The 198,822-nt window shown below is 64.3% G+C and carries 186 protein-coding genes; 56 read left to right on the top strand and 130 right to left on the bottom strand.

Features of this window, described 5'->3' with window-relative positions; translation table 11 throughout:
- Positions 1-190: 190 nt before the first annotated feature.
- On the bottom strand, positions 191-736 hold the full coding sequence (locus TP2_RS14930) for an RSP_2648 family PIN domain-containing protein (RefSeq protein WP_038079120.1): 546 nt from the start codon (positions 734-736) through the stop codon (positions 191-193).
- Positions 736-1,929, bottom strand: a complete 1,194-nt coding sequence (locus TP2_RS14925) for an RSP_2647 family RNA methyltransferase (protein WP_038079119.1) — start codon at positions 1,927-1,929, stop codon at positions 736-738. The genes TP2_RS14930 and TP2_RS14925 overlap by 1 nt, the downstream gene beginning before the upstream one ends.
- Positions 1,930-2,141: 212 nt before the next feature.
- Here TP2_RS14925 and edd point away from each other — a divergent pair, with 212 nt between their 5' ends.
- Positions 2,142-3,947, top strand: a complete 1,806-nt coding sequence (gene edd, locus TP2_RS14920) for a phosphogluconate dehydratase (protein WP_038079118.1) — start codon at positions 2,142-2,144, stop codon at positions 3,945-3,947.
- Positions 3,948-4,077: 130 nt separating this feature from the next.
- On the top strand, positions 4,078-4,719 hold the full coding sequence (gene eda / locus TP2_RS14915; RefSeq protein WP_038079115.1) for a bifunctional 4-hydroxy-2-oxoglutarate aldolase/2-dehydro-3-deoxy-phosphogluconate aldolase: 642 nt from the start codon (positions 4,078-4,080) through the stop codon (positions 4,717-4,719).
- 6 nt (positions 4,720-4,725) lie between these two features.
- Here eda and TP2_RS14910 read toward each other — a convergent pair whose 3' ends face one another.
- Together TP2_RS14910 and TP2_RS14905 are read right to left on the bottom strand one after the other, a co-directional pair.
- Positions 4,726-4,992, bottom strand: coding sequence for a hypothetical protein (locus TP2_RS14910; RefSeq protein WP_038079197.1), 267 nt, complete (start codon positions 4,990-4,992; stop codon positions 4,726-4,728).
- Between the two features lie 15 nt (positions 4,993-5,007).
- Entirely contained in the window at positions 5,008-7,782 is a 2,775-nt protein-coding gene (locus TP2_RS14905) for a [protein-PII] uridylyltransferase family protein (protein WP_038079113.1), read from the bottom strand.
- Positions 7,783-7,928: 146 nt separating this feature from the next.
- Between TP2_RS14905 and TP2_RS14900 the strand changes: the two genes are divergently transcribed.
- The 5 genes from TP2_RS14900 to TP2_RS14880 all read left to right on the top strand — a co-directional run bounded on the left by TP2_RS14900 (position 7,929) and on the right by TP2_RS14880 (position 12,690).
- Complete coding sequence (locus TP2_RS14900) at positions 7,929-8,396, top strand: YbaK/EbsC family protein (RefSeq protein ID WP_038079109.1); 468 nt, start codon at positions 7,929-7,931, stop codon at positions 8,394-8,396.
- 127 nt (positions 8,397-8,523) lie between these two features.
- Positions 8,524-8,979, top strand: a complete 456-nt coding sequence (locus TP2_RS14895) for a DUF2852 domain-containing protein (protein ID WP_038079106.1) — start codon at positions 8,524-8,526, stop codon at positions 8,977-8,979.
- 139 nt (positions 8,980-9,118) lie between these two features.
- Complete coding sequence (locus tag TP2_RS14890; RefSeq protein WP_038079103.1) at positions 9,119-9,949, top strand: arginyltransferase; 831 nt, start codon at positions 9,119-9,121, stop codon at positions 9,947-9,949.
- A 243-nt stretch (positions 9,950-10,192) separates the two neighbouring features.
- Positions 10,193-11,290: a TRAP transporter substrate-binding protein gene (locus tag TP2_RS14885; RefSeq protein ID WP_038079101.1), complete on the top strand. Its 1,098-nt coding sequence runs from the start codon at positions 10,193-10,195 to the stop codon at positions 11,288-11,290.
- 287 nt (positions 11,291-11,577) lie between these two features.
- Entirely contained in the window at positions 11,578-12,690 is a 1,113-nt protein-coding gene (locus TP2_RS14880) for a TRAP transporter substrate-binding protein (RefSeq protein ID WP_038079099.1), read from the top strand.
- A gap of 105 nt (positions 12,691-12,795) precedes the next feature.
- Here TP2_RS14880 and TP2_RS18700 read toward each other — a convergent pair whose 3' ends face one another.
- From TP2_RS18700 to TP2_RS14865, 4 genes are all read right to left on the bottom strand, one after another.
- Positions 12,796-12,963: a hypothetical protein gene (locus tag TP2_RS18700; protein WP_169739546.1), complete on the bottom strand. Its 168-nt coding sequence runs from the start codon at positions 12,961-12,963 to the stop codon at positions 12,796-12,798.
- A gap of 88 nt (positions 12,964-13,051) precedes the next feature.
- Positions 13,052-13,222 carry a hypothetical protein gene (locus TP2_RS18695; RefSeq protein WP_038079096.1) on the bottom strand — a complete coding sequence of 57 codons (171 nt, stop codon included), beginning with the start codon at positions 13,220-13,222 and terminating at the stop codon, positions 13,052-13,054.
- A gap of 56 nt (positions 13,223-13,278) precedes the next feature.
- The gene (locus TP2_RS14870) at positions 13,279-15,024 is read right to left on the bottom strand and encodes a TRAP transporter large permease (RefSeq protein WP_038079094.1); all 1,746 of its coding nucleotides are present in this window, start codon (positions 15,022-15,024) and stop codon (positions 13,279-13,281) included.
- Positions 15,024-15,596, bottom strand: coding sequence for a TRAP transporter small permease subunit (locus TP2_RS14865; RefSeq protein ID WP_038079093.1), 573 nt, complete (start codon positions 15,594-15,596; stop codon positions 15,024-15,026). Before TP2_RS14865 ends, TP2_RS14870 begins: the two co-directional genes overlap by 1 nt.
- A 530-nt stretch (positions 15,597-16,126) precedes the next feature.
- Between TP2_RS14865 and TP2_RS14860 the strand changes: the two genes are divergently transcribed.
- From TP2_RS14860 to TP2_RS14850, 3 genes are all read left to right on the top strand, one after another.
- On the top strand, positions 16,127-17,872 hold the full coding sequence (locus tag TP2_RS14860) for an acetolactate synthase 3 large subunit (RefSeq protein WP_038079092.1): 1,746 nt from the start codon (positions 16,127-16,129) through the stop codon (positions 17,870-17,872).
- A gap of 86 nt (positions 17,873-17,958) precedes the next feature.
- A complete protein-coding gene (gene ilvN / locus TP2_RS14855; protein ID WP_038079091.1) occupies positions 17,959-18,519 on the top strand; it encodes an acetolactate synthase small subunit in 561 nt (186 codons plus the stop codon).
- A gap of 11 nt (positions 18,520-18,530) precedes the next feature.
- Positions 18,531-19,502, top strand: coding sequence for a glycosyltransferase family 2 protein (locus TP2_RS14850; protein ID WP_038079089.1), 972 nt, complete (start codon positions 18,531-18,533; stop codon positions 19,500-19,502).
- Here TP2_RS14850 and TP2_RS14845 read toward each other — a convergent pair.
- The 4 genes from TP2_RS14845 to TP2_RS14830 form a co-directional block, all read right to left on the bottom strand.
- Positions 19,499-20,707 carry a glycosyltransferase family 4 protein gene (locus TP2_RS14845; RefSeq protein ID WP_038079087.1) on the bottom strand — a complete coding sequence of 403 codons (1,209 nt, stop codon included), beginning with the start codon at positions 20,705-20,707 and terminating at the stop codon, positions 19,499-19,501. The genes TP2_RS14850 and TP2_RS14845 overlap by 4 nt on opposite strands.
- Positions 20,704-22,113: an O-antigen ligase domain-containing protein gene (locus TP2_RS14840; RefSeq protein ID WP_206198352.1), complete on the bottom strand. Its 1,410-nt coding sequence runs from the start codon at positions 22,111-22,113 to the stop codon at positions 20,704-20,706. Before TP2_RS14840 ends, TP2_RS14845 begins: the two co-directional genes overlap by 4 nt.
- Positions 22,113-24,257, bottom strand: a complete 2,145-nt coding sequence (locus TP2_RS14835) for a right-handed parallel beta-helix repeat-containing protein (protein WP_038079085.1) — start codon at positions 24,255-24,257, stop codon at positions 22,113-22,115. Before TP2_RS14835 ends, TP2_RS14840 begins: the two co-directional genes overlap by 1 nt.
- A gap of 138 nt (positions 24,258-24,395) precedes the next feature.
- Positions 24,396-25,256 carry a glycosyltransferase family 2 protein gene (locus tag TP2_RS14830; protein WP_038079083.1) on the bottom strand — a complete coding sequence of 287 codons (861 nt, stop codon included), beginning with the start codon at positions 25,254-25,256 and terminating at the stop codon, positions 24,396-24,398.
- Between the two features lie 263 nt (positions 25,257-25,519).
- Here TP2_RS14830 and TP2_RS14825 point away from each other — a divergent pair, with 263 nt between their 5' ends.
- The 3 genes from TP2_RS14825 to TP2_RS14810 all read left to right on the top strand — a co-directional run bounded on the left by TP2_RS14825 (position 25,520) and on the right by TP2_RS14810 (position 28,485).
- Positions 25,520-26,923 carry an oligosaccharide flippase family protein gene (locus TP2_RS14825; protein ID WP_051692683.1) on the top strand — a complete coding sequence of 468 codons (1,404 nt, stop codon included), beginning with the start codon at positions 25,520-25,522 and terminating at the stop codon, positions 26,921-26,923.
- A 74-nt stretch (positions 26,924-26,997) separates the two neighbouring features.
- Positions 26,998-28,023, top strand: a complete 1,026-nt coding sequence (locus TP2_RS18100) for an SH3 domain-containing protein (protein WP_051692681.1) — start codon at positions 26,998-27,000, stop codon at positions 28,021-28,023.
- 36 nt (positions 28,024-28,059) lie between these two features.
- Positions 28,060-28,485, top strand: coding sequence for a hypothetical protein (locus TP2_RS14810; protein WP_038079082.1), 426 nt, complete (start codon positions 28,060-28,062; stop codon positions 28,483-28,485).
- 19 nt (positions 28,486-28,504) lie between these two features.
- Here the strand turns inward: TP2_RS14810 and TP2_RS14805 are convergent, their stop codons facing one another.
- From TP2_RS14805 to TP2_RS14790, 4 genes are all read right to left on the bottom strand, one after another.
- Complete coding sequence (locus TP2_RS14805) at positions 28,505-28,846, bottom strand: zinc ribbon domain-containing protein YjdM (protein WP_038079186.1); 342 nt, start codon at positions 28,844-28,846, stop codon at positions 28,505-28,507.
- An 82-nt stretch (positions 28,847-28,928) separates the two neighbouring features.
- The gene (locus TP2_RS14800) at positions 28,929-29,528 is read right to left on the bottom strand and encodes an HNH endonuclease (protein ID WP_038079080.1); all 600 of its coding nucleotides are present in this window, start codon (positions 29,526-29,528) and stop codon (positions 28,929-28,931) included.
- A 167-nt stretch (positions 29,529-29,695) separates the two neighbouring features.
- Positions 29,696-30,358 (bottom strand): alpha/beta hydrolase, encoded by a 663-nt coding sequence (locus TP2_RS14795; protein WP_038079078.1) that lies wholly within the window; start codon positions 30,356-30,358, stop codon positions 29,696-29,698.
- The gene (locus TP2_RS14790; protein WP_038079075.1) at positions 30,355-30,987 is read right to left on the bottom strand and encodes a DNA-3-methyladenine glycosylase family protein; all 633 of its coding nucleotides are present in this window, start codon (positions 30,985-30,987) and stop codon (positions 30,355-30,357) included. Before TP2_RS14790 ends, TP2_RS14795 begins: the two co-directional genes overlap by 4 nt.
- A 65-nt stretch (positions 30,988-31,052) precedes the next feature.
- On the opposite strand from TP2_RS14790, the gene TP2_RS14785 reads away from it, so the two are divergent.
- Positions 31,053-32,279 carry an MFS transporter gene (locus TP2_RS14785; RefSeq protein ID WP_038079073.1) on the top strand — a complete coding sequence of 409 codons (1,227 nt, stop codon included), beginning with the start codon at positions 31,053-31,055 and terminating at the stop codon, positions 32,277-32,279.
- A gap of 189 nt (positions 32,280-32,468) precedes the next feature.
- On the opposite strand, the gene TP2_RS14780 is transcribed toward TP2_RS14785, so the two are convergent.
- Positions 32,469-32,969, bottom strand: coding sequence for an Lrp/AsnC family transcriptional regulator (locus TP2_RS14780; RefSeq protein ID WP_038079071.1), 501 nt, complete (start codon positions 32,967-32,969; stop codon positions 32,469-32,471).
- Between the two features lie 167 nt (positions 32,970-33,136).
- Between TP2_RS14780 and trxB the strand changes: the two genes are divergently transcribed.
- Positions 33,137-34,087 (top strand): thioredoxin-disulfide reductase, encoded by a 951-nt coding sequence (gene trxB / locus TP2_RS14775; RefSeq protein ID WP_038079069.1) that lies wholly within the window; start codon positions 33,137-33,139, stop codon positions 34,085-34,087.
- A complete protein-coding gene (locus TP2_RS14770; RefSeq protein ID WP_051692680.1) occupies positions 34,084-34,563 on the top strand; it encodes an RES family NAD+ phosphorylase in 480 nt (159 codons plus the stop codon). The genes trxB and TP2_RS14770 overlap by 4 nt, the downstream gene beginning before the upstream one ends.
- Positions 34,564-34,567: 4 nt before the next feature.
- Here the strand turns inward: TP2_RS14770 and TP2_RS14765 are convergent, their stop codons facing one another.
- Entirely contained in the window at positions 34,568-34,999 is a 432-nt protein-coding gene (locus TP2_RS14765) for a hypothetical protein (RefSeq protein WP_038079066.1), read from the bottom strand.
- Between the two features lie 186 nt (positions 35,000-35,185).
- On the opposite strand from TP2_RS14765, the gene TP2_RS14760 reads away from it, so the two are divergent.
- Positions 35,186-35,728 carry a VOC family protein gene (locus TP2_RS14760; protein ID WP_038079062.1) on the top strand — a complete coding sequence of 181 codons (543 nt, stop codon included), beginning with the start codon at positions 35,186-35,188 and terminating at the stop codon, positions 35,726-35,728.
- A 2-nt stretch (positions 35,729-35,730) separates the two neighbouring features.
- Here TP2_RS14760 and TP2_RS14755 read toward each other — a convergent pair whose 3' ends face one another.
- The 8 genes from TP2_RS14755 to TP2_RS14720 all read right to left on the bottom strand — a co-directional run bounded on the left by TP2_RS14755 (position 35,731) and on the right by TP2_RS14720 (position 43,259).
- Positions 35,731-36,780 carry a threonine aldolase family protein gene (locus TP2_RS14755; RefSeq protein ID WP_038079060.1) on the bottom strand — a complete coding sequence of 350 codons (1,050 nt, stop codon included), beginning with the start codon at positions 36,778-36,780 and terminating at the stop codon, positions 35,731-35,733.
- Positions 36,777-37,226: a YcgN family cysteine cluster protein gene (locus tag TP2_RS14750; protein ID WP_038079182.1), complete on the bottom strand. Its 450-nt coding sequence runs from the start codon at positions 37,224-37,226 to the stop codon at positions 36,777-36,779. Before TP2_RS14750 ends, TP2_RS14755 begins: the two co-directional genes overlap by 4 nt.
- A 220-nt stretch (positions 37,227-37,446) precedes the next feature.
- Positions 37,447-38,382, bottom strand: coding sequence for a bifunctional riboflavin kinase/FAD synthetase (locus TP2_RS14745; protein WP_038079058.1), 936 nt, complete (start codon positions 38,380-38,382; stop codon positions 37,447-37,449).
- Between the two features lie 29 nt (positions 38,383-38,411).
- On the bottom strand, positions 38,412-38,855 hold the full coding sequence (locus TP2_RS14740; RefSeq protein ID WP_038079180.1) for a MaoC family dehydratase: 444 nt from the start codon (positions 38,853-38,855) through the stop codon (positions 38,412-38,414).
- A 135-nt stretch (positions 38,856-38,990) separates the two neighbouring features.
- Entirely contained in the window at positions 38,991-39,869 is an 879-nt protein-coding gene (locus tag TP2_RS14735) for a TIGR01459 family HAD-type hydrolase (RefSeq protein WP_038079056.1), read from the bottom strand.
- Between the two features lie 113 nt (positions 39,870-39,982).
- Positions 39,983-40,840: a CpsD/CapB family tyrosine-protein kinase gene (locus tag TP2_RS14730; RefSeq protein ID WP_051692678.1), complete on the bottom strand. Its 858-nt coding sequence runs from the start codon at positions 40,838-40,840 to the stop codon at positions 39,983-39,985.
- Positions 40,841-40,854: 14 nt separating this feature from the next.
- Entirely contained in the window at positions 40,855-42,363 is a 1,509-nt protein-coding gene (locus TP2_RS14725; RefSeq protein ID WP_038079054.1) for a GumC family protein, read from the bottom strand.
- Positions 42,363-43,259 (bottom strand): ExeA family protein, encoded by an 897-nt coding sequence (locus TP2_RS14720; protein WP_169739545.1) that lies wholly within the window; start codon positions 43,257-43,259, stop codon positions 42,363-42,365. Before TP2_RS14720 ends, TP2_RS14725 begins: the two co-directional genes overlap by 1 nt.
- A gap of 231 nt (positions 43,260-43,490) precedes the next feature.
- Between TP2_RS14720 and TP2_RS14715 the strand changes: the two genes are divergently transcribed.
- Positions 43,491-45,935: a tetratricopeptide repeat protein gene (locus TP2_RS14715; protein WP_038079053.1), complete on the top strand. Its 2,445-nt coding sequence runs from the start codon at positions 43,491-43,493 to the stop codon at positions 45,933-45,935.
- A gap of 143 nt (positions 45,936-46,078) precedes the next feature.
- Entirely contained in the window at positions 46,079-47,659 is a 1,581-nt protein-coding gene (gene xrtD / locus TP2_RS14710; RefSeq protein ID WP_038079051.1) for a VPLPA-CTERM-specific exosortase XrtD, read from the top strand.
- 33 nt (positions 47,660-47,692) lie between these two features.
- Here the strand turns inward: xrtD and TP2_RS14705 are convergent, their stop codons facing one another.
- Both TP2_RS14705 and TP2_RS14700 read right to left on the bottom strand, forming a co-directional pair.
- Positions 47,693-47,914: a hypothetical protein gene (locus tag TP2_RS14705; RefSeq protein WP_157617145.1), complete on the bottom strand. Its 222-nt coding sequence runs from the start codon at positions 47,912-47,914 to the stop codon at positions 47,693-47,695.
- Between the two features lie 258 nt (positions 47,915-48,172).
- Positions 48,173-49,369 (bottom strand): glycosyltransferase family 4 protein, encoded by a 1,197-nt coding sequence (locus TP2_RS14700; protein ID WP_038079048.1) that lies wholly within the window; start codon positions 49,367-49,369, stop codon positions 48,173-48,175.
- A 131-nt stretch (positions 49,370-49,500) separates the two neighbouring features.
- Between TP2_RS14700 and TP2_RS14695 the strand changes: the two genes are divergently transcribed.
- Positions 49,501-50,271 carry a metallophosphoesterase family protein gene (locus TP2_RS14695; RefSeq protein ID WP_038079046.1) on the top strand — a complete coding sequence of 257 codons (771 nt, stop codon included), beginning with the start codon at positions 49,501-49,503 and terminating at the stop codon, positions 50,269-50,271.
- Between the two features lie 49 nt (positions 50,272-50,320).
- On the opposite strand, the gene TP2_RS14690 is transcribed toward TP2_RS14695, so the two are convergent.
- Positions 50,321-51,007, bottom strand: a complete 687-nt coding sequence (locus TP2_RS14690) for a sugar transferase (protein ID WP_084714341.1) — start codon at positions 51,005-51,007, stop codon at positions 50,321-50,323.
- A 372-nt stretch (positions 51,008-51,379) separates the two neighbouring features.
- Between TP2_RS14690 and TP2_RS14685 the strand changes: the two genes are divergently transcribed.
- Positions 51,380-51,694, top strand: a complete 315-nt coding sequence (locus TP2_RS14685; RefSeq protein ID WP_038079043.1) for a TM2 domain-containing protein — start codon at positions 51,380-51,382, stop codon at positions 51,692-51,694.
- On the opposite strand, the gene TP2_RS14680 is transcribed toward TP2_RS14685, so the two are convergent.
- A complete protein-coding gene (locus TP2_RS14680) occupies positions 51,695-52,510 on the bottom strand; it encodes a heme-dependent oxidative N-demethylase family protein (protein WP_038079173.1) in 816 nt (271 codons plus the stop codon).
- A 59-nt stretch (positions 52,511-52,569) separates the two neighbouring features.
- Positions 52,570-52,974: a DUF6314 family protein gene (locus tag TP2_RS14675; protein ID WP_038079041.1), complete on the bottom strand. Its 405-nt coding sequence runs from the start codon at positions 52,972-52,974 to the stop codon at positions 52,570-52,572.
- Between the two features lie 73 nt (positions 52,975-53,047).
- Here TP2_RS14675 and purB point away from each other — a divergent pair, with 73 nt between their 5' ends.
- From purB to TP2_RS18095, 7 genes are all read left to right on the top strand, one after another.
- A complete protein-coding gene (purB, locus tag TP2_RS14670; protein WP_038079039.1) occupies positions 53,048-54,352 on the top strand; it encodes an adenylosuccinate lyase in 1,305 nt (434 codons plus the stop codon).
- Between the two features lie 88 nt (positions 54,353-54,440).
- Positions 54,441-54,593, top strand: coding sequence for a hypothetical protein (locus TP2_RS18565; RefSeq protein ID WP_157617144.1), 153 nt, complete (start codon positions 54,441-54,443; stop codon positions 54,591-54,593).
- Between the two features lie 83 nt (positions 54,594-54,676).
- A complete protein-coding gene (locus TP2_RS14665; RefSeq protein ID WP_038079170.1) occupies positions 54,677-55,753 on the top strand; it encodes a flagellar motor switch protein FliG in 1,077 nt (358 codons plus the stop codon).
- Positions 55,754-55,960: 207 nt separating this feature from the next.
- A complete protein-coding gene (gene gap / locus TP2_RS14660) occupies positions 55,961-56,962 on the top strand; it encodes a type I glyceraldehyde-3-phosphate dehydrogenase (protein ID WP_038079037.1) in 1,002 nt (333 codons plus the stop codon).
- A 30-nt stretch (positions 56,963-56,992) separates the two neighbouring features.
- Positions 56,993-57,136, top strand: coding sequence for a hypothetical protein (locus TP2_RS18685; protein WP_038079034.1), 144 nt, complete (start codon positions 56,993-56,995; stop codon positions 57,134-57,136).
- 107 nt (positions 57,137-57,243) lie between these two features.
- Positions 57,244-58,245: a type I glyceraldehyde-3-phosphate dehydrogenase gene (gene gap, locus TP2_RS14650; RefSeq protein WP_038079031.1), complete on the top strand. Its 1,002-nt coding sequence runs from the start codon at positions 57,244-57,246 to the stop codon at positions 58,243-58,245.
- Positions 58,246-58,518: 273 nt separating this feature from the next.
- Complete coding sequence (locus TP2_RS18095; protein WP_051692676.1) at positions 58,519-59,265, top strand: YfdX family protein; 747 nt, start codon at positions 58,519-58,521, stop codon at positions 59,263-59,265.
- Between the two features lie 83 nt (positions 59,266-59,348).
- Here the strand turns inward: TP2_RS18095 and coaD are convergent, their stop codons facing one another.
- The 3 genes from coaD to TP2_RS14630 all read right to left on the bottom strand — a co-directional run bounded on the left by coaD (position 59,349) and on the right by TP2_RS14630 (position 61,355).
- Entirely contained in the window at positions 59,349-59,843 is a 495-nt protein-coding gene (gene coaD, locus TP2_RS14640) for a pantetheine-phosphate adenylyltransferase (protein ID WP_038079028.1), read from the bottom strand.
- Positions 59,844-59,932: 89 nt separating this feature from the next.
- On the bottom strand, positions 59,933-60,367 hold the full coding sequence (locus TP2_RS14635; protein WP_038079024.1) for a CBS domain-containing protein: 435 nt from the start codon (positions 60,365-60,367) through the stop codon (positions 59,933-59,935).
- 73 nt (positions 60,368-60,440) lie between these two features.
- Positions 60,441-61,355 (bottom strand): LysR family transcriptional regulator, encoded by a 915-nt coding sequence (locus TP2_RS14630; RefSeq protein WP_038079021.1) that lies wholly within the window; start codon positions 61,353-61,355, stop codon positions 60,441-60,443.
- 120 nt (positions 61,356-61,475) lie between these two features.
- On the opposite strand from TP2_RS14630, the gene TP2_RS14625 reads away from it, so the two are divergent.
- Entirely contained in the window at positions 61,476-62,975 is a 1,500-nt protein-coding gene (locus TP2_RS14625) for a CoA-acylating methylmalonate-semialdehyde dehydrogenase (RefSeq protein WP_038079018.1), read from the top strand.
- Positions 62,976-63,096: 121 nt separating this feature from the next.
- Here TP2_RS14625 and TP2_RS14620 read toward each other — a convergent pair whose 3' ends face one another.
- The 7 genes from TP2_RS14620 to TP2_RS14590 all read right to left on the bottom strand — a co-directional run bounded on the left by TP2_RS14620 (position 63,097) and on the right by TP2_RS14590 (position 69,582).
- Positions 63,097-63,447 (bottom strand): H-type lectin domain-containing protein, encoded by a 351-nt coding sequence (locus TP2_RS14620; RefSeq protein ID WP_038079016.1) that lies wholly within the window; start codon positions 63,445-63,447, stop codon positions 63,097-63,099.
- 103 nt (positions 63,448-63,550) lie between these two features.
- Positions 63,551-63,952: a F0F1 ATP synthase subunit epsilon gene (locus tag TP2_RS14615; protein WP_038079014.1), complete on the bottom strand. Its 402-nt coding sequence runs from the start codon at positions 63,950-63,952 to the stop codon at positions 63,551-63,553.
- Between the two features lie 9 nt (positions 63,953-63,961).
- Positions 63,962-65,380, bottom strand: coding sequence for a F0F1 ATP synthase subunit beta (gene atpD / locus TP2_RS14610; protein ID WP_038079012.1), 1,419 nt, complete (start codon positions 65,378-65,380; stop codon positions 63,962-63,964).
- Between the two features lie 21 nt (positions 65,381-65,401).
- Positions 65,402-66,283, bottom strand: coding sequence for a F0F1 ATP synthase subunit gamma (locus TP2_RS14605; protein ID WP_038079008.1), 882 nt, complete (start codon positions 66,281-66,283; stop codon positions 65,402-65,404).
- Positions 66,284-66,304: 21 nt separating this feature from the next.
- Positions 66,305-67,834, bottom strand: coding sequence for a F0F1 ATP synthase subunit alpha (gene atpA, locus TP2_RS14600; RefSeq protein ID WP_038079007.1), 1,530 nt, complete (start codon positions 67,832-67,834; stop codon positions 66,305-66,307).
- 2 nt (positions 67,835-67,836) lie between these two features.
- On the bottom strand, positions 67,837-68,397 hold the full coding sequence (locus tag TP2_RS14595) for a F0F1 ATP synthase subunit delta (RefSeq protein ID WP_038079005.1): 561 nt from the start codon (positions 68,395-68,397) through the stop codon (positions 67,837-67,839).
- A gap of 426 nt (positions 68,398-68,823) precedes the next feature.
- A complete protein-coding gene (locus tag TP2_RS14590) occupies positions 68,824-69,582 on the bottom strand; it encodes a class I SAM-dependent methyltransferase (RefSeq protein WP_038079003.1) in 759 nt (252 codons plus the stop codon).
- Between the two features lie 62 nt (positions 69,583-69,644).
- Here TP2_RS14590 and gloB point away from each other — a divergent pair, with 62 nt between their 5' ends.
- Positions 69,645-70,415: a hydroxyacylglutathione hydrolase gene (gene gloB / locus TP2_RS14585; protein ID WP_038079001.1), complete on the top strand. Its 771-nt coding sequence runs from the start codon at positions 69,645-69,647 to the stop codon at positions 70,413-70,415.
- A gap of 3 nt (positions 70,416-70,418) precedes the next feature.
- On the opposite strand, the gene TP2_RS14580 is transcribed toward gloB, so the two are convergent.
- The 3 genes from TP2_RS14580 to TP2_RS14570 all read right to left on the bottom strand — a co-directional run bounded on the left by TP2_RS14580 (position 70,419) and on the right by TP2_RS14570 (position 74,788).
- Complete coding sequence (locus tag TP2_RS14580; protein WP_038078999.1) at positions 70,419-71,051, bottom strand: LysE family translocator; 633 nt, start codon at positions 71,049-71,051, stop codon at positions 70,419-70,421.
- Between the two features lie 67 nt (positions 71,052-71,118).
- Positions 71,119-72,930 (bottom strand): tetratricopeptide repeat-containing sulfotransferase family protein, encoded by a 1,812-nt coding sequence (locus TP2_RS18090; protein WP_051692673.1) that lies wholly within the window; start codon positions 72,928-72,930, stop codon positions 71,119-71,121.
- Between the two features lie 55 nt (positions 72,931-72,985).
- On the bottom strand, positions 72,986-74,788 hold the full coding sequence (locus TP2_RS14570; RefSeq protein ID WP_038078997.1) for a tetratricopeptide repeat-containing sulfotransferase family protein: 1,803 nt from the start codon (positions 74,786-74,788) through the stop codon (positions 72,986-72,988).
- A 169-nt stretch (positions 74,789-74,957) separates the two neighbouring features.
- Here TP2_RS14570 and TP2_RS14565 point away from each other — a divergent pair, with 169 nt between their 5' ends.
- The 3 genes from TP2_RS14565 to TP2_RS14555 all read left to right on the top strand — a co-directional run bounded on the left by TP2_RS14565 (position 74,958) and on the right by TP2_RS14555 (position 79,892).
- Complete coding sequence (locus TP2_RS14565; protein WP_051692672.1) at positions 74,958-76,325, top strand: HPP family protein; 1,368 nt, start codon at positions 74,958-74,960, stop codon at positions 76,323-76,325.
- Positions 76,326-76,588: 263 nt separating this feature from the next.
- Positions 76,589-78,907 carry an ATP-dependent Clp protease ATP-binding subunit ClpA gene (clpA, locus tag TP2_RS14560; RefSeq protein WP_038078995.1) on the top strand — a complete coding sequence of 773 codons (2,319 nt, stop codon included), beginning with the start codon at positions 76,589-76,591 and terminating at the stop codon, positions 78,905-78,907.
- A 7-nt stretch (positions 78,908-78,914) separates the two neighbouring features.
- Positions 78,915-79,892, top strand: a complete 978-nt coding sequence (locus tag TP2_RS14555; RefSeq protein ID WP_051692670.1) for a M23 family metallopeptidase — start codon at positions 78,915-78,917, stop codon at positions 79,890-79,892.
- Positions 79,893-79,899: 7 nt separating this feature from the next.
- On the opposite strand, the gene TP2_RS14550 is transcribed toward TP2_RS14555, so the two are convergent.
- Positions 79,900-81,780 carry a cation:proton antiporter gene (locus TP2_RS14550; RefSeq protein WP_038078991.1) on the bottom strand — a complete coding sequence of 627 codons (1,881 nt, stop codon included), beginning with the start codon at positions 81,778-81,780 and terminating at the stop codon, positions 79,900-79,902.
- A gap of 253 nt (positions 81,781-82,033) precedes the next feature.
- Here TP2_RS14550 and TP2_RS14545 point away from each other — a divergent pair, with 253 nt between their 5' ends.
- Positions 82,034-83,581 (top strand): DEAD/DEAH box helicase, encoded by a 1,548-nt coding sequence (locus tag TP2_RS14545; RefSeq protein ID WP_038078989.1) that lies wholly within the window; start codon positions 82,034-82,036, stop codon positions 83,579-83,581.
- A gap of 96 nt (positions 83,582-83,677) precedes the next feature.
- Here TP2_RS14545 and TP2_RS14540 read toward each other — a convergent pair whose 3' ends face one another.
- From TP2_RS14540 to TP2_RS14370, 35 genes are all read right to left on the bottom strand, one after another.
- Positions 83,678-85,300, bottom strand: coding sequence for a ribonuclease J (locus TP2_RS14540; RefSeq protein ID WP_084714356.1), 1,623 nt, complete (start codon positions 85,298-85,300; stop codon positions 83,678-83,680).
- Positions 85,301-85,347: 47 nt separating this feature from the next.
- Positions 85,348-86,124 (bottom strand): type III pantothenate kinase, encoded by a 777-nt coding sequence (locus TP2_RS14535; protein ID WP_038078985.1) that lies wholly within the window; start codon positions 86,122-86,124, stop codon positions 85,348-85,350.
- Positions 86,125-86,142: 18 nt separating this feature from the next.
- Positions 86,143-86,862, bottom strand: a complete 720-nt coding sequence (locus tag TP2_RS14530; RefSeq protein WP_276202136.1) for a biotin--[acetyl-CoA-carboxylase] ligase — start codon at positions 86,860-86,862, stop codon at positions 86,143-86,145.
- 22 nt (positions 86,863-86,884) lie between these two features.
- A complete protein-coding gene (gene nuoN / locus TP2_RS14525; RefSeq protein ID WP_038078983.1) occupies positions 86,885-88,324 on the bottom strand; it encodes an NADH-quinone oxidoreductase subunit NuoN in 1,440 nt (479 codons plus the stop codon).
- 12 nt (positions 88,325-88,336) lie between these two features.
- A complete protein-coding gene (locus tag TP2_RS14520) occupies positions 88,337-89,875 on the bottom strand; it encodes an NADH-quinone oxidoreductase subunit M (RefSeq protein WP_038078980.1) in 1,539 nt (512 codons plus the stop codon).
- Complete coding sequence (nuoL, locus tag TP2_RS14515) at positions 89,875-92,046, bottom strand: NADH-quinone oxidoreductase subunit L (RefSeq protein ID WP_038078977.1); 2,172 nt, start codon at positions 92,044-92,046, stop codon at positions 89,875-89,877. The genes TP2_RS14520 and nuoL overlap by 1 nt, the downstream gene beginning before the upstream one ends.
- A 6-nt stretch (positions 92,047-92,052) precedes the next feature.
- On the bottom strand, positions 92,053-92,358 hold the full coding sequence (gene nuoK, locus TP2_RS14510) for an NADH-quinone oxidoreductase subunit NuoK (protein ID WP_038078975.1): 306 nt from the start codon (positions 92,356-92,358) through the stop codon (positions 92,053-92,055).
- Positions 92,359-92,407: 49 nt separating this feature from the next.
- Entirely contained in the window at positions 92,408-93,016 is a 609-nt protein-coding gene (locus TP2_RS14505; protein WP_038078973.1) for an NADH-quinone oxidoreductase subunit J, read from the bottom strand.
- Positions 93,013-93,423 carry a carboxymuconolactone decarboxylase family protein gene (locus TP2_RS14500; RefSeq protein ID WP_038078971.1) on the bottom strand — a complete coding sequence of 137 codons (411 nt, stop codon included), beginning with the start codon at positions 93,421-93,423 and terminating at the stop codon, positions 93,013-93,015. The genes TP2_RS14505 and TP2_RS14500 overlap by 4 nt, the downstream gene beginning before the upstream one ends.
- Positions 93,420-93,911: an NADH-quinone oxidoreductase subunit NuoI gene (gene nuoI / locus TP2_RS14495; RefSeq protein ID WP_038078969.1), complete on the bottom strand. Its 492-nt coding sequence runs from the start codon at positions 93,909-93,911 to the stop codon at positions 93,420-93,422. Before nuoI ends, TP2_RS14500 begins: the two co-directional genes overlap by 4 nt.
- Positions 93,912-93,914: 3 nt before the next feature.
- On the bottom strand, positions 93,915-94,952 hold the full coding sequence (nuoH, locus tag TP2_RS14490) for an NADH-quinone oxidoreductase subunit NuoH (RefSeq protein ID WP_038078968.1): 1,038 nt from the start codon (positions 94,950-94,952) through the stop codon (positions 93,915-93,917).
- Positions 94,953-94,967: 15 nt separating this feature from the next.
- A complete protein-coding gene (locus TP2_RS14485) occupies positions 94,968-95,384 on the bottom strand; it encodes a hypothetical protein (protein ID WP_038078965.1) in 417 nt (138 codons plus the stop codon).
- Positions 95,385-95,390: 6 nt separating this feature from the next.
- Positions 95,391-97,424 carry an NADH-quinone oxidoreductase subunit NuoG gene (gene nuoG / locus TP2_RS14480; protein WP_038078964.1) on the bottom strand — a complete coding sequence of 678 codons (2,034 nt, stop codon included), beginning with the start codon at positions 97,422-97,424 and terminating at the stop codon, positions 95,391-95,393.
- Between the two features lie 52 nt (positions 97,425-97,476).
- The gene (locus TP2_RS14475) at positions 97,477-97,779 is read right to left on the bottom strand and encodes a hypothetical protein (protein ID WP_157617142.1); all 303 of its coding nucleotides are present in this window, start codon (positions 97,777-97,779) and stop codon (positions 97,477-97,479) included.
- On the bottom strand, positions 97,779-98,279 hold the full coding sequence (locus tag TP2_RS14470) for a DUF3291 domain-containing protein (RefSeq protein ID WP_038078958.1): 501 nt from the start codon (positions 98,277-98,279) through the stop codon (positions 97,779-97,781). Before TP2_RS14470 ends, TP2_RS14475 begins: the two co-directional genes overlap by 1 nt.
- Positions 98,276-99,571, bottom strand: a complete 1,296-nt coding sequence (nuoF, locus tag TP2_RS14465) for an NADH-quinone oxidoreductase subunit NuoF (protein WP_038078956.1) — start codon at positions 99,569-99,571, stop codon at positions 98,276-98,278. Before nuoF ends, TP2_RS14470 begins: the two co-directional genes overlap by 4 nt.
- A 10-nt stretch (positions 99,572-99,581) precedes the next feature.
- Positions 99,582-99,797 carry a DUF5337 family protein gene (locus TP2_RS14460; RefSeq protein ID WP_038078954.1) on the bottom strand — a complete coding sequence of 72 codons (216 nt, stop codon included), beginning with the start codon at positions 99,795-99,797 and terminating at the stop codon, positions 99,582-99,584.
- Positions 99,798-99,807: 10 nt separating this feature from the next.
- The gene (locus tag TP2_RS18085; RefSeq protein ID WP_051692668.1) at positions 99,808-100,632 is read right to left on the bottom strand and encodes a hypothetical protein; all 825 of its coding nucleotides are present in this window, start codon (positions 100,630-100,632) and stop codon (positions 99,808-99,810) included.
- A gap of 43 nt (positions 100,633-100,675) precedes the next feature.
- Positions 100,676-101,839, bottom strand: coding sequence for an NADH-quinone oxidoreductase subunit E (locus TP2_RS14450; RefSeq protein ID WP_038078952.1), 1,164 nt, complete (start codon positions 101,837-101,839; stop codon positions 100,676-100,678).
- Complete coding sequence (locus tag TP2_RS14445; RefSeq protein WP_038078950.1) at positions 101,839-103,083, bottom strand: NADH-quinone oxidoreductase subunit D; 1,245 nt, start codon at positions 103,081-103,083, stop codon at positions 101,839-101,841. The genes TP2_RS14450 and TP2_RS14445 overlap by 1 nt, the downstream gene beginning before the upstream one ends.
- Positions 103,080-103,688 carry an NADH-quinone oxidoreductase subunit C gene (locus tag TP2_RS14440; RefSeq protein WP_038078947.1) on the bottom strand — a complete coding sequence of 203 codons (609 nt, stop codon included), beginning with the start codon at positions 103,686-103,688 and terminating at the stop codon, positions 103,080-103,082. Before TP2_RS14440 ends, TP2_RS14445 begins: the two co-directional genes overlap by 4 nt.
- Positions 103,689-103,700: 12 nt before the next feature.
- Complete coding sequence (locus TP2_RS14435) at positions 103,701-104,234, bottom strand: NuoB/complex I 20 kDa subunit family protein (RefSeq protein ID WP_206198351.1); 534 nt, start codon at positions 104,232-104,234, stop codon at positions 103,701-103,703.
- Complete coding sequence (locus TP2_RS14430) at positions 104,225-104,590, bottom strand: NADH-quinone oxidoreductase subunit A (protein ID WP_038078945.1); 366 nt, start codon at positions 104,588-104,590, stop codon at positions 104,225-104,227. Before TP2_RS14430 ends, TP2_RS14435 begins: the two co-directional genes overlap by 10 nt.
- A gap of 271 nt (positions 104,591-104,861) precedes the next feature.
- Entirely contained in the window at positions 104,862-105,644 is a 783-nt protein-coding gene (locus TP2_RS14425; protein WP_038078943.1) for a crotonase/enoyl-CoA hydratase family protein, read from the bottom strand.
- The gene (locus tag TP2_RS14420) at positions 105,637-106,500 is read right to left on the bottom strand and encodes a hydroxymethylglutaryl-CoA lyase (protein WP_038078941.1); all 864 of its coding nucleotides are present in this window, start codon (positions 106,498-106,500) and stop codon (positions 105,637-105,639) included. Before TP2_RS14420 ends, TP2_RS14425 begins: the two co-directional genes overlap by 8 nt.
- On the bottom strand, positions 106,493-107,146 hold the full coding sequence (locus TP2_RS14415; protein WP_038078938.1) for a glutathione S-transferase family protein: 654 nt from the start codon (positions 107,144-107,146) through the stop codon (positions 106,493-106,495). The genes TP2_RS14420 and TP2_RS14415 overlap by 8 nt, the downstream gene beginning before the upstream one ends.
- Positions 107,143-109,059, bottom strand: a complete 1,917-nt coding sequence (locus TP2_RS14410) for an acetyl/propionyl/methylcrotonyl-CoA carboxylase subunit alpha (protein WP_038078935.1) — start codon at positions 109,057-109,059, stop codon at positions 107,143-107,145. Before TP2_RS14410 ends, TP2_RS14415 begins: the two co-directional genes overlap by 4 nt.
- Positions 109,060-109,182: 123 nt before the next feature.
- A complete protein-coding gene (locus TP2_RS14405) occupies positions 109,183-110,787 on the bottom strand; it encodes a carboxyl transferase domain-containing protein (protein WP_038078932.1) in 1,605 nt (534 codons plus the stop codon).
- On the bottom strand, positions 110,784-111,251 hold the full coding sequence (locus tag TP2_RS14400; protein ID WP_038078929.1) for a lysozyme inhibitor LprI family protein: 468 nt from the start codon (positions 111,249-111,251) through the stop codon (positions 110,784-110,786). The genes TP2_RS14405 and TP2_RS14400 overlap by 4 nt, the downstream gene beginning before the upstream one ends.
- Complete coding sequence (locus TP2_RS14395; RefSeq protein WP_038078928.1) at positions 111,251-112,411, bottom strand: acyl-CoA dehydrogenase family protein; 1,161 nt, start codon at positions 112,409-112,411, stop codon at positions 111,251-111,253. Before TP2_RS14395 ends, TP2_RS14400 begins: the two co-directional genes overlap by 1 nt.
- A 211-nt stretch (positions 112,412-112,622) precedes the next feature.
- Complete coding sequence (locus TP2_RS14390; protein WP_038078927.1) at positions 112,623-114,668, bottom strand: DEAD/DEAH box helicase; 2,046 nt, start codon at positions 114,666-114,668, stop codon at positions 112,623-112,625.
- A gap of 140 nt (positions 114,669-114,808) precedes the next feature.
- Entirely contained in the window at positions 114,809-115,537 is a 729-nt protein-coding gene (locus TP2_RS14385) for a YoaK family protein (RefSeq protein WP_038078924.1), read from the bottom strand.
- Positions 115,538-115,744: 207 nt separating this feature from the next.
- Complete coding sequence (locus tag TP2_RS14380) at positions 115,745-116,923, bottom strand: DegT/DnrJ/EryC1/StrS family aminotransferase (RefSeq protein ID WP_038078922.1); 1,179 nt, start codon at positions 116,921-116,923, stop codon at positions 115,745-115,747.
- Between the two features lie 3 nt (positions 116,924-116,926).
- Entirely contained in the window at positions 116,927-118,147 is a 1,221-nt protein-coding gene (locus TP2_RS14375) for a tetracycline resistance MFS efflux pump (RefSeq protein WP_038078920.1), read from the bottom strand.
- 50 nt (positions 118,148-118,197) lie between these two features.
- A complete protein-coding gene (locus TP2_RS14370) occupies positions 118,198-118,875 on the bottom strand; it encodes an HAD-IA family hydrolase (RefSeq protein WP_038078917.1) in 678 nt (225 codons plus the stop codon).
- A 110-nt stretch (positions 118,876-118,985) separates the two neighbouring features.
- Here TP2_RS14370 and glmU point away from each other — a divergent pair, with 110 nt between their 5' ends.
- From glmU to TP2_RS14355, 3 genes are read left to right on the top strand one after another with little or no spacing between them, the layout of a single operon-like run.
- The gene (gene glmU, locus TP2_RS14365; protein ID WP_038078914.1) at positions 118,986-120,332 is read left to right on the top strand and encodes a bifunctional UDP-N-acetylglucosamine diphosphorylase/glucosamine-1-phosphate N-acetyltransferase GlmU; all 1,347 of its coding nucleotides are present in this window, start codon (positions 118,986-118,988) and stop codon (positions 120,330-120,332) included.
- Positions 120,333-120,335: 3 nt separating this feature from the next.
- A complete protein-coding gene (gene glmS, locus TP2_RS14360; protein ID WP_038078912.1) occupies positions 120,336-122,150 on the top strand; it encodes a glutamine--fructose-6-phosphate transaminase (isomerizing) in 1,815 nt (604 codons plus the stop codon).
- On the top strand, positions 122,147-122,998 hold the full coding sequence (locus TP2_RS14355) for a DNA alkylation repair protein (RefSeq protein WP_084714332.1): 852 nt from the start codon (positions 122,147-122,149) through the stop codon (positions 122,996-122,998). Before glmS ends, TP2_RS14355 begins: the two co-directional genes overlap by 4 nt.
- Here the strand turns inward: TP2_RS14355 and TP2_RS14350 are convergent, their stop codons facing one another.
- The 3 genes from TP2_RS14350 to TP2_RS14340 all read right to left on the bottom strand — a co-directional run bounded on the left by TP2_RS14350 (position 122,999) and on the right by TP2_RS14340 (position 125,645).
- A complete protein-coding gene (locus TP2_RS14350; RefSeq protein ID WP_038078910.1) occupies positions 122,999-123,682 on the bottom strand; it encodes a D-lyxose/D-mannose family sugar isomerase in 684 nt (227 codons plus the stop codon).
- Between the two features lie 25 nt (positions 123,683-123,707).
- Positions 123,708-124,481: a gamma-glutamyl-gamma-aminobutyrate hydrolase family protein gene (locus tag TP2_RS14345; RefSeq protein WP_038078907.1), complete on the bottom strand. Its 774-nt coding sequence runs from the start codon at positions 124,479-124,481 to the stop codon at positions 123,708-123,710.
- Between the two features lie 102 nt (positions 124,482-124,583).
- On the bottom strand, positions 124,584-125,645 hold the full coding sequence (locus tag TP2_RS14340) for a Hint domain-containing protein (protein ID WP_038078905.1): 1,062 nt from the start codon (positions 125,643-125,645) through the stop codon (positions 124,584-124,586).
- 216 nt (positions 125,646-125,861) lie between these two features.
- Here TP2_RS14340 and TP2_RS14335 point away from each other — a divergent pair, with 216 nt between their 5' ends.
- Both TP2_RS14335 and TP2_RS14330 read left to right on the top strand, forming a co-directional pair.
- The gene (locus TP2_RS14335) at positions 125,862-126,107 is read left to right on the top strand and encodes a hypothetical protein (protein ID WP_038078903.1); all 246 of its coding nucleotides are present in this window, start codon (positions 125,862-125,864) and stop codon (positions 126,105-126,107) included.
- Between the two features lie 3 nt (positions 126,108-126,110).
- A complete protein-coding gene (locus TP2_RS14330; RefSeq protein WP_038078900.1) occupies positions 126,111-126,452 on the top strand; it encodes a hypothetical protein in 342 nt (113 codons plus the stop codon).
- Between the two features lie 59 nt (positions 126,453-126,511).
- On the opposite strand, the gene cynS is transcribed toward TP2_RS14330, so the two are convergent.
- The 28 genes from cynS to TP2_RS14190 form a co-directional block, all read right to left on the bottom strand.
- On the bottom strand, positions 126,512-126,976 hold the full coding sequence (gene cynS, locus TP2_RS14325; RefSeq protein ID WP_038078897.1) for a cyanase: 465 nt from the start codon (positions 126,974-126,976) through the stop codon (positions 126,512-126,514).
- 45 nt (positions 126,977-127,021) lie between these two features.
- Positions 127,022-128,746: a bifunctional protein-serine/threonine kinase/phosphatase gene (locus TP2_RS14320; protein WP_038078893.1), complete on the bottom strand. Its 1,725-nt coding sequence runs from the start codon at positions 128,744-128,746 to the stop codon at positions 127,022-127,024.
- Between the two features lie 84 nt (positions 128,747-128,830).
- Positions 128,831-129,676: a formate/nitrite transporter family protein gene (locus TP2_RS14315; protein ID WP_038078891.1), complete on the bottom strand. Its 846-nt coding sequence runs from the start codon at positions 129,674-129,676 to the stop codon at positions 128,831-128,833.
- Between the two features lie 38 nt (positions 129,677-129,714).
- A complete protein-coding gene (gene nirD / locus TP2_RS14310; RefSeq protein ID WP_038078889.1) occupies positions 129,715-130,035 on the bottom strand; it encodes a nitrite reductase small subunit NirD in 321 nt (106 codons plus the stop codon).
- Positions 130,032-132,482 (bottom strand): nitrite reductase large subunit NirB, encoded by a 2,451-nt coding sequence (nirB, locus tag TP2_RS14305; protein ID WP_038078887.1) that lies wholly within the window; start codon positions 132,480-132,482, stop codon positions 130,032-130,034. Before nirB ends, nirD begins: the two co-directional genes overlap by 4 nt.
- 436 nt (positions 132,483-132,918) lie before the next feature.
- Positions 132,919-133,725, bottom strand: a complete 807-nt coding sequence (gene cobA / locus TP2_RS14300; protein WP_051692665.1) for a uroporphyrinogen-III C-methyltransferase — start codon at positions 133,723-133,725, stop codon at positions 132,919-132,921.
- 13 nt (positions 133,726-133,738) lie between these two features.
- Positions 133,739-136,405, bottom strand: a complete 2,667-nt coding sequence (locus tag TP2_RS14295) for a nitrate reductase (protein ID WP_051692663.1) — start codon at positions 136,403-136,405, stop codon at positions 133,739-133,741.
- 7 nt (positions 136,406-136,412) lie between these two features.
- Positions 136,413-137,657 (bottom strand): NAD(P)/FAD-dependent oxidoreductase, encoded by a 1,245-nt coding sequence (locus TP2_RS14290; protein WP_051692662.1) that lies wholly within the window; start codon positions 137,655-137,657, stop codon positions 136,413-136,415.
- Positions 137,657-139,315 (bottom strand): ABC transporter ATP-binding protein, encoded by a 1,659-nt coding sequence (locus tag TP2_RS14285; RefSeq protein ID WP_051692688.1) that lies wholly within the window; start codon positions 139,313-139,315, stop codon positions 137,657-137,659. Before TP2_RS14285 ends, TP2_RS14290 begins: the two co-directional genes overlap by 1 nt.
- Positions 139,316-139,320: 5 nt before the next feature.
- A complete protein-coding gene (locus tag TP2_RS14280; RefSeq protein WP_038078884.1) occupies positions 139,321-140,406 on the bottom strand; it encodes an ABC transporter permease in 1,086 nt (361 codons plus the stop codon).
- A gap of 77 nt (positions 140,407-140,483) precedes the next feature.
- On the bottom strand, positions 140,484-141,845 hold the full coding sequence (locus TP2_RS14275) for a CmpA/NrtA family ABC transporter substrate-binding protein (RefSeq protein WP_038078883.1): 1,362 nt from the start codon (positions 141,843-141,845) through the stop codon (positions 140,484-140,486).
- Positions 141,846-142,127: 282 nt separating this feature from the next.
- Complete coding sequence (locus TP2_RS14270) at positions 142,128-143,303, bottom strand: CmpA/NrtA family ABC transporter substrate-binding protein (protein WP_038078881.1); 1,176 nt, start codon at positions 143,301-143,303, stop codon at positions 142,128-142,130.
- On the bottom strand, positions 143,300-143,884 hold the full coding sequence (locus tag TP2_RS14265; protein WP_038078879.1) for an ANTAR domain-containing response regulator: 585 nt from the start codon (positions 143,882-143,884) through the stop codon (positions 143,300-143,302). Before TP2_RS14265 ends, TP2_RS14270 begins: the two co-directional genes overlap by 4 nt.
- Positions 143,885-144,041: 157 nt before the next feature.
- Positions 144,042-145,283 (bottom strand): aminopeptidase, encoded by a 1,242-nt coding sequence (locus TP2_RS14260; RefSeq protein ID WP_038078875.1) that lies wholly within the window; start codon positions 145,281-145,283, stop codon positions 144,042-144,044.
- A gap of 82 nt (positions 145,284-145,365) precedes the next feature.
- Positions 145,366-146,340 carry a UDP-glucose 4-epimerase GalE gene (gene galE / locus TP2_RS14255; protein ID WP_038078873.1) on the bottom strand — a complete coding sequence of 325 codons (975 nt, stop codon included), beginning with the start codon at positions 146,338-146,340 and terminating at the stop codon, positions 145,366-145,368.
- Complete coding sequence (locus TP2_RS14250; protein ID WP_084714329.1) at positions 146,337-147,389, bottom strand: UDP-glucuronic acid decarboxylase family protein; 1,053 nt, start codon at positions 147,387-147,389, stop codon at positions 146,337-146,339. Before TP2_RS14250 ends, galE begins: the two co-directional genes overlap by 4 nt.
- Positions 147,390-147,570: 181 nt before the next feature.
- Positions 147,571-148,932, bottom strand: coding sequence for a tetratricopeptide repeat protein (locus TP2_RS14245; RefSeq protein WP_038078871.1), 1,362 nt, complete (start codon positions 148,930-148,932; stop codon positions 147,571-147,573).
- Between the two features lie 107 nt (positions 148,933-149,039).
- Positions 149,040-149,510 (bottom strand): A24 family peptidase, encoded by a 471-nt coding sequence (locus TP2_RS14240; protein WP_038078869.1) that lies wholly within the window; start codon positions 149,508-149,510, stop codon positions 149,040-149,042.
- Entirely contained in the window at positions 149,507-150,352 is an 846-nt protein-coding gene (locus TP2_RS14235; RefSeq protein WP_169739542.1) for a helix-turn-helix transcriptional regulator, read from the bottom strand. The genes TP2_RS14240 and TP2_RS14235 overlap by 4 nt, the downstream gene beginning before the upstream one ends.
- A gap of 263 nt (positions 150,353-150,615) precedes the next feature.
- Positions 150,616-151,611, bottom strand: a complete 996-nt coding sequence (locus TP2_RS14230; RefSeq protein WP_240473775.1) for a type II secretion system F family protein — start codon at positions 151,609-151,611, stop codon at positions 150,616-150,618.
- A 16-nt stretch (positions 151,612-151,627) separates the two neighbouring features.
- Positions 151,628-152,599 carry a type II secretion system F family protein gene (locus TP2_RS14225; protein ID WP_051692661.1) on the bottom strand — a complete coding sequence of 324 codons (972 nt, stop codon included), beginning with the start codon at positions 152,597-152,599 and terminating at the stop codon, positions 151,628-151,630.
- A gap of 6 nt (positions 152,600-152,605) precedes the next feature.
- Positions 152,606-154,030 carry a TadA family conjugal transfer-associated ATPase gene (locus TP2_RS14220; protein ID WP_038078865.1) on the bottom strand — a complete coding sequence of 475 codons (1,425 nt, stop codon included), beginning with the start codon at positions 154,028-154,030 and terminating at the stop codon, positions 152,606-152,608.
- 16 nt (positions 154,031-154,046) lie between these two features.
- Entirely contained in the window at positions 154,047-154,955 is a 909-nt protein-coding gene (locus TP2_RS14215) for a CpaE/TadZ family protein (RefSeq protein ID WP_038078863.1), read from the bottom strand.
- A 21-nt stretch (positions 154,956-154,976) separates the two neighbouring features.
- On the bottom strand, positions 154,977-155,627 hold the full coding sequence (locus tag TP2_RS14210) for a TadE/TadG family type IV pilus assembly protein (protein ID WP_051692659.1): 651 nt from the start codon (positions 155,625-155,627) through the stop codon (positions 154,977-154,979).
- Positions 155,624-156,124, bottom strand: coding sequence for a TadE/TadG family type IV pilus assembly protein (locus TP2_RS14205; RefSeq protein WP_051692685.1), 501 nt, complete (start codon positions 156,122-156,124; stop codon positions 155,624-155,626). Before TP2_RS14205 ends, TP2_RS14210 begins: the two co-directional genes overlap by 4 nt.
- A 14-nt stretch (positions 156,125-156,138) precedes the next feature.
- Entirely contained in the window at positions 156,139-157,683 is a 1,545-nt protein-coding gene (locus TP2_RS14200; protein WP_038078859.1) for a TadE/TadG family type IV pilus assembly protein, read from the bottom strand.
- A gap of 12 nt (positions 157,684-157,695) precedes the next feature.
- Positions 157,696-158,499, bottom strand: coding sequence for a Flp pilus assembly protein CpaB (gene cpaB, locus TP2_RS14195; RefSeq protein WP_038078856.1), 804 nt, complete (start codon positions 158,497-158,499; stop codon positions 157,696-157,698).
- Between the two features lie 120 nt (positions 158,500-158,619).
- Positions 158,620-158,820, bottom strand: coding sequence for a Flp family type IVb pilin (locus TP2_RS14190; RefSeq protein ID WP_038078853.1), 201 nt, complete (start codon positions 158,818-158,820; stop codon positions 158,620-158,622).
- Between the two features lie 305 nt (positions 158,821-159,125).
- On the opposite strand from TP2_RS14190, the gene TP2_RS14185 reads away from it, so the two are divergent.
- Positions 159,126-160,376, top strand: a complete 1,251-nt coding sequence (locus TP2_RS14185; RefSeq protein ID WP_038078850.1) for an FAD-dependent oxidoreductase — start codon at positions 159,126-159,128, stop codon at positions 160,374-160,376.
- 9 nt (positions 160,377-160,385) lie between these two features.
- The gene (locus TP2_RS14180) at positions 160,386-161,312 is read left to right on the top strand and encodes an ornithine cyclodeaminase family protein (protein WP_038078847.1); all 927 of its coding nucleotides are present in this window, start codon (positions 160,386-160,388) and stop codon (positions 161,310-161,312) included.
- A gap of 3 nt (positions 161,313-161,315) precedes the next feature.
- Here TP2_RS14180 and TP2_RS14175 read toward each other — a convergent pair whose 3' ends face one another.
- The 13 genes from TP2_RS14175 to TP2_RS14115 all read right to left on the bottom strand — a co-directional run bounded on the left by TP2_RS14175 (position 161,316) and on the right by TP2_RS14115 (position 176,683).
- Positions 161,316-162,071 carry a LamB/YcsF family protein gene (locus TP2_RS14175; RefSeq protein ID WP_038078844.1) on the bottom strand — a complete coding sequence of 252 codons (756 nt, stop codon included), beginning with the start codon at positions 162,069-162,071 and terminating at the stop codon, positions 161,316-161,318.
- The gene (locus TP2_RS14170; protein WP_038078841.1) at positions 162,071-163,087 is read right to left on the bottom strand and encodes a 5-oxoprolinase subunit C family protein; all 1,017 of its coding nucleotides are present in this window, start codon (positions 163,085-163,087) and stop codon (positions 162,071-162,073) included. The genes TP2_RS14175 and TP2_RS14170 overlap by 1 nt, the downstream gene beginning before the upstream one ends.
- A complete protein-coding gene (locus TP2_RS14165) occupies positions 163,084-163,851 on the bottom strand; it encodes a 5-oxoprolinase subunit B family protein (protein WP_169739541.1) in 768 nt (255 codons plus the stop codon). Before TP2_RS14165 ends, TP2_RS14170 begins: the two co-directional genes overlap by 4 nt.
- An 87-nt stretch (positions 163,852-163,938) precedes the next feature.
- On the bottom strand, positions 163,939-165,339 hold the full coding sequence (gene murD, locus TP2_RS14160; RefSeq protein ID WP_038078838.1) for a UDP-N-acetylmuramoyl-L-alanine--D-glutamate ligase: 1,401 nt from the start codon (positions 165,337-165,339) through the stop codon (positions 163,939-163,941).
- A 160-nt stretch (positions 165,340-165,499) separates the two neighbouring features.
- On the bottom strand, positions 165,500-166,891 hold the full coding sequence (locus tag TP2_RS14155) for a uracil-xanthine permease family protein (protein ID WP_038078835.1): 1,392 nt from the start codon (positions 166,889-166,891) through the stop codon (positions 165,500-165,502).
- 168 nt (positions 166,892-167,059) lie between these two features.
- Positions 167,060-168,142: a phospho-N-acetylmuramoyl-pentapeptide-transferase gene (gene mraY, locus TP2_RS14150; RefSeq protein ID WP_038078833.1), complete on the bottom strand. Its 1,083-nt coding sequence runs from the start codon at positions 168,140-168,142 to the stop codon at positions 167,060-167,062.
- Positions 168,142-169,590: a UDP-N-acetylmuramoyl-tripeptide--D-alanyl-D-alanine ligase gene (locus tag TP2_RS14145; protein WP_038078831.1), complete on the bottom strand. Its 1,449-nt coding sequence runs from the start codon at positions 169,588-169,590 to the stop codon at positions 168,142-168,144. Before TP2_RS14145 ends, mraY begins: the two co-directional genes overlap by 1 nt.
- Positions 169,590-171,071 carry a UDP-N-acetylmuramoyl-L-alanyl-D-glutamate--2,6-diaminopimelate ligase gene (locus TP2_RS14140; RefSeq protein ID WP_038078829.1) on the bottom strand — a complete coding sequence of 494 codons (1,482 nt, stop codon included), beginning with the start codon at positions 171,069-171,071 and terminating at the stop codon, positions 169,590-169,592. Before TP2_RS14140 ends, TP2_RS14145 begins: the two co-directional genes overlap by 1 nt.
- A gap of 119 nt (positions 171,072-171,190) precedes the next feature.
- Positions 171,191-173,005 carry a peptidoglycan D,D-transpeptidase FtsI family protein gene (locus TP2_RS14135; RefSeq protein WP_240473774.1) on the bottom strand — a complete coding sequence of 605 codons (1,815 nt, stop codon included), beginning with the start codon at positions 173,003-173,005 and terminating at the stop codon, positions 171,191-171,193.
- Positions 173,005-173,367: a cell division protein FtsL gene (gene ftsL, locus TP2_RS14130; RefSeq protein ID WP_038078825.1), complete on the bottom strand. Its 363-nt coding sequence runs from the start codon at positions 173,365-173,367 to the stop codon at positions 173,005-173,007. The genes TP2_RS14135 and ftsL overlap by 1 nt, the downstream gene beginning before the upstream one ends.
- The gene (gene rsmH, locus TP2_RS14125; protein ID WP_038078823.1) at positions 173,364-174,371 is read right to left on the bottom strand and encodes a 16S rRNA (cytosine(1402)-N(4))-methyltransferase RsmH; all 1,008 of its coding nucleotides are present in this window, start codon (positions 174,369-174,371) and stop codon (positions 173,364-173,366) included. The genes ftsL and rsmH overlap by 4 nt, the downstream gene beginning before the upstream one ends.
- A gap of 3 nt (positions 174,372-174,374) precedes the next feature.
- Positions 174,375-174,860, bottom strand: coding sequence for a division/cell wall cluster transcriptional repressor MraZ (gene mraZ / locus TP2_RS14120; RefSeq protein WP_169739540.1), 486 nt, complete (start codon positions 174,858-174,860; stop codon positions 174,375-174,377).
- A 740-nt stretch (positions 174,861-175,600) separates the two neighbouring features.
- Positions 175,601-176,683: an Mrp/NBP35 family ATP-binding protein gene (locus TP2_RS14115; RefSeq protein ID WP_038078817.1), complete on the bottom strand. Its 1,083-nt coding sequence runs from the start codon at positions 176,681-176,683 to the stop codon at positions 175,601-175,603.
- A gap of 342 nt (positions 176,684-177,025) precedes the next feature.
- Between TP2_RS14115 and TP2_RS14110 the strand changes: the two genes are divergently transcribed.
- Together TP2_RS14110 and TP2_RS14105 are read left to right on the top strand one after the other, a co-directional pair.
- The gene (locus TP2_RS14110; protein ID WP_038078815.1) at positions 177,026-177,229 is read left to right on the top strand and encodes a DUF1127 domain-containing protein; all 204 of its coding nucleotides are present in this window, start codon (positions 177,026-177,028) and stop codon (positions 177,227-177,229) included.
- Positions 177,230-177,924: 695 nt separating this feature from the next.
- Positions 177,925-178,704 carry a 23S rRNA (adenine(2030)-N(6))-methyltransferase RlmJ gene (locus TP2_RS14105; protein WP_038078813.1) on the top strand — a complete coding sequence of 260 codons (780 nt, stop codon included), beginning with the start codon at positions 177,925-177,927 and terminating at the stop codon, positions 178,702-178,704.
- On the opposite strand, the gene mntR is transcribed toward TP2_RS14105, so the two are convergent.
- The gene (mntR, locus tag TP2_RS14100) at positions 178,681-179,112 is read right to left on the bottom strand and encodes a manganese-binding transcriptional regulator MntR (protein WP_038078811.1); all 432 of its coding nucleotides are present in this window, start codon (positions 179,110-179,112) and stop codon (positions 178,681-178,683) included. The genes TP2_RS14105 and mntR overlap by 24 nt on opposite strands.
- A 198-nt stretch (positions 179,113-179,310) precedes the next feature.
- Here mntR and TP2_RS14095 point away from each other — a divergent pair, with 198 nt between their 5' ends.
- From TP2_RS14095 to TP2_RS14085, 3 genes are all read left to right on the top strand, one after another.
- The gene (locus TP2_RS14095; RefSeq protein WP_206198349.1) at positions 179,311-180,588 is read left to right on the top strand and encodes an Nramp family divalent metal transporter; all 1,278 of its coding nucleotides are present in this window, start codon (positions 179,311-179,313) and stop codon (positions 180,586-180,588) included.
- Between the two features lie 188 nt (positions 180,589-180,776).
- Complete coding sequence (thrS, locus tag TP2_RS14090) at positions 180,777-182,726, top strand: threonine--tRNA ligase (protein WP_038078806.1); 1,950 nt, start codon at positions 180,777-180,779, stop codon at positions 182,724-182,726.
- 228 nt (positions 182,727-182,954) lie between these two features.
- Positions 182,955-183,161 (top strand): cold-shock protein, encoded by a 207-nt coding sequence (locus TP2_RS14085; protein WP_038078802.1) that lies wholly within the window; start codon positions 182,955-182,957, stop codon positions 183,159-183,161.
- 74 nt (positions 183,162-183,235) lie between these two features.
- Here TP2_RS14085 and TP2_RS14080 read toward each other — a convergent pair whose 3' ends face one another.
- The 5 genes from TP2_RS14080 to proS all read right to left on the bottom strand — a co-directional run bounded on the left by TP2_RS14080 (position 183,236) and on the right by proS (position 187,489).
- The gene (locus TP2_RS14080; protein WP_038078799.1) at positions 183,236-183,559 is read right to left on the bottom strand and encodes an arsenate reductase family protein; all 324 of its coding nucleotides are present in this window, start codon (positions 183,557-183,559) and stop codon (positions 183,236-183,238) included.
- Positions 183,560-184,240 carry an ABC transporter ATP-binding protein gene (locus TP2_RS14075; protein ID WP_038078796.1) on the bottom strand — a complete coding sequence of 227 codons (681 nt, stop codon included), beginning with the start codon at positions 184,238-184,240 and terminating at the stop codon, positions 183,560-183,562.
- The gene (locus TP2_RS14070) at positions 184,233-185,525 is read right to left on the bottom strand and encodes a lipoprotein-releasing ABC transporter permease subunit (protein ID WP_038079127.1); all 1,293 of its coding nucleotides are present in this window, start codon (positions 185,523-185,525) and stop codon (positions 184,233-184,235) included. The genes TP2_RS14075 and TP2_RS14070 overlap by 8 nt, the downstream gene beginning before the upstream one ends.
- Before the next feature lie 145 nt (positions 185,526-185,670).
- Entirely contained in the window at positions 185,671-186,165 is a 495-nt protein-coding gene (locus TP2_RS14065) for a hypothetical protein (protein WP_038078793.1), read from the bottom strand.
- On the bottom strand, positions 186,152-187,489 hold the full coding sequence (proS, locus tag TP2_RS14060; protein WP_038078789.1) for a proline--tRNA ligase: 1,338 nt from the start codon (positions 187,487-187,489) through the stop codon (positions 186,152-186,154). The genes TP2_RS14065 and proS overlap by 14 nt, the downstream gene beginning before the upstream one ends.
- A 263-nt stretch (positions 187,490-187,752) precedes the next feature.
- Between proS and TP2_RS14055 the strand changes: the two genes are divergently transcribed.
- The 10 genes from TP2_RS14055 to TP2_RS14010 all read left to right on the top strand — a co-directional run.
- Positions 187,753-188,895, top strand: a complete 1,143-nt coding sequence (locus TP2_RS14055) for an AI-2E family transporter (protein ID WP_051692655.1) — start codon at positions 187,753-187,755, stop codon at positions 188,893-188,895.
- Between the two features lie 2 nt (positions 188,896-188,897).
- Positions 188,898-189,572 carry a P-loop NTPase family protein gene (locus TP2_RS14050; RefSeq protein WP_038078786.1) on the top strand — a complete coding sequence of 225 codons (675 nt, stop codon included), beginning with the start codon at positions 188,898-188,900 and terminating at the stop codon, positions 189,570-189,572.
- Positions 189,573-189,622: 50 nt separating this feature from the next.
- Positions 189,623-191,788 (top strand): RNA degradosome polyphosphate kinase, encoded by a 2,166-nt coding sequence (locus TP2_RS14045; RefSeq protein ID WP_038078783.1) that lies wholly within the window; start codon positions 189,623-189,625, stop codon positions 191,786-191,788.
- 39 nt (positions 191,789-191,827) lie between these two features.
- Positions 191,828-193,375, top strand: a complete 1,548-nt coding sequence (locus TP2_RS14040; RefSeq protein WP_038078781.1) for a Ppx/GppA family phosphatase — start codon at positions 191,828-191,830, stop codon at positions 193,373-193,375.
- A gap of 143 nt (positions 193,376-193,518) precedes the next feature.
- Positions 193,519-194,202 carry an HAD family hydrolase gene (locus tag TP2_RS14035; protein WP_051692653.1) on the top strand — a complete coding sequence of 228 codons (684 nt, stop codon included), beginning with the start codon at positions 193,519-193,521 and terminating at the stop codon, positions 194,200-194,202.
- Positions 194,199-195,158: a sugar-binding transcriptional regulator gene (locus TP2_RS14030; RefSeq protein ID WP_084714350.1), complete on the top strand. Its 960-nt coding sequence runs from the start codon at positions 194,199-194,201 to the stop codon at positions 195,156-195,158. Before TP2_RS14035 ends, TP2_RS14030 begins: the two co-directional genes overlap by 4 nt.
- Positions 195,159-195,273: 115 nt before the next feature.
- A complete protein-coding gene (locus TP2_RS14025; RefSeq protein WP_038078777.1) occupies positions 195,274-196,593 on the top strand; it encodes an ABC transporter substrate-binding protein in 1,320 nt (439 codons plus the stop codon).
- Between the two features lie 73 nt (positions 196,594-196,666).
- Positions 196,667-197,539: a carbohydrate ABC transporter permease gene (locus TP2_RS14020; RefSeq protein ID WP_038078774.1), complete on the top strand. Its 873-nt coding sequence runs from the start codon at positions 196,667-196,669 to the stop codon at positions 197,537-197,539.
- A 10-nt stretch (positions 197,540-197,549) separates the two neighbouring features.
- Positions 197,550-198,380 (top strand): carbohydrate ABC transporter permease, encoded by an 831-nt coding sequence (locus TP2_RS14015; protein WP_038078772.1) that lies wholly within the window; start codon positions 197,550-197,552, stop codon positions 198,378-198,380.
- A 10-nt stretch (positions 198,381-198,390) separates the two neighbouring features.
- On the top strand, positions 198,391-198,822 hold a 432-nt coding region (locus TP2_RS14010), incomplete at its 3' end, for an ABC transporter ATP-binding protein (protein ID WP_038078770.1).

Genomic DNA, 198,822 nt, shown 5'->3' with positions numbered 1-198,822 from the left:
GGCGAAAGGGGGCGCTGCCCCCTCTTTCCTATCGGAAATTCACCCCCGAGATATTTAAATCAAGAAGAAGAGGAATTGGAGACTTCTTCTTGATCGAAATATCTCGGGGGAGTCCTCGAAGAGGACGGGGGCAGCGCCCCCTCCTTCTCTGTAAATTGTCGCCCTCCGGCGACGGGGGCAGCGCCCCCTATCACCCCGCCAAAGCCTTGCCGAAACGCGGAAGACGGGCACGTTTCATCAGGGCGCGGATCGGCTGGGGATCACCGGAGAGGCGTTCGGCTTCGGCACGCACAGCCTCGGTTACAGCGCGCATTTTCTCGGGATGTGTCGAGAAAAGTTGCCACAAAAAACCGTCGGGATCGCGCCGCTCCAGACCTTCGCCCGCCAGCGTTCCGCGCGGGAAATCCTGTGCATTGAACGTCAGGATCGCATCTGCCCCACCCGCGATGGCGGCGGCAAGAACGTGCAGATCGTTTTCATCCGGCAACACCAGGCGCTGTTCGATCCCCGGCTGTGGGGCGATCTCCGCTTTTGGGAAGGCGGCGCGCAAAAGGGCGATCTCGCCGCGGGCGATGGCTTCGTCTGCGGGCGCGCGGCGCGCAGCCGCTCGGGCCCATTCCTCGAGGATACGCGCCGACCAGAGCGGACGGTAGAGACCCGCTTTCGCCGCTCCGATCAGGATCTCGCGCAGAACCGTCGGATAGAGAACACAGGCGTCGAGCAGGATCTTCTGCATCAGTCGAGCCGGAAGAAGAGCGACTTGAGATAACCCGACTCGGCGAGTTGCGGCAGCATCGGGTGATCCGCCCCGGCATAGCCGGTATGGATCAACTGGGCGCTGCGGCCCGCCTTGCCGATGCCACGGGTGCAAGCGGCGCGGAACTGCGCCAGGTCGGCGGCATGCGAGCAGGAACACAGCACGAGATAGCCGCCCTCTTCCACCAGCGGTGCGGCCATGCGGGCGATCCGCTCATAGGCGCGCAGCCCCGCTTGCAGCGCGGGCTTGGCGGGCGCGAAGGCGGGCGGATCGCAGATCACCAGATCGAAGCGCGCGCCCTCCTGGCCGAGCGCATCGAGCTGATCGAAGGCATCGCCCTGACGGGTCGAGAAGTGCCCACCCGCGCCCATCGCCTGCGCGCCCCTGGCCGCGAGATCGAGCGCCGGGGCCGAGGCATCGACCGAGATCGCAGATTGCGCACCGCCGGCCAGAGCCGCGAGCGCAAAGCCACCCACATGGGAAAAAACGTCGAGCACCCGCGCGTCGTTCGCCAGCCGCGCCGCAAAGGCGTGGTTCGGTCGTTGGTCGTAGAAGAGACCCGTTTTCTGCCCACCCAGCAGGTCGGCCATGTAGATCGCCCCGTTCATCGGCACCTCGACCGGCGTATCAAGACTGCCACGCAGCACGACCGTCTCCTCGGCCAGCCCTTCGAGCGTGCGCGCGCGGCCCGATCCGTTCTTGATGATGGTGGAGACGCCCGTGACCTCGGCCAGCGCGGCTTCGAGATCTTCGATCATCATCTCGGACCAGGCGGCGTTGGGCTGGATCACCGCCGCGTCGCCGAAGCGGTCGATGATAACACCGGGCAGCCCGTCGGCCTCGGCATGGATCAGACGATAAAAGGGCGCCTCGAAGAGCCGCGCGCGCATCTCGAGCGCACGGGTCAGTTTCTGCGCGATCCAGGCGCGGTCGATCTCCACCTCGGCATCGCGGCTCATCACCCGCGCGATGATTTTTGAATTCGGGTTCACCGTGACCGTGGCCAACGGACGGCGGTCTGCATCCTCGAGCGTCGCGATCGTCCCGGGCGCCATGGTCTTGGTGCGCCGGTCGACGACCAGCTCATCGGCATAGACCCAAGGGAAACCGTGGCGGATCGCGCGGGCTTCGGCTTTGGGACGCAGGCGGACAACGGGACGGGGCTGGCTCATAGGGCACTCCTTGATCTTGCGTCTTCCTAGCGCCAAGCGCCTGAGCGCGAAAGCCCTGATCCTTGCCAGCGCTCCTCCCCGCCCCACATAAACAGATAGCTTTCCGGGTTGCGGCGTTAGCGCTAACATGATAGAGGACGCGCATCCCTTCGATCCACGCAGCCCGCCACACCTCCCCATCGGCGGCCGCAGAGCAAGGAAAGGCCGACGCCATGACCCTCGACGCCACCATTGCCCGTGTCACCGACCGTATCCGCACCCGTTCAGAAGGCCTGCGCGGCGAGTATCTCGCACGGATACGCGAAGCGGCCGAAGCCGGGCCCGCTCGCGCCCACCTGACTTGCGGCAATCAGGCCCATGCCTATGCCGCGATGGGGGACGATAAGGACTCGCTCGCCGAAGGTCGCGCCCCGAATATCGGGATCGTCACCGCTTACAACGACATGCTCTCGGCCCATCAGCCCTACGAGACCTATCCGCAACTGATCAAGGCGGCGCTGCGCGAGATTGGCGCCACGGCGCAGGTCGCGGGTGGCGTTCCGGCCATGTGCGACGGGGTCACGCAGGGCCAGCCGGGGATGGAACTGTCGCTCTTCTCGCGCGACGTGATCGCACTCGCGACCGGCGTGGCGCTCAGCCACAATACTTTCGACGCCGCGCTTTACATGGGGGTCTGCGACAAGATCGTGCCGGGCCTGATCATGGCGGCGGCCACCTTCGGCCATATCCCCGCTATCTTCATTCCCGCAGGGCCGATGACCTCCGGCTTGCCCAATGACGAGAAAGCCCGCGTGCGCCAGCAATTCGCCTCCGGCGAGGTGGGCCGCGACGAATTGATGAAAGCCGAGATGGCCTCCTATCACGGGCCGGGCACCTGCACTTTCTACGGCACCGCGAATACCAACCAGATGCTGATGGAATTCATGGGGCTGCACCTGCCCGGAAGCTCCTTCGTGAACCCCAACACGCCTCTGCGCGAGGCGCTGACGGTGGCAGGCGCCAAGCGCGCGGCGGAAATCACCGCACTCGGCAACGATTACCGCCCGGCCTCGGAGATCCTCGACGAGAAGGCCTTCGTGAACGGGCTCGTGGGGCTGATGGCCACGGGCGGCTCGACCAACCACATCCTGCACCTGCCCGCGATGGCGCGCGCGGCGGGGATCATTCTGGACCTTGAGGATTTCGACGAGGTTTCCTCGGTCGTGCCGCTTCTGGCCAAGGTCTACCCGAACGGGCTGGCCGACGTGAATCATTTCCACGCCGCCGGCGGGCTGCAATTCATGATCCGCCACCTGTTGAAATCGGGGCTACTGCATGAAGACGCCAAGACCGTCGCGGGCGACGGGTTGAGCCGCTACACGCAGGACGCCAAACTGACCGAGGATGGTCTCGTCTGGGTCGAGGGTCCGGAAGACAGCCTCAACGACAAGATCCTGCGCAAACCCGCCAACCCCTTCCAGAAGACGGGCGGCTTGAAGCAACTCAACGGCAATCTCGGCCGCGGCGTGATCAAGGTCTCCGCTGTCGCCCCCGAGCGTCACGTGATCGAAGCGCCTGTGCGGGTCTTCAAGGAACAGCATGAGGTGAAAGACGCGTTCAAGCGCGGCGAGTTCACCTCCGACACGATCGTCGTCGTGCGTTTCCAGGGACCGAAGGCGAACGGGATGCCCGAGCTGCACTCGCTCACCCCCACCCTCTCGGTGCTGCAAGATCGCGGGCTGAAAGTGGCACTGGTGACCGATGGCCGGATGTCGGGCGCCTCGGGCAAAGTGCCCGCCGCGATCCATGTCTCGCCCGAGGCGGCCAATGGCGGCCCGCTCGCCAAGCTGCAAGACGGCGATATCGTGCGGCTTGATGCGACCACGGGCGAACTGACCTGCCTCTCCGAAGGTTTCGAGACCCGCATCCCCGTCGAGCCCGATCTGCGCGCCAACCAGTTCGGCATCGGCCGCGAGCTCTTTGCCGCCTTCCGCACCCATGTCGGCCCCTCGACCTCCGGGGCCTCTGTCGTACTTTGAGTTTTCGCCTCCGGCGGGGATATTTCGAGCAGTTGGAACTCGGAACTTCACTTCCAATTGCTTCAAATATCCCCGCCGGAGGCATCCTGCCCTTTCCGCCCGCGCGGGCGTTCAAGACTGGAGTGATCCGATGACACCAACCGAGCAATCCGCCGCCGCCCGCAGGGTCTGTGAACTCGCCCCGATCGTACCCGTGATCGTGGTCAAGAATGTGGCCCATGCAGCCCCTCTGGCGAAGGCGCTCGTCGCGGGCGGGTTGCCCGCGCTCGAAGTGACTCTGCGCACGCCCTGCGCGCTCGATGCGATCCGCGCGATGGCGGATGTCGAAGGTGGCGTGGTCGGCGCGGGCACCCTGCTGACGCCTGCCGATGTGAAGGCCGCAAAGGCCGCGGGCGCAAAATTCGGGGTCTCGCCCGGGGCAACGGATCGTCTGGTGAAAGCCTGCGAGGATGAAGGCCTGCCACTTCTGCCGGGCGCGGCCACCGCCTCCGAGGTGATGAAGCTTTATGAGATCGGCTACGACGTGCTGAAATTCTTCCCCGCTGAAGCCTCCGGGGGCGCACCGGCACTGAAAGCCATCGGCGCGCCGATTCCGCAGGTGAGCTTCTGCCCCACGGGTGGGGTCAGTATGAAAAACGCGAACGATTACCTAAGCTTGCCGAACGTTCTTTGTGCGGGTGGCTCCTGGGTTGCGCCCGACGCCATGGTGCAATCGGGCGATTGGGCCGGGATCGAGGCGCTCGCCCGCGAGGCAGCTGCGCTGCCGCGCTGAGCGGGATTAGAACCGACGCCCGCGCGCGCCGCCACGCCGCGTGGGCGGCCCGCTCTCGCGGGTGAGCCCTTCGCTGAGCACCTGGCTCATCGGGTGCTCGGGCGGGCCTTGGTAGCCCACAAGCACCGTGCGGATCGCCTCCTTCGCATCCAGTCCCGGCGCGAGGCTCAGCGCCCAGTCCATGAAGATCGACCGGCATTCGGCCTCGCCGATCCCGTCGATCTTGTAGCTTTCGCGGATCAGCCCCTTCGGGTCCGCCTCGCTCATATCCATCAGCTTGCGCCCCATTCAGCCCCCCAGAATCCGATCGACGATAGCAGCGACTTCGGCTGTCGCCGTCTCGAGCCGCGCGCTCAGCGCCTCGAGCGTCTCCATACCCGTCTCGCGCAGCATGAAGGCGGTCGCCCCCTCACCCAGCGCCTCGAGATCGAGCGCGTCGTCGCTCAGCAGTTTCTCGCCCGCGCGCAGCCGCCACAGGAAGCGGTAGGCCGAGGCCAGTGTCTCGCCGGTCGCCTTGTCGACCAGCCCCGCCCGCGGTCCGATCCGCAGCTGCGCCTCGACGCGGCGTGCCGGCGCGCCCTCATGGAGCGCGAACCACTGCGCGAGCAACTCGATATCCTGCAAACGCCCCGCGCCGATCTTCGCTTCCCAACGCCCCTTCACAGGCTTGGCCGCGAAAATCCGGGCGCGCATCTCGGCGAGATCCGGCAGCACTTTCTCCGCCTTGCCCTTCGCCGTGAGTACCTCGAGACGGATCGTCTCGACCTCGGCAGCAAGCTCGGCACGCCCCGCCACCGGTCGCGCCCGGGTCAGGGCGAGATGCTCCCAAGTCCAGGCCTCGTTCATCTGGTAATCGGCAAAGCTCGACAGCGCCGTCGCAACCGGTCCCTGCCGCCCGGACGGGCGCAGCCGCATGTCGACCTCGTAAAGCATCCCCTCTGGCATCTGTGCCGAGAGCGCGGTGATCAGCGCCTGTGTGAGCTTCGCGTAATAAGTCCTTGTGGCGAGGGGTTTCTTGCCGTCGGAATAGTCCTGCCCGGCGGGATCGTAGATCACGATCAGATCGAGATCGGACCGCGCGTGAAGCCGCTCCGCGCCAAGGCTACCCATGCCCAGAACCACCGCGCCATTGCCCGGGCACGGCCCGTAACGGCGCGCAAATTCGCCTTGCACAACGGGCCAGAGCGCCGCGAGCACCGCACCTGCCACATCGGCATATTGCCCTGCCGCCTCGGCGGCATCGACCAGCCCGCGCAGCTGGTGCACACCGACACGGAATTTCCATTCCTTCGCCCAGCGTCGCGCCGCGATCAGTGCGGCCTCGTAATCGCCTGCCTGTGTCAACAGACGTTCGAGATCGCCCGTCAGCGCCTCGCACCCCGGCCAGGGCGAGAAGAAGCTGCCGCCCAGAACCGCATCGAGAACGCCAGCATTGCGCGAAAGATAGCCCGCAAGTCCCGGCGCTGTTGCGCAGATGTCGACAATCAGGTCGATCAGCTGCGGACTGGCCTCGAAAAGAGAAAAAAGCTGAACCCCGGCGGGCAGTCCCTTTAGGAAACCGTCGAACTGCGTCAGCGCCTCGTCCATATTGGCCGCCCGCGCCATCCGACCCAGCACTTCCGGTTCGAGCCGCTTGAAGATCGTGCGCGCGCGTTCCGACCGTAGCGCGGGATAGCTGCTCCAGCCCTCGACGATCTGGCGCGCGCTTTCCGACAGATCGGGTCGTTCGCTGGCCTCGTCGGGAGCGAAGAAATCATTGGTGAGCGTCTCGACCCGCTCGAGCCGCGAACGCAGCCGCTCGGACCAGCGCGAAAGATCCCCCTCGCCCATCATCGCCGATATCCGCGCGAGCCCATCCTCGCTCGTGGGCAAGAGCTGGGTCTGGGCGTCGTTGACCATCTGGATACGATGCTCGATCTCGCGATGTTCGCGGTAATGATCGATCAGCTCCTCGGCCACCTCGACCGGCACCCAACCTTTCGCGGCGAGCGCCCGCATCCCGCCGACGGTGGTGCGGTCGCGCAAGGATTCGTCGCGCCCGCCCGCGATCAGCTGTCGGGTCTGGGTGAAGAACTCGATCTCGCGGATCCCGCCCTGGCCGAGCTTGATATTGTGGCCCGGCACCTCGATCGGCCCGTGCAACCCCTTATGCTCGCGAATCCGCAGCCGCATGTCATGCGCGTCCTGAATCGCCGCGAAATCGAGATGCTTGCGCCAGACGAAGGGGCGCAGTGTTTCGAGGAACCGCTCTCCGGCGGCGATATCGCCCGCGCAGGGGCGCGCCTTGATATAGGCCGCACGCTCCCATGTGCGCCCCTCGGATTCGTAATAGAGCTCGGCCGCCCCCATCGAGATGCAGACCGGCGTCACGCTCGCATCGGGGCGCAGGCGCAAATCGGTGCGGAAGACATAGCCCTCTGCGGTACGGTCATTGAGCATCCCGGCCATCTTCCGCGTCGCACGGATCAGCGCCGCACGCGCCTCCATCTGGTCGATCGCGTCATAGCGGCTTTCATCGAACAGGCAGATCAGGTCGATATCGGAGGAATAGTTCAGCTCCCCCGCCCCCATCTTGCCCATGGCGAGCGCGACCATTCCGGCCGCGGTCTCGGCATCCTCTTCAGTCGCGCCGGGGATCTTGCCGCGCCGGATCTCGTCGCCGACGAGCCGTTTCAGCGCAAGATCGACCGCGAGATCGGCCAACCGCGTCAGCGCGCCAGTCACCTCTTCGAGACACCAGACCCCGCCGAGATCCGCGAGCCCCGCGAGAAGCGCCACCCGACGTTTGGCCCGGCGCAGCTCATTTGGCAGATCGGGCAGCGCGACCGGGTCAAGACGGGCGAATTCCTCGGCCAGTGCGGCCTCGGGATTGCCAGATAGCGCGGGGCGCAGCCAGTCGGCCTCTTTCTCCATTAACGCCTTGAGATAGGGGCTGCATCCGGCAGTCCCGGCCAGCAGATCGCGCAATTCGGGCGCAAGATCGGCAAAGAACCCGCGCGCCTCTTCGGCACGGTCAGGCTCGAAAGGCAGCGGGGCACGGGTAAGACGGGACGCGAAGGGCATGGCGTCATGCTTACTGCGCCCCACGCGCGGGTCAATGGGAATTGGAGGGGATTGGATCGGGGCGACAACTCGTCCTAGATGGTCCCGGCCGGGGCGCGGCCAAGTGATGTCGGATGCCTCCGGCGGGGATATTTGGAGCAGTTGGAATGAGCAAATCACTCAAAAGGGTCCGTGCGGCGCTGGAGGCGGCGGGCGCCGCGTTCGAAATTTCCGAACCGGGAGAGGCGCGCACTGCCCAGATGGCCGCCGATGCCGTGGGCTGCGAGGTCGACCAGATCGCCAAGTCGATCATCTTTCGCGGAGAAGAGAGCGGTCATGTCGTGCTGTTCATCACCGCAGGCGCGAACCGGGTCTGCGCCGAGAAGGCCAGCGCGGTGGCGGGTCAGCCGCTCGGCAAGGCCGATGCCGGTCTGATCCGGGCCGAGACCGGCTTTGCAATCGGTGGTGTCGCGCCACTCGGTCACACCGGCCCGATCACCGCCTTTCTCGATCCCCGCCTTTTCGATTTTGACACGGTCTGGGCGGCTGCGGGCACGCCACGCCATGTCTTTTCGATCACGCCGGCGGATCTTGAGCGTATCAGCGGGGCGAAACGCGCCGATTTCACCGAATAAATGCGAGCCTTTCCGGTGGCTTGAGGGCAAAATGTAAAAATCATTCACATACCCTCTTGCAAAGCGGGGCATTGCTTACGATCTTGGAGATGTGAAAAGCATTCACATACTCAACCCGGAGGTTCCGATGTCCACCTATTCCACCAACACCATTCCCGCCCCGCGCGGCAATTGGTTCACTCGTGCGATCGAGTGGATGGATGGAAACGGCCCCGGCGCGTGGATCGCGCTGATGGTGGCCGGTTTCATCTTTGCCGGCCCGCTGGGTCTGGTCCTGTTGTTCTTCATCCTCTTCACCGGCCGTTTCGGGCGCCGCTGGCGCACGGGTGAGGCCACCCAGCGTCGCGCCTTCGGCTGCTGCGGGTCGCATCGGGTCCATGTCTCGCGCTCGACGGGCAATGCCGCCTTCGACGCTTACAAGGCCGATACGATCGAGCGCCTTCAACGTGAACAACAGGAGTTCGAAGACTTCCTGCGCCGTCTGCGCGAGGCCCGCGACAAGGCCGAGTTCGACCAGTACATGGAAGAACGCGCCAAGGCGGCCGCAGAGAGCACCGACACCGAGGCGACCGAGCGCGCCTGATTTCGGCTCCCTTCCCCACCTCCCCCGAGCGCCCCGGTTGACCCGACCGGGGCGCTTTCTATTTGTGGAGAAGGAAACACTTGGCGGGTGCGAGCCTCTTTGCTAGCCTTCGAGCCAACCCGCCCCGATCGAGGCATCCATGCGCCACTCGCTTCCGCTCGCTCCGCAGTTCTACGTGACCGCGCCGCAGCCCTGCCCCTATCTAGACGGCAGGTCCGAGCGGAAACTCTTCACAGCCCTGCAAGGGGAAGGCGCGGAAAAGCTCAACAACGCGCTGTCGCGTCAGGGTTTTCGACGCTCTCAGAACGTGCTGTACCGGCCCTCTTGCGCCGATTGCACCGCCTGCCTGTCAGCGCGGATCCGGGTGGCGGATTTCGAGCCGACGAAATCACAGCGCCGCGTGCTCAAGCGCAATGCCGACCTGCGCCGCACCGCGACCTCTCCCTGGGCCACGGAAGAGCAATTCGCCCTCTTCCGCCGCTATCTCGATACGCGTCATGCCGATGGCGGCATGGCCGATATGGATATCTTCGAGTTTGCCGCGATGATCGAGGAGACGCCGGTCAAGTCGCGCGTGATCGAGTATCGCGAGAGCGCCGAGACGCCGGGATCGTTGCGCGCGCTGATCGCGACATGCCTGACCGACGTGCTCGATGACGGGCTCTCGATGGTCTATTCCTTCTACGAGCCCGAACGGATCAAGGACAGCCTCGGCACCTATCTGATCTTGGATCATATCGAGATCGCGCGCCGGGTTGGTCTGCCTTACGTCTATCTGGGCTATTGGGTGCCGGGCTCACGCAAGATGGGCTACAAGGCGAATTTCGCGGCCCTCGAGATCTACAAGGGTGGCGCCTGGACCGATATCGGCGATCCGGCCAGTCACGAGACAGAGACTCACCCGCTCTCGGTTGACCCGATCGCCGAGCAGGTCGCCCGGATTCAACTGCCCGATACACGCAGCGGCTGAGGCTTTCCTTACCCAACTCGACGCTAGATTCGCAGGCAGCTGCCCAAGCCTTGTGCAGCGCCATCCCGTCAAATCATTTCTGAGAAAATTTTTCGTGATCCTAAACGGTTAAGTGCCCGGGATCACTGGACAGTTCCCGCCCGCGGTGAAACGGTCCGCGCAAGCCCGCGATGTCATCGGAGGATACGCGGGCGGCAGGGAGAACGCTCCCTGCATTTCGAAGCAAAATTGGGAGGATCCTTCATGGACCGTCGTTCCTTTCTGACGAAAGCTGCGCTGGGTGGCGCGGCCGCGAGCACGCTGGCAGCGCCTGCGATCGCGCAAAGCAACCCGCAGATCACGTGGCGCCTCGCCTCGTCCTTCCCGAAATCGCTCGACACGATCTATGGCGGCGCGGAAGTGCTCTCGAAGATGGTCGAGGAAGCCTCGGACGGCAATTTCAAGATCCAGGTCTTCGCCGCGGGCGAGATCGTCCCCGGCCTTCAGGTCGCCGATGCCGTGATGAACGGCACCGTCGAGGCCTGTCACACCGTGGGCTACTACTTCTGGGGCAAAGACCCGACCTGGGCGCTCGGCGCGGCCGTGCCCTTCTCGCTCAACGCACGCGGCATGAACGCCTGGCACTACCACGGCGGCGGCATCGAGCTCTATAACGAGTTCCTCGGCAAGCAGGGCCTCTATGGCCTTCCGGGCGGCAACACCGGCGCGCAGATGGGCGGCTGGTTCCGCAAGGAGATCAACACCGTCGAAGACCTCAAGGGTCTGAAGATGCGCGTCGGCGGCTTCGCGGGCAAGGTGATGGAAAAGCTCGGCCTCGTGCCGCAGCAGATCGCCGGCGGCGACATCTACCCGGCGCTCGAAAAAGGCACCATCGACGCCACCGAATGGGTCGGTCCTTACGATGACGAGAAGCTCGGCTTCTACAAGGTCGCGCCCTACTACTACTATCCCGGCTGGTGGGAAGGTGGTCCGACGGTCCACTTCTTCTTCTCGAAGGAACAGATGGAAGGCCTGCCCAAGCAGTATCAGGCGCTGCTGCATACCGCAGCGCAGGCGGCCAACTCGGACATGCTTCAGAAGTATGACATGAAGAACCCGGCCGCGCTCAAGACGCTGGTCGCGAACGGCACCCAGCTGCGCGCCTTCTCGCCCGAGATCATGCAGGCCTGCTTCAACGCGGCCAACGAGGTCTATGCGGATATGGAAGCCAACAACGCCGAGTTCGCGAAGATCTGGAACGCGATCAAGGACTTCCGCAAGGATTGGTTCACCTGGGAACAGCTGGCCGAGTTCAACTACGATTACTTCATGATGAGCGAGGCGAACCAGGGCAAGCTCTGATCACCCTGGCTCGACCAGTCCTCTAGACTGGTCAACCCAATGACCCGGCCCCGGCGCAGCGATGCGCCGGGGCCTTTTGCTGCCTGCCCTTTTCGGCAGGTGCAGCCTCATGCCGCAGGTGCAACACGCGGGGATTTGACCAAAAACACAGAAAAGCGGGAAATGGCCGGTTTACAGGTGCAATCGGTCAAGTAAAGTGACCGCCATGGACGCCTGCGGAGGGAGCCTTCGGGCTAGGAGCGGGCGGAACCTGACAAGACGAGAACCAAAACCGGGAGGAATACCATATGGATCGTCGCTCTTTCCTGCGCAAAGGCGCACTTGGCGGGGCTGCCGCGGCTGCGGGCAGCGCGCTCGCCGCACCGGCCATTGCGCAAGAAACCCCGACTGTGACTTGGCGCCTGACCTCGTCCTTCCCCAAATCGCTCGACACGATCTACGGCGCCGCCGAGACGATGGCGAATTACGTCAAGGGGATGACGGACGGCAAATTCAACATCCAGGTCTTCGCGGCGGGCGAGATCGTCCCGGGCCTGCAAGCCATGGACTCGGTCTCCAACGGCACCGTCGAGGCCTGCCACACCGCGTCCTACTACTACTGGGGTAAAGATCCGACCTTCGCCTTCGCGACCGCTGTGCCCTTCGGTCTCAACGCGCGCATGCAGAACGCCTGGTTCTACTATGGCGGCGGCAACGACCTGATGAACGAATTCTACGCGAATTACGGCATCACGGCCTTCCCGTGCGGCAATACCGGCGCGCAGATGGGCGGCTGGTTCCGCAAGGAAATCAACACCGTTGAAGACCTCAAGGGCGTGAAAATGCGCATCGGCGGCTTCGGCGGCAAGGTCATGGAAAAGCTCGGCGTCGTGCCGCAGCAGATCGCCGGCGGCGACATCTACCCGTCGCTCGAGAAGGGCACCATCGACGCCACCGAGTGGGTCGGCCCCTACGATGACGAGAAGCTTGGCTTCTACAAGGTCGCGCCCTACTACTACTACCCGGGTTGGTGGGAAGGCGGCGCTTGCCTCCACGCCATGTTCAACAAGAACGCCTATGAGCAACTGCCCGAGGCCTACAAGGTCGCGCTGCAGGCGGCGACCCAGGCGGCGAACTCGGATATGATGGCGTCCTACGACGCGAAGAACCCGACCGCGCTCAAGACGCTCCTGGCCCAGGGCACGCAGCTGCGTCCCTTCTCGCAGGAAATCCTCGATGCCTGCTTCAAGGCCGCTCAGGAAGTCTATAACGAGATCGGCTCGTCGAATGCCCAGTTCAAGAAGGTGCACGACCACATCTTCGCCTATCGCAACGACGCGTATGGCTGGTGGCAGCTGTCGGAGTTCAACTACGACTACTTCATGATGCGCCAGCAGGCGGCGGGCAACCTCAAGCTCTGAGAACGCCCCTGAGACAAAAGAAAGGCCCCGGATCGCTCCGGGGCCTTTTTTCGTCAGGGGCCTCGCATGGCGGGAATATCCGCGCCGGGTGCACAGTGCCCGGTCTTATTTCGTGGTGACGGCCCCAGCAGTCGCCCCGGCCACCGCGCCGACCGGCCCGGCCACCACGAGCCCGCCGACGCCGCCCGTCGCCGCGCGTTCGGTCATCGTATCGCCGCACGCCGCGAGCGCGCCCACAAGGCCCATGGCCATCAAGAGTGCAACTTTACGCATCCGTTCTTCCTTTCCGGTCTGTCAGCCGCCGGAGCGGCCTCTCGGTAGGAAGACGCACGACACGCCGACCCGGTTCCCGCAGCTCGGCTCAGTTTGTCTTGGTCACCACGCCGAGCCCGGCCCCCACGACCGCGCCCACGGGCCCCGCCACGACGAGGCCACCCACGCCGCCCGTCGCCGCGCGCTGCTCGGTGGTGTCGCCACAGGCCGCCAGCCCCGCCAGCACCGCCCCTGCAAGAATGTATCGAACGATCCGCATCTCAATCTCTCCAGTCGCAAGAAAAGGGCGGCCCCGCAGGGCCGCCGCTTGATCTCTTAATTGCTGCCCGGTGTCGGCAGCGGCGGCAGACCGCCCGGTGCGGGCGCCCCCGGCGCCGGCGCGCCACTCGGCGCCCCCAGCGGCGGCAAGCCACCAAGCCCCGGCAGACCGCCTCCGTTCAAGCCCGGCATCGTGGGCAGCTTGATCTCGACCGTGGACGGATCCACAACCTTGCCCTTGTAATGCATCACCATCTGCGGGAAGGCGATCACGATGGCGATCATCACGATCTGGATCCCAACGAAGGGAATGGCCCCCCAATAGATCTGCGAGGTCTTCACAGGCTCCATCTTCTTGCCGGTGACCTTGTCGATATAGGGCACCTTGGCCGCGACCGATCGCAGGTAGAACAGCGCGAAGCCGAAGGGTGGGTGCATGAACGAAGTCTGCATGTTCACCCCCAGGATCACCCCGAACCAGATCAGGTCGATGCCCAGCTTCTCGGCGGCCGGCGCCAGAAGCGGTACGATGATGAAGGCCAGTTCGAAGAAATCGAGGAAGAAGGCCAGGAAGAACACCAGCAGCGAGACCACGATCAGGAAGCCCAGCTGGCCGCCCGGAAGCGAGGTCAGCAGGTGCTCGACCCAGATCTGCCCGTTCACCCCGTAGAAGGTGAGCGAGAAGACCCGCGCGCCCAGCAGGATGAAGAGCACGAAGGCCGACAGGCGCGTGGTCGCGGCCAGCGCGTCGCGGACCACCTGATAGTTGAGCCGCTTTTTCACCGCCGAGAGCACCAATGCACCGACCGCACCCATCGCGCCGCCTTCGGTGGGCGTGGCCACGCCAAGGAAGATCGTGCCCAGAACGAGGAAGATCAGCGCCAGCGGCGGGATCAGCACGATGACCACCTGCTGCGCCAGACGGCTCATGAAGTTGGTCTTCAGCGCCTTGTCCAGCAGTGCCACGACATAGATCGCGATCACTGCCACGCCCGCGGCGAGGATCTCGGCATTGTTGACGCTCGAACCGCTCGCCTCGAAATATTTCTCGGCGAAGATGTAGATGGCGACCGCACCGGCCAGAGCCACCACGAGCGACATCACGCCCGAGCCGAGCGTGCGTGCCTCTTTCGGCAGCGCGGGCATCGAGTTCGGACGGATGATCGACATCACGAGCACATAGCCCAGATAGATGCCGGTCAGCACCAGACCCGGGATCAGCGCGCCCTTGTACATATCGCCCACCGAACGGCCGAGCTGGTCGGCCAGAACGATCAGAACCAGCGAGGGCGGAATGATCTGCGCCAATGTCCCCGAGGCCGCGATGACCCCGGTCGCCACCTTCCGGTCATAGCCGTAGCGCAGCATGATCGGCAGCGAAATCAGACCCATTGCGATCACCGAGGCCGCGACGACGCCTGTGGTGGCTGCCAGAAGCGCGCCCACGATGATCACCGCATAGGCCAGACCACCGCGCACCGGGCCGAAGAGCTGGCCGATCGTGTCGAGAAGGTCCTCGGCCATGCCGGATTTCTCCAGCACGATCCCCATGAATGTGAAGAATGGAATGGCCAGGAGCGTCTCGTTACTCAAGACCCCCCAGAAGCGTTCCGGCATTGCATTGAGCAATGGCCAGCTGAGGTTGATCGAACCACCCGAGTAGCCCGAGAGCTCAACGCCGATGACGAAGAACAAAAGACCGTTCGCGGCAAGCGCGAAGGCCGCCGGATAGCCGATCAACAGGAACACGATCAGCGAAACGAACATGATCGGGGCCATGTTCTGTGCGATAAGCTCAAGCATCACAGGCCCTCCTCTTCGGCGATCGGATCATGACCGTGATGGCCCGCGCTATCGGCATGGGGATCCTCGATCAGCCCACGCATCACCGCGATCTTCTTGATGATCTCGGACACGCCCTGGAAGAAGAGCTGCCAGAAGCCGATCAGCAGCAGCATCTTGGCCGGCCAAAGGATCAGGCCGCCGGAGTTCGTGGACATCTCACCCGAGCGCAGCGACAGCATCACGAAGGGCGTCAGCTTGAACAGCATCAGGATCACGAAAGGCATCAGGAAGAAGATGTGCCCGAGCAGGTCGATCCAGTGCTGCACCTTGCGCGAGAATGCGCCATAGACGATGTCGATCCGGATATGCTCGTTCTGCTTGAGCGTGTAGGCCGCCGCTCCAAGGAACGCCGCGCCGAAGAGATACCATTGCAGTTCCAGCCAGGCATTCGACGACATGTCGAACAGCTTGCGCACGATGGCGTTGGTCGCACTCACGAGGATCGACACGAGGATCAGCCAGGCAACCGCCTTGCCCACTTTTTCGTTGATGGTGTCGATCAGTCGTGAAAGGGCCAGCAAAGCGCCCATCTCACTTCCTCCCTAGTTTCCTGCCCCGCCTCAGGGCCATTGATCTCGTGATTGACCGAGCGGACAAGAAAGGTCAAGCGATTAAGGGCCATCTGGTCTGAACAGTTGACCACATAGGTCGCAACACGGCCTGCCCGGTCCACTCTTCGCACGCATTTGGCCGCCCGATTGCACCTGTCCCACTCAACTTATCGCGACGATGCGAGGGATGTTTTCGCAAAGTTGCGAGGGCCAACCAGGAACGCGCAACTTTTGGGAAGATATTTACCCACCTGCGACACTTTATTCAGGCTTTGGGCATTGACGCCCCTTTCGCCCGCTCATAATGTCCGCGCGAAGCATCGGAAAAGGAATTCGCGATGAATGCGATTCTTCTTGTCGTCGTAGGAGCCAAGCGCATGGGCCGGTAACGGTTAGACCATGAAGGTTCCCATGCGCCCCCGCCTCAAAGCCGGGGGCTTTTTCTTGACAGGACGATGCGTCGACGACAGACGGGGCTGGACCCGTTGGCGGGAATATGGAGTGAGCATATGGCACGGCAGATGACCGGCGCGAAGATGGTGGTGCAGGCGCTGAAGGATCAGGGGGTCGATACGATCTTCGGCTATCCCGGCGGCGCGGTTCTTCCGATCTACGACGAGATTTTCCAACAGAACGACATTCATCACATCCTCGTCCGCCACGAGCAGGCCGCCGTCCACATGGCCGAAGGCTATGCGCGCTCGACCGGCAAGCCCGGCGTGGTGTTGGTGACCTCGGGCCCGGGCGCCACCAACGCGGTGACCGGCCTGACCGACGCTCTGATGGACTCGATCCCGCTTGTGGTGTTCACCGGCCAGGTGCCGACTTTCATGGTGGGAACCGATGGCTTCCAGGAGGCCGACACCGTGGGCATCACGCGGCCCTGCACCAAGCATAACTGGCTGGTGAAGGACACCGACAAGCTCTCGGAGACGATCCACCAGGCCTTCCACGTCGCCACCTCCGGCCGTCCCGGCCCGGTGCTGATCGACATGCCCAAGGACGTGCAATTCGCCACCGGCACCTATACCGCGCCGAAGGCTGCGCGCACCGACAACTACCAACCGCAGGTGAAGGGCGATCTCGAGGCGATCACCCAGCTTGTCGAGCTGATCGAACAGGCCGAGCGCCCGATCTTCTATACCGGCGGTGGCGTGATCAACTCCGGCCCCGCCGCGAGCCAGCTGCTGCGCGAGCTGGTGGATGCGACCGGCTTCCCGATCACCTCGACGCTGATGGGTCTGGGCGCTTACCCCGCTTCGGGCAAATCCTGGCTCGGCATGCTCGGGATGCACGGGCTCTACGAAGCCAACCTCGCGATGCATGGCTGCGATCTGATGATCAACCTCGGCGCGCGGTTCGACGACCGGATCACCGGGCGTATCCCCGATTTCTCGCCCCGCTCGACCAAGGTGCATGTCGATATCGACGCCTCCTCGATCAACAAGATCATCCCGGTCGAACTGCCGATCCTCGGCGATATCGGCCATGTGCTCGAAGACGTGCTCAAAGTGTGGAAAGCCCGCGGGCGCAAGGTCAACAAGGCCGGGCTCGAGAAGTGGTGGAAGAAGATCGACGAGTGGAAGAAGGTGAACTGCCTCGCCTACACCAACTCGGAAAAGACGATCAAACCGCAATACGCCTTGCAGCGCCTTGAAGCGCTCACCAAGGGCATGGATCGCTACATCACGACCGAGGTGGGCCAGCACCAGATGTGGGCCGCGCAATTCCTCGGCTTCGAGGATCCGAACCGTTGGATGACCTCGGGCGGCCTTGGCACGATGGGCTACGGGTTCCCTGCCTCGATCGGCGTGCAGATCGCGCATCCCGATGCGCTCGTGATCAACGTGGCTGGCGAAGCGAGCTGGCTGATGAACATGCAGGAGATGGGCACCGCGACGCAGTTCCGTACGCCCGTCAAACAGTTCATCCTCAATAACGAGCGCCTCGGCATGGTCCGCCAGTGGCAGGAGCTGCTGCATGGCGAACGCTACTCGCAGAGCTGGTCGGAAAGCCTGCCCGATTTCGTGAAGCTCGCCGAAAGCTTCGGCTGGAAGGGGATCCAGGTCTCCGACCCCGCCGATCTCGACGATGCGATCATGGAGATGATCAATTACGACGGGCCGGTGCTGTTCGACTGCCTCGTCGAGAAGCACGAGAACTGCTTCCCGATGATCCCGAGCGGCAAGCCGCATAACGAGATGCTGCTGGCCGCCGATGCCGATGCCTTCAAGGAAGGCGCGACGCTGGTGTGATCGCGGCCGGGGGCGCTGCCCCCGGACCCACGGGATATCTGGACCAATTCGAAGAACGGGTCCGAGCAACGTAAAGGAGAGAGGCAATGGCCGCTCTGAAGATCAAGAAAGGCTCCTCGAGCCACTCCGCCTACGACCTGCGCGACAGCCACAGCCAGATCGAGAGCTCGCATACGCTCGCCGTGATCGTCGATAACGAGGCTGGCGTTCTGGCTCGCGTGATCGGGCTGTTCTCGGGCCGGGGCTACAACATCGACAGCCTCACCGTCGCCGAGGTCGATCACAAGGGCCACAAAAGCCGCATCACCGTCGTCACCCGCGGCACCGAGAGCGTGATCGACCAGATCAAGGCGCAGCTTGGCCGCATCGTGCCGGTGCACGAAGTGAAGGACCTGACCGTCGAGGGCTCGCCGGTTGAGCGCGAACTGGCGCTGATCAAGGTTTCGGGGACCGGCGACAAGCGCATCGAGGCGCTGCGTCTGGCCGAGATCTTCCGCGCCAACGTGGTCGACTCGACGCTGGAGAGCTTCGTCTTCGAGATCACCGGCACGCCCGAGAAGATCGACGCTTTCGCCGATCTGATGCGCCCGCTGGGTCTGGCCGAGGTCGCCCGCACCGGCGTCGCGGCCCTCTCGCGCGGGGTCTGAGCGGCCAGATCATGGCCTCGGACCGTCCCGCACTTGGCGTCATCATCGTCACCTATCGCTCGGCCGATGTGATCGGGGCGTGCCTCGCCTCGCTGCGCGCGGCGACCGGGGTAGCGCTGCATGTGGTCGTGGTCGACAACGCCTCGCCCGATGACACGGTCGAGGCGATCCGCGCCGCGGTTCCCGATCTGATGGGCGCGGTGCAAGCGGGTCAGGAGGGGATCGCGCTGATCGAAGCCGGAACCAATGGCGGGTTCGCGGCCGGCGTCAATCTGGGGCTTGCCCGGCTGGCGGCCAATCCGGGCCTTGAGCGCTTCTGGCTGCTCAATCCCGATTGCGTGGTGCCGCCCGAGACCCCCCATTTGCTCGCCACCCACGATCCAGGGCCGAAAGGCGCCGCGATGATTGCGCATCGCGTGGTCTATGGCGACGATCCGGACAAGATCCAGATCGATGGCGGGGTGATCGACCGGCGCACCGGGATCACCCGTAACCTCAATCAGTTCGCCCCTGCGACCTCCCCTGCCCCCGACCCGTCGCGGATCGATTTCGTGACCGGCGCCAGCCTCGTGGCCACGCGGGCTTTTGTCGAACAGGCGGGGCCGATGGCGGAGGACTATTTCCTTTACTACGAAGAGGTCGACTGGGCACTGCGCCGGGGCGAGCTGCCGATCTCCTTTTGCGAAGGCGCCGTGGTCCGTCACGTCGCGGGCACCGCGATCGGCTCGCAGCGCATGGGGTCCGTGGCCTCGCCCTTCTCGCAATATTTCAAACACCGCGCGCGGGCGATGTTCCTGCGCCGTCATTTTCCAACCGGGTTGATCGGTGGGGCCGCGTGGTCGCTGGCGAAAGCCGCGCAACTGGCCGCGAACGGCTATCGTGCCGAAGCGGGCGCGCTTCTGCGCGGGTTCTTCGGGATGGGTCCACCAGAACAGGTCCTGTCGGCGCTAAGCCCGGACGCGCGCGCGAAGATCGGGCGTTAGCGTCCCAGCGCGCGTTCATAAAGACGCACGAGCCCTTCGGCCTTGACCGTCCATAGCCCTTCGCGAAGCACCTTTTCCTTGCCTCCCGCTCCAAGCCGCATGCGCAGAGCCGGATCGTCGACGAGCCGCTCAATCGCATCTGCGACATCGCGGGCCAGCGCCTCTGGCGTGGAGACCGCGCATTTGAGTCCGGTCACGCCCTCCTCAACGATCCCATCGGGACCGCCACGGGCAGCTGCGATCACCGGCAGCCCCCAGCGCATAGCCTCGTAGAGCACATTTCCCGCCGGTTCGCGCCAGCTGGGGAAGACAAAGATATCCGCGCGCGCATAGAGGGTTTCGACCTGCTCACGGGGGATGAGCCCATGAAACGTGCAGCGATCACCGACACCGAGCCTGTCCGCTTCGGCGCGACAGATCGCGATCTCTTCTCCATCACCTGCGCTCTCAAAGTACAGATTTGTCCGCTCTTTCAGGATGCCGAGGGCTCGGATCACGTCGCGCAACCCCTTGGTTCGGACCCCACGCCCGACGTGTAAAAGCCTGATCTTGCCATCTGCGCTCGGAGCGCTCGGAGCTGCGGCTTCCTCGATACCAAGCTCCAGGACGTTTTCATAATCGCGAAGATGTATCGGGGACAGATGATCGTGGATATACGGGGCAACCCCAAGCACAAGCGCCGCCTCGGAGTAAGACGCCCTGAGAGCTGGGTCCAACCGCAGGCGCAGATGATCAAGGGCACGCAGCCGCGTGTACCATTTTGCCTTGCCCATTTCTGCCTTGAAACCGGGCGGCGTCGAAAGCGCGCCACCGAGGGGTCCGATGACATAAGGCAGAGTTTGTCCACGAAGCGGCGTCGCATAGCGCATCGCCTGCGGCATGATCTGGTGCGCGATATCGAACTCACTCGAGTGATCGCGCAGCCAACGCCGCAGCTTGGCCGAAAAGAAAGGCCATTCAGGCTTGAGCATCGCCCGCAATCGCGGTGCGCGATCGAAGAGGCGCGGTGCAGGCCAGCTGATCACACGCGCCTGCGGAAGCTGCTCGTTCAGCGGTGTGTGGCCCGGACTGTCAAGACAGGCAACCGTGAGCTCGACGCGAGAGCTCAGTGCTTGCGCCCACTTGAACGCGACGAAAGCTTCGCCCGTCGCTTCTCGAGAAACTTGCGGCGCGATCATCAGAACGCGCAACTTGCCGATCGTCATGCGTCCCGCTTCCTGCTCTGCCCGAAGCGCGAATAGGCGGCACCCAAGCTCCCGGTGCTCGCGTCTCGAGAAGGGCGCGGTGCTTTCGCCTGTGCGCTCGGCTTCGTGTCGATCATCCAAAGTCCGGCCCCGAACATGAAGAACACGAAGGCATAGACCGAGTCCCAGACATGCACGGTGCAGAGCGTAAAGGAGAGACCGACAAAGGTGAAAACCCACGCCCGGCGGAACACGAGCAGGCGTGGATCCTGAGAGAAATCGCGCCTCATGATCTGAGCAAGTCCAAGCCCGTAGCCCGTTGCCAGCAACAGAAACCCCGGAATGCCGTATCGCATCGTCGTGAGCAGCCAGAAATTATCGACGCTGGGCGTGTGCATCCAGGCAGGCCTCACCCAGTCGTTCAAACCAATCCCGAAGATTGGATTGGACCAGACATTGTGCATTCCCCATTCGAAAATGAGCATACGCCAATAGGCCGTATGGGCCGAAAAAGTGGCATAGGACATGAAAACCCTGATCGGCGTCCGGTTCGAGAGGAGATCGATCGCCACATAGCTCAGGGCGAACAGGCCAATCAGAAGCCACCACCGCCATTCTATCCCCTTGAAGGTCTGGTACCATGCAATCAGACCGATCTGGAGAAGAAGAGCCAACAGCGCCCCAGACGAAAGCGCCAAAGCTCCCGTGAAGAGGACGATACCGGCCATGACGACCCGCCATAAGCGCGACCGGATCCCCTTGAACGCGACGAAAGCGAACGGAAAGCTGACCGACACGTAGAGCCCGAAGAGGATTGGGTGATTGAAGGATCCCTGCACTCTCTCGAGGCCAAGCCTCGGCTCCGCATAGACGAGCGTGATAGAGGAAAGCCCCGGCAGTTTATTGATCAACATCGCGAGCGGCGGGGTGCCCGTTTTTGCCTCGACGAGGGCAAAAGGCAGAAGAAACACCACGGACCAGACCAGGGCCTTGGCAAGAGCTGCGAAATCCTCGCGGGTCCGGATATAGGCCCGCCCCATCATGTAACCGCCAAGAAACTCGATACCGACCGAGCCCGCCTGCTGGATGACGCGATCTGGGTTGTTCACCGCGAGGGCGAGCGCCGCCCACAGGAAATGCGCGATGAACAGCCAGTCGATCAACAGCATTCTTCCATACTGGCCCGTGAAGAGCCGATACAGCAACGGCAGGACCGCCACGAGGAGAACCAAACGGACTCCGGTCAATGCAAGAGGCCCGAGGTGGAAGGCAACCGGGACGAGGATTGCCAGCATCATGATGAAGACCGGCTTAGGCAGTTTCGCTTTGAACAGGTCCGCATCTGGCAACGGGTCGCCGGATTTCGCCTTTGATCCGCGGCGTTCGAACTGCCGATGACGCTCGGGGCTGATCACGCCCGCACGCATCAGTGGGCTGCTCCCATCACCGCTGATCCGGTCGCGTCAAGCTCCAGCGCGCGCAATTCGCCATGGAAGCTTTTGCCCTGGCCAAACGGATTCCCGAGCGCCAGCCCCCAGTATTCAAGCGGTCTGACGCGGCCCGAAACCGTGCCCTCACCAATCACATCCTCGCCGGCCAAGACCTCAAAACGCTTTTCGGTAGAGGAGTAGCGCAGCGTGATTTCATGCCAGTCCCCGTCGAAGAGAGGAAGGCGTTTCGTTCTCAGGAAAAGTCTCTGACCGTTCCCCGGCCAGAATTCCACGGTGAGCGTACCACGGCCGCTGACGGTGACGACGAGGGACTGATGAATTCTCAAGAGCTCGCCAGCCGATTTGAAATCCCCCATCGCACGCAGGCTGAACCTGATCGTGAAGCCATCGGCGCCGAAAAACGGAGCAATCAATTCCGCGGGAACCTCGATCGACCCTCCTCCAAGCCCAAACTCAAGCGCGCCCGGACTGATTGGAAGCGTCGCAAGAGGTTCGGGCTCGCGGCCCACATAAGAGATGATACGTCCGATCTGGGGGTCATATCGCAACACGCGGCTGTCGCTGACCACGACCCGGTTTTCGCTGCGTGCCTTCCGCCCATCCGGAAGCGTCGCCGTGAGCGTCACTTCGTAATTTCCCGGACGCGCGAAGCGCACCGGGACATCCTCTCCTTCGAGCTTGCCCTCATCGCCGATGTGCCAATCGAACGTGACCTCGTCGGGCGTCACCCCATCCGGCAGGATCGTCTTGCTTGCATCGAAAAGAAGTTCCCTCTCCGCGTCACGCGACTTGCTGACACGCACAACAGGCTGAAGCGCCGGAGTTTCAGAAAGTGTGTCGAGCATCGGTGCCCCGACACCAGCGTTCGCGAGCGCGCCGCCCGGCAAATAGGCAAAGTTTCCGAGGTCGGTCGGAAGCCCCGTGCGCGCGGAAACGAAAAGCGCATCATAATAATCGGGCTGCCCGGGGCGTTGATCCTGGATCAGGAGATTGCCGCTCACACGCCAGTCGGGCTGGCCGATCGGTCCCGAGATCTCGCCGACCGCGTTGCGCGCGATCGTTACGTCGCGCGAATTTTTCGCCACTCGGATCTGAGGAATCCAAAGCGCCGGATCACGTTTTTCGCCTTCGGAAAACACATTGTGGATCAGCGTGTTGTTCTCGATCGCCACTCCATCGGCTTGACCCACGGTGATCCCGTGCACATGCGCATTGATGATGACGTTATCGCGGATCTCGATGTTGCGGTAAAACATCTCATCGCCCGCCTCACCGCGATCGACCAACTCGTTTCGCATCAGGATCGACTGGGTGAACCCACCCAACCCCGAGTTCAGAACATTGCCCTCGATCACGACGTCGCGGCTCGGACGCTCGGTCCCGGCGGTCCAGAACTGGATCATGTCGGCATGATCGCCCGATCCGAGCGCGCGGCGAAAATCGTGGATATGATTGCCCGCGATCCGCAGCCGTTCGACTTGCGCGAAATTGAGCCCGTCCATCCGCATCGCGTGGATATCGTTATCTTCGACTGTGAGATCGGTACAGTCGCTGATGATCGCTCCGCGATAGAAGGTGCGGAACTCGTTGCGCGCGAGCGTGATATCGGTCGAAGAGCGCAGCGCCAGCCCGAACCCCGTCGGCAAGGGGCCAAGCTCGGGCTGGGCGGGATCGGGAGGTGCGACATCGCCATCGAAAAGGCTGTCGCGGATCGTCAGATCACGCGTGGTGAAGACCTGAAACGGGCGCAAATTGGCGGCATCGCCGAGCGTATAGACGTAATCGAAATCAAGATTTTCGAGCACGAGATGGCTGACCTCGCGCAAATCCATCGTTCCGATCCTGGCCGGGGCCTCCGGATCGGCAGAGCGGATCACGATCGGCGCATCAGCCTCGCCAGACTTCTTGTAAACTGTCAGCGCTGGGTAACTCCCCGGCGCAATCTCGACCACATCTCCGGGCGCGATACGGGCAAGCGCATCGGTCAATTCCTGCGGCGAACCGACCTTCCAGTCTTTCGCGAAAACGGGACCTGCCAGCACCATAGAAATCGCACAGCCGAACAGCCCGCACCCAAAGGCACGGGCGAAATGCCCTCGTGCTGTCGCGATCTGCTCCATCGCTGCCTGCCTGTCTTGGCGACTTTGTTGACGTCGCTCTAACCTTATCTTGCGTCAAAAATAGGGCCTGAAACCGTGTTCGGGCAAGGATTTTCAACCCCTCACGCAAGACACGCCCTGATTGTGGCCCTTGCGCCGCTACAGTGATCCGAAGAGCGCCTGTCGCAGCATCCAGCCCATTCGTGCGAGCCGCAGCCGCGCCAAGGTTCCCAAGGCCCGCATCCGCTCTCCCGCTCCGTTCAGCCCCGGATGCCCCAGCACCTTGGGGATATGGGCGAGGATCGAGGCCGGCATCAAAAGCGCCTTGCCCGCCCAGCGCAGCCGGTCCATCGCGCCCACGCCATTCACGCCGAAACCTTCTTCGGTGAGCCGGCGCCATTTCCGGCTCAGTGCCGCCCAGTCCTGCCGTGAGGGATGGCCGACGCGCAGCTCCTCGGCATAGACGAGGCGATACCCTTTCGCGGTCGCGCGGCGGCACCAATCGAGATCCTCGGAGAGCCCTGCGATGAACGGCCCCGTCGCCTCGTAGACATCGCGCCGCGTGACGAGATTGCCGGTGCCGGAAAACCCCTTCTCCTCGATATAACGACGGAAATCGAAGGCGAAGACGGTCTCGAATGCTTCCGCGCCCGAACGCGGCGGCGCGGTTTCATCAAAGACGAAGACATGCCCGCCCACCAGATCGCCCCGGTCGGCCACGGCGAAGGCCGTCGCGATCCAGTCGGGATCGGCCACGCAATCGCTGTCGATGAAGAAGAGCCGCGGCGCGGTCGTTTCCGCCACGCCGCGATTGCGCGCCTCGGCTGCACCTTTCTTCACCTCGGTCACGATGCGCAAATCCGGGTACGCAGCACGGATCGAGGCCAGATCGACGGTGGAGTTATTGTCCACAACCAGCAGCTCCACTCGCGCATCGAGCTGCGGCGTGAGCGTGTCGAGGCAGCGGATCAACCGCTCGACATCGTTGTAATGTGGGATGATGACGGCGGCGTCAGCCATAGCAAGCAGCCCCGTTCCCGAGCCTGACGTCAAAAGAACGCGTTCTGATGCGGTTCGAATACACCACTTAGAAAACCCTGCTCGATCATTCTCGTTTTGCGCAGCAGTTGAACAGCAAAGGCTCGGGGCTGACAAGTCTATGGGGGCTCTGGGCCGTGGCGGTCCTGCAACAGGGCGCAGAGGCGGGTTGACCGAAACCGCCGCCGGACGAGATAGTGCGTCGAAATCCGCACGGCTTCGCGCCGCGCCTTGCCGGACCGAGCATGCTTCGCACCGCCATTCTGATCCTATCCGGGAACGCTGCCAAATCGGCGTTGCTCTTTGGGCGCAATCTCGTCATCGCACGGCTCATTCCCGTCGCCGATTATGGCGTTGCAGCAACCTTCGCCATGATCATGGGCATCATCGAAATGGCGTCGACGCTCGAATTGCATCAGCAGATCGTGCAGTCGAAACGCGGTGACGATCCGGAATTTCAGGCGACGCTACAAGGCTTTCAAGTGTTGCGGGGCCTCGTCGGGGCGCTGCTGCTCGTGGCGGCGGCCGGTCCCATTGCGAATTTTCTCGACATTCCGGAAGCGGCTCCGGCCTATCGCTGGCTGGCCCTCGTGCCGTTTCTTACCGCTCTTCAGCATTTCGACATCCACCGTTTCCAACGCAGCGGGCGATACCGACCGATGTTGCTGACCGGCACGCTCTCCGCGCTCGGAGCCCTGCTTGCCGTCTGGCCGTTGATGATGATGTTCGGGGATTGGCGCGTGGCGCTCTGGGCCCACATCCTGATGGCCGGTTTCGGTGTCTTGGTTTCCCATGTACTTTCCGAGCGCCCCTATCGGCTTGCCCTGAACCCGCAAGTGATGCGCGAAAGCCTGCGGTTCGGCGGCCCCCTGCTCGCCAATGCGGTGCTGATCTACCTCGTTTTCCAAGGCGACAAGATCATCGTCGGACGTGTTTCGGGAATGGAAGCGCTGGCGATTTTCGCGATGGGTACGGCGCTCACCCTGACGCCAGCCCTGATCGCTGCAAACTCGGTGCGAAACTTCTTCCTGCCCAAGCTCTCAGCGACGCATGCGATGGGGGAAACGGAGACGCATCGCCATCTCTTCCTTGCCAGCATTGAAGCCGCGATGTTCGCGGGGGGCCTGCTCTTGCTGGGCACGTTGCTCTTCGGCAAGCCGCTCGTTCTCGGACTTCTGGGGCAGGACTATGCAGCGCTGATCCCATTGCTCGTGCCCTTCGCCGCCTTCAGTGCGGCCTATGGCATCCGAACCGCCCCCAGCATTGCCGCCCTATCGGTGGGCGAAACGAGCAATGGCCTGTGGGGCAGCCTCCCGCGCGTCGCCCTTCTTCCCATAAGCTACCTGGTGCTCACCCAGACCGGATCCTTCCACGCCGTGATCTGGCTCGGCGTGCTCGGCGAGGTTGCGGGGATAAGCCTCTCGCTGGTGCGTTTGCGGAAGGTCATGCAACTCCCACCTATGATTGCCTCGATCCTTACCACCTGCCTGGCCGCCATCACGGTGGCGGCAATACACTACCTGCCGCTGTCGGGTTGGCCCTTCATGGCGGCGGGATATCTGATCGCGATCGGCCTCATAGCGATCCAATTTGCGTCGATGCGCGACTTGCGCCGCTATTTTGGCAGCAAGCTTCCGGGATCGGCCTGACCACAAATCTCCCCTGCGCCTCTCCTTTTCGTGATAACCTCAACGAAAGGGAGCTGATCGAAGGGAGCGAAACGATGCGTCTTGTCGCAAGTTACATCATGTGCCTCATCCTAACCGGCATTTCCCCCTCCTTTGCGGAAGAGATGCGCGAGGTGCCGGTGCATTTCGCGGCCGGGGCGGATCATGCGGTGCTCAAGGATCGTATCAAGGGCTATGACAGCGTGATCTATACGATCGGCGCCGAGGCCGGGCAAAGCATCGACATCAAGCTGTCGACGAGACACACAGCGACCTATTTCAACCTCTACGGCCCCGGAAGCGGGCCCGGAGATCAGGCGATCATGAACAGCCAGTTCACGCCCGAGTTAAATCACTACACTGGCACGCTGCCCGCATCCGGCGTCTACAAGGTCTCGGTCTACATGATGCGCTCGGCGGCGCGGCGCGACGAAGTCGCGAACTACGAGATCCGGGTCGGGATCACCGGGCAGGCAGGCCCGATCGTTCAGGGCGATTATGCCGACGGGCTGCAAGGCGGACCGGATTACTGGGAGGTCCACACTGGTGATATCAACGATCCGCTGAACCTGCGTGCAGGCCCATCCACCGGCAACGAGATCATCGGACGTTTCCCCGAAGGCGCGATCCTGCGCAACATGGGCTGCCGCATGGCCGGGGGCCAGCGCTGGTGCAAGGTCGCGGCGACCGAGGGCGACCTGACCGGATGGGTCGCGGGGCGTTTTCTGCGCGAAGGCTCCGCCCCGGCGCCGCGCGTGTCGGAACCTGAGACGCGCGACCAGGAGGTCCGTTTTGCCCCCGGCACGAGCGGCGCGATGCTGACATCGACCCTCGCACCCGGAGAAGCGATCAATTACCGGCTCGGTGCGCGGGCCGATCAGTTCCTCACCGCGCGACTGGATGCCGACACGCCGGGTCTGCATTTCAACATTTTCACCCCCGACGGCCAGTTGCTCTACGAGAGCCGCGGGGGCGGACGATCCTATCGCGGCCAGCTCTGGATGAACGGCGAGAACCGCGTGACCGTCTACAACATCTCGAACACGGCGGCGCGCTTCACCCTCAGCATCGGTATCGAATGACGCAAGCGGCATCGGCGGCGGACAAGGGAGGATGAGATGGCAAGACACGGCATCGGAAAGATCTCTCGGCGGGCGGCTTTTGCAGGGGCCGCGCTCCTTGCACTCGTAGCTTGCGTGCCCGAACCGCCACGCGGCGGTGGGCATCCCAGCAAGCTTGATGGCGCTTGGCTCGGCACCTACACCCCCTTCCCAAGCATCGCGCAGATGTATCGCGCCTGCACAAAGGGCTATGGCGGCATGCGCATCGCGAATGGCAGGCTTTCGGGCGAGGCCACGAACCGTTACGGCGCGTCCTACAGCATTGCTGGCCGGGTCGTGGGCAAAGACCGTATCGAGGGGAATTTCTTCTATCGCGGCCGCAAGGTCGGCTCGCTCAAAGGCCATCTCGAGAAGGGACGGATCGTCGGTAATTACGACTCGATCGGCGGCTGCAAGGGCACTTGGGTCGCGCGGCGGCGATGACCGCGCTACCGCGCCCGGATCAGTCCGAGACCTTCTTCACGAATTGCGACTTGAGCCCCATCGGACCGATGCCGGGGATCTTGCAGTCGATGTCGTGATCCCCCTCGACGAGCCGGATGCCGCGCACCTTGGTGCCGACCTTCACGACCGAGGACGATCCCTTCACCTTGAGATCCTTGATCACGGTGACGGTGTCGCCATCGGCGAGTACATTGCCGACCGCGTCGCGCACCACGGCCTCCGACTCTGCCTCGGCGCCGGGCGACCACTCATGGCCGCATTCCGGGCAGATGAGCAGGGCATCGACCTGATAGGTGAATTCGGAGGCGCATTCGGGGCACGGAGGCAGGGTGTCGGTCATGGCCCAAAGCCATAAGCGCACGGGGCGCGTTGCGCCAGACAAATCGCCCGCCTGCGACATGAGCGACCGGGGGTGGACAGGATCAGGCTTCGAGCTCGGTATCCCAGTAGAGGAAATCCATCCAGCTCTCATGCAGGTAGCCCGGCGGGAAGCGGCGCCCGATGCGCAGCATGTCCTCGGGTTGCGGCTGGCGGGCGGGCTTGAGCAGCCTCAGTCCCGAATGCTCAAGCGGCTTGTTCGCCTTCCTGAGATTGCACGGCGCGCAGGCCGCAACGACATTTTCCCAGCTGGTGATCCCCCCACGCGAGCGCGGAACGACATGATCGAACGTCAGATCGCCCTTCTTTCCGCAATACTGGCACTTGAATTCGTCCCTCAGAAAAAGATTGAAGCGCGTGAATGCCACGCGCTTCTGGGGTCGGACATATTCTTTGAGGACGACGACCGAGGGGATCTTGAAGGCCTCGCGCTGACTGCGCACCACCTCGTCGTATTCGGCCAGTATCGTGACCCTGTCGAGGAAGACCGCCTTGATCGCCTCCTGCCATGGCCACAGCGACAGTGGGTAGTAGGAAAGCGGTCGGAAATCCGCGTTGAGCACAAGCGCAGGGTGCCGTCTCAGCGCCGCCGGCTCGCGGGTAAACTGCGTTCGAAAATCAATCCTGTCGCACTCATCCAGCATGGGTGACTCCGTCCTCGCCCTGTCGCCTGCCGCGGCCCAGGGGCGGGGTCCGCCCCTGCCTTACCAATAACTATATATGGCGTTCGCGATCTGGCAAGCCTCTTGATGTCGCGAATTGCTGCTTTGCAGCACGGATTAGCAGGCGGCCATGACAGGGACGTGACGGATCAGCCAGGCAGCTTGTCGCTCAGGAAGGCAAGCGCCACGGACAAGCCGTCCGGCGCGATCCCGTGGCCGGTGCCTTTCATCACATGCGCATAGGTGTCAAAGCCCGCCGAGACGAGCGCATCGCCCGCCTTGCCCATATCCGAGAAGGGCACGACCGGATCCTGATCGCCATGCACCAGCAGAACCGGCGGCTTGCTCACCGCTTCCGGGCCCAGCGCCTCGGGACGCAGCAAGCGGCCAGAGAACGCCACGAGCCCCGCCACGGCCTCCTCCCGGCGCGGCAGCACCTCGAGCGCCATCATCGTGCCTTGCGAAAAGCCGATCACCGCGAGTTGCGCCGGCCTCAGCCCCTGCTCTTCGAGCAACCCGTCGAGAAAGGCGTTGAGATCCGCAGCCGCCGCGCGCATGCCCTCAAGCGATTCCGCCTCGGTCGAGTTGTCGAGCCAAGGGATCGGGAACCATTGCCGGCCATAAGGCGCTGCGCGGCAGGGCTCGGGCGCGTCGGGCGCAACGAAAAGCGTATCGGGCAGATGCGGCCCCAGCGGATCGGCAAGGCCCAGCAGGTCCGCCCCGTCCGCGCCATAGCCGTGCAGGAAGACCACTGCCGATTTCACCTGCCCCGATTGCGGCCCCTTGCGACCGGCTTCCAGCTTGCGCGTCATGGCGCCACTCCTTCACGTCTCTTGCACGCGGCGTAATAGGCCCAGAGCCCGCGCGCCGCAACCGCGCGCCAGGGCGACCAGGCGGCGGAAAGTTCATTGAATTGCTTGCGTTTCGGCCGCTCGGGCAGATCGAAGAGCAACCTTGCCCCCTCGGCCAGCGCCAGATCGTCGACCGCGAAGACATCCGCCCGGCCCAGAGCAAAGATCAGATACATCTCAACGGTCCAGCGCCCGATGCCGGGGATCGGCAGCAATTGCGCGATCACCTCCTCGTCGGGCAGGCTGCGCAGCCCCTCGAAATCGACACCTGATCCCGCCAGAGCCTGAAGATAGCGCACTTTCTGGCGCGAGAGCCCGCAGGCGCGCAAATTCTCCTCGGTCGCGCTTGCGATCGCGGCCGGCTCTGCGAATCCCGCATCGAGCACCTTGCCCCGGATCGAATTGGCCGCCGCGACCGAGACCTGCTGGCCGATGATCGCATCGCGCAGGGCGGCAAACCCATCCTCGCGCCGCCGCAGGGGCCACGGGCCCGTCATCTCGCAAACTTCGGCGAAACGCGGCTCGGCGCGACAGAGCCACGCGGTGCCCTCTTCGATATCCGCCTCGCAGGTGATGATGCGTCCGACCATGGCCGCCACCCTGCCCCATCACGCGCGCGCTTGCCAGCCCTCTTCGTGCAGGATAGCAAGCGGTTATGAGCGATATTACCTCCCCCCAGGATTTCCCGCGCGAGAAGCGCAACACCATCGTCCTCGTGCTCGCCCAGGCCCTTCTCGGCGCGCAGATGCCGATGATTTTCACCGTTGGGGGATTGGCAGGCCAGATGCTCGCGCCGAATCCCTGTTTCGCGACGCTGCCGCTGTCGCTGATCGTGCTGGGATCGGTGCTCTCCGCACAGCCGATGTCGGAATTCATGAGCGCTTACGGACGCCGCGCGGGGTTTATTCTGTCCAACGCCGCCGGCGCGACGGGGGCGGCGGTCGCGGCCTACGCGCTCTATATCGGTTCCTTCTGGATCTTCATGGGCGGCTCTTTCCTGACCGGCGTCTACATGTCGGCCCAGGGCTTCTACCGTTTCGCCGCGACCGACACCGCGCGCCCCGAGTTTCAGGCCAAGGCGATCTCCTATGTGCTGGCAGGCGGGCTCGTCGCGGCCATCATCGGCCCACAACTGGTGAAGGTCACGAGCCAAGCGATGCTCGTGCCCTTCATGGCGACCTATCTGGTGATCATCGCAATCAACGCGATGGGCCCATTTCTTTTCGCCTTCCTCGATATTCCCGCTCCGGGGCGGCGCAAGAAGCACGAACATCACGAGGGCCGCACACGGCGCGAGCTGCTCAAAGACCCGGTGATCGTGGTTGCGATGATCTGCGGCATGGTCTCCTACGCACTGATGAATCTGGTGATGACCTCGACACCGCTTGCGGTCGTGGGCTGCGGGTTCGAAGAAGGGGATGCGGCCAATATCGTTTCGGCCCACGTGCTCGCGATGTATCTGCCGAGCTTCTTCACCGGCCACCTGATCGCGCGCTTTGGCAAGGAGATGATCGTGGGCACCGGCCTCGTGATCCTCGCGGCCTCGGGGGCCGTGGCGCTGACCGGGGTCGATCTCGAGAAATTCTACCTCGCCCTGGTCCTGCTTGGTCTGGGATGGAATTTCGGCTTCATCGGCTCGACCGCAATGCTCGCCTCGGCTCATGAACCCTCCGAGCGCGGCCATGTACAGGGGATGAACGATTTCGTCGTCTTCGGCGGCGTCTTCCTCGCCTCGCTATCGTCGGGCGGACTGATGAACTGCGCTCAGGGCGGCAATGCGCAGGCAGGCTGGCAGGCCGTCAACCTCGCGATGCTACCCTTCCTGACGCTCGCGGGCGCCGCGCTGATCTGGCTGGTGATGCGCCCGAAAGAGACACGCTGAGAGCGAGATATATCCGGAAAATTGGGGGCGCTGCCCCCTCGGGCTTCGCCCTCACCCCCGGGATATTTGACGCAGTTGGAAAAAGAGAGCCCTCTGGCTCCAACTGCTTGAAATATCCCGGGGAGGGAATTCGCATAGCGAAGGGAGGGGCGGCGCCCCTCCGGCAACGGGTCTAACCTGGAAAGAGCCTCAGGCGAGTTTGGAGATACGCTCTTCGAGCACGTCGAAGGGAACGCCGGGATCGTCCTTCGCGCAGCGGATCACGAGGCTCGTCTTGACGCTCGCGACGTTGTCTGCCGCGGTCAGCTCGCCGGTAAGGAAGCTCTGGAAGCTCGACAGGTCCGGCGCCACGCATTTCAGCACGAAATCGATCTCGCCATTGAGCATGTGGCATTCACGCACGAGCGGCCAGTCGCGGCAGCGCGCTTCGAAGGCAGAGAGGTCCGACTCGGCCTGGGAATGGAGGCGCACCATCGCGAAGACCTGGACCTCGAAGCCCAGTTCGCGCGGATTCACATCGGCATGGTAGCCACGGATATAGCCTGCCTCCTCCAGCGTGCGCACGCGGCGCAGGCAGGGCGGGGCCGAAATGCCCACACGCTTGGCCAGCTCGACATTGGTCATCCGACCATCGGCCTGCAATTCGGCGAGGATCTTGCGGTCGATGTCGTCGAGCCGGGAGGTGGGCATTTGAAACTTTCCTTCGTGACTTGCTGCGGAACTTACCTGCGGGCGTCAGGTTGCGCAATAATATTTCGCGCCAGATGCCGCAAGAGCAATTCGCCGCAGCAAGCGGGGGCTTTTCGCCGCGGCGCGCGCCGATTATATCCGACTGGCAGATTTCAAAGGAGGCGGGCATGTCCGAGACGAAGAAAACCAAGGTTCTGATCATCGGCTCCGGCCCCGCGGGCTACACGGCCGCCGTCTATGCCTCGCGCGCCATGCTCGAGCCGGTTCTGGTGCAGGGTATGCAGCCGGGTGGCCAGCTGACGATCACTACCGAGGTTGAGAACTGGCCCGGCGAGAGCGAGATCCAGGGCCCCGACCTGATGGTGAAGATGGAAGAGCACGCTCGTGCGATGGGCGCCGAGATCATCATGGACATGATTACCGATCTCGACACCTCCAAGCGCCCCTTCATCGCCAAGGGCGATTCGGGCACCACCTACGAGGCCTCGGCGGTGATCCTCGCGACGGGTGCGCAGGCGAAATGGCTCGGCATTCCCTCGGAAGAGAAGTTCAAGGGCTTCGGCGTCTCGGCCTGTGCCACCTGCGACGGGTTCTTCTATCGCGGCAAGGAGGTCGTGGTGATCGGCGGCGGCAACACCGCCGTGGAAGAGGCGCTGTTCCTGACCAATTTCGCCTCGAAGGTGACGCTGGTGCATCGCCGCGACAGCCTGCGTTCGGAGAAGATCCTGCAAGACCGTCTGTTCAAGAACCCCAAGGTCGAGATCGAGTGGAACCACACGGTCGAGGAGATCCTCGGCACCGAAGCACCGCTGGGCGTGACCGGCGTGCGGGTGAAATCGACCGTGGACGGGACCGAGAAGGTCATCCCGTGCGACGGCTTCTTCGTCGCGATCGGCCACGCGCCCTCGTCGGAGCTGGTGAAGGACACGCTCAAGATGCAGCAGGGCGGCTATGTCTGGGTGGAGCCGGGCTCGACCCGGACCTCGGTGCCCGGGATCTTCGCGGCCGGTGATCTGACCGATCACACCTATCGTCAGGCGGTCACCTCTGCGGGCATGGGCTGCATGGCCGCGCTCGATGCCGAACGCTGGCTGGCCGAGCAGGGCGAAGCCGAGTGATCCCTTTTCACGGCACGGTCTGGCGGATCCTCTTCGCCGACCGCGCCGAGGATGCGCTTGAACCGGCCCGCCACCCGGAGGGCCGGTTTCATCATTCCGGGCAGGCGGCGCTTTATGCCTCGCTGAGTGCGGAGGGCGCGGCTGTGGCGCTTCGGCGGTATGTGCGCGCAGCCGATCCGCCCCGCGTGATCGTTCCCCTACGGATAGACACCGCGCGGATGGTCGATCTGCGCGGCACGCCTGATCAGGCTGCGGCCTCGGTCGTTTGGCAGGGCGGGCGCAAGGCGGGCGCGCCCTCGCCGACCTGGGTCTTCTCGGATCGCGCGCGATCGGACGGGGCGCAGGGGCTGATCTACGCCTCGCGTTCGCGGCCCGAGTTGAGCCATCTGGTGCTTTTCGAGATCCCACGCGACACGGTCGCGCAAGCCGGGGCCGCGATCCCGTGGCAGCCGCCCTACCCTGTTTCGAACATTTGAGTGTTCAGGTCAGGGCAAACCGCTGCACGCCGCGTGCGAGTTGCGGCTGGACCCGCGCGATCTGCTGCAGACCCAACGCAAAACCAACCACGAGCGTCGCGTTGAGCGCGGGCGTGCTGATCAGCAAGGACGCCACCGCCGGGATCTGCGCGGCCACGAGCGCGAGCCCCAGACGCGACAGGGCGGTGAAAGCGATGAACCGGCTCAGCCCCGGCAGGAAAGCCAAGATGACCGCCGCGCTAAGACCGACGCCAAGCGCATAAAGACAACCCGCAAACAGCCAGAGCGGCATCGCTCCGATATCCAGCGCGATATGGCTATAGAAAAGACAGCCCGAGAGCCCTGCCATCGCCGCAAGCGCCAGAACGCGCCGCGACAGAGCCGGGAGCGAGCCGACGGCGGGCAGCACGAAAGGGTTGGCGAGACGCATCATCATGGTCACAGCCTTACGCGCGAAGGGGACGCGGGCGTGACCCAATTGGGGCGATTTTCCGGCCCCCGGCCCGAAACCCCAAGAAGCTTCGTGCATGCGCGTACTCTCTAGCCAGGTCTCGTTTGCGTGACAGGTCATTGAGAGTTGATCTAGCGCGGTTATCTATCAGGGAAAGCAAGGAGGGTGCCGATGCGCTGGCGCGGGCTCAATCGCGTCGAGGTCTCGGTGCTCGATTACGAGACTTCCATCGCCTTCTATGACGCGATGTTCGGTTGGCTTGGTTACAAGAGTTTCTGGACGCTCGATATCGGCTATCGCTCGACCTATTACATGGCCCGTTTCCCGATGCCGCATTCCTATATCGGCATCCAGCCCGCGCGCTCGGGCGAGAAGCTGGATCACGAGGCACGCGCGGTGGGCCTTCATCACATCGCGCTCTGGGCGAAATCGCGCGCCGAGGTGGATGCGTTTCACCGCGACTTCCTGATCCCGCGCGGATTGTCGGTCACGGATGCCCCGCAGGAATATTCCGTCTATGCGCCGGGCTATTACGCGGTGTTCTTCGACGATCCGATCAACGGCATCCATTGGGAGCTGGCGCATATCCCGCGCATTCCCGGGCTCGGGGCGATCCGGCGGTTCCGCGCAGCGCTGAAGGCCGCACAGGCGGAGCATCCGGAATGGGATGGGCCGCCCGAGAAGATCGCTTTTCGCGACCTTCCCGGGCGCTGAGATCAGGCGAGATGGCCGAGGAACGCGTCGATTTCCTCGGGCGTCGTCGCCCAGGAACAGACCAGACGTGCGGCCAGTGGTTCGTCTTCGGGACCGTCCAGCGATTGATCGAAGGGCCAGAGGTAATAATAGGCCCCGGCCTCGTTCGCGCGCTTATGCGCCCCGCGCGGGAAGCTCGCGAAGACCGCGTTGGCATCGGTGGGGTGGATCAGTTTCGCGCCCTCGACCTTGCTGATCCCTTCCGAGAGTTTCCGAGCCATTTCATTGGCATGGCGCGCGGTCTTCAACCAAAGATCATCGGCCAGATAAGCCTGCATCTGCGCCGCGAGGAAGCGGTGTTTGGAAAACAGATGCCCGCCGCGCTTACGGCGCAGCTCGAATTCCCAGGCGCGTTTGGGGTCAAAAATCACCACCGCCTCGACGCCCATGCAGCCGTTCTTAGTGCCGCCGAAGCTGAGCACATCGACGCCCGCTTTCCACGTCATCTCGGCAGGCGTGCAGCCGGCGGCGACCAGCGCATTGGCAAAGCGCGCCCCGTCCATATGCACCGGCAGGTGGAAACGCCGCGCGACATCCGTCAGCGCCGCGACCTCGGCGGGCGAATAGACGGCGCCGGCCTCGGTGGAGTTGGTGATCGAGACCATGCCGCGCTGGACATTGTGGATGCCGCCCCGGCCCGTATGCGCGATGGTGCGGGCCAGCAGATCCGGGTCCATCTTCGCATCCGGCCCGTCGACCAGAACCAGCTTCGATCCGTTCGTGTAGAACTCGGGCGCGCCGCATTCGTCTTCCTCGATATGGGCGTTGCGATGGCAGAAGATCGCGCCCCAGGGCTGGGTCAGCACCGCACAGGACAGCGCATTCGCCGCAGTTCCGGTCGCCACCAGATAGACGCGCGCTTCGGGGGCCTCGAAAATCTCGCGGATCTTGGCCTGCACGCCTTCCGTGATCGGGTCCGCGCCGTAGGAATGGACATGGCCCGCATTGGCGGCGGCGAGCCCTTCGAGAATGGCGGGATGCGCGCCGGAAGTGTTGTCGGAGGCAAAATTCATGAGAGGTCCTCGATCGTGTATTGGTCCCATTCGTCTTCGGGCACCTCGAATTCGGGCACGGTCCAGCCGCGCACGCTCTCGCCTGCCTCGTGGACGCTCTCGCGCGAGCCCGAGATCAGGTAGTGCCACTCGGGCAGGTCCTCGCCCTCGAAGCGCAGCCGATAAGCGCAGGTCGCGGGCATCCAATAGGCGATCTTGTTGATCGACTTCGGGGTCAGCGTCACGCATTCGGGGACAAATTGGTGGCGAATGTCATATTGCGTGCAGCGGCAGGTCTCGCCATCGAGCAGCCGGCAGGCGACGCGGGTGAAGACCACCTCGCCCGTATCCTCGTATTCGAGCTTGTTCAGGCAGCATTTGCCGCAGCCGTCGCACAGCGCCTCCCATTCGGGGGTGGTGAGCTTTTTCAGCGGCAGCTTCCAGAATTCGGGGCGCAGTTTGGTCATGGCGCGGAAAATGGGGCAGCGGCGGCGAAATGGAAAGGGGGGATCGGCGGATCGTGAGCGGATCTGCGATTTGATCATGGCGGGGAGGGCCGCGCCCGACCTGGGGAGGGCGTTCGCGCGTTGCGTGGTCTGCGCTTTATGGCGTCACATCCGGGCGACATTCGTGCGTGCACCGGAGCTGGTCGCCCAAGGCGGATCGCTCGAATGGCAGCCCTCGCCCCTACTCCGCCAAGATCTCCCGCGCCTTCGCGCAATCGGCATCCATCTGCGCCACCAGCGCGGCGAGGCTGTCGAACTTCATCTCGGGGCGCAGATATTCAACCAGCGCGACCGAGACATGTTCGCCATAGAGGTCGCCTTTGAAGTCGAAAATAAAGGTCTCGAGATTGGGGGTGTTCTCACCAAACATCGGGCGAACGCCGAGGCTCGCAGCACCAAGGTAATTGCCTTGATGCGGGCCGGTCAGCACGTCGAACTTCACCGCATAGACACCGAGTTTCGGCAGGTGCAGCCCCGCCACCGACATATTCGCGGTCGGATAACCAAGGTCGCGCCCGCGCTTGTCGCCGTGCAGCACCGCGCCGTCGATGCGGTGCAAGTGGCCCAGCATCTTCGCGGCATCCTCCGGACGGCCCTCGGCGAGAGCGGCACGAATGGCCGTCGACGACGCCTCGACCCCCTCGACATGCAGAAGCGGCGCGATCGTGACTTCGAACCCGTAGGTCCGGCCCAGCTCGACCAGCATCGCGGCGTCGCCCTCGCGCCCCTTGCCGAAGCGGAAATCTCCGCCCACCGCGACATGGGTCACGCCGAGCCCCTCGGCCAAAACCTCGCGGGCGAAAGCCTCGGCGGTCATGTCGGCGAGCGTCTCATTGAAAGGCAGTTCGTAAAGCACATCGATGCCAAGCTTGGCGAGCCGATTGGCACGCGACTCGGGGCTCATCAGGCGAAAGGGCGGCAAGGTCTTGCCAGCGCGGGCGGCAAAGAACTCGCGTGGATGGGGCTCGAACGTGATGACACCGAGCGGCGCGCCGCGGCCCCGCGCCTGATCGATCACCGACTGGTGGCCGAGATGGATGCCATCGAAATTGCCCATGGCGACAGAAGCGCCACGGGCAGCAGCATCAAGCGATGTCCAAGAGGTTACGCGCTTCATCACCCCGCCCTCCGGCGGGGCCCGCCGGGTCAGTCGAACTTCCGCGAGGGCGCCAGAACCAGCGCCTCGCCCTTCACGACCACCGTATCGCCCACCGCGCAATGGGTTTCAAGCGTGACACGGCGGCGCGCATGATCGATCGCGGTCACCTTCACCTCGGCATAGACCACATCGCCGGGGCGCACGGGCGCCATGAACTTGAGCGACTGGCCCAGATAAACCGTGCCGTGACCCGGAAGCTGTTCGCCGATCACCGCAGAGATCAGGCCCGCGGTCAGCATGCCGTGGGCGATTCGACCCTCGAAGATCGTGTCCTGGGCGTAGTCGTCATCCAGGTGCACGGGGTTATGGTCGGTCGAGACCTCGGCGAACATCTCGATATCGCGGTCGGTCACCTGCTTGCGCAGATAACGAACCATGCCGATTTCCAGATCTTCGATGCAGATCGTGCCACGGGGCATATTGTCGAGCATATCCATAAGTCCCTGCCGGAAGTTCATGTTGCGCTGCGGCATAGCACATGCAGCAGCGCACAGGCAAGATGCCTGCGCAACTTTTTTACCCGAACAGGCTTAAAGGCGCAACAAAGTTGCCCTTAGACTTTTGGCTTAACGCAGGGTGCCGATCGTATAGAGCGGATCCTGCTGGCGCGCGCCGAGCCAGCCACGCAGCAACTCGGGATCGGGGTTGTCCCGGTCAGGGCCGAACTGGTCATGCGCCAGACCACCGGTCACGAAGAGACAATCGATCCCCTCGCCGGCAGCCCCCGGCACATCGGTATTGATCCCGTCACCCACCGCAAGAATGCGCGCATCGTCAACGCCCCCGAGCCGTGCCAGCTTGCGCCGCGCCAGATCGTAGATCGGCGGATGGGGCTTGCCGAAATACATCGCGTCGCCGCCCATCTCCTCATAAAGCGCCGCGAGTGCGCCCGCGCAGTAGATACGCTTTTCGCCCATATCGACGACGATATCTGGATTGGCACAGAGCATCGGCAGCTCGCGCGTCTTCGCGAGCAGGAATTTCGGACGGTAATCCTCGGGCACTTCGGTGTCTTCGTCGAAGGGTCCGGTGCAGACGATCCCCTCGGCTTCCTCAAAATCGACGCGGGTGATCTCGGCCTGCCCCTGCCATTCCTCCGGAATTTCGGTGAAGAAGCCATCATCTTTCGTGGGGCCCAGATGCCAGACCTTCTTGCCCACCGCGCCCGCGAACATCGCATCCTGCGCGGCATCGCCCGAAGACACGACAAGATCATAGGCATCGCGCGGGCAGCCCATCCGGTCGAGCGCCTCGATGACGAATTTCGCCGGGCGCGGCGCGTTGGTCAGAAGCACCACCTTGCCGCCCTGCGCGCGAAAGCCCTGAAGGGCCGCGACCGCCTCGGGAAAGGGGGCCACGCCATTGTGCAGGCAGCCCCAGAGGTCGCAGAACAGCGCGTCATAAGGTTTCGAAATCTCGGCAAGCGATTGGATGGTGCGGGTCATGGCAGCCTTTCGGATCAGGGTTTGGCGCATGGGTCACGGCGCGGCCGGGCTCGGCCGGGGACGCCTTACCGGGGCTATATGGCACGGGCATGACGGAAGGCAAAGGGGGGCCCTCAGCCCGCGTGTTCCTCGCCATATCCATAGCCGTAGCCATAGCCATATTCGGGCCCCGAGAAACGGAACTTGTTGACGACGACGCCCATCACATTGGTACGCTCGGCCAGTTCGCGCTCGCAGATATCGATCTCCTTGATCGTCGTCTCCTCGGTCGCGGCGATGATCAGCACGCAATCGACATGGGCCGCGAGCGCCAGCGTATCGTCGCTGACCAGAACCGGAGCGGTATCGAAGATGATCAGGTCGGGTCGGTAGATCGCCTCGATGCGCTTGAGCGCCTCGCCGGAGGTCTTCGACTGGATCAGTTCGGCCGGACGCGCTACGGGCTTGGTATTGAGCCCAAGCGCCAGGTTCGGCCCCACCCGCAAAGCGTGATCGGAGAACTCGGCACGTCCCGCGAAGACCTCCGAGACCTGCGGCCCCGTTTCGATATCGAGCAACTTCGCCAGAGAGGGGCGCCGCAAATCAGCTTCGAGCAGGATCGGGTAAATCTCCTCCTGGCGCGCGAGGCTGAAGGCCAGATTGAGCGCGATGGTGGATTTACCGCAGCCCGCTGACGGCGAGGTGATCGCCAGGCGCGTCCAGCCATTCGTCCGCATCTGTTGCAAGATCTTGGTGCGCAGCATGTCGAAGGGGCCAGCCTCCGCCCCACCCTCGCGCGCCACGACCCGCTTGGTGCGCAGGCTGACCGGGCTCGGCTCGAGCGGCGAGAGTGCGGCCCACGCCGCACCGGCGGGTCCGGCACGCAGCGTCATCGCCTGCGGCGCCGCGTTCAGCGGACGCGGGTCCGGCCCACCCTGCCCCATCCGGGCCGCCCGGGCCTTGGCGATCGCATCGCGAATTCTCTCGGCCATCTGCCCTTCCCTTCTCAGAAGATCCGGTCGAGCGGCATGTAGAGCAGCCCGAAAAGAACAAGAACCACGATCAGAGCGCCAAGCACCATTCCCGAGGAAATCATGAATTGGCGCCGACGCAGCGCCAGATCGGCGGGCGTCGCGATATAGGGCAAGGTCGCGAAGGCGGTGATGCCCAGCTGGCGTTGCAGATCCTCGGGACGGCGGATACCGGGATTGAGGAGCTCGCGCCCGACGATCAGCAACAGCCCGAGGACGAAGCCTGCCCCGAAGCCCGCGATGGTGATCGTCTTGCGGTTGGGCTTGACCGGTTCGTTCGGCGCGACCGCCTGATCGATCACGGTCAGCTTTTCGCCCTTCGCCAGAGACTCGATCGTATCGCCGGTTTCGGCCACTGCGCGGGATTTCGTCGCGCGGCCGTACTGGTCGAGCAGGTTCTCGTGATCGCGTTGCAGCGCCTCGAGAGCGGCGGCATTTGCCGGAACCTTCGCGATCTCGGTCTGAAGCTGAGCCATCTGAACCTCGGCCGCCTCCTGACGGGCGCGGGCCGCAAACAGGTCGTTTTCAAGCGCGCGCAGCCGCTCTTCGAAAGCAGAAGCCGGTTTCGCGAGCGGCACCGAGGCGCCAGCGCCCAACTCCACGATCTGCGCCCCGAGCGCAGCGATGCGCGGATCGTCGGAGGGCAGCACCTGACGCAGCGCGTCCCGCTGCGCCTCGAGCCGGGCCAGATCTCGCTGTGCAGGGGGATAGATCGCGTCAAGATCGACCTCTTTGCCCGAGACCTCGCGGCGTCGGATCAGCCGGTCCTTCTGATCCTCGATTTCCTTGATCTGGTCTGCGAGTTGCGGCGCAGAGAGCTGAAGCGCCGCGAACTGATCGCGCAACACCGGCAAACGCTCCGGCAGGGCCGCGGAATTTTCCTGCTTGAACTGGAGGATCGCGGCGGAAGATTTCGCGAGTTCGGCATTCAGGCGGTCGACTTCGCGCGAGAAGAAATCGAGCGTGTCCCGCGCGGCTTTGGTGCGTATATCGGCATCTTCCTTGAGGATGCGCGTAACCAGTTCATTCGCCACCTGCGCGGCCCGCGTGGGCGAGCCCGCAATATAGGATACGGTCATGAAGGTTGCATTCTTTCGGTCGCCCCCGGAGCCCGCATCCTTCGTGATTTCGATCGAGAGATCATTGCTCAGCGCGCTGAAAACCGCGTCGACATCGCGCGCGCCCGAGGCTGTGAGAAGCCCCGGGTAAAGGTCCATCCGCCGCGCCATGTCGAGCAGGTTGTCGCGGGCCAGCACCCGCTTGCGGATCACCTGAAGTTTGGCATTGGTATCGGTCTGCACCGTCGAAGAGGCGAGCTGGTCGGGGATGCGTTCTCCCTCGACCACAAGCAGCGCATTGGCCTCATAGATCGGCGTGATCAGCCGCGCCACGACCAGCCCCGCCATCGTCCCGATCAGCGTGAGCAGGATCAGCCAGTGCAGACGACGCAGCAGAAGTGAGGCGTAAAAGCGCAGATCGCGCATCACGGCCTCCCGCGCGCAGCGAGATCCCCCTCGCCCCGCCCGGCCACCGCGCGCGGACGCTGGCGTTGGCTTTCGACGGGCAAGTAAAAGACATTGTCCTCGATCACCTTGTCGATGATCTCGGCGGTCACCTCGTCGGAGCGCGCGGAATAGGCATAGACCATCCCGAGATCGGCAAGTTGGTTCATCAGACGCGGGATGCCGCCGCAATAGGCATGCACCTTCTGCGAGGCTTCGGGCGTGAAGATCTGACGCGCCGCTCCGGCGACAGACAGGCGATGATCGATATAGGCCTGCGCACAATCGGCGGGCATCGGTCCGAGATGGAACCCCGAGGAGACCCGCTGCGCGAACTGGCGCAGCTCTGGTTTCGCGATCAGGTCGCGCAGCTCGGGCTGCCCCATCAGGATCAGCTGCACCAGCTCGTCCTTGTCGGCGTTGATATTGGTGATCATGCGCAGCTCCTCGAGCACCCCCGCATCGAGGTTTTGCGCCTCGTCGATCACCACCACCACGCGCCGACCGGCGGCATATTCCGAGATCAGGAATTGCTGGAAACGGTCGTAGATGAGAACGTAATCCTCGCCCGGCTCGATCCGCTGACCGAGCGAAAGCATGATCCAGCGGATCACATCCTCCCGACCGCCGCGCGCATTCGAGACCAGCGCCATCGTCACATCATCGGAGATCGAGGCCATCAGGTAGCGCAGCAGCGTCGTCTTGCCCGCGCCCACTTCCCCGGTGATCAGCGTGATCGGCGCGCGCGAGAACAGCCCGTATTCGAGCATCGTCACCGCGTGCCGATGCTCGGGCGACCAATAGATGAAATCGGGATCGGGCAGCAGCGAAAATGGCCGCTCCGCCAGTCCGAAGAATTCGGTGTAGATCTCATTCATGCCTGTATCCGGGCCTTTGGCCTCGTTCTGTTTTCGCCAGTGAACCGGAAATCTGCGCAAATCGCAACATTTCCCTGCCCAAAACCCCGCGCTGCGGCACATCTGTCGCAAGTTTTACCCGCCGATCCGCCGGCTGGACCCTGCGACTGCGCGAAAGCCTTTATCGAAGGGCGCAAAATCGGTAGACTACACGAAAGCGCCGCATAGAGCGCAATGAGCAGGCCAGAACAGATGTCTCAACCTTTTTCCGCGCGATCCGCAGCGCTTCTGCTTTGCGCAGGACTCGCACTCGCGGGCTGCAAGAGCAAGCAGGAGAAGGCCGAGGAATTCTACCGTTCGGCCGAAGCGCTCCTGGCGCAGGGCGATGTTCCGCGCGCGCTGGTCGAGCTGCGTAATGTCTTCGATTATGACGGCTCGCATCAGCAAGCGCGCAGGCTCTATGCAGATATTCTGCTGCAGCAAGGCCGCCTTCAGGAGGCCTATAGCCAATATCTGCGCCTGTCCGAGCAATATCCCGATCTCGCCGACATCCATCGCATTCTGGCCGAGCTATCGCTGCGCTCGGGCAACTTGACGGGTGCGCGCGATCAAACGCGTCGGACGCTTGAGCTGTTGCCCGACGATCCGGGTGCGCGGGCGGTTTCGGTGGCGCTGTCGCTGCGCGCGGCAATGGCACGGTCCGACCGGAGCGCCTACCCCGAAATCGCGCAGGAGGCCAAGCGGCTCACCGAAGAAGCCCCCGATGTGCCGACCGCCTGGCATGTGTTGATCGACGCGCGCAATGCGGCGGGCGATCGCGCGGGTGCGCTTGATGCGCTCGACGCAGCGCTTGCCCGCGAGCCGAAGCAATATCGCCTGCAAGTGCTGCGCCTCGAGCTACTCAGCGCGCTGAACCGGACCGACAAGATCGGCGCCCAGCTCGAGACGATGCAGAAGCTCTTTCCCGACGACCCCAAGACGCGCACGGCTCTCGTGGCCTGGTACGTGCTGCGCGACGATCCCGAGGGCGCGGCGCGTTTCCTGCGTCGGCTCGCCACCGATCCGCAAAGTCAGACCGAGGGATATGTCGACCTGGTGCGCTTCCTTGCCCGGGCACGCGGGGCAGAGGCTGCGGCGCGCGAACTCGATGCGCTGATCGCGGAGTCCCAGGGCAATCCCAATGAGGCGATCTTCACGGCAATGCGCGCCGACCTCGCGTTTCGTGCAGGCCGCAAGGAGGATGCGCTCGCGCGAATGAAGGCACTGCTGGCACACCTGCCCGAAGGTGAAGAGCGCGCCCGAATGCAGGTCGCCTATGCGCGAATGCTCGAGGCCGCAGGCGAGACCGGGGCGGCACGCACCGAGATCGAGACCGTGCTGACGGCCGACCCCCTCAACGTTCCCGCGCTGCAACAGCGTGCAAGCTGGGCCATCGCGAGCGACCATTTCGATACAGCCATCGTCGATCTGCGCACCGCACTGCAACAAGATCCGACCAATCCCGACACGCTCACCCTGATGGCCGAGGCCGATCTGCGCGAAGGCGCCCCCGATCTCGCGCGGGCGCGCTTTGCACAGGCCTATGAGGCCGCCAATCATGCTGCTCCTGAAGCGATCCGCTATGCCGATTTCCTGCTCTCGCAGGATCGGGGCAAGGCCGCAGGCGACCTGCTCGCCGAGGCTGCGCAGCGCAATCCCGGTTCTCCGGGCATCCTGCAACGTCAGGCCGATCTCGCGCTCAAGGACAATGACTGGCCCCAGGCGCATGCTATCGCCGATCAGCTTGCCGCGCTCGATCTGCCCGAGACCCAGGCGCTCGCGCAGTCGATCCGCGCGGCGATCCTGATGGGGCGCGGGCGCACCGACAACGCAATCGAGACGCTTAAATCTCTCGCCGACGCAAATGGCGGCGGGGATGCGGCGGTCGCGGCGGTGGTGCAGGCACAGATCGGGGCGGGACGCGCGGGGGCTGCGCGCGCCTATCTCGACGAACAGCTCGCGCAGCGCCCAGAAGATCGCGGGCTGCGAATGCTCTCGGCCAATCTCGCCGCGATGCTGGGTGATCCGCAGAGCGCCGAAGCGGGGCTGCGCGACCTCATGACCGAGGCGCCCGAAGACCCTGCTCCCGCGCGCCAGCTCTACCGGCTGCTGGCCGCGCAGGGCAAAGAAGCGGCGGCAGCGGAGGTGATTGCGGAGGCGTTGAAATCCGCGCCGCATGCCGATCCGCTGCTGTTGCTCTACCGAGCGCGGTCGGAAGAGAAATCCGGGGATTTCGACGCCGCCATTGCCACCTATGAAGATCTCTACGCGCGCGATAGCGGCGACCTGATCGTGGCCAACAATCTCGCGAGCCTGCTCAGCCAGCATCGCGACGACGAGGCCAGCCTCGAACGCGCCGCGCGCATCGCCAAACGCTTCCGCGAGCGGCCCGAACCGGCCTTCAAGGACACCTATGGCTGGGCGGAATACAGGCTCGGCGATTACAAGACCGCCAAACCGCTGCTGGCAGCGGCGGCGGCCGGGATGCCAGAGGTGGCGCTCGCGCAATATCACTACGCGATGGTGTTGGCGGCAACCGGTGCGCGCGACGACGCCGCGCGGGTGCTTGAACAGGCAATCGCGCTGGCAGGCGATGCTTTGCCCGCACAGATGGCCGATGCGCCCTCCACGCTCGCCAAACTTCGCGAAACGCGCTGAGCGGCTTAGCTCCACGATAGCGGGGGAAAAAGGGCACAGCTCGTCCCCGCCCCGACTTCACCCGCGCTTTGCGCTTTGGCTTTGCGCCCGTCGCGGGTAGCATGATCTCCAAGCGCCGCATCAGACGGCCAAGAGGCGAGCAGATGATCACGACGAGCACCTTTCCGGGACGGGTGCGCGCCCTGCCTTGGGGCGCGCTTGGCCTTATTGCGCTCGCCCTTATCTCCGCGCCGTTCTTCGCGATCGGTGTCGAGAGCCTCGCAGCGGCCTGGTCCACGCCGGAATATAGCCACGGACCGATCATCCCGCTGATCTCGCTCTATCTTTTTGCCCGTGAACTGCGCCACGCCCCCGCGCTGCCCGATGGCCCCACGCGCCGCTGGCCGGGGATCGCGGTGATCGGGCTCGGGCTTACGCTGGGCGCTTTCGGCACGCTCGCGCAGATCCCTGACATCGTGACCTACGCGCTGATCGTCTGGCTTCTGGGGGTCGTGCTGCTGGTGATGGGCTGGGAGGCGGGGCGACGGCACTGGAAGCCGGTGTTGCATCTGATCTTCATGCTGCCCTTGCCGCAGATCCTTTACTGGCGGTTGACGATCGCCTTGCAGACGATCTCCTCGGAGCTGGGCGTGGCCCTGGTGCGCGCAGTCGACATTCCGGTTTTTCTCGAAGGCAATGTGATCGACCTCGGCGTCTTCAAGCTTCAGGTGGCCGAGGCCTGTTCCGGGCTGCGCTACCTCTTTCCGATCCTGAGCTTTTCCTATCTCTTCGGGATCCTCTATCGCGGGCCCTTCTGGCACAAGGCGGTGCTCTTCGCGATGGCGGCGCCCCTCACCGTGGCGCTCAACAGCCTGCGGATCGGGGTGGTGGCGATCCTCGTCAATTCCTACGGGATCGGGCAGGCCGAGGGTTTTCTTCATGTCTTCGAGGGCTGGGTGATCTTCGGGGCCGCGATCGCGATCCTGAGCCTCGCCGCGATCGGCCTGCAACGGCTGACGCCGCGCCCGCTGCCGCTGGCCGAGGCGCTTGACCTCGACTATCGCCGCTTCGCGCCCGAGGCCCGGCGGTTGCTGAGCATCGCCCCCACGCGCGCCCTGTTCTTGGCGCTGGCGCTCAGCGCGCTGGCGACCGCCGCCTGGCTGAGCCTGCCACGGATGGGGAGCAGCCTGCCCGACCGCTTCGCCTTCGCGACCTTCCCCGGCCGGATCGGAGATTGGGAAGGGATGCGCTACCCGCTCACCCCCGAGATCGAGGATGTGCTGGGCGCGAGCGATTACCTCAACGCGGTCTATACCCATGTGGCGAGCGAAGCGCGGGTAAATCTTTTCGTTGCCTGGTATGCCGATCAGACGGGCGGCACGGGCATCCATTCGCCAGAGGTCTGCCTGCCTGCAGGCGGCTGGGAGGTCAGCGCCTTCACCCCGCACCGTATCGCTCTGCCCGGCCGCGCGCCTTTCGAGGTCAACCGCGCGATCATCGCGAAGGGGCTCAACCGGCAACTCGTCTATTACTGGTTCGACGAGCGCGGTGTAACGATGACGAGCGATTGGCGCGCAAAGCTCTCGGTGATCGTGGACGGGGTGACACGCGGGCGCACCGATGGGGCGCTGGTACGCTACGTGACGCCGCTGGCCGCGGGCGAAGATCCAAGCGCGGGCGATGCACGGCTGACCCGTTTCATCGGGAAGTCACTGCCAGTTCTAGGCGATTACATTCCTGACTGAGGAGGCCTGGGGCGTGTGCCCGGGACAACGGGATCAGGAGTCCAGTTGCGGCTTGCCGTCCCAGCACTTCGGAATCGGCTTACGCGTATCGAAGACAAGCGGACATCCCTCGGCGGCCCGGATTGCGGCATCGACGCGAGCATCGGCCATCGCCGGGGTCAGGCCGATTTCCAGCGCATGAATGACCGGGTCGTAATGCGAGCGGGAAGTAAGGTCGGGGGCGGCTGGCGAGATCTCACGTAGATCCCCCGCCATCGCCGCCCCCGCCGTCATGGCGCCGCAGAGAAGGGCAACAGCCCCGAAACCCTGTCTCTGTATAATCGCCATGTCAGCCCCCACGCGGAAAAACTTTAACCAGTTCGCTTCCTGTCCAATCGGCCGTCCCCGATATCGTATCAAGCGCGGCCCGTTCTTCGATTTGTGGCGCAAATAGGGCAGCAATCAAGCGGAATTTAGTTACGATTTTAAGGCTTTGTATCGCTTTCGGAAACAAACCGGCGTCCATAGCTCGGATTATTTCCTCATCTTGGAGAAAATGCGGTCATAGGCAGCCAGAAGCTGTTTGGCCGAGAAATCCCAAGACAGCGCCTCAAGCACTCTCTCGCGCCCCTTGCGACCCATCTCGCGCCCCGTTTCGGGGGTCTCGATCAGCGTCGCAATCCGGGCGGCGAAATCGCGCGGATCATTGGCGCGGGCATAAAGCGCCGCCTCGCCCGCCGAAGCGCGCCCTTCGGTCAGGTCGAACTGAACGAGCGGCTTTTCCAGCGTCATGTATTCCATGACCTTGTTCATGGTGGAGATGTCGTTCATCGCGTTCTTCGGATCAGGCGCGACACCGATATCGATCGCGTTCATCGCGGCGAGCATCGCGTCGCCGTAGAGCGGACCGGTGAAGGTGACGTAATCGCTCAGCCCGCGTGCCGCGACATCGGCCTCGACATTGGGCAGCTCGGGCCCGAAGCCCACGATTACCACATGCAGATCATCATGGCCGAGATCGCGGATCAGATGCTCCACGGCGGCGATGAGCAGATCCATGCCCTCCTGCTGGCCAATCACCCCGATATAGCCGAGCACGGTCTTCGCGCCCTTCCGATAGGCGGCATTGCCGGAACCGGGCAGAAATGTCTCGACGCGGGGCGCGGAGCGGACGACGAAGACATCCTCGGGCGCCATGCCGCCCCGTTCGATCGCGATGCGGCGGAAGCTCTCATTGGTGGCCATCGAGACAGAGGCGGTGGCGAAGGTGATCCGTTCCCAGATCCGCATCACCCACCACAGGAGGCCCTTCTTGTCGAATTTCGCCTCGAACAGCTCCGGGCAGACATCGTGGTGATCGAACATGTAGCGCACGCCCGACAGGCGATAGCGCCATGCAAGAAGCCAGATCAGATCGGGCGGATTGCAGCCCTGGATCACATCGAAGCCGCGCTCGCGTTTCACCACTTTCGCCAGCCGGAACCACGCCTTGATCGCATGCCAATATTCGCGCGCATAGGCCACCGCGCCCGAATGGGCCTCGGGTGGCGCGGGATGGCGATAGATATGGATGCCCTCGATCTCCTCGTAGGGCGCGTCCCAGCCGCGCCCCATCGGGCAGATCACCGACACCTCGTAGCCGGATGCGCGCAGCGTGGTCGCCTCCAGCCAGACACGCCGGTCGAGCGGCACGGGGAGGTTCTCCACCACGATCAGAATTCGTCTTGTCATCTGCCCTGTCCGCGCTGCCCGAGGGCGGTTTGCCGCCCATTTTGTCGTGAGCCCCTTTTTCTCGAGCCCTACGAGAGTTATGTCGCAGCCGGACGCGGGTTTCCAGCCCGCCGTGACCCGGAATTCCAGACATGTTGCGTTCACTACTCTCCCGCCTTTCGAAATCCGACGCGGCCCCCGACGGGTTCCCGCGCCCTGAGGCGCCGATCTGTCTGATCGGCGATATCCACGGGCGCGCGGATCTGCTGGGCGCGATGTTCGAGCGGATCGGTGCGGAACCCGAGGCGGGGCGTGCGCGCGTCGTAACGCTTGGCGACATGATCGACCGTGGACCGGACTCGGCGCGAGTGCTCGCGATGTTGCAGGCCGCGCAGATGGCCAATCCCGCGCGCATGGTCTGCCTGATGGGCAATCACGAGCGGATGCTGCTCAATTTCCTGATCTCGCCCGACCGCAACACGGTGCGTTGGCTGAATGTCGGGGGCGATGCGACCTTGCGCAGCTTCGGTCTGACCCCGCCCGATCCGGACCGGCCCGATCCCGACGCGCTCGATGCGCTGCGGATGGATCTCGCGCAAGCGATCGGGCCCGATCTTCTGGCGTGGCTCGACGCGCGGCCCGCGATGTGGCGCGAGGGGCAGATCGCGGCGACCCATGCGGGGGCAGACCCCTATCATCCGCTCGAACGGCAAAGCGCGGATGCGCTCCTCTGGGGCCATCCGCGTTTCGTCAGCGCGCCGCGCCGTGACGGCGTCTGGATCGCCTATGGGCATTGGGTTGTGGAACGGCCTTTCGCTGAAGCTGGCCGGATCGCGCTCGACACGGGCGCGTGTGAAACAGGCGTGCTCAGCGCGGCCTGGATCGACCGTAAGGGGCTTCGCTTCCTGCAAGTACAGGGCTGAAACGAAAAGCGCCCCGGTTGGGGCGCTTTGAGCGGCGAAGGTTTAGATCTCACTTCCCGGTCTGGCGCAGCACAACCGCGACCGTCATCACGCAGAGCCACAGGTCATTGCTCAGCGAGAGGCGCTTGTAATAGCGCTCGTCGTAGCGGACGCGGTCCACGAAGGCCGTGGTCGAGCGACCCGCCACCTGCCACAGGCCGGTGATGCCGGGGCGCATCCGGTAATAGGCGCGGCCCATCGCACCCCGATAGCACTCTTCCTGCTCTTCCATGAAGGGGCGCGGGCCGACGAGGCTCATCGAGCCGAACAGCACGTTGAAGAACTGCGGCAGCTCGTCGAGGCTGGTGCGGCGCAGGAACTGGCCGACGCGGGTGATGCGCGGGTCGTTCTCGAGCTTCTGGTTCACTTCCCATTCGCGGGCGATCGCGGGATCGGCGGCGCACATCCGCGCCAGCTCGGCCTCGGCATTGACGCGCATGGTACGCAGCTTGAAGCAGCGGAAGCTGCGGCCGCCCTGCCCGATCCGGGTCTGGGCGAAGAAGGCCGGGCCGCCATCGAGGCGCACGAGCAGCGCCAGCAGCGCCACGAGCGGCAGCAGGATCGGCAGGATCGCAATGACGGCGACGATATCGAAAAGGCGCTTGCCCAGACCTTCGTAACTGACGGCTGCCAGCGGAAGCGCCTTGGTGTTTGCCTGCGATTTCGCGAGCTCGAAATTGGTCGAAAGATCCGACATCCGCGTCCCCAAAACTCTGCCTCATACGCGGCACGATCTCGGCCACGTTTCGTTAACCGTGTTGTCGTGGGGAATTCGTCCGAGATTGTGACCAAAGCGGACAATTGTTGCGCCTCTTTCGGGTCCAATTGTCCGCCTCAAAAACACAATTTCTTGAGGATAACTAGTTAAGTCATTGTTTTTATTGCAACTCAACCGTGAGGTGAAACTTATTATTGAAACAATCTCGATCAAAGCGCCGATTCCCCCTGCCCTATTGTCGGGGCTCCGGAAACATCCCGAGAAGCGCTTCGGATCGCGATTTCACCCCAACCCCCTTGATCGGCCCGGATCGTTTCCCATATCGGATGCATAAATGTTATGGAGATTAACATGACCCGAGACGACAGTCGCGCCCTCTATATCGAGCAGCGCGTCGCCAATGAGAAGAAATCGGCGCTGGTGGGCTACCTGCTGTGGTTCCTGCTGCCGATGCTGGGCGTGCACCGGATGTATCTGGGCCGGGTCGGTTCGGGGCTCATCATGCTCATGCTTACGGGGATCGGCACGCTCTTCGCCCCGATCCTGATCGGGTATATCCCGCTCGCGCTGGTGGGGCTGTGGTGGCTCATCGACGCGCTTTTGATCCCGGGCATGATCAGCCAAGACATGGCCGAGACGCGCTGGCGGCTGATGCGCGAGGCCTGATCAGTCCGCGTGCCGGACGGGGTTCTCGGCCATCGCCTGCGCCTGCTCGGGCGTGAGATCCTCGCGCCGCACCACCTGCGTATGGATCGAGAACACCACGGCGCGGGTCTGCGGCAGCCGGAACAGGCATTGCCGCTCGACCCGGATATAAGGTGAGCCATCCGAGCCGTGGCTATATTCATATTCCGAGCGCGGATCGTGCAGATGCGCGTTTGACTGCGAGGCCGTCCCGCGCATCAGCCCCCGGCCCGGTTGCACCCCATCCATCAGGCGCTGCACCCGCTTGCCGAGATCGTCGGTATAGATCTCGATCGGCTCGTGGATGCGCATCATCGGGCGCATGAACTTCTCGCGCAGCGTCCAGCCCGAGGGAAAACACAACATCCCCCCGGTCAGCACATGCTCGGCATGGCCGAAGGTCTCGGGATCGGATTCCATCAGGCACAGGTCGCATTGCACGAGTCGGCCCAGCGTGCGCAGCGAGTCGGTGCGGTCGAGCGGAACAGTCACCCCGTCCGGTCGGGTCGCTTCATCCCCGTTCAGCGCAAACCCGAGCGGCGGCAGAAGCGGCAGAACCGTGTCGAACAGTTCCTCGGCCGCCGGGCGCGCATGGTCCGACAGCGCATAGACCAGATCGGGCTCTTGCGTGAGCAACCGGTCGCGCAGCGCCATCTGCGCCGCATAGGCGTCATCGACCTCGAACCAATCCTCGACGCTCACAGGGATCACGCCGGGCAGCCGCCGCGTGCGCGGGTCCACCCAGGGCGCGAAGCTCAGGCGCTTTTGCAGGATCGGAGGCAGGTCTAGGTCTTTCATCGCCGCGATGCTGCCCCGTCCCGCGCGCCGCGGCAAGAGCGATCGCAACAGACCTGCCTTTAGGCGGGCGCATAGTGCGAGATCATCTCGTAATCTTTGCGCGGCCCCTGCACCCTCCAGATCGCCCGCCAGTTCGGCCAGTCGCCGAACTCGTAGTGCACGCGGTAATCATCGGGCGCGCACCAATGCGCGGCCTCGGGCGAGAGCGGATCGAAGCTGTGAAACGGGCGGCCATCCTCGAAGGAGACCGCGATCTTGCCGCCCTCGGCGCGCCAGAAATAACTGCGCTCGGCGCGAAAGCTCTGTCCGGTCGGCAGGATCAGATCGCCCGCCTCGCGGTAATGCAAGCCCACCCCTTCCGAGGCAAAACACGCCACGCCCTCGAACCGCGCGCGATTGCCGTCCGAATGGGCGATCTGGCGCGTCAGCACCCAGTCTCCCTCGAAATCCGACAGTTGCGGCATCAGGCCTCCCTTGCCCCAAAGGCAGGTGCAGTCTAGAAGCCGCCTCAACCACCTGCAATCGAAGAGGCCGCCGATGATCCCGCGTTATGCCCGCAAAGAGATGGTCGACATCTGGGAACCCGCCACCAAGTTCAAGATCTGGTACGAGATCGAGGCCCATGCCTGCGACGCGCAAGCCGAGCTGGGCGTGATCCCGAAGGAAAACGCGGAGGCCGTCTGGAAGGCCAAGGATGTCGAGTTCGACGTGGACCGCATCGACGAGATCGAAGCCGTCACCAAGCATGACGTGATCGCCTTCCTGACGCATCTGGCCGAACATGTGGGCTCGGAAGAGGCCCGGTTCGTGCATCAGGGCATGACCTCCTCGGACGTGCTCGACACCTGCCTCAACGTGCAGCTCGTGCGCGCGGCCGACATCCTGCTGGCCGATATCGACAAGGTTCTGGCCGCGCTGAAAAAGCGTGCCTACGAGCATAAAGACACGATCCGTGTGGGCCGCTCGCACGGCATCCATGCCGAACCGACCACGATGGGCCTGACCTTCGCCCGCTTCTACGCCGAGATGGATCGCAACAAGAACCGTCTCGAAAAGGCGAAATGGGAAGTCGCGACCGGCGCGATCTCGGGCGCTGTCGGCACATTCGCCAATATCGACCCGGCGGTCGAAGAGCATGTCTGCAAGATGATGGGCCTGCGCCCCGAGCCGATCTCGACGCAGGTGATCCCGCGCGACCGCCACGCGATGTTCTTCGCGACGCTGGGCGTCATCGCGTCGTCGATCGAGAATGTCGCGATCGAGATCCGTCACATGCAGCGCACCGAAGTGCTCGAAGGCGCGGAGTTCTTCTCGATGGGCCAGAAGGGCTCGTCGGCGATGCCGCACAAGAAGAACCCGGTCCTGACCGAGAACCTCACCGGCCTCGCGCGTCTCGTGCGCATGACCGTCGTGCCCGCGATGGAGAACGTGGCGCTCTGGCACGAGCGTGACATCTCGCACAGCTCGGTCGAGCGCGGCATCGGCCCGGACGCCACGGTGACGCTCGATTTCGCGCTCAACCGCCTCGCCGGTGTCGTCGACAAGATGATCATCTACCCCGAAAACATGCTCGCGAACATGAACAAGTTCCCCGGCCTCGTGATGTCCCAGCGCGTGCTGCTGGCGCTGACGCAGGCGGGCGTGTCGCGCGAGGACGCCTATGCGATGGTGCAGCGCAACGCGCTCAAGGTCTGGGAAGACCGCGTCGATTTCCGCGAGCAGCTGCTCGCCGACAAGGATGTCGTGGCCGCGCTTGGTGTGGACGGGATCAACGAAAAATTCGACATGGGCTACCATACGAAGCATGTCGACACGATTTTCGCCCGCGTTTTCGGCGAATAACGAACCCGCGCGTCGCCTTTTGTCACCTGACTATAGGCGGCGCGCGCGATTCGGCTTACGCTGGGACATCTGCAAAGGGAGATTGCTGATGACCCGTACGATTATCGCAGCCGCCGTGCTGATCCTTGCCCCGCTCGCCGCAAGCGCCGAATGCCCGCGCGAGCATCAGGCCTCGATGTCCTGCCCGACCGGCCAGGTCTGGGACAAGGACGCCAAGTCCTGCGTCTTGCAATCGAGCTGATCGCTCAGACGGTAAGCCCGTCTTAACCGCCCCCGTGCCAAGCTGCCCCGATCCGACGATCTAAGGCAGGCACGGAGGGGATGGTGAACGCGATTGCGCCGATGGCGCTCGGCAATCTGGCCGGGCCTGACAATGTGAATGAGACCTCCCTTACGCCGGGGGCGGGTCGTCTGTCTCGGCGCCAGAAAGCCGCGATTATCGTTCGGCTGCTCTCATCCGAAGGGTTGAAGCTGCCGCTTTCCGAGCTGAGCGAAGATCACCAGACCGCACTGGCCGAACAGGTCGCAGAGCTACGTCTGATCGACCGCGACACGCTCGTATCCGTGGTGGAAGAGTTCTGCGAGGCGCTGGAGGCTGTCGGCCTCGCCTTCCCGGGCGGGCTTGACGGGGCGCTGTCGCTGCTTGACGGGCAACTCTCGCCCGCCGCCTCGACCCGGTTGCGCCGCCTCGCCTCGGGCAGTTCGCGCGCCGATCCGTGGGAGCGGATCACCGGCCTTTCGACAGACCTACTCCTGCCCGTTCTCGAAGAGGAAAGCACCGAGGTCGGCGCGGTGATGCTGTCGAAGCTTTCGGTGGCGAAGGCGGCGGAGCTGTTGGGGAGATTGCCCGGCGAAAAAGCCCGCCGCGTGGCCTATGCGGTTTCGCTGACCGGCAATGTCGCGCCCGAAACCGTGCAGCGGATCGGTCAGGCGCTGGCGTCTCAACTCGATGCCCAGCCAGCGAAGGCGTTCGACACCGGCCCCGTGGAACGGGTCGGCGCGATCCTGAACTACTCGGCCTCGGCCACGCGCGACGCGGTGCTCAAGGGCCTGGAGGAAGAGGATCTCGCCTTCGCCGAAGAGGTGAAGAAGGCGATCTTCACCTTCGCCAATATCCCCACCCGGATCGACCCGCGCGACATTCCCAAGATCCTGCGCAATGTCGATCAGGCGCGGCTCGTCGTCGCGCTGGCCGGGGCGAAAGGCGCGCTGGAGGCGTCAGCGGAATTCGTGCTCACGAACATGTCGCAACGCATGGCGCAGAGCCTGCGCGACGAGATGTCCAATCTCGGCAAGGTCAAGGACAAGGATGCAGAGGAGGCGATGGGCGAGATCGTCGGCGCGATCCGCGCGATGGAGGCCGCCGGAGAGATCTTCCTCGTCGCCGAGGATGACGACTAGATGCGCGCCGGGGCTGCGACTCGCTCCTGCGGGCCGCGCGACACGCGCTGCACCAGACCGGTGACGAGCAGTTTTGGAGCCCTCATGCGATCAACCGTTATCGCAAACAGCTGATGTTTTCGCTAACAAGCTGATCTGAAAGCTTTTACCGAATTGCATACAATGGTATCCCCACGCCAAATTCCGGTCCTTGCGGGGGAGTTCACCATGACCGTTACCATCGGCATCAACGGTTTCGGCCGTATCGGGCGCTGCACTCTGGCCCATATCGCGGAAGCCGCACGCAATGACGTGCAGGTCGTCAAGATCAACGCCACCGGCCCGATCGAGACCAATGCCCACCTGCTGAAATATGACAGCGTCCACGGTCGCTTCGGCGGTCCGGTGAAAGTCGAGGGCAAGACGCTCGATCTCGGCCGCGGTCCGATCGACGTGATGTCGACCTACAATCCCGACGAACTGGACTGGGACGGCGTCGATGTCGTGCTCGAATGCACCGGCAAGTTCAACGCCCGCGACAAGGCCGCCGTGCACCTCTGCCGCGGCGCGAAGCGCGTCCTCGTCTCGGCGCCCGCGACCAATGCCGACAAGACGATCGTCTACGGTGTGAACCATCGTGAACTGACCGAGGCGCATCACGTCGTCTCGAACGGGTCCTGCACCACCAACTGCCTCGCGCCGCTGGCCAAGGTTCTCAACGACGCGATCGGCATCGAATCGGGCGTGATGACGACGATCCACTCCTACACCGGCGATCAGCCCACGCTCGACCGCCGCCACAAGGATCTCTACCGCGCCCGCGCGGCTGCGATGGCGATGATCCCGACCTCAACGGGTGCGGCGAAGGCCATCGGCGAAGTGCTGCCCGAACTGAAAGGCAAGCTCGACGGGACCGCCTTGCGCGTGCCGACGCCGAATGTCTCTGCCGTCGATCTGACCTTCGAGGCCAAGAAAACCGTGACCCGCGACGAGGTGAACGAGATCGTGCGCGAGGCCGCAGCCGGTTACATGGGCATGGTGCTTGGCTATGATCCCGAGCCGAAGGTCTCGATCGACTTCAATCACACCCAGCAATCCTCTATCTTCGCCCCTGACCAGACCAAGGTCGTGGGCAAGCTGGTCCGCGTGCTGGCATGGTATGACAACGAATGGGGCTTCTCCTGCCGCATGGCCGACGTGGCTGGCGCGATGGGGCGGCTTCTGCACTGACGCGCCGACAAGGGCGCGCGAAGGGGACGGATGACCAATCGCATCGCGCTCTGGCTGGCAGGCATCATTATCGTGCTCATTTTTTCGGATGTGCTCTTCGACGGGGGGCGCATCCTTCTTTTTCTGGCAAAAGAGCTTCTTGATCTCGTTCAATATATCGCCTTCTGGCGCTAACCGTTTATCGTGGTGGTTGACCTGCGGGCGCAAACGCGCTTGTTAGCGTTAACGGGAATTCTGCCCGACACGACTCCCCGTCGGGCAGCCAGCCAGAGGAGACGGAAATGACGGTCAAGGTTGCCATCAACGGATTTGGACGGATCGGGCGTAACGTGTTGCGCGCGATCGTGGAATCGGGACGCACCGATATCGAGGTGATCGCGATCAACGATCTCGGTCCGGTCGAGACCAACGCGCATCTGCTGCAATTCGACTCCGTCCATGGCCGCTTCCCGCAAGAGGTGAAGACTGGCGAGGACTGGATCGACGCGGGCCGTGGCCCGATCAAGGTCACCGCGATCCGCGACCCGAAAGAGCTGCCCTGGGGCGATGTCGATATCGCAATGGAATGTACCGGCATCTTCACCGCGCGTGAGAAGGCCGCCTTCCACCTCGAGAACGGCTCGAAGCGGGTTCTGGTTTCGGCGCCCGCGAGCGGCGCCGACAAGACCATCGTCTATGGGGTCAACGACGGCGTGCTGACCAAGGACGATCTCGTTGTGTCGAACGCCTCGTGCACCACGAACTGCCTTTCTCCGGTGGCGAAAGCCCTCAACGACGCGATCGGCATCACCAAAGGTTTCATGACCACGATCCACTCCTATACCGGCGACCAGCCGACGCTCGACACGATGCACAAGGACCTCTATCGCGCCCGCGCGGCGGCGATGAGCATGATCCCGACCTCGACGGGCGCCGCGAAGGCCGTGGGTCTGGTGCTGCCCGAACTTGCGGGCAAGCTCGATGGGGTCGCGATCCGCGTGCCCACGCCGAATGTCTCGGTCGTCGACCTGGTCTTCGAAGCCAGCCGCGACACGAGCGTCGAAGAGGTCAATGCCGCCATCAAGGCCGCCGCCGACGGGCCGATGAAGGGCATCCTCGGCTATACCGAGCGTCCGAACGTCTCGGTCGATTTCAACCACGACCCGCACAGCTCGACCTTTGCGATGGATCAGACGAAGGTGATGGAGGGCCGCATGGTCCGCATCCTGACCTGGTATGACAATGAATGGGGCTTCTCGAACCGCATGGCCGATACGGCCGTCGCGATGGGCAAGCTGATCTGAACAAGGAGTGGGGGCTCTGCCCCCGCCCGCCGGATCGGCGGGCTCCCCCGAGATATTTCGATCAAGAAGAAGGGCGGCCCCGCGCGGGTCGCCCTTTTCCCTGTCACGGCTCACGCACAGCTCGCTGAGGGCCAGTCCAGGCTCGCGATCGCAATCGAATCGTTGAGCGCAGGTGATGGAGCCCGGAGCGCCACTGCGCGTTTTGAGGTCATGGACGGCTGATTACCGGCCGCCCACGAGAACCGGATCGAGACTTTCGAAAGGAATAGACTCATGAAACGCAACTCGAAGATTCTTGCGCTGATGCTCTCGGGCACGCTGGTCGCGGGCCCCCTCGCCTTTAACGCCCTGCCCGCCCTTGCCGATCAGGCGCAGCCCGCCGCGACGAGCCCGCAAGGCACGGATGCGGTTGCCAAGACCACGGCGAGCTCCACCGACAATGAACTGCTGAGCACAGTCGATGATGCCTATACGGCGATGCGCGAAGTGCGTGCCGCGCGTCTGGCTCTGTTTGACGGCAATACCGACATGGCGACCAAGATGACCAATGACGCGATCGCCAAGATGCAATCGGCCGAGACTTCGGAGGCGAAATGGGGGGTGCCATCGAAATCAGGCCAGCAGGGCGTGACCTATGTGCCCTTCGACAGTTCGATCACGCTGGGCGAAGATTTCATCGTGACCCCGGACAATGCCAAGGCGGTGAGTGCGGCCAATGACCAGATGGCCAAGGGCAATGCGAAAGGCGCAGCCGAGACGCTCAAGGCCAGCAATATCGACGTGTCGGTCGCAGCGGCGATGGTGCCGGCCAAGCTCTCGCTGAGCCACCTTCAGGATGCCGCGAAGCTGATCAAGGCGGGCAATTACTACGAGGCGAACCTTGCGCTGAAGGGCGTCGAGGACGGTGTGGTGATCGACCAATGGGGTCTGGCCGATCTGCCGCAGCAGGCGGGTCATGCGACCAAATCCTCTTCGAACGCGGCCGCGCCGCAAAGCACGATGACCAAGTCGAACGGCTGAGCCGGAGTTACGCGTCCCGATGGGGTGCGTGACGGGCGGGGGGATCTTCGGATCATCCCCCGCTGTCGCATTCAGAACGTGGATCAGACCGCGTATTTCGCCATCAGTTGCTCCCGCACATCCGGGGTGACGAATTTCGACACATCTCCACCGAGCCGCGCGATTTCCTTGACCAGCTTCGAAGCAATCGCCTGACGACGCGCATCGGCCATCATGAAGACCGTCTCCACCGTCGCATCGAGGGCGCGGTTCATCCCGACCATCTGGAATTCATACTCGAAATCGGCAACCGCGCGCAGGCCGCGCACGATCACGCTTGCGCCGACATCCTTGGCGCAGTCGATCAGCAGGTTTTCGAACGGGTGCACGACAATCTCGCCGCCGCGGCGCGCGGTGATCTTGGCGCATTCCGCCTGCAGCATCGCCACGCGCTCCTCGAGCGAGAACAGCGGGCCCTTGTCGCGATTGATCGCCACGCCGATCACCAGCCGATCCACCAGCGCCATCGCGCGTTCGATGATATCGAGATGGCCCAGCGTGACCGGATCGAAGGTTCCGGGGTAAAGACCGATCCGCATGGCATCCTCCCAAACTCGCCCGCAAAAGCTTTGGGCACGCAACTATATTGCGCGCCCAAATGCAAGCCCGAAGGTGCCGCAGCGCGGCATCAGTTGCCCATGATCATGCCCTGGAGCGACTCTTTCTCCATGTGAAGCTGGCTCAGACGCGCCTTGACCACGTCCCCGATTGAGATCACGCCGACCATCTTGCCCTTGTCCTGCACCGGCATGTGGCGGAAGCGGCCTTCGGTCATCTTCTCCATCACCGCTTCGGTGCTGTCCATCGGCGCACAGCACGACACGTCGCGCGTCATCACCTCGGAGGCGCGCAGCGTCAGGCAGGCCGCGCCACGCCGGGCGATCTCGCGCACCACGTCGCGTTCGGAGACGATCCCGTCGACCTGTTCGCCATCGCCTGAGACGATGACCGCGCCGATCCGCTTCGACGAAAGCGTGGCGATCACGTCGCTGAGCTTCATGTCGGGCGAGACGGTGAACACCCCGCCCTGCCCCTTCTCCTTGAGAATCTGCATAACCTGCATCGCGACCTCCCTGAAAACATCCTCTTGTTTCAAGCGTCTCACCGGTTGGCGCGATCTGTCAACTCTGTCGCGTTCACAGCCCCGCCAGAGTTGTTTCAATTGCGGCGCGTTCCAACCGGGCCACCTCGTCGCGCAGGCCTTGCCCCAGAGCCTCCGCAAACCGCGTCAGTCGCTCCGAGCGTCGATCATCGGCATGACGGATGAGCCAGAAGGCCCGATCGAGGCGAATTTCGTTTTCCAGAACGCGTACCACGCCCGGCGCGAAAGGGATCGCAAAGTCATGCACGATGCCCAGACCCGCGCCAGCCTCGATCATCCGCATCTGCACCGAAGCCGAGTTCGAGGCGAGCCCCACCACCTCCGCCCCGGTCTCGGCGAAATAATCGAGTTCCTTGTCGAAGATCATGTCGGGGATGTAGCCGATCATCCGGTGCTCCGAGAGGTCGCCCTTGTCGCGTACCGGCGGTGCCTTGGCGAGATAATCGCGATGAGCGGCGAGACTGAGGTGATAATCGGTGAGTTTCTGCACCGTCAGCCGTCCCGCTGTGGGGCGTGACACCGCGATCGCCATGTCCGCTTCGCGTTTCGAGAGGTTGAAGACGCGCGGCAGCGCGATGATCTGGATTTCCAGACCGGGGTTTTCTTCTGAGATCTTCGCGCAGACCTGCGGCAGCAGGTAATTCGCGCAACCATCGGGCGCGCCAATCCGGAGCTGCCCGGTCAGTTGCCCCGCGATCCCCGACAGCTCCTCTTCGGCGCCTGCGAAGGCCTGTTCTGCGGCCTCGGCATGGGGTAGCAGCCGGTCGCCCGCCTCCGAGAGCGCGTAGCCCTGCGGTGATTTCACGAAGAGCTTGGAGCCGAAGGCTTCTTCCAGCCGCGAGACACGTCGCCCGACCGTTGCCGCATCGAGTTTCAGGCTGCGGCCTGCCCCGGACAGGCTCTCGGCCCGCGCGACGGCAAGGAAAATACGCAAATCATCCCAGTCCATTCGGCCTCACCTTTGCGAAATTGCAAAACGCTTTTGAGTTACTTCCCCTTTTATCGGCATTTTCGCAAGGGTAGAGTTCGTGCAACCCAATCAAATGAGTCTTTGTAGGAGGAGGTTCTCATGGAAGAGATCGGTCACTGGATCAACGGCAAGCGCGTTGCTGGCACTTCGGGCCGCTTCGCCGATGTCTACAACCCCGCCACCGGCGAGATCACCGGCAAGGTCGCTCTGGCCACCCCGGCCGAGCTCGACGCCGCGATCGCGGATGCCGCGAAGGCGCAGGAAGGCTGGGCCAAGGTCAACCCGCAGCGCCGTGCCCGCGTGATGATGAAATTCGGTCAGCTCATCGAGCGCGACATGGACAAGCTCGCCGAGGTTCTCTCGAAAGAACACGGCAAGACCATCCCCGACGCGAAGGGCGACGTGCAGCGTGGCCTCGAAGTGATCGAAGTCTGCATGGGCGCGCCGTCGATGCTCAAGGGCGAATACACCGGCGACGCCGGCCCCGGCATCGACCTCTACTCGATGCGCCAGCCGCTCGGCGTTGTTGCGGGCATCACGCCCTTCAACTTCCCCGCCATGATCCCGCTGTGGAAGATGGGCCCGGCGCTCTCGGCCGGGAACGCGATGATCCTCAAGCCCTCGGAGCGCGTGCCGAACACGGCCCTGATGCTGGCTGAACTCGCGCAGGAAGCCGGTCTTCCCGATGGCGTGCTTCAGGTCGTCAACGGTGACAAGGAAGCGGTCGACACGATCCTCGACCACGAGACGATCCAGGGCGTGGGCTTCGTGGGCTCGACCCCGATCGCGCAATACATCTACGGCCGCGCCGCGACCAACGGCAAGCGCGCGCAGTGCTTCGGCGGCGCGAAGAACCACATGCTGATCATGCCCGACGCCAACATGGACATGGCCGCCGACGCGCTGATCGGCGCGGGCTACGGCGCCGCTGGCGAGCGCTGCATGGCGATCTCGGTCGCGGTTCCGGTGGGCGAAGGCACCGCCGAAGCCCTGATCGAGCGCCTCGTGCCGAAGATCGAGAAGCTCAAGGTCGGCCCCTACACCGGCGGCGACGACGTGGATTACGGCCCCGTCATCACCAAGCAGGCGCAGGAACGCATCAAGGGCCTGATCACCTCGGGTGTCGAGCAGGGCGCGGACCTCGTGGTCGATGGTCGCGACTTCTCGCTGCAGGGCTATGAGGATGGCTTCTTCGTCGGCCCGTCGCTCTTCGACAAGGTGACCCCGGATATGGACATCTACAAGGAAGAGATCTTCGGCCCGGTGCTGTCGATGGTGCGCACGAAGAACTACGAAGAGGCGCTCGATCTGGTGATCGACAACCCCTACGGCAACGGCACCGCGATCTACACCGCCGATGGCGACACCGCGCGCGACTTCGCCTCGAAGGTCAATGTCGGCATGGTCGGTATCAACTTCCCGATCCCGGTTCCGCTGAGCTACTACACCTTCGGCGGCTGGAAGAAGTCGGCCTTCGGCGACCTGAACCAATACGGCCCCGACGCCTTCCGCTTCTACACCAAGACCAAGACCGTCACGGCGCGTTGGTTCTCGGGGATCAAGGACGGCGCTGCGCTGAACTTCAAGGCGCTCGACTAAGAGAGCGCGGGGCGGCTCAAACCCGCCCTGCCCTTGCGAGACAAGAAAACGCCCCGCCGATTGGCGGGGCGTTTTTCCTTATTCCCACGGAAAACGGGCTTTGCGCGCCGTCCCAGGGGCCTTACGGAATTTCCCAGTCGTCTTCATGCAAGACGCCGCCCATCGCCATCCAATCGGCGCGCACGCGCGCGACGCGTGTATCGCCCCAGGTACGAAAGACGATGACGAAGCCCTCGGGCGTTACGCCATCGCTGGAAATATCCATACGCGAATTGTGCTTGCTGTCGACGTCCCACATCGAAAGCGAAACATGCACCATCGGCTTGGCGAGGAAAGGCTCTGGAAAGCGCACCGCCTTGCGCAGCTCGCGCGGGCCGTCGCCCGTCCACATCGTTCCGCCATCCTGAAAGTCGGAGAACAGCACAAGCGAGCCCTGCTGCATCCCCATGCGATGGCTCTCAACCGTGATCATCGAGCTTAACTTTCCTGACGTTACGGCACCCATTTTACGCAAGGGCCGCGCAAGAAAAAAGCCCCGGAAACCCGGGGCTTTTTCAACTTTTCGAACGAGGGGCTCAGCCCAGCATATGGGAGCCGAGAGCTTCCATATCGGCCAGCAGCTTCGCGGTCATGTCGGCCACCGAAGGATGCGCCTCGTCATGGACGCGGCGGGCTTCCTCGATCAGGCGATCGTGGACTTCCTTGGTGAACTCTTCCGCGGGCATCGAGCGCTCGGCCAGAACCGTCACACCCTCGGGGGTGATCTCGGCGAAGCCACCCGTCACCGCGTAGCTCTGGGTTTCCGAACGCGTCACCAGCGTCAGCTTGCCGGGCCGCAGCGTCGTCAGCATCGGTGCGTGGCCGGGCATGACCGTGAGGTCACCATCCGCGCCGGGCACCATGACCTCGACCGCTTCCTCGACAGAGGCGAGCTTGCGCTCGGGGGCGACCAGGTCAAATTGCATCGTGTCGGCCATAACGCCTCCTTACGCCGCAGCGGCGAGTTTCTCGGCTTTCGCTTTCACTTCCTCGATGCCGCCAACCATGTAGAAGGCCGCTTCGGGCAGGTGATCGTATTCGCCAGCGACAACCGCCTTGAACGAGGAGATCGTGTCCTCGAGCGGAACCTGAACGCCGTCCGAACCGGTGAACACTTTCGCAACGTCGAAGGGCTGCGAGAGGAAACGCTGGATCTTACGGGCGCGGGCCACGGTCAGCTTGTCCTCTTCCGACAGTTCGTCCATCCCGAGGATGGCGATGATGTCCTGGAGGGCCTTGTAGCGCTGGAGGATCTCCTGCACGTCACGGGCGACCTTGTAGTGCTCTTCGCCGACAACGGCCGGATCGAGGATACGCGAGGACGAGTCCAGCGGGTCCACGGCCGGGTAGATGCCGAGTTCCGAGATCGCACGCGACAGAACGGTCGTGGCGTCGAGGTGGGCGAAGGTGGTGGCCGGAGCCGGGTCGGTAAGGTCATCGGCCGGAACGTAGACGGCCTGGATCGAGGTGATCGAGCCCGCTTTCGTCGAGGTGATGCGTTCCTGCATCGCGCCCATGTCGGTGGCCAGCGTCGGCTGGTAGCCCACGGCCGAAGGGATGCGACCCAGAAGTGCAGACACTTCCGAACCCGCCTGCGTGAAGCGGAAGATGTTGTCCACGAAGAACAGAACGTCGGTGCCCGACTGATCGCGGAACTGCTCGGCCAGAGTCAGACCGGTCAGAGCAACACGCGCACGCGCACCCGGAGGCTCGTTCATCTGGCCATAGACCAGAGCCACCTGCGATTCCGACAGGTTGTCGGGCTTGATGACGTTGGATTCGATCATCTCGTGATAGAGGTCGTTGCCCTCACGGGTCCGTTCGCCAACACCGGCGAACACGGAGTAGCCCGAGTGCACCTTCGCGATGTTGTTGATCAGTTCCATGATGAGAACGGTCTTGCCCACGCCGGCGCCGCCGAACAGGCCGATCTTACCACCCTTCGAGTAGGGCGCGAGAAGGTCGATGACCTTGATGCCGGTCACGAGGATTTCCGAAGCCGTCGCCTGGCTCTCGAAGTCGGGCGCGGGCTGGTGGATCGCGCGGGTCTCGGTGGCTTCCACCGGGCCCTTCTCGTCCACGGGCTCGCCGATCACGTTCAGGATGCGGCCCAGCGTTGCGTTGCCGACCGGCACCGAGATCGGGGCGCCCATGTCTTTCACTTCCGCGCCGCGCACGAGACCTTCGGTCGCGTCCATTGCGATGGTGCGCACCGAGTTCTCACCGAGGTGCTGTGCGACCTCGAGAACGAGGCGCTTGCCATTGTTGGTGGTTTCCAGCGCGTTCAGGATCGCCGGCAGTTCGCCGTCGAACTGCACGTCGACGACGGCGCCGATGACCTGGGTCACTTTACCTTTGCTTGCCATGTCTGTCTTTCTCCGGTTCCGTCAGAGCGCCTCGGCGCCCGAAATGATTTCGATGAGTTCCTTGGTGATCGCGGCCTGGCGCGAGCGGTTGTATTCGATCGTCAGCTTGTCGATCATCTCGCCCGCGTTGCGCGTCGCGCTGTCCATTGCGGACATACGCGCACCTTGTTCCGAGGCACCGTTTTCCAGCAGAGCCGTGAAGATCTGCGTCGCGATCCCGCGCGGCAGCAGGTCAGTGAGGATCTGCGTCTCGCTGGGTTCGTAATCGTAATTGACCGTCGGCACGTGCTCCTCGCCCTCTTCCGGCTCGTAGGAAGCGGGGATGATCTGCTTGGCGGTCGGCTTTTGCGCGATCACGCTCTCGAAGATCGAGAAGAAGATCGTCGCGACATCGTACTCGCCCTTGTCGAAGCGGCCGATCAGATCGCGCGCGATCCCCTGGGCGTCGTCATAGCTCAGCTTCTTGACTTCGCTCAGGTCCACGTGACCCACGAAATACTGGCCGTATTCCCGGCGCAGCGCATCGCGGCCCTTCTTGCCGACGGTGAGGATTTTCACCTCTTTCCCTTCGGCAAGAAGCTTTTCTGCATGCTGGCGAGCCAGCTTGGCGATGTTGGCGTTGAAGCCACCGCACAGACCACGCTCGGCCGTCATCACCACGAGAAGGTGAGTCTTGTCCGAGCCCGTGCCCTTGAGCAGGCGCGGCGCCGTGTCCGAGCCCTTCACCGAGCCCGCCAGCCCCGCCATCACGGAATGCATCCGTTCGGCATAGGGGCGCGCGGCCTCGGCGCTTTCCTGGGCGCGGCGCAGCTTCGCCGCGGCGACCATTTGCATCGCCTTGGTGATCTTCCGCGTGTTCTTGACGCTTCCGATCCGGTTTTTGAGGTCCTTAAGGCTGGGCATGTCCCTGTCCTTTCAGGCCAATCACGCGAAGGTCTTGGCGAAGTCGGCGATAGCGGCTTTGAGCTTGTCGGCGGCTTCACCCTTGATCTTGGGATCTTCCTTGGTCAGCCACTCGAGGATGTCCTTGCGCGAGTTGCGCAGGTAATCCAGCAGGCCCTGCTCGAACTTACCGACTTGCGAAACCGGGATACCGTCGAGGAAGCCGTTGGTGCCGGCGAAGATGACGGCCACGATTTCCGCGTTGGTGAGCGGCGAGTATTGCGGCTGCTTCATCAGCTCGGTCAGGCGCGCACCGCGGTTCAGCAGTTTCTGGGTCGCGGCGTCGAGATCCGAGCCGAACTGGGCGAAGGCCGCCATTTCGCGATACTGGGCGAGTTCCAGCTTAACCGGGCCAGCCACGGTCTTCATCGAGTTCGTCTGAGCCGACGAGCCAACGCGCGACACCGACAGACCGGTGTTCACGGCCGGGCGGATACCCTGGTAGAAGAGTTCCGTCTCGAGGAAGATCTGACCGTCGGTGATCGAGATCACGTTGGTCGGGATGTAGGCCGACACGTCACCCGCCTGGGTTTCGATGACCGGAAGCGCGGTGAGCGAGCCCGAACCGAAGTCCTCGTTGAGCTTCGCCGAACGCTCCAGCAGGCGCGAATGGAGGTAGAACACGTCGCCCGGGTAAGCTTCACGGCCCGGCGGACGACGCAGCAGCAGCGACATCTGGCGGTAAGCCACAGCCTGCTTCGAGAGGTCATCATAGATGATCAGCGCGTGCATGCCGTTGTCGCGGAAGTATTCCGCCATCGCGGTCGCGGTGTAGGGCGCGAGGTACTGCATCGGCGCGGGGTCCGAAGCGGTCGCGGCGATCACGGTGGTGTATTCGATCGCGCCGGTTTCCTCGAGCTTCTTCACGAGCTGGGCAACGGTCGAACGCTTCTGGCCGACGGCGACGTAGAAGCAGTGCAGCTTGTTGCTGGGATCGGCGTCGTTATACGACTTCTGGTTCAGAATGGTGTCGAGCGCGATCGCGGTCTTACCGGTCTGACGGTCGCCGATGATCAGCTCGCGCTGACCACGGCCGATCGGGATCATTGCGTCAACCGACTTGAGGCCGGTCGCCATCGGCTCGTGCACCGATTTACGCGGGATGATGCCCGGGGCTTTCACGTCGGCGACGCGACGCTCTTTCGCTTCGATGGCGCCTTTGCCGTCGAGCGCATTGCCGAGACCGTCGACCACGCGGCCGAGCAGCGCTTCACCGACCGGCACGTCCACGATCGAGTTCGTGCGCTTGACGGTGTCGCCTTCTTTGATGTCCTGGTCCGAACCGAAGATAACCACACCGACGTTGTCGGTTTCGAGGTTCAGCGCCATCCCGCGGATACCACCGGGGAATTCCACCATTTCACCGGCCTGGACGTTGTCGAGGCCGTAGACGCGCGCAATACCGTCGCCAACCGACAGCACGCGGCCGACTTCGGCGACTTGGGCGTCCTGCCCGAAATTCTTGATCTGCTCCTTGAGGATCGCAGAAATCTCAGCTGCTTGGATGCCCATGTTTATCCGACCTCTTTCATGGCGTTCTTGAGGGAAGCGAGCTTCGAGCGGATCGAGGTATCGACCATGCGCGAGCCCAGCTTGACGATCATGCCGCCGATGAGGCTTTCATCGACAGCGGTGTTGAGTTTGACGGTCTTGCCCGTCTGCTTGTTCAGCACTTCGGCCAGTTTCTTGGCCTGAGCTGCGGTGAGTTCGCTGGCGGAGGTGACCTCGGCGGTCACTTCGCCCTTCTCCTCGGCGATCAGCGCGTTGAGCGACTTGAGGAGTTGCGGCAACGCGAAGAGGCGACGCTTGGCGCCCATCAGCTGCAGCCCGTTTGACATCGGCGCCGACAGACCCATCTTGCTGGCCAGAGCGCCCACGGCGGCGGCCTGCTGGTCGCGGCTGTAAACGGGCGAGGAAATCATCTCGCGCATTTCGGCCGAACCGGCCAGCGCGTCCGAAAGCGCCGTCACATCGGCTTCGAGCGCCGCGAGGGATTTGTCTTCGCGCGAAAGTTCAAAAATGGCCAGCGCGTAGCGGCCGGCGATGCTTGCGGAAATCGAAGCTGGTTCGGACACGTCCACCCTTCCGATGCTTGTTGCCCCCGCCTGCCCGTTACGGGCCCGAGAGGGCTCTCCCCCGGCGCGGGTGATCTAGTCTCTCCGCACCGCTTATCGGGGAGGCTACTAGCAGAGCAATCCCCCCCTAGCAACCATCTTGAGCACGAGAATGTGAGCAGAAGCCCGCATTTTGCGCTTCGTCGCGATAAGGTGACGAGCACGCGCCGAAAATGAGGGCGCTAACAGTAAATTCCGGGCTCAGGCGGCGATTTCGCAGAACGCGGTGATTCACCACGACAGGCTTGGCAAAACCGCGCTCCGGTTCGAAACTTTCTCGCGCTGCGAAGCCGCGCGAAAGGTGATTTCGCGCGCCTGTTATCGTTCATAAGTAAAATTTCGTGTGAGCGGGGCCGCAGGTCGCCCCCCGACCTCGGACAAATCGGATCAGACCGGGTCCGTGGCCGGTTTCACCGCTCCTTCGAGAATCGAAAGCGGCTTGCGCACCCGCGCTCCGAGGCCCGAATTGTGACGCGCGTGGACCTGCTTGGAGACCTCGAGCATCAGCACCCCGGCCGCGAGCACACCCGATACCTTCACCCCGACCCGTTCCCACATCGCGGCCGAGCGCAGCCAGAAGCGTCTGTGGCTGGGCGGGATGTAGAGCGCGCCGGTATGGCGTTCGGGCACGAACCCAGAGCGCCGCGCAAGCTGGTCGAGCTGGCCGAGCGTGTAGGGTTTGCCGAACCCGAAGGGCGTGGTCTCGCGCGGAGCCCAGAGACCGGCCCGGTTCGGCACGATGAAAAGGGCGCGTCCGCCGGGTCCAAGTACGCGCCAGCACTCTTCCATCAGCGCCTCGGAATTGTCGGAGGTCTCCAGCCCGTGCATCACGATCAGCCGATCCACCCGGCCTGTCTCGAGCGGCCAGCGCGCCTCGTCGCACAGCACCGAGACATTGGGCATCCCCGCGGGCCAGGGCATCACCCCCTGCCCCGCCGGCATCAAGCCGATCACCCGCCGCGCCGGTTCCAGATAAGGCCGCAGGAGCGGCACCGCGAAGCCGAAGCCCGCCACGGTCTGCCCTGCCATGCTCGGCCCCGTTGCGGGCCACAGCGCCTCGACCCGATCACGGATCGCCCGCTGCGCCGCCCGGCCCAGCTGCGTGCGGTAATAGAAATTCCGCAGGTCGAGAACGTCGAGATGCATTGCGCCTTCCGCTTCCTTGGGCTTAGCTATGTGACAAGATAATCAATGCGGTAGAAAAGACCATGGCCGTCGAATTGCTGATCGTTCCCTGTCTGGCCGACAATTACGCCTATGTCGTGCATGAGGCGGCGACCGATACCACCACCGTGATCGACGTGCCCGAGGCCCCGCCTGTGCTCAAGGCACTGACAGAACGGGGCTGGAAGGCGAATCTGATCCTGCTGACCCATCACCATGCCGATCACATCGACGGCGCGCAGACGCTGGCCGCGGCGACCGGGGCGAAAATCGTGGGGGCGAAGGCGGATGCGCATCGCCTGCCCAAGCTCGATCAGCAGGTCGCGCCGGGCGAGAAGCTCGCGATCGGGATGGAGCAGGTCGAGGTGCTGCCCGCCGATGGCCACACGGTCGGCCATATTGCCTATTATTTCCCCGAGGCAGGCTTGCTGTTTTCCGGCGACAGCCTGATGAGCTGGGGCTGCGGGCGGCTCTTTGAAGGCTCGGCGGCTCAAATGTTCGACACGCTCTCGCGGTTCAGTGAGCTGCCCGACGAGACGCTGGTCTGTTCGGGCCATGAATATACCGAGGCCAACGGCCGCTTTGCCCTCTCGCTCGAACCCGACAATCCGAACCTGCTTGCCCGGATGGACGAGGTGCGCGCCACCCGCGGCCAGATGCGTCCCACGCTGCCGGTCGAGCTCGGCCTCGAGAAAGTCACCAACCCCTTCCTGCGCGGCGCCGACCCGAAACTGCGCGCAGCGCTCGGTCTGCCCGCAGACGCCACGCCGCTCGCCGTCTTCACCGAAGCCCGCGCCCGCAAGGACCGTTTCTGACCCCTAGCGCCGCGCGTCGCGCAACACGCTCAGTGCAAGCGCCGCAAGCACCGTTCCCATTGCCCAGCGTTGTACCCGCATCCACAACGGACGCGCGGCAAGGAAGCCCGCAACGGTTCCGGCCGCCAGAACGATCCCCGCATTCACGGCCACGCTGATCACGATTTGGACGCTTCCCAGCGCCAGAGATTGCGCCAGGACCGAACCCGCCTCAGGATCGATGAATTGCGGCAGCAGCGAGAGATACATCACCGCGATCTTCGGGTTGAGCAGGTTGGTCACGAAGCCCATCGCAAAGAGCTTGTGCGGGCCGTCGCGCGGAAGCGCCCGCGTTTCGAAGGCCGACCTCCCGCCCGGCCGCACCGCCTGCCAGGCGAGCCAGAGGAGATAGGCCGCCCCCGCAAACCGCAACGCATCATAGGCGAAAGGCACCGCGAGCACGAAGGCCGTGATCCCGAAAGCCGCACACAGCATGTAGAAGACGAAGCCCAGCGCCACTCCGCCCAGCGAGATCATCCCGGCCCCGCGCCCCTGACAGATCGTACGAGAGACCAGATAGATCATGTTCGGCCCCGGGCTGAGCACTATCGCCAGCGCCACTGCTGCGAAGGCGATCAGATGGGAGATCTCGGGCATGGCAGGGCTCCGTACAGGTCCGTCGTCAGGCTACAGGCCGCGCGCGCCCCGCGATCTGCGCAACCGCTCAGGCGTCGGTCCAGACATCAAGCCGCGAGAAGGCTTTCTCCACGAAGGGGCGATATTTCTGCCAGGCGTTCGAGCTGCCCTTGTAGATCGGCTTCTTGACCTGCTCGCGAGAAGCGGTCTTGGCGACGCGCTTGTTGTCCTGCGGCCGCAGGCAGGCCTCGTCCCAGGGCAGACCGAGATAGTCGATCAGCGAGCGGATCACTGTCTCGGGATTCTCGGTCAGCGCCTCGTATTTCAGGTCGAAGATCTGGCCCGGATAGAGCGCGTTCCAATGCGCCATCATGTCCTTGTAGAGATACCAGTAATCCACGAGATCATCGAGATCATGCGCATAGGCGTTCCCGTCGGAGGCGAAGTTGTGGTGATAGATCGACCAGAGCACCGCGCGCGGGTCGCGATGCAGGTTGATAATCTTCGCATCCGGGAAGAAGGCCTTGATCACGCCGATGAAGCGGAAATTCAGCGGCATCTTGTCGGTGACGTAAGGCTTCTCGCCCGCAAGCGATTTGAGCGTCTCGCGATAGGAGGCGCGCAGATCGGGTCCGATCTTCTCAAGGCCGTTCGGATCGGCCCAGTCGAAGCGGCGCAAGCCCGTACCCAGATCGGTAAGTTCGCCCCCCGGCGCGACCATCGGGTGTGCTGTTACGATCTGTTCGACCAGCGTTGTGCCCGAGCGCGGCATACCGAGAATGAAGATCGGATCGGGGCCCTGCCCGGTTTCCGCAGGCAGCGCGGGACGGGGCTCGGCGAAACCGGCCTTGATCTCGGCAAAGAGTTTTTCATCCTGCGAGATGTGATACTGGACCAGCTCCTTGCGGATGGCATTGCCGCGCGCAAAATGGGCAAAAGCCGCTTCGGGCTCGTCGAGATCGTTGCGAGCCCGACCCAGCGTGAACTCGATATTCGCCCGGTCCTTGCCCACGATCGTCGGGTCCTGCAGCGCGACATCCATCACGTCGAAGAACGGATCGTCCTTCACGAAGGTATGGTTGCCCACCTTGACCTTGAGCGCCGGACCAAAATGCGGCTCGATGGCCAGCACTGCCTCGATCTGTTCGAGCGAGGCTTCCTTGTCTCCCTGACGCGCCTTGACGATCGCAGCTTTGGTCTGGGCATAGAGGTTGCCCGGATCGAGCTTGAGGATTTCGTCGACTTGCTGGCCAGCCTTCTCGGCCTCGCCACTCGAAAGAAGCGTTTCGACGAGGTTCAACCGTGCCTCGATATAGTTCGGCGCCGCTTTCACCGCCGCTTCGTAATATTCGAGCGACTCTTTGTTGAACTCGAGACGGTTCTTGACGTTGCCGAGATTGTTCAGTGCGACCGGGTTCGTCGGTTGCAGCGCAAGGATGCGTTCATAAGCATCTTCCGCCTCGTCATATTTGCCCAGCAGCATCAGCTCGTTGCCGAGATTGCCGAAGTAATCCGGGTTCATCGGGTTCAGCGCGGTGAGCTCGCGATACAGCTTGGCCGCTCCCGCGCGGTCATTGAGCGCCGAAAGCCCGTTGGCGTGGATCTCGAGCAGTGCAAGCGAGCGGGGGAATTGCGCGCGCGCCTTGATGGCCAGCGCCACCATGTCACGATCGCGCCCGGCGCGTTTGAGCGCGAAGAGCTGGCCGATCAGCTGGCGCGGCGGTTCGCGCCCTACAGAGTTCGCGACGATGGCTGCGAGCTCGGCCAGACCAGCCTGTGCGCGCTTGTTCGCGGGGAAGCGCGCCAGCAGCTCACGATAGGTCGCCTCCGCCTCGCGAAATGCTCCGCTCTTGGCCTGCGTCTGAGCCGTACGCAGAAGCTTGTCAACCGAACCAGCCATGTCTTTCCCCTCAGTAATCCTTCACTGCCCCGGAAGGCTCGCCAAAGAGCTTTACCTATTCCGGCAGCCCGGCGAAAGCCTCGCCGATCAGATGCGCGTAGCGTTGCCAATCCTGCGAGCTGCCCTTGTAGATGGCACGGCGCACTTGCAGGTTCGACGCGGTGTTGACCGCACGGGTATTGTCCTGCGGGCGCAGGCAGGCCTCGTCCCACGAAAGGCCCAGCGCCGAAATCAGGCTCCGGATCGCGGGATCGGGATCTGCGGTCAGCGCCTCATAATCCACGTCGATCACCGCGTCACCGAAAAGCGCGCGCCAATGCGCCATCAGTTCGCGATACAGCCCATGATAGGCCACGAGATCGCCAAGGTCATAACCGAAACCATACCCCGTCCCGGTAAAACGCATCTTGTAGATCGACCAGAGCACCGCGCGCGGATCGCGGTGAATATGCACGATACGCGCCTTCGGGAAGAGCACCCGGATCGCACCGATCCACAGGAAGTTCGACGGCATCTTGTCGGTCACGAAGCCCGCCGTGCCGCCGAAGCGGCGCAGCATCTCGCGATAGCCGGCCTCGATCTTCGCGCCTTCACGCTCGAACCCCGTCACCGAGGACCAGTCGAGCGCCTTGAGCGCGGAGTTCAGCTCCTCGCGCTCGCCGCCCGCGACCACATCGGGATGGCTGGAAATGATCTGTTCGATCAGCGTCGTACCCGAGCGCGGCAGGCCGAGAATGAAGATCGGCTCGGGCCCGGTCGGGGCCTCCAGCGGCGCGATCGGTGGATGCGGCTCGGCAAAGGCCGCGCGGATCTGCTCAAAGAGCGTGCGCGAGTGCGCGGTGTCGTATCCGATCTCTGCCTTGCGCTCCGCATTGGCCTGTTTGAGGCGGGCGTAGGAGCGCTCGATCTCGCCCAGATCCTCATAGGCCTTGGCCAGGGCGAAGCCCAGTTGCGACCGATCCGAGACCGGCGTCGAGGGATTGCGGTGAAGCGCCTCGAGGGTCGCGATCTGCGGATCGCCGGGCTGGAATTTCTGCACAAGGGCCCGGTTGAGATGGATCGCCGCCGATTTCGGCGCAAGTGCCAGCGCCGCATCGAACTGCGCCTTGGCGCCTTCGGTATCGCCCTGCGCTTTCAGAAGGTTGCCCAGCAGATCGAGCAAGTTCGGGTTGCCCGGCGCAAGCTTTACCGCCGCCTCGATGTGACGGCGCGCTTCGGGCACCTCGCCGCGCAGATACAGAAGCTTGCCGAGGTTCACCCGCGCAGGCAGCAGGTCAGGCTTGGCGGCAACGGCGGCGGCATAATGCTCCATCGCGCGCTCGGGCTCGCGCTGATTGGCCAGAGCATTGCCGAGATTGTTATGGGCGACCGCATCCCCCGGACGCAGCTCCAGCATGCGCGAGAAGGACTCGACCGCTCCGGCCGCATCGCCACTCATCAGCTGCGCATTGCCCAGCTTGCCCAGCACTTCGACATCCATCGGGCGCAGATCGGCGAGTTTCGCATACATCTCCACCGCACTGCGATGATCGCCGATATTCGACAGGCCAACCGCGCGCAGCTCAAGGATCGGCTCGGCACGCGGGAACCGCGCCAGCGCCGGCACGGTCGCGGCGACCAGATCTCGAAAGCGGCGCGCCCGCGCGAGCCCCACGAGTTCCTCGATCATCGCCCGCGGCGGCTGACCGAGCGGCCCCTGCCCGCGCATCGCTTGCAGCTCGGCAAGCCCCGCCTGCGCGCGCTTGTTCGACGGAAATCGGGCGAGCACTTCGCGATAGAGCGCCTCGGCCTCGGCAAAGGCGCCGCTTTTGGCTTGGGCCTTGGCGACGCGCAGGGTCTTGTCCACCGAACCGCTCATTCTCTCTCCCGAACTGAAACCGCGCCCGAACATAGCGGGGGGCGAGAGGATGACAAGCGCGGGTTTGCGCAGCACTGCCGCAGGGGCCCCAATCGAGCGTGGCCACCTTTGCTTGCATCCCGGTCGCGCAAAGGCGATACCTGACGCGCCTTTTCAGAACCACGATCCGATGCCGCTCAGCCAGCTCCCGAAGGATATCCGCCGCCAGATCCGCCGCTTCGGCCCCTCGATGGGCCGCCGCCCGGCCGTCGACATCCTGCGCGGCGCGATCGGGGCGGGGCTGGCGATCCTGTTCGTGACCTTCATCGTGACCACCCTGCCGCATTCGCGGGAGGCCGGGATCTATCTCGTGTCGAGCTTCGCCTCGACCGCGGTACTGCTTTTCGTGCTACCCAACTCGCCCCTTGCTCAGCCTTGGGCGGCAATGATGGGGATGATCATCTCGGCTGTCGTACCAGTTGCGGTGCTGATGCTGATCCCGCCACCCTATGCCGACGGGATCGCGGTCGCGGGCGCGATCGTTGGGATGATGGCGGCGCGCGCGCTGCATCCGCCTGCGGCCGGGATCGCCCTGCTCGCGGTGCTCGAACACGAGGCGGGCCGCCATGTGGGATTCGGCTTCGCGATCTTCCCGGTCGGGGTGATGACGGCGGTGCTGATCCTCTTCGCGATGCTCTGGAACCGGCTCTTCGGCATCGCCTACCCGACCCGCCCGCTCGCCCATCACCCCGCCCACGTGGGCCGCGCGCGTGGCCCTGCACGTTCACTGAGCCAGCGCGACCTGCAAGAGCTGCTCGTCGAGTTCAACCAATCGGCCAACGTCGCCCCTGCCGATCTGGCCCGGCTGATGGCGGCTGCCGAACACCGCGCCGCCGAAGCGCTTCTGGCCGATACCCGCGTCCGCGATCTGATGACGCAAAACCCCGTCACGGTTTCGCCCGAGGCGCCCTTGTCGGAAATCGTGCGCAAGATGACCGCGCTCAACGTGCACACCCTGCCGGTGGTCGACAGTGCGGGCTACTATCTCGGGGTGGTCGATCAGCATGACGCGCTCGAGGAGCTCTTCAAGGAATTCGATGTGCTGCGCCGCCCGCTGCGGTTCCGCGCCGCCCCGCCCGAAGCCGAAGTCCGTGCGATCTTTCACACCGATATCGAAACCGTCGAAGGCGACACGCCGGTTGGCACGCTCCTTGAACGGCTCGCCCATCGCGAGGCCCGCGTGGTCCCGGTGACCGAGAGTGGGCGACTTGTGGGCATCCTCACCCGCACCGATATCATCGCGCTGCTTCTGGAACATTCCCCTGCTGCCCATGCCGAGGATGAGCTCGACGAAGAGGATGGGGATGACGGCGAGGCGGACGACGGCGCCCCGCTCCCGGAAATGCCTGGCTCCTCCGAAACCGCGCCTTCCGCACCCGACGATGCGGAAGAGGCCGAAATCGCAGCGGCGTTGCACAAAACCACGACCCAGCGACCGCCGCTTCCTGAAGACACTCAGGAGGACACGGCTCAATCGCGCGCCGAGTCGCCCAAGTAACAGGCAGAGCCCTTGAACGGGCGGGAAACCTCCCCATATGGGGAGCATCACCCGCAAAACCCCCAACATATTGCGCGCCTTTGGTGCGCTCATGCACCGCCGCTGCGCTGAAGTGACCGTTTTTTCCGCACGAATCGGACCCGTGTCGCTTTTTGAGCGTGAAAAGACTTGAAGCGCAGCAAATTCCACCGAACTTTAATCATATGAGGTCAGGATGGCTCGGGTATCCCCTCGCGCCGCCTCTCGCAGGAAAGGAGCAGTCCATGCCATCGTTTTCCAATACGCTCGAACAGGCCATCCACGGTGCGCTGGCGCTCGCCAATGCCCGAAAACACGAATTGGCGACGCTCGAGCATCTGCTCCTCGCGCTGATCGACGAACCTGACGCCGCCCGCGTGATGAAGGCCTGCGCCGTCGATCTCGACGAGTTGCGTGCCACGCTGGTCGAATTCATCGATGACGAATTGTCCACCCTCGTGACCGAGATCGAGGGCTCGGAGGCCGTGCCGACCGCCGCATTCCAGCGGGTGATCCAGCGCGCCGCGATCCATGTCCAAAGCTCGGGCCGCTCGGAAGTGACCGGGGCCAATGTGCTCGTCGCGATCTTCGCCGAGCGTGAGAGCAACTCTGCCTATTTCCTGCAAGAGCAGGACATGACGCGCTACGATGCGGTGAACTTCATCGCCCATGGCGTCGCGAAAGATCCCGAGTTTGGCGAGACGCGCCCCGTCTCCGGCGCCGAGGAGGAGCAGAAGGCCGAAGGGCCCGCCCAGGCCGACGCGAAGGACAGCGCGCTCGAGAAATACTGCGTGAACCTCAACGTCAAATCCGAGAAAGGCGATGTCGACCCGCTGATCGGGCGCGAAGACGAGGTGGAACGCTGCATTCAGGTTCTGTGCCGCCGCCGCAAGAACAACCCGCTCCTGGTGGGCGATCCCGGCGTGGGCAAGACTGCGATTGCGGAAGGGCTCGCGCTCAAGATCGTTCGGGGCGAAACCCCGGAAATCCTGTCGAAAACCACGATCTACTCGCTCGACATGGGCGCGCTGCTTGCGGGCACCCGCTATCGTGGGGATTTCGAGGAGCGTCTGAAGGCCGTCGTGAAGGAGCTGGAAGAGCATCCCGACGCGATCCTGTTTATCGACGAGATCCACACCGTGATCGGTGCAGGTGCGACCTCGGGTGGCGCGATGGATGCCTCGAATCTTCTGAAGCCCGCGCTTCAGGGCGGCAAGCTGCGCACCATGGGCTCCACCACCTACAAGGAGTTCCGCCAGCATTTCGAGAAAGACCGCGCGCTGTCGCGTCGTTTCCAGAAGATCGACGTGAACGAGCCCTCGGTGCCGGATTCGATCAAGATCCTCATGGGCCTCAAGCCCTATTTCGAGAAACACCACGACATCCGCTACACCAATGACGCCATCAAGGCGGCCGTGGAGCTCTCGGCGCGCTACGTGCATGACCGCAAGCTGCCCGACAAGGCGATCGATGTGATCGACGAGGCGGGCGCAGCCCAGCATCTCGTGGCCGAAAGCAAGCGGCGCAAGACGATTGGCGCCAAGGAGATCGAGGCGGTCGTCGCCAAGATCGCCCGGATCCCGCCGAAGAACGTCTCGAAGGACGATGCCGAGGTGCTCAAGGATCTCGAGAAGTCGCTCAAGCGCGTCGTCTTCGGTCAGGACAAGGCGATCGAGGCGCTGTCTTCGGCGATCAAGCTGGCCCGCGCGGGACTGCGCGAGCCCGAAAAGCCGATCGGCAACTACCTCTTCGCCGGCCCCACCGGCGTCGGCAAGACCGAGGTCGCCAACCAGCTCGCGGATACGCTGGGCGTGGAACTGCTGCGCTTCGACATGTCGGAATACATGGAGAAACACGCGGTCTCGCGCCTGATCGGCGCGCCTCCGGGCTATGTCGGCTTCGATCAGGGCGGCATGCTCACCGATGCGATCGATCAGCACCCGCATTGCGTGCTCCTGCTCGATGAAATCGAGAAGGCGCACCCGGATGTCTACAACATCCTGCTGCAGGTGATGGATCACGGGAAGCTCACCGACCATAACGGCCGGACCGTCGATTTCCGCAACGTGATCCTGATCATGACCTCGAACGCGGGCGCCGCCGAACAGGCGAAATCCGCGATCGGCTTCGGGCGCGACCGCCGCGAGGGCGAGGATACGGCCGCGATCGAGCGGACCTTCACGCCCGAATTCCGCAACCGTCTGGATGCGGTGGTCAGCTTCGCCCCGCTGCCGCGCGAGGTCATCTTGCAGGTGGTCGACAAGTTCGTGCTGCAACTCGAAGCGCAGCTCATCGACCGCAACGTCCATATCGAGCTCACCCCGGCTGCCGCGAACTGGCTCGCCGAGAAGGGCTATGACGACAAGATGGGTGCACGTCCTCTGGGCCGCGTCATTCAGGAGCACATCAAGAAGCCGCTGGCGGAAGAGCTCCTGTTCGGCAAGCTCACCAAGGGCGGTGTGGCGAAGGTCTCGGTCAAGGACGACAAGATCGTCATCAAGGTCGAGGAACCGGGCCGCAAGCGGATCTCGGGTTCCAAGCCGCGGCTTCTGACCGCCGAATGATCTGCGCGTGAACCGCGCTGCACTGATCAGCCTTCTCGTCCCGGCCCTGCCCTGCATGGCCGGGACGATTTCGTTGCAGCGGCCCGAATTGCAGATGCCGGTCGACTGCACGCTTGGACAAAGCTGCTACATCCAGAACTACGTGGACCGCGATCCCGGCCCAGGTGCACGCGACGTCGGATGCGGCGGGCTGACCTATGACGGGCACAAAGGCACCGACTTCGCCCTGCCGACCGTCGCCGCAATGCGCACGGGCGTGGAGGTCCGCGCCGCCGCGCCCGGCGTGGTCCGGGCGATCCGCGACGGGGAGACCGACCGCGCCTTCATTGAGGGCGTATCCGTCGCGGGCAAGGAATGCGGCAACGGGATTGTGGTCACCCTCGGTGATGGCTGGGAGGCGCAATACTGCCATCTGCGAAAGGGCTCTGTGGCGGTCAAACCGGGCCAGAAGATCGCGGCTGGCGACCCGCTCGGGCTCGTCGGGCAGTCGGGCAAGGCCGCCTTCCCGCATCTCCATCTGGAACTTCGTCATGACGGACAAACCGTGGACCCGTTCGATCCCGATCGATCCGAAATCTGCGATCCAAAGGGTGCCGCATCCGAACTCTGGTCCGACCCGATCGCCTATGTCCCGAGCGGCTTGCTCGAAGTCGGCCTCGCCGCAACGCCGCCCGATTACGAAGCAGTCAAGGCGGGGCTACCCGCCGCTCCAGAGCTTTCAGCCGATAGCCCTGCACTTGTCGGCTGGGTCTACGGCTTTGGACTTCGCGCAGGCGACACGGTCGAGATCTCCATCGACGGCCCCCATGGGTTTCATTTCGAACACAAGGGCTTGGCCGATGCCTCTAAAGTTCTGTTCTACCGGTATTCGGGCAAGAAACGTCCCGCCGAGGGCTGGCCTCGAGGAACCTATGAGGCGCAAGTCACATTGTTGCGCGACGGTGAGGTGATCGCGCAAAAAACCAGTATGACACAGCTCGATTAGGTCCGTTTCACGGGATCGGCGCGGCCGGCCCGGGCTGGCCCGACGGCGCCTCGCCCGCGATGGAATTGGCCACGACCTCTTCTTCCTTCGCCTCGGGCGGCAGGAGCGAGATGATCCGCGCACCCGCCTCAACCTTCATCGCCTGCGGATCGACCACGAAGCGCAGATCGCCATTGCGGGCGATCACCATCACCGGCTGCGCATTGGGCCGCTTCTGACGCCATTCGGGCAGGCCATATTCCTCGGTGATCTTCGTCACGCGGAAGGTCCAGCCCTCCGCGAGAAGCTTCTCCCAGCCCTCAAGCGTCCGCCCTGCCCCGAAGCGCCGGCCGCCAAGCTGCGTCGGCAGCGCATGGCGTTCGCGGTCATCCTTGAGGCGTGGCACCTGCCAGACCTTGTCGCGGCCCAGCTCGGGCGCGAGATCGGTGGCAACCAGCGTGTTGTAGGCGTCGTTATCCGTTGCGGCGAGCAGCGTCGAATAGGACATCAGCTCGACCTTGTCTTCGGCTGCCTCCCCGAGGATGTCACCGTAGAAGGTCTTGATTCCATTGGCCCGCGGCCGGATCAGATGGGCGTGGTTCGGATCGGTGATCAGCACCGGCACCTCAGCCTTGATCAGCGTTTCGGCCAGCGCCGTCGTGAAACGAGAGCCCCCCACGACCAGCAGCCCCGGCTTGTCGGTATTGGCCAAACCCAGCCGCCGCGCCATCGGCGCGAGCGTGAAGCCATGCACGATCACCGTGACCAGTACCAGCACGAAGGCAAGCGGGCCGATCCGCCCCCCGTCCAGCACCCCGACCTCGACGAGGCGCTGTCCGAAAAGCCCCGCCACGGCCACCAGGACAACCCCGCGCGGGCCGGTGAAGGCAATGAAGACCCGCTCATTGCGCGGCAACCCCGAGCCGATCAGCGAGATCAGCACCGTCAGGGGCCGCGCGACCAGAACCACGAGCACGACGAAGAGCAGCGCATGCCAGTCGAGCGCCGCGAGTTGGTCGATCTCGATATTGGCGGCCAGTAGGATGAAAACGCCCGAAACGAGCAGCACCGTCGCATGTTCCTTGAAGCGGCGCAGTTCCTCGTGAGAAGGGAGGTCCGCGTTGCCGATCACCAGCCCCATCACCGTCACCGCCAGCAGACCGCTCTCATGCAGCACGCTGTCCGTCACTGCGAAGGTGATAAGCAAGGTCGCGAAGAGCACAGGCACTTTCATGAATTCCGGCACCAGACCGCGACAGAACGCCCGCGCGATCGCCCAGCCGACCGCACCACCGATGACCGCCGCGAAGACGATGCCGAGTGCGAGGTGCCCAAGTGCCTCGCTCATCGGCAGGTTCGAGCGCAGGGTGATCACGACCTCGAAGGCCAGAACGGCGGCAAGCGCCCCGATCGGATCGTTCACGATCGCTTCCCATTGCAAAAGCCGTGCTGGCCTGCGCGCCAGTTTCGCGGTGCGCAACAGGGGGGCGATCACCGTTGGCCCAGTGACCACCATGATGCCGCCGAAGACGGCCGCGCTTTCCCAGCTCAGCCCCGCCCCCCAGACAAGCGCCAGCGTCGAGAGGAACCAGCCCAGCGGCGCGCCGATGAAGACAAGTCGCGCCACCCCCGATTTTGCATCGCCCAGACGGTGCAGATCGAGGGAAAATCCCCCTTCGAACAGGATCACCGCCACGGCGAGCGCGATGAGCGGGCTCAGAAGATCGCCGAAATCGCGGCTCGGGTTCAAAAGCCCCGTTGCCGGCCCTGCGATCAGGCCTGCGGCAAGCATGATCACGATCGCGGGCAAGCGCAGCCGCCAGGCGAGCCATTGCGCGCCCACGCCGAACACTCCAACCAGCCCGAAGGCCAGAACGGGGCCGAGCCCCGCGCTTTCCGCAACTGCCATAATCGTCCCTCAGCAACCTACACGGGCCAAACCCGCCCCAGAAGGTCAGGTTCCGTGTCCCTTTGCAAGTCTCCAGCCCCTGCGACATTTCTGCCGGAAAGATTGACCTTTACGTCGCGATCGGCTAGGGCGTGCGCGAAGCCTCGCAATGCGGCGAGGCGCAGTCAGGGCGCCCGGTTTCCTCAAGCGCCCATAAGCGATCCGCCCGATGCGGGCCGCGACAGGACGCGAAACAGGAATTCCAAGGACCCCAATGACCAAATTTTCCGATCTGAAGCTGGACCCGAAGGTCCTTTCCGCCGTTGCCGACGCGGGCTACGAGACGCCCACGCCGATCCAGGCAGGCGCCATCCCGCCCGCGCTGGAGGGTAAGGACGTTCTGGGTATCGCACAGACCGGCACCGGCAAGACGGCGAGCTTCACGCTGCCGATGCTGACGCTTCTGCGCCGCGGCCGCGCCCGCGCCCGGATGCCGCGCTCGCTGGTGCTTTGCCCGACGCGCGAATTGGCGGCTCAGGTGGCGGAAAACTTCGACCTCTACGCCAAGAATACGAAACTGACCCGCGCGCTGCTGATCGGCGGCGTCTCCTTCGGCGAGCAGGACAAGCTGATCGATAAGGGTGTGGACGTTCTGATCGCGACGCCGGGCCGACTGCTCGATCATTTCGAGCGCGGCAAGCTGATCCTGACGGATGTGAAGGTGATGGTGGTCGACGAGGCCGACCGGATGCTCGACATGGGCTTCATCCCGGATATCGAGCGCATCTTCCAGCTCACGCCCTTCACCCGCCAGACGCTGTTCTTCTCGGCCACGATGGCGCCCGAGATCGAACGGATCACCAACACCTTCCTGCATGCGCCGGTGCGCATCGAGGTGGCACGTCAGGCGACGACCTCCGAGAACATCACCCAGAAGCTCGTGGAAATCACGCCCGCTCGGCGTGACCAGACCGCCAAGGCCAAGCGCGAACTGCTGCGCGCGCTGATCAACGCCGAGGGCGAAACCTGCACCAACGCGATCGTCTTCTGCAACCGCAAGGTCGATGTCGATATCGTCGCCAAGAGCTTGCAGAAATATGGCTTCGACGCTGCGCCGATCCATGGCGATCTCGACCAGAGCCAACGCATGCGCACGCTGGATTCGTTCCGCGACGGCTCGCTCAAGGTGCTTGTGGCCTCGGATGTGGCCGCACGCGGCCTCGACATCCCGGCGGTGAGCCATGTGTTCAACTACGACCTGCCGATGCATGCGGAAGATTACGTTCACCGTATCGGCCGCACCGGCCGCGCGGGGCGCAAGGGCACGGCGATCTCGATCGCGGTGCCGCAGGACGAGAAATTCCTCAGCCAGATCGAGAGCCTCGTGAAGATGGAAATCCCGCGCGCCGAGATCCCGGAAGGGTTCGAGCTGTCCGAGGGTGCGCAGCAACCGGCGCGCAAGCGCGACGACGACAAGGGCGGCCGCTCGCGCGGCGGCCGTGGCCGCGATCGCGATCGGGGCGAGCGCGGCGGGCGCGACCGCAAACGCGAGACCAGCCAAGCCGAAGCCGTGACGGAGGCCCAGGCCGAAGCGCCGCAAAAGGCCGAAGCAAAACCTGCCGAACCGGAACAGCGCGTCGAGGCGAAACCGGAACCGAAGCAAGAGGACGATAACAAGTCCCGCCGCTCGCGCGGTGGCCGCAATCGCCGCGAGCGCGACAATGATGTCGTCGGCATGGGCGATCACGTCCCGGACTTCCTGACGGTCTCCTTCCGCCCCTCGAAGACAGAAGAACCGGCCGAGGACAGCGCCGAGAGCTGATCCCTTCTATCTGAACATAAATATCCCCGCCGGAGGCATCCTCGGGCGGGGATTTTTCTTGCCGTCAGGGCGGGGGCAGGCCCCCTATTCCCCTGCTCATTCCATCAGGCGGCTGGTGACGACGATCACCTCGGGCTTCTTCCCGATCTCTTCCATCGAAACCTGACGCGCAATCCGGCGCAGCGCCTCGTCGATCTTGTCGTCATTGGACAGGATCTTGACCGGCGCACGGTCGAGGAACTCGGTCATCTCGTCCTCGATCTGCTCGGCCAGCGGCGCCCCCGAGCGTCCCACTTTCGGCAAGCCCATCAGCTCGACCCAGGGCTCGCCAAGCGCCTGATCTTCCTCGTCGAGGATCACCGTAACCAGAACCAGACCGTTCAGCGCCATGCGGATACGGTCGCGCACCACGCCATCCATCGCGCCGATCTGCACCGACCCGTCGAGATAGGTCCGGCCCGCCTCGATATATTCCACGACCTTCGGGACATCGCCGGTCAGGTCGATCATCGTGCCGTTGGTCGCCACTTCCGACGCAATTCCCTTCCCGGCACCGATTTTCGCGTGTTCGCGCAGGTGGCGGTGTTCGCCATGCATCGGGATCAGGATCTTCGGGCGCAGCAGGTCATGCACGGCTTCCAGATCCGGCCGGTTCGCATGGCCCGAGACGTGGTAGAGCCCCCCGTGATCGTCGACCACATCGACGCCCATCTCGGAAAACGAGTTCATGATCCGGATCACCCCGCGCTCGTTGCCCGGAATGGTCTTGGAGGAGAACAGGAACGTGTCGCCCTCTTTCATTTGCAGCCCGAGATATTTCCCGCGTGCCAGCTGCGCCGAGGCCGCGCGGCGTTCGCCCTGCGAGCCGGTCACGATCAGCATCAGGTTCTGGCGCGGCACCTCGACGGCCTCCTCGGCCGGGATCGTGCCGGGCATGCCCGTCAGCACGCCCGTCTCCTCGGCGGTCGAAACCATCCGCTTCATCGCGCGGCCCAGCAGACAGACAGAGCGGCCCGCCGCCTTGCCCGCCTCGGCGAGCGTCTTGAGACGCGCCACGTTAGAGGCGAAGGTGGTCGCGACCACCATCCCCTTTTGCGATGCGATCAGCTCCGCCAGCGGCTCGGCCAGCGTGGCCTCCGAGCGGCCCGGCTGGGGCGAGAAGACGTTGGTGGAATCGCTCACCAGCACTTTCACGCCCTCGCCTTCCTTGGCGATCTCGTGCCAGAGCTTCGGGTCGAAGGGCTCGCCCACGATCGGGTTGCCGTCGAGCTTGAAATCGCCCGTATGCACGACGCGGCCCGCGGGCGTGTCGATCACCAGCGCGGAGCTTTCCGGGATCGAATGCGAGACCGGAACGAATTGCACCGTGAAGGGGCCGCAGGAAATGGTTTGCGGGCGCGGCTCGACGATCGTGATCGTCTCGGGCGGGATGCCCGCCTCTTCAAGCTTCAGCTGGCCGATCCGGCCGGTGAAGGCGCGCGCATAGACCGGCTTGCGCAGCTTGCCCCAGACATGCGGCAGCGCGCCGATATGGTCTTCATGGGCGTGGGTGATGAAGATCGCCTCGATTCGGTCGGCATTGTCTTCGAGCCATTCGAGATCGGCAAAGATCAGGTCGACACCGGGCGTGCCGTCCATATCCGGGAAGGTCACCCCCAGATCCACCACGATCAGCCGCTCCTTCCCCTCGGGGCCATAGCCATAGACATAGGCGTTCATGCCGATCTCGCCGGCACCGCCCAGGGGCAGGTAAATCAGTCTCTCATTCACGCGGGGAAGTCCTTGTTGAAATCATGGAGGAGGCGCAGGCCATGCATGGTAAGGTCGTATTCGATGCTGTCAAAGAGGTCAAAGCCCTGACTGAACAGCTCGGCCAATCCGCCCGTCGCGATGACCTTCATCGGTCGGTCGCGTTCGAGCCGGATCTGGCGCACGACGCCTTCGACGAGGCCGATATAGCCCCAGAACACACCCGATTGGATACAGGCGACGGTATTGGTGCCGATGGACTTCTCGGGCATCGTCACGTCGACATGGGGCAGCGCCGCGGCCGAGGCGTGCAGCGCCTCGAGCGACAGGTTCACCCCCGGCGCGATCACGCCCCCGATATAGGCGCCGTCGCGCGCCACCACGTCAAAGGTCGTCGCGGTTCCGAAATCGACGACGATGATATCGCCGCCATGCCGGTCGAAGCCCGCCACCGTGTTCACCAGTCGGTCCGGCCCGACCCCGGTGCCCGGATCGACACGCGGATCGACCGGCAAACGGCATTCGGGCTTGCCCACGACCAGCGGGCGGCAGTTGAAATACCGGTTCGCCAGCACACGCAGGTTGAACACCACGCGCGGCACCGTCGAGGAAACGATCACCGAATTGATCCCGTCCTCGATCCCTTGCAGCCGCATCAGCCCGGACAACCAGACGTAATATTCATCGGCGGTGCGCTTGTGATTGGTCTCCATCCGCCAGGTCGAGATGAAATCCTCGCCGTCCCAGATCGAGAAGACCGTATTGGTGTTGCCGCAATCGATGCAGAGAAGCATGGGGCTCCCCCTTTCACGTCAGAAGAAGATATCCGCAGCCGAGATGGCGCGGCGGCCCTCGGGGCCAGTGAGGATCAGGGCGCCGGTCGCGTCGATGGTCTCGAACGTCCCGCGATAGGTCTGCGCGCCCGTGCGCGCGGTGATCTCTTCGCCCAGACGGGCCGCGCGTGCAAGCCAGGCGTTGCGGATCGCGTCGAACCCGTAATCGCGGAATTGCCGGTCGTAATGGGCAAACGCCTGCGCGAGCATGGGCAGAAACTCTTCGGGGGGGACGACCATGCCGCTCTCGCCCGCAAGGCTCACCGGGGGCATCGCCTCGGGCTCCAGCTCGTTGCGCGGCGGCGCATGGGCGAGGTTCACCCCGATCCCGATCGCGAGCTGCGCACCGCCTTGCAGGCTTTCAAGCAGGATCCCCGCGATCTTGCCACCATTGAGCAGCACGTCGTTTGGCCATTTGATCGAAAGCCGCGCATGCGGGCCCGCGACATGGGCAAGGGCCGCCTCCAGCGCGAGCGCCGCGACAAAGGAATACAGCGCCGCTTGTGCCAGCCCTCCCTCGGGCCGCATCACCAGCGTCGCCGAGAAATTGCCCGCCGGAGCCCGCCAGTCGCGTCCCCGACGCCCGCGCGCGGCGGTTTGTTCATGGGCAAAGATCCAGGCAGAACCCGAAAGGCCCGGCGCTAGCCGGGCCGCTTCGTTCATTGTGCTGTCGACCGAGGGCAGGACGTGACGCGCCACGCCCTCGGGCCAGATCTCCCGATCAGTTGACAAGGGCGGCAGCCGCGGCCTGCGCCGCACCCTCGATGCCGAAGAGGTTGAAGATCCCCAGAACCATCGCGAGAGCCGAAACCATCAGGAACACCCACTGGATCGCCGGCATCCGGTTGTCGAGCGGATCGACCTCCTTGCCGAAATACATGTAGTAGACGATGCGCAGGTAGTAGAAGGCGGCCACGACCGAGGCGATCACGCCCAGCAGCACCAGCCAGATGTAACCCGCATGCAGCGCCGCTTGCAGCACCGAGAACTTGGCGAAGAAGCCCAGCATCGGCGGCACGCCCGCGAGCGAGAACAGCAGCACCAGCATCGCCATCGCCTTCGCGGGATCCTGACGCGCATAGAGGTTAAGCGATTTGATGTCGGTCACCGGCTGGCCGTCGCGCTCCATCGAGAGGATGAAGGCAAAGACGCCCACGTTCATCGTCACGTAGATCGCCATATAGGTCAGCATCGCCTGCACGCCCTCGGCGGTGCCCGCCGCCATACCCAGCAGCACGAAGCCCATATGGGTGATCGAGGAATAGGCCATTAGGCGTTTGATGTTCTTCTGGCCGATCGCCGCGAGCGAGCCCCAGACCATCGAGAACCCGGCCAGCAGCGCGAGGATCTGGCTCCACTCATCGGGCACCTGACCGAACGCGTCGAAGACGAGCCGCGCGATCAGCGCCATCGCGGCCACTTTCGGGGCGGTCGCGAAGAAGGCGGTGACCGGGGTGGGCGAGCCCTCGTAAACGTCCGGCGTCCACATGTGGAAGGGCACGGCCGAAACCTTGAAGGCCAGACCCGCGAGCAGGAAGACCATGCCGAACAGCAGCCCGATCGGCAGATGCCCGGCCTGAACGACCTGAACGATGCCCGAGAACTGCGTGGTGCCTGCAAAACCATAGGTCAGCGAGGCGCCGTAGAGCAGGATGCCCGACGAGAGCGCGCCAAGGACGAAGTATTTCAGGCCCGCTTCCGAGGAGCGCTCGCTGTCGCGGCGCAGGGCCGCCACGATGTAGAGCGCGAGCGATTGCAGCTCGAGCCCCATGTAGAGCGACATCAGGTTGCCCGCCGAGACCATCATCATCATGCCGATGACGGCAAGGGTGATCAGGATCGGAAATTCGAAGCGCAGCAGCCCGCGGCGCTCCATGTAATCGGCGCTCATCGCCATCACCAGCGCGGCCGAGATCAGCACCGTGACCTTGGCGAAGCGCGAGAAGGCATCGTCGATGAAGAGCCCGCCAAAGGCCACATGCGCGCCCTGCTCGGCCAGGCCGATCCAGGCCGCGATGACCAGCATCACGCCCACGGTGGCCCAGAGTATCGTGCGCGCCAGCGCATCCTTGCCGAACCAGACGCCCGCGAGAAGTGCGGCCATCGCGTAGATGGCGAGCAGAAACTCCGGAAGGACGATCGAGAAATCCGCAGAAGTCATCCCTCTAGCTCCTCAGTGTTCGACCAGGTCGGACAGCAGGCTGTCCGGCAAGGCATCGTGATAGTTCTGGACGAGGTTCGTCACCGACGGACCGACGATATTGGTCACCAGATCCGGATAGACACCCAGCAGCAGCGTCATCGCAACCAGCGGTGCGAAGATCCATTTCTCCCGCGTGCTCAGATCGGTGATCGCGCGCAGGCTCTCCTTGATGAGATCGCCGAAGACGACCCGACGGTAGAGCCACAGCGCATAGGCCGCCGAGAGGATAACGCTCGTAGTGGCGAAGAGCGCGACCCAGGTATTCACCTGGAAGACGCCGACGAGGATCAGGAATTCCCCGACGAAGTTCGCCGTACCCGGCAGGCCGACATTGGCCATGGTGAAGAACATGAAGATCGTCGCATAGGCCGGCATGCGCTTCACCAGCCCGCCATAGGCCGAGATTTCGCGCGTATGCATCCGGTCGTAGACCACGCCCACCGCGAGGAACAGCGCCCCCGAGGTGAAGCCGTGCGCGACGACCATGAAGATACCGCCCTCGATGCCCTGCTGGGTCCCCGAGAAGATACCGAGCAGCACGACGGCCATGTGTGCGACCGAGCTATAGGCGATGACGCGTTTGATATCGGTCTGCACCAGCGCCACGAGCGAGGTCCAGATGATCGCGATCACCGCGAGCCACATCGCCCAGGGCCCAACCACCATGTTGCCCACCGGGAACATCGGCAGCGAGAAGCGCAGGAAGCCGTAGTCTGCGAGTTTCAGCAAGATCGCGGCCAGAACGACCGAACCGGCGGTCGGCGCCTGCACGTGGGCTGCGGGCAGCCAGGTGTGCACCGGCCAGAGCGGCATCTTGATCGCGAAGGAGATGAAGAAGCCGAGCCAGAGCAGCGTTTGCACCCCGCCGGGGACCGTTATCCCGAGTATGTGCACCGGTGTATATGGGAACTCGTAGATCAGCAGCCCGGGCATGTCGGTCGTGCCGGTGTGGAAGTAGATGTAGATGATCGACACCAGCATGAAGACCGAGCCGAAGAAGGTGTAGAGGAAGAACTTGAACGCGGCGTAGACGCGCTGCTTGCCCCCCCAGATCCCGATGATCAGGAACATCGGGATGAGGCCCGCTTCGAAGAACAGGTAGAACAGCACCAGATCGAGCGTGACGAAGGTGCCCACCATCAGCGTCTCGAGGACGAGGAAGGCGATCATGTATTCCTTCACCCGGTCGGTGACGTTCCAGCTCCCGATGATCACGAGCGGCATCATGAAGGTCGTCAGCATCACGAAGAGGATCGACAGCCCGTCGACACCCACGCGGTACTGGAAGCCCATGATCCAGTCGTATTTCTCCATGAACTGGAAGCCCGTGTTCGACGGGTCGAACCCGGCGAGCAGGAACAGCGAGATCAGGAAGGTGACCGAAGTTGCGGTCAGCGCCACCCATTTCGCATTGCGATCAGCGGCCTCCGAGCCCCCGCGCAGCACCAGCGCAAGGATGAGCGCCGCGACGGCAGGCGTGAAGATGACGATGGAAAGCAGGTGTTGCATCAGTTGGCCCCCCCGTTCAGGACGACCCAGAACATGAGCACCACGAGACCGATCACCATCGCGAAGGCGTAGTGGAACAGATAGCCCGATTGCATCCTGTTAAGGAACCTTGTGAATGTCGGAACGATACCCACGGCCATGCCGTCAATGACACGGTCGATCGAGCCCTCGTCCCCTTTCTTCCAGAATTGGTAGCCCAGCCAGAGCGCCGGGCGCACGAAGATGCGCTCGTAGAGCTCGTCGAAATACCACTTGTTGAGCAAGAAGCGATACAGCGCAGGCTGCGCTTCGGCGGCGCGCTTGGGCAGGCTCGTATCCTTGATGTAGAAGAGCCATGCCACGATCAGGCCCGAGAGCATCGCCACGAAGGGCGACAGCTTCACCCAGGCCGGCGCATGGTGCGCACGGTCGAGAACGTCATTCTCGCTGTGCAGGTAGATCGCGCCTTGCGGGGCAACACCCGGATTGGCAAGCACGGCTGCCGCAGCCCCCATGTCGGGCGACTCCTTGGCGTCCTCGACCACGGCGCGTTCCGCCTCTGCCTCGGTCATGGCTGCACCGTGATCCGCCGCAGCGTGATCGCCAGCCGCCTCTTCGCCCGTGCCGTGACCGGCGCCTTCGGCGACCATGTGCTCTTCATGAGCGGGCATGCCGAAGAACTTCAGCAGCTTCGTGTGATCCCCGAAGAAGGCGTTGTACCACACCATCCCCGCGAAGACCGCCCCGACGGACAGAACCACCAGCGGCACCGTCATCACGAGCGGGCTCTCATGGGCATGCTCATGCGCATGATGATCCCCGCGCGGCTTGCCGAAGAAGGTCATGAAGATCAGGCGCCACGAGTAGAAGGAGGTGAAGACCGCCGCGATCACGAGCAGCCAGAAGGCATAGCCCGCACCGTCGCCGCCCCAGACGCTCTCGATGATCGCGTCCTTCGACAGGAACCCGGCAAAGCCGATATGGGTGAAGGGAATGCCGACGCCGGTGATGGCGAGCGTACCCAGGATCATCGCCCAGAAGGTCAACGGGATCTTTTTGCGCAGGCCACCGTAGTTACGCATATCCTGTTCGTGATGCATCGCAGTGATGACCGAACCCGCCGAAAGGAACAGCAGCGCCTTGAAGAAGGCGTGGGTCAGCAGGTGGAACATCGAGGCCGAGTAGACGCCCACGCCGGCTGCCGCGAACATGTAGCCCAGCTGCGAACAGGTCGAATAGGCGATCACGCGCTTGATGTCGTTCTGCACGAGACCCACGGTCGCGGCGAAGAAGGCCGTCGTCGCACCGATGATCAGGATGAAGTCCTTCGCGTGCGGTGCGTATTCGTAGACCGGCGACATACGGCAGACGAGAAACACGCCCGCGGTCACCATGGTGGCGGCGTGGATGAGCGCCGACACCGGGGTCGGGCCTTCCATCGCGTCGGGAAGCCAGGTGTGCAGGAAGAGCTGCGCCGATTTGCCCATCGCGCCAACGAAGAGCAGGAAGCCGATCAACTCGACCGCGTTCCACTGGGTCCAGAGGAAATGCAGTTCGGTCTCGGCCAGCGCGGGCGCGGCGGCGAAGACATCGTCCATCTTCAGCGAGCCGGTCATGTAGAACAGCCCGAACATGCCGAGCAGGAAGCCGAAATCGCCCACGCGGTTGACGATGAAGGCCTTCATCGCCGCGGCATTGGCCGAGGGTTTCTTGTAGTAGAAGCCGATCAGCAGGTAGGACGCGACACCCACGCCTTCCCAGCCGAAGAACATCTGCAACAGGTTGTCCGAGGTCACCAGCATGAGCATTGTGAAGGTGAAGAACGACAGGTAGGCGAAGAAGCGTGCCTTGTAGTTCTCCTGCTCGGTCCAGTTCTCGTCATGGGCCATGTAGCCCCAGGAATAGAGGTGCACGAGCGCCGAGACCGTGGTCACAACGATCAGCATGATCGCGGTCAGGCGGTCCATGCGGATCGACCAATTCACGTCCAGATCGCCCGAGGTGATCCAGTTGAGCACGTGGATATGCTGGGTCGTCTCGCCGATCGTGAGGAACACGATCCAGCTGAGCGCGCAGGCGAGGAACAAAAGGCCCGTGGTCAGAACCATGGCACCCTTCTCGCCGATCACACGCCAGCCGAAGCCGCCGAGGATCGCACCGACGAGCGGCGCAAAGAGAATGATCGTTTCCATCGTCCCTTATCCCTTCATCACGTTGACGTCTTCGACGTCGATCGAGCCGCGGTTGCGGAAGAAGACCACCAGGATCGCAAGCCCGATCGCGGCCTCGGCGGCGGCGACGGTCAGAACGAACATGGTGAAGATCTGTCCCACGAGGTCTCCCAGATAGGCCGAGAAAGCCACCAGGTTGATATTGACCGCGAGCAGCATGAGCTCGATCGACATCAGGATGACGATCACGTTCTTGCGGTTCACGAAGATCCCGAAGATGCCGATCACGAACAATGCGGCGGCGACGCCAAGGTAATGTTCCAATCCGATCATGTTCTCACCCTCGTTTTCCGGTCCGCGTCTTGCGCTTCTCTTTGTCCGCTCACAGCCCCTGCCCCGGTTTGACATCCACCATTTCCATCGTCTTGGCCGGGTCGCGATGCATTTGCGCGATCACGTTCTGGCGCTTGACGTTCACCCGGTGGCGCAACGTGAGCAGGATCGCCCCGATCATCGCCACCAGCAGGATCAGCCCCGCGGTCTGGAACAGGTAGAGATACTTGTCGTAGATCAGCATGCCGATCGCATGCGCGTTGGTCTGGTCCTCGGGCATCGGCGCCATCCGCAGGCTTTCGGCCATGTCGGAGGTCTTCCAGGCCCCGAAGGCGATCCCGAGCTGGATCAGCATCACGACCCCGATCAGCAGCCCCAGCGGCATGTAGCGCGCAAGCTCGCCCTTGAGCGCGGCGAAGTCGATGTCGAGCATCATCACCACGAAGAGGAAGAGCACCGCGACCGCGCCCACATAGACGATGATCAGCAGCATCGCGACGAATTCCGCGCCCAACAGCACGAACAGCCCCGCCGCCGAGAGGAAGGTCAGGATCAGCCAGAGCACCGAATGGACGGGGTTTCTGGAAATCACCACCATGAAGCCCGCAACCACCGCCGTGATGGCGAAGAGGTAGAAGGCGAAAGCAAACACCGTCATGCGTTCTCTCCCGATTTCTCGTCGAAGACCGTCTGCGCAATCTCGAGCGCCTTGGTCATGGCGGGCACGCCGCCGAACATGCTCATCTGAAAGATCGTCTCGGCGATCTCGCGTTGCGTGGCCCCCGCTTCGAGCGCGTGACGGATCGTCAGGCGCAGCTGCGGCTCGGCCTGCGCACCCAGCACCGTCAGCGCCGCGATCGTCACCAGAAGCCGCGTGCGGCTGTCGAGCCCCTCACGGTTGAAGGTCTTTCCGAACCACATCTCCATCATGTCCTTCGACATGGTGGGGAAGAGCTTTTCCATCGCGGCGGGATTGAAACTCTCCAGCGCCGGGTTGAACAGGCGGGCCATCTCGGCCCCCTGCTCCATCATCGAGCTGAACAGTTTCGAAAAATCGTCGGTCATCTGTAGGGCGCATCCAGTTCGAGGTTGCGGGCGATCTCGGCCTCCCAGCGGGCGCCGTTATCGAGAAGCTTCTGCTTGTCGTAGAACAGCTCTTCGCGGGTCTCGGTCGAGAATTCGAAATTCGGACCTTCGACGATGGCATCGACCGGGCAGGCTTCCTGACAGAAGCCGCAATAGATGCATTTCGTCATGTCGATGTCGTAGCGCGTGGTGCGGCGCGAGCCGTCGGCGCGGGGTTCCGCGTCGATGGTGATCGCCTGCGCGGGGCAGATCGCCTCGCACAGTTTGCACGCGATGCAGCGCTCTTCGCCGTTGGGGTAGCGGCGCAGCGCGTGCTCGCCCCGGAAGCGCGGGCTCAGCGGGCCCTTTTCATGCGGGTAGTTCAGCGTGGGCTTGGGCGCGAAGAAGTAGCGCATCCCCAGACCGAAGCCTTTGATGAAGTCCACCAGCAGGAAATACTTGGCGGCGCGGTTGTAGTCGAACGCCATGGATCAGCTCCCCATTGCCCAGCGGGCCCAGAAGTGGCCGAAGATTTCGAATTTCGCGAGGAAGGCGATGATCACCACCCAGGCGAGCGACAGCGGCAGGAACACTTTCCAGCCGATGCGCATCAGCTGGTCGTAGCGGTAACGCGGCACGATCGCCTTCACCATCGCGAACATGAAGAACCAGAACACCATCTTGGCGAACATCCACAGCGCCCCGTCGGGGATGCCCGGAATGGGCGAAAGCCAGCCGCCGAAGAACAGGATCGAGATCAGCGCGCACATCAGCCAGATCGCGATGTATTCGCCCGCCATGAAGAGCAGGTAAGGCGTCGAGCTGTATTCCACCATGAAGCCCGCGACGAGTTCGGATTCCGCCTCCGGCAGGTCGAAGGGCGGGCGGTTGGTCTCCGCCAGCGCCGAGATGAAGAACAGCGCCACCATCGGCAGGTGCGGCAGCCAGTACCAGCCCAGCAGGCCGTAGCCGGTATCCTGCGCGTGCACGATGGCCGAAAGGTTCATCGAGCCGGTCGAGATGATCACACCGATGATGATCAGGCCGATCGACACCTCGTAGGAGATCATCTGCGCGGCGGACCGGAGCGAACCGAGGAACGGGTATTTCGAGTTCGACGCCCAGCCCCCCATGATCACGCCGTACACCTCGAGCGAGGAGGCCGCGAAGACGAAGAGGATCGCCACGTTGATATCAGCCAGCACCCAGCCATCGGCGAAGGGGATCACCGCGAAGGTCAGCAGTGCGAGCACGAAGCTCAGGATCGGGGCGAGGAAATAGACGAATTTGTCAGCGCCCGCGGGCACGACGATTTCCTTCACCACGTATTTGAGCGCATCCGCGAAAGTCTGCATCAGACCCCACGGACCCACCACGTTCGGCCCGCGCCGCATCTGCACCGCAGCCCAGATCTTGCGGTCGCCATAGACCAGCCAGATCATCGAGATCATCACAAATGCGATGACCGCCAGGCCCTGCAGCAGAATGAGCAGGAAAGTGCCCCAAGGTGTCGCCAAAAACTCAGCCATGTTTCCCCACTGTCCTCAAACCGTCGGAATTCCCCGATCCGCGCAGTCGCCGACCGTCACTTCCGCGTCGATCGTCTTCAGCCCTTGCGGCAGGGCGGGCGAAATGGTGTAGACCGCATCCGCCCGCCAGATGCCACCCTCTTCCTTGACGTTCGTACGCACGTGGCGCGCGAAGCCGTAACCGCGGATCAGCGCATATTGCGCTGCCGCGCATTGTGCGTAATCGCTCACCGCGTCTTCCCCCGCGCCCTCGCCCGAAAGCGCGACACGAAACTCCACCAGATCGCCATCGAGAAGGCGCGTCTCGACGCCCCGATAGTCGATCTTGCCGGGCTCGGCCCGGCTGTCCTGCCCCTCGCTCGGCGCGCAGGCCGCCAGCCCGGCCAGAAGGCCGGGAGCAAGCGGTGCGATCCGGGTGAGGTTCAGGCTCATCAGTCTTTACTCCGCCGCAACCGGGGTCTCGGCCCGCGCTTTGGCCAGCGCCGAGCATTCCGCCAGCACCACCGAGGCCCGTGCAATCGGGTTGGTCAGGTAGAACTCGCGGATCGGCAGACGGAAGGTCGCAGCACCCATGTCGCGCGGCGCGATCGGCTGCACCTCGTTTTCCGGCACGGTGTCGACCTGCGCGAGATGCGGCACCGCCGCCACCATCGCCCGGCGCAGACCGGCGAGCGTGTCCCAGGGCTGCGTCGCCCCCAGCTCGGCCGAAAGCGCACGCAGGATCGCCCAGTTCTCCTTCGCCTCGCCCGGCGGGAAGCCCGCGCGGAAGGCCAGTTGCGGACGCCCTTCGGTATTCACGAAGAGGCCGTGTTCCTCGGTGTAGGCCGCACCCGGCAGGATCACGTCGGCGCGCATCGCGCCGCGATCACCATGGCTGCCCTGATAGATCACGAAGGGACCGCCTTCCGAACGCGGAGCGATCTCCACCTCGTCGGCACCCATGTTGTAGATCACCTCGGCCCCGTCGATGGCCGCGAGCAGGCCGCCCTCGGTCACGGCGCCCACATCCATCGCACCCACGCGGGCCGCGGCAGTGTGCAGCACCATCAGCTTGGAATTGGTGGTCTCGGCCAGCTTCATCGCATGGGCCAGAACCGCCTCGCCATCGGCCTCGTTCAAAGCGCCCTGCCCGATGATGACGACGGTCTTCGTGGCCTTCGTCTCGTCCGAGATCGCCTTGGCCGACAGCTCGGCCAGAGCCGCGCGGTCGGTGCCGACATGGACGTAATCATAGGTCAGATCACAGGCCGCACCGACGAGCCCCACCGTCGCGCCCTTGCTCCAGGCCTTGCGGATGCGGGCGTTGAGAACGGGCGCCTCGATGGCCGGGTTCGCACCGATGATCTGGATCATCTCGGCGGTGTCGAGATCGGCGATCGTCGCGTTGCCGACATAGCCGTAGCGGTTCCCAATCGGCAGGCGCGCGCCATCGGTGCGGCATTCGATCTTGCCCCCCAGCCCTTCGATCAGCTGCTTGAGGCTGAACGCGGCCTCGGTCGAAACCAGATCGCCCACGAGTGCGGCGAGTTTCTTGCCCTTCATCGCGGCGCTCGCGGCGCTCAGCGCCTCGCCCCAGCTTGCGGGCTTCAGCTGGCCGTCGACACGGACATACGGCTTGTCGAGACGCTGGCGGCGCAGACCGTCCCAGACGAAGCGAGTCTTGTCCGAGATCCACTCCTCGTTCACGCCGTCGTGGTTGCGCGGCAGGATGCGCATCACTTCGCGGCCCTTCGTGTCCACGCGGATGTTCGAGCCGAGCGCGTCCATCACGTCGATGGTCTCGGTCTTGGTCAGTTCCCAGGGCCGCGCGGTGAAGGCGTAGGGCTTCGAGACCAGCGCGCCCACCGGGCACAGGTCGATGATGTTGCCCTGCATGTTCGAATCGAGCGTCATGTTCAGGTAGCTCGAGATCTCGCTATCCTCGCCCCGGCCAAGCTGGCCCATCTGGGTGATGCCCGCGACTTCCGTCGTGAAGCGCACGCAGCGGGTGCACGAGATGCAGCGCGTCATATGGGTCTCGACCAGCGGGCCGAGGTTGAGCTCGGTCGCGGCGCGCTTGGGCTCGCGGTAGCGGCTGAAGTCCACCCCGTAAGCCATTGCCTGGTCTTGCAAATCGCATTCGCCGCCCTGGTCGCAGATCGGGCAGTCGAGCGGGTGGTTGATGAGCAGGAACTCCATCACCCCCTCGCGGGCCTTCTTGACCATGGGCGAGTTGGTCTTCACGACCGGCGGCTGGCCTTCGGGGCCCGGGCGCAGGTCGCGCACCTGCATCGCGCAGGAGGCGGCGGGCTTGGGCGGGCCGCCCACGACTTCCACCAGACACATCCGGCAGTTGCCCGCGATCGACAGGCGTTCGTGATAGCAGAAGCGCGGCACCTCGATCCCGGCCTGCTCGCACGCCTGGATCAGCGTGAGGTTCGGGTCGGCCTCGACCTCTTGGCCGTCGATGATGATCTTCTTCAGGTCAGCCATGGCTATCCGTCACTTCTCTTCGGGCGCGGGCCGATCCCCGCGCAGGTTTATCTCAGGCCGCGCGTGCGCAGCCATTCGGGAAGACCCAAGCGCCATCCCGATAGGTATCGTTGATCGACGAGGCCACCGCCCCGCCGCAGATTGCATTCGCGGCGCGCTTGGCCTCGGCGCCGTCGTAATTCGCAAACGGCGTGGCCTGCCGCATCACGACCAGCGCGCCCGCCGCGTCATAGCCCGCCGTGTAGCCCTCGACCGCCGTGAGACGGTTCGGGCCTTTCGAGGCTTCATTACCGCCCGGAACGCCCATGCAGCCCGCCAGCGAGAGCGCACAGCCCGATATGATCACCGCCCGCATCATGCCGCCTCCGCCGCGCAAGCGCGCGTCTTCCACAGCGTGGCTTGCGGCAGGTCCTTCCAGCCGAAGGCCCGGTCGGAGGGGCCATTCGCACGCAGGTCCTCGAGCCGTTCCAGAGCCTCGTCGAGCGTGGGTCGATGGCCCGCAGGCACCCACCACATGACGAAATGCTGTTCGCCCAAGACCTCGAACCACTCCGCGCGGCGCTCGTAGAAGGCGCGATGCACGGTGTTCCAGACGAAGGCCTCGAGGCTTTCCACGTTTTCCCAGACCGTCAGGTTCGACACGAAACAGGGATCGCCGCCGATCTTGGTCTCGGTATTGCCGGTGCCGGGCTCACCCGAGCCTTCCATCATCCAGACGAACCCGTCCGACCGCTTGCCAATGCCGTTCACCGCGTCGAGGGCTTTCATGAAAGCCTCCACACGCGGGTCGCCCGGTTCGGCAACCAGTCGGCCGATATTCAGCTCGGCCAGGTGATATCCGGCGGGTTGCTTCATTCGGCCGCCATCGCGCCCATGCGGCCCGTCTTACGCGCCTTGATGCGGTCTTCGATCTCTTCGCGGTAATGGCGGATCAGGCCCTGAATCGGCCAGGCGGCTGCGTCGCCCAATGCGCAGATCGTGTGGCCTTCGACCTGTTTGGTCACGTCGAAGAGCATGTCGATCTCTTCGATCTCGGCCTCGCCGCGCACGAGGCGGTCCATCACGCGCATCATCCAGCCGGTGCCTTCGCGGCACGGCGTGCACTGGCCACAGCTTTCGTGTTTGAAGAACTTGGCCAGACGCCAGATCGCCTTGATGATGTCGGTCTGCTGATCCATCACGATCATGCAAGCGGTGCCGAACGACGATTTCAGCTCGCGCATGCCGTCATAATCCATGATCGCGTCTTCGCACAGATGCGCGGGCAGGACCGGGCAGGATGCGCCGCCGGGGATCACCGCCTTGAGGTTCTTCCAGCCGCCACGCACGCCGCCGCCATGTTTCTCGATCAGTTCCTTCATCGAGATCGACATGCTCTCTTCGATGACGCAGGGCGTGTTCACATGGCCCGACATCGCGAAAAGCTTCACGCCGGTGTTGTTCGGACGCCCGAAGGAGGCATACCAATCCGCGCCGCGGCGCAGGATAGTCGGCACGACGGCGATGGATTCCACGTTGTTCACCGTGGTCGGGCAGCCGTAGAGGCCCGCGCCCGCCGGGAACGGGGGCTTCATCCGGGGCATGCCCTTCTTGCCTTCAAGGCTTTCCAGAAGCGCCGTTTCCTCGCCGCAGATATAGGCGCCCGCGCCGTGGCTGAGGTAGACGTCATAGTCGAAGCCCGACCCGCAGGCGTTCTTGCCAATCAGACCCGCGTCGTAGCACTCGTCGATGGCGCGCTGGAGCGCCTCTTTCTCGCGCACATATTCGCCGCGGATGTAGATATAGGCCGCCGCGGCGCCCATCGCGAAGCCGGCGATCAGCGCGCCTTCGATCAGCGTATGCGGATCGTGGCGCATGATCTCGCGGTCCTTGCAGGTCGCGGGCTCGGATTCATCGGCATTGATCGCGAGGAAAGCCGGACGCCCGTCGCTTTCCTTGGGCATGAAGGACCATTTCAGGCCGGTCGGGAAGCCCGCACCGCCACGACCGCGCAGGCCCGAGGCCTTCACCTGGTCGATGATCCAGTCCTTGCCCTTCGCCAGGATCTCGCCCGTGCCGTCCCAGTGGCCGCGCATCTGCGCGCCCTTCAGAGAACGGTCATGCATGCCGTAGATATTGGTGAAGATCCGGTCTTGATCCTTCAGCATATCGCTTCCCTCACTTGCCGGAGCCCCGGCGCCAGATGCGCCAGACGAGTGCCAGCGCGTAGATATAGGCGGCCAGTGCCGCGAGATCGCCGATCAGCGCCACTTGCGCGGACCAGCCCTGTTGCTTTCCGACCCATTGCAGGGCGAGCCAGAGAACCGTGGTCAAGGCAATGATCAGCGCCGGTTTGCGCCCGTCCAGCCTGTCCGTGTTCCGGTCCTTGCTCATTCACCCCCGCTCAGTAATCGTTCGTCTTCGCGCGTTCGAGGAAGGCGTCCATACCCTCGTCGACGATAATCTTCGCCTGCGCGACCCACTTGTCGCGCGAGCAGCGGCCCTTGAAGCGCGGCACGTTCTGGTCGGCATAGGCCACCTCTTCGGGCCCCCATTTTGCAATCTGGTCATAGTGCCAGACGCCCCAGCCATTGAGCACTTCCTCGAGCTTCGGCCCGATGCCTTCGATCTTCTTGAGATCATCGGCCCCAGCCTTGCGCGGCTGCTTGAGCCCGCGCGGTTTTTTGCCTTCACCCTCGGCGGCGGCGGGCTGACCGGCTTCCGCCGTGGTCTCGACCTGCGCCGACATCGCCGCGAGCGGGGTCGCCTCAGGGGCCACGTCCGGCTCTTTAGCCTTGGGCGGCTCGGCCTTGGACGGTTCAGCCTTGGGCTCTTCGGCTTTCGGCACTTCGGGCGCCGGTGCGGGTTTCGACGCCTCAACCTCGGCGGCTTTCACCTCGGGTACAGGTGCCGGCGTCGGAGCGGCGGCGACTGCCTGTGCATGCGCCGCAGCGCCTTCCGGCGATTGCGCGTTGAAGACTTCGACGGGGGTCGTGTCTTCGAGCGAGGGCGTGTCGCCCGTGCCATCGGCGGCACCCGGCGCACCACGGCCGGAGCAGAAGGCCCAGATCAGGAAACCACCGAACAGAAGAACGGTCAGCAGCCCCATGAACACGCCAACGAAAATGGTCTCGTGCGCCACCACCATGAGGAACACCGCAACCACGAGCCCCGTGATCCCGGCCCAGATACCTGCTTTTCCGCGGCAGCCTTGCGACTGATCTTCCATTCTCGCTCTCCTTCACCCCTGTCCGAGGGGCGTTACCCTTCACTTACTCGTAAATACCGTCTTTCTTGGCGCGGGCCGAAAATTCGGTCTCCGCCCCGGTCGAGAGCTTTTGAGCCTGCGCCACCCATTCATCGCGGCTGGCACGGCCCTTGAACCCTTCGAGATTGGCGTCGATCCAGGCCAGCTCGGCCGCGCTCCACGCGGCGATCTGGTCGAAATGGTAGACCCCCATCGAATGCAGGAGCTGTTCGAGCTTCGGCCCGACCCCTTTGATCATCTTCAGGTCATCGGCCTGACCGTCGCGCGGCGCCTCCAGCAGCGCGGGCTTCTCGCCCGCCTCGACAGGCTCGCTCGCGCCGGTCTTGGCCGCGGGCGCCGGTGCAGGCGCCTTCGCGGGAGCAGCCGGAGCGGCGGGTTTGGCCGCCTTGCGCGCCTCGTCTTGCTGGGCGGCGGAGCGCGGACGCTCCTGCCCCATCGTGCCGATCGGGCCGCGCTGGCCCGAGCTTTGCCACGGGGCGGCAAGCGGCACTTCGGTGCCGTCGATGCGCTTGATCGTGTCGCCGATACCGACCGCGAGGCCGACCGAGCCGTTATACTCTTCCTTGTCGCCCTTGCTGTCGGTCAGCGAGGTCAGACCCGAAGCCGGCTCCGACGAGAAGCGACCGGTTTGCGAGCCGGGTTGCGGCACATCGCCCTTGGCCATCTCGTCGATGATCTTCGCGAGGCTCTCTTCGGTCAGGTCCTCGTAATAATCCTTGCCGACCTGCATCATCGGCGCGTTCGCGCAGGCCCCGAGGCATTCGACCTCTTCCCACGAGAACTTGCCGTCGGCCGAAAGCTGGAACGGCTCGGGTGCGATCTTTTCCTTGCAGACCTTCATCAGGTCTTCCGCGCCGCAGATCATGCACGAGGTCGTGCCGCAGATCTGCAGGTGTGCGACCGAGCCCACCGGGCTCAGCTGGAACATGAAGTAGAAGGTCGCCACTTCGAGCGCCCGCATGTAGGGCATGTCGAGCATGTCAGCGACATATTCGATCGCCGGACGGCTCAGCCAGCCTTCCTGTTCCTGCGCGCGAAACAGCAGCGGGATGATCGCCGAAGCCTGACGGCCGACCGGGAACTTGGTCATCTGGGCCTTGGCCCATTCCAGGTTCGCGGGCGTGAATTCGAAGCTCGCGGGTTGTTCCGGATGCAGACGACGAAGCATTAGCGGTCAACCTCCCCGAACACGATATCCATCGTGCCGATGATTGCAGACACGTCGGCGAGCATGTGGCCCTTGGCGACGTGATCCATGGATTGCAGGTGCAGATAGCCCGGGGCGCGGATCTTCGCGCGGTAAGGCTTGTTGGTGCCATCGGCCACGAGATAGACGCCGAATTCGCCCTTGGGCGCCTCGACGGCGGCATAGACCTCGCCGGCGGGCACGTGGAAGCCTTCGGTATAGAGCTTGAAGTGGTGGATCAGGCTCTCCATCGAGGTCTTCATGTCCGAGCGCTTCGGCGGGGTCAGCTTGCCGCGCGCGAGCACGTCGCCCTGGTTCTCCGGCATCCGCAGCTTCTCGATGCATTGCAGGACGATCTTGGTCGACTCGCGCATCTCGGCCATGCGGCAGAGATAGCGGTCGTAGCAATCGCCGTTCTTGCCGATCGGGATCTGGAAGTCGAACTCGTCATAGCACTCGTAGGGCTGCGCGCGACGCAGATCCCAAGCGAGGCCTGAGCCGCGCACCATCACGCCCGAATAGCCCCATTGCTGGATCTCTTCTTCCGAGATGATGCAGATATCGACGTTACGCTGCTTGAAGATCCGGTTCTCGGTCAGCAGCCCCTCGATATCGTCGAGCAGCTTCGGGAAGCGGCCGCAGAACTCCTCGATATCGTCGAGCAGCTTCGGCGGCAGGTCCTGGTGCACGCCACCGGGACGGAAATAGGCAGAGTGCAGGCGCGCACCGCAGGCGCGCTCGTAGAAGACCATCAGCTCTTCGCGGGCCTCGAAGCCCCAGAGCGGCGGGGTCAGCGCGCCCACGTCCATCGCCTGCGTCGTGACATTCAGCAGGTGGTTCAGGATGCGCCCGATTTCCGAGTAGAGCACGCGGATCAGCGAGCCACGGCGCGGCACTTCCACACCGGTCAGACGCTCGATCGCGAGACACCACGCATGTTCCTGGTTCATCGGCGCCACATAATCGAGGCGGTCGAAATAGGGCAGGTTCTGCAGGTAGGTGCGGCTCTCCATCAGCTTCTCAGTGCCACGGTGCAGCAGGCCAATGTGGGGATCTGCACGTTCCACCACCTCGCCGTCGAGCTCCAGCACCATGCGCAGCACGCCGTGGGCAGCCGGGTGCTGAGGACCGAAGTTGATGTTGAAGTTGCGGATGCGCTGCTCGTCGGTCAGCTGGTCCTTCGAGCCGTCATCATAGACATTGTTGCGGATATCGCCGTCCATCATTTCGCCTCTCCCTTCTCGTCACCCGGAAGGATGTATTTCGCGCCCTCCCAAGGGGAGAGGAAATCGAACTGCCGGTATTCCTGCGTCAGCTTCACCGGCTCGTAGACGACGCGCTTGAGCACTTCGTCATAGCGCACCTCGACATAGCCGGTGGTCGGGAAGTCCTTGCGCAGCGGATGACCACGGAAGCCGTAATCGGTCAGCAGGCGGCGCAGGTCCGGATGGCCCGAGAACAGGATGCCGAACATGTCGAAGATCTCGCGCTCGAACCAGTTCGCGCTGGGATGAATGTCGGTGATCGAGGGAACCATGTCCTCTTCGCGGATCGCCGCCTTCACCCGGATGCGCTGGTTGCGATACATCGACAGGAAATGCCAGACGACATCGAAGCGGTGCGGGCGCTCGGGCCAGTCGACGGCGGTGATGTCGACGAGGTTCGAGAACAGGCAGCTTGAATCGTCGCGCAGGAATTCCACGAAGCTTGCCGCCGATTGCGCGGTGATCGTCACTGTCAGCTCGCCAAAGGCGATTTCGGTCGAGACCACGTCATCGGGACGTTTCAGCTCGATATGCGCAGCCAGTTCCTGAAGGGCAGTATCGTCCATCTCTCGCTCTCCTCAGCGCACCAGCGTGCCGGTACGGCGGATTTTGCGTTGCAGCTGAAGGATGCCGTAGAGCAGCGCCTCCGCCGTGGGCGGGCAGCCCGGAACATAGATATCGACCGGCACGACGCGGTCGCAGCCACGCACCACCGAATAGGAGTAGTGGTAATAGCCGCCGCCATTCGCGCAGGACCCCATCGAGATCACGTAACGCGGCTCGGGCATCTGGTCGTAGACCTTGCGCAGTGCGGGGGCCATCTTGTTGGTCAGCGTGCCCGCGACAATCATCACATCGGACTGACGGGGCGAGGCGCGCGGCGCGGTGCCGAAGCGCTCGAGGTCATAGCGCGGCATCGAACATTGCATCATCTCGACGGCGCAGCAGGCGAGGCCGAAGGTCATCCAGTGCAGCGAACCGTTGCGCGCCCAGGCAATGATGTCTTCGGTCGTGGTGAGCAGGAAGCCCTTGTCCTGCAACTCCTTGTTCAGAGCCTGCGTCGCGACTTCGCGGTCCGCTCCGGCGGTATTGGCCCCGGTCATCACGCCCATTCCAGCGCCCCCTTCTTCCACTCATATGCAAAGCCTACGGTCAAAACCGCGAGGAAGACCATCATTGACCAGAAGCCGACCATCGACATCTGCCCAAAGGCGACTGCCCAGGGGAAGAGGAAGGCCACTTCGAGGTCGAAGATGATGAATAGGATCGAGACGAGGTAGAAACGAACGTCGAATTTCATCCGTGCATCGTCGAAGGCGTTAAACCCGCATTCATAGGCCGAGACTTTCTCGGGATCGGGGTTGCGCACCGCAAGCACCGCAGCGGCCAAGAGGAGCACAAGCCCCAATACGACCGCCATGGCGAGGAAGATGAGGATGGGAAGGTATTCGCGCAGCATGTCATGCATGGGCTTTTGGCTCCCTAACATCGCGACGAGATGTCGCGCAGGTTCCGGCTAGGCGAGCAATAGACCCGTGCCCCTTTCGGGTCAACCGAGCGAGGGTCGGAAAATCGCTTTCCGCAGGGGTGGAAAGCGATTTTGTATACCGATGCATGCGAAAATTGGCCGCAGGGCCGATCACGCTTTCTCCAGCGGCGCTTGGGTCCGGCCCAAATGCTGCCAGCGCGAAATTATCGCAAAGTTAACGCGGTTTTGATTTTTCGGAAATTGCGCCGAATCACCGTTTCCACGCAGGAGGGCGTTTTTCGAAGAAGGCGCTGATTCCCTCGTCCGACTCGGCAGAGGCCCAGCGGGTGACCAAAGCCTCGATCGTCATGTCGATCGTGCTCTCGTCGATTTTGGGTCCCAGAGCGCGTATCAGAGCCTTCGCCTCGCCCACTGCACCGGGCGCGCAGGCCAGATAGGACTCGGCCTCGGCCATCACGGCCCGCTCCAGCATCTCCGGCAAGACGACCTTGGCCAGCAATCCCAGATCACGCGCCTCGGCGGCCTCGAATATCCTCGAGGACATAAAGACCCGGCGCGCTCGCGCCTCGCCCATCCGCGCGACCACGTAAGGCGAGATCGTCGCCGGGGTCAGGCCGAGCCTTGTTTCGGTCAGGCCGAATTTCGCGCCCTCGACACCCACGGCCACATCGCAGACCGACATTATGCCGATCCCGCCGCCGAAGGCATTGCCCTGCACTGCGCCGATTACCGGCTTCGGGCAGGTATTGAGCGCCTGGAGCATCGTGGCGAGCTTGCGCGCCGCCGCCGCGCGCTCTTTCGCGCCCGCCGCCATCTGCGCCTGCATCCATTTCAAATCACCACCCGCGCAGAAGCTGCTCCCCTCGGCCTGAAGGATCACGACGCGCACCGCTTCATCCGCGCCAAGCTGCGCGATGGCTGTGGTCAGCTCCTCCATCATCTGCTCCGAGAGCGCGTTATGTTTCTCCGACCGCGCGAGCGTCAGCCGCGAAATGCCCCGCTCGTCGGTGCTGACCTTGATCGTCTCAAACATCGCCCTGCCCTTTCATCTTCCGCGCCAGTGCCGCCGCCTCTTTCAGCACACCCGCATCCAGCCCCGTCTCATATCCCAGCGCGACAAGCCGCGCGTTCACCGCCTCGGTCGCGACATTCCCCGCAGCCCCCGGCGCGTAAGGACAACCGCCCAGACCGCCCACCGCCGCATCGAAGACCCGCAGGCCCAGTGCCAGCGACGCCTCGATATTGTCGAGCGCGCGCCCGCTCGTGTCATGGAAATGCCCGGCCAACTGATCGGCGGGCGCCTCATCCAGCACGGCGCGCAGCATTGCCGTCACGCTTTCGGGCGTGCCCTGCCCGATCGTGTCGCCTAGGCTGATCTCATAGCACCCCATGTCGCGCAGGCTCGCCACGACCTTCGCGACGTTTTCGGGTGGCGTCTTGCCGTCGAAAGGGCAATCGGTCACCACCGAGACATAGCCGCGCACTTTCACATTATCGAGTTTCGCGGCCTCCATGATCGGCGCGAACCGGTCCAGACTTTCCGAAATCGAACAATTGAGGTTGGCGCGCGAAAACCCTTCCGAGGCCGATGCGAAGATCGCCACCTCATCCGCGCCTGCCGCCTTCGCGGCCTCATAGCCCTTCATGTTCGGCGTCAGCGCCGCGTAGGAAATCCCCGGCTTGCGCGCGATCCCCGCGAACACGGCCGCCGAATCCGCCATTTGCGGCACCCATTTCGGGCTGACGAACGAGCCCACCTCGATCCGGTGGAACCCCGCGCGGCTCAGGCAATCGACCAGCGCGATCTTGTCGGCCAGCGCGATCGCGCGCTTCTCATTCTGCAGCCCGTCGCGCGGGGCCATCTCGAAGATTTCGACCCTCTCAGCCATCGGACACCTCATAGAAATCCTGCGCATACATGCTCGCCCCGCCCGCCGCGACGGCCCGCGCATAGGCCGGGCGCGCCTCGACCCGCGCGCGATAGGCCGCGATATTCGGGAAACCCTCGGACCGCACGAAACGGAACATCGCGTCGAGGTTGAAACCCAGCATGCAGTCCGCCGCCGAGAACACCCCAAGCAGCCAGTCGCGCCCCTCCAGATGCGCCTCGAGCGCCTTCATCGTGACCTCGAGCCGCTTCGTGTCGAGCTTGGTCATCGCGACCGAGCGCGCCTCGACGGGCCGCAGGAAGATGTGGTGAAAGTTGAGGTTTTGCAGGATGTTGGCTTGCGTTTCCGCGAAATGCACCCATTCGAGATAATCCGCGCGCGAGGCCTCCCCCACGGGCGGCGCCAGCCCCGCCCCGGGATGGCGCTCGGCGAGATATTCGACGATCGCGCCGCTCTCGAAGATCGAGCGCCCGTCGATCTCCAGCGCCGGAATGCGACCCGCCGGGGACATCGCGCGGAACTCGGGGCTGCGCAGCGAGCCATCGGTCAGCGACCAGGTTTTCAACTCATACTCCAGCCCCAGCTCCTCGAGCAGCCACAGCACCCGCATCGAGCGCGAACCAGGAACGTGGTGCAGCCGGATCATTCCTCTTCCTCCAGCCGGATCAGCGCAGCACCCGCCTCGACCTGCGCGCCAGCGGTGACCAGAACTTCGGCCACCACCCCATCGCGCGCGGCAAGCATCGTGTGCTCCATCTTCATCGCCTCCATGATCGCAAGCCGATCGCCCGCGGCCACCTGCTGGCCCGCCTTGACGAAGACCGATTTCACCAGACCCGGCATCGGGGCGAGCGTCAGGTCAGAGGCCTCGGCATCGCTGCCGCGCGCCAGCAGATCGGGGATTTCGAAGCGATGCGCGCCATGCAGGAAGATCGTCACCGCATCCGCATCGCGGGCCATCCGGGCGCCGGTCTTGGCGCCATCGACCCGCCAGCCATCCTCGGCCAGCACGCAATCATGCGACACCTCGCCCAGCTCGACCGTGACATGGCCCGGCCCGTGAACACGGATCGCGGCCTCTTCTTCGAACGGGACAGCCCGGCGCGGTGCGCCCCAAAGGTTGAAGCCGCTTGCCGCGCCCTCCCAGAGCCCGGCCGCCGCGATCACCCCCAGCGCCTTGGCGGCCGCAGGCGTGGCAACGGGCGCCGAAAGCGTGTCGATCTCGCGCCCGATCAGCCCGGTATCGACCTTTCCGGCCGCAAAGCCCTCATGCCGTGCGAGCCGCGCGAGGAAGGCGAGGTTCGTCACCGTCCCCGCCACTTCGGTCTCTTCCAGCGCGCGGGCGAGCTGCCCCAGCGCGGTGGCGCGGGTCGGACCATGCGTGATGACCTTCGCGATCATCGGGTCATACCACGGGCTGATCGTGTCGCCGGTGCGCACACCGGTATCGGCGCGGCAACCCTCGGCGAAACGCAGATGCGAGAGCGTCCCGGTCGCGGGCAGGAACCCCGCAGGCACGTCTTCGGCATAAAGCCGGGCTTCGAACGCATGGCCGGTGATGCTCAGATCTTCTTGGGCGCAGGGCAGCGGCTCGCCCGAGGCCACCCGCAACTGCCATTCGACCAGATCGACCCCGGTGATCGCCTCGGTCACGGGATGCTCGACCTGAAGGCGGGTGTTCATCTCCATGAACCAGAACCGGTCGGGGCGCAGCCCGTCCGAACCGTCCACGATGAACTCCACCGTGCCCGCGCCCTTGTAGCCGATGGCCTCGGCGGCGCGTGTCGCGGCCTGCCCCATCGCTTCGCGCATCTCGGGCGTCATGCCCGGCGCAGGGGCCTCCTCGATCACCTTCTGGTGCCGGCGCTGGAGCGAGCAGTCGCGCTCGAACAGATGCACCGCTTTCTCGCCGTCACCGAAGACCTGCACCTCGATATGGCGCGGCGCAGAGATGAATTTCTCGATCAGCACGGCGGGATTGCCGAAAGCGGTCTGCGCCTCGCCCTGCGCCGAGGCGAGCGCATCGGCGAACTCGGAGGGTTTCTCGACCAGCCGCATCCCCTTGCCACCGCCGCCCGCGACCGCCTTGATGAGAACAGGATAGCCGATCGTGTCGGCCGCGCCCGCGAGATGCTCGGGGTCCTGGTTCTCGCCGTGATAGCCCGGAACAACGGGCACGCCCGCCTTTTCCATCAGCGCCTTGGCCGCATCCTTGAGCCCCATCGCACGGATCGCCTTGGCCGAAGGGCCGATGAAAGTGAGCCCCGCCGCCTCGACGGCCTCGACGAAATCGGGGTTCTCGGAGAGGAACCCATAGCCCGGATGGATCGCCTGCGCGCCAGTCTGTTGGGCGGCGGCGATGATCGCCTCAGCGCGCAGGTAGCTGTCTTTTGGCGCCGGGCCGCCAATCGCCACGGCTTCATCTGCCATCGCCACATGACGCGCCTGCGCGTCGGCCTCGGAATAGACGGCCACGCTCGCGACGCCCAGCTTGCGCGCGGTCTCGATGACGCGGCAGGCGATTTCCCCGCGATTGGCGATCAGGATCTTGGAAAACATGTCGGTCTCCCCTTGTGAACGGCGGGGGCTCTGCCCCCGTGCCCCCGGGATATTTCGAGCAGTTGGAAGCGAAACGGTGCTGTTTTCCAACTGCATCAAATATCCCCGCCGGAGGCGAAAAACTTACATCCGGAACACGCCGAAGCGGGTCGGTTCGATCGGCGCGTTGAGCGCGGCGGAGAGCGAGAGCGCCAGCACCTCACGCGATTTGCGCGGGTCGATGATGCCGTCATCCCAGAGCCGCGCCGAGGCGTAGAGCGGGTGCGACTGGCGTTCGAACATCTCGATGGTGGGGCGCTTGAATTCGGCCTCTTCCTCGGCCGACCACTGGCCGCCCTTGCGCTCGATCCCGTCGCGTTTGACGGTGGCGAGCACGCCCGCGGCCTGTTCGCCGCCCATCACAGAGATCCGTGAATTGGGCCAGGTCCAGAGGAAGCGCGGGGAATAGGCGCGCCCGGCCATGCCGTAGTTACCCGCCCCGAAGGAGCCGCCGACCAGCATCGTGATCTTCGGCACCGAGGTCGTGGCGACGGCGGTGACCATCTTGGCTCCGTGGCGCGCGATGCCTTCGTTCTCATATTTGCGGCCCACCATGAAGCCGGTGATGTTTTGCAGGAACACGAGCGGCACCGAGCGTTGCGAGCACAGTTCGATGAAATGCGCGGCCTTCTGCGCAGCCTCCGAGAAGAGCACGCCGTTATTGGCGACGATCCCCACCGGGCAGCCTTTGACATGGGCAAAACCGGTCACGATGGTCTCGCCGAAGCGCGGCTTGAACTCGTCGAAGCGCGAGCCGTCCACGATACGGGCGATCACCTCGCGGATGTCGTAGGGGGTGCGCAGATCGGCCGGCACCACGCCGAGGATTTCCTCAGGGTCGTAGGCGGGTTCTTCCTCGGCCTGCCATTGCACGGTCGAGGGCTTGGCGCGGTTGAGCGAGCCGACCGCGCGGCGCGCCAGCGCCAGCGCATGGGCGTCATCCTCGGCGAGGTAATCGGCCACGCCCGAGAGCCGCGTATGCACATCGCCGCCGCCCAGATCCTCGGCGCTGACCACCTCGCCCGTCGCGGCCTTCACCAGCGGCGGACCTGCGAGGAAGATCGTGCCCTGTTCCTTCACGATGATCGTCACATCCGACATCGCGGGCACATAGGCGCCGCCTGCCGTGCAGGACCCCATCACCACGGCGATCTGGGCGATGCCCTTCGCCGACATCCGCGCCTGATTGAAGAAGATGCGGCCGAAATGGTCGCGATCGGGGAAGACCTCGTCCTGATTGGGCAGGTTCGCGCCGCCCGAGTCGACGAGGTAGATGCAGGGCAGATGGTTTTCCTCGGCAATCTCCTGCGCGCGCAGGTGCTTTTTCACCGTGAGCGGGTAATAGGTGCCGCCCTTCACGGTGGCGTCGTTCGCGACGACCATGACCTCCTGGCCCTGCACCCGGCCAATCCCGGCGATCACGCCCGCACAAGGCGCGGCATTGCCATACATGTCATGCGCCGCCGTCGCGCCCACTTCGAGAAACGGCGAGCCGGGATCGAGAAGCCCTGCCACCCGCTCGCGCGGGGCCATCTTGCCGCGCGACAGGTGCCGCTCGAGCGCCGCCGGGCCACCGCCCGCCGCCGCGGCCTCGGCCGCCGCGCGCACCGTGGCGAGCGCCTCGAGATGCGCGGCGCGGTTTTTCGCAAACCCCTCCGACGAGGTGAGAACCTGAGAGGACAGTTTCATTCCATGCTCCCCATATCGCGCAGCTCCAAAGCGCGCTGCGCGGTCTTGTGAAGATAACAATCCGACGCCATCACGGTGCGGATCGAGCCCTCGGCCCAGATCGCATAGACCAGAGAGCAATCGGCATCGCGGAAGGCGATCCAGGCCCGCTGCGCATCAAGCAGTTGATCGGCCAGATCGGTGCCGCCCTGTTCGAGCAGCCGCGCCCGCACGCCCTTGTATTGCGCGTTCAGAAGATCGTCCCAAGCCTGCGCCTCGCCCTGAAGGCAGGCGGAGATGCCCAAAGTGGTGTCGCCGCCCGGCTGGGACTGGCAGGCCGCAGCCGCCTTGCCCACGCAATCGGGCGTGGTGCCGGTCGCATCATCGAAACAGGCGCGCACCGTGGCCGGATCGACCTGCGGCTCTTGCGCGAGGGCCGGAGCGGCCGCCAGCGCCAATGCAAGAGAGATTGCCAGAGGGCGCATCACGCGCCCCCCATGATCTCGCGGCCGATGAGCATGCGACGAATTTCCGAGGTGCCCGCGCCGATCTCCATCAGCTTGGCATCACGGAACAGGCGGCTGACGTTGGAATCACTCAGGAACCCAGCGCCTCCAAGGGCTTGCACGGCCTGATGCGCCTGCACCATCGCCTGCTCGGAGGCATAAAGCACGGTCGCCGCCGCATCCTGACGCGTCACTTGGCCGCGATCGCAGGCCTTGGCGACCTCATAGGTATAAGCCCGCGCGGTGTTCATCGCGACATACATATCGGCGATCTTGGCCTGCATGAGCTGGAAGTTCCCAATCGGCTGGCCGAATTGCTGGCGCTCCTTGGAATAGGGCACGACCTCGTCGAGGCACGCCATCATGATGCCGGTGCCGATGCCCGAGAGCACGACGCGCTCGTAATCGAGACCCGACATCAGCACGCGCACGCCCTTGCCTTCCGCACCCAGCACGTTCTCGAAGGGCACTTCGCAATCCTCGAAGAACAGCTGCGCCGTGTTCGAGCCACGCATGCCGAGCTTGTCGAAATGCTTGGAGGTGGAGAAGCCCTTGAAGCTTTTCTCGACGATGAAGGCGGTGATCCCCTTGGAGCCTGCCTCCGGGTCGGTTTTCGCATAGACCACGAGCGTATCGGCATCCGGCCCGTTGGTGATCCAGTATTTATGGCCGTTGAGCACGTAGTAGCCGTTGCGCTTCTCGGCCTTGAGCTTCATGCCCACCACGTCCGAACCGGCCCCCGATTCCGACATCGCCAGCGCGCCGACGCTGGTCCCGGCAATCAGCCCGGGAAGATATTTCTTCTTCTGCTCTTCCGAACCGTTGATCTTGATCTGGTTCACGCAGAGGTTCGAATGCGCGCCATAGCTCAGCGCGATCGAGGCCGAGGCGCGCGCGATCTCTTCAGTCGCGACCACATGGGCAAGATAGCCCATCCCCGCCCCGCCATATTCTTCGGCCACGGTGATGCCCAGCAGACCCAGCTCGCCCATCTCGGTCCAAAGTTCATTGGGGAACTCGTTATCCAGATCGGTCTTGGCGGCGATCGGCGCCACCCGCTCGGCCGCCCAGCGACGCACCATGTCACGAAGCGCGGCGATATCCTCGCCCAGATCAAACTCCATCGAGCCTGCGAACATCGGATCTCCTCCCCCGGTTTATTGAACGCTCGTTCATTTACTAGCGCAAAGTGAATCGCGTCAAGAGCCCAGCGACCGAAAGCGGTTCTCAATGCAAGGGAGGGCGGGTGGCGTCGCATCGCCTAGCGGACAGGGCTCCTTGCCTATCAGTCCGGCCGGAACAGAAAAACGCCCCCGCAAGGAGGGCGTTTTCATCAGCTTTTCAGATAAGTTAGCGCTTCGGACGACGCGGAGCGTCATTGCCGCTGGTGCGCGGTTTGCGCGAGGGTTTCGCGCCCCCCTTGAAGGGTTTTCCATCCCCGCTTGCGCCGGGCTTGCCCTTCTTGAACGGCTTCCCGCCCTTGCCAGCCGCCGGCTTGCGCGGCGCATATTTCGCGCCCTTGCCCGAGGGCGCAGGCTTGCGCGCGGTCTCCGCATCGAATTCGGGCCGATCCGGCGCTTCGGCCTCGGGCGACCATTTCGCCTTGCGCTTGGCTTCTTTCTTCGGAGCCGCCTTGGCGAATTTCGAGGGTTTGTCGCCCTCCTCTTTCTGCTCCCAGTGTTTCGGGCGCTCCGCCGCAGGCTTGGCTTTGCGCTCAGGCTTCGAGGCCTCGTCGAACTGGCGCGCGGGCCGGTCCGAACGCGGCTTCTTGCCCTCGAAGCGCGGCTTGCCGCCTTCGGGGCGCGGCGCGCGGCCACGCTGGAAATTCGGCGGACCATCGAGAGGGCGCACCGAGATTTCCTCGGTCAGCGCGCCTTCGGCATCGATCGCACCAAGGAACTGCTCGGCGCTCGACTCGGCGATCTCCACGAAGGTCTCGCTCTGCTGAATGCGGATCGCGCCGATCGCGTTGCGCTCGAGATCGGCGGCGCGGCGCAGAACCGGCAACAGCCAGCGCGGCTCGGCCCGATCGTCACGCCCCACCGAGAGCGCAAACCAGCGGCTCGGCCCGAAATCGCGCTCTTCGCGGGCGGGTTTCGTCTCCGGCGGCAGCAGATCCTCGGGGGCGGCATGGCGCGACTGGTGCAGGCGCAGGAAAGCCGCCGCGACCACCTCGGGGCTGCGCTGCGCGAGCAGGCGCGCGGCGAAAGCGGCCTCCTCCTCGGTCAACGGCGTCTCCCAGGACGGGTCGGACATCAGCCGTTCTTCATCGCGGCGGAGGATCTCGTCGGCCGAGGGCGCGAAGCCCCAGTCCGCCTCGATCTTCGCCCATTTCAGCAGGCGCTCGGCGCGCTTGACCATCTTCGGCGGCACGATCAGCGCCGAGATCCCCTTGCGCCCGGCCCGGCCCGTGCGACCCGAACGGTGCAGCAGCGTCTCGGTATTGGTCGGCAGATCCGCATGTATCACGAGGCTGAGCTTGGGCAGGTCGATCCCGCGTGCGGCCACATCGGTCGCGACGCAGACCCGCGCCCGCCCGTCGCGCATCGCTTGCAGCGCATGGCTGCGCTCGGCCTGGCTCAGCTCGCCCGAGAGGCTCACCGTCGCGAGGCCACGATTGCCGAGCCGTGTCGTCAGATGCGTCACGGCAGCACGGGTATTGGCGAAAACGATCGCGCTTTCATCGGCGTGATAGCGCAGCAGGTTGAAGATCGCATGTTCGCTGTCGGGGGCCGCGACGCGCAGTGCCTGATAGGAAATGTCGGCATGCTGCTCGGCCGCGCCGATCGTGTTGATCCGCTGCGCCTCGCGCTGGAACTGCTCGGCCAGCCGCGCGATCATCGGCGAGACGGTGGCCGAGAACAGCAGCGTCCGGCGCTCTTCAGGGGCCGCGCCGAGAATGAATTCCAGATCCTCGCGGAAACCGAGATCGAGCATCTCGTCCGCCTCATCGAGCACCACCGCGCGCACATCGCCCAGATCGAGCGAGCCCCGTTCGATATGGTCGCGCAGACGCCCGGGTGTGCCGACCACGACATGGGCGCCGCGATCGAGCGCGCGCCGTTCCTGCCGGATATCCATGCCGCCCACGCAAGAGGCCACGACCGCGCCGGTCTTGGCATAAAGCCAGGACAGCTCGCGCATCACCTGGAAGGCCAGTTCGCGTGTCGGCGCCACGACAAGCGCCAGCGGCACCGCCGGCGGGCCGAATTTCTCCGCCTCGCCCAAAAGCGTCGGCGCGATCGCAAGCCCGAACCCCACCGTCTTGCCCGAGCCGGTCTGCGCCGAGACCAGCAGGTCAGAGCCCGCGAGTTCGGGGGCGATCACCGCCTCCTGCACCGGGGTAAGTGTGTCGTAACCGCGCTCGGCGAGCGCTTCGGAAAGGGGAGAGATCATCAGAGGAGAAGTCCAGTCGAGTGCGGCGAGCCGTGCCGCGCAGGGTCGCGGTGTGCGACGGAAAGCGCGTCCATAGCGGGTCTTTTCAAGAATGTATACTTTATTCTGCGCAGTCGGCCCATAATCGGCGGAGCTTCGCGTTACCCGCGCCCGCTCTCGCCGGAGCGGTAAGCCTTGCGCAATTCCGGCAACGCGATCAGCACCAGAAGTGCGGCGATGATCACGAAGACCACCGGCCCGATCCGCTCATAGCCCCAGACGCCCGAAATCCCGCCGCCGAAGAAAGCAAAGAGCGTGGCGAGATGAAGGACCAACCGCGCCAGCAACACGTCGCGCCGCGCCGGATCGAGCGTGGCCCGCCCGCGCGACAGCTCCGCCAGCTCCAACCCGAGATCGGTCGCAATCCCCGAGACATGGCTCGTGCGCACCTTCGCATCCGAAATCTTCGTGGTCGCGGCGTTCTGCAATCCCATCAGCATGCTGAGCCCCACCATCATCAACTGCCCACCCGCCTGCGCCGTCCAGATCAGATCGAGAAGCGCCAATGCCACTAGCAGCCCCGCCTCCAACAGGATCGAGAAGGCATAGATGCCACGCAGATTGCGCCGCTCACCGGCGGCGATCAGCAAACCCGACACGAACGCCCCCAGAACGAAGGCCAGAAGCAGCATCAACAGCCAGAACGCGCCAGCGAACCGACCGAGCGCCAGCATGTCGGAGGCCATCGAGACGTTGCCCGTCATATTGGCGGAGAAATAACCAAGCGCCCGGAACCCGGCCGCATTGACGGCGCCCGCAACAAGAGACAGCCAGATCGCCAGCCGAAGATCGACCGCGATCGTGCGCGCCTGTCCAACCTGTATCAGCACCGGGCCTGCCTCCTTGTCTTCTCCGATCTAGCGAAGGCGCGGGCAGAAAAGCAAGCGTGCAGGGGGCGCTGCCCCCGCCGCGCCAGGGCGCGACTCCCCCGAGATATTTTCATCAAGAAGAAGAGGGGCGCACGTTCTCTTCTTCTTGACCCAAATATCTCGGGGTGAATTTCCGCAGGAAAGAGGGGCGGCGCCCCTGCCCGGGTCTCAGGCCAGAACCTCGGCGCGGATGATGCGAGCGATCTGGGCTACGTCCGCTTCGCTGAAGGTCAGCGGCAGACGCAGATCGAGAAGGTTCGCCAGTGTCGCATCGGTTTGCGGCAGGCGCTGCGCCTTCGCGTAGCGCCAGCTGTCATGGCGCGAGGTAAAGCCCGCGGGTTCGGCCGCGCCGAACCATTTCAACTCGACCCCACGCGCGGCGCAGCGCGCGACCAGATCGCACATTGCTTTCGCATCGCGCCCCGGCAGGCGAAACTGGAAGGACGACCCGACATAGGCTTCAGCCTGAGGGCGCGTAATGAGCGCAAGGCCGGGCGTATCCTCAAGCCCTGCCTCCATGACCCGGTAAAGCGCGTTCCAGCGCATGACCCGATCGGGCAGCGACGGCAATTGCGGGCGCAGGATCGCAGCGCGCAGATTGTCCATCCGGCCCGAGACATTGGGCGTGTCGTATTTCAGCGCCTCGAACGCCTCCGGCCCCGGCGCCGCGAGGTGGCGCGGATACATCATGTAGCTGCCCGACAGCAGGATCATCTTCGCGGCCAGCTCGGCATCATCGGTGACGATCAGCCCGCCCTCGCCGGAATTCATGTGCTTATAGGTCTGGGTCGAGTAGCAACCGACAGCGCCGTGACGGCCCGAAGGCACGCCCGCCCATTCCGCCCCCATCGTATGGGCGCAATCCTCGATCACAATCAGACCATGGGCGCGCGCGATCTCCATCAGCCGGTCCATGTCGCAGACATGGCCGCGCATATGCGACAACATCAGGATCCGCGCTTGCGGGGCCTTGGCCGCGAGATCCTCGAAATCGATCGTGAGGTGTTCGGTGGTCTCAACGAAGACGGGTTGCGCGCCGAGAGCCGCAATCGCGCCGGGCACGGGGGCGAGCGTGAACGCGTTGGTCAGCACGCGCTCGCCCGGCTTGACGTCCAGCGCTCGCAGCGCACATCCCAGCGCGTAGCCGCCCGAAGCCACCGCGAGACAGTAACGCGCACCGGTGAAGGCCGCGAAGTCCTGCTCGAGCAGCGCCACCTCTCCAGCCTCGCCCGGCGCGGTATTGTAGCGGTGCAACCGGCCCGAGCGCATCACCTCGACCGCCCGCGCGATCGCGTCTTCGGGGATCGGCTCCTGCTGGGTGAAATTGCCGGTGAAGATCTCGTCCATCGCTCACACTTTCCTTGCGCGCCAGAACAGCGCCCATGCGCCCAGAAGAATAACGGCCGCAACATAGAAGGCCATGTCGGGCGTCTGGATCGGTGCGGTCTCGGCGAGGAAGATCCCGAAGATCTGGGTGAAGAACAAGGTGCCCAACAGCATCGCGAGGTTCATCACCGCCGAAATCCCGCCTTGCAGCGCGCCTTGCGCATCCTCGGGCACGGCATTGGACATCAGCGAGGAAATCATCGGTTGCACGAGCCCTTCGATCCCAGTCACCACGAGCACGATCAGCACCATCGCGAGGCTGTTCGACAGGCCCAGCGCCACCGCCAGAACCGCGCCAAGCCCGAGCCCGAGCCCCGCCACACGCGCCTCGCCCATCGCGCGCGCAAGCGGGCCCGCGAGCCCGCCCTGAAACAGCGCCGCCACAATGCCGTAGCCCGCCAGCGTCAGCCCGACCAGCCCCTCCGACCAGCCGAATTTCGCCATGCCCCAAAAGGGCCAGATCGCCGGATAGACGGCGGAGGCGAAGAGATAAACACCAAGCGCCGCGCCCATCGGCAAGACGCCGGGATATTGGCGAAAGACCTTGAGCGTACCCAACGGGTTGCAGGCGCGCCAGTTCACCGGGCGGCGCAACGCAGGCGGCAGGCTCTCGGGCAGCACGAAGATGCCGTAGAGCAGGTTCAGCCCTGAGAGCGCCGCCGCGGCAAGGAACGGCACGCGCGGGCCGAGCTCCCCCAGAAAACCACCCAGGGCCGGACCCGCGATGAACCCGAAGCCAAAGGCCGCTCCGATCAGACCAAAGGCACGGGCGCGTTCGGCCGGGGGAGTGACGTCGGCGAGATAGGCGTTGGCGATCACGTAGGACGCCCCGCAGATCCCAGCAATGATCCGCCCCACGAACAGCCAGAACACGGTCGGGGCAAACGCGTGAAAGAGATAATCGACCCCCAGCCCCGCAATCGCGAGCAGCAGGAGCGGACGCCGCCCGAAGCGATCCGAGAGGTTCCCCATCAGCGGTGCAAACAAAAACTGCGCCAGTGAGAAGGCCGCGAACATCCAGCCACCGATCCGGCTCGCCTGCGCCAGATCGACATGTCCCACTTGCGCGATCAATGAGGGCAGCACCGGGATGATCAGCCCGAAGCCCACCATGTCGAGAAACACCGCGATCAGGACGAATGCGGTTGCGTGACGCTTGGCGGGGACAATCTGCGGGCTGTGCATGGGGATCTCTCGGCGTGAGGCGCGCAGGCTGTGCCGCGCGCCCTGCCCTGTCAAGCGCTCCCGAGCATCCCCGCGACCAGATCGGGCAGCGCGTCGAAATGATCAAGCAGCGCCTCGGGGGCGAGCCGCTCGATAGCGCGACCCTCGGGGCCGAACGTGACGAGGATGCACGGGACGCCCACCGCCCGCGCGGTTTCGCGATCGGTATTGGTGTCGCCCACCAGAAGCGAGGCGCTCACCGTCCCCCCGGCCCGCTCGACCGCGGCGTGATAGGGCTCGGGCGAGGGCTTGCGCAGCGGCAGCGTATCGGCCCCGATCAGCGCATCGAAAAGTTCCGAGATCTCGAACTTCGCCAGCAGATCGCGCGCCAGTCCCTCGGGTTTGTTGGTGCAGATCGCGGTGGCATAGCCTTGCGCGCGCAAGGCCTGAACTGCGGCAACGGCCCCGGGGTAAAGCGTCGTGTGACGATCGATATTCTCGCCGTAATAGGCCAGAAGCGGGTAGTAATCGGCCTCGATCAAGGCCTCGCGCTCATCCTCGGGAATGCCCAGCCGGTCATAGCCTGCCGTGAGCATCGCACGCCCGCCATGAAAGGCGATCAGCGCATCGCTGGCCGGGTCGAGCTGCGCCGCATGGCCCCGCGCCGTGAAACAGGCATTGGCCGCCGCAATCAGATCGCCCGACGTATCGGCCAGCGTGCCATCGAGATCGAAAACCACCGTGCGCATCGGCTCTCCTTTTTCAGCTCGTAACACCGCGAAAGGAAGCGTGAAGACACCCCACTTGCGGCAAAGTTGCCAATGCGTAAAACGGGGGCGAGCAGAAGAAAAGGTTTCTCATGGCCATTGCACTGATCACTCTCGCCGCGGGGCAAGGCACCCGCATGAATTCCGATCTGCCGAAGGTCCTTCATCAGGTCGGCCGTGCGCCGCTGGTGGCCCATGCGCTGGCCGCTGGCCGGGCACTCGAGCCCGAGACAGTGATCGTGGTCGCAGGCCATGGCGCGGATCAGGTGAAAAAGGCGGTGAGCAAGATCGACCCCGAGGCCCAGATCGTGCTGCAGGAAGAGCAGCTTGGAACGGGTCATGCGGTGGCCCAGGCTCTGCCCCTGCTCGACGGGTTCGACGGTCGCGTGATCGTGCTCTACGGCGACACGCCCTTCATCCGCCCCGAGACGCTGGAACGTCTGGCCGAGTCCGATGCCGCCGTGACGGTGCTGGGCTTCGAAGCCGCCGATCCGGGCCGTTACGGGCGGCTTGTCGCGCTTGGAAATGCGCTCGAGCGGATCGTCGAATTCAAGGACGCGACGGATGAAGAGCGAGCGATAAAACTTTGCAATTCCGGTGTGATTGCGTGCGACGCGATCCTGCTGACCGAACTGGTCGCCGGGCTGTCGAACGACAATGCGGCGGGCGAATACTACCTCACCGACATCGTGGCGGCCGCGCGCGCGCGCGGCCTGACGGCCGAGGTCGTGACCTGCGAGGAAGCCGAAACGCTCGGCATCAACACCCGCGCCGAGCTCGCCCGCGCCGAGGCGCTGTTTCAGGAGCGGATGCGCGCCGAGGCGCAGGACAACGGCGTCACGATGGTCGATCCCGCAACCGTCTGGTTCGCGCTCGACACCTATATCGGGCGCGACGTGGTGATCGGCCCGAACGTGGTCTTCGGCCCCGGCGTGACCATCGAATCCGGCGCCGCGATCGAGGCCTTCTGCCATCTCGAGGGCTGCCATATCTCGCGCGGGGCGACCGTGGGTCCCTTCGCCCGCCTGCGCCCCGGCGCGGAGCTGGCCGAGGATGTGCATATCGGCAATTTCGTCGAGGTGAAGAACTCGATCCTCGCCGAAGGTGTAAAGGTTGGCCACCTCACCTATCTGGGCGATGCCGATATCGGCGAGCATACGAATATCGGGGCGGGCACCGTGACCTGCAATTACGACGGGGTGATGAAGCATCGCACCACGATTGGCGCCAACGCGTTCATCGGCTCGGATACGATGCTGGTGGCCCCGGTGACGGTGGGCGACGGCGCGCTGACGGGCTCGGGTTCGGTCATCACCAAGGACGTGCCCGCCGAGGCCATCGCGATCGAGCGTGCCGAGCAGGTGACGCGTCCGGGACTTGCCAAGAAACTCTTTGCCAAGCTGCGCGCCGAGAAAGCGCGCCGCATGAAGAAAGACTGATAAATGTGTGGAATTATTGGCGTTCTCGGGAATCACGAAGTTTCCCCCTTGCTGGTCGAAAGCCTCAAACGGCTCGAATATCGCGGCTATGACAGCGCCGGAATCGCGACGGTGAACAATGGCAAGCTCGACCGCCGCCGGGCGGTGGGCAAGCTGTGGAACCTCTCGGACCTGCTGGTGCATGAGCCGCTCGCGGGCAAGTCGGGCATCGGCCATACCCGCTGGGCGACGCATGGCGCAGCGACCGAAGGCAACGCCCATCCGCATCGCTCCGGCCCCGTTGCGGTCGTCCATAACGGCATCATCGAGAATTTCCGCGAACTGCGCGCCGAGCTGGCCGAGGCCGGGATCACTCCCGAGACCCAAACCGATACCGAGACCGTCGCCCTTCTCACCCGCATGTTCATGGATCGCGGGATGGATGCGCGCGCGGCCGCGGTCGAGACGCTGGGCAAGCTGGAAGGCGCCTTCGCGCTGCTGTGGCTCTTCGATGGCGAGGATGATCTGATGATCGCCGCGCGCAAGGGCTCGCCCTTGGCGATCGGGCATGGCGATGGCGAGATGTTCGTGGGCTCGGACGCGATTGCGCTCGCGCCGATGACCGACCGGATCACCTATCTCGAAGAGGGCGACTATGCCTTCATCACCCGCGCAGGCGCCGAGATCTTCGACGCGGCCGGCCGTCGTGCGAACCGCGACGAGCAGCGCATCGACCTCGGTCAGGCGCAGGTCGAAAAGGGCGGCTACAAGCATTTCATGGCCAAGGAAATCGCCGAGCAGCCGGTGGTGCTGGCGGATGCTTTGCGACATTACCTGCCCGCGACGGGGCTAAATCTGCCCGCAGACTTGGACTTTTCCAACATCGACCGGATTATCCTTATTGCCTGCGGCACGGCGCATTACGCCTGCGCGGTCGCGAAATACTGGTTCGAGGAGTTTGCCCGCATCCCCTGCGAGATCGACGTGGCCTCCGAGTTCCGCTACCGCGAGCCGCCGCTGTCCGAGCGCAGCCTCGCGATCTTCGTCAGCCAGTCGGGCGAGACCGCAGACACGCTCGCGGCTCTGCGCTATTGCTCGGAAAACGTCGCGAAGACGGTGGCCGTGGTGAACGTGCCCAGCTCGTCGATCGCGCGCGAAGCCGATATCGCGCTGCCGATCCTCGCGGGCGTCGAGGTCGGCGTTGCCTCCACCAAGGCCTTTACCGCGCAGCTTCTGGTGCTGGCCGTGATGGCGCTGCAGGCGGGTCGTGACCGGGGGCAGATCGACGATGCGACCCTCGCCGCGCATACTGAGGCGCTGCGCAGCCTGCCGGGCCTTCTGAACCAGGCGATGGGCCTTTCCGAGCCGATCGCGAAGCTCGCCGAGAGCCTCGCCGAGGCGCAGGACATCCTCTTCCTGGGGCGCGGTCCGATGTATCCGCTTGCCCTCGAAGGCGCGCTGAAACTCAAGGAAATCAGCTACATCCACGCCGAAGGTTATGCGTCGGGCGAGCTGAAACACGGGCCGATCGCGCTGATCGACCGCTCCGTGCCGGTGATCGTGATGGCGCCGCATGACCGGCTTTTCGACAAGACCGTGTCGAACATGCAGGAGGTGATGGCGCGTCACGGGATGGTGCTGCTGGCCTCGGACGCCAAGGGCCTCTCGGTCGCCGGAGACGGCACCTGGGCGACGCTGCAGATGCCCGAGATCGCGGAACCCTTCGCGCCGATCCTCTACGCGATCCCGGCGCAGCTTCTGGCCTATCACACGGCGGTCGCGAAGGGCACGGATGTCGACCAGCCGCGCAATCTCGCGAAATCGGTGACCGTCGAATGAGCCGGAAACGCGGCAAGAAGCGCATCGCCCGACCGCGCGCCGAGGATTACGCTCCGCTCGACCCGGTGGAAGAGGCGAAACTGCGCGCCGAGGCCGAGGCCTATGCGGCCTCGGATGCGGATTACGAGAGTTTCGAGGAGCCCGAGGACGACGAAGCGCCCTCCGGCCCGCCGCCCACGCTGGAAGACGCGCTGTTCGCGCTCGAGGCCTGGGAGGATGCCGAGAAGGCCGCCGAGATGGCCGCCTATCACAAGGCGGATCGGCGCTATCTGGGCGTGTCCGTTCCGGCGATTGACGACATGGTGGCGCTCTGGCGCGGGCAGTTGGACGTGGCGGGCCGCGTGGAACTGGCGCGTGCGCTTTGGGACACCGATATTCACGAGGCGCGGATCGCGGCGGCGAAACTGCTGACGCAAGCCCGGCTGCGTCCCGACGCGGCGGCCTGGGAGCTGATCGCAAGCTGGGTGCCGCAATTCGACGCCTGGGCGATTGCCGATCATGTGGCAAAGGCAGGCTCGAAACGCCTGCAATCCGAGCCCGCGCGGCTCGACGAAGTGGCGGACTGGGTGCGCTCGGATCACATGTGGACCCGGCGCGCGGCGTTTGTCTTCACCCTGCCCTGGACCAAGCAGCGCAACCCCAAGCCCGAGGACGAGGCCGTGCGCGACGAGGTTCTGGGCTGGGCCACGCAACTGGCCGAGGATCGCGACTGGTTCATCCAGAAAGCGATCGGCTGGTGGTTGCGCGAGCTGGGCAAGAAAGACCCCGAGCGCGTGCGCGAATGGCTGGCCGAACATGGCGAAAGGCTCAAGCCCTTCGCCCGCAAGGAAGCTGCCAAGTATCTGTGATTACAGGAACTTGTCGTAATCGCTCACCAGCAGGTGGCGGGGCGCCTCGTCTTCCTCGATCTCCGAGAACCGGCCGATATCTTCGCGGAAGATATTGTCGGTATTGTCGTCATTGACGGTCGAGACCTCGCCGATCAGCACGTCGCCGCCCTCGCCCCAGAAGGCGTGCCAGTCGCCGGGGCGCAGGGTGGCGCTCTCGCCGGGTTTCAGGATCAGAACCTCGCCGGGGCGATAGCTGCGCGGGATGCCGTCGCACATCACCTGCCCGCCGGCTGTGTCGCAGAACCTGCCCTCGGCATCCGAGCCGAAAAGCTCGATCGCGAGATCGGCGCCGCCCCGGTTGATGATATCCTCGGCCTTGATGACATGGGTGTGCATCGGGCTGATCTGGTCGCGGCGCGAGATCAGCAGCTTCTCGGCATAGGCCATGCCGTGACCCGCCTGCAGGTCGCGCAGATCGCCATTGCGCAGCGTGAAGAGGAACAGGCCGAGCTTGTCGAAATCGCCCTGCCCATAATCCGTGATGTCCCAGCCCATCGCCGCTTCGACGATGCGTTGCGCCTGCGGCAGACGGGCCTTGAACTCGGCCGGGCTCCACCAGGCGAAAGGCGGCAGGCGGAAGCCGAATTCGAGGATCATCTCCTCGGCCTCGGCCATGATCTCATTGACGCGCGAGCGCTTCATCCTCTCCTCCCAGATCGGTTTTATCTCAGGCCACGCAGGCGGCAGGGCGTTCGCCGCGCGCCCAGGCGCGGACCGCATCCCCGAAAGCTTCAAAAAGCGGGCGGGAGACGGGATCTTCCGCTGCCTTCCATTCGGGATGCCATTGCACCGAGAAGGTGAAGCCCGGCGCATCCTTGACATAGATCGCCTCTGGCGTGCCATCCTCGGCGCGGCCCTCGATGACGATGCGGCCGCCCGGCTGACAGATACCCTGCCCATGCAGCGTGTTGGTGATCACTTCTTCCGCTCCCAGAAGCGTCGCAAAGCGCCCGCCGGGGGTGAAATGCACCGTGTGGCGGTTCGAGAAACCTTCCTCCAGCGTGCCTTCGGGGGGCATGCGGTGGTTCATCCGCCCCGGGATCTCGCGGATCTCGGGATGCAGCGTGCCGCCCATCGCGACATTCACCTCCTGAAAGCCGCGGCAGATGCCGAAGAAGGGCTGCCCGCTCTCGACGCAGGCCCGCACCAGAGGCAGGGTGATCGCATCGCGGGCGCGGTCGAAGGTGCCGTGTTTCTCGGTCGGCTCCTCGCCATATTCGGCCGGGTGCACATTGGGCCGGCCGCCAGTAAGCAAAAACCCGTCGCAGACCTCCATCAGTTCCTCGACCGAGACATAGTCGGGATCGGCGGGGATCAGCAGAGGGATGCAATCGGCCACTTGGCTCACCGCCTCGGAATTGATCTGCCCGCCTTCATGGACGGGGTAGCGATCATTCACGAGGCCACGGTTGCCGATAATGCCGACGACGGGTCTGGTCATAGGAAACTCCTTTGGCCCAAGGCTAGGACGCGCGGGCGCGAGAGAAAAGGCGCAAAATGCGCACGAAACTGTGCGTGAGACGCGGGAACGTAACCGTGAGGATCAGGCGGCCAGATCGTGGCGCAGGATCGCGGCCTCGGAGGGTTTGAGCGCGCGGCGCGCATAGGCGCCGTAGCTCAACGGGTTTTCCGCCACCTCGGGCAAGATCGCCATCAGCCCCGAGCGCTGCTCGGGCGCGATCATCTCGAGCCGGGTCGAGGCGGGATGGAAGCTCTCGGTCTCGACGCCGTTTGCCCAGAGCACTTCGTGGCGCTCGAACATCAGGTGGATGTAATGCAGCTCGGGGATCGCCGCTTCGAAGCGGATCTGGCGGCCATTCACCAAGTCGCAGGCGCGCACCAGCACCTCTTCCTCTGCAAAAAGCGCCCGCGCCGCCGCCCCGCGCACCAACATCCGGTGCTGGGGCGAGACGATCAGATCGCGATCGGGCCGCGCGATCCCGAACGCGCCCGCATCGATCCGCACCGGGCGCAGATGCGGCATTGCATGCAACCGTGCGCCCGAGATCCGGCGCTGGCCGATCCAGCAGATCGGTTGCGCGCCGTCGTCGCGGGTCAGAACCCGGTCGCCCTCGCGCAGCGCCTCGACCGGGCGGCGGCCATTTTCGGTTTCGATCAGCGTGCCGGGTGTGAAGCAGATCACGCCTGCCGGTCCCTTGCGCGCCTCATTCGGGCGTAAATCCAGCGCGCGATCCACGACCCAGAGGTCTGTTTGCGCAGGTGGCATGCGACCTGCGAACATCAGGATGCGGGTACCGCTTTCGGGCAACTCGATCAGGGTCACGACATAGGCGTGATAGCCATCGGTGAGGGTGAAACTCAGGTTGGGCGTGTCGTCCTCATCCGCGCGCGCCGCGATTTCAGACTGCCCCACCGCCTCGCCCAGAAGCTTGCGTACAGCCCGCGCGGCCTTGGCGCGCCGTTCCGCCTCGCCACGCGCATTGCGCAGGATCAGGCGGTCATTGGGCCCATCCACACAGATCGCCTGTCCCGACCAGCGCCAACAGGCTCCGACCGTGACGATCTCCGGCGGCGGCTCCGGAGTGCCGTCGATCTCGGTTTGCGCCCATGAAATGACGAAGGTGCCCTGATACCCGGCCCTCATGCCTGTTCCGTCCTGCTCTTTTATTCGGGGTCGTGCTTGTGCCCCGTTCATTTTTTACAACGTTATCACAAGGTTTTGCCGTCAGGGAAGCCCTTCCGCTTCCCCACACGTCAAGCGTGTGCGCGCGCCGTTCACCGAAACTTGCGCGCAGCATGACTTGCCTTGCGCGCGGGCGCGGCCATCATGGGGTTTCGTACCAGTCCGGAGTTTTAAGCGATGAAACGCCTCGCCCTGATTGCGGCGCTCGGCCTTGCCGCCCTGCCCGTGCTTTCCCCTCAAACCGCGCTGGCCGGCCAACCGCTCTCGCAGCTCGAGATCCTTCGCGTCCATGAGCTCGTCGGCGATGTGGACCTGTCGAACCTCTCGGATCGCCAGATCGCGGTGATCAAGGAAGCCCTCGTGCGGCGCACCGACAATGACGAAAAGAAATCCCTCATCCTCGCCATCTTGAAGAAAAGGTAGACGATGCTTTCCAGCCGCACCCTGACCCGCCTGAGCCTCGCGCTGGCGATGAGCGCTTTCGGCGCATTGGCCGCCGAAGCCGCAAGCGGCCCCGCGCCGCAGGACATGATGCCCGACAGCGCCCCGAGCGCCGGGAAATCCGGAACAGATCCAGCCTATTACATGCCTTCGGACCCGCATCTGAGCAGCTTTGACATCGCGCGCGCCACGCCCTTCGCGGGCGGCAAATCGCTTGACGGGCTGAACTACGAACAGGTCGCGGCGATCGAGAACGCGCTGATCCATCCCTCGCTGGAAAAGGAGCGCGCGGCGCTCATCACGCGGAGCCTCGACAAGGGGATCTGATCAGTAGATCCGATCGGAAAATCGGGCGCGCGCGGGCAACTGCGCGCGCCCGTTTCGCCTCACCAGGCGTTGTATTGCAGGTATTTCCCCGACATCTCGACCTTCACGCGGTCGCCTTTGGGATGGGGCACTCGGGTCACGGACATGTCGAAATCAATGGCCGACATGATCCCGTCGCCAAACTCCTCGTGGATTAGCGCCTTGAGCGTCGGCCCGTAAACGCCCACCACTTCGTAGAAGCGGTAGATGCAGGGATCGGTCGGCACGGTCTGATCGAAAACCTTGTTCGGGCTCTCCGCGAGCACCTCGGCCGCCTCGCCCGGAAGGCCCAGCACCTCGCACAGCGCTTTTGCCTTCTCCGGCGGGAAGGCGTTCATGCCCATGCAGGCGGAGTGGGTGAAGACCGGCGACATGCCGATCTTCTCGGCGATCTCGGCCCATTTCAGCCCGAGCTTCTTGCGCGCCGCGATAATCATCACGGTCACGTCTTCCTTGTCGAGAATATCGGGGATCATCATCGTCATCGTCTCTCTCCTGTCAGGTTTCGGCCTCTGTCGGGCCATTCGGGGTTATGCGAGAAGGTTCGCGAGAAGGATCACCACCGCGAGGCCGAGCCCCGCACTCAGCGCCTTCCAGAAGGCCAGCGGATCGCGGTCGATGAGCGGGCGGCGGTTGCGCGCGACGTAATCGGCAGCCGGGCGGCGCAGATCGGCAACGAACTCGCCCAAAGCTCCGGGGCGGAGCGCGGGATCGGGATGGGTGGCGCGTTCAAGCGCGGCGTCGATCCATTCGGGCAAGTCGGGGCGCAGGTCGGCAAGTGCGCGATACCGCAGCCGCAATCGCTCTCGCGGGGAGGAAATCCGCGCCACTTGCGCCCCATAGGGCAGACGACCCGTGAACATCTCATAGGCGATGGTGCCGAGCGAGAACATCTCCGCCCGCCAGCTGATCGCCTCGCCAGAGAAATATTCCGGCGCACTGTATTGCTGGGTGCCAAGGATATCCTCATCGCGCGCCGGCCCCGCTTCGGCGACGCCCGCAACCCAGGCAGAGCCGAAATCGATGATCCGCACCACACCGTCGCGTCCGATCAGGATATTCTCGGGGCGCAGATCCTGATGCAGGATCTCGCGGCGATGCATCAGCCGTAGCCCATGGACGATCTGTTCGACGATTTCGCGCACGCTCTCGGCATCCGGGCGGGGATTGTCGCGCATCCATTGGCGCAGGCTCTGGCCGGGGATGTAATCCGAGGCGACATAGAAGGCCGTGCGTTCACGCACGGGCGGCGCAGTCATCAGATGGGCAGAAGCGAAACGCCGCGCGATCCATTCCTCGGCCATCATGGCGCGCAGGTGGTCGGGGCGCTCGCGCATCTCTGAGGCGGGGAACTTGAGCACCACCTGACGCCCCTCCCCGTCCTCGGCGAGAAAGGCATGTGAACGGTCATTGCCATGCAAAGCCCGCAGAATGCGATAGCCATCTATCTCGTCGCCCGGCGCAGGCGGGTCGATCACCGGCAGATGGGCGGCCTCGGGCATGAGATCGGCGGGTTCGGGATCGGGCAACGCCTCGATCCGCACGATTTGAATGGTGAGATTGTCGGGCGACCCCGCGGTGAGCGATGCCTCGGCGATCTCGTGTGCGGCCTGATCGAGATCGCGCGCCTCCGCGATCTTGCGGGCCACGGCACGCGCATCCCAATGCGCGTGAACCCCGTCGCTGGTCAGTACGAAGACATCACCCACGCGCAGATCGAAGCTGCGATAGTCGATCTCGATTTGCGGTGCGAGCCCCATTGCCCGCGTCAGCCAGCCCCCACCGGGCGCCGCGTGATCCTCGGTCAGGGGCTCGAGCGTCGCGCCCGAGAGCCGCCATATCCGTGTATCCCCGATGTGAAACAGATGTGCCCGGCGCGCCTTCAGGATCAGCGCGCTCAGCGTACAGATATGCGCGCGGTCGGCCTCGTCGATACCGGCATGGCGCGATTGCGCGTAAAGCCAGCTATTGGTTGCCGCGATCACCTTGCTGGCCGCGGAGCGTACCGTCTCGGCCGGAGAGGTCGCGAAATAATCGCCCATCAGTGCCTTCACCGCGCTTTCGGCGGCGATATGGCTCACGGGGCTCGGGGAGATCCCGTCGGCCACGGCCAGAACGATCCCCTTGAGACGCCGCTCGATACCCGCAGGCAGCGCCGCGCCGTGAAAATCCTGCATCCTCTCCTTGCGGCCCGCGCTTGCGAACTGGCCAAGCGTGACCTCGAGACGGGTCTGGCTGGCGGCGTCCTTTGGCATGGCGGTCGGGCCTTTCACGACGGGAGGATGAAAAGGTGCAAGCCCCGCCGGGAAGGGTGACGGGGCTTGCGGGCTGTCGAAGGCTTATTCAGCGGGGACGCCGACGCTACCTTCGGACTTCACCGCGTTGCGCTTGGCGCTTTCGCGGAAGTGGGTGGCGTAGATCATGCCGCCCACGAAGGTCAGGCCGCCCACGAGGTTGCCCAGCACGACCGGGATCTCGTTATAGGCGAAGTAGTCAACCCAGGTGAACTGGCCGCCGAGCATGATGCCCGAGGGGAACAGGAACATGTTCACGATCGAATGCTCGAAGCCGAGGTAGAAGAAGACGATGATCGGCATCCACATCGCCATGATCTTGCCCGAGACCGAGTTCGACATCATCGCAGCGACCACGCCGGTCGAGACCATCCAGTTGCACATCACGGCGCGGATGAAGACGGTCAGCATGCCCGAGGCACCGGCGGCGGCATAGCCCAGCGTACGGGCCTCGCCGATCTTGCCGATCTTCTGGCCGACGGCGTTGGGTTCCTGGCTGAAGCCCATGGTGAAGATGATCGCCATGAAGACGGCGACGGTCAGCGCACCGGCGAAGTTGCCGAGGAACACGAGGCCCCAGTTACGCAGGACACCGCCCACGGTGACGCCCGGACGTTTGGCCAGCAGGGCCAGCGGCGCGAGGGTGAACACGCCGGTCAGCAGGTCGAAGCCGAGCAGGTAGAGCGTGCAAAAGCCCACCGGGAACAGCAGCGAAGCCACGAGGAAGTTGCCGGTATTGACCGCGATGGTGACCGCGAAGGCGGCCGCCAGCGCGAGAATCGCCCCCGCCATATAGGCGCGGATCAGGGTGTCCTTGGTCGACATGAAGACTTTCGATTCACCGGCGTCGACCATCTTCGCCGCGAATTCCTTGGGTTGAACATATGACATCGTTTGCGTCCCTCGATGTTGGTTGTGTTGGGAGGTCGTCAGAGAGCGATCAGGACCGTCTCGTCCTCGATCCTGACGGGGAAGGTGCGGGTGCGGCCTTCGTCGGCACCTTGCGCGGAGCCGGTCTCGAGCGAGATCACCCAGTTATGGAGCGGGCATGTGACACAGCCGTCATGCACGATCCCTTCGCTCAGAGGCCCGTTCTTGTGCGGGCACTTGTCCTCGAGCGCGTAGACACGGTCATCCGACATGCGGAATACCGCGATCTTGGTCTTCCCCCAGAGCACGCGGCGCGAGCCCTGGCGGGGAATTTCGGAGAGCGGGCCGATCGCGACCCAGTTTTCGACTTGCGCGTTCATTCCGCTGCCTCCAGCTTGAATTCTGCCATGGGTTTGAATTCATGGGCATCTTTGCCCGCGACGCGCTCGGCCCAGGGGTCCACCTGCGCGAATTTCTGCGAGAAGACGAAGCGATCATGCAGTTCGCGGCGCGCTTCCTTGTCCTCGAGCACGATGGATTTGATCCGGTCGTAGCCGACGCGATCCGCCCATTTGTAGATCCGCTCGAGATAGAAACCTTCCTCGCGGTAGAGCTGTGTGATCGCGGCGGTGATCTCGATCACCTCCTCTTCGGTGGCGACGGTGCCAAGCTCGGTCGTGCCCTGGATATGCAGGCCCGCCGCGCCGCCATAGACGATCTGGTAGCCGCTATCGACGCAGATGATGCCGATGTCCTTGCAGGTGGCCTCGGCGCAGTTGCGCGGGCAGCCTGTGACGGCGAGCTTGAGTTTCGCCGGCGTCCAGGAGCCCCAGAGGAATTTCTCGAGCTTCACGCCCAGCCCCATCGAGTCCTGCGTACCGAACCGGCACCATTCCTGTCCCACGCAGGTCTTCACCGTGCGCAGCCCCTTGGTATAGGCGCCGCCCGAGACCATGCCGTGCTCGTTCAGATCGGCCCAGATGCCGGGGAGGTCTTCTTTCTTGATCCCCAGCAAGTCGATGCGCTGGCCGCCAGTGAACTTCACCTCCGGCACATTGTATTTCTCGGCGATATCGGCGATGGCGCGCAGCTCGGCCGCGGTGGTCTTGCCGCCCCAGATCCGCGGGACGACCGAATAGGTTCCATCCTTCTGGATATTGGCGTGAACGCGCTCGTTGATGAAACGCGAGCGGTAGTCATCCTCGTATTCGCCCGGCCAGTCCGAGACGAGGTAATAGTTCAGCGCGGGGCGGCACTTCGCGCAGCCCTCGGGGCTCGACCATTCGAGCTCCTGCATGACCTCGGGGATCGACTTTAGATGGTTGGCCTTGATCAGGCGGCGCACCTCACCGTGACCGAGCGGCGTGCAACCGCACATTCCTTCGGCCTTCTTCTCGAAAGCATCGCCCAGCACCGCCTTGAGCAGGTTCTCGACATTATTCGCACAGGTGCCGCAGGAGGCCGAAGCCTTGGTATGGGCACGCACTTCGCTCAGCGCGGTGAGGCCCTTATCGGTGATCGCCTGCACGATCTGGCCCTTGCAGATGCCGTTGCAGCCGCAGATTTCGGCATCGTCGGGCAACGCAGCCGCAGCTGCGACCGGATCGAAGCTGCCGCCGCCCTGATGGGCCTGACCGAAGATCAGCGTCTCGCGCATGTCCGAGACATCGGTGCCCGCGCGCAGCATTTCGTTGAACCAGCCGCCATCGGCCACGTCGCCATAAAGAACGGCACCGATGATCTTGTTATCCTTGAGAATAACGCGCTTGTAGCTGCCGCGCTGCGCATCGCGCAGAACGATGTCCTCGCGCCCTTCCCCTTCGGCGAAATCGCCCACCGAATAGAGGTCGCAGCCCGTGACCTTGAGCTTGGTCGGGGTCTCGGAATGCTTGAATCCGGCGGTTTCTTCCCCCGCGAGCGCATGGGCCGCGACCTTCGCCATCTCGTAAAGCGGCGCCACGAGACCGTAGACGCGGCCATCGACCTCGGCGCATTCGCCAAGCGCGTAGATCGCGTGGTCAGAGGTGCGCATCGTCGCGTCGGTGACGATACCGCGATTGACCTCGATCCCGGCCTCCTTGGCGAGGCCGGAATTGGGACGGATCCCCACGGCCATCACCACAAGATCAGCCTCGAGCACGGAGCCGTCTTCCAGCTCGACGCCCTCGACCTTGTCGGTGCCGAGGATCGCCTTGGTGTTGGCGCGGCACTTCACGTCGATCCCGCGCGCCTCGAGCGCCCGTTGCAGAAGGTAGCCCGAGGCTTCGTCGAGCTGGCGCTCCATCAGCGAGGGCATCAGGTGCAGCACGGTCACATCCATGCCACGCAGGCGCAGACCCGCCGCCGCTTCGAGCCCCAGAAGACCACCGCCGATCACCACCGCCTTGCCGCCCTTGTCGGCGGCCGAGATCATCGCCTCGGTGTCGTCGAGATCGCGATAGGCAAGCACGCCCGGAAGGTCCTTGCCCGGCACGGGAATGATGAAAGGCTGCGACCCGGTCGCGATCACCAGCTTGTCGTAATGTTCGACAGTTCCCTTGTCCGAGGTCACCTTGCGTTCGACGCGGTCGATCCCGACCACTTTCTCGCCCATGTGCAGGGTGATGCCATGCTCTTCATACCAGCCTTCGCCGTGGATGATGATATCGGCATAGCTCTTTTCGCCCGAGAGCACCGGCGAGAGCATGATGCGGTCGTAATTGACCCGCGGCTCGGCGTTGAAGATCGTGACCTCGTAGGCGTCGGTGAGATCGAAGAGATGTTCGAGCATCCGCCCCGGCGCCATGCCGTTGCCGATGATGACCAGTTTTTGTTTCTGCGTTTCCATGCGCGGTCTCCGTGAGTGACTGGGCGGCCGAAGCCGAAATCGTCCGGAGAATGCGAGAGAACGTACGGGCGCATCTCCGCGGATCGCGAGCGATCCGAAGGTGCAGCCCCGTTGCCGCTGTGCCCCTCATGGGGCGCTTGACGAGAAATACCGCGCCGTTGCGGTGGAAAGCCCGGGCGCCATGCCCAAAGACTTGTTAATCTTCTTATACGGCCTGAGATGCTGCGCTTGCAAAGAAAACTGCACCAAGACCCCGGCTCCGACCTGAAATAGCCCCTTCTCCGCTCCGTTTGATCGCGCGTGAAGCAAAGCTGCACAATTTCACGGCAGCGCGAGAACGGCGTTCGCCCCGCTCTTCCCCGGCTGCGATTCGAAAAAAAGGCCGCCCTCCCGAAGGAGAGCGGCAAGACTAGGAAACGATGAGGTTTATTATTCTTCAGGCCTGGGCCGTCACGCCAACCGGTTGGACGCAAACCTGCGCGAGCGGCTTTGCATAGCGGATAAGGATGATCGCGGGATTGGCGATCTCTTCGCGCGCGATGGTCGCCGCCATTTCCGACAGGCAGGTCCGGGCGATTTTCTCGCGAACAGTGCTGGCAGAGGCGACGATCTCGACCTCGGCCTCTCCGGGCACGCCCGCCGCAATCAGATCGGCCGCGATCTTCGGAGCCTTGCGCACGCCCATGTAAAGCGCGAGCGTCGTGCCCGGGCGCAACACCTCAACCCATTCGGGCGTTTCATCGCCCTCACGGCAGGTGGCAGTCGCGAAGACAAGACGGTCGGTCGCGCCGCGCTCGGTCAGTGAGCGGTTGAGCGCGGCCCCCGCAGCGGAGGCTGCCGAAACGCCCGGGACGATCTCGACCGGGATCGCGTGCTCGGCCGCGGCGGCCAACTCCTCCGTCGCGCGCCCGAAAACGCCCGGATCACCCGATTTCAGGCGTACCACGCGACGGCCCTGAAGGGCGGCGGCGACGATCACTTCGTCGATCTTCTCCTGCGGCCAGGTATGGCGCCCGACCTCCTTGCCGACATAGATCCGTTCCGCCTGCGGGCAGAACTCGAGAACGTCGGGATCAACCAGGCGATCATAGAACACGACCTCCGCCTCTTGCAGGCGGTTGAGCGCGCGTAGGGTCAGCAGATCGGCCGCACCGGGCCCTGCGCCGACAAGCGAGATCCGCCCGCCCTTGCGGCGGTCCGGGGTCAGGAAGGCATCGGCGAGCGAGACGGGAAGAACGGTCATGGCAGGTCTCCGGTCATTCGGCGGCTTGCGCCGGCGTGGCACTCGCCAGCAGGGCGGCGAGTTCGGGGCGGCAGGAGCCGCAATTCGTTCCCGCTTTCAGCGCCAGCCCGATCTGTTCGACCGAGGTCAGGCCCTGCTCGCGGATCGCGGCGAGGATCGTGTTCACACCCACATCGAAACAGGCGCAGACGGTGGCGCCCGGATCGGGACGGTCGGCGCCCGGACGCCCCGACATCAGCGCGGGATCGGCTTCGGCCCCGATCTGATCGGTGAGGAACGCACGCGACACGGCGACGGGTTCGGGCGCTGCGAACAATGCGGCAAGTACCTGCCCCTCGGCGATGAAAGCGATGCGGGCGATGCCGCGCGCGGGATCGAGCAGCGTCACGGCCTCAGCCTTGGGCAGGTCGAACAGGTCGCGCGCATACTCGACCCAATCCTCGGGTTCGCCGTCGCAGGCCATCTCGACGCGCCAGCCTTTCGCCGCGCGCGCCTTGGCCCAGTACCGGCTGGTCGGGGTAATCTCCTCGCGAGCGATCGCAAAGCCATACCATGCGGCGGAAAAGCGACGGATCCTGACCGCCGACCCCTTGCTCTCGGGCTGGCCCGAAACGGGATCGGTATTGGCCGCAACCAACGCATCGATGCGCCCCGCCGACGCCGTCTGACCGGTCCAGTGCATGGGTGCGAAGACCTCGCCCCGCCCGATGCGCTCGCTCACCATCGCGCGCAGGATCGCGCTGCCGGCAGGGCTCTCGACGGTCACGAGCTGCGCGGGTTTGATGCCCAGATCAGCCGCATCGGTCGGGTTCAGCTCCAGATAGGGCTCGGCCATGTGCTGGCTCAGCCGCGCCGATTTCGCGGTGCGTGTCATCGTGTGCCAGTGATCGCGCACGCGGCCGGTATTGAAGCGGAACGGATAGGCCTCGCTGAGTTGCGATTGCGGCGCGCGCGGCGTGATCGGCAGCATCCGGGCGCGGTTGTCCTTGGTGTAGAAATGACCATCCGCGAAGAACCGCCCGCCCGATTTGCGCGCGCTGAGCGGCCAGCAGAAAGGCGCGAGGGCCTCATACTCGGCGTCCGAAATCTCGGCCAGCGCGGAGATGTCGAAATCGCGCCCCAGTGCGCCTGCAACCCCCGAAAGCGCTGCATATTCGCGAAAGATCGCAGCCGGGCCGTCAAAATCGAAGGCCTCGCCCCAGCCCATGCGCGCCGCCACGTCGCAGATGATCTTCCAGTCGGGCCGGGCCGCACCGGGCGCGGGCAGCACGCGGCGCTGGCGCGAGATCATGCGTTCGGAATTGGTGACGGTGCCGTCCTTCTCGCCCCAGCCGGTCGCGGGCAGCAGCACATCGGCGAGCTCTGCGGTGTCGGTGCGCGCGGTAATGTCCGAAACCACAACGAAATCGCAACCTTCGATCGCGGCACGCACCCGGTCGGCCTCGGGCATCGAGACGGCGGGATTGGTCGAGATGATCCAGAGCGCCTTGATCCGCCCCTGCTCGACCGCGCGGAACATGTCGACGGCTTTCAGGCCCGGCCCGTCAGGCATTTCGGGGCTGACCCAGAACCCTTGCACCGCATCACGATGCGCGGGCTCCTCGATATCGAGATGGCAGGCGAGCATATTGGCCAGCCCGCCCACCTCGCGCCCGCCCATCGCATTGGGCTGACCGGTAACCGAGAAAGGTCCCATGCCCGGCTTGCCGATCCGGCCCGTGGCAAGGTGACAATTGATGATCGCATTGACCTTGTCGCTTCCCGAGCTCGACTGGTTGATGCCCTGGCTGTAGACGGTGACGACCTTCTCACTGTCGATCCAGAGCCGGTAGAACGCGTCGAGTTCCTCCGCGCTCAGACCGGTCATACCAAGATCGCTCGCACACGCCGCCTCAACCGCCTCGGGCAGCCCCGAGACATGGCGCGCGACATAGGCGCTATCGACCGCGCCCTGCGCGACGATGCGCGCGAGCAGCCCGTTGAAAAGCGCCCCGTCACCACCCGGTGCAATCGCGAGATGGGTATCCGCGAGATCCGATGTGGCGGTGCGGCGCGGGTCGATGGTCACGACTTTCAGCGTGGGCCGCGCCTTTTTGGCAGCCGCAAGACGCTGATAAAGAACCGGGTGGCACCATGCGAGGTTCGAGCCCACCAGAACCACCAGATCGGCCTCTTCCCAATCGGCATAGAGGCCGGGAACCGTATCGGTTCCGAACGCGCGGCGATGGCCCGCGACAGAAGACGCCATGCACAGACGCGAATTGGTGTCGATATTGGCGGTGCCGACATAGCCCTTCATCAGCTTGTTGGCGACATAGTAATCCTCGGTCAGAAGCTGCCCCGAGACATACATCGCAACGCTGTCGGGCCCATGTTCGCGGATGCTCGCGGCGAATTTCGCGGCGACCAGGTCAAGCGCCTCATTCCAGCTCGCCTCGCGTCCCATCACCTGCGGCGCAAGCAGCCGATCATCGAGCGCAACCGTCTCGCCCAGCGCCGAGCCTTTCGAGCAGAGCTTGCCCGCATTGGCCGGATGTGCCTTGTCGCCCCGGATCTTCAGACCACCCTGCCCGTCCGGCTCGGCCAGCACGCCACAGCCCACGCCGCAATAGGGGCAGGTCGTCGCCACGGCGCAGGCGCGCGCGCCACGGCGCAGATCGAGGGGAGAGACATCGGTCATCGGAGCCTCACGCGGTCAGGCTGCACAGCCCGCCATAGGGGGCTGGCTGCGGTTGCGGGTCAGCGGGGCCAAAGATCAGCGTCTCGCGCAGAGCGCTGACATCGGCACCGGTTCGGATCAGATCGTGGAACCAGCCGGAATCCCGGCTGTCGCCATAGAACACCGCGCCCTTCAGGCGGCCATCCTCGAGCACGAGCCGCCGGTAGGCGCCGCGCGCGGGATCGCTGAGCACGATTTCCTCGCGGGTCTCGGCCGGGGCGAAATCGCCCGCCGAGAAGATATCGCAGCCCGTGACCTTGAGCTTGGTGGACACCTCCGGCGGAGTGAAAGCAGCCTCGCGGCCTTGCAACACGTCGGCAAGCACGCGGGCCTGATCGAAGAGCGGCGCGACAAGTCCGAAGAGCTGGCCGTCATGCTCGACGCATTCGCCAAGCCCGAAGATCGCTGGATCGGAGCTATGGAGCTGATCGTCGACGAGGATGCCGCGCCCGACCGCGAGCCCCGCCTCTTTCGCAAGCGCGGTGGCGGGGCGGATGCCCACCGCCATGACCAGAAGATCGCAAGGCAGCTCGGTCCCATCATCGAGGATCAGCGCGCGGACTTGACCATTTTCTCCGGCGATCTCCTTCGAGACCCCGCCACAGATCACGCGAATACCACGATCGTTGAGCGCTTTGCGCAGCAGGAACCCGGCGGCCGGATCGAGCTGGCGCTCCATCAGGTGTCCCATCAGGTGAACGACGCTCACCTCCATGCCGCGCGCGGCCAGACCCGCCGCAGCTTCGAGCCCCAGCAAGCCGCCGCCGATGACGACAGCACGACCGCCCCGCGAAGCGGCCGCGATCATCGCCTCGGTATCCTCGAAATCGCGATAGCCGATCACACCTGCCAGATCGGCCCCCGGCAGGGGCAGCATCACCGGGCTCGACCCGGTCGCGATCACCAGGTGGTCGTAGGGCACATCGCCGTTGGGCGCGTGCACTAGCTTCGCCTCTCGGTCGATCCCGCTCACCTTTTCGCCGAAGCGGCAGGTGATGGCGTGGCGCGCATACCAGGCATCGTCATGGGTGACGATCTCTTCAAAGTGCGTCTCACCCGCCAGGACCGGCGAGAGCATGATGCGGTTATAGGTGCCGCGTGGCTCGGCATTGAACAGCGTGATGTCATAGCGGCCCGGCGCTTCCTCGACCAAATGATCGAGGAGCCGCCCCGCCGCCATGCCGGCGCCAATGATGACGAGCCGCTCAGCCATCACGCGGCATCCTTCTTATGCGCGCCGTGCTCGTATTCTTCGAGGAAATTCAGGATCTCCTCGCGATAGGCATAGTAATCGGGATGTTCGAGCAGCGCCTTGCGAGTGCGCGGACGCGGCAGGTCGACCTCGGTGATCTTGCCGATCGTGGCGCGCGGACCGTTCGTCATCATCACCACGCGGTCGGCCAGCAGGATCGCCTCGTCCACGTCGTGGGTGACGCAGACGGCGGTGACCTTGGTGCGCGACCAGACCTCCATCAGCACTTCTTGCAGCTCCCAGCGGGTGAGGCTGTCGAGCATCCCGAAGGGCTCATCCAGCAGCAGCAGCTTCGGGGAAAGGGCGAAGGCGCGAGCGATACCGACGCGCTGGCGCATCCCGTTCGACATCTCGGAGGCGGGCTTGTCCATCGCGTCGCCAAGGCCAACCCGCTCGAGATAATAGTCGATCACGTCCTGACGCTCGGCCCGGCTGGCCTTGGGATAGACCTTGTCGACGCCGACGGCCACGTTCTCGCGCGCGCTTAGCCACGGGAAGAGCGAGGGCGACTGGAACACCACGGCGCGCTCCGGGTCGGCGCCCTTCACCTCGAAGCCGTCGAGCTTGATGCCGCCTTTCGACACATCGTTAAGCCCGGCCGTCATCGTGAGAACGGTCGACTTCCCGCAGCCCGAATGACCGATCAGCGAGACGAATTCGCCCTTCTTCAGGGTGAGGTTGAAATCCTCGACGACGGTCAGCGGCCCTTTCGGCGTCGGGTAGATCTTATGGAGCTGCGAATATTCGAGATATTTGTCCTCGAGCGCCGAGCGCGCGGCATCCGACACGGCCTTGGGCAGCGCGTGCAGCGGCACCACGTCCGGCAGCAGGCGTTTGCCCTCAGCCTTGGCCTGCATGCCTACATCCATCAAGTAATTGGTGACGCCGGCGCGCAGGCGTTTGAACTCGGGATCATGGTTCATCGCCCCCCGGTCACGCGGACGAGGGATCGTGACCTTGAACTCCTCGCCCAGGGTGCCATCGGGGTTGAGCGCGATGATCCGGTCGGCCAGAACGATCGCCTCGTCCACGTCGTTGGTGATCAGCACGCAGGTCTTCTTGTCGGCTTCCCAGATGTGCTCGATCTCATCGGCAAGGTTCGCCCGCGTCAGTGCGTCGAGCGCCGAGAGCGGCTCGTCGAGAAGCAGCATCTCGGGGTTCATCGCCAGGGCTCGTGCCACGTTCACCCGCTGGCGCATGCCGCCCGAAAGCTCGGCCGGGCGGCGGGCCTTGGCATGGGCCAGCCCCACCATCTGCACGTAATGATCAACCTTTTCCTGACGCTCTTTCTTCGACAGGTTCGGGAAGATCGTCTCGACCGCGAGGCCGACATTGGCGTCCACCGTCAGCCAGGGCATCAGCGAATAGTTCTGGAAGATCACGCCACGCTCGGGGCCCGGGCCGGCAATGCGCTTGCCCTTGAAACGAACCTCGCCGCGGCTGGGCATCTCGAGACCGGCCATCAGGTTCACGAGCGTCGTCTTGCCGGTTCCGGAGAAGCCCAGGAGCACGAGGAACTCGCCCTCCTCGACTTTCAGGTTCACGTTCTTCAGCACGTCAGTGCGCTCTGCACCTTCGCCGAAGCTCTTGGAGACATTGTCGAATTCGAGAATAGCCATCGTGATCACCGGTTATTCGAGAAAGTGAACATCGACTGGATCGCGAACATCAGGCGATCGAGGATGAAGCCGATGATGCCGATGGTGAAGACCGCAACCATGATCTTGGCGAGCGAGCTCGAGGAGCCGTTCTGGAACTCATCCCAGACGAATTTGCCAAGACCGGGGTTCTGCGCGAGCATTTCGGCGGCGATCAGAACCATCCAACCCACGCCGAGCGACAGACGCAGACCGGTGAAGATCAGCGGCAGAGCCGAGGGCAGCACCAGCTTGGTGATCTTGGTCCAGGTGGTCATCTTGAGCACCTTCGAGACGTTGACCAGATCCTTGTCGATCGAGGCCACGCCCAGCGCGGTGTTGATGATCGTCGGCCAGAGCGAGCACAGCGTCACCGTGATCGCCGAGATCAGGAAGGATTTGGAAAACATCCCGTCGGTGGTGGTGTAGACGGCCGAGACGATCATCGTCACGATCGGCAGCCAGGCGAGCGGAGAGACCGGCTTGAAGATCTGGATAAGCGGGTTCATCGCGGCGTTGGCGGTTTTCGACAGACCCGCCATGATGCCCAGAGGCACCGCGACGATCGTGCCAAGCGCGAAGCCGAAGAACACCGTCTTGATCGAGGTCCAGATCTGGTCGAAATAGGTCGGCTTGCCGGTATAGTCGCGCCATTTCACGCGATCGGCCTTGCCGTCGGCAACGAGTTTGGCGTTGCGCACATCCTGACGCTCGTAGAAAGCGGCGGCCTTGGCGCGTTCGTCGACGTGATCCTGATAAAGAACACCCACCTGCTCCCAGACCTGCGCAGGACCGGGGATCGCGCCGAGCGAGGTTTGCACCTTCGGCGCGAGCAGCGCCCAGGCGGCAAGGAACAGCACGATCGCGGTGACCGGCACACCCAGAAGCTGCCAGATTTCCTTCATCTGAGCCTTGGGATTGTCGCCTGCGAAGGCGCGCAAGATCGGCGTGATCCAGCTCAGGCCAAGAACCTTGAACCAGCCATCTGCCTTGTTGATGCGGGTGAAGAGACGTTCGCGACGGGCCTCGCGGGCCTCTTGCGCGGTCAGGGCGTCAGGGTCGATGGCGGTCATGGCTGTGCGTCCTTGGTGAGCGAGAGAATTGAAATAGGCGGGCGAGGCAGGTCAGGGCCCCGCCCGCGCGTGAGGGCTTAGCCTTCGACCTTGTTGCCGACGACGGTCTGACCAGATTTCAGGCCGATCGGCAGGCTGTCGATATAGGCGTTGGGCGTGCGGCCATTATACTCGACACCATCGATGATATCGGCGGTCGGTTCGCGGTAACCATCGGTATTCCAAGGGAAATCCGCCTTGTCCGCGATGCCTTCCTCGACCAGCATCTGCGCGGCCTTGAGGTAGATTTCGGGCTTGTAGACCGACTTGGCGACCTCGTCATACCAGCTGTCGGGCTGGCTCTCGGCGATCTGGCCCCAGCGGCGCATCTGGGAGAGATACCACACTGCGTCCGAGTAGTAGGGATAGGTCGCGTAGTAGCGGAAGAAGACGTTGAAATCGGGAACGTCGCGCTTGTCGCCCTTCTCGTATTCGAAGGTGCCGGTCATCGAGTTCGCGATGACTTCCGCATCCGCGCCGACATATTCCGACTTGGCCAGGATCTCGACCGCCTCGGGGCGGTTGGCATTGTCGTTTTCATCCAGCCACATCGCCGCACGGATCAGCGCCTTGGTGATGGCCAGCGTCGTGTTCGGGTTTTCCTCGGCGAACTCGGCGGTGATGCCGAAGACCTTTTCGGGGTTGTTCTTCCAGATCTCGTAATCGGTGATCACCGGGACGCCGATGCCTTTGAACACGGCCTGCTGGTTCCACGGCTCGCCCACGCAATAGCCATAGATCGTGCCTGCTTCCAGGGTCGCGGGCATCTGCGGCGGCGGGGTCACCGAGAGCAGCACATCGGCGCCGATCTGACCCGACACGTCATCGGGCGAATAGTAGCCCGGCTCCAGACCGCCAGCGGCCAGCCAGTAGCGCAGTTCGTAATTGTGGGTCGAGACCGGGAACACCATGCCCATGTTGAAGGGCTTGCCCGCGGCGCGGTAGCTCTCGACCACCGGCTTGAGCGCCGAGGCCGAGATCGGGTGCACCGGCTTGCCTTCGGCGTCGACGGGGATGTTTTTCTTCATCTCGGCCCAGACCTCGTTCGACACGGTGATGCCGTTGCCATTGAGATCCATCGAGAAGGGCGTGATGACATGTGCCTTGGTGCCGAAACCGATCGTCGCGGCGAGCGGCTGACCGGCGAGCATATGTGCCCCGTCCAGCTCGCCGTCGATCACGCGATCGAGCAGAACTTTCCAGTTCGCCTGCGGCTCGAGCGTCACGAAGAGGCCTTCGTCCTCGAAATAGCCCTTTTCATAGGCCACCGCGAGCGGTGCCATGTCGGTCAGCTTGATGAAGCCGAATTTCAGTTCGTCTTTCTCGACATCGAGCATCTCGGCGAAGGCCGGAGCGCTCAAGATCGTCGTCGTGGCGATAGCTGCCAGAAGCTTTTTCATTGTTCACTGTCCCTGTGTCGTCGTTTTGCGTCGAAAATGAAAAAGCCGCCCGATCCGAGCGCGCTTCCAGGGAGGAGGAGTGGAAGTCTGCGCTGAGATCGAGCGGCTTTGCCCGAAGCCACGCTGCGGCGCGCGGCTATGAATGTCTTCATCGAGACGACCTTGCCTCGATAAATCAGAATTCTCACTGTGCAGCTGCGGCGTCAACGATCTTGGGAATTTCTGCGCCTGCAAAGGGACTGAAATTTCCGACACCCGCTTCATATGCCCAAATTTTCACCGTCAGGATTTCGAAGGATCAAAAATCCAGCCGTCGAAAAACGCGTCGGGCGACAGAATCAGCGTGCCCGATTGCGTGGCGACGGCGGTCGGCTCGGCCATCGCGCCCTCGATCTTCTCGCGCGCGCCGGGCAGCTCCGCCCCCAGATCGGCAAGGTTGCGACGGTAGAGATCCGTCCGGCAGATCGCGCGCGCGGCCGTCATCGCCTCTTCGCGCCCGAGACCCATCCGCGCCGCCAGACGTGCCGCAACCAGCGCCGCCTGCGAGGCCCAAGGATAGGCCGCCGCCCCGGCGAAGAACTCCAGATAGCCGCTCACATGGCGCATCTCGCCACGCGGAGAGATCACAAGATCGCCTGTCAGCGAGCGTTCGATCAGTTCGGCGGGCAGATCGAGATAGTCGCGCAGGGAGAGGATCTCGGCCGCCGTGCCGCGGTTCTCATGTTGCCCGAGCCAGCGCTGCGCGCGCCAGATCGCACGCATCAAACGGCGCGTCAGGTCCGGTTCGGCCTCGGTCCAGTCATGGCGCGCCGCCAGAACTTTCTCGGGCGCGTTCGCGCGGATCGCGGTGCCGGGCAGCAGCAGCTCCCCCACGCCCGTCTCGACCGCAATCGAGCCCCAAGGCGCCCCCACGCAGAAAGCGTCGATATCCCCCGCGGCCATGGCTTCGGCCATGAGCGGCGGCGGTACGGTGCGCACGTCGAGATCCTGCGGCGCCTTCAACCCCAGAGCGCCCAGCCAGTGATAGAGCATCTCGGCATGCATCGAGAACGGGAACGGCACGCCGATGCGCAGCGGACCGTCAAGCGCCGCGATCAGCGCCTCCCCGGCCCGTTTCGCGCAAGCGAAATCGAACTCGAACCCGCTCGCGCGCATGGTCTCGGCCAGCTCACGCGACACGCCGATCGAATTGCCGTTCAGCGAGAGCACCTGAAGAATGTCGATCCGCTTGCCGAAACCGCCAAGCCCAAGCGCCGCCGCGACCGGCATCGGGAAAAGCATATGCGCGGCCTCGATCTGGCCCATGGCAAGCCGGTCGCGCAGGGTTGACCAGCTCGGCGCAGGCGAGAGCTTGAGATCGAGCCCCTCTTCCTCGGCAAAGCCGATTTCGCGCGCGATGATCAGGGGCGCGGCGTCAACGAGCGGGATGAACCCCGCAGAAATCGGCGCGCCGCTCATCCCAGAAGTCCCGCTGTCGTGACCAGCGCCTGCGCCACTTCGGCCACGCGCTTGCCCTGATCCATCGCCGTCTTGCGCAACAGCGCATAGGCCGCGTCTTCGTCGATGCCGCGCGCCTTCATCAACAATCCCTTGGCTCGGTCGATCACCTTGCGCTCTTCCAGCGCGCGCTTGGTCGCGACGAGTTCCGCGCGCATCCTATGGATCATGTGGAAACGCGCCACCGCCGCATCGAGGATCGGCTTGATCCGGTCTGACCGCAGCCCCGCCACGACATAGGCCGACACACCGGCGTCGATTGCGGCCTTGGTCATTCCTTCGTCTTCGCGGTCGACGAACATCGCCACTGGCCGCTCGAGCGGGCCCGAAGCCAGCGCCATTTCCTCGAGCATGTCGCGCGAGGGGTTGGCCATGTCGATCAGCACCATATCGGGGTTGCGCTCCGAGATGCGCCGCGCGAGCCCCGCCGTCTCGGAAATCACCGCAATATCGAAATCGCCGGCTTCGCGCAGGCTCGCCTCGATCAGGGCGGCACGCTCGGGCTCGGCTTCAACGACAACGATGGATAGTTTCTTCGGCATGGCACCCTCTTCGGCCCAGCGATAGAGGGTCGCGCCCGAACCGGGCAATCGCCCCGTTTTCCGCAGCGCAGCAGAATGAAGGCCGCGAGCGGTCACGCTAAAATAATGAGCGCACCCCCTCGGATGCGCCCCTTTTTCGATCAGACTTGAAACAGCCTCAGACTGCCCACTCGCCCTTGCGGAAAACCGGCACGCGGGCGCCATCGGCCGTGATCCCGTCGATATCGGTCTCGGGACCGCCAATCATCCAGTCGACATGGATCATCGAGCTGTTGCCCCCTTTCGCGGCGATCTCTTCGGGGCTCATTTCGCCCCCGCCGACGAAGCATTTCGAATAACACTGGCCCATCGCGATATGGCAGGCCGCGTTCTCGTCATAGAGCGTGTTGTAGAACAGGAGCCCCGATTGCGAGATCGGCGAGCCATGCGGGACCAGCGCCACCTCGCCCAGATGGCGCGCGCCCTCGTCGGTATCGAGCAGCTTTTGCAGCACCGCCTCGCCACGGCTGGCCTTCGCCTCGACCGCGCGGCCGGCCTCGAAGCGCATCTCGATATTCTCGATCAGGCTTCCCTGATGCGAAAGCGGCTTGGTCGCACGCACGACGCCGTCGACCTTCTTTGCATGGGGCGTGGTGAAGACCTCCTCGGTCGGGATGTTGGCGTTGCAGGTCACGCCGTTATTCGCGGTCGACGCGCCACCATTCCATTCGTGATCATCGGCGAGCCCCACCGTGAGATCCGTGCCGCCGCCCTGGAAATGAAGCGCGGCAAAGCGCTGGGTATTGAGCCACTGGGTGCGCGTGCGCAACGCGGCGTTATGGGCGTCCCAGGCGGCGACCGGGTCGGGTTGATCGGCGCGCGAGGCGGCAAAGATCGCCGCGGCCAGCTTCGCCACCGCCTCGGCCTCGGGCAGGTCGGGGAAGACGCGCGCGGCCCAGGCTGCGGTCGGATAGCTCACGATCGACCAGTTGATGTCGAAATTCGCGATCTTCTCGAGCGCGGGTTTATAGGCGATGGAATTGGCCTTTCCGGCGCGCGCGACCTTTTCGGGGTCCTGCTCGGAGAGCAGCATCGGGTCCTCGCCCACGATCGCCATGCGGGCCGCGCCTCCGGCATAGGCCTCGGCCATGCCCTTGTAGAGCCAGCCCGGCGCGTGATCGAAGCTGGCATCCTGCGCATTCTCGAACCGTGCCAGCGTGATCTCGCCATCGCTGAGGATCGGCGTGAAGGTCGCGGCCCCTGCGCGGTAGGCCTCGGCGGCGATCTTGCGCACGAGCGGCAGCGCCTCGACCGGCGCGGTGAGCACCAGATCCTGACCCGGTTGCAAGTTGAGCCCCACCCGCACCGCGACCTGCGCGAGCTTGTCGAGGGTTTGCGCGTCGATTGGATCGCTGGCCATGTCTGCCTCCTGATTTGCCTTTAAGGGGCAAGATAGAGGTCCGGGCGGCAGGCTCAAGCCCGGCTGACGGCTGGTCAGGCGGCTACAAGCCGAACCACGGCGCGGCATGGGCCACGATCTCATCGAGATCGCGATAGCGCGCGGTGAACCCCAGCACCTCGGCCGCCTTCGACGGGTCCGCCGTCAGCTCTGCCGGATCGCCGGGGCGACGCGGGGCAAGCTCATGCGGTACCTTGCGGCCGGTCACCCGTTCCACCGCCGCCACGACCTCGTGGATCGACGCGCCGCGCCCGGTGCCGAGGTTGAGCTTCAGGCTCGCGCCGCCTGCTTCGAGGTGATCGAGCGCAAGCAGATGGGCGCGGGCCAGATCGTCGACATGGATATAGTCGCGGATACAGGTGCCATCGGGCGTGGGATAATCGGTGCCGAAGATCTTTAGCGGCCCCGCCTGCCCCGAGGCCGCCATGAGCACCAGCGGGATCAGATGGGTCTCGGGATCATGGCGCTCGCCAATCTCGCCTTCGGGATCTGCGCCGGCGGCGTTGAAATAGCGCAAGGCGGCAAAGCGCAGCCCATGGGCGGTCTGGGCATCCTGCAACATCCACTCGCAGACGAGCTTCGTGCGGCCGTAAGGGTTGATCGGGGTCTGCGGCAGATCTTCCGAGATCGGCAGGCGCTCGGGCGTGCCATAGGTCGCGCAGCTCGACGAAAAGACGATCTTGTCGACCCCCACGGCCCCGGCCGCCTCGAGCAGCGCGGTCATGCCCCCAAGGTTCACGTCATAATATTGCTCGGGCGCGCCAACGCTCTCGCCGACATAGGCGAGGGCCGCGAAATGGATCACCGCGCCGATCTGATGTTCGGCCAGCGTTCTTTCCAGCAGCGCGCGGTCGCGCATGTCGCCCACCACCAGCGGTCCCCAGCGCACGGCATCGGCATGGCCGCGCGAGAGGTTGTCATAGACGACCGGCTCACGCCCGGCCTTCGCCAGCGCCTTGCAGCAATGCGAGCCTATATAGCCCGCGCCCCCGGTGACGAGGATCTTTGGTTGGCTCATGCCACGCCGCCGATTTTCTGCTGCGCCATCTCGATCTCGTCGCGGAAATATTCGATCGTCGGGATCAGCCCGTCATGAAGCGGCACTTTCGGTTCCCATCCCAGGATCGTCTTGGCCCGGGTGATATCGGGACGGCGCTGGAGCGGGTCGTCCTTGGGCAGCGGGTGAAAGTCGCGCTTCACCTTCGCGCCGGTCAGATCCTGCACCAGATCGGCCAGTTCGAGCATGGTGAACTCATGCGGATTGCCGAGGTTCACCGGATCGAAGATCGTGGGCTCCACCTCATCGGCCTCCATCAGCGCGGTCAAGCCGTCGAGCATGTCCTCGATGTAGCAGAAGGACCGCGTCTGCGTGCCGTCGCCATAGATCGTGAGCGGTTGACCGGTCAGCGCCTGCACGACGAAATTCGACACGACGCGCCCGTCTTCGGGGTCCATGCGCGGCCCGTAGGTGTTGAAGATCCGCGCGATGCGCACATCGACGTGACTCTGACGGTGGCTCTCGTAGAACAGCGTCTCGGTAGCGCGCTTGCCCTCGTCGTAGCAGGCCCGCGGGCCGACCGTGTTGACCAGACCGCGATAGCTCTCCGGCTGCGGCGAGATATCCGGGTCGCCATAGACCTCGGAGGTCGAGCTTTGCAGGATCCGAGCATGCTTCTTCTCGGCGATCGAGAGCAGGTTCAGCCCCCCGATGAAGGAGGTCTTGAGCGTATGCACAGGATCGCGTTGATATTTCGGTGGCGAGGCCGGGCAGGCGAGATTGTAAATCCGGTCCACCGGCCCCTTCACGGTAAAGGGCTCGACGATATCATGAAGGAAGAAAGCGAAATCGGGATTGGGGATCAGCCCCTCGATATTCGCACTTCGTCCGGTTTCCAGATTGTCGATGCAGATCACCCGGTCGCCCTGCGCCAGCAGTCGGCGCGCGAGATTGGACCCGATGAAGCCCGCCCCGCCCGCAATGAGCACCGTGCGCCGGTGCGCGCTCGCACCCGACAGCGCACCAGCCCCACTGGCGAAGGGCGGAACAAATTGTTTTTCGGCAGACATTTTCACCCCTTCAAAACTTCGGGCCGTTCCCACCTGGCCCGTTGGACGCCTGAAAGGTTCGCTTCCCCTCAAGCTTATTAAGACTATCAGATTAAGGTTTGGATAACCTTGATACAAAGCAATCCTACCCGCGAACACACCGTTTTCACTGCGAGAATGCGTCGCGGGCGGGATTGGTCGATCAAGGAGCGATCAGCAGCGCGCCAATGGTCTTCCGGCTCAGAATGCCATCGGTGCAATTAAGCCCGCCCGGCAAGGTCTTGCACAGCTTGTTCAACCCCTTCAGCGTGCGCGGCCCCGCCAGCCCGTCGAGCTTGCCCGCATAGAGCCCCTTCGCCTTCAGATCCTGCTGAAGCACATAGATCACCACGTTCGGCGCGGCCTTGTAGAGATCCTCGGCAGCCGACTGGCTCAGATCGCCTCGGCGCGATTGCACCACCTCTGCCGAGGCCGCGATTCCTTTCGGATCACGTCGTTTCGCCACGTCGATGCTCAACTGCATCTCGGCGCGCTCCGCATCGGTGAACAGTTCGGGGTGATCCTTGAGCAGCGCCTCGGCGGCCGCACGATCTTTCTGGATATTGAGCCCGTTGCCATCCCGCAGCAGCCCGAGCAGATACCGCCCTGCCTCGCGATTTCCGGCATTGGCGGCCTTGGTCAGCTCCTCGACGGTTTTCGGCCCGTCAGCGCGCATCGAGATGCCCCACATCTGGCGGATCGCATCGAGCACTTCGATGCGCTGATTGCCCGCCGCGCGCGCCTTCTCGGCATAGCCGTCGAATTTCGCGCGGGAGACCGAACCGCCGCCGAGATAGCCATACATCGCGCCTTCCGCGAGCGTGGCATAGGCCTGTCCCACGCCCAGCTCGCCGGCGCGGTTGAGCATCGCCTCGGCAGTCTTCGCGTCGCGCTCGCTCCACATCAGCATCTCGCCGTATTTCCAGATGCCCTGACCGTCGCCCTTGTCGGCCGCAGCCTCGGCAAGCGCCTTGGCCTTGTCCCAATCCTTCGGCAGTCCCGTGCCATAGAGGTAGAATTCAGCCAATGCGACCTCGGCCTTGGGGTCGCCCTCGGCCACCAGCTCTTCAAGCAGCGCCTTGCCGCGATCTAGATCGCGTGGCAGCGCCCATCCGCCGATAAGTTGTCTGCCGAGGATCAGTTTGGCCTCGGCATCCCCAGCCGCCGCAGCCTCGGACAGAAGCGCCTCCCCCCGCGCAGGATCGGCCGGAAGCGGACCGCCCCAGAGCAACAGGTTGCCAAGCGCGGTCTGCGACGGGTGATCGCCCTGCGCAGCAGCGGTTTCCAGAAGTGCAAGCCCTGCCGCCACATCCTTGGTCTGGCCCTCGAGCCCATAAAGCAACGCCTCGGCGCGACTGCGCGGCGAGGCCTGCGAAGCGTCTTGCGTTGCGGCCTCTTGCGTTGCTGCGGCCGCGGCGTCAGGCGTTGCAGCCTCCTGCGCAAAGCCTATCCCCGACAGGCCGATCAACACGCCCGACGCGAGCGCCGTTCCCTGCATCCAAAAACGAAATTCGTGACCACGCATAGCAAGCCCCCCTGCTTTGACTATCCGCTCAGTATGACACAAAAAATCCTCTTGAGCCTTGATCTTGCACAAGAACTCCCCGCATCTCGCCAAGTTTTGACGCGCGGTTAACCGATCGAGAGCACGTAAGGCAGCGCGAGCCCCGCCATCGCAAGCGAAATGCCCATCGGCAATTTGCCGCGGCGACGGCAGGTGACCCAGTCGAGTCGCGCCGCAACCGGGGCGCGCTGCAACCCGATCGCGATGCCGCTCCCGAGGATCAACGCCACCGAAAAGACCATCAGAAACTGCGCCACTGCGACCGAGGGTACGAACAGCATCAGTACGGTCAGGAACTTCACATCCCCGCCCCCGAAAGCACGCAGCGCGAAGAGCACGTAGCCGATCGCGAAGGTCGCCCCCGCCACGATCAGACGCGACCCGATCTCGGACCAGCCCAGAAGTGGTGAGCAAATCACGAAGAGACCCAGCGCGATCAGCACCATCCAGTTCGGGATGCGCATCTCGCGCAGGTCGCTGAACGCCACCATCAACAGAAGTGGCGCCAGCGCGACAAGCGGCAGCAGTTGCAGGCTCATGCCAGCCGTCCCGCGTGGCGGCGGGTCAGCTCGAAGGGCAGATCCGACACGAGCTGGAAGGTCAGCTCCGCCAGATTGCGCGCCCCGGTCTTGGCATAGAGGTTGCTCAGATGCGTGCGCAGCGTCGATTCAGAGATCCCCAGCTCGCCGCGCATCTGGTCGGGCGACTGGCCGTGGCTCAGCAGCAGGCAGACGCGATATTCGGCGCGGCTGAGACGCGCGGGATTGTCCGCGCTCAGGATCGGCGAACCGACAGCCGGTGCAGCCTGCGCCGCGGCCGATTTGAGCAGCGCCTCGGTGAACAGGCCCCGCGCGCGGTTGCTCCAGGTACGGCTGAGCGTATCGGCCAGGATCGTCAGCACCGCCTGCTGGTAATGGCGCAGCTTGTCGGTGAAATGCAGCTCGATCGTATCGATCGCGCGATCGCTCACCTCGAGCGGGATCACCACCAGCTCATTAAGCTGACGCCGCGCCAGCAGCATCGCGGCGGCTGCCGGAAGCTCCTCGTCGCGCATCGAGCCATACCAGGTCGAGCCCGGCTTGGCCTTGTCGAGATAACCGTCGAGCAGCAACTCGGCGAAGCTCTGCTGCAACGGGATCCGGCAGCCCGAGCGCGCCCGGTCATGGACCAGAACCCGCGTCGGCGTCTCACCGGCCCGCGCATAGCGCGAAAGCACGATCGCCTCAGCCCCGATACTGTCAGTCAGAATTCGCAGAGCGCTGCGCAGCGGATTGGTTCCGTGCAAGCACTCGCACCATTGCGCCACAGCGCCGATCATACCGGCTTCAATAGCGCGTTGCTGACCGGGGTCCCCACCCCGATCCATCACATAGTCCTTCATGGCCCCCACCATCCCAAAGACTTATCAAAATTTCTCACATTTTCTTGGCAGCTTGTGAGATGCCCCAGCGTAACTCAATTTCCGCCATACGCCTAAACTAATCTGAAGATCGATATCCACAGCCCCCTGTGGATGCATTACTGAATTCGCGTAACAACCCGTGGTTTAGTTTTCAGCACGACCGCCGAGACAAACCCCCTTAATTTTCCTGTTTTTCCAATCGTTTCGCAAATTGAAACGATTCCTTTCCAGCCGAAATCGGCTCAGAAATTGTTGAGATAGCGAATCACGATGGGTCCGAGACAGATCAGGATCAGTGCCGGAAGCATCAGCGAGGCGAGCACGCCCGACATCTGCACGGGCAGCCGGTTGGCCTTCTCCTGAGCGCGCAGCTCGCGCATCGCACGCAACTCTTCGGCATAGGTCGTGAGCGCCTGCGCCATGGAGGAGCCGAAGCGCAGAGATTGCGTGGCGACATTGGCGAAGGCCCGCACGGTCTCGACCCCGGTGCGCTCGGCCATGTCGCGCAGCGCCGCGTCGCGCTCACGCCCGGCCTGCACCTGGCGCTGCACCGAAAGGAACTCGAAGGCGATCTCGGGAGAGGTATTGGTCAGCTCGTTGCCAACCCGCGTCATCGCCGCGTCAAAGCCCATGCCGCTTTCGATCGAGACCTGCATCAGGTCGAGCGCATTCGGAAAGCTCTCTTCGATGCGCAAGCGGCGCTCCTTCATGCGTCCGCCCAGCCATTTGAGCGGCGCGAGATAGCCAAAGGCCACGAGCCCGGTCAGGATCTGATAGGTCGCCATACCGCTGAGCCCGCCGAGACGCTCCGAGAGGCCAAGGGGCAAGGTCAGATCGGGCGTGCGCGCGGCAATCAGCAGCGCGAGAAACACACCCGGAAGGCCGATGCCAAGGACGATGCGCACGAGCGTGAAGCGGCGCAGCGCGCCCGCATCCGACATCCCTGCCATCTCGAGCTTGCGCTGTAGCGCGCTGCGCTTCTGCCGATCGGCCGGAACAAAGGCTTTCATGAAGCGCCCCGGTGTGGCTTCCGGCGCCTTGAGCAGCGAATGCTCGGCGCGCACATTTCCGCGCGTGCCTCCGATCGCGGCGATGCGCTCGACCGCGCGATCCCGCTGGAACGCTGCGAGCAGCCCCCAGATCACCAGCAGCGCTCCGAGCCCGATACCGCCCGCCAGAACCGTCTCGGGCGCAATGCCCAGCTCCAGCGCAATGCTTTCGATACGAGTCATCAGCATGGCTCTTTCCTCCCTGTCAGATCCGGAACGTCACCAGCTTGCGCAGGATCAGCGCGTTGAGCGCCACCAGCACCAGCACGATCGCGGCCATCGGTTTGAAGAGCGGGTCATCGGCCACTTCGCCGAAATAGCCCGGTGAAATGAAATTCGTGAAGCCGAACATGATGAAGGGCAGCGTGCTTAGGAACCAGGCCGAGGCCCGCCCCTCCGCCGAGATCGCCTTGATCTTGCGGCGCAATGCGATGCGGCCGCGGATCGTCCGGCCCAGCACTTCGAGCACGCGGGCGAGATCGCCGCCGGTGCCGTGCTGGATCCCGATGCTCGCAGCAAGATAATCGGCGTCCTCGATCCCCACCCGATCCGCGAAATCGAGCACCGCATCGGGCAGGTCGTCGCCATAGGTCACCTGGTCGAAGATCAGGCCGAACTCGGTCCCGATCGGGTCGGGCATCTCCTCGGCCACGGCGCCGATCGTCATGTTCAGCGGATGGCCGATCTTAAGCCCGCGCGCGAGCATGTCGAGCGCATCAGGCAGTTGAGCCGTCAGCTTCGTCATCCGGCCCTTGGCGCGAAAGCGCACCACCAGCGCCGGAATCGCCACACCCACGGCCAGCGCCACAAGCACAGCCCAGATTGGGCCGAGAGCCGCGAAACTGAGCACGAAGCCCCCCACCCCGATCGAGGCGCAAAGCGCAACGAACCGGTCCGCCGAGATCGGCATCCCCGCGCGATGCAGCTGGCGCGCGAGATCGAGCGTCTGCGGCAGGCGCGCCGCGATCCCCTTGCGCGGCGGCGGTTTCAGAAGCGCCAGCAGCTCTTCGGTGTTGCGGCCCTGAGCGATCATCTTCATCCGGCGGCTCTTCGCCTCGCCGCGCGTTTCGCTGCGGCTGGCCAGATGCAATGCGCCCGTCACCGCCAGCAGCATGCCCAGCGCGATGCCACTATAGGTGAGATAGGCAAACCAGTCATTCTCGATGCCGCTGAACATGACCCCTTACCCCCGAACCACGAAATCGGACGGATCGACCTCGACACCGGCCGCGATCATGTCCTCGAGGCAACGCGGGCGCAGCCCGGTCGCGGTGAAATTGCCCTCGATGGTGCCATCGCCGAGCGTGCCTTTCTTCCGGAAGGTGAAGATCTCCTGCATCATCACGATATCGCCTTCCTGGCCGGTGATCTCGGAGATCGAGAGCACACGACGGCGGCCATCGGACATGCGCGCGATCTGCACCACGATATCGAGCCCCGAGGCGATCTGCGAACGGATCGCGGAGAGCGGCATGTCGAGGCCGATCATCGTCACCATCTGCTCGATCCGGCCCAGCGCGTCGCGGGCGGAATTGGCGTGCACCGTGGTCATCGAACCGTCGTGACCGGTATTCATCGCCTGAAGCATGTCGAAGGCCTCGCCGCCACGCACCTCGCCGACGATGATGCGATCGGGACGCATCCGCAGCGCATTGCGCACCAGATCGCGCTGATGCACCGCGCCCTGACCGTTCGGGTTGGAGGCGCGGGTTTCAAGACGCACCACATGCTCCTGCTGGAGCTGAAGTTCGGCCGCATCCTCGATCGTGACGATCCGCGCACGCGGGTCGATCGCCGCCGAGATCGCGTTGAGAAGCGTCGTCTTGCCCGAGCCCGTGCCGCCCGAGATCAGGATATTCTTGCGAGCCCGCACCAACCCCTTGAGGAAATGCGAAGCCTGCTCGGTCATCATCCCGGTATCTACCAGACGCTCCAGCGTATAGGGCTGGCGGGCGAATTTGCGGATCGAGATGCTCGGACCGTCAATCGCGCACGGGCGGATGATCGCATTGACGCGGCTTCCATCCTCAAGACGGGCATCGACCCAAGGATTGCTCTCATCAATCCGGCGGCCAACGCGCGAGACGATCTTGTCGATAATGCGCAGCAGGTGACGTTCGTCACGGAAACGGACCTGGGTGCGTTCCAGCACGCCGTTGCGCTCGATAAAGACTTTCTGACACCCATTCACGAGGATGTCGTTGATCGTGGGATCCGCGATCAGCGGCTCCAGCGGTCCAAGGCCCAGCACTTCGTCGAGCAGCTCATCGACCAGCGTCTTGAACTGATCGGCACGCAGCGGCGTCTTGGAGTCGCGCAGCTCTTCAGAGACAAGCGTGGCCACTTCGCGACGCAGTTCCTCGGGCACGACCTTGTCGATCATCGACAGGTTCAGACGGTCGAGCAGCGCGTCATGCAGGCGGCTCTTCAGTTCGAGCGCGCGGCGCTGGCTTTCCTCGAAGGCCGGCTCGGGCACGGCCTTGACCGCGCTCTCATTCAGCACGAGCGCATCGGCTGGCGTGCCTGCCGCGGCACGGTGTTGGCCAAGCGGGATCACCTTGTCCTTGTCGGAAGGCTTCGAACCGCGATCGGTGAAATTGCGAAACATGTCTGTACCCTCCGCTTCAGTTCTGTTGCGCCGCAGCGGCGGCTTTCTTGAGACGTTCCTGGGCGAGTTTCCCCACCGCTTTCGACAGGGCCGAGCGGCGCGCAACGCGCCCCAACGGCAGGCCGCGATCGGCGGCTTCCTTCGCCGCGCGCGGATCTTCGGGCAACCAATGGCGCAGCTCGCGATCGAGCGCGCGCGCGGCCTCCTGGTGTTGGCGGCGCGGCAAGAGCGGGCGCGCCTCGTGATTGACCACGACCTCGATCTCCATCGCGAGATTGTCCTCGCTATAGGCGTCGATCAGGCGACGTGCCTGCTGAAGCGAGGGCACGGAAAGATCGGTGACGAGATACATGAGCCCGGCATGGCCCAACACCGGGGACACCCAGTCGACGAGCGCGTGGGGCAGATCGACCACGACATAATCGTAGCGAGCCTGCATCGCCTCGATCAGCCCGCGCAGCTGTTCGGGCCGCAGCGCGTCGAGCGGCGCGAAGGCGGATGGCGCACAGAGCACGTCGAGCCCATCCGGGGTCGATTGCAGCGACTGTTCGAGGAAGGTCTCGTCAGGCACGCTCCCGTCGCGCGCCATATCATAAAGCGCGGGGCTCGGTTCGAGATCCAGAAAGCCCGAGACCATGCCGAATTGCAGATCGAGATCGACGAGCGCGACGCGGCGCGCCGGTCCGCCCTTGCGCTTGGCGCCGATCGAGGCGAGCTGATGGGCCAGGTTGACCGCGAGCATCGTCGCCCCGATCCCGCCCCGACTGCGCGCGACGGCGATAACCTGCCCCACATGCGCTGCAGAACCACCCTTCGCGACGCGCTCGGATTCGGCGGCGAAATTCAACCGGCGCTGCGCGGGCGCTGCCTGCACCGCCTCAGCGGTATCGGCCACCAGGAACATCTGCTTGTTCACGCTCGTCATGTCATCTCTCCCCTTCATCTCTCAGCTCGTCCCATCCCGTCCCAGAGCTTCCCCCGGCATCGAGGTGCTCAGGCTCGGGAAGGTCACGCGCGATATTTGTGTGACTTCCTCGCTCGTCCAAAGCGAGGCGAAGGCCCCGATCGGCGTTACGAACTGAAAGTCGAGATTTTGCAGTTTGACGGTCACGATCGGCACGTAAGGCCCACCGAGAAAGCCGAGGTCGGGATCATAGGAATAAGAAAAGGACAGGTCCCCGATCTCGGCGTCACTGGGCAGCGCGCGCTGGACGATGGTCCAGATCTCATCCGCCGTATCGTTATTGGCATCGCCTGCGCAGGTGATCGTTCCGGGATCGGCGCAGGTCGTGTCGGAGACGTTGCAGTTCGTGCCGAAATTCGGCTCGATCTCCCCTTGTGGGGTAACCCCGCGTTCGTGGATCAGAGGAACGTCATCGCACGCGGGCGAGCGCACCGCCGCGAGCCGCGCCGCGACCTGAAGCGCGCGTTGCGCGTTCACATAGTGAAAGGCCATGCGCCCGAAATCGATCAGCGCGAAGAAGATCATCAGGTAGAGCCCGATCACCAGCGCGAACTCGACCAGCGTCGCCCCGCTCTCATCGCGGGCAAAGCCGCGCAGCGCCTTGCGGGCGCGATATGCGAGAGGCGCGCTCATGTGCCATACGCCCGGTGTTCATCGGCGACGTTCGTCGAGACCGTGCCAGGCGTCTGGCCCGTCGCCAAGGAGAAGAGCCCGCCAAACGGAAAGGTAATGCTCAGCGCAGCACTGACGCTCACGACAGGCGCGGTGCCGAAGCGAAAATCGCCGGTGGTGCAGGTGAGGCTCGGGGTGACGCCGGTGATCGTGATGCCACTCGGCAGCAGGCTCTCACCCGTCAGGGCGTTTTCGACGATCTCCGTGAGATCATCGTCGCGCCCGTCGAACGTATCCTCGTCATCGCAGATATCGCGCGGAGTGACGCGGGCGAGATACCGGCTCGCGTCCCGCACGCCCCCGATCACCGTCTGATAGGAAAGAAACATCCGGCCGCCTTCGACGATCGTCGCGAAGATCAACAGCAGGATCGGCAGAACCAGCGCGAATTCCACGAGCTGCGCACCGTCCTCATCGCGCCAGAGGCGGCGCAGGCTGCGGAGCGGATATGCGATCATCCCCCACATCGCGCTCACCGGTAGAGCTGGACGACATCGCGCACGATACCCCCAGTCCCTGTTTCTTCCGAACCGCCATTGCTGGCCGAGCCGATGATCTCACCCCAGATATCCATGACCGGCGGGGTCGAGCCGTCTTCGCCCACCGGTTCGGTGAGGAAGACCTTTACGAATTCCTTCACCGGCACGTCTGACGTCTTGCCCTTGATTTCGGTGCCGGTCTCGGCCGAGCAATCGATCCCCGCGACGATCAGCACACGGCGGTCGGCATTGCTCGACGCGGCAGGCGCGCAGGTGGGAAGACCCGTCTCGGCGCGGCCGGTCAGGATATCGCCCCCAGCAGCCGCCTCGATCTCGGCAAGGTAATAATCGTAACGCGTGACCGCGTCCGGATGAGGATCGTCAACATCTACGCCATAATTCGTTGCGACATAGGTTTCGCGCCCCACGCTCCAGTCGCCATCGCCAAAGCGATCGCAGCTTGAATCCATGAAGCAGTCATCGCGCGGCAGACCAACCGTGTCGGGCGAAGCCTGCTCGGCCTCACCAATGCAATCGGCTTTGCCCTGACCCTGGTTCTCGTTGTCATTGGAGCTCTGGCCCGGGTCCTTCTTGATGATCCCCTTGATCACGTTGGGCGCGGGCGCATAGTCCTCGTCACCGCTCAGCCCGTTCATGATCGCCTGATACATATCGAAGCGAACGTTGAAGATCGAAGCGTTGAGCCCTTCCTTTTGCCCCGGCTCGGTATCAACGCCACGCTGATTGAAGCATTGCGTGATACTTTGTTGCGCACCGAGAAGGCAGGCATCGAGCTGTGCGCCGCTGAGCTTCGCGCAAGGTCCTTCGTCATCGACCTTGATCTTGTCGGGGTCGAGAAAACCGAAATCGCCCGGCCCCCAGGCCGCACCGCTGCCACCCGCGCGCAGACGCACCATCGTGCCGATATTGGCCGAAGCCTTGAACCCAGGGGGCACGCAGAACATCAGGGGGGTCACATCGCAGGCCTGGATTTCGAGACCTGCAATAGCAGCGGCTTCAGCCCTGCCGTCAAACGCATCGAACCCACCCAGCGAGGTGAAAACAGCGGCAAAAGTGGCGCTGACATCGTGGCGCGCCACGGCAGCATGGACGAAAGCCGCTTTCGCTGGATCGGTTGTGCTGACATCCGCGATGGTCTCGGTCCCCGTCGGCAGGCTCGAGAGATACGTAAGCGTCACATCGCTCACCACATCGGCGCCGTCTGTGCTGTCGGGATCGATTTCGGCATAGCTCAGCGTCCGTCCGCCCGCGCCGAAGCTCTGCGAGTCGGACACGAGCGCAGCGGCGGAATTGGCGCGCGAGATCGCGTCTGAATTGCCGTCGAGCTCGCCTGCGGCGGCCAGCGCCAAGGAATCGGCATAGGATTGCAGTTCGGAGCGCGTGCTCCCGAGGCGACCGAGATCGAAAGAGAGGGCTACCAGCCCGAACAGGATAACGAGGCTTATGCCGAAGAAGACGAGGATCGTCCCGTCTTCATCTCGGGCGAAGCGCCGGATGCTGTCTTGGATGCGTGCCATCTTCCCCGCGCCTCACTTGATCGCGGTCTCGGTGACTTCGGTGCCGCGGCGGATTTTCACCGTGCGCACCTGGGTCGGTTCGAGCTTGGACGGACGCTCGCTCAGGATATCCGCAAGGCCGATCGAGGGCAGCGGAGCGTTTTCCGCATCATCGAGCGTGCGCAGCGTCAGGCTGAGCGTCCCGGCTTTTTGCGCCAGAGCGAGGCGCTGGCCCTGTTCGGGCGTCACTTCGACCGTCACGGTGCGCGCGACACCCGGCGTCTTCACCTTTTCATCCGAGGTCTGGTCGACGCCGATCACCCGCACATCCTGAAGGATCGTGACGGTCTTGAGCGTATCGTTCTTGCCGCGCGTCATCATCACATCGACCTTGTCGCCGGGCGTGACGAAACCGCCGACGCCGCTTGATGCGTTGACGCTGATCGCCATGGCGCGGCTGTTCGGACCGAGGGTCTGGACGATGGTGACCTTCTCGCCATAGCCGGAGACTTTGGAGGCAAGGATCAGCTCGCCTTGTGCAATCTCGGCCTTCGCGCGGCGCGGTTGTTCACCCTTAGCCGGAAGAAGAGCCGCAGAGTCCGTGAAGACCCCAGGCGGCAAAGCCTCTTTGGGCCAAGCGATGGTGGTCAACTTTTGGGATTCGATGGTCTGACCGAACGGAATGCTCTGTGCGGCCGCGAGAACTTCAACCAGACCGGATTTTTCGGCAGCGGCCTCACGCTGAAGCTTCGCTTCAAAGAAATTCTGCGCCAGGTAGGCCGAGCCGCCCGCAACGACAAGACCGGCGGTGAAGGTCAGCAGGGATGCGATACGCATGGCGCTCTCCATTTCTGAGGTTTGAATGGCTTAGGGCAAATCGAACACCGAACTGCCCTAAGCGAGTGCACCTGAAGGCGCAGCGGGTCCGAGACTGCTCGAACCGCTGCCGCCGGAAACTCAGTCGCCGTACTGGCCAGGAGTTTGGCCGAGAATGGTCGCAGCGCCCGAAAGCTGGGTGAACACACCGGTGCTGACCACACCATAGATCGCCGAGCCGATGCCGACAGCGATCGCCAGCGCGATACCGTATTCGACGACGGTGACGCCTTCTTCATCATCCTTGAGATCGCGAAGGGTCTTGAGTTTGAACAGTTTCATCTTTCACTCCATTTGCTTTACTAAGCCGGGCTCCCCGGCGGAAATGGCCCCGTGTCCCCAGACGTGCCGGGCAGCCAAGTCCAAGGCTAAGGCTTCTCAAACCGTCCACACATCAGCGCGTCGTGGCGAAAACGCCACCTGTGGTTGTATTTCTTGGCACCCGACGCATTTTTCTGCGCTGGCCGGGCTCGCTTGACGGCCCCCTGGGGCACCGATAGCCTCACCGCGACTCTCAAGAAGGGGCCGCAAATGCCCGGTTTTCCGACCAATTCTGCTCGCGCAAATCCCGCCACGGGAGGGCGCGCATGAGCGTCGTCGTTCTGGGCGCTGGCGTGGTGGGCATCCAGACCGCCTTTGCGCTTGCACGGCGCGGGATCGAGGTGACGGTGATCGAGCGCGGCCCGGCACCGGCAAACCTGTGTTCGAAGGGCAATGCGGGGATCATCTCGATCGGCCATGCCGAGGCCTGGGCCGGACCCGGCGCACTCGGCACGATGATCCGCGCCGCCGCGGGGCGCGATCCCGGGGTTAAGGTCAGTCGCTGGACCGATCCGGCGCTGATCCGCTGGGGCATGGAGTTCCTGCGCAACTGCTCAGCCGAGGCACATCGCGCCAATAGCGACCGTCTCGCACGGCTCTGCCGTTTCAGCCGCGCGCGCCTACCCGTGGTCGCCGAGGAAGCTGGGCTCTCCGATCTCGTGCGTCATGCGGGTGGCTTTTACCTGCACACCGACCGCACCGAATTCGAGACCTTCCGCGACAGCCATGCCAGCGCCCATCTCCAGCCGGTCAGCGCGGCCGAGATTGTTGCGAAAGATCCAAGCCTGAGCCGAATGACCGATCATTTCGCGGGTGGCTTCTACGCGCCCGAGGACAGCGTGGGCGATTGCCACCTCTTCACCAACGAGCTCGGTGCGCATCTGGGGCGCCTCAACCATGTCTCGCTGCGCTACGACACCGAGGTCGAAGGGATCGAACGGCAGGATGGCGCGGTCACCGGCATCCGCGCGGCCGGCGAGGTGATCGCAGCCGATCACGTCATCCTCGCGACCGGGATCGAGACTCCCGATCTCACGCGCGCCTTGGGATTTGCGCCCAATATCTACCCGGTGAAGGGCTATTCGGGCAGCTGGAGGATCAAGGACGCCGAGGCCGCCCCGCGCCTGCCCTTCATCGACGAGGCCGCGCGGCTTGCCGTGGGCGTCTATAGCGGCATCCTGCGGATCACGGCGCTTGCCGAATTCGCGCGCCGCAATCGCGACATGCCCGAGAAGAGGCTCGACATCCTGCGCCGCTATGCCGAGCGCCATTTCGCGGATGTCGTCGATCTCGACGATGTCACCTTCTGGACCGGGCTTCGCCCGACCACCCCCGCCAGCGCCCCCTATCTTGGCCGTGTACGCGCCTATCCCAACCTCTGGATCAATGCGGGCCACGGCTCGCTTGGCTGGACCGCCTCGGCGGGCTGCGGCGAGCTGCTGGCACAGGCGATTTCGGGCGAGGCGCTTGAGGTACAAGATGTCTCGGCCCAGGCCCGCTGGCTCGACCCGTTATAAGGAGAGACGATGAGCATCCCGACCCTGACCTATGACGCGATGATCGACCGGCTCGACTGGACGGAGGCTGTGGAGGCCCTGCGCGAGGGCCACAAACGCCCGCAGGCCGAGATCGGAGACACGTTCCTCGGCCCCGCGACCGGGACGCTTCTCAGCCGCTCGGCCTATGTTCCGGGGCTGGGCTACGGGGTCAAAAGTTTCACCGTTTTCGATGGCAATCCGCAGGCGGGCCTGCCCACGGTGCAAGGCGCGATGCTGGTCTTCGAGCCCGAACATGGCTGCCTGCGCGCCATCGTCGAAAGCCCGCTGGTCACCGAGATCAAGACCGCCGCCGATAGTGGCCTTGGCGCGCGGCTTCTGGCGCGCCCCGAAAGCAAACGCCTTCTGATCGTGGGCGGCGGAACGGTCGCCCGTTCGCTGATCGCGGCTTATGGCGCGCTCTTTCCGGGGCTTGAACAGATCACTCTTTGGACGCGCCGGCCCGAACAGGCGCAGGCGCTGGTGGCGGATGTCGAAAGCGCCATCCCCCTTGCTGCCGCGCCGGATCTGGCAGAGGCGGCAGCCATGGCCGATATCATCTCCTGCGCAACGATGGCACGCGAGCCGGTGCTGCAAGGTGCCTGGATCAAGCCCGGCACCCATATCGACCTGATCGGAGCCTACAAGGCCGACATGCGCGAGGCCGATGATGCGCTGATCGCGAAGGGGCGCCTTTTCGTCGACAGCCGTGCAACGACGCTCGGCCATATCGGAGAGCTGCTGATCCCGATGCGCGCAGGCGTGATCTCGGAAGGCGATGTGCTGGGCGATCTCTACGATCTGGTCGGCGGCACCGCGAAGGGTCGCGAGAGCGCCGAGGAGATCACGATCTTCAAGAATGGCGGCGGTGCGCATCTCGATCTGATGACCGCGAATTACATCGCCTCGAAGGCCTGAGCCTCAGGCAAAGCGCGCGATCCCGATGCCCTCTGCGGCAAGATGACCCCGCAGCGCGCGTGCCATCGCGACCGCATCGGGGCTGTCGCCATGCACGCAGACCGTGTCGATCCGGCAGGGCAGCACCTTGCCCGAGCCGGTCACGATCCCACCCGCGCGCAGCATTGACGCCACCCTTTCGGCCGCCGCGCTTGCATCATGGATCATCGCGCCCGGCGTGCCGCGCGGGGCCAGAAGACCTGTTTCGGTATAGGCGCGATCGGCAAAGATCTCGCCCGCCCTCTTCGCTCCCAGCGCTTCCGCTGCCTCATCCATTGCGGTCAAAGGCATCACCACGAGAATGAGGTCCGGATCGACCGCAAGCGCAGCCTCGTAACAGGCGCGCGCGATCGAGACATCCTCGGCCGCCATGTTCGAGAGCGCCCCGTGCAGCTTGAGGTGCCGTACCTGCCCACCCGCGCGCCGGGCCATCGCCTGCGCGGCCCCCAGCTGGTAGGCGACAAGATTTCCAAGCTCCTCGTTGGAAAGCGACATCCGCCGCCGCCCGAAGCCTTGAAGGTCGGCAAAACCCGGATGCGCGCCGATGCCCACATCCTGCGCCACCGCCGCGCGCATCACCGCCGCCATGTGATCGGGATCGCCCGCATGAAAAGCGCAAGCGATATTGGCCGAGCTGATCACGTCGAGCAGCGCCGCATCATCGCCCATGCTCCAGGGGCCAAACCCCTCGCCCATATCGGCATTAAGATCGATACGCATCAGCTTCTCTCCAGATCGTCGCCCGAGGTTACACCGCCGATGAGCTGGTAGGAAAGCAGATCCCCCATTTCGGACGGGTCGCGGATCAGCGGATGGCAGGTGGCCCGAAGGGTACGCAACTGCTCGGCCTCGGGCCGCCAGAGCGCATCGGCCTGATCGGGCGAGAGGCGGATAAAACGGAGCTGCGCTCCGGGCGGGGCTTGGGCGATGGTCGGCAGATCGGCGGGGATCACTGTGCCGATCCTCGGATAGCCGCCGATGGTCTGGCATTCGGCCAGCAGCACATAGGGCACCCCCTCGCCCGTCATCTGTACATCCCCCGGCCCGATCACATCCGACGCGAGCCCCGCCGCCTCGCGCGCGGCGAACCGCCTCTGCGCATCGAGTTGCACGCCTTGACGATTGCCACGCGGCGCGCGGGAAAACACGGTCTCATAGAAATCTGCGATCACTTCGGGGCTGAACAGCGCGGTTTGCGGACCATCCATCACCCGCACCGTGCCGCCCCCGAAACGCTGGCTCGCGGGCAAGCCGAGCGCAGGTTGATCGGGCGCGGGCTCGTCAGCACAGGGCAGTGTCAGACCCGTCTCCACCCGCGCGCCGATCCCGATCGACAGATGCGCCGCGCGGCTGCTCAGCCAGTCGGGCGTGGCAAGCCCACCGCCGGGCACGAGATAGCCGTAACTGCCCGTCTGCGCGCCACCGATGCGCAGCTTCTGTCCGGGCAGAACCGGGTGGGCCGCGTTCCAGCGCAGTGCCGCCCCGTCGAGATCGGCCTGCATCGGCGCGCCGGTCAGCGCGATCCGCATCGGTCGGGTGACCTCGAAAAGTCCCCCTGCCCCGGCCATCTCGAGGCCAGCCAGCGGCGCCTCGGCCCCCAGCAAAGCCGCCGCCTCCAGAAGCGCCAGCCGATCCATCGCGCCACCGCGCGAGAGCCCTTGAGCGAGATAACCCTCTCGCCCCATATCCTGCACCGAGATCAGCCCCTCGGCACGCAAGACCCGCAGCGCGCTCATGCCAGATGCTCCAGCCGCGCGCCGCCCATGCCGTCGGGCGTATCGAGCGCCGCCAGTTCCCCTGCACTGACCGGCACGAAGCGGATCGCGTCGCCCGCGCGCAAAGGCATCGGCTCGGTCCGTGCAGGATCGAAGCAACGGAAATGCGCACGCGCGACCTGCCGCCAGCCTGTTGCCGAGGCCGCCCCGAAAAGCACGATCTGGCGCACCGCGACCACCACCGCCCCGGCGGGCACCGAGGGCACCAGCTCGGGCAGGCGCGGCAGGTTCCAGCGCTCGGGAAGCAGGCCGAGATAGGGTTGGCCAGGAAAGAAACCGATCGCCAGCACGCGCAGATCGGCTTTGGAGATCTGCTCCACCGCGGTCGTTTCGTTCAGGCCAAGCGCGCGGGCAATGGGGGCAAGCTCTGGCCCGTTCTCGCCGCCGAAAGCTGCCGGGATCTGCCAGCGGCGGATTGGGTCCGGCAGGTGGCCCGCCTCGCGCGCCGCACGCTCCGCCATGGGGCGCAGCGTCGCGATCAGATCAGCGCGCCGCATCTGTACGGGATCAAAGCGCAGCAGGAGCGAGACCAGCGCGGGCGCCACCTCGATCACCCCGGCGAGCGGAGCCTCTTCCAAGGCGCGCTCGAAGCCCTGCGCGGCCGCCATCGCAACGGGGTCGGGGCTAAGCGCGAAACGCACGAGCACCCCATCCGCGCCCGCGGGCAGCAGCTCGGGCGTCGGGGACGAAATGGGGCCGACATCGCTCATGGGGGCATCGCTCATGGGGGCATCGCTCATGGGGGCATCGCTCATGGGGGCATCGCTCATGGGCTCAGCATCGCTATTGCGTGCGCGGGCGCAAGCCCCGGCTCAGCCCGGCAGCGCATCCACGAGCTGCGCGAAATGCTCTCCGCGCTTTTCGAAATTGGGATATTGGTCGAAGCTCGCTGCCGCCGGGGCGAGCAGCACCGTATCGCCAGCCTCGGCATCGCGCATACAGGCCGCGACCGCCGCTTCCATCGTCTCGCAGATCTCATGTTCGAGCGGGGCGAGTTCCAACGCGAAATCGCGTGCCGAATGGCCGATGAAATAGGCTTTGCGTACATGTTCGAGATGGCCCGCGAGGCTCGCTACCCCGCCTTCCTTGCCCAAGCCCCCCGCGATCCAGCGGATATTGCGGAACGCATCGAGCGCCTTGGCCGCGCTGTCGGTATTGGTGGCCTTGGAGTCGTTGACCCAGCGCACGCCCGCCTTCTCGGCCAGCGTCTGGCTGCGATGGGGCAGGCCCGCGAAAGAGTGGAAGGCCTCCTCGATCATCCGCGGCGCGATCCCCAGCGCGCGCGTCGCGGCATAGGCGGCGCAGGCGTTCTGGTGGTTATGTGCGCCCGGAAGCCCGGTGATTTCGCGCAGGTCGATCGAGGCCAGTTGTCGCCCCTTGCGCCATTCGCTCAGGAACCCCTTGCGGGCAAAGACCGACCAGCCCCAGTCGCCGAGCTTGCGCGCCGAGGAAACCCGGATCAGCCGGTCGTCCTCGCGCCCCATCGCGATCTGGTTGGCGAGATAGACGCCTTCGGGCTCGTCCACCCCGATCACCGCACGATCGGGGCCGCCTTCGGCAAAGAGCCGGCGCTTGGCCGCGAAATAGCCGCCCATCCCTGCGTGGCGATCGAGATGGTCCGGCGAGAGATTGGTGAAGACCGCGATATCGGGGGTCAGAGCCCGCGCCAGATCGGTCTGGTAGCTGGACAGTTCCAGCACCACGACCTCGCCATCCTCGGCCGGTTCGATATCGAGCACGCCGCGCCCGATATTGCCCGCCATCTGGGTCGGACGACCCGCCTCTTGCAGGATGTGATGGATGAGCGCCGTGGTGGTCGATTTCCCGTTCGAGCCGGTCACGCAGATCGTCCGCGGGGTGGTGTCGAAATTGTCGAACTCCCGCGTCGCCCAGGACCGGAAGAAGAGCCCGATATCATTATCGACCGGAATGCCTGCCGCCATTGCCGCCGCGATCACCGGGTTGGGCTTGGGATAGAGATGCGGAATGCCCGGCGAGACGATCAGGGCCGCGACCCCGTCAAAGGCGGTTTGCCGGGTGAGATCATGGATCGCGAAGCCCGCCTCCTCGGCGCGGGCACGGCCTTCCGGGCTGTCATCCCAGCACAGCGGCTCCGCTCCGCCGGCACGCAGCGCCGCCGCCGTCGCCAGACCCGAGCGCCCGAGCCCCAGAACCGCCACCTTATGTCCGTCGAAACCCTGAACCGGGATCATCGCAGCCTCCTGTCGCGCGCGGGGGCCAGCCCCCGCACCCCCGGGATATTTGAAGCAGTTGGAAAGGGAAAGGGGGCGGGTGCCGTCAGCGTCAGGGCGCTGCATTAGAAAAGAGGGAGGCTCAGCCCCCCTCTTTCTGGTTATTCGTTGAGACTGCGTCTTATTCGGCGGCGCTCACCGGAGCCTCTTCGCCAGCCTCCTCGAGCTCGCTTTCCGATTGCGCGCCTTCGGGGATCAAAAGCGACAGGAGGATCGCCGAGAGGCCGGAAAGCGTGATCGGGGTCGCCACGACCTGTTTGAGCAGCACCGGCAGATGTTGCGTGGCATCGGGCACCAGCGTGACACCAAGGCCGAGCCCGAAGCTCACCGCCATGATGTAGACACGGCGCATGTCGATCGGCTCGGAGGCGATGATGCGAATGCCCGCCACCGCGATCGAACCGAAGAGCACCAGCGTCGCGCCCCCCAGCACCGGTTTGGGGATCAGCAGGAACACCGCGCCGAAGATCGGGAAGAAACCGAGAATGACGAGGAAAAGCGCGATGTAGCGCCCGACATGGCGGCTTGCCACGCCGGTCATCTGGATCACCCCGTTATTTTGCGAGAACGTCGTGTTCGGGAAGGTGTTGAAGATCGCCGCCAGCCCCGAATTCACACCATCGCCCAACACGCCGCCCTTGATCCGGCTGAGATAGAGCGGGCCGCGCACCGGCTGGCTCGAGATCACCGAGTTCGCCGTGAGGTCACCCGAGGTCTCGATCGCGGTCACGAGATAGAGGAAGGCGATCGGGATGAAGAGGCCGAAGTCGAAATCGAAGCCGAATTTGAAGGGCATGGGCAGCGTGATCCACTGGGCCTTTGCCAGAGGTGCGGGATCGACCATGCCGAAGAGCGCCGCGACGATCGTGCCCGCAATGAGCCCGATCATGATCGCCGAGATCCGCAGCATCGGCTTGCCGAGGAAGGTGGTCACCAGGATCACCACGACGACGATCGTGCCCAGAAGCAGGTTCACCGGCTGGCCAAGATTCTCGCCTGCCCGCGCGCCGCCCGCGAAATCGGTGAAGCCGACCTTCACGAGGCTCAGCCCGATCACGGTGATCACGATGCCGGTCACCGTCGGGTTCACCACCCGGCCCAGCTTGTCGATGAATTGCGACAGCACGATCTCGACGACACAGCCGACGAGGCAGAGACCGAAGATCATCGCGAGAATATCCTCGGGCGAGCCGCCGCGCCCTTTGACGGCAAAGCCCGCGGCAAGGATCGCGCCGAGAAAGGCGAAAGAGGTGCCCTGCACGCTCAACAGCCCCGACCCCACCGGCCCGACCCGGTTCGACTGGATGAAGGTCGCAACCCCCGAAACGAAGAGCGACATGGCGATCAGGTAGGGCACGTGCTCGCCCAGCCCGAGAACGCCGCCGATCACCAGCGTGGGGGTCACGATGCCCACGATCGACGCGAGAATATGCTGGAGCGCGGCGAGCGAGGCCGGCCCCGGTGCGGGCTTGTCATCAAGCCCGTATATCAATGCGTGTTTACCTTGTCCCATCGTCGGCCCCTCTTGCAGAACTCTGTGCCGTCAGGGGAGCGCGAAACATGTAAAAGGACAAATCCCACATGCCCCATGTTCCCGTAAAGGCAGCGCATGGGGCAATGCAGGGTCAGTTTTCGCCGCACTGCCGCATAAAGCAGCAGCCTGCGAACCGAACCGTTGGGATCAGCGGATCTTCAGAGTGGCAAGACCGATCAGCGCGAGGATCAGCGAAATGATCCAGAAACGGATCACGATCTGCGGTTCGGACCAGCCCTTCTTCTCGAAGTGGTGGTGGATCGGAGCCATCAGGAAAACGCGTTTACCGGTGCGTTTGAAATAGGCGACCTGGATAATCACCGAGAGCGCCTCGACCACGAAGAGGCCGCCGACAATCCCAAGCACGATCTCGTGCTGGGTGCACACCGCGATGGCGCCGAGCGCGCCGCCAAGGGCCAGAGAGCCGGTATCGCCCATGAACACGGCCGCGGGCGGCGCATTATACCACAGGAACCCCAGCCCTGCGCCCATCAGCGCGGCGGTAAAGATCGCCAGCTCCCCGGTGCCGGGCACGAATTGCACGCCCAGATATTCGGTGAAGTCGGTGCGGCCCACGACATAGGCAATCGCGCCCAACGTTCCGGCCGCGATCATCACCGGCATGATCGCCAGACCGTCGAGCCCGTCGGTGAGGTTCACCGCATTGGCCGCCCCCACGATCACGAACATCGCGAAGGGGATGTAGAAATAGCCGAGATTCAGGATCAAATCCTTGAGGAACGGCACCGCGACATGACCGGCCAGCTCCGTGGGATGCAGATACCAGGTCGCGACCGAGGCCAGAAGCGCCAGCAGGAAGCCCAAGCCCAGCCGCGCCTTGCCGCTCACGCCCTTGGTATTCTGCTTGGACACCTTGGCATAATCGTCGGCAAACCCGATCGCGGCATAGCCATAGGTGACCATGAGCACGACCCAGATATAGCCATTGTCGAGCCGCGCCCAGAGCAGCGTCGAGACGAGAAGCGCGGTGAGGATCAGGATCCCGCCCATCGTCGGCGTGCCGGCCTTGGCCAGATGCCCCTCAGGGCCGTCATCGCGGATCGGCTGGCCCTTGCCCTGCTTCATCCGCAGGATGTTGATCAGCCACGGCCCGAAGATGAAGCCAACCAGTAGTGCCGTGAAGAAGGCCCCGCCCGCCCGGAAGGTGATGTAGCGAAACAGGTTGAACACGCCCCCGCCATCGGACAGGTCGGTAAGCCAATACAACATTACTCTTTTCCTCTATGCGCCTCGGCCGCGCCGGGCTGGCGCAGTTTCTTCAAAGCCTCCACGACGAGGCTGACCTTCGAGCCTTTCGAGCCCTTCACCAGCACCACATCGCCGGGATCGACGAGATGGCGTGCTCGCTCGGCCAGTTCCTCAGCGCTCTTGTACCACTCGCCACGCTTGGCGCGCGGCAGCGCCTCGCGCAGCGCCGCCATGCGCGGGCCCGCCATATGAACCAGATCGACCGAAGCCATCGACGGCAGATCCGAGATTGCGGCATGGAGCGCGGCTTCATCCTCGCCCAGTTCCAGCATGTCGCCAAGGATCGCGATGCGGCGGCCCTTCGCGGTGCGCCCCACCCCGTCGCGCGGGCTTGCGCCCGCCAGCACTTCAAGCGCCGCGGCCATCGAAGCCGGGTTGGCGTTGAACGCATCATCGAAGAGATCGAAGCTCTCCGCCTCGTCCACGATGTCGAGATAGATCCGCTCGCGCTGGCCACGCCCCGCTGGCGGCTGCCAGGAGCCCATATCCATCGCGGCCACCGCCGGATCACAGCCCGCGGCCTCGGCGAGCGCCAACACGCCAAGAGCGTTCGCAGCGAAATGCTTGCCCGGCGTCATCACTTTGAAAAGCATCGGCTTTCCGTGATGTTCGGCCTGAACGACCGTGGCGTCTCCGGCAATGCGCGCGTCGATCAGCCGGTAGTCGGACCCCGCTTCGGGGCCAAAGCTGACGACCGCGCCCGCGGTTGCTGCGGCCTCGCGCAGGATCGGTGTCACGTCGAGCCCGGTCGGGATCACGGCGGTGCCGCCTGCGACCAGCCCCTCGAAGATCGAGCCCTTTTCGCGCGCGATGCCTTCGAGATTTTCAAAGGCCGCGAGATGGGCCGGGGCGACGGTGGTGATCATCGCCGCATGGGGCTGCGCGAGGCGGGCGAGCGGCGCGATCTCGCCGGGATTGCTCATCCCGATCTCGATCACCGCGAAATCCGCGTCTTCGGGCATCCGTGCCAGCGTGATCGGCACGCCCCAGTGGTTGTTGAAGCTCGCCTCGGCGGCATGGACCGTGCCCTGCGCGGAGAGCACCGCGCGCAGCATTTCCTTGCTCGAGGTCTTGCCGACCGAGCCGGTCACGGCGAGCACGCGGGCGCGCGATCGGGCGCGGCCGGCACGGCCAAGCGCTTCGAGCGCGGGCAGAACCTCGGGCACGATCAGCAGCGGATCGGATGTCGAACAGCCTTCGGGAATGCGCGAGACGAGCGCCGCCGCCGCGCCCTTGTCCAGCGCCTGACGTACGAAATCATGCCCGTCGCGAACATCCTTGAGCGCGATGAAGAGATCACCCGGACGGATCGTGCGGGTATCGATAGAAATCCCTGTCACGGCAAAGGCTTGGGTCACCTGCCCTTGGGTCGCGGTCGCCGCATCGGTGGAGGTCCAGAGCACGCCCATCAGATCTTCCCGTCCAGCGCGGCCACGGCCACGCTCGCCTGTTCGGCATCGTCGAACGGGTAGATGTCCGAGCCGATCACCTGACCGCTCTCGTGCCCCTTGCCCATGACCAGAAGCGCATCGCCCGGCCCCAGCGCATCGACGCCGCGCAGGATCGCCTCGGCCCGGTCACCAACTTCCATCGCGCCCGGTGCGCCCTCCATCACCGCAGCGCGGATCGTGGCCGGGTCTTCGGTACGCGGGTTATCGTCGGTCACGATCACCAGATCGGCATTCTCGGCCGCCGCCTTGCCCATCAGCGGGCGCTTGGACGTGTCGCGATCCCCGCCGGCGCCAACGATCGCGATCAGGCGGCCCATGACATGCGGGCGCAGCGCCTTGAGCGCGGTCTGCACCGCGTCGGGCGTATGGGCGTAATCGACGAAGACCGTCGCGCCGTTCTCACGGTTCGCGGCGAGCTGCATCCGTCCGCGTACCGTGGTCAGGCGCGGTAGAGTTGCGAAGACTTCCTCGGGCTCGGCCCCGCAGGCGATGGCGAGCGACGCGGCCGTGAGCACGTTCATCGCCTGGAAGCCGCCGATCAGCGGCAGGCGCGTCATCTGCGTCCAGCCCTCCCAGGCGAAGCGCACATCCTGCCCCGTCGCGTCGAAACGCTGGCCAAGGATCTGCATCTCGCATTGCTCGGAATGGCCGATCCCGATCAGCTCCTGCCCGCGTGCGGTGACGTATTTGGCCAGTTCCTGCCCCTTGGGATCGTCGAGATTGATCACCGCCGCACCATCCTCTGGCAGGACACGGGTGAAGAGCCCCGCCTTGGCCGCGAAATACTCGTCGAAGCTCGCGTGATAATCGAGGTGGTCTTGCGTGAAATTGGTGAAGGCGGCGGCGGTCAACGTCACCCCGTCGAGGCGGCGCTGTGCGAGCCCGTGCGAGCTTGCCTCCATCGCCGCATGGGTCACGCCCACGCCCGCCATATCGGCGAGCAAGCGATGCAGGGTGATCGGCTCGGGCGTGGTATGCGACGAGGGCGCGGAATAACTGCCCTCGACCCCGGTGGTGCCGATATTGGCCGCCTCGAAGCCCAGCAATTGCCAAATCTGGCGGGTGAACGTCGCGACGGAGGTCTTTCCGTTCGTGCCGGTGACTGCAATCATCGTCTCGGGCTGACGGCCGAACCAGAGGGCTGCAGCGAAGGCCAGCGCCTGACGCGGGTTCTCGGTCACCACGATGGCGGTGTCGGTGCCTTCGAGCGCCGCACGCGCGATCGGCTCACCGGCGCGATCGGTCAGAACGGCAGCCGCGCCCATGCGCAGCGCGTAAGGGATGAACTCGGCCCCATGGATCTTCGTGCCGGGAAGCGCCGCGAAGAGATGGCCGGGTTTGACCTGACGACTGTCGACCGAAAGCCCCGAGATCGCGCGATCTCCCCCATGCAAAGGGGTCAGCCCCAATTCGCTCAGCATTTTGCTGCCCGCGGCCATGTCGTTCGTCCCTCACTCAGCTTGTCGCACTTATCCGGTGGCAGCCTTGCAAGGTCAAGGCGCGAGCACCCCGGCTCGGACCCCATGCGCGGCATCGTGCACGGGGCGTGAAAGTGGCTTCAGTCCTTCTTCACAAGGCGGATCCCGTCGAGCGTATCCGGCGTGGTCGGCTCAGGGCGCAGACCCAAAAGGGGTGCCACGCGGCGGATCGTTTCGGCCGCCACCGGAACGGCGGTCCAGCCTGCGGTGCGGCGCGGTTCCTTACCCGAAGTGTCGGTCGGCTCATCGAGCGTCAGCACCAGCACATATTCGGGGTTGGTCACCGGGAAAACACCCGCGAAGGTCGAGATCACCTTGTCGTCGTAGTAACCGCCCTGCGGGTCGGGTTTGTCCGCGGTGCCGGTCTTGCCCGCGACCTGATAGCCCGCGACATCGCCGAAGCTCGCCGTGCCGCGCGTGACCACCGCGCGCATCATCGCCAAAGCCTTGCGCGCAACGGCAGGCGAGACAACCTGGTCCCCCTCGGGCGCACCGAATTCCTGCTTGTGCGGCTCTTTCGGACCGCCTTGCGCGATAAGTGTGGGCAGCACACGCTTACCGTCATTGGCGATGGTCGCATAGGCGGCGGCCAGTTGCAGCGGGCTGTCGGACAGGCCATGCCCGTAGCCGATGGTCATCGCCGAGAGTTCGGACCATTTCGAGGGCAGGATCGGACGGCCCGTGGGCGCCTCGATCAACTCGACCGGCGAGGGCTCCAGCAGACCCAGCTTGCCGAGAAACTCACGCTGCTTCTCGGGGCCGATCTTCTGCACGATCCGGGCAGTGCCGATATTCGAGCTATGTACGATCACATCCGTGACCGAGAGCTGTTTGCCGTAATCATGGAAGTCGTGGATCTTGAACTTGCCCCAGCGCAGCGGCCCCTTCGTGTCGACCATCGTGTCGGGCGTGACGAGCCCATCCTGCATCGCCTGTGCCACTGCGAAGATCTTGAAGGTGGAGCCGAGCTCGTACATCCCCTGCACCGCGCGATTGAATAGAGGGCTGTCGGAGGGATCGCCCTTCAGCAGCGGTGCGGGTCGGTCGTTGGGGTCGAAATCGGGCAAGCTCGCCATCGCGACGATCTCACCGGTCTGGACCTTCATCAGCACCGCCGTCGCGCCCTTGGCGTTCATCAGCTTCATGCCGCCAGAGAGCACGTCTTCCAGCGCGGCCTGCACCGTCAGATCAAGCGAGAGCTTGAGCGGCTGACCGCCATTGCCCGGATCGCGCAGCCAGCTGTCATATTCCTTCTCGATCCCGGCCACGCCGAGGATCTCGGCCGAGTTCACGCCTTCGGTGCCGTAACGCGAGCCACCAAGGATATGGGCGGCCAGATGCCCGTTCGGGTAAAGCCGCATCTCGCGCGGTCCGAACAGCAGCCCCGGATCGCCGATATCATGCACGGCCTGCATCTGCTCGGGGCTGATGCGCTTCTTGATCCAGACGAATTTGCGCCCGCCGGTGAAATCCTTGATCAGCCGCTCGCGGTCAAGATCGGGGAAGATCGCGACCAGCTTGTCGACCGTGCCCTTGGGGTCGATCATCATCGGCGGCTGAGCATAGAGCGCATGGGTGAGAAGATTGGTGGCCAGCACCCTGCCCTTGCGATCGACGATATCGGCGCGCTGCGCGTGGATCTGCTCGGTCGAAGTATCGGTTTGCGGCTCTTCGGGGCGCGCGGCCGCGAAGGAGCCCATCCGCAGCCCGACCGTCAGGAAGGCCGCGAGAAACAGCACCGACATGACCAGCAGGCGGCCCTCGGCGCGCTGGCGCGCCTTGTCGCGGGTCGCCTCGCCACGCAGGCGGCGGTTTTCGCGCTCGATCGCGTCGGGGTTCTCGCCCTTGGCGCGGGCATCGAGAATACGGGCAAGCGGACGAAGGGGCGTGCGCATCAGTTCCCTCCCTCGGGATCAGCCTTGACCTCGACCGGAACGGAAAGATCGGAGGTGTCCGGCGCATCGGCCTGCGGCGTCGGATAGGCGATCTGGGCGACGGTGCCGAACTGCTCGGGCGTCATCGGCAGAAGCCGTAGCGAGGCGAAGTTCAGGTTCACCAATTCGCGCAGCCGCTCGGGACGGTTGAGATAGGCCCATTCGGCATTGAGCACCGAAAGGCCCTCGTTGAGCGAGGCGATCTCGCGATTGAGATCGCGCAGCTCGTCGAGCTTGTCCTGCGTGTCGTAATTGACGTGATAGGCCCAGAAGGCGAGCCCCATGACGAAGACAGACGTGGCGAGATAGGCAAGCAGTCTCAACGGCGTTTCCCCTTCTTCTCTCCGGTCACCAACGCGGGCAGGCCCAGCTGGCTGCGGTCGGCCTTGCCGGCCGGTGCCTGCGTGCGCCGCCCCACCCGCAGCCGCGCAGAGCGCGAACGCGGGTTCTCGGCCAGTTCCTCTGCATCCGGCCCATCGCCTTTGACGAGAATTTCAAACGCCGGATCAAGGCTTTGCTGGACCGGCGCATAGCGCGATCCGCCGCCGCCCGTGGACGAGCGCGCCGCAAAGAACCGCTTCACCACCCGGTCCTCGAGCGAGTGAAAGCTGACCACCGCCAGCAGCCCGCCGGGTTTCAGCGCGCGCTCGGCGGCCTCCAGCCCCTCGATGAGCTGGCCGAATTCATCATTCACCGCGATGCGGATGCCCTGGAAGCTGCGCGTCGCGGGATGGCTCTGGCCCGGTTTCGGGCGCGGCAGGCAACGCTCGATCACCTTCACCAGCTGCTGCGTGGTCTCGAAGGGCTGGACTTTACGCGCCTCGACAATCGCCTTGGCGATCCGGCGAGAGGCGCGCTCCTCGCCATATTGATAGAGGATATCCGCGAGATCTGCCTCGTCCGTCTCGTTCACCAGATCGGCGGCCGAGGGGCCGTCCTGCGACATCCGCATGTCGAGCGGCCCGTCGCGCAGGAAGGAAAACCCGCGCTCGGCCTGGTCGAGCTGCATCGACGAGACGCCAAGATCTAGCACCACCCCGTCGAGCAGTTCGTCGCTATAGGTATCGAGCTCGGAAAACGTGCCTTCGACCAGTTCCAGACGGTCGCCATATTGCCCGCGCCAGCTTTCGGCCATCTCGAACACCGCCGGATCGCGGTCCACGCCGATCACCTTGTCGGCCCCGGCCTCCAGCAACCCGCGCGTATAGCCGCCCGCGCCGAAAGTGCCATCAAGCCAGATGCCGGAGACAGGCGCGACCGCCCGAAGGAGCGGCCGCAGCAAAACCGGGATATGGGGGGCGTCTGGCAGGGCGTCCCGATCCGACATGGCTCACCCCTGTGACAAAAGGCTGAGCGGGTCGAAATCTTCGCCCTGTTCCTCGACCCACTGGTCGATATTCGCTTCGTCGGCAGCGGCGAAGGTCTCGGGATTCCAGATCTCGAAAGTCTCGCCCACGCCGGAGAAATAGGCCTCGGTGGACAGACCGATCTTCGCACGCAGCGGCGCCGGGATCACCAGGCGGCCATCATTGTCGACTTCGGTCGGGTGCGATTTCGAGAGCACGAGACGTTGCAGGATCGTGCGCTGCTTCGAGCCGCGCGGCAGCGCCGCGATATCGGCGGCCAGCGCCTCGAAAGCGGCCTGCGTGTAAACCTGGAGCATTTTCTGGGTGTCGGCGCCGTAGACGATAACCATGCGCGGGCGCTCTTTGTTCGGACGGTCGGGATCACCTTCCTCGAGCTCACGACGAAACAGCGCGGGGATCGACACGCGACCCTTGCTGTCCACCTTGAAGGTGTATTCGCCTATGAACATGCCCGCCAAAGCGCGCTCCTATCACCTGTCCCTATCCGGGCCGGAGCCCGGAAATGAAAACGGCGGATTGGGCTGCTGCCACTGCCCAATCCGCCGCCCTCGTTCCCATCTCTGGGTATGTCCGACTGCGCGCGCCACCTGGGGGGATGTCTGCTCGCTCGCGCGCCGGATCTCTTCGTTTCGTGAAGCGGGTGCCTGTATGAAACCTGCGTATCGCCGTGAGGTCTTTATGCCTCTTTGTGTCCTCGCTTCCGATGAATTAGGGATGCCATGGGAAATCATGGCACGCAAGAAAAAATTTGCCGATTGATGGGAAGATCTTGTCCTGAAGCCCCTTAAAAAACTAGGTGTTGTGGCGCTGCGTTGCTCCATATAGGCGCAAAGAACCAAAAATAATCTACATATAGTACAAAACTTCAGGTGGAGCCCATTCCCACCATAATGCATTTTTTTTCGAAAAATCCGTCTCACACACCCCTTCAGGCACGTCACCCCCTCAGAATCGGAGCATCATTCCGCCTATCACATAAGGATGATTTGTCTCGACTCGGCGCGATTGACCCGTGATTTCCCAGCTCTCGCCCCGTTTTCGACCCTCACGCGGCCGGAACGGTCCCGTGAATTCCCACAGGGGGCTCCCACGAATTCCCATGAGCGAAATCCGCAGCGCGCGCACGCCGTCGAAATCATGGCAAAAGGGCGCCCCGCAGGACGCCCTCTCGACCCCAAATCTGAACGGATCAGACCGCGCCGCGCGCAATCAGCCCCTCTGCCAGCGCCGCATAGGCATCGGCGGCGATCCCCTCGCCTGCCGCCGCCGGCGTGCCGGCATCGCCCGCAAGCCGCACATCGAGATCGAGCGGCAGAGCCCCGAGGAAGGGCAGATCCAGCCGCGCGGCCTCCGCCTCGACCCCGCCATGACCGAAGGGATGCGCCTCATGCCCGCAATTGGCGCATATATAAGAGGACATGTTCTCGATCAGCCCCAACACCGGCGCATCCAGCCTGCGGAACATGTCGATCGCCTTCTTCGCATCGAGCAGCGCCACATCCTGCGGCGTCGAGACCACGATCGTTCCGTCGAGCTTGGTCTTCTGGCACAGCGTCAGCTGCACGTCGCCGGTTCCGGGCGGCAGGTCGATCAGAAGAACGTCGAGCGGGCCGAATTCGTCCCATTTCACCTGAAAGAGCATCTGCTGCATCGCACCCATCAGCATCGGGCCGCGCCAGATCACCGCCTCATCCTCTTTCAGCATCAACCCGACCGACATCAACGCCACCCCATGCGCCTTGAGCGGCAGGATCGTCTGGCCATCGGGCGACGAGGGCCGCTGCGTCGCGCCCATCATGCGCGGCTGCGAGGGGCCATAGATATCGGCATCGAGCAGACCGACACGCTTGCCCGCCCGGGCGAGCGCGACGGCAAGATTGGAGCTGACGGTGGATTTCCCCACGCCGCCCTTCCCCGAGCCAACCGCGATGATCTTCGCCACACCCGGCACGCGTTGCGGACCCGATTGCGGCTTTGGATGACCGCCGATCGCCGGGCCGCGGGGCTGCTGCGCCGTTCCGCCCAAACCGCGCGGCGGGCCCGAAGGCACCACGATCGTCACGCTCGCGGCCCCCGGCAGGGCCTTCACCGCCCCTTCGAGCACCGGGCGCATCGCCTCCAGTTCCGCCTGGGGCGCCCCCTCGAGGACGAAGCGCACCACCCCGTCCTGTACCGCAAGAGCGCGCAGCAGATCACGACTCACAGCCGTTCCACCTCCCGGCACTTCGGTTTTCCGCAGCACTTCGAGCACCTGCTCCTTGCTCAGAGCCATGCAAACCCTCCGATTCCCCGGACCGTTAGCGTCCGTCACATGTGGTCAATTCGCGGGGAACTGTGGCGTTTTTGCCGCGCAGTTCAAGCGCAATCCTGTCTAAACCGACAGGTTCAGATGTGAACATGCATCCAAAGCGCACGTTTCTTGCGCAGATGTCTCGAAAATGGGTCAGAATCATTCATGCATTTTCTGCATGGCGGCATTGAGGCCGTCGCGCATTGTGCACTCGCAGCAATCAGCACATCTTAGGGACAACGCGACAGAAGACGCAGTGACGAATTCGGGTCCAGAAGCGGGAAAACGCACAGGGCCCTGTACGAGAAAGATGAGGCGAAGACGATGGCACTCGTTCATGACATCCGACTGAGCGAAAGCGGCTTTACGAAGCTGAAGGTCAAGCTCTCCGACGCGATCGCGCGTCGCAAGGTTTACCGCCAGACGCTCAATGAACTCCGCTCGCTGAACTCCCGCGAGCTCGACGATCTCGGCATGCATCGCTCGATGATCACCCGCGTGGCCTACGAGGCCGCCTACGGCAAGTAATTGATTTCCGAAGCCCCTCTCCTCCTCCCTGGGGCTTGGAAACTCGGCGGCGCCCTCCTCCTCCTCCCTGAGGGCGCCGCCATCCAGACACACCGGCCCCACGCGGCGTGACGCCTGCGATGCCGGACCGAGCTGCCCGGGTCTCTCTCCTCCTCCCTGAGACCCGCGCTGAGCAGGCGGCGACCTCTCTCCTCCTCCCTGAGGTCGCCGCCTACATTCAGCGCGAAGCTGCGACAGGCTGTCGCATGCTGCAGTGCAGCACTTGATATACGGACCAAACGGTCCAAAGTGAGTAAAAGAATACGAAAGGTCCTCTCCTCCTCCCTGGACCGATCGTTTCGGCGGCACCCTCCTCCTCCTCCCTGAGGGTGCCGCCAACCAGATACCGAGGGCCCTATCCTCCTCCCTGGGCCCAAGGGTGAGACGCTGCTTCCTCCTCCTCCCTGAAGCGGCGTCGGAAATGCCGAAGGGTCTCCTCCTCCTCCCTGAGACCCGAGGTAGCAAAGAGACGGCGGCGCCCCTCCTCCTCCCTGGGCGCCGCCGTTTTCTTTTTTTCCGAACGTGAAAGTCGAGGGGGCTCTGCCCCCGCGCCTTGCGGCGCCCCCCGAGATATTTGGATCAAGAAGAACAGGCTTAGGTTCGGGATTGCCCTTGCGCGCCCCACGAGGCAGGAAGAGGGGCAAGGAGACCTGCCGATGCTGTCCTATCAACACGCCTATCACGCCGGAAATCTTGCCGATGTGCACAAGCATGCCTTGCTGGCCTCGGCGCTCGATTATCTCACGCGCAAGGACAAGCCGCTGAGCTATCTCGAAACCCATGCCGGGCGTGGACTTTATGCGCTGGACGCGGCGGAAGCGGTGAAGACAGGAGAAGCGGCGGCGGGGATCGCCCGGATCGAGGGAATGGGCTGGTTTGCGCCCGATCACCCCTATATTCGGGCACTTGCAACGGTACGGGCCGAGCATGGACCGCAGGCCTATCCGGGCTCGCCGCTGGTGGCGAAGGCGCTGCTACGCGACATCGACTCGATCCAGCTCTGCGAGTTGCATCCGCAGGAATTCTCTGCGCTGCGTCAGGCCGTGGGGCGCAAGATCACCGTGCACAAGGCGGACGGGCGCGAGATGGCGCTGGCGCTCACGCCCCCTACCCCGCGCCGCGGCCTGATGCTGATCGATCCAAGTTTCGAGGAGAAATCCGACTATGTCGCGATGCCGAAGCTGATCGGGCAGATCGCGAAGAAGTGGAATGTCGGGATCATCGCGCTTTGGTACCCGATTCTGACCTCGGGCGCTCAGGACGGGATGGTCGCGGCCCTGCGCCGCGCGTTCCCTGACGCGCTGAGCCATGAGGTGCGTTTTCCGCCCGCGCGCGAAGGCCATGGTATGATCGGCTCGGGCATGTTCGTCGTGAACCCGCCCTGGGGGCTTGCGGGCGAGGCCGAACGCCTCTCAGCCCTTTTCGCCGCCCTGTGAGGCAAGAAAAGCCTCGAACGCCTTGAGTGTGCGCGTCGAGACGTGGTGCTCGATCCCTTCGGCATCAAGCTCGGCCAGATCTTCAGGCACGCCAACGGCACGCAGCAGCGCCACCACCGTGCGGTGACGTGCGCGGACCTGCTCGGCCAGCGCCTCACCGGCTTCGGTCAGAAAGACACCTCGATACGGGCGCGAAACCGCCAGCCCCTCGCGCTTGAGCCGCGCCACTGCCTTGGTCGCGGTCGGATGGGCCACGCCGAGGCGCGCCGCGATCTCGGTGATCCGCGCCTCGCCAAACTCGGCGGCCAGATCGGCGATCATCTCGACATAATCCTCCAGCAACGCGCGGGCGGCGCGTTCGCGGGCGCGGTTGAAGCCCTTGATCTGAGAGGGGTCGGTTTCGGTCATCGCTCCTGCCTCGCCGGGTGCGGGATACGGGGGCGGCCCGCATAGCGCAGCGCCTGCGGGAAGCCAAGGGAAAGGATGACGCGGGCAGTCCTGCCAAGTCAACGCAATTTAGCCCCTTGCGAAGTTTGTAGCCAAGGCTACATTTCGCAAGCGCAGCAAGGAAAGGCCCGGACGATGAGCGGCACCGCAGGACAGGGAATGAGCGAAAGGACGCGCTCGGCCATGGCCGAGGTGCTCTCCGGGTCGCGCCGACGCGGGGCGATGTGGCTGTTCTTCGGCCCGGCCGTGATCGCCTCGGTGGCCTATATGGATCCGGGCAACTACGCGACGAATATCGAGGCGGGTGCTGGCTATGGCTACAAGCTGCTGTGGGTGGTGCTGGCCGCGAACCTGATCGCGATGCTGTTTCAGGGGATTTCTGCGCGGGTCGGCATCGTCACCGGAAAGAACCTTGCCGAGCTGTCACGGGAGAATTTTTCGAAACCCGTCACGATCGCGATGTGGATCGTCTCGGAGATTGCCGCGATGGCGACAGATCTTGCGGAGTTTCTGGGCGGCGCACTGGGGCTGTCGCTCCTGTTCGGCTGGCCGTTGATCTGGGGAATGGGGGTCACGGCAGTGGTCACCTACGCGATCCTGATGCTCGAGCGCGGGGGGTTCCGGCCAATGGAGATCGTGATCGGCGCGCTCGTGGCCCTGATCGGGGCCTGCTACCTGGCGGAGATGTTCGTGGCGCCGGTGGATTGGGGCAGTGCCGTTGCGGGGCTGACCACGCCCGCAATGCCCGATGCCCGCGCGCTGACGATCGCCGTGGGGATCATCGGGGCCACCGTCATGCCCCACGCGATTTTCCTGCATTCGGGCCTGACGCAGAACCGCGCCTTGACCAGCGATGCGGCGCAAAAGGCGCGGTTGGTGAGCTTCTCGAACCGCGAGGTGATCATCGCGCTTGCGGTCGCGGGCATGGTGAACATGGCGATGGTGATCATGGCGGCATCGGCCTTCCATCAGGGCCACGCCGAGGTGGCCGAAATCGAGACCGCCTATCATACGCTGACGCCGCTTCTGGGGGGATTTGCCGCCGCCGCCTTCCTGACCTCGCTGATCGCCTCGGGGATTTCCTCCTCGGTCGTCGGCACGATGGCGGGACAGATGATCATGCAAGGCTTCATCCGCCGTCGAATCCCGGTCTGGCTGCGCCGAGTGATCACCATGGCCCCCGCCTTTGCCGTGGTCTGGCTCGGCGTGAACACGACCGAGGCGCTGGTGATGAGTCAGGTGGTGCTGTCGATCGCCCTGCCCGTCCCGATGGTGGCGCTGCTGATCTTTGCCCGGCGCCCCGATATCATGGGACAGTTCGCAGTGCGTGGGCCAATCCTGTGGCTCGCCGTCTTGGGCGCCACGGTGGTGCTGGGGCTGAATTTCGTGCTGCTGTGGCAATCCGCGGGGCTGCCGGTGCCAGGGCTAACCGAGTGACGATTCAGGCGGTCGTTCCTGTTCGATCTTCGTTTGCCGCCTTTCGGTGACGGGGGCCGCGCCCCCTGCGACATCTCCACCCTGCCCGCCCCATTGACAGCCGCGCCTCCCCCGCGCAAAAGGCATGGGCACAACATATATCCCGCAACCGGGCGTTCCGTGGGCGCCAAACCGACGAGGAGGACGACATGTCCCAGATCTCCCTCACCTTTCCCGATGGCAATGCGCGTTCCTATGACGCGGGCGTGACGCCGGCCGAAGTGGCTGCCTCGATTGCGCCGTCGCTTGCGAAGAAAGCGATCTCCGCGCAGGTCAATGGCGCGCATTGGGATCTGCAATGGCCGATCCATGAGGATGCGCAGATCGCGATCAACACGATGGCCGATGACGGCCCCGCGCTCGAGCTGATCCGCCACGACCTCGCCCATATCATGGCCCGCGCCGTGCAGGAGCTTTACCCCGGCGTGAAGGTCACGATCGGCCCGGTACGCGACAATGGCTGGTTCTACGATTTCGACCGCGAGGAGCCCTTCACCCCCGAAGACCTCGGCGCGATCGAGAAGAAGATGCGTGAGATCATCAACGCACGCGACACCGTCAAGACCGAGGTCTGGAGCCGCAAACACGCGATCGACCATTACCTGGCCACCGACGAGCCCTACAAGGTCGAGCTGATCAACCGCATCCCGGCAGGCGAGGACATCCGGATGTATTGGCACGGGAACTGGCAGGATCTCTGCCGTGGCCCGCACCTGCAGCATACCGGTCAGGTTCCGGCGGATGCGTTCAAGCTGACCCATGTCGCGGGCGCCTATTGGCTGGGCGACTCGAGCCGCCCGATGCTGCAGCGCATCTACGGCGTGGCCTTCAAGACCAAGAAGGACCTCAACGCCTGGGTCACGATGATGGAGGAGGCCGCCAAGCGCGACCACCGCAAGCTCGGCCGCGAGATGGACCTGTTCCACATGCAGGAAGAGGCGCCGGGCCAGATCTTCTGGCACCCCAATGGCTGGACCATCTACACCGCGCTTCAGGACTACATGCGCCGCAAGCAGCGCGAGGACGGCTATGTCGAGGTGAACACCCCGCAGGTCGTGAACCGCAAGCTCTGGGAAGCCTCGGGCCACTGGGAGAACTACCAGGAGAACATGTTCATCGTCGAAGTTGACGAAGAGCACGCCCGCGAGAAGACGGTCAACGCGCTCAAGCCGATGAACTGCCCGTGCCACGTGCAGATCTTCAACCAGGGTGTGAAAAGCTACCGCGACCTGCCGCTGCGCATGGCCGAGTTCGGCTCCTGCGCACGTTACGAGCCCTCGGGCGCGCTGCATGGCATCATGCGCGTGCGCGGCTTCACGCAGGACGACGCGCATATCTTCTGCACCGAGGATCAGATCGAGGCGGAAACCGAAAAGTTCATCACCTTCCTGTCGGGCATCTATGCCGATCTGGGCTTCACCGACTGGCGCATCAAGCTATCGACCCGCCCCGAAAAGCGCATCGGCTCCGATGAGAGCTGGGACTATACCGAAGCCGCGCTCGGCAATGCCTGCAAAGCGGCTGGTTACGATTACGAGATCTTCGAGGGCGAAGGCGCCTTCTACGGGCCGAAGCTGGAATTCGTGCTGACCGACGCGATCGGGCGCGACTGGCAATGCGGCACCTTGCAGGTCGACACCAACCTGCCCGAGCGGCTGGACGCGGATTACGTCGGCTCGGATGGCGAGCGTCACCGCCCCGTCATGCTGCACCGCGCCGTTCTGGGCTCGTTCGAGCGCTTCATCGGCATCTTGATCGAGAGCCACGCGGGCAAGATGCCGCTCTGGCTCGCCCCGCGTCAGGTGGTCGTGGCTTCGATCGTCTCGGATGCGGACGATTACGTTCTGGAAGTGACCGCGAAGCTGCGCGCCGCGGGCATCCGCGCCGAGGCCGACACGCGCAACGAGAAGATCAACTACAAGGTCCGCGAGCATTCGCTCGGCAAGGTCCCCTATATCTTCGCGATCGGGATGAAAGAGGTCGAGGAGCGCACGGTCTCCGTTCGCAAGCTCGGCGACACCCGCACCGCGACGGTCGCGCTTGATGAAATCGTGACCGAACTGGTGGCCGAATCGACCCCGCCCGACCTGCGCGGATAATTGCCGCAAAAACAGGCGGATCGCCAAATTTCACAGGCCTGTGAGGGGGTTGCGCCCCTCACGGAATGTCATTGCATTTTTGCGAAACTCAGCGAGACTCGATAAGCGTGTTTCGCAGACTTTCCTACCGCCTCGCTTCTTTAAAAGGCAGCCGGAAGACCCGAAAGACACTGGCTGCACGGCCCGGCGGCAATCTCGCCCCCGGGAGACTACGAAGGAGAAGACGGTATGGCCACTGGCACCGTGAAATGGTTCAATTCCACCAAGGGCTACGGTTTCATCGCCCCCGACGAAGGCGGCAAGGATGTGTTCGTGCACATCTCGGCGGTCGAGCGCGCGGGCCTCAAGGAACTCGCCGACAACCAGAAAGTGTCGTACGAGCTCCAGTCGGGCCGCGACGGTCGCGCCTCGGCTTCGGATCTGCAACTGCTCTGAGCGGTTGACACAGGTTTGACCCGAACGACCCGCGCTCTCCGCGCGGGTCGTTTGTATTTGAGCGTCTCAGACGCTCAGAGCCATTCGGCCTGCACAGGTTTCGTCCAGCCCAATGTGAGCTTGTCGCCCTCGCGGATCACCGGGCGCTTCATCAGCGCGGGATGGCCGCTCAGCAGATCGGCGATCGGGGCGGCGCGCTCCTCGTCGCTGAGCCCCCGCCAGGTGGTCGAGGCGCGGTTGACGATCTTGTCGCCGAAGGCCGTCTCGAACTCGGCGATCTCTTCAGCCGTCAGGGGCTCGGCGCGCACGTCGCGGAATTCCACGTCGCGCCCCGCCGCTTCCAGCGCCTTGCGCGCCTTGCGCACCGTGTCACAGGTCGAAATCCCAAAGACGATCATTTACCCCTCCGTCAAAGCGCCATTCTCGAGCCGCAGCACGCGATCCATCTTCGCGGCCAGCTCCATGTTATGCGTCGCGATCAGTGCCGAGAGCCCGGTCTCGCGCACCAGCCCCATCAGCACGTCGAAGACCGTATCCGAGGTCGCGGGATCGAGGTTGCCCGTCGGCTCGTCGGCCAGCAGCAGGCTCGGGGCGTTGGCCAGCGCCCGGCAGAAGGCCACGCGCTGCTGCTCGCCACCCGAGAGCGCCGAAGGGCGGTGATCCATGCGCGCTGACAGTCCCACGCGCCCCAGAAGATCCGCCGCGCGCGCCTCGGCATCGGCCCGCCCAGCACCATTCGCGAGCTGCGGCAGGATAATGTTCTCGGCCGCCGAGAACTCCGGCAGCAGGTGGTGGAACTGGTAGACGAAGCCCAGCTTCTCGCGCCGCGCCGCCGTACGCTTGCCATCGCGTGCGCCAGTCAGGTCCTCGCCGTCGATCACCACGCGCCCCGCATCGGGCGTGTCCAGAAGCCCCGCGATATGCAGCAGCGTCGACTTGCCCGCTCCCGAGGGCGCGACCAGCGCGGTCACCTGGCCCTTCGGGATCGTCAGATCGAGCCCTTTGAGCACCGTGATCTCGTTCGGCTTGCCCCGGTTGTAGCTCTTCGCGATGCCTTCGCAGATCAGCACATCACTCATAGCGCAGCGCCTCCACCGGGTTCATCCGTGCCGCCCGCCGCGCGGGGAAGATCGTCACCACGAAGCTCAGCACCAGCGACAGCGATACCGCCTTGATCACGTCCCAAAGCTGCAGCTTCGCGGGCAGGTAATAGATACCCCGGATCGAGGGATCCCAGACCCCGCCGCCGTTGAGCCAGTTCACGAAGCTCATGATGCTGTCGATATTGAGCGCGAACAGCACGCCCAGCGTCAGCCCCGCCAGCGTGCCGATCACCCCAGTGAACGCCCCGCACAGGAAGAAGACCCGCAGGATCGAGCCCTGGCTGAGCCCCATCGTGCGCAGGATGCCGATATCGCGCCCCTTGTTCTTCACCAGCATGATCAGCCCCGAGGTGATGTTCATCGAGGCGATCAGCACGAGGATCGACAGGATGATGAACATCACGTTATCCTCGACCGTGAGCGCACGCAGGAAACTCCCCGAGGCATCCTTCCAGGTCCACAGCAGGGTTCCCGGCCCGCTCGCATCGCTGATCGCAGTCTCCCAGTTTTCGACTTTTTCAGGATCGGTCACATCCACGTCAATCTCATCCGCCCCGCCCTCGCGGTTGAAATAGCTCTGCGCCTCGCGGAAGGGCATGTAGAGCCGCGTCTGGTCGATGTCGTAGCGCCCCGCCGAGAAGATATAGACCACCTTGTAAGCATTGACCCGCGGGCTCGTCCCAAGTGGCGTCTTCGCGCCATTGGGCGAGATCAGCTTGATCGTGTCACCGACAGAGACGCCGAGATCCCGCGCCATGCCGATCCCCATCGCGATGCCTTCGCCGAAATCGTCGATATCGCCCTGTGCGTCGTCGGAATGGGCGATATTGGGAATATTCTTCAGGTCACTCAGGGCCAGGCCGTAAACATCGGCCACGTTCGAGCGCTCCCCGAAACTCACCATCGCCTGACCGCGCACCGCGGGGGCCGCGCTGACCACGCCGGGGATTGCCTTGATGCGCTCGGTGCGCTCCGCGTAATCGCGGATCAGACGCGAATAGACCCCGGATCCCTCCACCACCTCGGTCGGCGCGGAATAAACGGTGATCTGCGGGTTCGAGCCGACGATCGTGCCGACGAACTCTGCGCGAAAGCCCGCGCGCACCGCGAGCGTCGCGATCAGCGCGGCCACGCCGAGCGTGATGCCGATAAGCGAAATCCAGGTCATCACCGAGACACCGCCTTCGGCGCGGCGCGCGCGCAGGTAGCGCCAGGCGATCACGAACTCGAAACGGGAAAACGGGGCAGTGCGTGCGGCCATCGGCTCCATCCACCAAAATTCGGCGCAAGCTGGCCCGAGCGCCCCCAAAGGTCAAGGGCGCGCCATCGGCCCTGCGCAAAACCGCGCCCCCCTTCTTCTTGACGAAAATATCTCGGGGGGCCCGAAGGGCGGGGGCAGAGCCCCCTCAGCGGCAGCTCAAAGAGCCCGGAACCGGAGCCAGAAGCGGCTCCATCTCCGCCGCCATCTCGGCCGGATAGTCAGTTTGCAGCGACGCGAGCAGCGCACCGCTCGCGCAATCGAGCCTTTCGGTCTTGTGCAGCGTCACCTTTCCGAAAGCATCCTGCGAGCGGATCGTGAAACCGGCCTCGCCCTGTTCGTCACTCAGCACCTTGTCGCCATCGAGCAGGATCGAGCGCAGCAGCTGATCATGCGCCGCGCCGAGGTCCGAGCCTTTGTCGGCATGGGCGCGCAGAGCCACATGGGGCGCCTTGTGCGGGTCGATGCCGGGCGCCGCGAACAGCACCCCGCCGCCCGGCATCGTGTCCGAGACCCAGCCTTGCGGCACCTGCGCGGAAATCCCCAGATCCGCGTCGGACCAGGCAACCAGATCGCCCGCCTGCGCGGCCCCCGCAAGCAGGAGCCCCGAGACAAGTGCCGCGATCGGATCAAAGCGCCGCATAGATCCCCGCGACCTTCTCGACCGCCTCTTCCGCCGACATCTCCTCGCTCTCGCCGGTGCGGCGGCAGGTGAGTTCCACCTTGTTCGCCGCGATCCCGCGCGGGCCGACGGTGATGCGCCAGGGCAGACCGATCAGGTCCATCGTCGCGAATTTCGCGCCTGCGCGTTCCTCGCGGTCGTCATAAAGCGGCTCGAGCCCATGTTCGACGAAGGCGCGATAGAGCGCCTCGCAGGCGGAATCACAGCTCACATCGCCCTGCTTGAGGTTGACGATGCCTATGTGGAACGGCGTCACGCCCTCGGGCCAGATAATGCCCTTCTCGTCGTGGTTCGCCTCGATCAGCGCGCCGACGAGACGGCTCACGCCGATCCCGTGCGAGCCCATATGGACCGGCACCTTGCCCTGATCGGGGGTGTTCACGGTCGCGCCCATCGGCTCGGAATATTTGGTGCCGAAATAGAAGATCTGCCCGACCTCGATGCCGCGGCCGACCTTGCGACGCTCCTCGGGGATCTCGTTGAAGAGCGCCTCGTCATGGGTCTCGTCGGTGCGGGCGTAAAGGGTGGTGAACTCCTCGCAGATGCCCGCAACCTCCTCGCGATTGTCGTAATCGACGGCGCGCTTGCCCAGTTTCAGCTCGGGCACCTTGGCATCGTAGAACACTTCCGACTCGCCCGTATCGGCGAGAACCAGGAATTCATGCGTATCGTCGCCGCCGATCGGGCCGCTATCGGCGCGCATCGGGATCGCGGTGAGCCCCATGCGCTCATAGGTGCGCAGGTAGCTGACCATGTGGCGGTTATAGGCGTGCAGCGCGTCTTCCTTGGTCAGGTCGAAATTGTAGCCGTCCTTCATCAGGAATTCGCGGCCGCGCATCACGCCGAAACGCGGACGCACCTCGTCGCGGAATTTCCACTGGATGTGGTAGAGCGTCAGCGGCAGCGACTTGTAGCTTTCCACATGGGAGCGGAAGATGTCGGTGATCATCTCTTCGTTGGTGGGACCGTAGAGCATGTCGCGATCATGGCGATCCTTGATGCGCAGCATCTCGGGGCCGTAGGCGTCGTACCGGCCCGATTCCTGCCACAGCGTCGCGGGCTGGAGCGTCGGCATCAGGAGCGGAATATGGCCCGCGCGGATCTGCTCTTCATGCACGATCTGCTCAATCCGCTTGAGCACCTTGTAGCCCATCGGCAGCCAGGAATAGATCCCGGCCTGCTGCTGCTTGATCATGCCCGCACGCAGCATCAGGCGGTGCGAGGCGATCTGCGCCTCGGCGGGCGTTTCTTTCAGAACGGGGAGAAAGTAGCGGGACAGGCGCATGGCGGTCCTTTGAGCGTTGATGTCGTATGTTGCGCTTGGCCTAGAGGAAATGGGGGGATTGGGCAAGATGCATGGGCGTGAGGGGCTGCGGATCAAACGGCAATCTGACCCGGGGCGACCAGCATCGGGCCGCGCCAGGTTTTTCCCGCCGGACCGCACGGCTGTCGTCACATTCCCAAAGCAACTCCCAGACGCGGCTCACCCCTTGATTTCCCCCCCTATTTCGCCACGTTAGGATAACGCCTTCTCGCAAAGGAGCCGCAATGGCCCTGCCCGTTCGCCAGCAGATCACCTATTGGACCGTCGCCACGCTGGTGCTGGTGCTCTCGCTGTGGTGGCTGGGCAATGTGATCTTGCCCTTCATCATGGGCGGCGCGATCGCCTATTTTCTCGACCCGCTGGCCGACCGGCTGGAAAAGCTCGGCCTGTCGCGCGCGACCTCCACGGCGATCATTGCTCTGGTGGCGGTTCTGATTTTTGTCGTTCTGGCGCTTGCCGTGGTGCCGATGCTGGTGCGCCAGCTCGGCCAGCTCATCGCGCTCGCCCCGGATCTGTTGCGGTCTTTTCAGACTTTCCTCAATGAGCGCTTCCCGGACCTGCTTCAGAACTCGGTGGTCAACGACACGCTCAACAGCCTCGGCGATGCGATCAAATCCCGCGGCGGGGAGCTTGCGGCGACACTCCTGAGCTCTGCGATGACGGTGGTGAATATCGTCGTCTTCATCGTCGTCGTGCCGGTGGTCACCTTCTACATGCTGCTCGACTGGGACCGGATGGTCGCCAAGATCGACGGCTGGCTGCCGCGGGACCATGTCGCCACGATCCGCCACATCGCACGCGATATCGACCGGGTGCTGTCTGGCTTCGTGCGCGGACAGGTCACGGTCTGCCTCGTGCTCGGCACGTTCTACGCGGTGGCGCTGATGGCGGCGGGGCTCGATTTCGGGCTGCTGGTGGGCTCGGTCGCGGGGGCGCTGACTTTCATTCCTTACATCGGCGCGATCATCGGCGGTTCGCTCGCGATCGGGCTCGCGCTGTTCCAGTTCTGGGGCGAGTGGCTCAATATCGGGATCGTCGCGGGCATCTTCGCGCTTGGGCAATTCCTCGAGGGTAATTTCGTCACCCCGAAACTGGTCGGGGAATCCGTCGGCCTTCATCCGCTCTGGCTGATCTTTGCGCTCTCGGCCTTCGGCACGCTTTTCGGGTTCGTCGGCATGCTGGTCGCGGTGCCGGTCGCGGCGGTGATCGGGGTGGTTGCGCGTTTCTTCATCGATCAATATCTGCAAGGAGCGCTCTATCGTGGCGTGTCGGGGCGAAATCCGCCCTATGACGCGCCGCCCGGCCTGATCAACGAGGCGACCGGAGAGGTGACGGGCGTGATTGAGAACGGCGATAACGAGACCTGAGAATGGCCGAGCAGTTGACCTTCCCGCTGCACCTGCGATCGGCGCAGGGGCGTGAGGACTTCTTCATCTCCCCCGCCAATGCGCTGGCGGTGACGACACTGGACAGCCCCGAGACCTGGCCGCTGGGACGGATGATCCTGATCGGCCCCGAAGGTGCGGGCAAGACCCATCTCGCCGCAATCTGGGCCGATGAGCATGAGGCGGCGATCCTGCCCGCCCATGCGCTGAACGAAGAGATGGCACCGGCCCTTGTCGCTCAAGGAGCCGCCGTGATCGAGGATGCGCCCGCCATCGCCGAGAGCGAGGCAGGCCAGCGCGCGCTCTTTCACCTGCACAACCTGATGCAGGCCGAGGGCGGGCGGATGCTGCTGACCGCGCAGACCCCGCCGCGCGACTGGGGCATGAGCCTGCCCGACCTGATCAGCCGGATGGAAGCGACTGCCACCGTGCGCATCACGCCCCCCGACGACGCGCTTCTGGCCGCCGTTCTGGTCAAGCTGTTCGCGGACCGGCAGTTGACGGTGCCGCCCACTCTGATCCCCTGGCTGGTGACGCGGATGGACCGTTCGCTTGCCACTGCGCGCAGGCTCGTGGCCGCGCTGGATCGGCAGGCGCTCGCCCAGCGCCGCGCAATCACGCAGAGGCTTGCCGCGGAGGTGCTGGACAGTCTCGACTGAGCCGCGCAAACTGTCATTCAGGCATTACAAACTCCAACGATAAGCGCGCCATGACACAAGCCGATTTTCTCAAGTCGCCCTTCCCCACCCCGATCACGCTGCCCGAGGCGGAGATCACCGGACCGGGGCGTTTCTTCAACCGCGAACTGAGCTGGCTCGCCTTCAACTGGCGAGTACTGGAAGAGGCGCGCAATCCGCGGGTGCCCCTGCTGGAACGGGTGCGGTTCCTGTCGATCTCGGCCACCAACCTCGACGAATTCTACACCGTGCGCGTCGCGGGCCTGATGGAGCTGGTGCGCGAAGGGAACGTGAACCCTTCCGATGACGGGCTTTCGCCCGCGGATCAGCTCGAGAAGATCAACGCGAATGCACGCCGCCTGATGGATACGCAGCAGGCGACGTGGTCGGCACTCAAGCGCGAGATGGAACGCGAAGGCATCCATGTCGTGTCACGCTCGCGCCTGACCAAGCGCGATCTTGATTTCCTTTCGGATCACTTTCTCAACAAGGTCTTCCCGGTGCTCTCGCCGCTGGCGATCGACCCGGCGCACCCCTTCCCCTTCATCCCCAATACGGGCTTCTGCCTCGCGCTGGAGCTGGAGCGCGACAATGATCATCGGCGCCTGCAAGCCCTGCTGCCGATCCCGCAGCAGATCGACCGTTTCGTGCGCCTGCCGGGCGAAGCGCGCTTCCTGCCGCTCGAACAGCTCCTGATGCTGCACCTCGGCTCGCTCTTTCCGGGCTACAAGGATGTGGGCTCTTGCTCGTTCCGGGTGCTGCGCGACAGCGATCTGGAAGTCGAGGACGAGGCCGAAGACCTCGTGCGCGAGTTCGAAACTGCGCTCAAGCGCCGCCGCCGTGGCCAGGTCATCCGCATGTCGGTCTCGGCCGGTGCCCCCGAGGATCTGCAAGCCCTCGTCATGCGCGAGCTGCATGTCGCCCCCGAGGACGTGGTCCAGGAGAAAGGCCTCGTCGGCATCGCCGATGTGAAAGAACTGGTGCTGGGCGAACGTCCCGACCTGCTCTGGCCGCCCTTCACCCCGCGCGTCCCCGAACGTGTGCAGGATCACGAGGGCGACATGTTCGCCGCGATCAAGCAGAAGGATATTCTGCTTCACCACCCCTACGAGACCTTCGATCTGGTGGTACGTTTCCTCGATCAGGCGGCCAACGACCCCAACGTGCTGGCGATCAAGCAGACGCTTTACCGGACCTCGAAAGACAGCCCCGTGGTGTCCTCACTGTGCGAGGCGGCCGAGAACGGCAAGTCGGTGACCGCACTTGTCGAGCTGAAAGCGCGCTTCGACGAGGCCGCGAACATCCGCCAGTCGCGCCGACTGGAGCGCTCGGGCGCGCATGTCGTCTACGGCTTCATCAACTACAAGACCCATGCCAAGATCTCGACCGTGGTGCGCCGAGAGGGCGACCAGCTCGTGACCTATACCCATTACGGCACGGGCAACTACCACCCGATCACCGCGAAGATCTACACGGACCTGAGCTTCTTCACCTGCGATGCAGCCCTCGGTCGCGATGCCACGAAGGTGTTCAATTACCTGTCCGGCTATGTGCAACCCGAAGGGCTGGAAAATCTCGCGATCTCGCCGATCTCCCTGAAGCCGCGCCTTCTGGAGCTGATCGCACGCGAGGCCGAGAATGCGCGTCAGGGCAAACCCGCCGAGATCTGGGCGAAAATGAACTCGCTGATCGAATCCGAGGTGATTGACGCGCTTTATGCCGCGAGCCAGGCGGGGGTGAAAATCTCGCTCGTGATCCGCGGCATCTGCGGCATCCGCCCCGGCATCAAGGGGCTGTCCGAAAATATCCGCGTGAAATCCATCGTCGGGCGCTTCCTCGAACATTCACGCATCGTCTGTTTCGGCAATGGCCACAGCCTGCCCTCGGATGAGGCGCGGGTGTTCTTCTCCTCGGCTGACTGGATGGGGCGCAACCTCAACCGCCGGGTCGAGACGCTGATCGAGGCGAAGAACCCCACGGTGAAAGCGCAGATCGTGGGCCAGATCATGTCCGCGAACATGGCCGACGAGGCGCAGAGCTGGATCCTGCAACCCGATGGAAAGTTCATCCGCCACCTGCCCGAGGGCAAGGAGGATCTCTTTTCCTGCCACCGCTTCTTCATGGAGTACCCGTCGCTTTCGGGCCGGGGTTCCGCAGGGGCACAGGACGTTCCGAAACTTGCCCATAGCTTCGACTAGCCCTAGCGTGGGGGCGGACGACTCACTCGGACAGGCTCGATGACGAAAAACAAGGCGCCGCTGGAACTTGCTGATGGCGACGATTGGGATCCCTTTGGCCAGCCGCTCTTCGACGACCCCTCCGTGCGCGCGCTTTCGCGCGTCGGCGTTGTCGATATCGGGTCCAACTCGATCCGGATGGTGGTGTTCGACGGCGCGGCGCGAAGCCCTGCCTATTTCTTCAACGAGAAGGTCATGGCGGGCCTTGGTCAGGGACTGGCCGAGACCGGCCGGCTCAATCCCGAGGGGCGCGCACGCGGTCTTGTCGCACTCAAACGCTTCGCGGCGCTGGCTGATGGAATGGATATCGGCCCGCTCACCTGCGTCGCGACCGCCGCGATGCGCGATGCCAAGGACGGCCCGGAATATCACGCGCAGATCGAGAAAGAGACCGGGCTCAAGGTCCATGTGATCGACGGGATCGAAGAGGCACGGCTCTCGGCACAGGGCGTGCTGCTGGGCTGGCCCGAGGCCGAAGGGCTCGTTTGCGATATCGGCGGCAACTCGATGGAGCTGGCCGAGATCCGCGCCGGCAAGGTCTGGCGCCGCGCCACTTCACAGCTGGGCCCGTTCCGCCTGCAACAGATCGAGGGCGGCAAGAAAGCCGTCACCGCGCATATCCAGGCGACGATGGCCGAGCTCGCCGCACAGGTCGGCACCAGCCACGAACGCATCTATCTTGTGGGCGGGTCGTGGCGGGCGATCGCGCGGCTCGACATGGAACGACGCGGCTATCCGCTGCTGGTGCTGCACGAATACCGGATGGACCCGGACGGGGTGATGGAGACGATCGACTGGATCGCCAAATCCGACAACGAAAAGCTGCGGGCCAAGACGGGCACGTCCTCGGCGCGGATGGACCTGGTGCCGCTTGCAACGCAGGTTCTTCGCGAGCTGATCGACACTTTCGGCCCGAAGGAAATCGACGTTTCCGCCTACGGGATCCGCGAAGGGCTGCTGTATGAGCAAATGCCCGAACGCCTGCGCCGCCGTGACCCGCTGGTCGAAGCCGCGCGTCATACCGAGCGGGTGATGAGCCGAATGCCCGGCTTCGGCAAGAAGCTGCACGCCTTCATCGAGCCGATCTTCGGCCCGCTGCCCCCCGAGAAATTCCGGCTCGTGCGCGCGGCCTGCCTGCTACATGACACGACATGGCGTACCCATCCGGATTACCGCGCCGAGGCTTGTTTCGAGAACGTCACCCGCGCGAACTATTCCGCGATGAGCCATGCGGAACGGATCTGGCTCGGCGTGACCCTTCTTCACCGCTACAAGAACTCGCGCAGCGGCTCGCGGCTGGAGCCCTTCCTGCCGCTTCTGAGCGACGAGGAGATTCAGGAAGCGGAAGTGCTCGGCAAGGCGATGCGTTTCGGCTCGATGTTCGCGACCCACAGCCCCGACGATGCGGGCGAGCTGAAATATTCGGCCAAGAAGGGCGTTCTGGAACTGAAGCTGACCAAGCGCGGCACGGCGCTGTTTGGCGAGGTGGCCGAGTCGCGTTTCCGCTCGCTGGCCAGCGCGCTCAAGGCCGAGGCAAAAATTTCCTGACACCGATCATCGCGCAGCAGGCGCGGCTTGCAACGAGCCGGCCGGGCGGCCCGCCCTCTGGGCAGGTCATACGTGATGCTTGAGAAATTGCTCATCCTTGCGATAACTTGCTCACAGCACAGAGGCATCGAGGGAAAGCGGAAATGCGGGCAGCGATCGATCTCGTGATCTTCGATTGCGATGGGGTGCTGATCGACAGCGAGGTGATCAGCGCGCGGATGCTGATTGCCGAACTGGCCGAACATGGCATCGAGATCGACATGGGGTTCGTCGCCCGGAACTTTCTCGGGCGCAGCTATCCGGTGGTGCTTCAGCGCGTGCGCGAAGAGTTTGGCATCACCCTGCCCGACCAGTTCGAGGCCGATTACCGCGCCCGGCTCTTGGCCGCCTTCGAACGTGATCTGACAATCATGCCGGGGGTCGCCGATGTATTGGAACGCCTTGCGGTGCCGTTTTGCGCCGCAACTTCTTCGAGCCCAGCGCGCGTCACGCGCTCGCTGCAGCTCACAGGGCTTTCCGAAGCCTTCGGGCCTCGCGTTTTCACCGCCTCGCAGGTCGCCAATGGCAAACCCGCTCCAGATCTCTTCCTTCATGCTGCGGCCGAGATGGGCGCCGAACCGGCGCGTTGCCTGGTGATCGAGGACAGCCTGATGGGCCTTCGCGCAGGACACGCTGCCGGGATGCGACTGTGCCATTTCACCGGCGGCAGCCACATGATCGACCTGCGTTTGCCCGAAGACATGCCACGCCCCGAAACAACACTCGATGGCTTTTCGCGCTTTTTCGTGCAATTTCCGGAGCTGCTAGTGAAGGAAACCGCCCGCTGATGAAAAAGCCCCTGTCCGATCCCGAGGAAAGCGCGACCGACGAAGCCGCGCGTGCGGCCTGGCTCTATTATGTCGGCGGGCTGACCCAGGATCAGATCGCAACCGAGCTTGGCGTGTCACGCCAACGCGCCCAGCGCCTTGTATCCAAGGCGATGACGGAGGGTTTGATCCATGTCCGGCTGGAGCATCGGATCGCGGGATGCCTCGCGCTTGAGGCCGAACTGAAACGGCGCTTTGACCTGAAAACCGTCCGTGTCGCCCCGCGCTTGGGTGAGGGCGCCGATCCGACACATGCCATCGCCCCCGTCGCGGCGAGCGTGATGGAGCGGTTCCTGCGCCAGCCCGAACCGCAGACGATCGCGCTTGGCACCGGGCGCGCGCTGCGTGCGATGGTCGAGGAATTGCCGAAGATCAACTGTGAGCATCACAAGCTCGTTTCGCTAATCGGCAACATCTCTCCTGATGGGACCGCCTCGAATTATGACGTGATCATGCGTGCGGCCGACAAACTGAACGCGCGCCACTACCCGATGCCGCTGCCAGTGCTGCTCGATGACCCCGAAATCCGGCGCAGTTTCTATGCGCTGCCGCAGCTCAAGATCGTGGCGCTGCTCGCGGCGGAGGCCGATGTGACCTTCGTCGGTGTCGGCCAGATGACCGAGAGCGCACCACTTTACGTCGACGGGTTCATCTCGGCCGAGGATCTGCGCGAGGAGCGCGCCCTTGGTGCGGTGGGCGAGATCGCCTCCTGGTGCTTCGATTCTGAGGGGCGCTACCTTGAAAGCCGCCTGTCGCGGCGCGTCGGCGGCTTGCGTCCGGGAGGTCGGGAGGGCGCTCACACAATCGGCATCGCCGCCGGCCCCGAAAAGGTCACCCCCCTGCGCGCGGCGCTAAAGGGCCGTCTGCTCAACGGGTTGGTGACATCTGAAGAGACCGTCGAGGCGCTGCTCGCCTGATCTTTCCCCCGCGGAATACGAAATGCTCTCGAAAAGGGAGTTGACAGAAAATCGCGCATGAGTGAGCATCCGCCCACATACCGAGCAATTGCCCGGATTCTTTGGGAGGAGAAACATGACAATGAAGTTTCACGCGCTCGCGGGCGCGTGCGTCCTCGGCTTGGCTGCCGGCGGCGCAATGGCAGAGACCACCATCACCGTCGCGACCGTGAACAACGGCGACATGATCCGTATGCAGGGGCTGATGGACGACTTCTACGCCGCGCATCCCGACATCAAGGTGAACTGGGTCACCATGGAAGAGAACGTCCTGCGCCAGAAGGTGACGACGGACGTGGCGACCAAGGCCGGTCAGTATGACGTGATGACCATCGGCACCTACGAGGTTCCGATCTGGGGCAAGCAGGGCTGGCTCGTGCCGCTCGACGACCTGCCCGACAGCTATGACGTGAACGACCTGCTTCCGGCGATCCGCTCGGGCCTGACGCTGGACGACCATCTCTACGCCCTGCCCTTCTACGGCGAGAGCTCCTTCACCATGTATCGCAAGGATCTGATGGAGAAGGCCGGGCTCACCATGCCCGAGGACCCGACCTGGGGCGACATCGAGAAAGCCGCCGCCGCGATGACCGACAAGGAAGCGGGCATCTACGGCATCTGCCTGCGCGGCAAGGCCGGCTGGGGCGAGAACATGGCTTTCCTTTCGGCGATGGACAACTCGATGGGCGGCCGCTGGTTCGACATGGACTGGAACCCGCAGTTTAACACGCCGGAGTGGAAGGACACGCTGACCACCTACCTGACCCTGATGAACGAATACGGCCCGCCAGGCGCCTCGTCGAACGGCTTCAACGAGAACCTGGCGCTGTTCCAGCAGGGCAAGTGCGGCATGTGGATGGACGCGACCGTCGCCGCCTCCTTCGTGACCAACCCCAAGGACAGCAAAGTCGCCGATCAGGTCGGCTTCGCGATGGCCCCGCACAAGGACGGCGTGGCGAAGAACGGCAACTGGCTCTGGGCCTGGACGCTGGCGATCCCGGCGGGCACCCAGAAGGAAGAGGCCGCAAAGACCTTCATCGAATGGGCCACCTCGAAGGAATACACCGCGCTCGTCGCCTCGAAAGAAGGTTGGGCGAATGTGCCCCCGGGCACGCGTACCTCGCTCTACGAGAACCCCGACTACACCAGCGCGGCCCCCTTTGCGGATCTGACGCTGAAGTCGATCAATGCGGCTGATCCGAAGAACCCCTCGGTACAGGAGGTGCCCTATACCGGCGTGCAATTCGTCGCGATCCCCGAGTTCCAGGCGATCGGCACCGCCGTTGGCCAGCAGTTCTCGGCGGCCCTCGCGGGACAGATCTCGGCCGATCAGGCGCTGCAAAACGCGCAAGCCCTGACCGAGCGCGAAATGAAGAAGGCTGGCTACATCAAGTAAGCCGCCCACCCCGGCGGGGCCGCCCCACACCGGCCCCGCCACCAAATTCTGCCGTCAAACTAGGGAGGGGGAGATGGCCACCAAGCACTCACGCGCCGCTTCGCGACTGATGATCTCGCCAGCAGTCCTGCTGCTGCTGGGCTGGATGATCGTCCCGCTGTCGATGACGATCTACTTCTCGTTCCTCAACTACAATCTGTTGATGCCGGGCGCGCATAACTTCATCGGCTTCGACAATTACAAGTACTTCCTCACCGATCCCGCCTTCACCACCGCGTTGGTCAATACGCTGGTGCTGGTCGGGGGCGTCCTCCTCATCACCACGGTCGGCGGTACGCTGCTGGCGCTGCTCCTCGATCAGCCGATCTGGGGACAGGGGATCGTCAGGGTCCTGGTGATCGCCCCCTTCTTCGTCATGCCCACCGTCTCGGCGCTGGTCTGGAAGAACATGTTCATGAACCCGGTGAACGGACTGTTCGGCTGGATCGCGACCTCGCTCGGGCTGCCGCCCTTCGATTTCCTCGCCCATGCGCCGCTGTTCTCGGTCATCCTGATCGTGGCCTGGCAATGGCTGCCCTTCTCGACGCTGATCCTGCTGACCGCGCTGCAATCGCTTGATAGCGAACAGATGGAAGCCGCCGAGATGGACGGGGCCGGAGCGATCTCGCGCTTCATCCACATCACCGTGCCGCATCTGGCGCGCGCGACCACCGTCGTCATCCTGATCCAGACGATCTTCCTGCTCTCGGTCTTCGCCGAGATCCTGGTCACGACGAATGGCGGGCCCGGAACGGCCTCGACCAACCTGACTTATCTCGTCTACGCCCAGTCGCTGTTGCAGTTCGACGTGGGCGGCGGCTCCGCCGGCGGCATCATCGCCGTCATCCTCGCCAATATCGTTGCGATCTTCCTGATGCGGATGATCGGCAAGAACCTCGACGCGTGAGGAGGGTTTCATGGCTCGCAGAGTTTCCACCCGCCGCCGCGTGATCGTGACCGCCCTCGCCTGGGCTATGGCTTTCCTGATCTTCTTCCCGATCCTCTGGACCTTCCTGACCTCGTTCAAGACCGAAGGAGAGGCCGTTGCCACACCGCCGCATTTCCTCTTCTTCAACTGGACGCTGGAGAACTACATCGAGGTCAATGAGCGCTCGGACTACTTCCTGCATTTCATGAACTCGGTGGTGATCTCGGTCGGCTCGACCGTGCTCGGTCTGATCATCGCGATCCCCGCCGCCTGGTCGATGGCTTTCGTGCCCGGCAAGCGGACCAAGGACGTTCTGATGTGGATGCTCTCGACCAAGATGCTGCCGCCGGTGGGCGTGCTGATCCCGATCTTCCTGCTCTTCAAGAACACCGGATTGATGGATACGCGCACGGGTCTGGTGATCATCCTGACTTTGATCAACCTACCGATCATCGTCTGGATGCTCTACACCTACTTCAAGGAAATCCCCGGCGAGATCCTTGAAGCTGCCCGCATGGATGGCGCGGGCCTGCGCGAAGAGGTGATCCATATCCTGACGCCGATGGCGGTGCCGGGGATCGCTTCGACGCTTCTGCTGAACGTCATCCTCGCCTGGAACGAGGCCTTCTGGACGCTGAACCTGACGGCTGCGAATGCAGCACCGCTCACGGCTTTCATCGCCTCCTATTCCAGCCCCGAGGGCCTTTTCTACGCCAAACTCTCCGCCGCCTCCATGATGGCCATCGCGCCGATCCTGATCCTGGGGTGGTTCTCTCAGAAACAGCTTGTCCGCGGCCTGACCTTCGGCGCGGTGAAATAAGGGGCGCGACATGGGACAGATCACCCTTTCCAAGGTCACCAAGAAATTCGGCGAGGTCGAGGTCATTCCGCCGCTCGATCTGGAGATCAACGATGGCGAGTTCGTCGTCTTCGTCGGCCCATCGGGGTGCGGCAAGTCAACGCTTCTGCGCCTGATCGCGGGGCTCGAGGATGTCTCGAGCGGCACGATCGCGATCGACGGCACCGATGCGACCGGGCTTGTGCCAGCCAAGCGCCGCCTCGCCATGGTGTTCCAGAGCTATGCGCTCTACCCGCATATGTCGGTGCGCAAGAACATCGCCTTCCCGCTGAAGATGGCGAAGTTCGACCAGGCCGAGATCGACAAGCGCGTGGAGGCGGCGGCGAAGGTTCTCAACCTTGGCGACTATCTCGATCGTCGGCCCGGCCAGCTTTCGGGCGGTCAGCGCCAGCGCGTCGCCATC

The organism is Thioclava pacifica DSM 10166 (assembly GCF_000714535.1).
Lineage (GTDB): Bacteria > Pseudomonadota > Alphaproteobacteria > Rhodobacterales > Rhodobacteraceae > Thioclava > Thioclava pacifica.
Note: the sequence above shows the minus strand (reverse complement) of the source record. Positions and strands in the feature narration are given on the sequence as shown.

What these genes read in the sequence shown, in the direction of transcription:
- TP2_RS14755 (WP_038079060.1), bottom strand. Translation starts at nt 36,780, where the DNA reads ATGAATTTTGCCTCCGACAACACTTCCGGCGCGCATCCCGCCATTCTC.
- nuoF (WP_038078956.1), bottom strand. Translation starts at nt 99,571, where the DNA reads ATGCTGAAGGATCAAGACCGGATCTTCACCAATATCTACGGCATGCAT.
- TP2_RS14265 (WP_038078879.1), bottom strand. Translation starts at nt 143,884, where the DNA reads ATGCCGAAGAAACTATCCATCGTTGTCGTTGAAGCCGAGCCCGAGCGT.
- gloB (WP_038079001.1), top strand. Translation starts at nt 69,645, where the DNA reads ATGGCCGTCGAATTGCTGATCGTTCCCTGTCTGGCCGACAATTACGCC.
- TP2_RS14225 (WP_051692661.1), bottom strand. Translation starts at nt 152,599, where the DNA reads ATGTTCAGCGGCATCGAGAATGACTGGTTTGCCTATCTCACCTATAGT.
- TP2_RS14780 (WP_038079071.1), bottom strand. Translation starts at nt 32,969, where the DNA reads ATGCCCACCTCCCGGCTCGACGACATCGACCGCAAGATCCTCGCCGAA.
- TP2_RS14615 (WP_038079014.1), bottom strand. Translation starts at nt 63,952, where the DNA reads ATGGCCGACACGATGCAATTTGACCTGGTCGCCCCCGAGCGCAAGCTC.
- TP2_RS14405 (WP_038078932.1), bottom strand. Translation starts at nt 110,787, where the DNA reads ATGAAACTGTCCTCTCAGGTTCTCACCTCGTCGGAGGGGTTTGCGAAA.
- TP2_RS14790 (WP_038079075.1), bottom strand. Translation starts at nt 30,987, where the DNA reads ATGGTCGGACGCATCATCACCTGCGAGGCGGATATCGAAGAGGGCACC.
- TP2_RS14050 (WP_038078786.1), top strand. Translation starts at nt 188,898, where the DNA reads ATGGCCGAGCAGTTGACCTTCCCGCTGCACCTGCGATCGGCGCAGGGG.
- TP2_RS14430 (WP_038078945.1), bottom strand. Translation starts at nt 104,590, where the DNA reads ATGCATGACATGCTGCGCGAATACCTTCCCATCCTCATCTTCCTCGCC.
- TP2_RS14675 (WP_038079041.1), bottom strand. Translation starts at nt 52,974, where the DNA reads ATGCCGCAACTGTCGGATTTCGAGGGAGACTGGGTGCTGACGCGCCAG.
- TP2_RS18085 (WP_051692668.1), bottom strand. Translation starts at nt 100,632, where the DNA reads ATGGAAGATCAGTCGCAAGGCTGCCGCGGAAAAGCAGGTATCTGGGCC.
- TP2_RS14290 (WP_051692662.1), bottom strand. Translation starts at nt 137,657, where the DNA reads ATGGCTGAGCGGCTCGTCATCATTGGCGCCGGCATGGCGGCGGGGCGG.
- mraY (WP_038078833.1), bottom strand. Translation starts at nt 168,142, where the DNA reads ATGTTGTATTGGCTTACCGACCTGTCCGATGGCGGGGGCGTGTTCAAC.
- TP2_RS14730 (WP_051692678.1), bottom strand. Translation starts at nt 40,840, where the DNA reads ATGGCCGAGAGAATTCGCGATGCGATCGCCAAGGCCCGGGCGGCCCGG.
- TP2_RS14380 (WP_038078922.1), bottom strand. Translation starts at nt 116,923, where the DNA reads ATGGACGAGATCTTCACCGGCAATTTCACCCAGCAGGAGCCGATCCCC.
- TP2_RS14280 (WP_038078884.1), bottom strand. Translation starts at nt 140,406, where the DNA reads ATGACCGCCATCGACCCTGACGCCCTGACCGCGCAAGAGGCCCGCGAG.
- TP2_RS14340 (WP_038078905.1), bottom strand. Translation starts at nt 125,645, where the DNA reads ATGAGGGCCGGGTATCAGGGCACCTTCGTCATTTCATGGGCGCAAACC.
- TP2_RS14830 (WP_038079083.1), bottom strand. Translation starts at nt 25,256, where the DNA reads ATGGCTGACGCCGCCGTCATCATCCCACATTACAACGATGTCGAGCGG.
- nuoG (WP_038078964.1), bottom strand. Translation starts at nt 97,424, where the DNA reads ATGGCTGACCTGAAGAAGATCATCATCGACGGCCAAGAGGTCGAGGCC.
- TP2_RS14845 (WP_038079087.1), bottom strand. Translation starts at nt 20,707, where the DNA reads ATGACGATCGGCAAGTTGCGCGTTCTGATGATCGCGCCGCAAGTTTCT.
- edd (WP_038079118.1), top strand. Translation starts at nt 2,142, where the DNA reads ATGACCCTCGACGCCACCATTGCCCGTGTCACCGACCGTATCCGCACC.
- TP2_RS14355 (WP_084714332.1), top strand. Translation starts at nt 122,147, where the DNA reads ATGAGCCGGAAACGCGGCAAGAAGCGCATCGCCCGACCGCGCGCCGAG.
- TP2_RS14200 (WP_038078859.1), bottom strand. Translation starts at nt 157,683, where the DNA reads ATGGCACGCATCCAAGACAGCATCCGGCGCTTCGCCCGAGATGAAGAC.
- TP2_RS14765 (WP_038079066.1), bottom strand. Translation starts at nt 34,999, where the DNA reads ATGATGATGCGTCTCGCCAACCCTTTCGTGCTGCCCGCCGTCGGCTCG.
- TP2_RS14020 (WP_038078774.1), top strand. Translation starts at nt 196,667, where the DNA reads ATGGCCACCAAGCACTCACGCGCCGCTTCGCGACTGATGATCTCGCCA.
- TP2_RS14460 (WP_038078954.1), bottom strand. Translation starts at nt 99,797, where the DNA reads ATGAGCAAGGACCGGAACACGGACAGGCTGGACGGGCGCAAACCGGCG.
- TP2_RS18700 (WP_169739546.1), bottom strand. Translation starts at nt 12,963, where the DNA reads ATGCGTAAAGTTGCACTCTTGATGGCCATGGGCCTTGTGGGCGCGCTC.
- TP2_RS14315 (WP_038078891.1), bottom strand. Translation starts at nt 129,676, where the DNA reads ATGTCATATGTTCAACCCAAGGAATTCGCGGCGAAGATGGTCGACGCC.
- coaD (WP_038079028.1), bottom strand. Translation starts at nt 59,843, where the DNA reads ATGCGGATCGGTCTTTACCCCGGAACCTTCGATCCGGTCACGCTGGGC.
- TP2_RS14885 (WP_038079101.1), top strand. Translation starts at nt 10,193, where the DNA reads ATGGACCGTCGTTCCTTTCTGACGAAAGCTGCGCTGGGTGGCGCGGCC.
- TP2_RS14425 (WP_038078943.1), bottom strand. Translation starts at nt 105,644, where the DNA reads ATGTTTGAGACGATCAAGGTCAGCACCGACGAGCGGGGCATTTCGCGG.
- TP2_RS14235 (WP_169739542.1), bottom strand. Translation starts at nt 150,352, where the DNA reads ATGAAGGACTATGTGATGGATCGGGGTGGGGACCCCGGTCAGCAACGC.
- TP2_RS14825 (WP_051692683.1), top strand. Translation starts at nt 25,520, where the DNA reads ATGCTTCGCACCGCCATTCTGATCCTATCCGGGAACGCTGCCAAATCG.
- gap (WP_038079037.1), top strand. Translation starts at nt 55,961, where the DNA reads ATGACCGTTACCATCGGCATCAACGGTTTCGGCCGTATCGGGCGCTGC.
- TP2_RS14025 (WP_038078777.1), top strand. Translation starts at nt 195,274, where the DNA reads ATGACAATGAAGTTTCACGCGCTCGCGGGCGCGTGCGTCCTCGGCTTG.
- TP2_RS14210 (WP_051692659.1), bottom strand. Translation starts at nt 155,627, where the DNA reads ATGAGCGCGCCTCTCGCATATCGCGCCCGCAAGGCGCTGCGCGGCTTT.
- TP2_RS14470 (WP_038078958.1), bottom strand. Translation starts at nt 98,279, where the DNA reads ATGAAGCAACCCGCCGGATATCACCTGGCCGAGCTGAATATCGGCCGA.
- rsmH (WP_038078823.1), bottom strand. Translation starts at nt 174,371, where the DNA reads ATGTCGGATCGGGACGCCCTGCCAGACGCCCCCCATATCCCGGTTTTG.
- TP2_RS14680 (WP_038079173.1), bottom strand. Translation starts at nt 52,510, where the DNA reads ATGAAAGACCTAGACCTGCCTCCGATCCTGCAAAAGCGCCTGAGCTTC.
- TP2_RS14890 (WP_038079103.1), top strand. Translation starts at nt 9,119, where the DNA reads ATGCGCCACTCGCTTCCGCTCGCTCCGCAGTTCTACGTGACCGCGCCG.
- cobA (WP_051692665.1), bottom strand. Translation starts at nt 133,725, where the DNA reads ATGACCGTTCTTCCCGTCTCGCTCGCCGATGCCTTCCTGACCCCGGAC.
- TP2_RS14085 (WP_038078802.1), top strand. Translation starts at nt 182,955, where the DNA reads ATGGCCACTGGCACCGTGAAATGGTTCAATTCCACCAAGGGCTACGGT.
- TP2_RS14095 (WP_206198349.1), top strand. Translation starts at nt 179,311, where the DNA reads ATGAGCGAAAGGACGCGCTCGGCCATGGCCGAGGTGCTCTCCGGGTCG.
- TP2_RS14045 (WP_038078783.1), top strand. Translation starts at nt 189,623, where the DNA reads ATGACACAAGCCGATTTTCTCAAGTCGCCCTTCCCCACCCCGATCACG.
- TP2_RS14870 (WP_038079094.1), bottom strand. Translation starts at nt 15,024, where the DNA reads ATGCTTGAGCTTATCGCACAGAACATGGCCCCGATCATGTTCGTTTCG.
- TP2_RS14330 (WP_038078900.1), top strand. Translation starts at nt 126,111, where the DNA reads ATGCTTTCCAGCCGCACCCTGACCCGCCTGAGCCTCGCGCTGGCGATG.
- TP2_RS14190 (WP_038078853.1), bottom strand. Translation starts at nt 158,820, where the DNA reads ATGAAACTGTTCAAACTCAAGACCCTTCGCGATCTCAAGGATGATGAA.
- TP2_RS14035 (WP_051692653.1), top strand. Translation starts at nt 193,519, where the DNA reads ATGCGGGCAGCGATCGATCTCGTGATCTTCGATTGCGATGGGGTGCTG.
- TP2_RS14760 (WP_038079062.1), top strand. Translation starts at nt 35,186, where the DNA reads ATGCGCTGGCGCGGGCTCAATCGCGTCGAGGTCTCGGTGCTCGATTAC.
- TP2_RS18095 (WP_051692676.1), top strand. Translation starts at nt 58,519, where the DNA reads ATGAAACGCAACTCGAAGATTCTTGCGCTGATGCTCTCGGGCACGCTG.
- ilvN (WP_038079091.1), top strand. Translation starts at nt 17,959, where the DNA reads ATGGCCGCTCTGAAGATCAAGAAAGGCTCCTCGAGCCACTCCGCCTAC.
- TP2_RS14580 (WP_038078999.1), bottom strand. Translation starts at nt 71,051, where the DNA reads ATGCCCGAGATCTCCCATCTGATCGCCTTCGCAGCAGTGGCGCTGGCG.
- TP2_RS14040 (WP_038078781.1), top strand. Translation starts at nt 191,828, where the DNA reads ATGACGAAAAACAAGGCGCCGCTGGAACTTGCTGATGGCGACGATTGG.
- atpD (WP_038079012.1), bottom strand. Translation starts at nt 65,380, where the DNA reads ATGGCAAGCAAAGGTAAAGTGACCCAGGTCATCGGCGCCGTCGTCGAC.
- nirD (WP_038078889.1), bottom strand. Translation starts at nt 130,035, where the DNA reads ATGAACGCGCAAGTCGAAAACTGGGTCGCGATCGGCCCGCTCTCCGAA.
- TP2_RS14810 (WP_038079082.1), top strand. Translation starts at nt 28,060, where the DNA reads ATGGCAAGACACGGCATCGGAAAGATCTCTCGGCGGGCGGCTTTTGCA.
- clpA (WP_038078995.1), top strand. Translation starts at nt 76,589, where the DNA reads ATGCCATCGTTTTCCAATACGCTCGAACAGGCCATCCACGGTGCGCTG.
- TP2_RS18090 (WP_051692673.1), bottom strand. Translation starts at nt 72,930, where the DNA reads ATGGCTGGTTCGGTTGACAAGCTTCTGCGTACGGCTCAGACGCAGGCC.
- TP2_RS14220 (WP_038078865.1), bottom strand. Translation starts at nt 154,030, where the DNA reads ATGTTTCGCAATTTCACCGATCGCGGTTCGAAGCCTTCCGACAAGGAC.
- nirB (WP_038078887.1), bottom strand. Translation starts at nt 132,482, where the DNA reads ATGGAAACGCAGAAACAAAAACTGGTCATCATCGGCAACGGCATGGCG.
- TP2_RS14700 (WP_038079048.1), bottom strand. Translation starts at nt 49,369, where the DNA reads ATGACAAGACGAATTCTGATCGTGGTGGAGAACCTCCCCGTGCCGCTC.
- TP2_RS14930 (WP_038079120.1), bottom strand. Translation starts at nt 736, where the DNA reads ATGCAGAAGATCCTGCTCGACGCCTGTGTTCTCTATCCGACGGTTCTG.
- TP2_RS14625 (WP_038079018.1), top strand. Translation starts at nt 61,476, where the DNA reads ATGGAAGAGATCGGTCACTGGATCAACGGCAAGCGCGTTGCTGGCACT.
- TP2_RS14910 (WP_038079197.1), bottom strand. Translation starts at nt 4,992, where the DNA reads ATGGATATGAGCGAGGCGGACCCGAAGGGGCTGATCCGCGAAAGCTAC.
- TP2_RS14185 (WP_038078850.1), top strand. Translation starts at nt 159,126, where the DNA reads ATGAGCGTCGTCGTTCTGGGCGCTGGCGTGGTGGGCATCCAGACCGCC.
- TP2_RS14320 (WP_038078893.1), bottom strand. Translation starts at nt 128,746, where the DNA reads ATGCCAAAGGACGCCGCCAGCCAGACCCGTCTCGAGGTCACGCTTGGC.
- TP2_RS14570 (WP_038078997.1), bottom strand. Translation starts at nt 74,788, where the DNA reads ATGAGCGGTTCGGTGGACAAGACCCTGCGCGTCGCCAAGGCCCAAGCC.
- TP2_RS14745 (WP_038079058.1), bottom strand. Translation starts at nt 38,382, where the DNA reads ATGAAGCGCGTAACCTCTTGGACATCGCTTGATGCTGCTGCCCGTGGC.
- TP2_RS14535 (WP_038078985.1), bottom strand. Translation starts at nt 86,124, where the DNA reads ATGCTTCTCTGCATCGATTGCGGCAACACCAATACGGTCTTCTCGATC.
- TP2_RS14835 (WP_038079085.1), bottom strand. Translation starts at nt 24,257, where the DNA reads ATGGAGCAGATCGCGACAGCACGAGGGCATTTCGCCCGTGCCTTTGGG.
- TP2_RS14285 (WP_051692688.1), bottom strand. Translation starts at nt 139,315, where the DNA reads ATGGCTATTCTCGAATTCGACAATGTCTCCAAGAGCTTCGGCGAAGGT.
- TP2_RS14505 (WP_038078973.1), bottom strand. Translation starts at nt 93,016, where the DNA reads ATGACGGTGTTTGCTTTCGCCTTCTACCTCTTCGCCATCACGGCGGTG.
- TP2_RS14805 (WP_038079186.1), bottom strand. Translation starts at nt 28,846, where the DNA reads ATGACCGACACCCTGCCTCCGTGCCCCGAATGCGCCTCCGAATTCACC.
- TP2_RS14075 (WP_038078796.1), bottom strand. Translation starts at nt 184,240, where the DNA reads ATGAGTGATGTGCTGATCTGCGAAGGCATCGCGAAGAGCTACAACCGG.
- TP2_RS14590 (WP_038079003.1), bottom strand. Translation starts at nt 69,582, where the DNA reads ATGCATCTCGACGTTCTCGACCTGCGGAATTTCTATTACCGCACGCAG.
- TP2_RS14110 (WP_038078815.1), top strand. Translation starts at nt 177,026, where the DNA reads ATGGCACTCGTTCATGACATCCGACTGAGCGAAAGCGGCTTTACGAAG.
- TP2_RS18565 (WP_157617144.1), top strand. Translation starts at nt 54,441, where the DNA reads ATGACCCGTACGATTATCGCAGCCGCCGTGCTGATCCTTGCCCCGCTC.
- TP2_RS14140 (WP_038078829.1), bottom strand. Translation starts at nt 171,071, where the DNA reads ATGGCCGCGGGCAGCAAAATGCTGAGCGAATTGGGGCTGACCCCTTTG.
- TP2_RS14620 (WP_038079016.1), bottom strand. Translation starts at nt 63,447, where the DNA reads ATGATCACGGTTGAGAGCCATCGCATGGGGATGCAGCAGGGCTCGCTT.
- TP2_RS14145 (WP_038078831.1), bottom strand. Translation starts at nt 169,590, where the DNA reads ATGGGCGTGCTCTGGACCTCCACCGATGCGGCGACCGCGACCCAAGGG.
- TP2_RS14270 (WP_038078881.1), bottom strand. Translation starts at nt 143,303, where the DNA reads ATGAGCGGCGCGCCGATTTCTGCGGGGTTCATCCCGCTCGTTGACGCC.
- TP2_RS14850 (WP_038079089.1), top strand. Translation starts at nt 18,531, where the DNA reads ATGGCCTCGGACCGTCCCGCACTTGGCGTCATCATCGTCACCTATCGC.
- galE (WP_038078873.1), bottom strand. Translation starts at nt 146,340, where the DNA reads ATGAGCCAACCAAAGATCCTCGTCACCGGGGGCGCGGGCTATATAGGC.
- TP2_RS14375 (WP_038078920.1), bottom strand. Translation starts at nt 118,147, where the DNA reads ATGCACAGCCCGCAGATTGTCCCCGCCAAGCGTCACGCAACCGCATTC.
- TP2_RS14880 (WP_038079099.1), top strand. Translation starts at nt 11,578, where the DNA reads ATGGATCGTCGCTCTTTCCTGCGCAAAGGCGCACTTGGCGGGGCTGCC.
- TP2_RS14390 (WP_038078927.1), bottom strand. Translation starts at nt 114,668, where the DNA reads ATGATCTCTCCCCTTTCCGAAGCGCTCGCCGAGCGCGGTTACGACACA.
- TP2_RS14370 (WP_038078917.1), bottom strand. Translation starts at nt 118,875, where the DNA reads ATGCGCACGGTGGTTTTCGATCTCGATGGCACGCTGGCCGATACGTCG.
- TP2_RS14725 (WP_038079054.1), bottom strand. Translation starts at nt 42,363, where the DNA reads ATGCGCGATCTGCGCTTTTACGCCTCACTTCTGCTGCGTCGTCTGCAC.
- TP2_RS14735 (WP_038079056.1), bottom strand. Translation starts at nt 39,869, where the DNA reads ATGACCCGCACCATCCAATCGCTTGCCGAGATTTCGAAACCTTATGAC.
- TP2_RS14295 (WP_051692663.1), bottom strand. Translation starts at nt 136,405, where the DNA reads ATGACCGATGTCTCTCCCCTCGATCTGCGCCGTGGCGCGCGCGCCTGC.
- TP2_RS14135 (WP_240473774.1), bottom strand. Translation starts at nt 173,005, where the DNA reads ATGCGCACGCCCCTTCGTCCGCTTGCCCGTATTCTCGATGCCCGCGCC.
- TP2_RS14715 (WP_038079053.1), top strand. Translation starts at nt 43,491, where the DNA reads ATGTCTCAACCTTTTTCCGCGCGATCCGCAGCGCTTCTGCTTTGCGCA.
- nuoN (WP_038078983.1), bottom strand. Translation starts at nt 88,324, where the DNA reads ATGACTTCTGCGGATTTCTCGATCGTCCTTCCGGAGTTTCTGCTCGCC.
- TP2_RS18685 (WP_038079034.1), top strand. Translation starts at nt 56,993, where the DNA reads ATGACCAATCGCATCGCGCTCTGGCTGGCAGGCATCATTATCGTGCTC.
- TP2_RS14055 (WP_051692655.1), top strand. Translation starts at nt 187,753, where the DNA reads ATGGCCCTGCCCGTTCGCCAGCAGATCACCTATTGGACCGTCGCCACG.
- glmS (WP_038078912.1), top strand. Translation starts at nt 120,336, where the DNA reads ATGTGTGGAATTATTGGCGTTCTCGGGAATCACGAAGTTTCCCCCTTG.
- TP2_RS14705 (WP_157617145.1), bottom strand. Translation starts at nt 47,914, where the DNA reads ATGGCGGGGGATCTACGTGAGATCTCGCCAGCCGCCCCCGACCTTACT.
- TP2_RS14520 (WP_038078980.1), bottom strand. Translation starts at nt 89,875, where the DNA reads ATGCAACACCTGCTTTCCATCGTCATCTTCACGCCTGCCGTCGCGGCG.
- mntR (WP_038078811.1), bottom strand. Translation starts at nt 179,112, where the DNA reads ATGACCGAAACCGACCCCTCTCAGATCAAGGGCTTCAACCGCGCCCGC.
- TP2_RS14245 (WP_038078871.1), bottom strand. Translation starts at nt 148,932, where the DNA reads ATGCGTGGTCACGAATTTCGTTTTTGGATGCAGGGAACGGCGCTCGCG.
- TP2_RS14435 (WP_206198351.1), bottom strand. Translation starts at nt 104,234, where the DNA reads ATGGGCGTGATGACCGGGGCCAATACCGCCGGAGCGGACCGCGAAGTC.
- TP2_RS14695 (WP_038079046.1), top strand. Translation starts at nt 49,501, where the DNA reads ATGTTGCGTTCACTACTCTCCCGCCTTTCGAAATCCGACGCGGCCCCC.
- nuoK (WP_038078975.1), bottom strand. Translation starts at nt 92,358, where the DNA reads ATGATCGGATTGGAACATTACCTTGGCGTCGCCGCCGCATTGTTCGTG.
- TP2_RS14250 (WP_084714329.1), bottom strand. Translation starts at nt 147,389, where the DNA reads ATGTCTGCCGAAAAACAATTTGTTCCGCCCTTCGCCAGTGGGGCTGGT.
- thrS (WP_038078806.1), top strand. Translation starts at nt 180,777, where the DNA reads ATGTCCCAGATCTCCCTCACCTTTCCCGATGGCAATGCGCGTTCCTAT.
- TP2_RS14260 (WP_038078875.1), bottom strand. Translation starts at nt 145,283, where the DNA reads ATGGCCAGCGATCCAATCGACGCGCAAACCCTCGACAAGCTCGCGCAG.
- TP2_RS14240 (WP_038078869.1), bottom strand. Translation starts at nt 149,510, where the DNA reads ATGAGCCTGCAACTGCTGCCGCTTGTCGCGCTGGCGCCACTTCTGTTG.
- TP2_RS14785 (WP_038079073.1), top strand. Translation starts at nt 31,053, where the DNA reads ATGAGCGATATTACCTCCCCCCAGGATTTCCCGCGCGAGAAGCGCAAC.
- TP2_RS14635 (WP_038079024.1), bottom strand. Translation starts at nt 60,367, where the DNA reads ATGCAGGTTATGCAGATTCTCAAGGAGAAGGGGCAGGGCGGGGTGTTC.
- TP2_RS14165 (WP_169739541.1), bottom strand. Translation starts at nt 163,851, where the DNA reads ATGAGCGATGCCCCCATGAGCGATGTCGGCCCCATTTCGTCCCCGACG.
- TP2_RS14500 (WP_038078971.1), bottom strand. Translation starts at nt 93,423, where the DNA reads ATGACCGACGATTTTTCGAAACTGTTCAGCTCGATGATGGAGCAGGGG.
- TP2_RS14905 (WP_038079113.1), bottom strand. Translation starts at nt 7,782, where the DNA reads ATGCCCTTCGCGTCCCGTCTTACCCGTGCCCCGCTGCCTTTCGAGCCT.
- mraZ (WP_169739540.1), bottom strand. Translation starts at nt 174,860, where the DNA reads ATGTTCATAGGCGAATACACCTTCAAGGTGGACAGCAAGGGTCGCGTG.
- TP2_RS14205 (WP_051692685.1), bottom strand. Translation starts at nt 156,124, where the DNA reads ATGATCGCATATCCGCTCCGCAGCCTGCGCCGCCTCTGGCGCGATGAG.
- TP2_RS14420 (WP_038078941.1), bottom strand. Translation starts at nt 106,500, where the DNA reads ATGGCTGAGAGGGTCGAAATCTTCGAGATGGCCCCGCGCGACGGGCTG.
- murD (WP_038078838.1), bottom strand. Translation starts at nt 165,339, where the DNA reads ATGATCCCGGTTCAGGGTTTCGACGGACATAAGGTGGCGGTTCTGGGG.
- cpaB (WP_038078856.1), bottom strand. Translation starts at nt 158,499, where the DNA reads ATGCGTATCGCATCCCTGCTGACCTTCACCGCCGGTCTTGTCGTTGCG.
- TP2_RS14545 (WP_038078989.1), top strand. Translation starts at nt 82,034, where the DNA reads ATGACCAAATTTTCCGATCTGAAGCTGGACCCGAAGGTCCTTTCCGCC.
- TP2_RS14475 (WP_157617142.1), bottom strand. Translation starts at nt 97,779, where the DNA reads ATGCGGGCGGTGATCATATCGGGCTGTGCGCTCTCGCTGGCGGGCTGC.
- TP2_RS14175 (WP_038078844.1), bottom strand. Translation starts at nt 162,071, where the DNA reads ATGCGTATCGATCTTAATGCCGATATGGGCGAGGGGTTTGGCCCCTGG.
- TP2_RS14540 (WP_084714356.1), bottom strand. Translation starts at nt 85,300, where the DNA reads ATGAACGCCTATGTCTATGGCTATGGCCCCGAGGGGAAGGAGCGGCTG.
- TP2_RS14410 (WP_038078935.1), bottom strand. Translation starts at nt 109,059, where the DNA reads ATGTTTTCCAAGATCCTGATCGCCAATCGCGGGGAAATCGCCTGCCGC.
- nuoL (WP_038078977.1), bottom strand. Translation starts at nt 92,046, where the DNA reads ATGGAAACGATCATTCTCTTTGCGCCGCTCGTCGGTGCGATCCTCGGC.
- TP2_RS14350 (WP_038078910.1), bottom strand. Translation starts at nt 123,682, where the DNA reads ATGAAGCGCTCGCGCGTCAATGAGATCATGGCCGAGGCCGAGGAGATG.
- TP2_RS14720 (WP_169739545.1), bottom strand. Translation starts at nt 43,259, where the DNA reads ATGAATGAGATCTACACCGAATTCTTCGGACTGGCGGAGCGGCCATTT.
- TP2_RS14450 (WP_038078952.1), bottom strand. Translation starts at nt 101,839, where the DNA reads ATGCTTCGTCGTCTGCATCCGGAACAACCCGCGAGCTTCGAATTCACG.
- TP2_RS14865 (WP_038079093.1), bottom strand. Translation starts at nt 15,596, where the DNA reads ATGGGCGCTTTGCTGGCCCTTTCACGACTGATCGACACCATCAACGAA.
- TP2_RS14170 (WP_038078841.1), bottom strand. Translation starts at nt 163,087, where the DNA reads ATGAGCGCGCTGCGGGTCTTGCGTGCCGAGGGGCTGATCTCGGTGCAG.
- TP2_RS14275 (WP_038078883.1), bottom strand. Translation starts at nt 141,845, where the DNA reads ATGAAAAAGCTTCTGGCAGCTATCGCCACGACGACGATCTTGAGCGCT.
- TP2_RS14630 (WP_038079021.1), bottom strand. Translation starts at nt 61,355, where the DNA reads ATGGACTGGGATGATTTGCGTATTTTCCTTGCCGTCGCGCGGGCCGAG.
- TP2_RS14115 (WP_038078817.1), bottom strand. Translation starts at nt 176,683, where the DNA reads ATGGCTCTGAGCAAGGAGCAGGTGCTCGAAGTGCTGCGGAAAACCGAA.
- cynS (WP_038078897.1), bottom strand. Translation starts at nt 126,976, where the DNA reads ATGACGATGATGATCCCCGATATTCTCGACAAGGAAGACGTGACCGTG.
- TP2_RS14335 (WP_038078903.1), top strand. Translation starts at nt 125,862, where the DNA reads ATGAAACGCCTCGCCCTGATTGCGGCGCTCGGCCTTGCCGCCCTGCCC.
- TP2_RS14740 (WP_038079180.1), bottom strand. Translation starts at nt 38,855, where the DNA reads ATGCTCGACAATATGCCCCGTGGCACGATCTGCATCGAAGATCTGGAA.
- xrtD (WP_038079051.1), top strand. Translation starts at nt 46,079, where the DNA reads ATGATCACGACGAGCACCTTTCCGGGACGGGTGCGCGCCCTGCCTTGG.
- eda (WP_038079115.1), top strand. Translation starts at nt 4,078, where the DNA reads ATGACACCAACCGAGCAATCCGCCGCCGCCCGCAGGGTCTGTGAACTC.
- TP2_RS14105 (WP_038078813.1), top strand. Translation starts at nt 177,925, where the DNA reads ATGCTGTCCTATCAACACGCCTATCACGCCGGAAATCTTGCCGATGTG.
- TP2_RS14070 (WP_038079127.1), bottom strand. Translation starts at nt 185,525, where the DNA reads ATGGCCGCACGCACTGCCCCGTTTTCCCGTTTCGAGTTCGTGATCGCC.
- TP2_RS14345 (WP_038078907.1), bottom strand. Translation starts at nt 124,481, where the DNA reads ATGACCAGACCCGTCGTCGGCATTATCGGCAACCGTGGCCTCGTGAAT.
- TP2_RS14690 (WP_084714341.1), bottom strand. Translation starts at nt 51,007, where the DNA reads ATGTCGGATCTTTCGACCAATTTCGAGCTCGCGAAATCGCAGGCAAAC.
- TP2_RS14080 (WP_038078799.1), bottom strand. Translation starts at nt 183,559, where the DNA reads ATGATCGTCTTTGGGATTTCGACCTGTGACACGGTGCGCAAGGCGCGC.
- purB (WP_038079039.1), top strand. Translation starts at nt 53,048, where the DNA reads ATGATCCCGCGTTATGCCCGCAAAGAGATGGTCGACATCTGGGAACCC.
- TP2_RS14900 (WP_038079109.1), top strand. Translation starts at nt 7,929, where the DNA reads ATGAGCAAATCACTCAAAAGGGTCCGTGCGGCGCTGGAGGCGGCGGGC.
- TP2_RS14840 (WP_206198352.1), bottom strand. Translation starts at nt 22,113, where the DNA reads ATGCGTGCGGGCGTGATCAGCCCCGAGCGTCATCGGCAGTTCGAACGC.
- TP2_RS14440 (WP_038078947.1), bottom strand. Translation starts at nt 103,688, where the DNA reads ATGGACGATACTGCCCTTCAGGAACTGGCTGCGCATATCGAGCTGAAA.
- TP2_RS14750 (WP_038079182.1), bottom strand. Translation starts at nt 37,226, where the DNA reads ATGACCAAACTGCGCCCCGAATTCTGGAAGCTGCCGCTGAAAAAGCTC.
- gap (WP_038079031.1), top strand. Translation starts at nt 57,244, where the DNA reads ATGACGGTCAAGGTTGCCATCAACGGATTTGGACGGATCGGGCGTAAC.
- TP2_RS14180 (WP_038078847.1), top strand. Translation starts at nt 160,386, where the DNA reads ATGAGCATCCCGACCCTGACCTATGACGCGATGATCGACCGGCTCGAC.
- TP2_RS14155 (WP_038078835.1), bottom strand. Translation starts at nt 166,891, where the DNA reads ATGGGACAAGGTAAACACGCATTGATATACGGGCTTGATGACAAGCCC.
- TP2_RS14230 (WP_240473775.1), bottom strand. Translation starts at nt 151,611, where the DNA reads ATGCTGATGACTCGTATCGAAAGCATTGCGCTGGAGCTGGGCATTGCG.
- TP2_RS14395 (WP_038078928.1), bottom strand. Translation starts at nt 112,411, where the DNA reads ATGTTCGCAGGCTCGATGGAGTTTGATCTGGGCGAGGATATCGCCGCG.
- TP2_RS18695 (WP_038079096.1), bottom strand. Translation starts at nt 13,222, where the DNA reads ATGCGGATCGTTCGATACATTCTTGCAGGGGCGGTGCTGGCGGGGCTG.
- TP2_RS14925 (WP_038079119.1), bottom strand. Translation starts at nt 1,929, where the DNA reads ATGAGCCAGCCCCGTCCCGTTGTCCGCCTGCGTCCCAAAGCCGAAGCC.
- trxB (WP_038079069.1), top strand. Translation starts at nt 33,137, where the DNA reads ATGTCCGAGACGAAGAAAACCAAGGTTCTGATCATCGGCTCCGGCCCC.
- TP2_RS14015 (WP_038078772.1), top strand. Translation starts at nt 197,550, where the DNA reads ATGGCTCGCAGAGTTTCCACCCGCCGCCGCGTGATCGTGACCGCCCTC.
- atpA (WP_038079007.1), bottom strand. Translation starts at nt 67,834, where the DNA reads ATGGGCATCCAAGCAGCTGAGATTTCTGCGATCCTCAAGGAGCAGATC.
- TP2_RS14550 (WP_038078991.1), bottom strand. Translation starts at nt 81,780, where the DNA reads ATGGCAGTTGCGGAAAGCGCGGGGCTCGGCCCCGTTCTGGCCTTCGGG.
- nuoI (WP_038078969.1), bottom strand. Translation starts at nt 93,911, where the DNA reads ATGGCGTTCGACTACAACCGCGCCGCCAAGTATTTCCTGCTGGTGGAC.
- TP2_RS14445 (WP_038078950.1), bottom strand. Translation starts at nt 103,083, where the DNA reads ATGATGGACGGCGATATCCGCAACAATGTCTATGATGACGGCTCGAAG.
- TP2_RS14400 (WP_038078929.1), bottom strand. Translation starts at nt 111,251, where the DNA reads ATGCGCCCTCTGGCAATCTCTCTTGCATTGGCGCTGGCGGCCGCTCCG.
- TP2_RS14215 (WP_038078863.1), bottom strand. Translation starts at nt 154,955, where the DNA reads ATGACGAGCGTGAACAAGCAGATGTTCCTGGTGGCCGATACCGCTGAG.
- glmU (WP_038078914.1), top strand. Translation starts at nt 118,986, where the DNA reads ATGGCCATTGCACTGATCACTCTCGCCGCGGGGCAAGGCACCCGCATG.
- TP2_RS14415 (WP_038078938.1), bottom strand. Translation starts at nt 107,146, where the DNA reads ATGATCCGGCTGCACCACGTTCCTGGTTCGCGCTCGATGCGGGTGCTG.
- TP2_RS14565 (WP_051692672.1), top strand. Translation starts at nt 74,958, where the DNA reads ATGCCGCTCAGCCAGCTCCCGAAGGATATCCGCCGCCAGATCCGCCGC.
- TP2_RS14605 (WP_038079008.1), bottom strand. Translation starts at nt 66,283, where the DNA reads ATGCCCAGCCTTAAGGACCTCAAAAACCGGATCGGAAGCGTCAAGAAC.
- TP2_RS18100 (WP_051692681.1), top strand. Translation starts at nt 26,998, where the DNA reads ATGCGTCTTGTCGCAAGTTACATCATGTGCCTCATCCTAACCGGCATT.
- TP2_RS14800 (WP_038079080.1), bottom strand. Translation starts at nt 29,528, where the DNA reads ATGCTGGATGAGTGCGACAGGATTGATTTTCGAACGCAGTTTACCCGC.
- TP2_RS14895 (WP_038079106.1), top strand. Translation starts at nt 8,524, where the DNA reads ATGTCCACCTATTCCACCAACACCATTCCCGCCCCGCGCGGCAATTGG.
- nuoH (WP_038078968.1), bottom strand. Translation starts at nt 94,952, where the DNA reads ATGGCTGAGTTTTTGGCGACACCTTGGGGCACTTTCCTGCTCATTCTG.
- TP2_RS14860 (WP_038079092.1), top strand. Translation starts at nt 16,127, where the DNA reads ATGGCACGGCAGATGACCGGCGCGAAGATGGTGGTGCAGGCGCTGAAG.
- TP2_RS14485 (WP_038078965.1), bottom strand. Translation starts at nt 95,384, where the DNA reads ATGAGCCTGAACCTCACCCGGATCGCACCGCTTGCTCCCGGCCTTCTG.
- proS (WP_038078789.1), bottom strand. Translation starts at nt 187,489, where the DNA reads ATGCGCCTGTCCCGCTACTTTCTCCCCGTTCTGAAAGAAACGCCCGCC.
- TP2_RS14685 (WP_038079043.1), top strand. Translation starts at nt 51,380, where the DNA reads ATGACCCGAGACGACAGTCGCGCCCTCTATATCGAGCAGCGCGTCGCC.
- TP2_RS14795 (WP_038079078.1), bottom strand. Translation starts at nt 30,358, where the DNA reads ATGACGCGCAAGCTGGAAGCCGGTCGCAAGGGGCCGCAATCGGGGCAG.
- TP2_RS14065 (WP_038078793.1), bottom strand. Translation starts at nt 186,165, where the DNA reads ATGCGGCGCTTTGATCCGATCGCGGCACTTGTCTCGGGGCTCCTGCTT.